This is a genomic window from Snodgrassella sp. ESL0324 (assembly GCF_013344955.1).
Classification (GTDB): Bacteria; Pseudomonadota; Gammaproteobacteria; order Burkholderiales; family Neisseriaceae; genus Snodgrassella; species Snodgrassella alvi.
The window spans coordinates 1-169,930 of sequence record NZ_JAAEDS010000013.1; the positions used below are offsets into that span (position 1 = coordinate 1).

The window sequence follows — 169,930 nt, forward strand, 5'->3', positions numbered from 1 at the left end:
TGACCGGACGCATCGAAAGCTGCCGCAGCGAAGCGTACTGGGAAACCCTGCAGTACGATGCTGCGGCCAACCTGCTGGACAGAAGACGCGGCGAAGAAGAAAGCAATCAGAACCTGATCCGCTTTAATCAGCTGCTCAGCTTCCGCGGACTGAAATACAGCTACGACGAACACGGACGTACCCGCAGCAAACAGACCGCCGGCGGTACCCAGTATTACCATTACGATGCCGGACACCGGCTAACCGAAGTGCGTATCGAACGGCTGAACCATACTGAACGCTACGGCTACGTCTACGATGCCCTCGGCCGGCGGATTGAAAAACACCGGCTGGACCGTGACGGCAAGCCATGCAACCGCACCACCTTCCTGTGGGACGGGATGCAGATGATTCAGGAAAGCGGCGCGGACAAACGGCAGAGCCTGTATCTGTATACCGATGAAGGCAGCTATGAACCGCTGGCGCGGATAGACAGAAACGGTAATCAGGAACAACACATCTACTACTTCCATACCGACCTGAACGGCATGCCGGAGGAGCTGACGGATGAAGCCGGTGAAATTGTGTGGGAATGCTCATATCAGCTGTGGGGCAAACCGGTACAGGAGATTGCTCATACACAGATACAGCAGAATCTGCGGTATCAGGGACAGTATTTGGACAGAGAAACCGGACTGCACTACAATACTTTCAGGTACTATGATCCGGATACAGGCCGCTTTACCCAGCCTGACCCGATTGGATTAGCCGGCGGACTCAATCTTTATCAGTATGCGCCAAATGCGCTAATGTGGATTGATCCGCTTGGTCTTCGTTCTAAATGTCATTTCAGTGGAGATCGTGGTAGAAGTAAAGCGAAGCATGACATTGAACGTAATGGATATAAAATTGTTGCTGAGGAATTAACAATAAAAGTTAATGGAATTAGAATAAGAGCGGATTTTGTAGCTAAGGATAAACATAAAAAATATCATGTCTTTGAAGCTAAACATGGAAATAGTGGCTTAACTGAAAATCAAAGTAAAGCTGGTGTATATGATATGAATAGCCCATCGAATACTGCCAGTGGTATCGGCGGAGGAACAATTATTCCATCAAAGGGAACTAAAGGTGAATTTGAAGTTGCTACTGGAAATAAAAAGAAAACAGAATATGTAGGTAAACGTGGTACAGTGCGTGATGCAACTTTCCATGTATTAAAATATTAAGGAGTAAAAAATGTCGGTGACAGCTGAATTAAGAAAATTGTTTGAAAATGAGTTGTATAATTATTTAAAGACAAACCTTGTATGTGCTTCAAATATCAAGTGTTTAAAAAAGGAAATATCCATAAAAAAAACAAAAGATAATGAAGCAAGTGGTTACATATGTTTCGATTTCTTGAATAATGCCCGAGGCTACTGCCTCTGCACGAGTGTTGATTCTCCAGAATTAATTGATTTTTTTAATAAAATAAATCCACCTTACAGATCAAACTTACCTGAAGGCATCGTTTATGCAATGAATACTTCAATGGAGAGTAGTTTTAAATCATTCGCTCCGAATTTCGGTGGTACTGTAGATTTACCCAGAAATGAAGAAGAAAGAAAAAAGACTTGTGAATGGATTTATACTAAGGTGAGAGATATTTATTTGCCAAGAGCTATGAATCTTATTGAGTTAAAGCCTGAAGCTGTAAAAGATATCATATTATTTCCAGACTATTATGCTTATCCTTTTTTGATAATTTTATACATAATCAAAAAACATAATATGTCTTTATCAGATAAAGACATGGAATCAGTGTTTAGCAAAAGAAAAAGAATTATAGGCAACAAATCGTTTGATAAACAGCTCTTGGATACATATCTGTCAGAATAAAGCCAAGAAAGAAATCAACCTTTACTGATGTTATTTTATTCAATATGCGTTCAAAATAAATACTGAAGATGAAAATGTATGCTTATCGATGATGCTTTACGTAAATTTGTAGAAATATTTCAAAATAGTAATTCAAGTTTGGGGATAATGAAGTATTCTAATACGAAATTAAAAGCTGATAAAATTGACCTTCCATTAACTGGTGAGATTCTATATTTTTATGATCATATGATACTTGAAGATGGACCAATTTTTGGAGGCGATTTATCCATTGATATTATCGAAAAAAATCAATTGAAAAATATCCTTGATGGCTGGGATAATGATCCAGAATGGAAAGATAGCTATATTATATTTGCTGACCGTGATGGTGATGTGTTGTTATGTGATTCATCTGACATTAAATCTCCTGTTTATGGTAGTGTACAGATGAAGATGTATAAATTAACTGACTCATTAAGTGATTTTTTGAATATTTATTCAAAACTTATTGAGGTGGAAGAGATTGAATTTGGCGGTGATGTAGCCGATGATGATTTTAATCACAAACCTGAATATTTATTAAGAATTGAAGAAGAATTAAACAAAAATCTTTCTTCTAAATTGTTTGTAGATAATTTTATGTATTTTTTCTTTGGATAATCGACTATATAAAAACGTATAGTTTCTCCAATAATCCATTATAGCTTTTTGATTTACTGCAGAGGTGGGCACCCGGCCCACCTTATTTATAGAAATAAAATAAGAGCATATTTTGTACTTGTTGACAAACATTGAAATTATCACATATTTCTAGTACAACGCTGCCAGCCAGCTTATTGGCGCCACCCTGCCGGACGGGCGTACCATCAACAAACTGTATTATGGTTCCGGCCATCTGCACCAGATTAACCTGGACGGCCGGATTATCAGCGACATTGAGCGCGACCTGCTGCACCGGGAAACCCTGCGCAGCCAGGGCAGAATGAATACCAGTTTTAAATACGACCGCACCGGCCGCCTGACCGGCAAACAGACCAGCCGTCCGGGAGCGGGCATCCTGCCGAATATCATACTGGACCGCAGCTACAGCTACGACAATCTGGACCGGCTGGTAAGCAAAAAACACAATCGTCAGGGACAGAGCGATTACCACTACGACGTAACCGGACGCATCGAAAGCTGCCGCAGCGAAGCGTACTGGGAAATCCTGCAGTACGATGCTGCGGCCAACCTGCCGGACAGAAGACGCGGTGAAGAAGAAAGCAATCAGAACCTGATCCGCTTTAATCAGCTGCTCAGCTTCCGCGGACTGAAATACAGCTACGACGAACACGGACGTACCCGCAGCAAACAGACCGCCAGCGGTACCCAGTATTACCATTACGATGCCGGACACCGGCTGGACCGTGACGGCAAGCCATGCAAGCGCACCACCTTCCTGTGGGACGGACTGCAGATGATTCAGGAAAGCAGTGCGGACAAACGGCAGAGCCTGTATCTGTATACCGGTGAAGGCAGCTATGAACCGCTGGCGCGGATAGACAGAACCGGTAATCAGGAACAACACATCTACTACTTCCATACCGACCTGAACGGCATGCCGGAGGAGCTGACGGATGAAGCCGGTGAAATCGTCTGGGAATGCTCATACCAGCTGTGGGGCAAACCGGTACAGGAGACTGCTCATAGAGAGATACAACAGAACCTGAGGTATCAGGGACAGTATTTAGACAGAGAAACCGGACTGCACTACAATACTTTCAGGTACTACGATCCGGATACAGGCCGCTTTACTCAGCCTGATCCGATTGGATTGCTGGGTGGCTATAATCTGTATCAGTATGCGCCAAATGCGTTTATGTGGATTGATCCGTTGGGCTGGTACGCAGGAGAAGGAGAACGAGAATTAGGAAAATACCATGTATTTCATCAGCACACTTTAGATCCATCAGAATACAGTCTTTCTGATGGAGAGCACTTTAGGCGAGGAAATCAGTCTATTTATGAACGATTACAACAGGATCCTGCTTTTAGAAGAGAAATGCAAACCAAATATCCGGGAGTTGTTGAACATGTACAACCAAACTCAAAAGGTAAATTTCGTGGTGACTCTCCACCAGGGTTAACATGGCATCATGAGAATGAAGAAGGTGTATTGAGTCTTGTTGATTATAAAGACCATAAAACTTATCATAAAATTCATCATCCCGATGGTTCTGGTGGCCGTAAAAAATGGGGTGGCGGAACAACATGTAGATAAAAGTGAGGCAAATATGAAGACTGCAACAGGATTTACTGATTTATTGAAAATTTCTAAAAATATTTCTTATTATAAGGCATGTTATATTTTTGTTGATTCAAATTTTGATCATACGAAAAAATGCATTGAATCAGCCAACTATTATCTTTCTGAAACGAGAGATGAAGATGATGATATGGAAGAACAGGAAGATAAATATCTAGCCTGGCTGGAGTACGCAACATTTTTGGCAATTATTGACAATAAACTGGAACATCACCCTAATGCCTCGGAAGACGATTTAATAGAGGCTGTGATTTATTATCTTGAAGAAGATGATTTTCTGGATTAATAATAAAATCGGCAATATACATGAATAAAGATATTTAATTAAGATAATTTTAATTTTTATTAGTATAAACTTGGATAGTGCTATATTCGCATAGATGTCATTATATAAAGACACAGTAAAGAAAATAGCAGCTAAAACCTGATCCGCTTTAATCAGCTGCTCAGCTTCCGCAAAGAACAAGAATATAGAATAGATCATTCCAGAACAACACATCATCCAGATGGATCTACTACTTACTACGACCATAAAGGTCGGGCGGTAACGCATGATAAATATGGTAATCCAGATTTCAGCCCATATGCAGAAAAGTAGCAAGTTCAAAAGAATTTAATGGCAATAGGAAACACGATAACAGAATTGCAAACGAAATGATTGGATACAAAGGTGATAAAGCTCCGCCAGGAAAAGTGTGACACCATGTTGATAAAGAGACATTGATACTTCTTGATGCTGAATTACATAAAAACTTTCCTCATACAGGCGGTGCATCAGAACTTATTCATGGATAAACCTTAAAGGAAATAAAATGTTTCAATCAAAATATACAGTACCCGAAGATATTGATAAACTGATTTCGAAATTAAAATTGAAAAAAAAATCACACAGTTCTTATATTAATTTTTTAAAACAATATAACGTGATTGATTTTTATAACATGGAATTTTGTTATGGTATTGACTGTGAAGGGGAAGAATTACCGCTCGAAGTTATTTTAGGCTTCTCAAAAAAAGAAGATGAAGATTTAATTGCTACAAACTATGCGTATCTGAATAGAATACCTGAAAAGCATATTGCTATAGCAACTGTGAATTATGGAGATTTACTTTGTTTAGATCCGAATGGCAAAATTTATCATTGGGATCATGAAGTCAATGATTTGTATTTTGATATGAAGGTAATAAACGGATACCTGGAACAAAATACCAATTTAAAATTTGTAGCAGATTCCTTTGATCAATTTTTATCAATGATTACCAAAACAGAAGAAGATGATGATGATTATGATCCAAGTGAAGATGAATTTAAGAATCCGAATATTCCTTTTCCAGATGAATCATTAAACATTTGGTTTAAAGATCCTAAAAGTATTTTGTTGCCGCCAGAACGAGCAATACCAATATATTTAAAAAAATTTAAGCTTTCTGAAAAAGGGCGTGAATTATTAGAAAAATTCAAAAAATTAGAACTTACTGAAAAAGATCGTGAAAGAATAGCAATATTAAAAAAAGAAGGATTTTTAGAAGAAGGAATTTTTGAATAAAAAATTAAATTGTAATTAATAATAAAAATGTAAGTGTTGGCAACATCAGAAAAACAATGCTGAAATAATAAATTTTAGCTTTAAAAACAGGTAGTAATCTGTTTATTACCACCTTCAAACCAAACTCATACCGCATAGGCATGCCCGCAGCAAACAGACTGCCTGCGGTACCCAGTATTATCATTACCATGCCGAATACCGGCTAACAGAAGTGCGTATTGGCATACTGAACGCTACGGTTATGGCTACAGCTACGAAGCCCTCGGCCGGCGGATTGAAAAACACCGGCTGGACCGTGACGGCAAGCCATGCAACCGCACCACCTTCCTGTGGAACAGGATGCAGATGATTCAGGAAAGCAGCGCGGACAAACGGCAGAGCCTGTATCTGTATACTGATGAAGGCAGCTATGAACCGCTGGCGCGGATAGACCGGACAGGCAATCAGCAAGAGCACATCTACTACTTCCATACCGACCTGAACGGCTTGCCGGAGGAGCTGACGGATGAAGCCGGTGAAATTGTGTGGGAATGCTCATACCAGCTGTGGGGCAAACCGGTACAGGAGATTGCCCATAGAGAGATACAACAGAACCTGAGGTATCAGGGACAGTATTTGGACAGAGAAACCGGACTGCACTACAATACTTTTAGGTACTACGATCCGGATACAGGTCGCTTTATTCAGCCTGATCCGATTGGGTTGGCTGGTGGCTATAATCTATATCAGTATGCGCCAAATGCGCTGATTTGGGTGGATCCATATGGTTTAAGTTGTATTACAAATTCAAATTTATATGCTATAGGCAATAAATCAAAGCCGAGAGCACCTAGAATTGATGGGTACAATTTAAAGCCTGGACAAAAAGCAGATTTATATTTAGACAAAAATGGATTAATTATACCAAATCAAGGCGGTGCTTCAATATTTAAAACCCCAGAACAACTACCATTAACTGGAAATTACCACAAACTCCCAGAAGGAACTACTTTACCTGATGGGTTAGCTGTCAAATTTGATGGCCAAGATGTAGGTGGAACAATGTCACCTGGTCATGCAACAATATATCCGACAAAACCAATGAAGCCTGAAACTTTTATTGAATTATATTATTCCTTACCTTGGGAATATATTGGAAAAAAATAAAATGTGTAAATCAAATCAAATGCAAATTCTTTTTGATGAATGTATAAAATTACAAAATAACTTATTAAATAATATATTTTTATTATCAAAATGTCCTAACATAGTAAAATTAATAAAAAAAAATTTAACAGGTGATATAAATGCATCTTTATTATATATTATTAAGCAATTACCAGAAGAAATAAAAGTTAGTTTACTACCAAATATTATAGAAATAATGAAAAACTTAGATGGAAAAACTAAGTTATGTCAAGATATTATTTTGTCCATAGATAGAGAGTGGTTAAAAAAAAATATTTGGTCATATTCTAAATATGTCTTTGATGATCAAGATTATCAAAGCTTTGGAATATTTATGTATTTGTTTAATTCTATAAGCGATGAGCTATCCCAAAAGCTTGCTAATCTAGCTTTAGAAAGTAATGATGAAGATGTTCGTGAGATAGGACAGATTTATTTCGATTCATCATCTAAGATATAATATTAATTAAGATTGGTTGATTATATTAATGAACTAGCAAAAATAAAGACAGACTAAATATGAATATTATATTTCCTGAATATTATGACGATTTATTAGAAATGGAGTGTAAATCAAAGGGGTGTGCGTTGAACTTTAATATCAACTTAAACGGAGTTGAGATGATATTTAATTTTTATTACATAGTAAGATTTACTCAGGATGCTAAATCTGAGCTTGAAGAATATGGTTTTTTTAGGGATGAAGATGCTGTAATCCTTCCTAAGGTTACTCGTGAGCAAATTTATAAATATTTAAGTTCTCTAAGTTAAAAATAGCCGGAAAGTTTTCCTCTAACCGTTCTGACTAATTTGCCAAAATAAATAGAAAAACATAAAACTTCATAATGGGCAATCTGCTGAGCGAAACCACTGCACAGGGTGTTCTGCAGCATCAGTATGACAGACTGGGCAACCGCATCGCCACCACTTTGCCGGACGGACGCACCATCAACAAACTGTATTATGGTTCCGGCCATCTGCACCAGATTAACCTGGACGGTCAGATTATCAGCGACATTGAGCGCGACCTGCTGCACCGGGAAACCCTGCGCAGCCAGGGCAGAATGAATACCTGTTTTAAATACGACCGCACCGGCCGCCTGACCGGCAAACAGACCAACCGTCCGGGAGCGGGCATCCTGCCGGATATCATACTGGACCGCAGCTACAGCTACGACAATCTGGACCGGCTGGTAAGCAAAAAACACAATCGTCAGGGACAGAGCGATTACCACTACGACGTAACCGGACGCATCGAAAGCTGCCGCAACGAAGCGTACTGGGAAACCCTGCAGTACGATGCTGCGGCCAACCTGCCGGACAGAAGACGCGGTGAAGAAGAAAGCAATCAGAACCTGATCCGCTTTAATCAGCTGCTCAGCTTCCGCGGACTGAAATACAGCTACGACGAACACGGACGTACCCGCAGCAAACAGACCGCCGGCGGTACCCAGTATTACCATTACGATGCCGGACACCGCCTGACCGAAGTGCGTATCGAACGGCTGAACCATACTGAACGCTACGGCTACGTCTACGATGCGCTCGGCCGGCGGATTGAAAAACACCGGCTGGACCGTGACGGCAAGCCATGCAAGCGCACCACCTTCCTGTGGGACGGGATGCAGATGATTCAGGAAAGCAGTGCGGACAAACGGCAGAGCCTGTATCTGTATACCGGTGAAGGCAGCTATGAACCGCTGGCGCGGATAGACCGGACCGGTAATCAGGAACAACACATCTACTACTTCCACACCGACCTGAACGGCATGCCGGAAGAACTGACGGATGAAGCCGGTGAAATCGTCTGGGAATGCTTATACCAATAGAAAAGCCAGTACATAGCTGGCTTGAATCTGTTACACAATCAAAAAATAAGGAATTTTTTATATTCAATTATTCATACTAAAAAACAAACTTTCAAATGGGCACTAATATTCATTATTGAATTATTTGATTCATGTCATCAAATAAATAAGGTGCTATTGATATGATTTTCTGAATTTTCTCAGCTCGTTTAAACTCCTCAATTGAATTAAACATTTCCGCTCTTGCTTCTACCTTACCAATTTGTCGTATTAAAACATCTCTACCATCAGTTGTAAACCATTGATGAAATTTAGCTTTACATGAACCATCATCACGTATATTTAGCTTATCCAGTTCTGCTTTGACATACCTATTTTCAGTAGGTTCATAGATATAAGTATTAATGAGCTCCCCATAATATCTGGGTCTTTTCTTTGAAGTGGTCGTTTCATTACCATACAATTTATCAAGTTGATAAAAAAAGAATCAGGAAATGTTTTTACCCATTTTCTTAAACCATCAGCAATATATCTTGATAAAAGAACTCGTAAAGCATCATTGGATCTAACTTTTTGATATCCAGTAGCCTCATCAATAACACCTGCAATACCAACTCTAGCAAAAGCAGACTGAAGAGTTTCAGCTTCTGAAGCTAATTTTTTCTGGCTTTCGGTTAAAACTCCATCCCTCCTAGCTTGTAAATATATTTCACACGTATCAACAATTAACTCTGAATTTTAACCACTTTTTATAGTGCTTCCATCTTGATATTCAATCAAAATGGTCCTACTAAGAACATCTTGATTTATGTATGGTTTTAAGTTCTTTGCAGCTAAAAAAAGGGGATTGTGGTTCCATCTATTTCAAGCCGGGAATTTATAGCTTTTCTTCAACACTTAAATGCTTTAAAAACAGACGTAGGTTCAAGCATTCTTTGAATAATAGAGCTTATAAAAAGTACGAAACTTTGCGGGCATTTTTTTGCTATAAAAAACCACTCCGAAAAGTGGGTTTTTATTGAGTCATTAAATCAAATTAGATTTTATTTAATATCCGATTAATCACCATCAAAATTTATATATAAATCTTTTTTCTTTTTATCACAAATAATACTTGATATTGTTTTATCATCTCGCTGAACCCAAACACCACCCTCATTTGTAATTTTGCCGTTTGTAAACGTTCCTGGTATATATAAATATTCTCCATTTTTTAAAACCAGCCATTCTTCATAATAATAGTTAGGGAGATATTTATTTGCTTGTTCTGCGGCTTGTGTTTTGGAATTTCTAAAAACTAATTCAGGATGTCCCGGGCGACCAAAACTATACTGTATATTTTGCCCAATCTCTCTTACCTCTACTTTTTTACCTTGCTTATTGGTACAGGAAAAAACTACACGATTAGCTGCAAACCCAGATACAGATAAGGTTGATACTAAAACAGCTGCAATTATTTTTTTCATCATGTTACCGATCCCCCAAGTTGATTAAATAGATAGTTTTGCGCTTCTTTCACTGCTGCTACAGTATTTCCACATACAATATTTGATGATTTTTTAACATTTATGTTTTGTATATTAACTTTAACATGTTTTCTATTAGTCAATAAGTTTTGATTGTGTTACTGAATAAATTTTTAAAACAAATTATCAAGTGATTTATTATTTTGTTACTTTCTTGCTCATCTATTTTATCTATATTCTCATTATATCGAAGACGTCTATCAATTACTTTTTTCTCAATAGTATTAAAAGGCGGCAAATCAACCGATTTAACAGGTTCTACTATGGGTTGATAATTTTGCTTTTGATAATAGAAGATAATTAAATCTGAAAAGCCGGATATATTCATTTGCTACAGTAGCCGGGAAGTGAATTAAATAATATTTCTTATTAAGCAACATCTACTTACAAGCGTTATAATACTTGCCTACTATTTTTATAAAAAAATATTATGTCATTGCCTCTTTCTTCTGATGAGCTTCAGTTAAATATCAAATCAGATCTGGTTTTACGCGTTGGTAAAATTTGTCTGGCAGCAGGTACCGGGAGTTATCGCATTAAACAGTCAATGCGTCATGTTGCTTATATGCTCGGTGTGGAAAATCAGGCACATATTACGCTTACTGAAATCAACTCTACCTGCCGTAATGGTAAACAGTTTAAAACTGAGGTTACCACGATTCAAGGTGTTGGAATTAATACTAATAATATTCAATTACTTGAAACTCTGCTGATAGAAACACAGGCCCGTTATCAGCAAATGAGTGAAAGCGAGCTGATTCGCTTTCTTGATAAATCTTTGTCAGAAATTGAAAATCACCCTGCCCTATACAGTTTACGGCAGTCAGCTTTGTTTGCTGCGGTTGCGTGCTCATCTTTTACTTTTTTAATCGGTGGTGGTTTGATTGAAATGCTGGGTGTATTTTTTGCCTCTGGTTCTGGTCAGGCGCTAAGAAAAACCCTTTTACATAAACATCTGAATCAGTTTGTTGTCACCATGCTGGCAGCAGCTGTAGCTTCTAGTGTGTATTTTCTGATTATTGGCGGTAGCCATCTTTTGCTGAAAGTAAATATTCAGCATACTGCCGGCTATATAGCTTCTATGCTGTTTCTGATACCCGGCTTTCCTTTGATAACCGGAGTGCTGGACTTAGCCAAGCTGGATTTTTCATCTGGTATTCAGCGTGTAGGTTATGCCATAACTGTAATTTTTTGCGCCACTTTTGCCGCATGGGTAGTTGCAGCCGGAATCCATATGGCACCGGAAGCTATGCTCTCACCTAACCTCTATCCAGTATGGACAGCTTTTTTTCGTCTGATTGCCAGCTTTTTTGGTGTACTTGGTTTTTCCCTGCTTTTTAACAGTCCGGTAAAAACTGCTTTAATGACTGCTTTTATCGGCATGTATGCCAATACTTTACGGCTGGAAATGATAGACCTGACTAATATACCTATTCAGGCAGCTTCTTTGATAGCAGCTTTTATTGTCGGTATCAGTGCATTTTATTTTAGCCACCATAGTAAATGTCCGCGTATTGCTTTATCGGTACCAGCAGTTTGTATTATGGTACCGGGCATTTATATGTTTCGCGCTATGTATTTTTTACAGCAAAACGATATTATTAATGCTATTAACTGGGGAGCACAGGCGATGCTTATTGTCTTGGCTTTACCATTAGGCTTAGTACTCGCACGGGTATGCACGGATAAAGAATGGGCATTTAATCAGCTCCCTGCAACGGAACATAAATAGTTTTTTTATTTTGAAAATTATTTATATATTTGATACAAAATAAATTGATATTTGAATTAATAAGTCAAATGCAGATTGAGTATGCAAATTTTATGCTAATCTGCAAATCTCTAAAAAATGATTATTAGTAATTTTAAGTTTTACAAAATAAAAAAGATATCTAAATATTAGATATCTTTTTTTGGAATTCTGGTGCCCAGGAGAAGACTCGAACTTCCACACCATTGCTGGCACATGGACCTGAACCATGCGCGTCTACCAATTCCGCCACCTGGGCTTATTCACCAACATCGTTGTGCTTGTGAAGTTGTGCATTATATATTTTTGGCCAGGATTGTCAACAGTACAACTAGTACATCAGACTATAACTATTGATTATCAAAGAAAAGTATTTTCCAGCAAAGAAAATTGGATTTAATAGTGTAATCACTTTTTTACTAAATTGCTTTTATTCAAGTTTATTTCTTAGCAAATTTAGCTTATTTAGGTTTCTTAATTAAGTATAGGATTTAAAGGTATTTATTTTTTTTACACTTTAATAAATAAAACCGATTATGAATACGTTTATTCAACTCAGCATGTTCGAGGAACCCTCCTCTTCTCTTAAGTTGGAATTAATGTAATTATTTATATTTGTATACTTCGTTATAGCTTTAGCCCTCGCTATATTAGTCCGTTATAATAATTTTCATTAATTTTAAACAATTGTGCCGATGTTAAAGTATATCTTTAAGATACAGATATTCAAAAATTATAAAGTTTATAAGCTTTTGTGAAGATCTGCAGTGGAAACTATTTGAATTGCTTTTGGAAAGAAATTTTGAAGATTGAAATCTATTACTAGATAAAGAAAATAACTTGGTGCCCAGGAGAAGACTCGAACTTCCACACCATTGCTGGCACATGGACCTGAACCATGCGCGTCTACCAATTCCGCCACCTGGGCTTTTGCATATATTGCAACTTTCAGTTAAAGTATGTCTTTAACTGAGGAAGTGCATTATATATTCTCTAAAGAGATTGTCAATACTCTATGAAAAAAAAATCAGATTTACGCCATCAAGATCCATATTTAAAACGTGAATTACAACGTTATTCCAATCCTTTACCCAGCCGGGAATGGATTATTGCTGTTTTGGATAAAGTCGGTATTCCGGTCAAAATGACTGAATTATCACAGAAACTTAATATTACTAATGAAGAAATAGTTTTTTTTGAGCGCCGTTTAAATGCTATGGCACGAGACGGACAGATTCTGATTAATCGCCGCGGTGCTGTTTGTGTAGCTAATAAACTGGCACTGGTTAAATGCCGGATTGAAGTACACAAAGACGACTTTGGTTTTGCTGTACCGTTAAACCCTGCTGACGGCAGTGATTTTGTTCTCTACGCTCGCCAGATGTGCGGGCTGATGAACGGAGATATTGTCACTGTAAGACCGGCTGGTTCTGATCGTCGCGGGCGGCGTGAAGGTCAGGTGCTGGATGTCATCGAACGAGCTAATAAAGATGTGGTAGGACGACTCACAATTGAACATGGCATAGCTATGCTGGTGCCTGAAGATAAACGTCTGGGAGCAAGTATTGTGCTGCAGCCTGACTCTTTGGGTAAAGCTAAAGCCGGTCAGGTACTGGTAGCAAAAATTGAGTCCTATCCGAATGCAACTCAGGCAGCTGTGGCACGTGTTACAGAAATTCTTGGTGATTATGCTGACAGTGGTATGGAAATTGAAATTGCAGTACGCAAACATCATTTACCCTATCAGTTTAGTCAGGCCTGTATGGCTCAGGCCACTAAAATACCTGATCATGTTAAAGCTGATGAGCGAAAAAACCGAAAAGATCTGCGCGAGCTACCGCTTATTACTATTGATGGCGAAACAGCACGCGATTTTGATGATGCGGTATATGCAGAAAAAATTGGTCGTAATTACCGCCTGGTCGTTGCTATCGCTGATGTTAGCCATTATGTCCATCCTGATGATGCTATTGATCAGGATGCACAGGAACGTGCTACAAGTGTTTATTTTCCACGGCGGGTTATTCCGATGCTACCGGAGAATTTATCTAATGGCATCTGTTCCCTTAATCCGAATGTGGATCGCCTGTGCATGGTATGCGATATGGTGATTACTTATGCAGGCAATATTAAAAGTTATGAATTTTATCCGGCGGTAATGCGCTCACATGCACGGCTTACCTATACACAGGCATGGGACTGGATTAGTAATGACCAGTTTGATGACCCGATGAAAACACATGTACTGAGTTTATACCGGCTATATCAGATTTTACTGAAAAAACGCCTGCAGCGTGGTGCCGTGGAATTTGATAGTATAGAAACACAGATGCTGTTCAATCAGCAAGGTAAAATTGAACGTATTATACCGGTTGAGCGTAATGAAGCTCATCGTCTGATTGAGGAATGTATGCTGGCTGCGAATGTCTGTGCTGCAGAATTTCTCAAGCATCATAAACATCCTGCTTTATACCGTAATCATGCCGGTCCGACCAGTGAGCGTCTGAATACTTTACGTGAGCAATTATCGCTGCTTGGTTTACACCTGAATGGCGGTAATAACCCTACTCCAAAAGATTATGCAGAACTAAGTGAAAAAATCAAAGAACGCTCTGATCGGAATGTAATCAGTATTATGCTGTTACGCTCAATGCAGCAGGCAGTTTATGAACCACAAAATATTGGCCATTTTGGTCTGGCCTATCCGGCATATACACATTTCACTTCACCAATCAGGCGTTATCCTGATCTGACTGTTCACAGAGCCATTAAAGCCATTTTACAGCACAAACAATATCAGCCAAAGTCGTGGTCTGAACTGGGTGTGCATTGTTCACTGGCAGAACGCAGAGCTGATAATGCCAGCCGTGATGTGCAAAATTGGCTTAAAACTTACTATATGCAGGACAAAATCGGTGAGGTTTTTTCCGGTACGATTTCCGGTATGGCAAATTTTGGTTTGTTTGTTACTTTAGATAATGTTTATATTGACGGTATGGTTCATATCAGCGATCTGGGTGAGGATTATTTTAATTATCATCCTGAAATGCTGGCCATTGTCGGAGAGCGTAGTGGTATCCGCTTTAAGCTGGGTGATAAAGTTGTAGTCAAAGTTGCTCGCGCGGATTTGGATACGAGCCGGATTGATTTGGTGCTGATTAGCACGAATAGTGGTAAGCGTCGCCGGACTAATAATGCGCAAAATATTCAGAAACAGCTTAAAGCCACTGTTAAACAGCCGCGCAAAGCTCCCTGTAAGAAAACTAAGTCAAACAAAACAAAAACTGCTGCCGTTCAGAAGTCACGTAGTAATGATTCACGCAAAAAACCAGGCCGTAAAAAGTCCTGATGCTGCGTTATAATTGATTAAATCAATTTCTAAAAAGCTTTTATCTGTGTTGAATCAGATGAAAGCTTTTTTATATTTTTGATTTTTTATGTTAATAAAAAATTTATAAAATAATTAGTATGCATTACTTATTTTATAAAAATTAATTTGAATGAAATAAAATATTTTTATATATTTTTCTTGTGCAGACCGTTTATTTCTGATTTTTCAAATTTAACTTTTTGTTTTACTATATGTGCTAAATTGTAACTATTTAAATTTAGGAGTTATTACTCCGATTACTATAAAAAAACTGAAGTCTGTTACTACAGACTTCAGTTTTCAATGGCATTTTACTTTTAGGTAAAATACTAATCAGATGCAGGTATTGATTTTTACTGCTTATTTGTTTTTACCAGTAGCAGAAGCAATAGCCAGATTTTCATTACGATTTAATGCAACGCTGGTAACGCCTTCCGGGAACACTAAATCGGTCAGGTGACGGATTTCACCGGCACTGATGGTAGAAACATCCAGTTCCAATACAGCTGGAATGTTTTTCGGTAAAGCATTTACTTCTACGCTAGTAGCCAACAGAGACACACGACCACTTTGCAATTTTTCTGCCGGAGAAATAGCAGCATTCAACAAGTGTAGCGGAACACGAATATTGATGGCTTTATTTGCATCAACGGCCTGGAAATCAATGTGCTGTACCTGTTGTTTAAACGGATGCATCTGGAAATCACGTACAATAACGTCGTAGGTTTTGCCATTAACATCCAGTTTGATGATAGCTGTATGGAAAGATTCTTTTTCCAGTGCGTACCATAAAGTACGATGATCTACTGTAATGGCTACCGGTTCGGTACCTTCACCGTACAATACAGCCGGTACTTTGCCTTCGCGACGCAGGCGGCGGCTCGCACCAGTGCCCTGAGCTTCACGGATTTCTGCTTTAATTTCGTAAGACATAACTACTCCAAAGTTAATAATGCCGTCATCGGCCGCGACCAGCTTAAGACGGCTTGGGGGTATTAAGGGAGAAACATTGCTCCCGGTATGGCCACATCTTCATTGAAAAGATATGACACAGATTCTTCATTACTGATACGACGTACAGTTTCTGCAAGCAGGCCTGAAATACTTACCTGACGAATGCGATCACATTTCTGTGCAGCTTCAGATAAAGGAATAGTATCAGTGACTACAACCTGATCGATTTCTGATGAAGCAATACGCTCAATCGCCGCTCCGGAAAATACCGGATGAGTAGCATAAGCCAGCACACGTTCTGCACCGCGCTCTTTTAATGCTGATGCAGCTTTACATAAGGTATTTGCTGTATCAATCATATCATCAATAATCAGACAGGTGCGATTCTGAATTTCACCGATTACATTCATTACTTCTGCCACGTTGGCTTTTGGCCGGCGTTTATCAATAATGGCCAGATCAGTACCCAGTGTTTTTGCTACAGCACGGGCGCGCACTACACCACCGATATCAGGGCTGACAACTGTCAGGTTATCAATGCGCTGCTTTTCGATATCATGCACCAGAATGGGGGTAGCATAAATATTGTCTACCGGAATATCAAAAAAGCCCTGAATCTGGTCAGCATGCAAGTCAACTGTAAGTACGCGGTCGATACCGGCAGAATACAGCATATTGGCTACCAGTTTGGCAGAAATCGGCACACGTACTGAACGCGGACGGCGATCCTGGCGTGCATAACCGAAATAAGGAATGGCTGCAGTAATCCGTCCGGCTGAAGCACGCTTGAGTGCATCAGCCATTGTCAGGATTTCCATTAAGTTATCGTTAGTCGGTGCGCAGGTAGGCTGTACGATAAATACATCACGACCACGTACATTTTCGAGTAATTCAATTGCAATTTCGCCATCAGAAAATTTTCCAACTGAAGCACGTCCCAGAGAAATATCCAAATGTCTGGCCACGTTATTTGCCAGCTCCGGATTCGCATTGCCGGTAAAAACCATCAAACTGTCGTATGCTGCCATTTCTGTTGTACCTGAGTCCTGTTTTGGTTTGGTTTGATTTGTGTGAGGTAGATTAAACATTAATCCAAAGCTTTCATATCACCACTTGGGTTGTAGTGTATCTGTCATTTAAACAAGTAATGGCTTTCAACGTTATGAATTTTGTTGCTCATTTCGCTGTTAACCCGTTTACGTTACTTTTAAACTCAAAAGCAATGACCACCTCTTTGAAAAATATTCTGTATATACTGATAGCTGCAAGTATCACGGTTAAAACAGATTTAATCAATCAATTTTGCCGGTACCTGATAGCAACACGACAAAATAGTAACACTATTCTATTACTATGATTGAAACTGTATTGCATTTTGCAGGCTTAACCACGCTAATTATCACAAAAAAGTGAAAACAGTTATACAAATTTGCTTGTTTCCCGATTGGAAGTTTTCCGTACGGGAATTAATGGCAAATTATATCACTTATGGCAATCTGCACGCGCTATAAAATAACAATTTGTCATTTACACATTAAATAAGCGTGTAAGTAAACTTACACGCTTATATGAATTGGCTGGGGAGGTAGGATTCGAACCTACGCATACCGGAATCAGAATCCGGGGTCTTAACCACTTGACGACTCCCCAATAGGGTTTACTGCCTGTTTGCTCGAAATGTGGCTGGGGAGGTAGGATTCGAACCTACGCATACTGGGATCAAAACCCAGTGTCTTAACCACTTGACGACTCCCCAATGCTTTTTATCAAGCAACTGGCTGGGGAGGTAGGATTCGAACCTACGCATACTGGGATCAAAACCCAGTGTCTTAACCACTTGACGACTCCCCAACTACACACATCATTGATAAAACGGATGCCTCGTCAGGGAAGCAACACAATATGCCTGATGCACGCAAGAAACTTTATTGTAAACAGCTTGTGCCGCACTTTCAGAATTAAATGACAAAAATACACATGCACCAGAACCACTCATCATTGGTGAACCGTATTCAGCCAAAACATCAAATGCCGCTTTTACTGCTGGATACTCAGCTAAAACAACGCTCTGCATATCATTGCGCCAGTGCTGTCCTGCTTGGAAGTCTGGCATTATCCGTGGCTTGGAATCACGTGTCAAGTCTTTATGTGCAAATATTTTCGGCGTACTGACATGCACCGGAGGCTTAATAATCACATACCATTGTTTTGGCAAAGATATCGGACTTAATTGCTCACCAATACCGCGAGCAAATGCACTTTGTCCAAAAATAAAAAACGGTACATCTGCACCTAAGCGCACGCCAAGCTGTAATAGTTCTGTCTTACTCAGATTAAGCTGCCACAAACGGTTAAGCACCATTAATACGACTGCCGCATCCGCACTGCCACCACCCAGTCCGCCACCAACAGGAATCTGTTTTTCCAGCCAGATATCTACTCCGTATTTAGTGCCGGTATGGTCGGATAATAACCGGGCTGCACGCACACACAAATCCTGTTCTTCAGTAATGCCGTCAGTTGGCGTATGTAACTTTATGCAGCCTGTCTGATTTACGCTGAACCAGATATGATCATACAGCTCAATCAGAGTAAAAATGCTTTCAAGTAAATGGTAGCCGTCGGCGCGCCGTCCGACGATTCTCAAATCAAGATTCAGCTTGGCCGGCGCCAGAAAATGCCGTGCATCAGCTGCTGGAGATTTATTCATATTTTTAAATAATTAATCAGGATAATCTTTGACGCAATTCGCATTGTGCTGATTTTGCACTATCATCAGTATCTGTATATTCATCAAACACCAGTCTGATGTCGAAGCGTGCATTATTTAACAGTACAATACGCGGATTACGGCTTCCGTTTTGTTGCTGACGCTGGATAATCCAGCCAGACTGTTTAAGTTTGCCGTCGGGCAATAACTGATAAGGTTCATCTGCAATCCAGTATCCCTGCACCCATTGATTCAAGTGATCAAACGGAAGCACAAAACCAAGCATACGCTGGCTTAATTCCTCAATACTGGCTGCAGTAATTACCTGCCCTTTGCTGTCTTCTGCAATTACGCCTGAGCTGTCAGTACATAAAACCCCTACACTATTACCCAATGGTGTTTTAACTTCAATCGTTTGTACGCTACCGGTATTCTGCCAGCTAAAATTTGCATAGCTTCCTTTACCCTGATCCTTGATAGCCAGGCGTCCGGAACTGTCAAAACCGGAAACATCATTTTCGTTACCGGCCTGCCAGTCTGATGCTGATGTTATTCTGTCCGGTATGAGGCTGCTACAGGCACTTAAAGCCAGGCTGGTAATAGCGGCTGCCAGATAAAGATTTTTTTTACGCAAATATGAATATATCATTATTATTCCGGTATCTATAAATTTCTATTATTGTAATATTATCAGAATTAGTTGTATGAGCTGTGTGGAGTTAATTTTGTGTTTTAGAATTAAACAAATAGCTGCCGTTGACACTTGATGCATACGGCAGCTTTCCGGTAAATCTCAATAGTTCAGTTAGTAAAGCCGGTAATTGGTATCCGGCTATTTATTGTTTTGTGATTTCGGAGCAGTAGTCAGACTAGACGGATTTACATTAAATTTTTTCAAAATTTGCTGTAACTCTTTCTGGTCAGAGTCTTTATTAGCCAATCCCTGCGTCCAGATTTTTCGTGCCTGCTCCTGTTCTCCTTGCTGCCACAGTACTTCACCCAGATGTGCTGCAATGGCACTTTCCTGACGAATCTGATAGGCTGAACGTAAAAGCGGTAACGCTTTTTCAGGCTGATTATTCAGATAATATGCCCACCCCAGACTATCCTGAATCGCCCATGACTGATTATCCAGCTGACTGGCATGCTGCAAAATCGATAAAGCCTCTGCCCAGTAGCGTTTTGGCATACTTAGCATAGTATAGCCCAGCCCATTATATCCTTCCGCATCATCAGGTTTTAATTCAATAAAAGCGCGAATATCTTTTATTGCTTTTTTCGGCTGATCCAGTTTTTCACTATAAGCTGTTGCTCGCGAATACAGAAGGAATGCTTTTATGTCGGTTTTATTATCCTCAGATACTGCGGTTTTTGTGTCTGCATCCTTTAGCATCTGTGTCAGCTTTTGTACATAAACTTTCGGATCGAGAGTTTTATTATCAATAGAAACTGATAATACAATGGTATCGATATCATCGGAAACAGGTGATTCTTTATTCTGATTCATCCGATCTAACCACTGCTTTGCAGCCGGTATATTATTCTGGGTTACTTCAATCATACCCATCAGATAGGCTTTATCTCTGACTAACTCACTATCAGTTATTTTATCCGTCCACTTACGCGCAGAGTTCATATCCTGATTAGCAAAGTAATAAGTTGCAGCAAGAAGCGCTGCCTGACTTTGCTGAAGTCTGTTACCGGTCTGAATGACTTTATTAATATTTTCAATCAAAGCCGGTTCATTGGTTCTGTTGCTGAATAAAATTCCTGCCTGTTGTAAATAGATATCTGCATCGGCCTGAGTTTCTGCCTTCTTTGCTGTAGTTAAGGGCAGACTATTCGGTCTGATTTGGTGTTTACTTAATATTTGATTCAGAATTTTATGGTCACTGGCTTTATTAAGCCAGCCCTGAGCCCATATCTGACGAGCTTCGTCCTCACGTCCCTGCTGCCAGTAAACTTCTCCCAGATGAGCAGCTACTTCACTTTCCGGCAACTTCTGATATGCATATTCTAGTAAAGGCAGCGCTTTTTCTACATTACCATTAAGAAAATAAGCCCAGCCAAGGCTGTCATTAATTGCCGGTGACTGGTTATTCTGAGCATAGGCTTGCTCCAGCAATTGCTGTGCTTCCTGCCAGTGATCTTTTGACAGACTTAACAAGGTGTAACCCAGTGCATTAAGCCCCTCTATCTGATTAGGCCGCATTTTCACAAACCGGCGCAGATCTGCTACTGCTTTTGCCGGCTCATCAAATTTATCTGCATATAACAGCCCGCGCAGGAGTAATAGCGGCGCAACATTTTCTACCTGTGTTCTGGCATCACCATGTTCTGCTTCATTAATCACTCTATTCAGATATTGTTCATATTTCTGGTCAGTGAGTGAAGAACTATTTACAAATGTTTGTAAACGAAGCAAATCCGATTCGCTGAAAAAAGTACCTGCAGGTATTTTATCTGTCTGAGCTTTATTTAACCATTGCTGAGCTGCTTTCCAGTGTTTTTGTTCTGCTTCAATTGAGCACATCATAAGTGCCTGATCAAAGAGAAACTGCGGATCATTGACTTTAGTTGCCCATGTACGGGAAGCCGGCAGATTATGTTCATCATAATAGCGCATGGCCACCATCATGGCCGCTTTACTTCGCTGATTGGAATTCCCCAGTTCTACAATTTTCTCTGCATAGCCGGCAATGGTAGCTGTAGCAGCTTTCTGACTGACAGCCAGATAAACTGCCTGCAAATACAGATCCGCGCTTTTACTTTTCTCAAGCAATGGCTGCAAAGTTTGATATGCCTGTTGTAATTGATTATTTTTAATCAGCAATTCTATATAAAGACTTTGCCATTTAGCTGGCATGGTGTCCACACCGGTCAGCTGGTAAAAATCCAGCAGATATTGTGGCTGCTTAAGATTAATCAGATTCAGCGTCAGCTGGCTGGCTGGAAAAATATCAGTATCCAGATGAACCAGTGATTGTAACGCTTTGATGGTTTGCTCTTTATGCGCACCGGTTGCACCATAAATAGCATCGGCAATTAGTGCTTCTGCCATTTCAGGATGTAAAACTGCTGTTTTGTGAATCGGTGCATTTAACTCATCAGTGGCATCCAGGTTGTTTAACCGGAATTGTGCCATTTTTAAAAACAACCGGCGCAGCTGATAATCATTGGCATGAGATAAAACTGCATCTGCATTTTTCAATACTTGCGGCACATCATTTTTGGCGATAGCCAGCTCCCACATCAGGCGCTGTCTTGCTGGTGTCTCTGTCGGCTCAATTTCCTGCCAGCGATTAGCAATGGTTTGCGCTTCGGTGATTTTATTTGCGCCAAGAGCCATTTCCATTGCCCGTTCAGCTACCTCCGGTTCCTGTGTATGCTCAAGCATTCGCATATCTGCGGCCAGAGCCTGATCCGTTTTACCCTGAGAATAAATAAGTTCTGTGGCAAACAAAGTAAAAATATCATTGGCACGGCCGGCAATAGCCAGACGCTGCTGCAGCGAATCTGCATCATCCGGTGCTGTAATCTGATTATTTATCCGCTCAATTTTAGTTTGAATCAGTGGTACTGGTTTATGCTGCTCTGACACACTGCTGGCATTGGCCATATGTACAGCCATTAAACTTAAAACAATCGGGGTAATACGATGAATCCAACGAGGCATTAAACTTCTCCATATATGCAAATCAGTTTACGTAGACACTGAATCATAAATAAATAACAATTCTGTACTTGTGCAGACAATTTTTTCTAATCGCGGTTTATCATGCAATATGTGTTCAGTTATTAAATTCTTTAACCGGCACGATAAAATTTGCAGCCGTTTAAAGAATAAACTATTAGGGTAAAATAATTTGCTACTTTAACACAGACAATTTTAGCTGCGTATGACTTATGGCAATTTTATCTGATTAAAACTGACACAGTATGTGCTTTAAATTTTGTTTTCATGATGCTATTGTAGCGATTTTATTCTGAATAATATAAATCAATTATGCCCGAGTTACCTGAAGTAGAAACAACGCTGCGCGGAATCGCTCCTTTTATTGAAAATCAAACTATTTCACAGGTAGAAGTGCGTCAGCCGCGTTTACGCTGGCCGATAATAGATAATCTAGGCGAACAGCTTGGCGGCGAAAAGGTATTATCAGTCAGACGCAGAGCTAAATACCTGCTGATTGAATTAGCTTCAGGCACATTAATTATTCATCTGGGTATGTCAGGCAGTTTGCGCGTCTTCACTGACTTTACTGCACCGCCTGTACAAAAGCATGATCATGTAGATATTGCTTTTAGTAATGGTACGCTCTTACGATTTCATGACCCGAGACGTTTCGGAGCTGTTTTATGGTTTATCGGACTCATTGAACAGCATCCTTTATTAATTAACCTCGGACCGGAACCACTCAGCCAGGATTTTAATACTGATTATTTGCAACAGAAACTTTCAAACCAGAAACGTGCGATTAAAACAGCAATTATGGATAATAAAATTGTTGTCGGTGTAGGCAATATCTATGCTAACGAAGCATTGTTCCGTACTGGTATCCATCCGGCCATTCCGGCTATGAAGCTGAATAAAAAGCAGATTAGCGCACTGACTGATGCAATCAGACAAATATTACAGGAAGCCATTACGGCAGGTGGCAGTACTTTAAGGGATTTTGTGAATAGTGCTGGCACTAGTGGTTATTTTCAGCTACAACATCAGGTATACGGACGAGCCGGTGAACCCTGCCCGCAGTGCGGGCATCCGATTGAAAAAATGATTTTGGGACAAAGAAGCAGTTTTTATTGTCCTCAATGCCAGAAAAAACGATAAATAACAATGACAAAATCAGAACATACTTCTTTAATTACCCGTTTTTCGCGAATTTTCAGACTGGCTGTGTGGCTGGTTAAGACAATCAGACGGGTAAATCGGTTTAAGAACCTGAATGAAACAGAGCGAAATAAGGAATTAATTTCAATTGCGCACAATTTACTTGATATTCTGCACGTAAAGGTAAACTCTGAGCAATTATTACCCGATACAGCAAGTATGCCCTGGCTTACTGTAGCCAATCATATTAGCTGGCTGGATATTTTCGTATTAATGTCCTATATCCCCGGTGGTTTTATTGCTAAACAAAGTGTCAAATCATGGCCGGTAATCGGCAGACTGGCTACAAACGGAGGCTCTGTTTATATTAATCGTCAGTCGAGACAGGATATTAATCCGGTCATCAAAACCATAGTACTGGCATTACATGAAGGTAAAAACGTCCTGTTTTTTCCCGAAGCGTATACATCTGAGGGAATGACTACCCTGCCGTTTAAAGCAGCCCTGTTTCAGGCAGCAATAGATGCAGATACACCCGTGATGGCAGTAGCCATGCGCTATTACAACCCTCAGGGATTGCGTACATCTAAAGTAGCATTTGCCGGCAAAACCAGTTTATTGCGTAGTCTGTGGAATATAGTATCTATGCCGGAAATTATAGTAAAAGTAGATTTTTCTGCGTTGCTGAATAGTGCTGAAAACAAAACAAATGATCGTTTCAGCCTGAAAACTCAGGCTGAAGATTTTATTCAAAACAAAGTTCTTATGGACAGTCCGGCTACAGCAACCGCGCCTTCAACTTCTGAATCGATATAGGCACAAAAGATGTTTAAGGCGATAAGCGCTGTTTAATCCAGAGATTATTTTGTCTTGTATACTGAATACGGTCATGTAAACGGCTTGGTCTTCCCTGCCAGAATTCTACCAGCTCGGGTTTAACCAGATATCCGCCCCAATACGGCGGTCTGGGTACATTGAACAAATATTTTGCTCCCAGTTTTGCTGCGCGCGCCATCAGTTCGGTTTTACTATTAATTACGGAGCTTTGCTCGCTGGCCCATGCGCCAATACGGCTGCTGTAAGGCCGGGACTGAAAATAGGCATCTGATTCTGCTGCAGCTAATTGTTGTACACTTCCCTCCACTCGTACCTGACGCTCCAGTTCCGGCCAGAAAAACGTGAGTGCTGCATACGGATTCAGACTTAATGAACGACCTTTACGGCTATGATAATTAGTAAAAAACACAAACCCTTCTGCTGTCACTTCTTTTAACAGCACAATGCGGGCATTAGGTCGTCCGTGCTGATCAACAGTAGCAACATTCATGGCTGTAGGTTCATTTACTTTGGCATGCATGGCTGCCATTAACCATTTTTGAAACTGCTCCAAAGGGTCTTCACAGCAATCAGCTTCACTAAGTGACTGCTGGCTGTAATCTTCACGAATATCGTGCAAATCCAGATTCTTCATTTTTTGTTTATGCATGCGAAAAAGTTATTTACACCACTCTCAGGCATGATTTACTGCTTTTTCAGCCCTGATAGCGTATAATTGCCCGATTTAATAACTTTATATTTATATAGAATATAAAGTCTGGCTGGCAATTATCCTACCCGCGGTAGCGGGCAAACGCAAATTACTTCAGGTAGTATGTCTTTAACCGTTATCGGACTTAATCACCAAACTGCGCCAGTTTCTGTACGTGAACGTTTGGCTTTCCCTGCCATAGAACTGGCAGAAGCACTGACTGCGCTTGGCAATCAGGAAGAAATAGCAGAAGCAATGATTCTGTCTACCTGTAACCGTACAGAAATTTACTGTATTGGTAATGCAACCACAGCTATACAATGGCTGGCCGACTACCATCAATTGCCATTATCTGAATTTGCTCCCTATTTATATCAATTCCATGATAAACAGGCTGTGCAGCATGCCTTTCGGGTGGCTTGCGGACTGGATTCAATGGTTTTAGGTGAACCGCAGATTCTCGGACAATTAAAAGAAGCCGTACGCGTTGCCCGCAGCCGGAATACGCTGCATCAGCAGCTGAATGCTCTGTTTGAAAAAACTTTTGCAGCAGCAAAAGAAATTCGCAATGAAAGTGCAGTCGGAGAAAACTCTGTATCCATGGCAGCGGCGGCAGTCAAAATGGCCGCACAGATTTTTCCCGATATTTCGGCATTGAATGTTTTAATGGTGGGTGCCGGTGAAATGATTGAGCTGGTGGCCACCTATTTTGCCGCAGAATGTCCGCGGCGCCTGACTGTTCTAAACCGTACGCTGGAACGGGCTCAGGAATTATGTCAGAAATTAAGCTGTGAAGCAGATGCACGCATATTAACTGCTTTACCTGAAATTCTGGCTGAATACGACGTAATTGTTTCTTCTACTGCCAGCCCTTTTCCGGTTATTGGTAAAGGTTTGGTAGAACGCGCACTCAGGCAGCGGCGCGGCATGCCGATATTTTTACTTGATCTGGCCGTACCGCGTGACATTGAAGCCGAAGCAGGCGAACTGAACGATGCGTATTTGTATAGTGTTGATGATATGGTGCATATTGTGCAGCATGGTCAGGCAGCACGGCAACAGGCTGCAGCTGAAGCTGAAAAGATGGTTGCAGGCAAAGTTGCTGAGTTTATTGCATGGCAACAGACACGCAATAGCGTTCCTTTAATTTGTGAATTGCGCGATCAGGGTGAACAGCAGCGCAGCAAAGCAGTCAATAAAGCTCTGCGCCGTCTGCGTAAAGGTACACCAGTTGAAGAAGTATTGCAGCGTTTAAGCCGTGAGTTAACCAACAGCCTTTTGCATGCACCTACCCGAGCTTTAAATAAAGACAGTCAGCAATATCCTGAGCTGGCCGAGGCCATTTGTCAGATTTACCAGCTGCATGGAAAAAATCAGCAGCATTAGCGACTGCCTCCAACTTATTCATAATCCTTAACTCTATATATCTAATACAGTCTCAATGGACTGATAGCTTTTATTTAATACGGAATACCAGATGAAACCTTCATTGATAGACAAGTTACAGCACCTGACTGAGCGTCTGGAAGAAGTAACCGCTTTGCTGGCTTCTCCTGATGTCACGAACAATATTGACGAATATCGTCGCCTTACCCGTGAACATGCCGAGCTTACACCGGTAGTAGAAACCTATCGCCGGTATACACAGGCAGAAACTGATTTAGCTGCCGCAGAAGAAATGCTTGCAGACCCGGAATTAAAAGAATTTGCGGCTGAAGAGATCAATACTGCCCGTAATCAGATTACTCAGCTGGATGGCGAGCTGCAAAAACTTTTGTTACCGAAAGACGAAGATGATGATAAGAATATTTTCATAGAAATTCGTGCCGGAACCGGTGGTGATGAAGCAGCTTTATTTGCCGGCGATTTATTGCGCATGTATACCCGCTTTGCAGAACGTATGGGCTGGCAGGTAGAAATTGTATCCGCCAGTGAAAGCGATCTGGGTGGCTATAAAGAAGTGATTGCACGAATTGCAGGCATGAATGTTTACAGTCAGCTCAAATTTGAATCTGGCGGCCATCGGGTTCAGCGCGTACCAACTACAGAAAGTCAGGGCAGAATCCATACCTCAGCCTGTACTGTGGCCATTATGCCGGAAGCAGATGAAGTGGCTGAAGTACAGCTAAATCCGAACGATTTACGCATTGATACTTTCCGCGCCTCCGGTGCGGGTGGTCAGCATATTAACAAGACGGATTCTGCCGTACGTATTACTCACTTACCAACGGGTATGGTAGTGGAATGTCAGGATGGGCGTTCACAGCATGCCAATAAAGCACAGGCAATGCGAGTACTTGCCTCCCGTCTGTACGAACAGCAGAAACATGCAGCTCATGCCAAAGAGGCTGCTGAACGTAAGAGCCTGATTGGCAGCGGCGACCGCAGTGAACGTATTCGAACTTATAATTATCCCCAAGGCAGAGTAACCGATCATCGCATCAATCTTACTTTGCATAAACTGGATTTTATTATGGATGGTGATTTATCTGAGCTGACACAGGCATTAATTGCCGAGCATCAGGCTCAGCAGCTGGCACAATTAAGTAATGCCGGCTAAGTTCATCAAAAAAAGCTGTTCTGATTTTCAGAACAGCTTTTCAATATAAATCGGCTACAACAAAGAATTAAGCCTGCTGCCATAAAACAGAAACCAGATTGCAGCAATCGCCAGTACAATTCCGGCAGCATTCAAACCATTGATTTTTTCTTTAAACACAAAAGCGCCAATAATAGTGGCCAGTGTTATTACACCCAGATTCATACCGGCAAACACCAGCGAAGGATCTTGCTGAAAATACTGATGTGCACGAATGTAAAACAGAATATTGGCAAAATTCAAACCACCCAGTATCAGACCTGCCAGAATACTGGCCGCATTCCAGACTGTTCTGCGTAGACACAGATAACATATAATCAGAATGGCAGCGAGTATAAATGACACCAGCAAGGTCGGTGCAAAAGCTGTTCCGCTTTTCGCCATCTGTTTAAACAGAATATCTGTAGTTCCGTAACAAAGCCACACACCGAATAAGTAGCCGGCAGTACTTAAAAAATCACCTTTTCCTTTGCCTTTAGCCGGATTCTCACGGTACAGCAAGGTAAGCAAGGCCATCAGTGCCAGTGCAATTCCGATAATTTTGTTAGTGCTTAAAGTTTCTCCAAAGAGCACAAATGCGGCCACTATAGGCATAAATAGCGACAGGCGCTGTGCAGCATCTGTTTTTACCATTCCCGCCTGTTCGATAGCCCGCCCCAGCACAATAAAGCCGAGCGGCAGACCAATACCTAAAGCCAGAAAAATAATCCAGTGACTGCTATAAGTATGCCAATCAGAAAAATCCGGACGTAAAAAAAACCAGGTGCAGGCAGCAGCTACCGGGTAATTAATCGCTACGGCCTGAGCAATATTAACACCGTTTCTGCGTGCCAGTTTCAGTAATACTGACACAGAGACACTACATAGAATACTAATAATCAGAAAATGCATTTTTCCCCCAAAATCAAAATTTACGAACTGACTTATCAGCTATTAAAAACTAAAAATCAAAATCTGCCTGCAGCCATATTTGCTCAATCAGATTTTGTTCTGTCTGGTCTGCTGGTTGTGGTTGCATTTGCTCCAGCTTGCGCCGGCGCAATGCACACAAACGCAGCACATACTGTTTCTGAGTATCAGACATACGTAACCAGTAAAGACGCTCGTCCCTGCTGCGCAGACAGCCTTTGCAATATCCCTTATGATTGCTTTCACAAACACCTTTACAGGGACTGGGAATAACAAAAAATTCTAACTGTTCCATTGCCTAGGTTTTGCATCCCTCTTCAATACCACAATTACAACAGACTGCCTTAAATAACCCAGCCGGAATAACACCGGAAAAACGTTAACTATGACACATACACAGATGTAAGTCAGCCTCTTTAATACTGAAAGAACATCTGATTTTGCTAAAAATTCCACGAAAAGCAGAGTAAATGTTATAATTCAAGGTTAATTTTCCTTACAAATAGCTAATAAACTAGGTTACACACTCCTATGAGTAAAAAAATTCGTAATATTGCCATTATCGCACACGTCGACCACGGCAAAACCACACTGGTAGACCAGTTATTGCGCCAGTCCGGTACTTTCCGTGCCAATCAGCAGGTAGACGAACGAGTAATGGACAGCAACGATCTTGAAAAAGAACGCGGCATTACCATTCTTGCCAAAAATACCGCCATCGAATACGAAGGCTACCATATTAATATCGTTGATACACCCGGACATGCCGATTTTGGCGGCGAAGTAGAACGTGTACTGGGAATGGTTGATTGTGTGCTACTACTGGTAGATGCACAGGAAGGCCCGATGCCGCAAACCCGCTTTGTTACCAAAAAAGCACTGGCATTAGGGCTGAAACCGATTGTAGTGATCAATAAAATTGATAAGCCAAGTGCCCGCCCGAGCTGGGTAATTGACCAGACTTTTGAACTGTTCGATAAACTGGGCGCAACCGATGAGCAGCTCGACTTTCCTATCGTTTATGCTTCTGGTCTGTCTGGTTTTGCCAAACTGAATGAAGAAGACGAATCTACCGATATGCGTCCGTTGTTTGAAACCATTCTGAAATATACCCCGGAACCAGCCGGTGATGCAGATAAACCTCTGCAATTACAGATCTCTCAGCTTGATTATGATAACTATACCGGCCGGCTGGGTATCGGTCGTATTCTGAACGGACGAATTAAACCCGGTCAGGTAGTAGCCATCATGAATGAAGATAAGCAGATTGGTCAGGGACGCATTAATCAGTTGCTTGGCTTCAAAGGATTGGAACGCATTCCGCTACAAGAAGCGGAAGCCGGTGATATTGTTACGGTTTCCGGACTGGAAGATATAGGTATCGGTGTTACCATTGCTGATCGTGAACAACCTCAGGGGCTGCCTATGCTGAGCGTGGACGAACCTACTCTGACGATGGATTTCATGGTCAACACCAGCCCGCTGGCCGGTACAGAAGGTAAATTTGTTACCAGTCGCCAGATTCGCGAACGTTTGCAAAAAGAATTGCTGACCAATGTAGCCCTGCGCGTTGAAGACACAGCAGACGCAGATGTATTCCGTGTTTCAGGCCGTGGTGAGCTTCATCTGACTATTCTGATTGAAAATATGCGCCGTGAAGGTTACGAGCTGGCTGTCGGCAAACCACGTGTGGTTTTCCGTGAAATTGACGGCGTTAAATGCGAACCTTACGAAAACCTGACTGTCGATGTAGAAGACAATACTCAGGGTGCTGTAATGGAAGAACTGGGTCGCCGCCGCGGTGAACTGACCAATATGGAAAGCGACGGGAAAGGCCGTACCCGTCTGGAATACCGTATTCCTGCACGTGGTCTGATTGGTTTTCAGGGTGAATTCATGACCATGACCCGTGGTCAGGGACTGATGAGTCACGTATTTGATAATTACGCACCAGTAAAAGCAGAAATACCCGGCCGCCGCAATGGTGTACTGGTATCACAAGAACAAGGTGATGCTGTAGCCTATGCTTTATGGAATCTGGAAGACCGCGGTCGTATGTTTATCAATCCGGGCGAAAAAATTTACGAAGGCATGATTATCGGTATTCACAGCCGTGACAATGATCTGGTTGTTAATCCTCTGAAAGGCAAAAAACTGACTAATGTCCGTGCTTCCGGCACAGATGAAGCAGTGCGTCTGACTCCGCCGGTACTGATGTCTCTGGAAGCTGCGGTAGAGTTTATCGATGATGATGAACTGGTAGAAATTACTCCGCAAACCATTCGTCTGCGTAAACGCTACCTGAGCGAACAGGAACGTCGCAAACACTTTAAAAAATTAGATTAATTAAAGTTTATCTGGTACAGGCAGCTTTTTAAAGGCTGCCTTTTTTCAATATCGAATATTTATCTTTAAGAAAAATATTTCATAATAAATAGCATTGTTATTCAATCTGGTTATTGTATTGCTATTGAATCATCCAGTCTCAACAAATAACGCAGGTTTATTTATCATTTATATTTTATACAGATTGTCTGTACTGCAACTGCTCACTAATATACAGATACCATGCCAAACTGATAAAATTATCTGTTATTAATCACAGGCTGATTACATATTTTTTATCTACACTACAAAATTTATCCTTGTATGTGAGAACCGCATCCCCCATTTTATTATTCTATATTATGAATTTTATTGAGGACTAATTTGCCATGAATGCAGTATTGGTAATATTGGCTATTGTTTTATTATTCATTGGTTTATTAGGTACATTTATGCCTGCTTTACCTGGTCTGCCTCTCATGTTCGGAGGTGCATGGTTACTGGCATTGAGCAGCAATTATCAGATTATGGGAGCACCCACATTAATTACTTTAGGTATACTGACTTTATTAGGTTGTTTTCTGGATTATATTGCCGGTATGCTGGGTGCTAAACATAGTGGTGCAAGCAGAAGAGCTATCTGGGGTTCTTTTATTGGTGCGATTATTGGCATGTTTTTTGCCTTACCGGGCATGGTATTGGGGCCGCTAATTGGTGCAGCAACCGGTGAATTTATTGCCAGACGCAATCTGGTCGCTGCCGGCAAGGTAGGTTTTGCCACACTGATTGGTCTGGTTGTTGGTGTGGTTGCCAAAATTGGCTGTGCATTTGCCATTCTGATTACCATCGCTGTGATGTATTTGTATTCGCTATATTAATTATTGTTATGTAATAATAGTCATAACTCCAGGACTGTGTCTGAAACTGACTTGTTACTCACCCATTCCAAACAATTCTGTTTCAATTGTCTGCTTATCAGGGCTTGTCTTATCATAGCTTGCCCATAAGTACTGGCAATCATTTTCTATTATCTGTAAAACTAAAATTATGCCCGCTGCTGCTTCATTCGCATTGCCTAAAACCAGACAGACTGTAATCTGGTCTGATTTAAATGCTGGTAGTCTGCCATTATTACTTAGCCAGCATTTACCTGAAAAAAAACTGAAAATTATTTTAACTGCAGATGCCGAACAGGCAATCCGTATTCAGGCAGCATGGCAATTTTTTGATCCTGCTGCACGTATCATGTTTTTCCCGGACTGGGAAACTCTGCCCTACGAACATTTTTCTCCTCATCAGGAGCTAGTATCAGAGCGACTAAGTACATTGTGGCAACTAAAAAACGGACTGGTTGACGTTTTATTGTTACCGCTGGCAACAGCCATGCAAAAAATTGCCTCTCCTTCATTTTTGCTGGGACATACTTTCTGGCTCAAAACCGGGCAGGAACTGAATATTGAAGCATTGAAACACAGCCTGGTTGAAGCCGGCTACAACCATGTTTCTCATGTGGTGGCGACCGGAGAATTCGCCATGCGTGGCGGTATTCTCGATATTTTTCCAATGGGCAGTGACACACCGTTTCGTCTGGACTTATTTGACAATGAAATTGATACCATCAAAACATTTGATGCAGACAGCCAGCGTACATTAACCACAGTAGATGAAATCCGTCTGTTACCGGCACATGAATTTCCAACCGACAGTGATGCACAGAAAATATTCCGCAGCCGCTTTCGGGAAGAAATCAATAGCGATGCCCGAAAAGCAACTGTTTATAATGCAGTATCTGAAGGACATTTCGGGGCGGGTGTTGAATATTACCTGCCTTTATTTTTTGAAGAAGAATGCGTCAGTATCTTTGATTACACTGATGATGAAGCCATTCTGGTTTGTCTGGGTGATATTCATCAAGAATCTGCCCGCATCTGGCAGGATGTCAAACAACGCTACATTCTGGCACAGGGCGATCCGGCCTATCCACCTCTGGCACCAGATTATCTTTATCTTAGTGAAGACCAGTTCGGGGTACGCATTAAATCTTATGCGCGTCTTGTTCCGCAAATCAGCGAAGACACTACTTATACGCTGCCAAGTGTCGCAGTAGACAGACAGGCTGATGATCCGCTGCACACACTGAAAAATTTTCTCCAGCAATGGTCAGGACGGGTACTGATTTGCGCAGAAAGTCTCGGACGCCGGGAAACCATGCTCAATTTTATGCGCCAGTACAGTTTACAGCCAGATATTGTCAATAGCTGGCAGGACTTTCTGAACAGTAATTCCAGCTTGTGCCTGACTATTGCGCCGTTAAGTTACGGTTGCCTGCTGACAGATCAGCAACTGGCCATTATTACTGAGGCTGATTTATACCAGTATGTTATTCGCGGCCGGCGTACAAGACGCAAGCACAGTGCTGTTTCTGACGGCATGCTGCGCGATTTGGCTGAAATTAAAATTGGTGATCCGGTGGTACATGAACAACATGGTATCGGACGCTATCAGGGTCTGGTAACCCTGGATTTAGGTGAAGGTGCCTGTGAAATGATGCTACTGGAGTATGCTGAAGGTTCTCAGTTATATGTACCTGTTAGTCAGCTCCAGCTTATTTCCCGCTATGCAGGCAGTGCTCATGATAACATCAGTTTGCATAAACTGGGTCATGGAGCATGGGATAAAGCACGACATAAAGCCGCGGAAAAAGCCAGAGATACAGCTGCTGAATTATTAAATCTATATGCTCAGCGTGAAGCTCAGCAAGGCCACCGCTTTAGTCTGAATGAGATGGATTATCAGGCTTTTGCCAATGGCTTTGGCTATGAAGAAACCGAAGATCAGGCTGCGGCAATCGCTGCGACCATAAAAGATTTATGTGCTGAAAAGCCCATGGACAGACTGATTTGCGGAGATGTAGGATTTGGTAAAACTGAGGTTGCGCTACGCGCCGCTTTTGTAGCAGCAATGGCTGGTAAACAGGTGGTAGTACTTGCACCAACTACACTGCTTGTTGAGCAACATGCACAAAATTTTGCTGATCGCTTTGCAGACTTTCCGATTAAAGTTGCCCAGCTTTCCCGCTTTAATACCAGTAAACAAACACAGGCCACACTTGCCGGACTGGCTGACGGCACAGTAGATATTGTGATTGGTACCCATAAACTGGTTCAGCCGGATGTCCATTTTAAAAATCTGGGACTGGTTATTATAGATGAAGAACATCGCTTTGGCGTACGTCAGAAAGAACAGCTTAAACGTCTGCGTGCTAATGTGGATGTGCTTACACTGACCGCAACACCAATTCCGCGTACATTAAGCATGGCGCTGGAAGGCCTGCGTGATTTTTCATTGATTACCACAGCTCCAAGCCGCCGGCTGGCTGTAAAAACCTTTGTTCGTCCTTACAGCGATGGTTTAATACGAGAAGCCGTATTACGTGAACTGAAACGTGGCGGACAGGTATTTTTCCTGCACAATGAAGTTGATACTATTGCTAACACTTATGAAAAATTAACTACTTTATTACCTGAAGCCCGTATCGGTATCGCTCATGGACAACTGCGTGAACGCGAACTGGAACAGATTATGCGGGATTTTCTTCAGCAGCGTTATAACGTGTTACTGTGTTCAACCATTATTGAAACCGGAATTGATATTCCCAATGCCAATACGATTATTATTGAGCGGGCTGATAAATTTGGTCTGGCCCAGTTGCATCAGCTGCGTGGCCGTGTAGGCCGTTCTCATCATCAGGCATATGCATATCTACTGATACCGGATGCAATGACCAAAGATGCACAGAAACGTCTGGAAGCCATAGAAATGGCTGATGATCTGGGAGCCGGATTTACATTAGCCATGCAGGATTTAGAAATCCGTGGTGCCGGCGAAATTTTGGGTGAAGGACAGTCTGGTGAAATGATTCAGGTCGGATTTACTTTATATACCGAAATGCTCAAGCAGGCCGTGCGCAATTTGAAGAAAGGCAGAGAGCCGGATCTGGATGCCCCGCTGGGTATTACCAGTGATATTAAATTGCATAGCCCTGCTCTGCTGCCGGAAAGTTATTGCCCGGATATTCATGCCAGACTGGTGTTGTATAAACGCCTGGCAAGCTGTGAAACGGAAGCAGAGATAGACCAGATACACGAAGAACTGATCGACCGTTTCGGACTTCCTGAACCGGCCGTCTCCACGCTGATTGCCAGCCATCATTTACGCATTGAAGCAGCCAGCTTAGGCATAGACACAATTGACGCCAGTAGTGAAGCCATTACTTTTACTTTTGGCAAACATCATCGCATTAACCCCGCAACTATTGTAGCCATTATGCAAAGTGATAAAAACTACCGTCTGATTGGAGCAGATAAACTCAGAGTTAGCATTGGTATTGAAGACGTTATGCAACGTGTCCAGATTATTAAAAATATTATGAAACAACTTGCGGTTGATGCCGGCTAAACCTAAAAATAACAGGTAAGCATTTTTAACTGACAGCCGGAAATAAAAATCAGCATTTAAATCTGAATAACAAAAAGCAGTCATACGATAAAAATAGTATGACTGCTTTTTATTTTGTATCAGTATTGAAAACAGCCGGAATTTACCGAATTTTCCAAATTGAGATTTTAGCTGAATTTATCCAGGGAAAACAGCTCATTAGCATATTTTTTCAGCCACTTACGAGCATTATCAGCATCAGCACAGTATTCAGCAACCATTGCCCAGAAAGCTTTACCATGGTTGGCATGGCGCAAGTGACACAACTCATGAATACAGACATAATCCACCACATCAGCAGGCGCGCCAATTAATCTCCAGTTCAGACGGATTCCGCTACGCCGGCGACATACTCCCCAAAAGGTTCGTGCCTGACTTAATGTCATTGCCATTGGCTGCAACTGCATTACATTTGCCCAATATTGTAAGCGTAGCAACAATTCCTTTTTGGCACTTTGTTTTAACCATGCTTTCAAAAGTACATAGGGCGAGTGCGAATTTACCAGTGGTACTAAAAAGCCATATTGCTTATGCCACTGCACTCTTGTTAGTACGGATATCTGAGTAAAAGGATATGCCTGCCCACGAAACCAGATAAATTCAGGTAATGCTGTTGCTATTTTTTCTGATTGCTGCCACAGTTTTTTAATAGCGATTTCATTAACGTTCAGCCATTCATACAAAGATTTCATTGATACAAATGGCGGAACGTTAATATCCAGTAAACAACCTGATGCAGGACGTACAATAATATTTTTTTTTGCTGTACGCCGTAATTTCAGCCTGATGGTATCGCCATCTGTAGTTGTGTGAAGAAATTCCGACATGACAACTAATCTGTTAAAAATGTAAATAAATTACTATCTGAGACAAGCAAATACTTCTATTAACCAGCACATCATATTATTTATATCCTGTTTCAGATTCAGTCTTAAAAAAAATTAAATAGGCTACCTGTTTATCTGCTCAGGATTCAGCAAAACACTATTTCACAAATAAAAAAGTATCAATATTCAACTAATATCAATTAATGCGGCACGAACGGCGTTGGTACTTGCGGATGCTCTGGTGCAAACGGTCCCACCCCTTGAATTTTTACTTGCTCGGATTCTATCCATTGCTCACAGATTCTGATTAATTCTTCCGGATTATGAGCTGACTCATAATGAATCGGTTCACCAATCACTACTGTTACTTTACCCGGATATTTAAAAAAGGAATCTTTAGGCCAGAATTCGCCACTGTTTAATGCGACCGGAACCAGATTCATATGTAGTTCCTGTGCCATTCGGGCAGCACCTTTTTTATAATGACCACGGAAACCTGGCTTGATTCGTGTACCTTCCGGAAAAATACAAATCCACATCCCCTTTTGCTTGCATATTTTCCCCTGACTGATAATCTGGGCATTTGCCGCTTTAGGGTTTTTACGATCAATACCTATTGTGCCGCGCCATTTCAGTGCCCAGCCAAAAACCGGTATACGAAAAAGTTCGCGTTTAGCCACAAAGGCCAGATCAGGGAAAAATACCAGCATGGCCAGCGTTTCCCAGCCGGATTGGTGTTTACAGCACACAATTCCGGGTTCGCGCGGAATATTTTCCCGACCGGTAACTTCGTATTTCAATCCGATAATGTGCTCCAGCATCCAGAAAAGAGATTTTCCCCACACTGTGGTCGTCCATGTAACCCCTTTTGGTACCAGCATGGAAACAATTACTACCACCAGCCAGATTAATGAAAATACACACAAACAAAACCAGTAAATCAAATTACGCAACAACAGCATGTTATATTATTCCTCGGCTGCCTGTTCAGCCAGAGTACGACAATATTTGGCAAAATCCAGCAAATCATCGTACACCTGAGTATCTTCCGGCAATTCTTCCATTTTTAATGTTTCCTTGCCTTTACCGGTTAAAACCAGTACAGGATGACCGCCAATTGCGGCAATTGCCTGCATATCGCGAATACCATCTCCGACAAGCCAGGTATTTTCTGCTTTCATATGCAGACGATCCAGAATATCCAGCAGCAAACCGGGTTCAGGTTTACGACATTTACATTTAGCATTACCGGTATGCGGACAAAACCAAACCCCGCTTAAGCGGCCGCCAGCTTTCTGTATATGAGTATGCATTTTGCTATGTACTTCATTCAGCTGCTGCATACTGACCTGATTACGCCCGATACCAGACATATTTTCCGCCACAACAACGGTATAACCACTTTGAGTCAGAAAGGCAACAGCATCCATACTACCCGGTAAAGGAAGCCACTGATCAGGATCGCTGATGGGCTGCGGCTGCATAACATTCAACACACCATCACGATCCAGTATGATTAATTTGCCTTTTCCATTCAATGCCATAATTAACCTTATTGCACCGGCTTCAAACTTTGCCGCCACTGAATCAAAGCACTATCAAATACGCCATCAAGTAAAGACTGATTTTCATCATTAATTTCTACATGATAAAAACTTTGCAAGGCCGGCGTATTTAATGTTTGCACATAATCTTCCATAAAACGACCATAGCCCTCATCTTCATCTTCATAGTAATAAAGTGAAAACCGTCGTCCTTCATCATTAAAATCACTGTCTTCCAGACAACCGGCCATATTATTCAGAACAAATTCAGCTCCGCTCATAACCTGAGCTTTCAATGCTGCCATATCTTCTTCTGCAGCTTCATCCCATTGCGGATTATATAAACCCCGGCGTACAGCCCATGACCAGTAATAACCCATATGTGTAGCAGCATTAGCCAGTGACAACGCAGGCGGATAATCTTCTTCTGTATGGAATACTATATTATCAAATATCATAATTTAGCTTTCATCCACTATTTAAGAATGAGCAGAAATGTCTGCTATTATTTACTCACTTAATAAGGCAATATCGGCCACAGCATTCATCTGCTGAGATAAACACAGTAACAAAGCCAGACGGTTATTCTTAATAGCTTCATTTTCATCCATTACCATCACATTAGTAAAGAATGCATCCACTTTTTCTTTAATTCCGGCCAGCTCAGTTAATGCCTGAGCAAAATCCTGCCGTTTCAGCACAGCCTGAATTTTTTCTGCAACCTGCTCAGTTGCCTGATAGAGCTGTTTTTCATCCTGCTGCTGCAAAAGATCCGGATTAACAGCGGATAAAGCAGAAATATCTGCTTTTTTCAGTAAATTATGAACACGTTTATTAGCTGCAATCAGTGCAGTAGCTTCATCCAGCTGTTTAAAGCGGGTTACTGCGGCAAGTCTGGCTTCCAGCTCACCCAGATTTTCTACATTACCGGCCAGTACAGCAGCCACCACATCCTGTGCAAAGGAATTCTGTAACAGGATTGCCAGTCTGGCCTGCATAAACCCGGCCACTTCACTGACAGTATTTTCAGCCAGTCTGCCTGAAGCAAATGTATCAAATGCTGCCTGTAATAATGGCATCAGTGCCAGATTATGTTGCATCAGCATTCGTAAAATACCCAGTGCACTGCGGCGCAATGCATACGGATCTTTATCCCCGGTCGGAATAAGTCCGATACCCCAGATACCAATCAAAGTTTCCAGTTTATCGGCCAGAGCAACCACTGTACCAGTTAAACTGTCCGGTAAAGCATCATTAGCAAAACGCGGCCAGTAATGTTGCTCAATTGCTACAGCAACATCAGCATTTTCACCATCATGCAAAGCATAATATTTACCCATCGTTCCCTGTAGCTCAGGGAACTCCCCTACCATGTCTGTCAGTAAATCAGCTTTAGCCAGCTCAGCAGCACGTACAGCCTTATCTACATCAGCATTAAGTAGCGGTGCAATAGCTTTTGCCAGCTGAGTAATACGCTGAACTCTTTCTGCAACACTACCCAGCTTATTGTGATAAACCACGTTCTGCAGACGAGGCAGACGACTTTCAAGAGTCGTTTTCTGATCCTGACGGTAGAAAAATTCGGCATCTGCCAGACGGGCTCGTAATACACGTTCATTTCCATGAATAATATGTACCGGATTTTCTGTTTGCAGATTAGATACCAGCAGGAAACGATTAATTAGTTTGCCATCACTGTTTAACAGCGGAAAATATTTCTGATTTTGCTGCATGGTTAAAATCAGACATTCCTGCGGCACTTGTAAAAAGCGCTCATCAAAACCTGCCTGTAATACTACAGGCCATTCAACCAATGCTGTAACCTCATCCAGCAAGCCTTCTGCATAGGCTACCTGAGCATGAAGTGCATCAGCCGCTACAGTTAAACCCTGCTCAATACGGGCCCGGCGCTCGGCAAAGCTGGCCACTACTTTACCCTGCTCCAATAATACTTTTTCATAATCTGAAGCATGGTTAAAAATAATTCTGTCTTTACTCAGGAAACGGTGACCTAATGTCCAGTTCTGGCTGTCTAATCCCAGGACACTGCCAGTAACCGTTTCAGTACCATGCATCATCACCAGCCCATGTACAGGCCGGACAAAAGTAAAGGTACTGCTACCCCAGTGCATCACTTTCGGAATAGGCAGTTTTTTGATAGATTGATTCAATATATCGCTTAACAAGGCATTCAGTGGTAAACCTGCCTGAGTATATTCATAGGCAAATACCATTTGTTTGCCATCATTAATCTGGCTAAGCTGACTGATTTCTACCTGATTACTGCGGGCAAATCCCTGCAAAGCCCTGGTAGGCTCACCATCTTTCATACCCGCTGTTACACTGGGTCCTTTTTTCACAATTTGCTGGTCTGCCTGCACCGCTTTAACATTTTGCACCAGAACACCCAGCCGTCTGGGTGCAGCAAATACCTGATAATCAGCCACACCATTAATCAGCTGTGCTTTTTCCAGACCCTCAACAACTCCGGCAGCCAGACTTTCACCCAGATTATTCAGTGCCTTTGGCGGCAATTCTTCAGTACGCAGTTCAATTAATAAAGGAGCATTCATGCAAGTATTACTTTCATTCAGTTTCAGGCAGTCTGATTAGTAGTATTTTTATTCAGTAACGGAAAACCAAGTTTTTCACGGCTTTCAACATATTTTTGTGCAACTGCACGGCTTAAAGCACGAACACGGCCGATATAAGCAGCCCGCTCGGTTACAGAAATAGCGCCGCGTGCATCAAGCAAATTAAACGTATGTCCTGCCTTAAGTACTAATTCATAGGCTGGTAATGCAAGACTGACATCCTCTACAGCCAGCAGACGTTTAGCTTCGGTTTCATAATAATTAAACTGTGCCAGTAACCATTCTGCATTACTGAATTCAAAATTATAAGTAGACTGCTCGACTTCATTCTGATGATATACATCACCATAGGTGACAATCCGGCCGTCATGAGTTTTAGCCCAAACCAGATCATAGACATTTTCAACACCCTGCAGATACATTGCCAGCCGCTCAATACCATAGGTAATTTCACCCAATACAGGCGAACAGTCCATACCGCCTACCTGCTGGAAATAAGTAAACTGAGTCACTTCCATACCATTGAGCCAGACTTCCCAGCCAAGTCCCCAGGCACCCAGAGTCGGATTTTCCCAGTCATCTTCAACAAAACGGATATCATGCTGACAGGGATCTATACCCAGTTCCTGTAAAGATGCCAGATATAACTCCTGAATATTATCAGGAGCAGGCTTCAGAGCGACCTGAAACTGATAATAATGCTGCAGACGATTTGGATTTTCTCCATAACGCCCGTCCTTAGGACGGCGTGACGGCTGCACATAGGCTGCAAACCATGGTTCCGGCCCCAGTGCACGCAAACAGGTTGCCGGATGGCTGGTACCCGCTCCTACCTCCATATCCAATGGCTGTAGCACCACGCAGCCCTGTTTAGCCCAATAGTTTTGTAATGTAAAAATAATTTCCTGAAAAGTCAGCATGACGAGAAATTTCTGATAGTCTGCAAAATTATCTATTTTACTGTGCTTGCAAGCAGTTGAACAGCCATAGACCTGCACGCGGATAAATACCGGCACAATAATAAAAATAAAAAACACTTGCACCTTTAGGGCGCTAGTGAAACGATAGTCATCTCACAAATTACCTTAGCAAGCAAAATATGTATCGCGGTGAACGCTTTAATGCGTACTCTCATTTTATCGGTTTTATTCTTGCCATTACAGGCACCGCATTTTTATTAATTAAATCCGCTATGTACGGAGATGCTTACCGTATTGTCAGCTCAGCCATTTATGGTGCCAGTCTGATATTCTTATATGGTATATCTACACTTTATCATTCAATTTATTCTCATCGGGCCAAAGCGGTATTACAAAAATTTGATCATTGTGCGATTTATCTGTTAATTGCAGGCAGTTATACACCTTTTACCCTTACCACATTACACGGAGGCTGGGGCTGGTCAATTTTTGGCATATCATGGGGACTGGCAATATTTGGTATTATTCAGGAAGTGACAATCGGACGTAAAAGTGAAACCCGTATCCTGTCATTAGTCCTGTATATGATTATGGGCTGGCTGATTATTGTTGCTATTTATCCGTTGATTCACCGGATGTCTGCACCAGGGTTATTCTGGCTGACTGCCGGCGGGCTGGCATACAGCATCGGCATATACTGGTTTGTCAATGATGAAAAAATCCGTCATGGACATGGTATCTGGCATTTATTTGTTTTGTTAGGCAGCCTGGCCCAGTATATATGTGTTTACGCCTATATCTAGCTGCTCAATTACCTCAATGAAATAGATTTTGCAGTAATTTATGGTAATTTTGCGACCAGTCCAGGTATAAAATTGACATCTGCCCTGTATATGGAACCAGGCTACACTTAACTAAATTTCAGGGTAATTTAAGTTACTAAAGATTTATCTTTATTGGTTAATCTTTAATATATATCAGAAAGGATCATAATGACTTGGAGTAAACAAGCCATTGATGCGGTTCAGCCTATTTATCATCAAATTATGCAACACCCTTTTATAGTCCAGTTGGCAAACGGCTCTCTAACACAAATACGATTTAATCATTATCTTGAACAAGATACCTTATATCTGGCCGAATACCGGAGCATATTAGCCACTATCGGTGCAAAATGTCACAACAGCAGCCATCAGAAACAATTTTTGCATTTTGCTATGGCCACCATTGAAGCGGAGCAAATAGTTCATCAATACTTTTTAAAGAAATCTACTTCACTAACCTACCAAACCATGCCTGCGACTGCACTCTATACTGGTTATTTATACCAGCAGCTAACCACACAACCGCTGGCAGTCGCAGTAGCCAGTATTTTACCGTGTTTTTATTTGTATCAACAGGTTGGAGAGGCGTTACAGCAGCAACAGCTTGCGTCTAATCATCCGTATCATGCCTGGATCAGTACTTATGCCAGTGAAGCGTTCAAACAGGATGTTATCACCGTGGTAAATATTGCTGATCAACTGGCTGCCGATAGTATGCCAGACATTCAAGCGCAGATGACAGAAGCCTTTCTTACTGCGGCCAAAATGGAATGGCTGTTCTGGGACGGTGCCTGGCGGTTAGAAAGCTGGCCAATTTAAATTGCACACTATTGGTGATTAGTCCAGCTATCAACATTTTATTATCCTTATTGCCTCACTACTATTAAATGATCAGCAATCTGCACTGCTGATAAAAACAGCCAATGGGTAAAAAACATAACAGCCACATATAACTCAAATGCATTTAAACAATATGCATTCAAGCGCTTTGCCTGCTATAAATATCATCTGTATCATGGATTATGAATTGCATTTAAAACGAGTATTTATCCAGCCATGTATCCAAAAATTCCTGCAACCACCAATGAAATACCATTAGACCAGAAAATCAATCTGGAAACTGCCCGTATCAACTGGCATGAACTACAAACTCACTTTGCCCGGGGTGTTTGCATATATGTTGCACCGGAACTGGATTTGGTCAATATAGCCCACATGATAGCTACTGATAACTCCGCTGCCATTGCACTTTTGATTCAAGAAGGTAAAATTGATAAATTAAACGATATAATGGCACAACAATATTTTGATTGTAACCAGCCGATGTGGGCAGTAGTTGTCAGACCATATGTACTGGTACAGCCTGACCAAACTATTTTGAAAACAATTGATCATAAGCATTTATAAAAGAAAGAGAACGTGATGCGACGCCACACTTATGGTTTTACTATTATTGATTTAATGATTACTATGGCTATTATTGGCATACTCGCTGCAATTGCCTATCCCACATATCAGAATTATGTGATTAAGGCACGAGAAGAAAATGTCAGAGCCGACATGTCAGAAAATATTAGTTTATTAGAACGTTATTACTCCTTGAATAAAACATTCAATACCTATACTGATGCTCAGCTGACTAAAAAAAGAAGCGAAAAATTCTTTACTATTACGGGAGATTATAAAGAAAGTAGTTATACTTTGACAGCCACACCAACTGAGGCAAATTCAGGAGAAACCAAAAATGTTGTCTATAATTCTGTAGAAGGGTGGTCACTTTGCAATAAAGAAAATAAAGATTGCAAACCCTTTTAAAATTTCTGTGAAATCGATTATATATTTCTCACTTATTTTCAAAATTAATGAGATATACAAAGATATTAATATTAAATTTTTATAAATTTAATCAAGGGTGAGTATATGAATATACTGAAATTATTTCTGTTAACTGTAACAATCGGTTTACAGTTTAACCCTGCTCTGGCAGCCAGCCATAAAAACTTCGCTGATAATAATGAATTTGATGATGCAGATAAAATTTTAGCTCAAATGTATCATCAGCAACAGCAAATTGAAAAAGAAATCGACAGATTATCCGCATCAGTTATTCAGGACGATAATCAGGTTAAGCTTTTTAAAAACTGCAAACAGCCAGAGTGCCATCAATATAGCGAAACGACATCTTTCCGCATTGATCCGAATCAGAATTTTACTTATCAGAATCAGATTAACAAAGATGGAAAAAGCAAATCAGTTACCCGTAAAGGTAAAATTACTCAGCATAATGGCAGAAAAACATTAATACTGAATAATGCCAACAGTCAGCCGGATGTTTATTTACAACAGTAAATTCTCAACTTTTTAGGATATATTGAATACAAAATATCCGTTAAATAAAAAGGCAATGATTTTTTTCATTGCCTTTTTATTTATCTATTATAGAAAACTTTATTTATGTTTATGCTTCGGAGACTTCACTACTGAGCGTTCGATTATCTGATCCAGTTTATAAACATATTGGTTATCTGCAGCAGTACCCGTTACATCAGCCGGTTTAACCTCATATACATTCAGACGTAATACCTGATTTTCCTGCGGATTAAACTGCCAGCCATCAATCTTGCCGGCAAAATTACGCCATACACCAGTTTTAACCTTAACGCCCTGATCATTGTAGCTAATTTCTCTGACTTTCAAACACTGAGCTGCCCCCTGTGCAGTTTGGCAGGTTTGCGTTTGCGGGCTTATTTCCCAAAATACCACAGTAGGCTGACCATATTGAGCAACGGCAGCAGGGACACCGCGCCAGAGCAAATGTTCGCCACGCCGGTTTTCAATCCATAATTCTGGCTGCGCATTCTGGTCATTCTCAGCATTAAGCAGCCCTGCATGTAATTTCTGACCATTCATAAAAGCCACAACTGCAGAGTCCTGCGCCATAATATCAGGCGCACAGGCTTTCATAGTGCTTACCGGAGCCTGAATTTGCATATCCTGATCATTTAACTGATAGTTAGAACTAATATTATTGCAGCCACCGGTAACATTTAGCCGCTGACCGGAAAAATTCATTGTCATAGATGAGCCGGATGTAAAACCGGGTAACGGCCGACCATGCCGGTCAGTAGCTTCAGCCAGCTGCCAGTCATAGGCGCTTAACTGCGGAACAGTGACGGCACGCATACTCACCTTACGGTCAGATGTATGTGCACAGGCCGCAAGACTGCCGGCAATCAGAGCGGAAACTGCTAATTTTTTGATATTCATAAGTACATCCTTGCTAAAATAACACTACACTTGCACATTAAAATAATTCAGCACATAAAACAACATTCATGTTTTATTCGGCAGACAGGTTATAGCTATCATGCAACAACTGCCGCAAATACAGGAGTATTCGTATGCAATTCGGTATCATTATAATTGGTGATGAAATTCTGAATGGTTCGCGTCAGGACAGCCATTTTGTTTTTTTCAAACAATTACTACAACAACACGGTTTATATATGGCCTGGGCGCAATATTTACCAGATGATCAGGCAGTTATTACCAGACAGCTTATTGAATCATTTAAAGAAAAAATACCTGTTTTTGTTACCGGCGGCATAGGTGCCACACCAGACGACCATACCCGTCAGGCCTGTGCAAAGGCATTAAACCTACCGTTAACACCTCATCCGGAAGCACTAAAAGCAATCGAAACCATTTCACTGAAACAGGGAGATTCACTTGACAGTCCTGCACATTTACAACGGGCAAAAATGGCTGAGTTTCCGCAGGGCTCAGCACTGATTCCGAATCCCTTCAACAACATTGCCGGTTTTTCAATCAATGAGCACTATTTTTTCCCGGGCTTTCCCCGAATGGCACACCCTATGGCCCAGTGGGTGCTGAATCAATATTATCAGCAGAATTTTTTCCGGCAGAAACTGGTGACTAAAGCAGCTCTGGTTGATGGTGTGCCTGAGTCCAAAATTACGCCATTGATGGAAGCAATTGAACACAGCTGGCCCGAGATTAAAACTTTTAGTTTACCCACCATTTGTGATGATTTACCGGCAGAAGAACAAATACATTATTATCGTCTGGAATTCGGTCTGAAAACTCATGGTGAAAATTCTGCTTTTTTGCCAGAAGCCTGGGAATATGTATTACAGGAACTACAAAAACTGGGAGCAACCAATATTATTCCACTGGATAAAAGCAGTGAGGGCTGAATATAAAGATAAGACTGATGGCTTATCTCAGAATAAATCCGATTATTTATAGAAAAATTACCTGTTCAAACGTAAAAAAAAAGTGGTTTAAACTAAATCCATTATACTAACAGGCAGAAATAACCATACTTTTGCTACTTTACATGCAAAACGGTTTTGTATTTGCGTTCCCATTATCAAGCAACTAGAATTTCACCAGTTCACTGACAGATTGCAACATTAATCTGTAAACAGACTGCCGGTGTATACACAACCATCAAACGGACTGAAATTAATCAACAACAGTACATTTCTGTAACAGGTTTAAATTTATTCATGACAACACTGAACACTTACAATTTTTCTGCCGGTCCTGCAATACTGCCAGAGGCCGTATTAGAAACAGCACAGGCTGAAATGCTGGATTATAACGGTACTGGTTGCTCAGTCATGACCATGAGCCATCGATCAGATGCTTTTATCAGTATTCTGCACCATGCCGAGCAGGATCTGCGCCAGCTTATGCATATTCCGGACAACTATAAAGTTTTGTTCATGCAGGGCGGTGCCAGTGCCCAGTTCAATATGGTCGTGATGAATCTGGCTAATGGTTTTAAGCGAGTTGATTCAGTAGTCTCCGGTAACTGGAGCCGTATCGCACACAGCCAGATGGGTAAACTTTCCGATGCAGAAATACATCTGGCAGCACATGGTGGTGATTTATACAACTACACAGATGTACCGCCAGTTGAAAGCTGGGATGTGGATCCAAACTCTGCTTTTGTTCATTACTGCATTAATGAAACAGTACATGGCCTGCAATATCGCAACATTCCCAAACCAGATGGTTTGCCCCCTGTCATCTGCGATATGTCGAGCGAAATTTTATCACGACCGGTAAATGTGGCAGATTTTGGCGTTATTTATGCCGGTGCACAAAAAAATATCGGACCATCAGGTGCTACTATTGTGATTATTCGGGAAGATCTGCTTGATCGTTGTTCTGAACGAATACCTGATGTATGGAATTATCAAAGTCATATCAGCCGACAGGGAATGTACAACACTCCGGCAACTTACCCGATTTATATTTCAGGTCTGGTATTTCGCTGGCTGCAAACTCACGGTGGTGTGGAACAGATGGAAGCCATTAATACCCTTAAAGCTGAAACTTTGTATTCTGCCATCGATAACAGCAATGGATTTTATATCAATAATGTGAAACAGCATGCACGCTCACAGATGAATGTTATTTTCCATACACCTACAAAAGAGCTGGATAAATTATTTGTACTGCAAGCCAATGCTCATGGTTTGAGCGGATTACAAGGCTACAAATCAATGGGCGGAATGCGGGCGAGTATTTATAATGCCATGCCTATACAAGGGGTTGAAACTTTAGTAGAGTTCATGAAAGAGTTTCAGCGCCGCTACGGATAATAAACTGAATTTTTTCTGATTACTGGTGTGGCGATAATACGCCACACCAGTTTTTTATTTAATAATGTTTAAATAAATACAATTTTATTTAAAATATTTAATTTATTTTTTATGAAAAATATAGATGCAAAAGTATCAGGCTTTTAGTTTTCATATATAAATATATATATATTTATACTAGCTGAAACAATATATCTCTTGCAATGTCATAATATAATACGAATATCTTGTGTGGGCTTAATTTTATTCAAACAAATTTTATATTAATTTCATAAAAAAATAATTTTTAAGTTGTATCAGAATACAAATTTAGTTTAATTATTAATAATAAAAAATTAATTTTTAAATTTATATGAATAAATATAAAAAAATTTCACTATTTAATCCGGTGAAACTTACTCTTTAAAATATTTATTTCAGATATCAGACATCGAACATACTTAACCTCTCGAATGTGATTAAAGAATATTAACTATTCCCGAAATCATGATGTTTGATTCGCTGATAGTTATACCAGTTTGTTTGATTTGCCATCAAATTAGGTTGATTTTCTTGTAGTTCAGTATATTTGGAATTACCATCTTTCAGCTCGGGATTATCTTCAGCACTACCGGATCCAGAAGATAAACTTGTTTGAACATGTTGCTGAAATTCCATTTTCCGAGCTTTTTTATCCAGCATTGATATATGAATTTCTGTATCATAAATGCTTTTCAGTTCGAGCAATTTTTGATAAGTAGCAATCAACTCTTTATTATCAGGAGTTCGCATGATTTGCCCTTCAAGAAATTCACGGCATTTATTAAACTCTTCAGTTCTCATGGCTCATATATTAAAAAAATTTCAATATCTAAATTTTACACCATTTACAGAAATTAGCATTGAGAAATTGAATTAATATTCAAGTTATTCAGATATTATCGATATAAATATCTGATATTACATTCGTAAAAATTTATCTTTATTCTCACAAATACGGGAATAGAGAAATTTAAAATTCTAAATCAAAATTTCAATTACTTTTTTCTCAAAACATTAGAGATATAAGCTAAACAATTGCACAAAAATTAATCACGCTTAAATTGGATTGATTCACCTTGTTTTTTTATAGTTATCCACAGATATACTCACAAAATTTGTGAAATTCTGAAGGACTTTGAAATGATAGTAAAGGCTGAATAATAAAAATAACCAATCATATATATATGTTTTTAAAACATTTTTAATTTATTAAGTAAATTGAAAAAGTAAAACAACATAATTGAAATTCAAGTTCAGTAGCTCCAGACGTTTTGAATTAAAAGCATCCTGACAAACGCTCACAATTTCTATTTGTATAGATTTTGTTTCAATAATATTGATGATGCACTATAAAATTATACAAAGTAGGAAATTGAGACTTGAATTCTTCAATAAACATAAATAAAAGATATTAAGTATATTTAGGTTGATTTTTTATAAATCAAGAATTTAAATCTAATCAAAATATTTATCCATACTGGTACTTGACATTAATTTTCTGATACCAATATATCTGTTAATGAAAATATAACTAAAGGAAATTTTGATGAGATTCGATAAGCTTACTGCAAAGTTTCAACAGGCATTACAAGATGCACAAAGTCTTGCTTTAGGACAGGATGCTGGTTATCTGGAAGCCGTATTTATATTGAAGGCTTTACTGAATGATAATGATAGTGGCTGTGCTGCTTTACTTACCCAGGCTGGTGCAAATGTTGCACAGGTTAAACAGCAGGTTGACTCTACTATTAATGGTTTACCCAGAGTATCCGGTCAGGGGGGTGAAATCCTACCCAGTACTGAATTGCAGCACATTCTCAATCTGATGGATAAAGCTGCTATTAAACGTAATGATGCTTATATTGCCAGCGAGTTGTTTTTGCTTGGTGCTGTTCAGGAAAACGGACAATGCGGACGTATTCTGAAACAAGCTGGTGTTACAGAAGATAAATTGAATTCGGCGATAGATGCCGTTCGCGGAGGCGCAAGTGTGGATAATCCTAACGCAGAAGATCAACGTGAAGCATTGAAAAAATATACAACCGACCTAACTGAAAAAGCACGTTCGGGTAAGCTGGATCCCGTAATCGGGCGAGATGATGAAATTCGGCGCACTATTCTGGTGCTTGAACGGCGTACTAAAAACAACCCTGTACTTATCGGTGAACCGGGTGTAGGTAAAACTGCCATTGTTGAAGGTTTGGCTCAACGAATTGTGAATAATGAAGTTCCGGATTCTTTGCAAAATAAGCGTTTGCTTTTGCTGGATCTGGCTAGTTTGATTGCCGGTGCAAAATTCCGGGGTGAATTTGAAGAACGTCTGAAAGCAGTACTTAATGATCTGGCTAAAGACGAAGGCAATACCATTATTTTTATTGATGAAATACATACACTGGTAGGAGCTGGTAAAGCCGATGGTGCTATGGATGCAGGTAATATGCTCAAGCCGGCTCTTGCGCGGGGTGAATTGCATTGCATCGGTGCGACAACATTGGACGAGTATCGTCAATATATTGAAAAAGACCCTGCTCTGGAACGCCGTTTCCAGAAAGTACTGGTAAAAGAACCAACAGTTGAAGATACCATTGCCATTTTACGTGGCTTACAGGAACGCTATGAAATCTATCATGGCGTAGAAATCACTGATCCGGCAATAGTAGCTGCTGCTGAATTATCTAATCGTTATATTACCGACCGTTTTTTACCAGATAAAGCCATTGACCTGATTGATGAGGCTGCATCATTAATTAAAGTTGAAAGCCAGTCTATGCCTGAAAGTATGGACAAGCTTAAACGCCGTGAAATACAGTTGGAAATTGAACGCGCATCTCTGGTGAAAGAAGATGATGAAGCCAGCAAAAAACGTCTGGCACTGCTGGATGAAGAGCTGGATAATGTTAAGCGTGAGTTTGCTGATCTGGATGAAATCTGGAAAGCGGAACGAGCCAAAGCTCAAGGCAGCGTTACAATTAAAGAGCAGATTGATCAGCTAAAAGTTAAGATGGATGCGCTTAAGCGTAATGGTAAATGGGAAGAAGTGGCCAAGCTGCAATATGAAGAATTACCCCGGCTTGAATCCCAGTTACAGGCTGCTGACAACGGGCAACAGAATAATCAGCCTAACAAGCTGTTACGCACTAAAGTAGGCTCAGAAGAAATTGCCGAAATTGTTTCGCGTATGACCGGTATTCCGGTATCCAAAATGATGGCCGGTGAACGGGAAAAACTATTGAGAATTGAAGAAGTATTGCATGAACGTGTAGTGGGACAGGATGAAGCTGTACGCGCTGTAGCAGATGCAATCCGCCGCTCACGCTCCGGTTTATCAGACCCGAATAAACCATATGGCAGCTTTTTGTTCCTCGGCCCCACCGGTGTAGGTAAAACAGAGTTGTGTAAAACTCTGGCAAGCTTTTTGTTTGATAGCGAAACCCATCTGATTCGGGTAGATATGTCGGAATATATGGAAAAACATTCCGTTGCGCGTTTGATTGGTGCGCCTCCCGGCTATGTTGGTTATGAAGAAGGTGGTTTTTTGACTGAGCAGGTACGCCGCAATCCTTATAGTGTGGTTTTGCTGGATGAAGTTGAAAAAGCTCATCCGGATGTATTCAACATTTTGTTACAAGTTTTGGATGATGGTCGTTTAACTGATGGTCAGGGACGTACAGTTGATTTCAAAAATACGGTTATCGTTATGACTTCCAATATTGGCAGTCAGGAAATCCAGAAAATGGAAAGCGATGATTATGCTGCGATTAAGGCAGTAGTAATGGATGAAGTTAAACAATACTTCCGCCCTGAACTGATTAACCGTATTGATGAAGTTGTTGTATTCCATAGTCTTAACCAATCCAATATTCGTGCTATCGCTAATATCCAGCTTGCCGGTCTGCGTCAGCGTCTGGAAAAAATGGATTTACATTTACAGGTTGATGATGCCGCTTTGGATGTACTGGCTAAGGTGGGATTTGATCCGGTCTATGGCGCACGTCCTCTGAAACGGGCTATTCAGACTGAAATCGAAAATCCACTGGCTAAAGAATTACTGGCTGGAGACTATGCTCCTAACAGTACAATTATGTTAACGGCTCAGGATGGTATTTTGACTTTTGCCTGATTATCAATTGAGAAACCTGCTGTAAAGCAGGTTTCTTTTTAATTTCAAATCAGATTTATATATTTGTTTTATATAATTAATAAACCAAAATCATTGAAATTATCACTTTAAATATTGGTGGCATTTATAAGCTTCTAAGATACCTGATAATAATTTAGATGATATACAGAATATTTTATGAAAATGATAAATAAAACTTTTAAAACTGCTTTATTAACTCTGTGTTTAACTATCAGTTTTAATGTTCATGCAGCAACTGCGCCAAATAGCTGTAAATCATTAGGTCTCAACAATTGCCCTGCTCCATTGGACAAAAAATTACCGGATGTCAAAAACATGTTAAGCTGGAATCAGCAACAACGGGCAATTGGCTTTCGTAATGACTATCGCTCTTATCCCGGTGATGTTTTTCACGCTGCTCATGGCCTGCCACTGCCCAGAGCGCCTCAAAATCTGTCTAATGTAAATTATCAGATTCATGGTCAGTCATATCTGCTAAAAGATTATTTAAAGCGTAATAATGTAACTGGAATGATGGTAATTAAAGATGGCAAAGTAGTATGGGATTATTACGCCAATGGTAATAATCCTACTACACTCTGGACATCACGCTCAGTGGGTAAATCGGTGGTTTCTACACTAGTAGGTATTGCTCTGAAAGAAGGTAAAATCAAATCGCTGAATGATGAGATAGTGAAATATAATCCTGATGTGCGGGGAACAGCATGGGAGCACGTGACAATTCGTCAACTGCTTCAGCATACTTCTGGTGTGAACTGGAACGAAGATTACACTGATCCGAAATCTGATTTTTCACAACTTACTCAATGTGAGGCCAATCCTGATACTTATACCTGCGTTAACAGTCTGGTAAAAGCACCCGGCCGCAAATCATATGCTAAGCCCGGTAAAGCATGGTCTTATTCATCCGGTGGTGCATGGCTGCTAGGAGACACACTGGAAAAAGCAACTGGTGAAAGTATTGCCCGATATCTACAGAATAAAATCTGGCAACCATTCGGTATGAACAGAGATGGTGTGTGGCACAGTTATACCGTGGGACAACATGATGTGGGTGCACACGGATTTAATGCCACGCTTGAAGACTGGGGTAAATTTGGCCTTTTCGTAATGAATAATGGTACGCTGCCAGATGGCAGGCAAATATTACCTAAAAACTGGGTTAAAGATTCCCGTAACTGGAATCAGGCGAAAAATTCAGTCAGCAAACTGCATCCGGAAGGAAATTATGGCTATGAATGGTGGAATAATAGTGTACCGGCTATTGTAAATGATGTTTCTCCAAAAACAGGGCTGAACAGTCAGGACAGCATGTGGGCTTTAGGAATTTACGGACAGATTATTATGGTTAATCAGAAACAGAAGCTGGTTATTGTGCAATGGTCTACCTGGCCTAAAGCTGAGCCCTCTTTTCTGGAACAGCCACTGGAAGCATCTTTAATGTTTAATGCAATTGCTAACAGACTTGCATCATAACTGTTATTATTCAGCCTGACACAAATCTGTGCACCAGTTTACTGCCAAACAGTTTCTGGTGCTTTTTAGCATATAGGTTAATTCACAAGATTTTATTATGGCACAGGAAATTGAACGTAAATTTCTGGTAGCAGGCAATGCGTGGCGGAATCTGGCATCACCTAAGCATCTTTGTCAGGGCTATTTATCGACGGTTAAAGAACGAACCGTACGTATCCGTATTTGTGATGATAAAGCATGGATAACGATTAAAAGCACAAATCGTGGCATTACTCGTACTGAATTTGAATACTCAATTCCGGTTGCAGATGCCAGACATATGCTCACTCATATGGCAGAGCAGCCAATAATTGAAAAATATCGTTACCGCATACCTTTAAATGGACTTATCTGGGAAATTGATGAATTTTTAGGTGTGAATCAAGGCCTGATTGTGGCTGAAGTTGAATTAAACCACACTGATGAGCATATTATTTTTCCTGACTGGATAGGACAGGAAGTATCGAATGATCCCAGATATTACAATAATAATCTGGTCAGAAAGCCTTTTACATCGTGGCAGAATTCTTAATTTGCAGACTTCTGAACAATCTAACCAGATATATCACAGTTAATCTACGCTTCACCTAATAATTGTTCGCGTGTCAGCAAAAAGACAAAACCATCTCCGCCACTGGTATGCATCCAGGTAAATGGCAATTCCGGAAATGCCTGCTCCAGTACTTGGCGATTATGTCCGATTTCAACCAGCAATACCCCTTTTGGGTTAAGATATCTGGCAGCCTGCTGAATAATCTGCCGAGTAGCATCCAAACCATCAATCCCACTTCCTAATGCCAGTTCTGGCTCATGCAGATACTCTTCTGGCAATTGTGCGACTGATTCGGCATCTACATAGGGCGGATTTGACACGATTAAATCATAAGTTGTATCAATACCGGTAAACAGGTCGGTATGAATCAGATTGATTCGATCCTCTAATCCATAGTCTTCAATATTCATACCTGCTACTTCAAGCGCATCAAGACTGATATCTACTGCATCAATCATCGCATCCGGATAAATATCCGCCATCTGAATAGCTAGTGCACCGCTGCCCGTGCATAAATCCAGTGCTCTGTGTACCAGTTCATCATATTCAATCCATGGATGCAGCGGTGCACCTAAAAGCTCATAAATAAATGAACGCGGCACGATTACTCTTTCATCAACATAAAATTCATAAGCTCCCTGCCATGCCTGATGGGTAAGATAAGCCACTGGTATGCGTTCACTGGTACGGCGTTGAACAAGCTGTAGCAGCAGTGACTTTTCTGTGTCGAGCAAACGGGCATCAAGAAACGGCTCTAATGTGTCCAGTGGCAAATGTAAGGTATGTAAAATCAGATAGGCAGCTTCATCATAGGCATTATCATTTCCATGACCAAAAAATAATTCTGCCTCTTGAAACTGACTCACAGTAAAGCGTAAAAAATCACGTACAGTATGCAGTTGCTGCGCTGCTGCTTCAAATACAGACATGTATCACTCCGGCAATAAAACAAGTGTGAATTATAACAGTTAAAAAGTTATTTAAAATAACCGGCTAAAGCCGCTGTTAATAATGCGGTAACAGATCACGATTATCCGGATGTCTGATAAGTGGTTTAAGCAAGCGACGAAAATCTACCAAAGAATGCTGATACCGTTTATCACCGCTCAATGCCAGAAAATAATGCTGTACTATATTCGCCTGTTGCTCCATATTCAGCTGATTAAGGCTGATAATTGTTTCCGGAGGCGGATACCGGTAGGCACGAGCCTGATAGTAGCCTGCTTTAAGTGCAAGACAGACTCCGGCAAATAAAATTGGAAAACCATGCTGGCTTTGCCAGACATGCATAAGCTCATGCATCAGCCAGCCTTGCATGCTCAAATCCGACTGAGTAAAATCATCAACATAATATGCCGCCGGAAAAATAATATGATTTCCGCATGTTATGGCAGCATGCGGATGTACTAGCCACCATGCATCACGTACTATCTGCACTTTTGTCCAGTCTGCTGCATTACCCAGAAACTTTCTGACCAACCTCAACTCGTTATCCGTTAATGATCTTTGCATGTCTTTATTTCTGAATGGTGGTCACATGTCTGCGGGCAAACCACTGCCAGCCATTCCAAACCACAATATATCCGAGGATTGCAAGTATCATGCCCAATACTGGCACACCCAAAAGTAAAGGCTTACCAAACTGAATCAGCCATTGCCATAATTCAGTCCCGAGATGACCTAATTTAAACTCTGGCAGTTCAGGCATGGCTTTGCCCCACTGACCATATAATAAACCCTCACCAATCTGATAAGCACAGTAATATAAGGGTATATAAGTTAGCGGATTCGTATACAGTGTAGTTAAAAGTGCCACGGGTAAATGTGTGCGGACCACATAAGCCACTATCAGAGCGGTAAGCATTTGGGTAGGTCCGGGCATGAGACCACAAAACATGCCAACAGCTACAGCAGAGGCAGCACGTTCTCGATTGAGCTGCCAGTAATATGGCCTGTCAAACCAGCGTGCAAATGGTTTAAACCATGGAGAAGCAAATAATGATGCCTGTGTTGGCATTTTTTGCCGCATATACTGAATCCATTTGGTCAGGCTTCTATCTATCATCTTGCCGAGACCAAATTTGAAAATTATCAATACAGATTATCATACTAAAAAACATAACCTAATTTTTTAATTATAAATCAAACAAAAAATCAGATATTTGCGATGATAATAATTCAATACCAATATCCGGTTTAACCTGATTCTGTTGATTTTCACTTTTACTTTATGCTGATTGGTTAAAACAGGTAATTAAACACAAATTTATTCCCGTTCAAACGCACGATGCTTCTTTTTAACCAGCACATATACTGCACCGTCATTACGCTCATTTGGCTGGGCATAAGCCAGCACTTCGGGGTGTGCCATTAACCAGCGGCGTACAAGTGTTTTCAATACAGGCTGATAATCCTTTGATCCCAGTCCACTGCCATGGACTATTTCACCTACTACTCCATATTGCTGAATATAATCAATAAATTCATTCAATACTTCCTGAGCTTCATCCTGACGATAGCCATGTAAATCCACATAAGCTACGATAGGCCATTGCTTCGCCTGCAAGCGCTTAATATCAGCCGTACCGCGACCATTTTTACTGAACACTGGCGGTGCAGTATCATTCTGATTTTCACCAACATAAAAATAGCTGCTTTCATCTGTTGATTCTTCCTGACGGGTTCGCAATTTAATCGGGCTGGTATCACGCGGATGCTGAAACTGATTTCTTGCCTTTAATGGCGTAATATCTTTTCCGATCGCTTCAGCAAAATTGACATCTGTCTGGCGCTTTTGTACTTCTTTTGCCTGCTGCTCTTCTGCCAGACGTTTCGCTTTAGCCTGTTTATCCAGTTGCTGCAATTGATCCTGAAATGAGTTTTTAACCATTTGTATAATCATTCATATATAAATCCTATTACCATGATTTTAACAGAGCAATAATTTAAGGGTTAAGCTTGACGTTTATTAACTTTCTTTCAAACGGATATAGGATTCAAGTTCATTTTCAGTTATTCTAACGCTGTATTGAATATATTCATTCAGGAATGGATTTTATGGCAGCAAATAATGTGTCTTCACACTCAGATAAAGAAACTGATGTCATTATCGTCGGAGCCGGACCTGCTGGTTTAAGTCTGGCACGTGCTTTAGCTCCATCAGGACTTTCAATTACTGTAGTTGAAAAACAGGAAATGGCTGTACTGGCGCACCCGCCTTTTGATGGCAGGGAAATTGCTCTGACACATTATTCAAAGGAGTTAATGCAGCAGTTGGATATGTGGGACAAAATTGCACCAGATGAAATTTATCCTTTGCGCGATGCTAAAGTAATTAACGGCTATTCTAACTATCAGCTCCATTTTGAACAGCCAACAATGGCTCGCGGCAAACCGGCCAATACACTGGGTTTTTTAATCAGTAATCATAATATCCGGCGTGCTGCATACGAAGCAGTCCAGACCTTTAATAATGTAAATATAATTACTGGCCATAGTATTATTGATGTAAAAAATGATCATGCAAATCAAATTGAAGCCAAGCTGGATGATGGCCGGCTAATCAAAGGGAAACTACTTGTTGCTGCCGATAGCCGTTTTTCCAATACACGCCGCCAGTTGGGTGTTTCGGCTCAGATTCATGATTTCGGGCGTACAGTAATTGTTTTCCGAATGCAGCATACATTGAGTAATCAGCATACTGCACTGGAGTGTTTCCATTACGGGCGTACTCTTGCGCTACTGCCACTTGAAGAAAATCTCACTAATTGTGTTGTTACTATTAATAATGAACATGCAGGTGACATTCTGGCCATGTCTCCCGCTGAGTTGGCCGCAGATATTACCCAACAGCTCAAAGGTAAACTAGGTGAGATGCATTTGGTTAGCACTGTTCATCATTACCCGCTTGTCGGCGTCCATGCCAATGCATTTTATGCTCAGCGCAGTGCGCTTATTGGAGATGTGGCAGTTGGTATGCATCCGGTAACAGCTCATGGTTTTAATCTTGGATTAAGCGGAGTAGGCATATTGTCGAAACTGATTAACGAAGCCGTATCTAAAGGAAAAGATATTGGCAGTCAGACATTACTGGCTCAATACCAGAGACAGCATATGCCGCATACCCGGATTCTGTATCACGGAACTAACGCTATGGTGTCTTTATTTACTAACGACAGCCACCCTGCCCGACTAATGCGCTCATTGGTATTGCGTATCAGCAATAATCTGCCTCCGGTGAAAAAACTGATTAGCAAACAGTTAACCGGATAATCCAATTTATACAACCAATAAAATAGCTGCTAACTTAATATGTGTTAGCAGCTATTTTTTAACAAAATTTTTCTACTTAAATCAGACCGTTATTAATTTGTTGTAATAGCTCAATCGGGTTCTGACTTTGCGTTACCGGTCTGCCCATTACCAGATAGCTGCTGCCTGCTGCTAAAGCTGATTTTGGAGTCATAATACGCCGCTGATCATCTGTAATTGAATTTTGTAATCTGATACCGGGCGTAACTAGTAAAAAATCCTGCCCGAGCTGTCCGCGTAATAAAGATGCTTCCTGAGCAGAACAAACCACGCCATCAAGACCGGATTGCCGGGTTAATTCAGCCAGACGAATAACTGTTTCATCTATGGATGAGTTTATACCGGTTTCTGCCAGTTCATTCTGAGTCATACTGGTTAATACCGTTACTGCAATTAATAATGGCGGCTGGCTGCAATTACTAACAGCTTCAGCAGCAGCCTCCATCATTCTTCGACCGCCTGATGCATGCATATCTACCATCCACACTCCCATATCAGCAGCCACTTTACAGGCAGACGCTACGGTATTGGGAATATCATGGTATTTTAAATCAAGAAAAATCCGATAGCCTTGTAATACAAGCTGCTCAACCAGATAGCGGCCAGTAGCAGTAAATAGTTCTTTACCTATTTTAAGCTGGCACAAATCCGGGTCTAACTGACGAACAAAATCCAGCGTTGTTTCAGCATTGGCAAAATCCAGCGCCACAATGACAGGTTTAGCTTTCTGATTCATTAAAGTAGTATCAAGCATCAATGGATTCATATTCCGAAAGTCATCATTCAATATTGTCTTTAACAATATACATTTATGTATATTGTTAAAGACTTATTCATAGAAATAATTTAATTATGATATCAATCTCTAATTTAATATCATATTATTTTTAAAAGTCATTTATGATTTTAAAAAATCATCTGTAACTGATTGTGTGCAGAATTTCTGTATATCAGAGCAAATATTCAGCAACTGATAAGACTTATCAGCCAACTACACATCAATACGATTTGGCGTAAATGTTTCCCATTTATTACAAGCCGGACAATGCCAGAAGAATACCTGAGATTTAAAATGACAATGGCGGCAACGGTACATCACAGATTTTTGCATCTGCATGCCCACTACTGAACGCATCATATCAACTTCGGCTTTCCATTTCGAACTGATAGTATTTTGTAAAACGCCGAGTAAACGGTAAGTTCCGGTCAGAGTAGGCTTACGCCGCACCAGATCAATAACAATTTCGGTAGCTCGGTCTTCACCATATACAGGTAAAGACTTTTCATATATCACACCAGATAAATCCAGCTGCGGAAACGTCTGGGCAAAACCAATTAAAACTTCCAGACCGTCTGCGGCTTTATTCATTCCATCATAGGCATCATATAAACGCTCACCTATCAGACTGAGATATTCATAATTCTGTTTTTCAATAGCGCTATAAGCATCTACAGCAGCCTGAAAATTTTGTTGTTTCAGTTCAACATCACCCAGAATCATATTAGCCCGGCTGCATTTGCGATTGACTGCCAGAGCCTGAAAAATATACTCACGTGCTTTATTGTACTCAGACTGATACAAAGCCAGCTGAGCTAGCTCACAGTAAAACTGGGCAATTTCAAATTGATAAGTCTGGTCTCCGGTACTGAGTTCTTCTGCCAGCTTAATGGCTTTTTCCCAGTCCCGATCCTGCTGATAAATATTCAGCAATATCTGCCGTGCCTGTCTGGCTTTACTGCCATTGAGCAAACCAACCAGAATCTGCTCGGCACGGTCTACCAGACCGGCGGCCTGATAATCTTGGCCAAGCTCGAAAGCGACAATATCACGACGTTCTGCGATAGTTTCCGGTAGCTCCAGTAATTTCTGATGTAAAGCGATGGCCTTATCATTTTCACCACGCTGACGGTACAACTTCCCTAATGTCAGATGCAGCTCATAAGTGCTTTGACGGGCATCATTTTGCAGATCGACAACCTCAGCCAGTTCACGTACTGCAACCGCACTTTTATTCTCAGCCAGAGCATCCAGACTTTTATAAAATCCTTCCGGTATGGCTTTCGCCTGTTTCAGCACAGCCCGCATATCTACTCGGGCAGCAAACCAGCCCATAGCAAAAAATACAGGTAACAAAATAACCGGTGTCAGCCACATCCAGAAATCATTACTATCCATATTAATTATTTACTTTCTTCTGATCAAAATTACCGGATTGTGACTGAGTAGCAGTAGTGGCAAGATTTTCAGTATGTACTGCCTGAGCGGCTGCCTTAATTTGTTTATCGAGCTTAGCCTGTAACTGATTGACCTGGCTGCGCAGACGTAATAATCGCCCAAACATGGCAAACACACCAAAAACAGCACCAATAATAAAAAATATCAGTAATAGGACAATTAATGGCAAATTGACAGTTTGTCCGGGTAAATAATTGAATGCAGTCATTTGTGTATTGCTTACAGCAAGCAGCAACAATATCAGCAACACCACTATTTTTATTAATGCATAAATAATTTTCATACTTATTCACCTTACACTGTACTGTTTTCTGAAGGTTTAATCAGACGTCAGATACAAGCCGGATTATTGAGGAAGCAACACAGTTTAAACGATTTCACGCCTTTTTAGCAAAAACCGCACTCTGCTTTCAGCATTGGCAAGCAAAACAGGCAGTGATAATATTTACTTTTACATAAAGTAACAGCGGCTATCGGCTAAAGATAAGACCTACAGCTGTTGTTACCATTATTTTTTGTACTGCCTAGTCATCAATCCTGCCTTGCCCTATCCATTGCAACACAGGGTTCCGGCCACCGCAGCTTAATGTCTTATTTTGGAGAAGTTTTATTATGTCTATGGCCGACCAAGACGGTTTTATCTGGTTTAATGGTAATCTTGTTGAGTGGAGAAATGCTCAAACTCATGTTTTAACTCATACATTGCATTATGGTATGGGGGTTTTCGAAGGCGTACGTGCTTATGAAACGCAAAACGGAACAGCCATTTTTCGTTTACAGGATCATACTAAACGTCTGTTTAACTCTGCCAAAATTACTGGCATGCATCTGCCATTCACAATGGAAGAAATCAATCAGGCTCACATTGAAGTAGTTAAAGCCAACAAACTGGCTTCCTGCTATTTTCGACCTATGGCTTTTTATGGTTCAAACAAACTGGGTGTAGCTCCAGATCAAAATGATGTACAGGTAATTGTGGCTGCCTGGCCATGGGGAGCCTATCTTGGCGAAGAAGGTATGCAAAAGGGTATTCGCGTGCAAATCAGCTCGTTCACCCGTCATCACCCCAATATCACCATGATTAAAGCCAAAGCCAATGGCAATTATATGAATTCTATTATGGCTAATACCGAAGCTACCCGTAATGGCTATGATGAAGCAATAATGCTGGATTCAAACGGTTTTGTTGCTGAAGGATCCGGGGAAAATATATTTATCGTCAATGATGGCAAACTTTACACACCGGCTCTGGATGCAGCTTTGGATGGGATTACCCGGCGTACAGTAATGGCTATCGCAGCTGATATGAATTTAACCGTTACTGAAAAGCATATTACCCGGGATGAAGTTTATTGCGCAGACGAAGTATTCTTTACAGGCACGGCAGCTGAAGTAACACCTATCCGTGAAGTTGACGGTCGCGAAATTGGTTGTGGCTCCCGCGGTACGTTGACTACAGAGATTCAGCAGCGATACTTTGACATTGTTCATGGCAAAAATACCAAATATGAATCCTGGCTGACTTATATCATTTAATTATCTGAATAAAAGGCCTGATTACAACATTATTTGCTGTAATCAGGCCTGTTTTGTATGATTAGCTCTCAGCTTAACCAAGGGAAATAATTATGAGTAATACAGCCCAATCAGTTACAACCATTACACCGCATGATTTACCATTGATATGTACCGGCCCGGAACATGAAACATGGAATGGCCATCCCCGGGTATTTTTACCCATTCAATCTAACAGTAGTATTGAATGCCCCTATTGTGGCAAACAATATCATCTGGATGGTATTGCTGACAATCATCACTAACTTTGTTCAGGCGTGCACATAACTAATAACTATTCTATTAAATCGAAATTGGAGAATTTAATTCTTTTTTGATATTGTGGTACAGTTACCTCCATTTATCCTACTTAGTATTGCCCAAATAATAAGGAAATGTCATGAGCGAACTCACACACAGCCGATTAATTATCCTTGGTTCCGGACCAGCCGGTTATACAGCTGCGGTTTATGCAGCCCGTGCAGGCTTGAAACCTACACTGATTACCGGTATGGCACAGGGTGGTCAGTTGATGACAACAACTGAAGTAGATAACTGGCCGGCTGATGTTAATGGTGTGCAGGGTCCTGAATTGATGCAGCGTTTTCTGGAACATGCCGAACGCTTTGGTACCAATATGATTTTTGACCATATCAATCAGGTGGATTTACAGCAGCGCCCGTTTACTCTTATTGGTGATATGGGAAGTTACAGCTGTGATGCATTAATCATTGCAACAGGTGCTTCTGCCAAGTACCTGGGATTACCCAGTGAAGAAACTTTTGCCGGCAGAGGCGTTTCCGCGTGTGCTACCTGTGACGGCTTTTTCTACAAAGATCAGGATATAGCTGTTGTCGGCGGGGGGAATACTGCGATTGAAGAAGCTTTGTATCTGGCAAATATCGCACGTACCGTTACCCTGATACATCGCCGTGACAACTTTCGTGCTGAAAAAATCATGATTGACAGATTACTGGAGCGGGTAAAAGAAGGCAAAATCATTCTTAAACTTAATGCTACCGTTGATGAAATTCTTGGTGATGACAAAGGAGTAAACTCAGTACGCATTAATTATGCCGATAATGAAAGTGAAATTCTGGCAGTAACCGGCATATTCATTGCTATTGGCCATCAGCCCAACACCGAAATTTTCAAAGGTCAGCTGGATATGGATGCAACAGGTTATCTCATTACCAAAGGTGGTAATGATGGCAACGTCGGCGCAACAAATATTCCTGGCGTATTTGCCGCAGGAGATGTGAAAGACCACATATACCGTCAGGCTATTACCAGCGCTGCATCTGGCTGTCAGGCTGCACTCGATGCAGACCATTATTTATCCGGATTAACTGAATAATTTTTTAGTTATATTTAGTTATATATTGACCGGCTGAATGTCATCACATCAGCCGGTTTTAAAGTTTCTACTCTAGCGCTATATTTCGCGTAAAAGTAAATATTAGTTATAATGCGACCTTTAAGCTAAACACAAATCACGTTCAAGGATAATAATTATGGGCTTTTTGCAAGGCAAAAAAATCCTCATCACCGGTATGATTTCTGAACGCTCTATTGCCTATGGCATTGCCAAAGCCTGTCGTGAACAGGGAGCAGAACTGGCTTTCACCTATGTTGTAGACAAACTAGAAGACCGGGTACGCAAAATGGCTGCCGAACTGGGTTCAGAACTGGTATATCGCTGTGATGTACAAAGTGATGATGAAATCAGCCAGTTGTTTTCTGATTTGGGGAAAAGCTGGTCACAGCTTGATGGTCTGGTACATGCTATTGCTTTTGCACCAAAAGAAGCCTTAAACGGGGATTTTCTGGATAGTATTACACGCGAAGCATTTATGACGGCACATGAAGTGTCTGCTTATAGCTTGCCTGCACTGGCTAAAGCTGCCCGTCCGTTAATGAGTGGCCATAACAGCTCTATTCTTGCCCTGACCTATCTTGGTGCAGTGCGTGCCATACCTAACTATAATGTAATGGGCATGGCTAAAGCATCATTAGAAGCAGGTATCCGCTTCACAGCAGCCTGCCTCGGAGAGGAAGGAATTCGATGCAATGGTATTTCAGCAGGCCCGATTAAAACTCTTGCTGCTTCAGGCATTGCCAATTTCGGCCGTTTGCTGGCTCATGTGTCTGCACAAAATCCTATTCGTCGTAATATCACTATTGATGAAGTTGGAAATACTGCAGCTTTCCTGTTATCAGATCTGGCTTCAGGTATTACAGGCGAAATCACATATGTTGATGGCGGTTACAGTATCAATGCTCTGGGCGTACCGGAAGATCTGGTAAGTACTCATAACAGCTAAACTACAACTAAATTGCAGGGGTACAAATTGAATAATTATTTATGATTTGGCATAAATTTTAGTACTGCTCAATAGTATAATACTAAAGTAAAGTTGCTTAATTAATCAAACTTATAATTAACACTCAATTTTTACCCTTACATAAAATCGTATATTTTATTACTTCATATAAATTATAAGCGTCATGCTTATAGATGATTGATTTCAATCATCTATTTCTATCTTGGCAATCAGAAAAGTCAAACCTGTTCAGGTTTGACTTTTTCTAAAGATGTATCAAAATCTATCTTATTGTTGAATCCTTTATAAATTCCTCTTTAAATATTATCAAAGTTACTATTAACTTTTTTCTAAAAATAGCTTTTTCTTAATTAGACTGAATAAATCTCTGTTTATTAGGCAATTTATCTGCAGTTGCATAATACATTACCACAAAATCTTTGCTTCAGCTGAATTTACCATTAAACATTATTCTTTCTCCTGTTTTTTATATTACTAATTCTGGCTATGCTAATCTAATTATGCTAATTACATAGCACGTCAGTAATACATAGCCGCTTTCACCGGTATACAGGTACAGGCTCTGCCGTTTGTCTGCGCTGCTTTCCTGAATCATCTGCATCCCGTCCCACAGGAAGGTGGTGCGGTTGCATGGCTTTCCGTCACGGTCCAGCCGGTGTTTTTCAATCCGCCGACCGAGGGCATCGTAGACGTAACCGTAGCGTTCAGTATGGTTCAGCTGTTCGATACGTACTTCGGTCAGGCGGTGTTCGGCATCGTAATGGTAATACTGGGTACCGCTGGCGGTTTGTTTGCTGCGGGTTCGTCCGTGTTCGTCGTAGCTGTATTTCAGTCCGCGGAAGCTGAGCAGCTGATTAAAGCGGATCAGGTTTTGATTGCTTTCTTCTTCACCGCGTCTTCTGTCCAGCAGGTTGGCCGCAGCATCGTATTGCAGGGTTTCCCAGTAGGATTCGTTGCGGCAGCTTTCGATGCGTCCGGTTACGTCGTAGCAGTAATCACTCTATCCTTGATGTAGGAATTAGTAGATGGAACGAGAGTTAAATAAAAAAGCTGGTAAGATTTGATTTTTTTACCCAGCTTTCTTTATCATCTAAAAAGGTAATGTCCTTTTAATAGGAGCAAATTTTCTAATATCCACACCTTGTAATTTAAAGTAATAAAAAGCATCTTCTATATTGGAAAACTCACTAAATTCTTCAGTTGCATAATCTTCGTATATTTCCATTTTATTTTCAGGTATGTGGAAAAGATAAGTATTATATTTTTCATTCTCTTTTTTAATAGCATATTCAAATAAATAATTTTCACCATTTATATCCTTTATCTCATCAAAACCTCTAACCTTACCATTCTCTATGGCAGTGATTAGTTTTTTATATACAAATTAGCCATCTATATCAATCCTCACCATTGTCCTATCAGAACGTTTAATATTTATATGAGGCAAAGAAGCATTCTATTTCCTCTATCGTTGTATTAATATTTTTCAATTATTTTTATTTAAAACTATCTAACCAGTCGAATATCTAAAATTATTAACAATATAATTTACAATTAAATTTTTTATAAAAATTTATATTTATAATTACAATAAATGATTATATCTATATTTTTTTATGTAAATCATGTGTTTAATAAATTATTATATATTATTTTACGATTGTTTGAATTGTTATACTTTACAAATATTTATCAATTGTAATTATGCCGATTGCTCTAAAGTAGTATATTTCTGAGTATGTACGTCCCAAAAAATGTATAAATAACTTGTATCATGTCTAATTTCAGTTATATCTATTTGTCCTATAAAGAAAAGGGGCTTATTATTTATTATTGGCCACTCAGGAGATTGAAGCCATTTAGGTCTATTTTTTAAAAATTTGAAATCTTTCTTAATTTGTAATTTTAGGGCTTTTTCTAAATTTTTGCCTTTTTCGTTTTTATATTTTCCCATGATTAATTGGAAATAAGACTCGTTGAGAGATAACCAATTTGGTTGAATTTTTAAAAATAAGTTATATTTTTTACTAGCACTATTATTATAGACAAAACTAATATTTCTTTTTTCTAGAAATAATGCGAGCATACTTTTACTATCAAGCTCTCCAGATGGGCATAATAAATCAATTTCAAGAAGAGCGTAAAAAAGATTTACGGTCTTAATATATGATGGAATTTGTGTTTCTTCAGATAAAATGTTCTCTATATCCTTATTATAATATAGTTCTTTTTGAAAATTTTGTGGAGAAAGTGAACCTTCTACATATTCTTTAATAATAGTCATAGAATCCATTTTAGTTATTTCCTAAATTTCTATATGGATCAAGTTTAGAGTGCTGTTCTCTCGTAACTTCACGAAGATTAATAGGATTGTTTACATTTGCACCCCCATTGCGTTGAGGATTGTGATGGTGTAATTCCATAGGATTGCCATTTGCGTCAAGAGGGGCATTTCCCTTTTTAATGCGATCAAGGTTTCCACTACTGAATTCTTGTGAAGTTCCTTTTGTAGCTTCATACCGATTTTTCCAATATCTTTTCCTTACAACTTCCCAAGACGGATTATTACCATTAGTGAGCGGTTTATCAATAGCGTCACCTCTTTTCCATTTTTTAAATTTTACATTACAAGATAGTCCTAAAGGATCAATCCACGTAAACGCATTTGGCGCATACTGATAAAGATTAAACCCGCCGGCTAATCCAATCGGATCCGGCTGGGTAAAGCGGCCCATATCTGGATCGTAGTGCCTGAAGAGATTGTAGTGCAGTCCGGTTTTTCTGTCTGAATACTGTCTCTGATACCTCAGGTTCTGTTGTATCTCCGTATGAGCAATCTCCTGTACCGGTTTACCCCATAACTGATATGAGCATTCCCAGACGATTTCACCGGCTTCATCCGTCAGCTCCTCCGGCATGCCGTTCAGGTCGGTATGGAAGTAGTAGATGTGTTGTTCCTGATTACCGTTTCTGTCTATCCGCGCCAGCGGTTCATAGCTGCCTTCATCAGTATACAGATACAGGTTCTGCCGTTTGTCTGCGCTGCTTTCCTGAATCATCTGCAGCCCGTCCCACAGGAAGCGGGTACAGTTGTAGGGCTGGCCTTCGCGGTCTATCTGATGTTTTTCGATACGCCGGCCAAGGGCGTCGTAGACGTAGCCGTAACGCTGACTGCGGCCTGTTTGTTCGATGCGTACTTCGCTCAGGCGGTGGTCGGCGTCGTAGTGGTAGTGCTGGGTTGTGCCGATGGTCTGTTTGCTGGCAGTTCTGCCGTGCTCGTCGTAGCGGTAGTGGTGTCCTCTGAAATGCAGGAGCTGGTTACAGCGAATCAGGTTGTGATTGCTGTAGTCTTCTCTGTATTTGCTGTCCAGCAGGTTGGCAGCGGCATCGTATTGCAGGGTTTCCCAGTATCTCTGATTACGGCAGCCTTCGATTCTGCCGGTGTGATCATAGCGGTAATCGGTCTGCCCGTGTTTGCTGTGTTTTTTGCTTACCAGCCGGTCGAGGTTGTTACATTAAGAATTATGCTAATCATTAGAGTTTGAGCTAATACATACAATTATCCTATTGGAACATCAGCTTTTATATGTTCATGACCATAGACTTTTATTTTTTAATTAACTTTTAGTTTTTCGAATTTTAGCTAAACCTTTTTCTAGGCGACTTATATTTTTATACTTATCGGGAACTGTACTTTTAGCGAGATATTTATACCATTCATCTACAGTAGTTTTGAATAATTCTAAACCTTCTTGAGTAACATTTGACATCTTAATAACAGTATCAGTTTTTAATTTTCCTGCATCATCAAAAGGTTCAATACCAATTAATAATTCATTATTTTTTAAAAAGTTTAATAAGGCTGTTGAACTTTGAATAATATCCTCTTGCCATTGCTTACTTTTATTTCTTGTAAGCAATAATGGAATATTATGTAAGGTAAAATCAATTTTGCTCATTACTTTACTCCAATAACAGTTGATACATCATCTAATTGTATTAATTGACCGGTATTTTTATTTTTCACAAAAACTCCCCCAGCTTCACGGATTCTTTCTTCTTTCGCTATCTGTGGTCCTTTATTTAAAGCACCGGTTCGACTCGTGACCTCAACAGGCCTCCATTTCCCATCTTGCCCTTTAACTACAAAATCGATTCTACGTCGTTCACCTGTTAAAGGGTCTTTAACTGATTTACCCTTATTATCTCTTAAATAACGTTCACTTAAAACATTTTCCTTGCCATAACGTTTTTCCAATATATCTTTCGCCCTCTGTTCACGCTTCATACCTGCTTTTTTGTTTGGTATACATGCCCACCCCCACGGGTCAATCCAAGTCAACCCATTAGGTGCATACTGATACAGATTAAACCCACCCAGCAACCCAATCGGGTCTGGCTGGGTAAATCTACCTATATCCGGATCATAATACCTGAACGTATTGTAATGTAAGCCAGTTTCTCTGTCTAAATATTGTCCCTGATATCTGAGGTTTTGCTCTATGGGTTCGTGTTCGATTTCATGAATCCGTTTCCCCCAGAGCTGAAAGCTGCATTCCCACAGTATTTTACCGTTTTCGTCGGTAAGCTCTTCCGGGCAGCCATTCAGGTCGGTGTGGAAGTAGCGAATATGTTGTTCTTGGTTGCCGTCTGTGTCTATCCGCGCCAGTGGTTCGTAGCTGTTCTGGTCTGTATAGATATACAGGCTGGTAGGATGATTCGGGCCGGTTTCCTGAATCATTCTTAAGCCGTCCCACAGGAAGCGGGTACGGTTGTAGGGTTGGCCTTCGCGGTCTATCTGATGTTTTCCGATGCGTCGGCCAGGACGTCGTAGATATTGGAATGTCAATATATCTTCAAACAACAAAATTAAGAAAGGGTAATGAAGATTATTATTCAATAAATCCCACAATATATTTCTAAATTAACTATATATAGCCAGCTCAGGCTTACAAAAACCTACAACAAAATCCATTAATTCTAAAATAATATCTTCCTCGTCAAGATACCTCAGGTTTTGTAAACAATCATACATGCAATTCTGTGGCATGCCTTTATTTTTAAAATAGACTAATACCTTTCTAATTTCCAATAAATCTTTATTTGAAAATATTTCTTTTTTCACACAATCAAGGAATTTCTGTTGTTCTAGCATTTTATCCATTTACTTTTTAAATTAGCCAATGCTGCTTGGTATTTTGAAAGAGGCATAGACTGTTTGGGCTGAATTGTTCCATGTCCTGGTTTGTCTGGTACGTACTGCAAATCATTACCAAGATCTGCCACATCTAATTTCCAAACAGGATCTTTACCCGTTCCTCCAAATTCTATTGGTTTTCTATGTGGCGGTAAATCTTGAGGCGATGGAGATACGGAAACTCCGCCTGTATTAGGATGAACATTACCATTGGTGTCTACGGGAATATCGATATTAGGTCTAACACCCAATGTTCTAGCTGAGTCTCCAACTTTGGGCTCACCTTTTTCTTCTGTCATTCCACGAAATATGTATGAACCATTTAATCCCCACGGATCGACCCAAGTCAACGCATTAGGCGCATACTGATACAGATTAAACCCACCCAGCAACCCAATCGGGTCTGGCTGGGTAAATCTACCTGTATCCGGATCATAATACCTGAAAGTATTGTAATGTAAACCAGTTTCCCTGTCTAAATATTGTCCCTGATATCTGAGGTTTTGTTCTATTGATTCGTGTTCGATTTCATGAATCCGCTTTCCCCAAAGTTGATAGCTACATTCCCACAGTAATTCGCCGTTTGCATCGGTTAACTCTTCCGGGCAGCCATTCAGGTCGGTGTGGAAGTAGCGGATATGTTGTTCTTGGTTGCCGTCTGTGTCTATCCGCGCTAGTGGTTCGTAGCTGTTCTGATCTGTATAGATATATAGGCTGGTGGGGTGATTCGAGCCGGTTTCCTGAATCATTCTTAAGCCGTCCCACAGGAAGCGGGTACGGTTGTAGGGTTGGCCTTCGCGGTCTATCTGATGTTTTTCGATATGCCGGCCTAGGGCGTTGTAGCTAGAATTCTGGGTGCTACTGGCATTTTTTATTTAAATTCTAATGGTTAAATCTTATAGATAATCGCTTTGAACCTTTCTATTATTGTATTTACCGATCAACTGGTCAGCGACTCCCATAAACATAAATTACTTCACCTGTATCAACATTTATATCAACATTTATATCATCTATTTCTATTCCACCAACTCCAACATCCATCCAATTATCTTGCGTAATCTCTTTTGAATAGAAACGTATTGTATAATATCTAATCTCTTTTTTTATCGTTATATGATTACTAAAAGAAATATAAAAATTATTAATATCATATTTACATTTGGAAACAAACTCACTATTTTTGGCTGCTTCTATAGCTTTAAATAGAAAAGGGGTATATCTTTTATCAAGCTTAAAAATGTAGTTTTCACACATAATATGCACTTCCTTATAACGGTATAGCATCATCTGGCCCACTAACTTTACCAAATATCTTCCAAAAGCTCCCACTTGGTGTTCCTAATACATTGGTATAATTAGGAAAGGTTTTATTAGCACGATTATGAATGCTAATATCACTATTAGAAAATTTATCACTATTATGAACATCACCAGCTTTATTCGTTCGATTAAAATTAATATCAGAGTAATCACCATGTGTGTGATATTGACCAACTGGTGTTGAGCCCTTAGGTAAACCTCCTGCTGATTCTTTAAATGTTGGTGCAGTTCTACCCGAACCAAGTCGCCCCCTTGTATAGCCATAAGTGCCATCTTTTGCTTTAAATATGATCCCACCATACTCACGATTTTTGAATATCGACATTGGATTATATTTACTAAGTGCTGCTCGCCCCGCATCATTGGCGTTTTTAAAACCTGTTGTACATTTTCTTAGGCCAAGTGGATCCACCCAAGTCAACCCATTTGGCGCATACTGATACAGATTAAACCCACCCAGCAGCCCAATCGGGTCTGGCTGGGTAAAGCGGCCTGTATCCGGATCATAGTACCTGAAAGTATTGTAGTGCAGTCCGGTTTCTCTGTCCAAATACTGTCCCTGATACCGCAGATTCTGCTGTATCTGTGTATGAGCAATCTCCTGTACCGGTTTGCCCCACAGCTGGTATGAGCATTCCCACACAATTTCACCGGCTTCATCCGTCAGCTCCTCCGGCATGCCGTTCAGGTCGGTATGGAAGTAGTAGATGTGCTCTTGCTGATTGCCTGTCCGGTCTATCCGCGCCAGCGGTTCATAGCTGTCTTCACCGGTATACAGATACAGGCTCTGCCGTTTGTCTGCACTGCTTTCCTGAATCATCTGCATCCCGTCCCACAGGAAGGTGGTGCGGTTGCATGGCTTGCCGTCACGGTCCAGCCGGTGTTTTTCGATCCGCCGGCCAAGGGCATCGTAGACGTAGCCGTAGCGTTCAGTATGGTTCAGCCGTTCGATACGCACTTCGGTCAGGCGGTGTCCGGCATCGTAATGGTAATACTGGGTACCGCCGGCGGTCTGTTTGCTGCGGGTACGTCCGTGTTCGTCGTAGCTGTATTTCAGTCCGCGGAAGCTGAGCAGCTGATTAAAGCGGATCAGGTTCTGATTGCTTTCTTCTTCACCGCGTCTTCTGTCCAGCAGGTTGGCCGCAGCATCGTACTGCAGGGTTTCCCAGTACGCTTCGCTGCGGCAGCTTTCGATGCGTCCGGTCATGTCGTAGCGGTAATCGCTCTGTCCCTGCCGGTTGTGTTTTTTACCTGCCAGCCGGTCCAGATTGTCGTAGCTGTAGCTGCGGTCCAGTATGATATCCGGCAGAATACCCGCTCCCGGACGGCTGGTCTGTTTTTTGGTCAGGCGGCCGGTGCGGTCGTATTGAAAACTGGTATTCATTCTGCCCTGGCTGCGCAGGGCTTCCCGGTGCAGATGGCCGGAACCATAATACAGTTTGCTGATGAGTTCTGGTTCGGCTTCTGATGGATAGACTGGACAGTGTCAAATTATAAAAAGCCGAAAAGATTTAATTTCTTTTCGACTTTTTAAATTAATAAAACTCACTTTTTTGTTCCAATATAGAAATCAAAACTGCATTAATTTTGTAAATGATATTTATTTATTTCATTGAGATACTGAGTTAATGAATAAAATGAAATTCCAAAAAGGTTAGAATTTCAACAGAAAATTTATCTATTTGTTTATAATTTTTTTACTTTCCAAACTCTTGTTGCTGCAACAAATGATAATCCTTTAAACCAAGATGCAAACTCAATAACTTTTTCCCAAGGATAAATGCGTCTAGAGGCAAATTTTATAGTCTCATCTTGATTCATTATTTCTATAAAATAAAACATAACAGGAGCATCGCGACTTCGACTAATGCGATCTTCCATTCTTGCCGGTCTAAAAATCACTACACAATCATCCATCAAATAATTTTTTGCAATTGTAATTGCTTCATCTTTATTCCATGGGTTAAAGTCAGCAACTTCATCGTTATTTTTAAATTCTTCTTCAGAAATATACCAAACATGATCTTCGGTATTTCGATTATTCCTTAATCCTGAATTGCACTCATATATGATTTTATCCATAATTAATAATCCAAATGCAAATTATGCAATATACCTTTACTTTTATTCCAAACATTAACATGTGGACCTGCACCTAAATGAGGATGACCTAATACATCATCTCTCCAGCCATTATTTCCATCGGCACTTTCCATTCCTATTTTTCCATTAGAATTTTTCCAACTATAAGGACCTCCTTTAAATTTTGATTTACGTATAACTTTAGGATTAGATCCTAAATTTCCACTTAATTCAGAAGCAGCCTGCCTTGCGGCTCTTCTGTTTGGCATTTGGTAACGATTTTCACCAGTTTTTATACCACCGTGTTTTTCAATAATCTTTTCCGCATTTGATTGAGCTTTAGCATTTGTAAAGCATGATTTCAATCCTTTCGGATCAATCCACATCAGTGGATTAGGTGCATACTGATACAGATTAAAGCCACCTAGCAACCCAATCGGATCAGTCTGAGTAAAGCGGCCTGTATCCGGATCGTAGTACCTGAAAGTATTGTAGTGCAGTCCGGTTTCTCTGTCTAAATACTGTCCCTGATACCTCAGGTTCTGTTGTATCTCTGTATGAGCAATCTCCTGTATCGGTTTGCCCCACAGCTGGTATGAGCATTCCCACACAATTTCACCGGCCTCATCCGTCAGCTCTTCCGGCATGCCGTTCAGGTCGGTATGGAAGTAGTAGATGTGTTCTTCATGATTACCGTTTCTGTCTATCCGCGCCAGCGGTTCATAGCTGTCTTCGTCAGTATACAGATACAGGCTCTGCCGTTTGTCTGCGCTGCTTTCCTGAATCATCTGCAGCCCGTCCCACAGGAAGGTGGTGCGGTTGCATGGCTTGCCGTCACGGTCCAGCCGGTGTTTTTCAATCCGCCGGCCGAGGGCATCGTAGACGTAGCCGTAGCGTTCAGTATGGTTCAGCTGTTCGATACGTACTTCGGTCAGGCGGTGTTCGGCATCGTAATGGTAATACTGGGTACCGCTGGCGGTTTGTTTGCTGCGGGTTCGTCCGTGTTCGTCGTAGCTGTATTTCAGTCCGCGGAAGCTGAGCAGCTGATTAAAGCGGATCAGGTTCTGATTGCTTTCTTCTTCACCGCGTCTTCTGTCCAGCAGATTGGCCGCAGCATCGTACTGCAGGGTTTCCCAGTACGCTTCGCTGCGGCAGCTTTCGATGCGGCCGGTCACGTCGTAGCGGTAATCACTCTGTCCCTGTCGATTGTGTTTTTTGCCTGCCAGCCGGTCCAGATTGTCGTAGCTGTAGCTGCGGTCCAGTATGATATCCGGCAGGATACCCGCTCCCGGACGTTTGGTCTGTTTGCCGGTCAGGCGGCCGGTGCGGTCGTATTTAAAACTGGTATTCATTCTGCCCTGGCTGCGCAGGGTTTCCCGGTGCAGCAGGTCGCGCTCAATGTCGCTGATAATCCGGCCGTCCAGGTTAATCTGGTGCAGATGGCCGGAACCATAATACAGTTTGTTGATGGTACGTCCGTCCGGCAGGGTGGTGGCGATGCAGTTGCCCAGTTTGTCATACTGATGCTGCAGAACACCCTGTGCAGTGGTTTCGCTCAGCAGGTTGCCCATTATGTCGTAGCTGAAGCTGATCAGTTCCGGTTCGGCTTCCGGCGGTAAACCGGCGGCTTTAAAGCCGACTTTGAGCAGGTTGTCGACTTTGTCATACTGGTAGGCGGTGGTGCCGTCCGGGGTGTATTTGCCAGTTAAGCGGCCAATGGCATCGCGTTTGAAACGGTGCTCGATCTGATGCGGGCTGCCGGCTGCAAAACGCACGCTGCTGATGTTGTCGAGCAGGTCGTAGCTCAGCTGCTGTCTGCGCCCGTCCAGATCGGTCTGTTCGGTCAGGCGGTCGCCGGCATCATACTGAAACCGGTACTGTTCGCCGTTTTCGTTGGTCAGGGCGGTAAGGCGGCCGTAGGCGTCGTAGCTGAAGCCGAGCTGACGGCCGGCGGCATCGATGCGGGTATGCACCAGTCCGCGCTGGTCGCGACGGTAGCGGGTGGTATGACCGGCCGGATCGGTATAGCTCTGCAGCTGGCCGGCGGCATTGACGCTGTAGTGTTCCTGCCGTCCGTCCGCCAGGGTGGCGCCAGTGAGCTGACCGGCTGCGTTGTACTGGTATTTGCTGCTGTTACCGATGGCATTGGTGATGCCGGTGAGGTTACCGGCGGTATTGTAATAGAAATGGGTGATGGAACCGGAACAGTCTGCATGCTGGATAAGCTGGCCGTTTTCGTTCCAGCGCAGACGTTTGTTGCCGCCGCGTGCATCGGTGATGCAGACAACCTGTCCGTGCCGGTCGTACTGGTAGCGGGTATGCTGCTGTGACGGGTCGGTGACGGTGAGCAGGTTACCGCGCTCGTCGTAGTAATAGCGCCAGCTGCTGCCATCGGGGTCGACGCTGATTGTCGGCAGCGCCCAGTGCGGCAGCCACTGGGTCTGGGTAGTTCTGCCCAGCGGGTCGGTTTCTTCGGTTAACCGGCCCTGTGCATCATAGCTGTAGCGCCATTGTCCCCCCTGCGGATCGGTCATGCAGACCAGCTGCTCATATTCATTCCATTCAAATTCGGTGGTCTGACCAAGGGCATCGGTGTAGCGGGTAATCTGGTAAATTTCATTCCAGTAATGTTCGCTGACACGACCCAGGCTGTCTTCTACTGTGGTCAGGCGTTTATCTAAATCATAATGGAAACGATAGTCTTCCAGTCGCTGACCGTCGGCTTCGCTCCAGTGCCGGGTTACCCGCCATGCGGTCTCTGCATCTGCTGTGCTGAAGTAGCTCCACTGATAATAACACTGCAAGCCAGTGGGCAGGCGGTGGTAGATCATGCGCCGGTCGCTGTTGTAGGCAAATTCGCGGGTCTGGCGGTTCTCGGCATCAAAGACCTGTTGCAGGTCGCCTTGTTCGGTGTACTGGTAACGGTTCAGTAAGCGGCTGCTGCCGTCGCTCAGTTCCTGGCGGATTTCGGTCACGCGCTGCGGATGGCGCTGATCCTGATAGTGCAGGCTGATGCGGGCGGCGTTGTCGTTATCGGCAATTTCGACAATGCGGCTACGGGAATCGCGGTAGATAAGTAACTGGTTGTCGTTACGGTCCTGCAGCATGCTCAGCAGCAGACGTTTTGGATTGCCGGGCTCGGGCTCGAACAGGCGGTAGAGGCCGTCATCATCTTCAATTACCCAGCGGTCCTGTTCGCCACGATAGATGGATAGATTTTCGTTAAGACCACGCATATTCTCACCCGGCTGTATAGGTTCGATTTCCAGCCGCCTACCTTGTTCGTCAGTAAAGACGGCGGCGCAGGAACCATCAGGCTGCGGGTCGATTTCCATTTCAGTTTCATAGCCGACACTCCAGCCGGCACCGAACATGTTGTGGGTGCGGGTGTCGACGCTGCTGTAGAAACGCTGCCATTCAAAGGATAGATGAGCCGGCAGGGAGAAGTCCAGTTCTTCGGGACCGCCAAGCATTTTGGCACCGGTTGGCAGGTGGACAGGATTACCTTTATTCAGAGCTGCTGCTATTTTGGATCCAGTATAGCTAGCGGCAGAATCGAGCATAAATCCCAGCCCGAAACAGCCAAATGAACTACAGATTTTTTTGCGATTAAAAATTAATGTAGCTAAAGAAATTAACTGGCCTATAGGATGTTTACCGCTTCTGATTTCACGTACGACAACCGATTCACCCCCGATGCGTACATTATTAGAGACTTTCTCACCATCTTCACAGTCATCAGTGACTTTGGCTTCGCAGGTGCTGCGGTCATTGCTGCGTACCGCCGGCTGGCTGTTAATGTAGACTTTTTTGGAACCTTCAGCCAGATATTCAGGTGAGGAAACAGGGGAAGGATGTTTGGCACAGGTAATGGTATCTTCGTTTTGAGGTATTACCGGTTGCTGTGGTGAAGCTACGGTTGGCCGCATGAATTCCTGAGCAGCTTTTGTGATTGATTGTACAGGATTTTCACCGAAATTCTTTAAGATGTTTTTTGCGGTATCAATAAAGCTTTCAGGTTGTTCAGGTTCGCCGGCAACTTCTTCAATTAAAATACCCGCAGCCCGGGCTGCCGGCTTACTATTGGTATGAGTATTGGCTGAACCTGTAAAAATTATTCCGTCTTCCACCGGCGGAAATAGCCCGCTGACTGCTTCTGCCAGATCTGATATGACGGAACCAAGCCCGGATAGTTCAACAGCCACTCCGACCAGAGCAGACACTATCAAACCACCGGGTATCAAACTTATAGCTCCGTAACAAGCCAGCTCGACTGCTGCGCCTGCTATATCAGCCCATATTGAAGTATGTAAAAGAATATCATCCTTCCTGGCAGCCCAGTATGCATCCCCCATAACAGCATCCTTTTTTTAATTGAGTATTTATCGCTGCGAATATTACATTTAAATAATTAATATTTAATGGAAAATATTATATTATTTTTTACTATAAATTACATATATAATTATTATATTTTATATTGTATTTTTTTGTATATTATTAAAATAATATGAAAATAATTTTAATCAATTTCAATTTAATTACAAATACCGTAAGATTACTCATTTAAATAATATATCTATCGGAATTTATTATTTTTTATGTTTAATTTTTCAATAATAAATAAAAACGCAGAAAGCGGAATTTAATGAAGAAAAACATATTATTTTTAACATTATTATTTTCTGCAATTGCACGGGCTGAATTTATTCATCCGATGGATTACGATGGTTCTCTGGGACAGAAAAAAGCAGTAAAACAATTTATTAAACAGCAGGTACAGCGTGATTATTGTCAGGAATTGAATATTTGTAATAAATCTGCTCTGCGTAAAATGGAAAAGAAAAATTTCCGGGCATTTATGAAGGCAACGCATGCAACTGACAGAAAAGTCATGGATGAAGCGATTGACCATTGTATGCATTATATGGATATGTGCGAATATTCTATTATTGAACTTAAATATTCAGATATTAAGAAATCTGAAAATTAAACCAAGCTAATAAACTAAACCTGACTTGCTTTATTATGCTACTAATCTGGTTAGCAAACTGTATATAAAGTAACCAGATTGACAATTTAAGATGAAGCCATCTGTTTTAATTATCCTATTCTCTTTAGCCAACTTAATTTATTCTTAATTAAGTTATATCTTTTATTATTTTTACATTGAATAACTTAGCTCTGGTATGACTGCCTGGTTTATCGCGCTACTATGAAAAAGCCAAATACTTGATTTTCAGGCCAACTATGGAGGCAAACATGAAATTTATTGAACAGTTTAAAGCTTTTTTATTACGAGGCAATGTCATTGATCTGGCTGTCGGTATGGTAGTGGGTACTGCTTTTACTAATATGGTGAAATCACTGGTAGATAATGTCATTATGCCACCAATTGGTCTGCTGATTGGCGGGGTAGATTTTTCCAATTTATTTATTACTTTACGCAGTGGTTCTAAATATCCGGGCCCGTATGAAACACTGGGTGCGGCACAGGCAGCTGGTGCGGTAACACTCAATATTGGTTTATTCATCAATACTGTTATTAGTTTAGTAATCATTGGATTTGCGATTTTTCTGGTTGTCAAAGGAATCGACAAACTGCATAAAAGCCCTGCTCCAAAAGCCACCACAAAACAGTGCCCTCAATGCTGTACAGATATTCCAATTCAGGCAAAACGCTGCCCGAACTGCACATCTGAGTTAAATTAATTTAAAACAATATTATGTTTTAAATCGTGGTGTACACTATAACTTATCAAACTAAATCTGAGTTTTTAAGACGATTGAAAAAAGCTACAAATTACCTGTAGCTTTTTTTGCGCCAGCGAATTATATATATTTTCAGGCAGGCAATGGATAAGTGTGCGTATTAAATATTTACTCAATATGCCAAAGAAAATAATTTAAACTAACAGGAATAACAATGCAAAATAGCCCGACTCCGTTTTATAACCCTTTATTAAGCTATGAAGATAATTATCATCAAGGGCCTTTCGGTGATTTCAGAAATTTAAATGTATCTGCTGATATTCAAAGCCAGCCTGAACGTTTTCTGAATATGGAGGTTAATTTACCTTTTGGTATTCCTGCCGGCCCTTTGTTAAATGCAAATTTTATTCGGGCTGCATTTAAGCATGGTTTTGATTTATGTGTTTATAAAACTGTCCGAAGCCGGGCTCAGGCCAGCCACCCGTTGCCTAATGTACTATCTATTCATCCTGCCGGTAAGCTTTCTGCTAATGTGGATACTGTTCTGGCTGATAATCAGTACACTCAGCCTTTATCTATAACAAATTCTTTCGGCGTACCTTCTTATAATCCGGATATCTGGCAGGCTGATATGGCAGAAGCAATTCAGGCTGCGCAGAAAGGCCAATATGTTGTCGGCAGCTTTCAGGGAACACCGGGTAATGAATCCAGTATAGAAAAAGATTATGCCCGAACGGCCGTTCTGGTAAATGAAACAAAGGCACCGATACTGGAAGCTAATTTAAGCTGTCCGAATGAAGGGGTAAATAAATTATTGTGCTTTGATTTTGAGAAAGTGGAGCGGATAGCTAAAGAAATTAAAAATGCTGTTCCGGATAAACCTTTGTTTCTGAAACTGGCGTATTTTGCAGATGATAATGCTACCTTCCCCTTATTAAGTAAGCTGGACGGAGTAATTGACGGCTACAGTACTATAAATACGTTATCAGCCAGACCGGTTGATGCAGATGGTAAACCTGCTTTAGGCACAGACCGGCCTACCGGTGGTGTTTGTGGTGATGCCATCCGCTGGGCTGGATTAGAAATGGTAGAACGTCTGGCCAGATTAAGAGCACGTCTGCAAAACCATTTTGCGATTATTGGTGTTGGCGGTGTAAGCTGTACTGAACATTATCAGGCTTACCGTGCCGCCGGAGCTGATGCTGTGATGAGTGCTACTGGTGCCATGTGGAATCCGCAGCTGGCTATTGAAATTAAGAAAAGTCTGAATAAATAATATATAAAAGCAGACAACCAGAAGTTAATCAGGCTGTCTGCTTTATTATGTACAGAATTTTTTCATCGCTTTATACGATAAGGTTCATCCATAGCAATAAAATCTTTTTCTTCAAGTGCCTGGGCAATCCATGCTGCTACTGCTTCATTGGCACATAATGCATTTATATAATCAGTCAGTATTGCTGAAGTATGAATCCGGAAACCTTTTAATCTTAAACACATGGGTGCATAAAAAGCATCGGCAATACTGAATTTACCAAACAGAAACGGTCCTTCAGATACAGCCAGAAATGATGACAAATGCTGATCAAGGAAATCAATTTCTTGTTTTACTGCGGGAAAATCCCGCAGGATAATCTGGCCGATTTCAGGCAGCACTGCCTCAATATTCATGGGTAAATGCCGGCGTATATGATTATAACCATTATGCATTTTAGCCACTATACTTCTTGCTCCGGCACGGGCTTTATAGTCTTGCGGCCATAATGCCAGTTCCGGATGTTGTTCTGCAAGATATTCACAAATTGCCAGAGAATCACTAACAATCAGATCATCATCTATTAATACAGGCACAGTACCATAAGGATTGAGCGGCAGTATGGTTTGTTTAAAAACCGAATCGGGTGCAAAACTGTCAAAGCGTACCAGATGCTCAGTAAAATCTATCTGAAAATGCTTCATGACTACCCATGGCCGCATTGACCAGGTAGAATAATTTTTATTGCCGATATAAAGTGTGTAATTCATTCGCTTTTCTCTTTTAGTAGTCATATTTTCTAATTGATTAAGCATAGTATCAGCTTAATCTTGTGTAATCTAGCACAAAGAAAAGATAAATCAGAAAAGTGCTTTAATACAGATTTTTTTGCCCGTGCCGGTAAATTCGGTACAATAACAGGCTAAATTAATCAGTCCTACAGCAGTTATTGTACATGCTCAGCTATCGCCATGCTTTTCACTCCGGTAATCATGCCGACATTCTTAAACATTATTGTCTGATGACAGTACTGGAATATTTCAAACTGAAAGACAAACCTTTTTGCTATGTTGATACTCATGCAGGTGCAGGGTTATATAGTCTGATCAGTAAAGAAGCTCAGAAGGTTGGTGAATACAAGGAGGGAATCGGGCGACTTCTGGCTGCAACTAATCTGGATAATAGTTTAGAACAATTCCGTAATGCTGTTGTCTCCTGCCTGCCGGATGATACAAATCTTTATTGCGGCTCCCCATGGCTGGCTCAGGCTCTGGCTCGCGAACAGGATCGTCTGCGCCTGTTTGAATTACATCCCGCGGATGCAGAACTATTGCGTAATAATATGCGTAATATTAAACAGTCAAACCGTGCTCAAGTTTTTTGCGATGATGGCTTTAAAGGTCTGCTATCTATGCTTCCTCCACCAAGCCGGCGTGCAGTCGTGTTAATTGATCCGCCATATGAATTAAAGCAAGATTACCAACAGGTAACAGACACGCTTAAGACCGCCCTGAAAAAATTTGCCAGTGGCTGTTATTTAATATGGTATCCATGTCTGAGCCGTGGTGAAAGTCTGAAATTACCCCAAAATCTGCAAAAACTGGCTCCTGATAATTTTGTTCAGGCAGAATTGTATGTACATGCACCACGCCCAGATGGTTTTGGTATGCACGGCAGTGGTATGTTTATTATCAATCCGCCGTACACATTGCCCGGGATACTGGAAAAGGTATTACCTGCAATGACTCGGTTACTGGCTCAGGATGACAGCGCACATTTCGTTCTTAACTCTGTGATTGCCTGAATATAAATCAATTATGGTTAGCAGAGTCTGTTATTTAGTCGGGAAAAATTAAAGCTATTCTGTAAGCTTTCATGCGGAGTGTATCCGGCCTGTAAAAAAGAAATCAGAAGGTCGGATTTAAGTGGAAATCCGCAATCATTATCGCTGAATAACTTCATTGATTTTCTGAAAAAAATCATTCAAAGATAAATACAATCGAATGTATATAGTGATTAAACGAGCTGAATAATACTTAAGAAATGTATAATAATAGTGAGTTTTAAAAGGGAGTATTCGCATGTCTGTTTTACTGTCTGATTATCTGCAACAGCAGCAGCAAAAATATGCTGTTACACCGCATTTGCCTGATGTGATTACTAGCATTAGTCAGGCCTGTCTGCACATTAATCGTGAAATACGTCTGGGCGCTCTGGATAATATTCTGGGCAGTGCTCATACAGGTAATATACAAGGTGAAGAGCAGAAAAAACTGGATGTTTTATCCAATCAGATTATGATTGATACCCTCTCTGCTAATCCGGCTATTGCCGGATTGGCCAGCGAGGAAGAGGATTCATTTGTTACAGCTAGTCAGAATGGACAATTTCTGGTGTTATTCGACCCACTGGATGGAAGTTCCAATATTGATGTGAACATATCCATCGGGACTATTTTTTCAGTATTGGCTAAACCAGATGGTGCGCTTACTACAGACAGCTTTTTACAATCCGGCCGGCAACAGCTTGCCAGTGGTTATGTGCTGTACGGACCGCAAACCATTCTGGTACTGACATTGAAACATGGTATTGCCATGTTTACTTTGAATGAACATAACCAGTTTCAACTGACTCAGGAAAATCCGCAGATACCAGTATCTACAGCTGAATTTGCTATTAATATGTCTAATCAGCGCCACTGGCAGCCAGCTATGCAAAATTATATTGCTCAGTTGCTGGCAGGTAAAAGCGGCTGTCGCGGAAAAGACTATAATATGCGCTGGGTGGCATCGATGGTAGCCGAGGTGCACCGGATTCTTATTCGCGGCGGTATCTTTACTTATCCGCAGGATAATCGCAACCCTGATAAACCTGGTAAGCTACGCTTAATGTATGAAGCAAATCCTATGAGTTTGCTGGTTGAGCAAGCTCAAGGAGCTGCCACAAACACTCGTCAGAACATTCTTGATATTCAGCCAGAAGGCCTGCATCAGCGTGTAGCCGTTGTACTTGGCAGCAAGGAAGAAGTAGACTACGTTACTGCTATGCATAATGCAGACTAACCGTTGCAGATCCTTCTGCAATTTTTTTATTTTACTCCCTCAGGAGATTTTAATGATTAAATTAACTACAAATTTTGGTGTTATCGGTATTGAGCTTAACCATGAGAAAGCACCCAAAACCGCTGAAAATTTCGAACGCTATGTTCGTGAAGGCTTTTATGATGGCACCATTTTTCACCGGGTTATCGATGGTTTTATGATTCAGGGTGGTGGCTTTGATAAAGATATGCAACAAAAACCCACTCATGAACCGATTGAAAATGAAGCCAATAATGGTTTGAAAAATGATCGCTATACTATTGCAATGGCTCGTACCATGCAGCCTCATTCAGCCAGCGCACAATTTTTCATCAATGTAAAAGATAATGATTTTCTGAACCATACTAAACCGGATTTACACGGCTGGGGATATGCTGTATTTGGTAAGGTAGTTGAAGGACAGGATGTGGTTGATAAGATTAAAGGCGTTAAAACCGGTAATTATGGCCCGCATCAGGATGTACCAGTTGAAAATGTGATCATTGAAAAAGCTGAAATTATTTAAAGAACATTAAAATAAATGCATTAGATAATCCTAATGCATTTTTAAAAGAGCAATTAACTGCTTTTTTAACTCTTTTTTGTATAATTAATGATGTCTTCATAAGCCAAATTTTTTGGTATTGAAAAATTTTGCTAAAAATTTACTTCAATAATTTAAAATACAAGGAAGACTGAATGAATATAGTGACTTTCAAATTTAAAAAACCGTTGGAAGAATTACAGGCTAAATTTGAAGAACATAATAAATTTTTAGATTAATATTTTGCTAAAAATAAGTTTATAGTATCGGTCCTTTAGACAATAAAACTGGTGATATTATTAACGTAAAGAACAAAATCATTATTATTGCAAATATGTTAATATTATTTGTGGTAAGAATGATGATTAATTTTAATGTTATAGTTTGTTGTGCCGCTGCGTTATTAATATATTTAGCAAACAATAATGATAATAAGGAGATGAGAACATGAAAAATCTTAGAATGAAATATTTTGACTTATCACCAGAACTCATGAGTGGTTTTAGAGCCGTGAAAGTCACCCTTGAGAAAAGCGTTGTAGATCAGAATCTTATTGAGTTGATCTATCTCAGAGTTTCTCAAATTAATGGATGCGCATATTGCCTGAATCTACATACAAATTCCCTGCTAAAAGCTGGTGAAACGCAACGCCGCATATCTGAAGTAGCCGGATGGCGTGTTAGTGATCAATTTTCTAAAAAAGAACAAGCAGCACTGAACTGGGCAGAGCAGTTAACACTAATATCGACAAGCCACGCCGATGATGAGTCGTTTGAGTTATTAAAAAATTTCTTCAATGATACAGAGATATCAGACCTTACATTTGCGATATCGCTGATGAATGGAATGAACAGACTTGCCATTTCTATGCGGCAATGAGGTACATTAGCTTATCCGAATAGGAATATAGACTATTTCTATATTGAAAAAAAATTATTGCACCTGATGGGAATGTCCACAAAAGCTTTTGATTAAATTCTTTATACGAAGTCATTAAAAGCGTCGCGGCATAGTAATGAGTGATTCACTTGAATAAGCAAAATTTTCTGGCATTGAAAAATTCTGCTAAAGATTTACTTCAATAATTTAAAATACGAGGAGTACTTAATGATTATAGTAACTTTCAAATTCAAAAAACCGCTGGAAGAACTACTGGCTAAATTTGAAGAACATAATAAATTTTTAGATGAGTATTTTGCTAAAAATAAGTTTATAGCATCAGGTCCTTTAGACAATAAAACTGGTGCTATTATTATAGTAATGAGTGATTCAATTGAAGAAGTCAAAAACATTATGAAGTCAGATCCATTTTGTGTTTATGATCTTGTTGATTTAGAATTTACTTTATTCCAGGCTGCTAAAATCTCGCCTAATTTATTAAGTAATTAAGTTCATATTTTCACAGCAGGCAGTCTTTTGTTAAAGGCTGCTTTTTTATGCTATCAAATAAAACTGTATCTACGAATAAAACAATACCCTGCTAAACTATTTTGGCAGGGTATTTAGCTATATAAAATGATTTATTGAAGTGGCTTCATATTCATTACTTCCATCAGGAAATTAGTGAATGCCGGATTAGCCGGTTTGGAGCGCATTACCGGCCAGCGCTGCTGCCAGCCTGATAAAGCATTCTGAATATATGCTTTCGACTGGGCTGTATCAATTGAACCTTGCTGACTTTCGACCACACTGCGTAAATAAATGGCATACATGTCATCATCTACCATGTTATGCCCTACCTGAGCAATGCGGAACTGATCCAGTAATTGCGCAGCCTGAACTTTGGTCATGCTTCCCTGTGAAACCTGAAAGCTCAGGCGGGTAGCTTCATCACGAATTCGAGCCACATCAGACCAATGACTGCTGGCTAAATGAAATTCGTTATTTGCAGTACCGTCTACTACCTGTACTGGTTTAACTTCTTTATTATTCTTAGCCGTTAAAGGGTTATTAACAGATGAACAACCACCCAAAAAGGCTGCAACGACACATAATGCTAATGTTTTTTTCATCATTTGTTTACTCAGTATATTGCTTGAAAATATTGCTTAAAACAAAATTAAAAGCCAGCTAGCTTAAGCGTGTGGCTGTACATATATCGTTTACAATTGTAACACAGCCATGACTGTAATAAAAAACCGAACCAGTTGTTTTCTGGTTCGGCATTATTCAGACAAATAAATTATCAAGCTAGATCTGCAAATAGTGGTGTAGAGAGATAACGCTCACCATAAGAAGGAATTAAAACTACAATCAATTTATTTTTGTTTTCCGGTTTAGCTGCAAGCTGCAGGCCAGCCCATACAGCAGCACCGGAAGATATACCGACCAGAATACCTTCTTTAGATGCCATGTCACGAGCGGTATCAAAACAAACTTCGTTTGGCACTTCAATAATACCATCATATATTTTGGTATTCAGAGTTTTGGGGATGAAACCCGCGCCAATACCCTGAATCGGGTGAGGCCCCTTGCAACCACCGGACAATACCGGAGAAGCTTCGGGTTCAACTGCATAAATTTCTACTTCAGGTTTTTTCTCTTTCAATACTTCCCCAACCCCGGTTATGGTACCTCCTGTACCGACACCGGCTACGAAAATATCAATTTTTCCATCGGTATCATGCCATATTTCCTGCGCAGTAGTTTCGCGGTGAATCTCCGGATTAGCCGGGTTTTCAAACTGTTGCGGCATAAAATATTTTTTCGGGTCTGAATCAACGAAAGCCTGTGCACGGGCAATGGCACCAGACATGCCTTCTGCTCCGGGCGTTAATACCAGCTCAGCACCAAAAGCACGCAATAACATGCGCCGTTCTTTACTCATTGTTTCCGGCATAGTAATAATCAGTTTATATCCGCGTGCAGCGCAAACCATGGCCAGCCCAATACCGGTATTACCGCTTGTCGGCTCTACAATTACTGTATCAGAATGAATTTTACCGGCCTTTTCTGCAGCATCAATCATACTAGCTGCTATTCTATCCTTAACACTGTTGCCCGGATTAAAAAACTCCAGTTTGACTACAACTTTACCCGGTAATCCCGCACTTAGACGATTCAACTGTACCAGTGGTGTATTACCAATTAAATCGGTGATGCTAGAGGCGATATTCATTTATTATCCTTCGTCATGAGAAACTATCTTTGTTATCTTAGATGAAAATTGTGACCAGCCTAAATAATTTATATGCGGATAGATACAATTAATATTTATATAGACGTACTAAATATATATGATATAGGCTTAAAATATTAATATTATTGCTAAAATGCTATCAATTATTATAACAGTAATCTGAAAAATTATTTAATCTTAACATTTTAAAAACTACTCAATCAGAAAGCTTATTCAGGTTTGATATTGCCATAAAAAATTTAAGCCAATAAAAAGGCTGCCGTTAACGGCAGCCTTTTGTACAGCAATCAGTATATATGTTACATCTTAGGCATCTACTTTAGCCGCTACATCTACATATTCCTGAATTTCATTGAAGTTCATATAACGATAAATTTCAATACCTTTATCATTGATAATGGCAATATTTTCGCGATATTCATCGATATTCGGAATATGTCCCAGTTTTGAACAGATGGCTGCCAGTTCTGCTGAGCTCAGATATACCTTGGTATTTTTACCCAGTCGATTCGGAAAATTACGTGTAGAGGTTGAAACAACAGTTGATCCCTCTCTTGCCTGTGCCTGATTACCCATACATAAAGAACAACCCGGCATTTCCATACGCGCACCTACCCGACCCAGAATACCGTAATACCCTTCATCAGACAGCTCTTTGGCATCCATCTTGGTAGGAGGAGCTACCCACAGCCGGACTGGCAGATCAGATTTACCATCCAATAAAGCTGAAGCAGCACGATAATGACCAATATTTGTCATGCATGAACCGATAAATACTTCATCGATATGGGTACCGGCCACGTCAGACAAGGTTTTCACATCATCCGGATCATTCGGACAAGCAAGAATAGGCTCTTTAATCTCATCCATATTGATATCAATAATGGCAGCATATTCTGCATCGGCATCAGCTTCAAGTAATTTCGGTTCTGCCAGCCATTGCTCCATTTTTTCAATACGGCGTTTCAGTGTGCGTGCATCCTGATAACCATTGGCAATCATGTTTTTCAGCAATACGATATTGGATTTGAGATACTCCTCAATAGGTTCTTTGTGCAGTTTTACCGTACAGCCGGCAGCTGAACGCTCTGCAGAAGCATCTGTGAGCTCAAAGGCCTGTTCAACTTTCAAATCCGGTAAACCTTCGATTTCCAGAATCCGGCCAGAGAAAATATTCTTTTTACCTGCCTTGGCAACGGTAAGTAACCCCTCTTTAATAGCCTGTAAGGGAATGGCATTAACCAAATCACGCAAAGTAATACCCGGCTGCATTTTACCGGAGAAGCGTACCAGTACTGACTCCGGCATATCCAGCGGCATAACACCGGTTGCAGCAGCAAAAGCTACCAGACCGGAACCTGCGGGGAATGAAATACCCAGAGGAAAGCGTGTATGTGAATCACCACCAGTACCTACCATATCCGGCAGCAGCATGCGGTTCAGCCAAGAATGAATAATGCCGTCGCCCGGACGCAGTGCCACACCACCGCGTGAAGACATGAATACCGGCAATTCTTTATGGGTTTTAACATCAACTGGTTTCGGATAAGCAGCGGTATGGCAGAAAGATTGCATTACCAAATCTGCACTAAATCCCAGACAGGCCAGATCTTTCAGCTCATCACGGGTCATAGGACCTGTAGTATCCTGTGAACCGACTGTAGTCATACGTGGTTCACAATAAGTACCCGGGCGAATACCCTGACCTTCCGGCAAACCACAAGCGCGGCCAACCATTTTTTGTGCCAGAGTGAAGCCGGCAGTGCTTGGCGCCGGAGACTGTGGCAAGCGGAAAACTTCTGAATGCCCCAGATTTAGTGCATCTCTGGCTTTAGCAGTCAGACTACGGCCAATAATCAGATTAATACGGCCACCCGCCTGAACTTCATCCAGAATTACCTGAGATTTCAATTCGAATTCAGCAACTGTTTCGCCGTTTTTGATAATTTTGCCTTCATAAGGCAAAATATCAACTACATCGCCCATTTCTAATTTGGATACATCAACTTCTATAGGCAGTGCACCTGAGTCTTCCTGTGTGTTGAAGAAAATCGGAGCAATTTTGCCACCAAGACATACGCCGCCGAAGCGTTTATTCGGTACATAAGGGATATCTTTACCGGTATGCCAGATTACGGAATTCGTTGCTGATTTACGTGATGAACCTGTACCAACTACATCACCTACATAGGCAACCAGATTACCTTTAGCTTTAAGTTCAGCCAGTTGTCTGATAGGTCCTACCTCACCCGGTTTATCGGGTTGAATACCTTCACGCGGATTTTTAAGCATAGCCAGTGCATGCAAAGGAATATCCGGACGACTCCACGCATCAGGTGCAGGTGATAAATCATCGGTATTGGTCTCACCTACTACTTTAAATACGGTAACCGTGATTTTTTCCGGTACTTTTTCACGCGCAGTAAACCATTCTGCATTAGCCCACGACTCAATGACTTCACGAGCATACTGATTACCGGCACGCATTTTTTCTTCTACATCGTGGAATGCATCAAACATCAGTAAGGTATGTTTTAAGGCATTGGCTGCAGTAGAAGCCAATTCTTCATTATCAAGAAATTCTATTAAAGGCTGGACGTTATATCCCCCCAGCATAGTACCCAGCAATTCAACGGCGAAAGTCGGTGTAATTAACGGACTGGTAACTGTTTTCTCTGCAACTGCGCCCAGAAAGGATGCTTTTACTTTAGACGCATCATCTACGCCCGGCGGTACACGATGCGACAGCAGCTCAACCAGAAAACCTTCTTCTCCTTTGGGAGGATTTTTCAGCAATTCAACCAACTCTTCTGTCTGCTTAGCTGTAAGCGGCAATGGCGGAATACCCAGTGCTTCGCGTTCAGCAGCGGCTGCGCGGTAGGCTTCTAACATCTTGAATGTCCTTAATGTAATGGTTTTTTAAATTTTTCTTGTAAATTTATTATGCATTCCCAATGCAATAATATGAATGATAACCGAAAACAGGGACGATTGAAACAATTTGTAGTCGAATGTAGTCAGGATAAGAAAATGTAAAGATTAAAATAAAAGCAGCCTCAGACAGGCTGCTGAAAATAATATAGGACAGAATTTAATCTGAAGAAATCAATCTTATTTATTTAAATTCAGGAACGACTTTTCTTTTTAGTGGTTCCTTTTCGCGCACCACTTCCCTGTGTGTTTTTACTTTGACTAATCCTGGGTTTTTGCATTGTCAGATTATTCTGTTTTGCCTGCTCATAAACAGGTAATACTTCAGGCAGCATTTTTTTCAATGCTTTAATACGGGCATCATTACTTGGGTGGGTGGATAACAGGCTTGTACTATTATTATTACCCATCACTTTATTCATCTTTTCCCAAACTGTAACGGCTGCGTTCGGATCATAACCAGCCTGTGCCATTAGTCTCAGCCCGCCGGCATCTGCCTGACTTTCCTGATGACGGGAGAAAGGCAGGTTGAGTCCGTACTGACTGAGGACATCTTTATAAATCTTCATATCGTTAGCACTGGCACCTGTTTTTGATTTTAAGGCAGAACTACCTACTTCAAGAGCAACACTAGTCAGAATTTGCTGTCCTGCTGCTTTTTTACTGTGCTCCTGGAGAGCGTGAGTCATTTCATGACCAATAATTGCTGCAATCTCGTCGTCACTCAGATTCAGACGATTAACTATACCGGTATAAACCACCATTTTTCCGCCCGGCATTGCAAAGGCATTTGGTTCTTCACTACGAATTACATTAAGCTGCCAGTCAAATGGTACGCCTGTCTGATTAGCTTTATTAGCATAAGGTACTAAGCGCTGAAATACAGTACGTACTCGTTTTGCAACAGGAGTATTGGTTTCAATTTCCCCATTGGCTCTAGCCTCCCCCATCATCTGAGAATAACTTTTGGCAGCACTCGCATTTAATGTCTGAGTATCATAGCCTGCTACATCTGCCACCTGAGCGCAACCACTCAAAACCATTAAAACAGATGCCAGAGTAATTAATTTCGGTTTAAGCCTGATTAAATTCATAATTTATCCAAGTATAAAAGTAAATTGAAAATTAACACTTTTAAATGTCTTACATTTAGCTAAAAATGTAATAATGGGTTTTATTGTATTGTATTACATTAATTTACACATGATTAATTTAACTTAATGATACATTTAAGTATTCCATACTGCAATTTTCAACCGCCATCCGTGTTCATCTGAATTATTATTAATACATAGATTCAATTATTTAAATATTTTTCTTATCAGTTTTAAATCTATTTGGATTTTCTGCTATCTTTAATATTCAATTAACATAAGTGTCGCAGGTTTACACCAATATTTCCACCATTCAGCACAAAGGCTACAATAAAAAAGATACCACTGAGGTGATGTAATAACGTGAAAATCCTGATACTCGGTTGCGGCCAGGTTGGTTCAACTATTGCCAGTAATCTGGCAAGAATGACCAATAATGATGTCACAATTATTGATATCAATGAGAGTGCCTTGCAGCAAATTAACCAGCGTCTTGATGTACAGACTATTGTAGGCAATGGTGCCTGGCCTTCTGTATTGTCCGGAGCCGGTGCACAGGATGCAGACATGATATTAGCATTAACTCAGAATGATGAAACCAATATGGCAGCCTGCCGGATTGCCTATGCTTTGTTCAATACACCTAACCGTATAGCCCGGGTTCGCTACAGTGATTTTGTTGAATTCGAAACCGGTAATAATAATTACAAAACCAGTCTGGATTTATTCAACATCACTGAAGCCATTAGTCCGGAGCAACTGGTAACAGAGCAGATTGTCAATTTATTACTACATTCCAGTGCGCTGCAAATTCTGCGATTTGCTCACGATAAAATTCGTTTACTGGTAATTCGTGCTCAGAATGGCGGTATGCTGGTCAATCAGCCCATCAGTAACCTGAAACAGCATCTGGAAGAAGGTGTAGATTGTCAGATTTGTGCTATCTACCGCAACAATCATCTGCTCGTTCCCACCGGAAGTACAGTCATACAGGAAGATGATGAGGTTTTTGTTCTTACACCCACAGCCTATCTAGAAAACATCATGCGTGAGCTGCGTCCGATTAATAAACGCACACGCAGGATTATGATTGCCGGTGGCGGAAATATTGGTTATCGCGTTGCCAGACAACTGGAAACTCAGCTGGATATCAAGATTATTGAACGAAAACAAAATCGTGCCGAATGGCTGGCGGAAAACCTGAACAATACTCTTGTGCTGGTAGGTAATGCATCTGACGAAAGTCTGCTGGAAAACGAATATATCGATGAAATAGATGTGTTCTGTGCGCTTACTAATGATGATGAAAATAATATCATGTCGGCAATGCTGGCTAAAAATCTCGGTGCAAAAAGAGTAATGGCGATTATTAATCGCTCCAGCTACGTTGATTTATTGCAGGGAAGTGCCATTGATATTGTGATATCTCCGCATTTAATTACGATTGGTTCTATTCTGACTCATGTACATCTGGGCGATATTATGGCAGTTTATCCGTTACGCCGCGGTTCTGCAGAAGCGATTGAAGTAGTGCTGCACGGTGATCGCCATACATCTAAGTTAATCGGTCGTACCATGACTCAGCTGCGACTGCCAGCCGGCTGTTATTTTGGCGCAGTCATTCGCAATGAAAAAATAATTATGTATCATCAGGATACAGTTCTTGCAGATGGAGACCATGTTATATTTTTTATCGCTCGGCGTAAGGCTGTTCAGGATCTGGAAAAAATGATTCAGGTCAAACTGGGCTTTTTTGCTTAAGGCTGCCAGACTATGAGCCATTTTACCAATCGCTTTGTTTTGCATCACAAGGAATCAGGTTTTCTGAATAAAATTGCGCCTACGGCACATATTGTGGCTAAAACCGGTTTTCTGTTTTCCTTGTTACTGCTTGCTCCGGCGATTGTTTCTTTAATCTATATGGATCATGTGTTTCCGGCATTTGCTTTCACTGCCGGCATTTGCATGAGTGTATGTATAGTGGCATGGTTATTAACCATGCGCTATAACCGTGAATTGCGGCCACGTGATGGTTATACACTGGTATTTATGCTGTGGATCGGCTTTGCGCTGATTGCCTGTCTGCCCTTTTATATTTATTTACCCGGACTAGGCTTTACTAACGCCTATTTTGAAGCTATTTCAGGGCTGACTACTACCGGTGCTACTATTATTACCAGTCTGGATTCACTTGCGCCATCATTGAATTTCTGGCGCCACATGCTTAACTGGCTGGGTGGCATGGGTATTATTGTACTGGCTGTGGCGGTGATGCCAATGCTTGGCGTAGGAGGTACACAGCTATTCAAAGCAGAAATACCCGGTGTAAATAAAGACAGTAAGATGGCACCGCGTATTTCTGAAACGGCTAAGCGCTTATGGGGTGTCTATGTATTATTTACTATAGTCACTTTACTGGCACTGCGTCTGGCTGGAATGAGCTGGTTCGATGCGGTCTGTCATGCCATGTCCGCTTTTTCACTGGGCGGATTTTCTACCCACGACAACAGTATTTCCTATTTTCATTCCGTTCCGATTGAAATTATTCTTAGTATTGCCACTTTATTAGGCGCAATCAATTTCAGCAATCATTTTAATGCATTACAGAAAGGCTCATTACGTTATTACTGGCGTGATGAAGAGGTAAGAGTTTTATTATGTGTTCTCTTATTCAGCATTGTCAGTATCAGCCTGTATCTGTGGTGGCATAGCTTTTATTCTTTTTCAGAAGCATTTCGCTACACCAGTTTTAATCTGATTTCAATCGGACTGGCAAACGGTTACTCAAATACAGATTTTGCCAAATGGCCTTTAATTGCTTCATTATGGATGTTTTTTCTGTCCAATATACTGTCTAACGGCGGTTCAGCCGGTGGCGGTATCAAAACGGTACGAGCTATTGTATTATTTAAATTCAGTCTGAGAGAAATGCTGCTGATGCTGCATCCAAATGCTGTCAGTATGGTTAAAATAAACGGCAGCAATATTCCTGACCGGCGTGCACTGACAGTAATGGCCTTTGTATTTGTATATGTGCTGACTATTATTTTATTCAGCTTTGCACTGATGATCAGCGGACTGGATTTTCTGTCTGCACTTACCGCTGCCATAAGCTGTATTACTAATGCCGGCCCCGGACTGGGTGCTGTAGGACCGGCCAATAATTTTGCTTTTCTTTCAGACATTCAAAAGTGGTTATGTATTATGATTATGCTACTTGGCCGTCTGGAAATTTTTACTGTTTTTATACTCTTTACGCCAGCTTACTGGAAAAAATAAATTACATTATGAGAAAAAGTGAAGGAAAAAAATTGATAAAACATTTAATGATGCTGAAATCAAAATTATTAGTTCAACGGCATCGTCTGATTTCTGGTACTGTGCTTTTAATAACAGCATGCAGCAATCAGCATGAAGTAGCTGTCCAGCCAATCAATACTAATACAGGTAATGCGGTTCTGCCGGGGACTCAGGCTAGCGAAACACCAGATAAAATTATCAGCAGCTTCCTGCAATATCAGAATGCCCTTAAGGCAGTTAAAGACGGAGATGATGTTTTACCTGCTCAATTCCTGGCCCGTCAGCCGGACAGTGCAATGAGTAACAGTATTCGTAATAACTGGTTACAGCAATTGGGGAAAAGGGGGAACTGGGCTGTTTTTCGTCAGCAATATGCTTTACTGGATAAAAATGCCCGTGATATGGAAACCCGTTGCTATGCGGTACAAGGTGGTATAGAAAGTGATTCCAGCCTGATCGCTAATCTGAGCTGGGAAACGGGTAATCTGCCGACAGGATGTAATCGCTTGCTTGTACAAGCTGCTGCCAGCCAGCAAATTAATGCACAAAATGGCTGGCGGCGTGTACGTTATCTGCTTGCACTGAATCAAATTACAAATGCACGTAATCTGGCTCAGGCTTTGGGCAGTCCTTTACCTGATCCGTTGAATGCCAGCGCAGGAAACAGTCAGGGCGCACAGGAAGCTTTGTTATATCAGGTAACCAGTAAAGAAAACCGCAGTAAAGACAGTGCTGCAAACACATTAATGCAAATATCAGCCAGTCTGACTAAAGAACAAATCGGTTTTGGCTGGGGGCAATTGGGATTGGCTCAGGCTTATAGTTTGAATTCTATAAATGCACTGACATATTTCGACCGTGCCGATCCGGCACAGATGAATAATGAAATGTGGGAATGGTATGCCCGTTCTGCGCTGCGGTTACAACGCTGGCAGAAACTGAATAATATTATTCGCAGCATGCCGGAAGCTTTGCAGCAACAGGTTACATGGCAGTACTGGCTGGCACGCAGTTACCGTGCATTAGGGCAAAATAATCAGGCACGGGAAATATTCGAACAAACTGCCAAACGCGGACACAACTTTTATTCTCTGCTTGCAAAAGAAGCACTTGGGAGCAAAGCAAGTGTTCAAAACACTGTTGCTAAAAGCAGCCATCAAATTCAAAGCAAAATAGCAACTGATGGCAATATTGACCGCTCTCTGACTTTATTTAAAACTGCACAGGCTGAAAACAACTGGACAATGCGACGTCAGGCTCAGCAGGAATGGCGCTATGCGACACGTAATTTCAATGATGACACCTTAATTGCTGCCGCAACATTAGCCGAAAAAAATGGTTTTTATGAAATGAGTATCTATAGTGCAGACCGGGCTGATAACCAGCTTAATTATGAATTGCGCTATCCGGCACCATTTAAAGAACTGACTGTTCCGTTTGCTCAGCAAGTCGGCATCGATCCTGCCTGGGTGTATGGCTTAATCCGGCAGGAAAGCCGTTTTATGATTGGTGCACGATCAAGTGTTGGCGCGACCGGACTGATGCAGGTCATGCCGGCTACAGCTCGCGATATAGCCAAACGTCTGGGTATGGACAGCAACGAGCTGTATACCATGAGCGGAAACATTCGCATGGGTACATGGTATATGAGTAGCGTACGTAAACAATTTGCCGATGAAGTACTGGCCACAGCCGGCTACAATGCCGGCCCCGGACGTGCTCGTCGCTGGCAGGCCAATACGCCTCTTGAAGGAGCAATTTATGCGGAAACGATACCTTTTGATGAAACGCGAACCTATGTTAAAAATGTAATGGCCAATACGACTTATTACGCCAATCTGTTTGGTGAACCCAGAACCACCCTGACAGAACGCATGGGTACCGTCCCCGCCCGCTAGTACAGCCAGTGAGCATCATTGCTCTGATTAACCTGTGTTTACCTTAAGCTACATATAAATACTGCATAATTTACATGCAGATTATTTAACCTTTCTGAAAGCACATTATGTTGTTAGACAGTAAACGTTCCGCAGTATTAATGATTGATTTACAAACACGCCTGTTGCCTGCTTTAAACAACACGGAAGAATTGCTGGCCAATAATATCTGGCTGGCCGGTCTGGCACATGATATGGCGATTCCTACCCTAATCAGTGAGCATTGTGTTGATAAAATCGGTGCAACTCGTGAAGAAATCATCACTGCTGCACCACAAGCAAGAATCGTTCAGAAACAAAGTTTTTCTGTATATGCTGCCGGTGTACTGAATGAAGACAGCCTTCAACAGGCTAACCAGATCATCATTTCCGGCATTGAAGCTCATATCTGTGTGCTACAAACAGCCCTGGATCTGCGCGCACATGGCTATGAGGTTTTTGTGGTTGCTGATGCTGTCAGCTCTCGCAAACCGGAAGATGTTAAATTAGGTCTGGCACGAATGCAGGCGGCTGGTTGTAAAATTGTCAGCCGTGAGATGATTGCATTTGAATGGCTGGGTAGTGCCAATAACCCGCTATTCAGAGACATTCATAAAAAATATATTCGCTAAATTTGCCAGAATACTTTTTAAGTTATTGCGCGGTTAATGCAAATCAGACAAATAGCTAAAAAGCTGAACCCGATTTGATACGGATTCAGCTTTATTTTTCAGCTGTGACTTTATACTTAATGTAGAAAATCAAACTATTTAACCTTCATTTTTGGATTCACTGCGAATAATCAGTAACGGCAGATTAGTTTCACGCATGACAGTTTCGGCAAAACTACCCATTAACAAATGCATCAGACCACTGCGTCCGTGAGTACCGAGAATAATCAGATCACTACCATGTCCGTCAGCGTAATCAACCAGCATCTGAGCCATTTCTCTTGCCCCTTTATTGGCAATTAGTAAATGCCGGTGAACTTTATTTTCCGGTAAAGCTGCTTTTGCTTTTTCGATTGCTGCATCCAGTACAGTATTGCCTTCTGACAACGCAGCAGCTTCATAACTTTCATGCTGGAGAAACTCAGGAGCCAAAGCCATATATTCAGTCGGATTGGCAACATTCACGACAGTTAATTCTGCATCCTCACCCTTAGCCAGACCAATAGCATGATCTAAAGCATTTTCCGAAGTATGGCTGCCATCTACCGCTACCAGTAAATGTCTATACATGAAACCCTCCTATCTTTTTTGCAATTCGAATCACATGGCAGATACAGTATAATACCACTACCTGTACAAAACAGCTTTACGGATTTAATTTACGTGTCGCAAATACTCACTTTTTCTGCAAATTATCAACGTCGCTTCGGCGGCATTGCCAGATTGTACGGTGAAGATTGTCTTCAGCGTTTTGCTTCGGCTCATGTATGTATAGTCGGAGTGGGCGGCGTCGGCTCATGGGCAGTAGAAGCTCTGGCACGAAGTGGTATTGGTTATCTGACCCTGATTGACCTGGATAATGTAGCCGAATCAAATATCAATCGCCAGCTTCCGGCCTTAATCAGCCTGATTGGCAAACCCAAAGTCGAAGCTCTGGCCGAACGTATTGCTGATATTAATCCAGATTGTCAGGTTAACTGCATTGAAGATTTTGTGGAAGCAGATAATATCGAACATATATTCAGCCAGCCGTTCGATTTCGTAATAGATGCTATTGATCAGGTACGCGTCAAAGCTGCTATGGCTGCATTTTTTACCTCCCGAAACCAGCCTTTTATTGTTTCCGGTGGAGCAGGCGGACAAAAAGATGCCGGTTTGATTCAATGCGCTGATTTAAGCAGAGTAACCCATGACCGCATGCTGGCAAATATGCGTTATACATTGCGTAAACACTATGGTTTTAGCCGTCAGCCGGCAGATAAAATGCACATCCCCTGTATTTATTCCAGCGAAACTATAACTCCGCCTCAGTCTGGTATCTGCCTAACAGAACAAACTGCTCCGCAAGGTCTTTCCTGCGCCGGTTATGGTGCCTCCATGGTAGTAACAGCCAGCTTCGGTTTGCGCTGTGCTCAGGCTTGTCTGGAATATCTGTGCAAACACTGAACCATAACATGAGTAAAGAAAGTATAGCGGATAAAACCGTTGCTATGCTTTTCGGGCAGCCTGTTACCGAAATTCCACAGGACCTGTTTATTCCCCCGGATGCACTTCAAGTGGTATTACAAAGCTTTGAAGGTCCGCTCGATTTATTACTGTATCTGATTCGTAAGCAAAATATTGATGTACTGGATATTCCCATGCTTACTGTTACTGAGCAGTATTTGTCCTATATTCATCAGATGCAACAGCATGAGCTGGATTTAACCGCTGAATATTTGCTAATGGCTGCGGTGCTGATTGAAATTAAAACCCGTTTACTTCTTCCTGCTCCGCCCGCCAGCGAAGAAGAAGTAGCCGATCCGCGTGCTGAATTGGTACGCCGTCTGCTTGCCTATGAGCAAATGAAGCTGGCTGCAGCCGGACTGGATGCTTTACCGCGTGCCGGACGTGATTTCGGCTGGGCATGGTTACCAGTTGAACTGGTAGCCGTAACGCAACCACCGCATGTACAAGTAGCTGATTTAACCCGGGCATGGCTGGCGATTCTTGCCCGCTCTCAGCACAATCGTAGCCATAATGTGGTCAAAGAAACATTATCAGTACGGGCTCAGATGACCGTTGTCCTGCGCTTCCTGCAAACCCGGCAGCACTGTTATTTCACAGAACTCTTTAAGCATGACGACAGTATGGCATTGGTTGTCACCACCTTCATAGCATTACTGGAGCTGGCCAAAGAAGGGCTTGTATTTATTACCCAGCATAGTACCGGAGATCCGATTTCTATCCAGACTGCCGGTATCGAATCCGGCAACAATCAAGAATTGATTAATAAACCAGCATTCTAGTGACAATAACTGTAAAAAACCCTAATATAACAGTTAATATTCCAATCAGGATAATCTTATGCCTGCTAACCCTGTATTATTTCAAACTCTGTTTAATCATTACATAAATATTCCGCATTGCCGCTGGTTAAAAATCTACGGTGACAGTAGTTCTGATGAACCTGTTATTTCGGTAGACTGGCGCGACGAATTGCTGGAAAGTCCGAAAACCGGCAATATTCATGGCGGCGTTATTACTACTCTGGTAGATATGGCTTCCGCCTGTACATTAGCAGCATTGTTTCAACAGTTTGAAACGACTGCTACACTGGATATGCGCATAGATTATCTGATGCAGCCAGTGCCTGATCAGCCTATACATGTACGTGCACACTGTTACCGGCAGGAAGGTTCAATTGCCTTTATCCGCAGCCACTGCTTTCAAAATGATGAAACCCGGCCATTTGCACTGGGAATGTCTACTTTTATTCATAACCCGTTAACCCACGCAGAACAGCAAGCATTACAGGCGTATCTGCAACAGGAGCAGGCAAAATGAACCCAACAATTTTTCAACCGGATAAACAGCTGACTATTCAAGCTCATCAGCGCATACCGTACTGTGCAGCAATTAATCTGCAAATTGGTACGGATAGTCTTAATAAACGTCTGTACAGCTTGCCTTTTGCCAGACAAAATATTGGTAACATTTTCCTGCCTGCACTGCATGGGGGGCTAATTGGCGGCTTTTTACAGAGTTGTATCAGCTTATATCTGATGGAGCAGCAAAACCTGCAGGAATCTGCCCAGATTATTGACTACTCAACGGATTATTTATTAAGCGGTAAACCTGTAGACAGTTATGCACAATGTGAAATTATGCATGCCGGAAAGCGTATTTCACATGTTACTGCAACTATGTGGCAGACTCAGTCAGACAAACCCATTGCTTTTGCACGGGCACATCTGCAAATGCCAGCAATTGCTAACTGATAAAAAGCTTTTCAAAAGTAAACAGTATTAAATCTCGGCTGAACATGAAATTAAGCTCAATCTCAGTTTAAGCAAATCCAAAGCAGATCAGAAACAATACTGATAGTAAATTATATTCAAGCAACGCAACTGTAATAATAAATCATGTTACAGTTATTCAAACGAACTGCACAGCAGCCGGGTAAAGATTACAACTATGCTGATAAAACCCATTTCTCAAATGGCAACAGAAGCGGAAAGTTTAGACCCGAATAAATGAGGATTGTTAAATGAATGAACTCAAATTTTGAAATGCGGATAAAAACTCTGTAACAATCCGGAAACAGAATTCAGTACATATATTTCCGCATAGTACATATTAATTACTTTTATGAATTGCTCCAGCAATATGACCATAGATACCAATCGTCCGCCCATTATCCAGTCTTTACTGGATACAGATTTATATAAATTCACTATGCTTCAGGTAGTATTGCATCAATTCCCTCAGGCAACCGGTGTCTATGAGTTTCGTTGCCGTAACAATCATGAAACAGCTTACCCGCTTGGTGAAATTTTAGAAGAACTTGACTGGGAGCTTGACAGACTATGCCAGATGAAATTCACTGAAGATGAATTGCAATATTTGCGCAGCCTGCGCTTTATTAAAAGTGATTTCGTCGACTATATGGAGCTGTTTCAGCTAAAACGGCGTTTTATCAAAACATCTGTAGATGATAATCAATACCTGAATATCCGCATTGAAGGACCGATTATTCAGGCAATGTTTTTCGAAATATTTGTGCTGTCTATTGTTAACGAATTGTACTTTCATCGGCTGGAATCTCCGGAAATACTGGCAGAGGGAGAGCGTCGTCTGCAAGCAAAGGCTGAACTGATTCATCACTATGCTGATGAACAGCATCATTACAACTCTCCTTTTGTTGTTTCCGATTTTGGCACCCGGAGGCGTTATCGTTATTCATGGCAAAAGCATGTGATTAAAACTCTTCATGAGGCGGCTCCCGGCGTTTTCAGAGGAACCAGCAACGTACATATCGCCAAAGAACTCAATCTGATTCCGATTGGCACTATGGCTCATGAATTTTTGCAGGCTTTTCAGGCTTTAGATGTCCGATTACGTGATTTTCAGAAAGCGGCACTGGAAGCCTGGGTACATGAGTATCGTGGTGATTTGGGTATTGCCTTAACAGATGTAGTCGGCATGGATGCATTTTTGTGTGATTTCGATCTGTATTTTGCCAAATTATTTGACGGACTGCGCCATGATAGCGGTGATCCGTATATCTGGGGTGAAAAAGCCTATGCCCATTATCAGAAACTCAAAATAGATACCCGTACCAAAATGCTGACTTTCAGCGACAGTCTGGATTTACAACGCGCTTGGGACTTATATATTCATTTTAACAGCCGTTTTAAAACCAGCTTTGGTATCGGCACCAATTTTACCAATGATATGGGTTTAACCCCGTTGAATATTGTATTAAAACTTGTTGAATGTAATGGTCAGTCTGTGGCCAAAATATCGGATTCGCCAGGTAAAACCATGACAGATAACAGCACTTTTCTGGCTTATTTACGTCAGGTTTTTAATATAACCGACAAAATTTCTGTTAAACCGGATTAAACTGATACATTTCGCGCAAAATCTGCTTTAAATAAGCTAAATTACTTAATCCAACAATTATCAGCAACTAAAATAAATAAAGATTACAAGCAGGAATATATATAAATTATATGAATAACAGCAACAATATCAGCACAGTAGCAATGCGTCTGGATAAATGGCTTTGGGCTGCAAGATTCTTTAAAACCCGCGCACTGGCACAAAAACACATTGAATTGGGACGGGTACAGGTCAACGGTGCCAAAGTCAAAAACAGTAAGAATATTCAGATTGGTGATACCATTGATTTAACTCTAAATTCTCTGCCTTACAAAATTCAGGTAAAACGATTAAATCATATGCGTCGCCCGGCTCCTGAAGCCCGTTTACTTTATAGCGAAGACAACAACAGCATCGTTAAGCGTGAAGAGATTAAGGCTTTAAATCAGGCAAGTCAGATAACTGCTGCATATCCGGACGGCAGACCCACCAAACGTGATCGCAGAGCACTTGATAAAATAAAAAAACACTGGCAGGAATAAATCCTTAACCTTAATAAGTAATAATATTCAGATTCAAAAATACATTGAAATTTATAACGATTAAAAATAATTATATTTTAATCATTAAGCATATAATTATTCGGACTGAGATGACTATTTTTAACAAAATTATTTTTCTTTAAGGCTTTAAATACCATTTCTTTATTTAACGGTACATGCAATACAGGAACTTGCGATTTCAATTGTTTGAATAAGGGTAATTTATTTATAAAATAATGTACCTTAAAACTCATGTCTTTTTTCCCCTCTACCATCATAAGTTTTTTATCCAGTATATCTGCATACAGCACAATAACCGGTAATTTCAAATATCCTATACCATACTCTAATTCTTCTTTTACCCCTCTGGACTGAAAAGTATTTTCACTCAAAAACAAAATTATATTATCAGCTTTGTCCAGACGCTCTTTAATACGAGGTTTTAACACACTGTCCCAGTCGCTACCGTCACGGACATCATATTTTTTATGATGTATATCATTAAAAGGAAAAAGTTCATCCTTAAATTTCCATGTTCTTAACTGATTATAATAATAATAGTCCTTCTGAGCTAAAGCACCCGCAGATAGCTCATTGAACGGTTCTTCAACATGAAAAATACTGTAATTATGCGCCATATTTCTTCCCTGATTTAGTTTTTTCTAATGAATAAAATAGCAATATTACAGATATTACAATAAAACAAAACAAAAACCTACAAAAATAATTATATAATACAAATAGATAGGACAAATAGATAGGACAAATAGATAAATCAAGCAATACAAAATAATCCACTAAAAAACCCGTATCCTCACGGATACGGGTTTTTTGGACATTAATTAAAACTTATTTAACTGAAGATGCTGCTTCATGAGTCACTTCAGATAAAGTAGGATGAGCGTGAACAATTCGGGTAATATCTTCGCTGGAAGCTTTGAAATCCATAGCCATAACGGCTTCGGCAATCAGTTCTGATGCAACAGGTCCAATAATATGCACACCCAGTACACGATCAGTATCTGCATCAGCCAGAATTTTCACAAATCCCTTAGCCTGCCCCATACCCAGCGCGCGGCCGTTGGCAGCAAAGCTGGACTGACCTTTTTTGTATTTTACACCGGCAGCTTTTAGCTGTTCTTCGGTCTGGCCAACCCATGCAATTTCCGGATGAGTATACATAGCCGCAGGAATAGTGTTCATATCTACAAAAGGTTTCTGACCGGCAATTCGTTCAGCCACAGCCACGCCTTCAGCGGAAGCTTTATGCGCCAGCATCGGACCACGAACCACGTCACCAATTGCCCAGACGTTTGGCAAACTGGTGCGGCATTCATCATCAACAACAATAAAGCCACGTTCATCTTTTTGCAGACCAACAGCTTCAGCATTCAGACCGTTAGTATTGGGAACACGGCCGATAGCAATAACCAGTTTATCAAAAGTTTCAGTTTTTTCTTCACCAGCAACCGTATATTTAACAGTGACCTTGTTTTCACCTTTAACAATTTCATTAACTGTTACACCAAGGTGAATATTAAGACCTTGTTCTTTAGTGAAGATTTTGAAGGCTTCCTTCGCTACCTGCTGATCTGCTGCAGCAAGGAATGTTGGCATTGCTTCCAGAATAGTCACCTCTGAACCGAGACGATTCCAAACAGAACCCATTTCAAGCCCAATGACACCGGAACCAATCATGCCCAGTTTAGCCGGTACCGCTTCCAGATTCAGCGCACCTTCATTATCCAGTACATTAACATTGTCGATTTCAGTTAAAGGTAGCGGGCGAGGTAAAGATCCTGTTGCCACAATTACATGTTTGGCAGTTATCTGTTGCTTGTTACCATTGGTGTCAACCTCAATCTGCCATAAACCATCAGCCTGCCCTTGCAGAGAACCCCGACCAAAAATACTTTCTACTTTATCTTTTTTAAACAGAAAACCGATACCATTAGTCAGTTTACTTACAATGGCATCTTTACGTTCAATCATTTTTTTTGCATCAAAGCCTTTAACCTGAACATCAATACCATGTTCGGCAAATTCAGTTTGCGCTGCATGGTAATTTTCGCTGGTCTGTAATAAAGCTTTAGAAGGGATACAGCCAACATTCAGACAGGTACCGCCCAATGCCGGTGCATCACCCTGTTTATTCAATCCGGCATCAATACAAGCAGTTTTGAAACCCAGCTCAGCTGCACGAATAGCAGCGACATAGCCACCAGGACCTGCACCAATTACCACAACGTCAAATTGAGACATTAAAATTCCTTTCAATCATGAATATTTCTGACTGATAAAATAAACCGTAATGCGGCACAAACGCCATTTGATAATGTGTGGCGGCCATCATTACGGTTGTTATTATTGCCTGCCAGATAAAAATACCAACTATAGCAGCCAGTTTATTTGCTTACAGTTCAAGTAACAGACGAGCAGGATCTTCCAGAGCATCCTTAATTGCTACCAGAGTCAGTACGGCTTCACGTCCATCGATCAAACGGTGGTCGTAAGAAAGAGCCAGATACATCATCGGACGTACAACAACCTGACCATTTTCTACTACAGCACGTTCTTTAGTCGCATGCATGCCTAAAATAGCAGATTGAGGTGGATTAATAATCGGTGTAGACATCATAGAGCCGAAAGTCCCGCCATTAGTAATACTGAAGGTACCACCAGTCAGGTCTTCCAGTGCCAGCTTGCCGTCTTTCGCTTTAACTGCATAATCATGAATAGCCTGTTCGATATCGGCAATGCTCATCTGATCTGCATCACGCAAAATCGGTACTACCAGACCGCGCGGGCTGCCAATCGCGATACCAATATCAAAATAACCATGATATACAACATCAGTACCATCAATAGAAGCATTGACAACCGGATATTTTTTCAATGCGGCAACAGCTGCTTTAACAAAGAAAGACATAAAGCCCAGTTTAACGCCATACTCTTTCTGGAACTGTTCTTTATAACGGTTACGTAAATCCATAACCGGCTTCATGTTCACTTCATTAAATGTTGTCAGAATAGCATTTTCGTGCTGTGACTGTAATAAGCGCTCAGCAACACGAGAACGCAGACGTGACATGGGTACACGCTGTTCCACACGTTCACCGGCTGTAGAAGGTGCAGAGGCTTTGCTGGTTGCCATAACCGGAGCAGCAGCCAGAGCTGAAGCAGCAGCGGCAACATCCTCTTTAAGTACACGTCCGTCACGGCCTGAACCCTGAATATTAGCAGTATTCACACCTTTTTCTGCAGCCAGTTTGGCAGCAGCAGGCATTGCAACACCAGCCTGAGACTGATTAGCCGGAGCGGCAGACTGAGTTGCAGCAGCTGCCGGAGCAGCTTCAGCAGCGGCTGGTTCTGGTGCAGCGGCTTCAGCAGTAGCTGAAGTATCGATTTTTGCCAGTAACTGACCGGCAGTTACGGTAGCACCATCTGCCTCAATGATTTCAACCAGTTTACCTGCCTGCTGAGCCGGTAATTCCAGTACAACTTTATCTGTTTCCAGATCAATCAGGTTTTCGTCACGCTGTACGAAATCACCCACTTTTTTATTCCAGGTCATCAGGGTAGCTTCGGTCACACTTTCCGGAAGCATAGGAACGGTTACATCAATAATCATGGATTACTCCTAAAAAAAGGGTATCGGCCACCACTACAGTGGCCAGTTATTCATAACAGATTCGGATTACTTTAAGTCCAACGCATCATCAACCAGCTGTTTAAGCTGGGCAACGTGTTTACTCATGTAACCCACTGCTGGTGAGGCACTAGCCGGACGGCCTGCAAAAATAACCTTTTGCTTGCTACCAGCAATCTTTTCAATGCGATGACGAATCTGGAACCAGGCACCCTGATTTCTCGGTTCTTCCTGAGCCCAAAGAATTTCAGTTGCATTAGGATAACGGCTCAGTTCAGCAGCCAGCTGTTCGTACGGGAACGGATATAACTGTTCTACGCGGATAATCGCAATGTCTTTACCCAGATTACGTTCAAGACGTGCTTTATTGATATCGTAGTAAACCTGTCCGGCACACAAAATCACACGCTTAACACTATTTTCATTACCTTCAACCTGATCGCCGATAACCGGGCGGAAAGTGTGGCCTTCAGTAAAGTCACTGAGCTGGCTCATGGATTCATTAAAGCGCAGCAGACGTTTAGACATGAAGATAACCAGTGGTTTACGGTATGGACGTAGTACCTGACGGCGCAGCAGGTGGAACATCTGAGAAGCCTCAGACGGCATGACAACCTGAATATTCTCTTCAGAACATAATTGCAGCCAGCGTTCCAGACGACCAGAAGAGTGTTCCGGCCCCTGACCATCATAACCATGCGGCAGAATGACCGTCAGACCGCATAAACGCCCCCATTTGGTTTCACCGGAAGTGACAAACTGGTCAATGGCAACCTGAGCACCATTGGCAAAGTCGCCAAACTGCCCTTCCCAGATAACCAGCTGGTCAGGCGCACTGCAGGCAAACCCGTATTCATAAGCCAATACAGCTTCTTCATTCAGAATAGAATCAATTACTAAGAAAGAAGCCTGATTTTCGCTCAGATTACGCAATGGTACATAAGCACCGGCATCACTTTTTTCACGTTTCTGATCGTGCAGTACTGCATGACGGTGTGAGAAAGTTCCACGACCGGAATCTTCACCGGAAATGCGTACACCATTACCATTAGTCACCAGACTGGCATAAGCCAGAGTTTCTGCCATACCCCAGTCTACCGGCTGCGTACCTTCTGCCATCGCCATACGACCGGCCAGCATTTTTTTCACCGTATTATGCGGAGTAAACCCTTCCGGCAATGCAGTAAATTTTTCAGCAAGACGTTTAATATCGGCAGCAGGAATACCAGTTTCAACCGGGTGATTCCAGTGGGTACCCATATAAGGTGTCCAGTCTACTGCATACTTATGGTTATAATCAGTCAGAGTAGTCTGCTCAACATGCTCACCTTTATCCAGTGCATCACGGTAAGCCTGAATCAGCCCTTCAGCCTGTTCTTTGGTAATGACATTTTCACTTACCAGACGATCAGAATACAGAGAACGTGTGCCCGGATGCTGATGAATTTTGTTATACATCATTGGCTGAGTCAGCATCGGATCATCACCTTCGTTGTGACCCAGTTTACGGAAGCAGACAATATCCACCACCACGTCTTTACCGAAAGACTTACGGTAATCCATTGCCAGACCCATTACATAGCTAACTGCTTCAGGATCATCACCGTTCACATGGAAAATCGGCGCGTCAACCATTTTAGCCAGATCAGTGCAGTAAACAGTAGAACGGGTATCACGTAAATCAGAAGTCGTAAAACCAATCTGATTATTGATGACAATATGGATAGTACCGCCAGTAGTATAGCCGCGGGTTTGTGACAGATTGAAATTAGCCTGATTGACACCCAGACCAATAAATGCAGAATCACCATGAATCAATACCGGCAATACCGCATTACGACCGGATTCACCACGGCGTTTCTGCCGCGCACGTACTGCCCCTTCGACAACAGGGTTAACAATTTCCAGATGAGAAGGATTGAAAGCCAGTGAAACGTGTAAAGGACCGTTACCGGTAGCCAGATCAGAAGTGAAACCCATATGGTATTTCACATCACCACTTGGCAGAGTAGTTGTATATTTACCTTCAAATTCGCTGAATAAATCACGGGGCTCTTTACCCAGAATATTTACCAGCACATTCAGGCGGCCGCGATGAGCCATACCAATCATAACTTCTTCAACACCCTGACTACCACAATGCTGAATCAGATAATCAAGAGCGACAATTGTACTTTCACCACCTTCAAGCGAAAAGCGTTTCTGACCGACATAACGGGTGTGCAAATAGCGTTCAAGCGTTTCCGCCGCAGTCAGCTGCTTCAGAATGCGACGTTTGTGTTCAGGCGTATAACTGGAAACTGATAAATCTTTTTCCACTCGCTCCTGCACCCAGTTGCGTTCATCCGGCCGGGTAATGTGCATATACTCCACACCCACAGTGCCGCAATAAGTCTGATCCAGGCGGTTAATAATTTCAGATAAAGGCAGTTTAGGACTGCTTCCAAAATCGCTGCTGGTATAAAATTTAGTAGACATATCTGCTGCAGTCAGCCCGTATTGTGCCGGATCAAGTTCAGCCAGATATTCTTTAGGACGACGTTTTAACGGATCCAGATTTGCATTACGTGCACCGAGAATACGATAAGCGTTCATCAGATTTAATACTGACACCTGCTTTTGCAATACATTTAAATCAACACTACCCTGAGTAGCAGCCTGCTGTCTGGACAGATTAACAAAAGATTCCTGAATCGGTAATTGCGGTATATCCTTGGCAACATAGCCCGGTAATGCAGCTACTTTGTCAAAATAATCTTTCCAGTATTCATCAACTGAATCACGATCCTTTAGGTAGCTCTCGTAAAGCTCCTCAATGTAAGGAGCATTGGCACCATATAAATAAGAAAGATTGGTTTGTTCTTCCATCATGGTAAAAATCCTTTTTACCTCAAACTAATAAAACAGGAATATCACTATCCCCTACCAATAAAGAATCGATTGCCGATTCCAGATTACCGCATATCAACATACCGATTCCAGATCACCACGTATAAGCATGGTGATGAAGCATCAGTATGCTTCAGGCAGCAATAAAGCTGCCTGAATACATAAATAACTAGCGTTTATCCACCGGGAGATAATCGCGCCGAGCGGAGCCTGTATACAGCTGACGCGGGCGACCGATTTTCTGATTCGGATCAGCTATCATTTCGTGCCAGTGTGATACCCAGCCTACTGTACGTGCCAGTGCAAACAGCACGGTAAACATAGTTACCGGAATACCTAAAGCACTCAGCACAATACCGGAGTAAAAATCCACGTTCGGATAAAGCTTGCGTTCAACAAAATAAGGATCTTCAAGCGCAATTTTTTCCAGAGCCATTGCCAGCTTGAATTTAGGACTATCATGCAATCCCAGTTCTTTTAACACTTCATCACATGTCTGCTTCATGATTTTGGCACGCGGATCCATATTTTTGTACACGCGATGTCCAAAACCCATCAGACGATAACGCTTTTCTTTAACTCCCTGCATAAATTCTTCAACACGGGACACATCACCAATTTCATCCAGCATTTTCAATACTGCTTCATTGGCACCACCATGGGCAGGTCCCCACAGGCAGGCAATGCCGGCAGCAATACATGCAAACGGATTGGCTCCGGAAGAACCGGCAATGCGTACTGTAGAAGTAGATGCATTCTGCTCATGATCCGCATGCAAAATGAAAATCCGGTCTAAAGCACGTTCCAGCACAGGATTAACAACATAATCCTCAGTTGGTTTAGCAAACATCATATGCAGGAAATTACCGGTATAAGTCAGATTGTTCCGCGGATAATTAAATGGCAATCCTTTTGAGTAGCGGTAACACATAGCTGCGAGAGTCGGAATCTTGGCAATCATGCGGTATTCCGCAATTCGGCGGTGTTCAGGATTATTGATATCCAGACTATCCTGATAAAATGCAGCCAGTGCACCTACTACCCCGACCATCATTGACATCGGATGAGCATCACGACGAAAACCCCTGAAAAACCAGGTTAATTGTTCATGCACCATATTATGGCGCAAAACACCTAGTTCAAATTTCTGTTTTTCGGCTGCATCAGGTAATTCACCATATACGAGCAGATAGCATGTTTCCAGATAATCACTGTGTTCAGCCAGCTGCTCAATAGGATATCCCCGATAATATAACTGCCCCTTTTCACCATCAATGAAAGTGATTTTGGATTCGCAGGATGCGGTTGAAGTAAACCCGGGATCAAACATAAATGTCCCGGTCTCACCATACAGTTTACGAATGTCCACTACATCCGGACCCAAACTGCCAGACAAAACCGGCATCTCAAAAGGCTCTTGCCCCTCAATGCTCAGTATAGCTTTCTTAGTCATCCATAACTCCTTAATTTTCAATTTTTCTATTTAAATAAACTAAACTTAAATACGTTAACAAAAGCAAAGTGTTTACAACTACTGAGCCTGCCTGATTTTAGCCAGAACAGGCTCAAATTCAGAGTCAGTACAACCCTCAGACTGATTGATTAACGCCAGAATTTCCGGATCAGGCAAATCCATTAACGCCACAAACACAGCTAACTCTTCGTTAGATAACTGATCAAAAGCATGTGTCATAAACCGACCAAGAATAATATCCAGTTCCAGTAAACCACGTCGGGTTAGCCAGCGTATGCGACGTTTGGCATTATCATCAAAATCCTGCATCAGATAGCTCTTCTCAACATTAAATCTTTAATCTTACCGATAGCACGTGTCGGATTCAGATGTTTAGGGCAAACATCCACACAGTTCATGATCGTATGACAACGGAACAGACGGTAAGGATCATTCAGATTGTCCAGACGTTCATTGGTGCGCGTATCACGAGTATCAGCAATAAAGCGGTAAGCATTCAGCAAACCAGAAGGACCAACAAACTTATCAGGATTCCACCAGAAAGAAGGACATGAAGTAGAACAGCAGGCACACAGAATACATTCATATAAACCATCCAGCTCTTTACGCTCAGCCTGTGACTGCAAACGTTCACGTGTCGGAGCAGCTGTATCATTGATCACATAGGGTTTAATTGAATGATATTGATTGAAGAACTGAGTAAAATCGACAATCAGGTCACGAATAACCGGCAAAGCAGGTAACGGTTTTAACACTATCGGCTGCTTCAGACTGCGAATATCGGTCAGACATGCCAGACCATTTTTACCATTAATATTCATACCATCAGAACCGCAAATACCTTCGCGGCAGGAACGGCGGAATGACAAACTGTCATCCTGCGCTTTAAGTTTAATCAGCGCATCCAACAGCTTTACATCAGTCGGTTCAATTTCGAGTTCATAATCTTTCATGTACGGCTTATCATCCACATCGGGATTATAGCGGTACACCTGGAAGCGGATTTTTTCCATCTTGATAGTTCCTTAGTAAACGCGTTCAGCTGGTTTTATGTATTCCACACTCAGAGGTTTAGTGTGTACTGGTTTATATTCCAGATGCTGATCTTCAGCGTAGTACAATGTGTGTTTCATCCAGTTTTCATCATCACGGTTCGGATGATCATCGGAAGCATGTGCTCCGCGTGATTCTTTACGTGCCTCAGCAGAAACCAGGGTCGCCTGAGCCACTTCAATCAGATTATCCAGCTCCAGCGCTTCCAGCCGTGCAGTATTCCAAACCTTACTCTTATCGTGAATCTGGGTTTTGGCTACACGTTCGGCAATTTCATTGATTTTCTCAATTCCTTCTTTTAGCAGAGCATCTGTACGGAATACCCCGGCATGTGACTGTACACACCGCTGCAAATCATTACGCACTTCAGATACCTCTTCACCATTAGTCTGATTTTCCAGACGGCTCAGACGTGCAAGTGTTTTTTCACCAACATCTGCCGGCAACTCACGATGTGCTACCTGCTTTTTGATGTAGTCAATCATATGATCTCCGGCTGCTTTCCCGAACACCACAAGGTCAAGTAAAGAATTAGTACCCAGACGGTTTGCACCATGCACTGAAGCACATGCACATTCACCTGCTGCATAGAAACCAGGAACCGGAGCTTCCAGATCATCGCCTTTGGCCATTACCACCTGACCATGATAATTAGTAGGAATACCGCCCATCATATAGTGGCAGGTCGGAACCACCGGAATCGGATCTTTAATTGGATCCACACCGGCAAATTGAATGGAAATCTCGCGGATACCTGGCAGTTTTTCCATAATTTTTTCTGCGCCAAGATGGTCCACTTTCAGCAGTACATGGTCTTTATTTTTACCTACACCACGGCCTTCATGAATTTCAATAGCCATTGCACGGGACACCACATCACGACAGGCCAGATCTTTTACAGTTGGCGCATAACGTTCCATAAAACGCTCGCCTTCACTGTTGAGCAGAATACCGCCTTCACCACGCACACCTTCAGTAATCAACACCCCGGCACCCGCCACACCAGTAGGATGGAATTGCCAGAACTCCATGTCTTCCAGAGGAATGCCTGCACGGGCAGCCATACCCAGACCATCACCAGTATTCATATAGGCATTGGTAGAAGAAGCATAGATACGTCCGGCACCGCCAGTAGCAAAAAGTACAGCCTTTGCATGCAAAATGAAAACCTCACCTGTTTCCATTTCCATTGCAATAACCCCGATTACCACACCTTCTGAATCCCGAATCAGATCCAGAGCAGCCCATTCCACAAAAAACTGAGTTTCTGCATGCACATTTTGCTGATATAAGGTATGCAGCATTGCATGGCCGGTACGGTCTGCCACTGCACAGGCACGTTCTACAGCTCGTTTACCAAACTCAGCAGTATGTCCGCCAAACGGTCGCTGATAAATTTTACCGGATTCAACCCGGTCAAACGGCATACCCATATGTTCAAGTTCAACTACAGCATCAGGAGCGCGGCGTGTCATGAATTCGATTGCATCCTGATCACCCAGCCAGTCGGAACCTTTAACGGTATCGTACATATGCCAGTTCCAATGGTCTTCCTGTACATTACCCAGCGAAGCAGAAATCCCGCCCTGGGCAGCTACCGTATGAGAACGGGTTGGAAAAACCTTAGACAGCACTACTGTATTTAAACCTGCTTTAGATAATTGCAGAGCGGCACGAAGCCCTGCACCACCGCCGCCTACGATTACTGCATCAAAACGACGTACCGGCAAACTCTTGGGCATATTCATGCTACCCCCCAAATCACTTTAACAGAATAAATCAGACAGCCAACCAGCCACAGGATAGTGGCAACATGCAAAAACAGGCGCAAACCTGCTGGTTTGATATAGTCCATCCACAAATCACGTATACCAACCCATGCATGCAATACCAGTGCCAGCACAAAAATCTGTGTTATCAGACGAACCCACGTCTGAGCAAAGAAACACTGCCATTCCTGATAACTATGCGGTAAACAGATAATCATAATTAAAAACAAGACTGAGTACACCAGCATGATTACTGCCGTGATACGCTGCATAATCCAATCGCGCAGACCATAGTGCGCGCCGGCTAATTTACGATCAATCATGATAACAAGCACGCTCCATAAATAATAACGGACAATACAATTGCACAAATAACCACCGCTTTAGCCGAAGCGCGTGCCGTTTTTAGTTCTGTACCTTTATGAATATCCATAAACAAAAAACGCACACCGGCCAGACTGTGGTAAACATATGCCAGCAAAAGAACAAAAAGAATGCACTTCACCAAAGGATGATGCACAAGCTCCTGATAAGTATTGAACGCGGATTCATGGGAAAGCGTACCTGAAAACAGCCATAAAAACAGCGGAATACAGATAAATAGCGCGATACCACTAAAACGATGAAAAATAGACACAAGACCCGGAATGGGTAATCGTATCTTTTGTATATCCAGATACACTGGCCTTTCTTTTTGCATCGGTGACTCCTCTTGTATTATTAGAAGATATAAACTCAAAACCAGCGGCCAAAGCCGCACCCAACCGAAATTTACTGCAATTGACCCAGTTTTTAACAAACAGGTAACATTACTACACACCAATTATTTACAATACCGGTATCAGTACTCAGCAGAGCTGCCACTTAATTGCAAAGACTGATTTCCAAGTTGTAAATAACGCCGGCGCCATTCATAAGGAACACCGTCGACACTTTGGCTCAAACGCCCGATACAAAGGGCATGCGAACCCATATCTGCCTTCAACAGTCTGGCAATCTCAGGACGCAAAACTGTTTGCCAAAGCCATTGTCGCGAAGTATCCATCAAAACATCATACTCAAGCAACAAAAAAGCATAAAAACTACGGCGGCGGCGCATAAAACGTACATTTAAATCCTGCAATAACGCAACAGGTAAAAATAATTCATCTACCGCCACTTCAATATAACCGGTACGCCATAGCAGCATAATTTTCCATACTGGTTCTGCGATTTTTATACCTAACTGCATAGCAGTTTCTTCATCCGCAACAGCAACAGTCACACTCAGAACTTCAGCTACCGGCCAAACCTGCTCAGTTTTAGCCTGTTGCAATACCGGAATTTCAGTAAAAGGATAATATCCCCAGTCCCAGTTTTGCTGAGTAACAAAGGTTCCTACCCCTTGATAACGCTGTAAAATACCCCGCGCCGCCAGTTCACTCAAACCTTTACGCACAGTTCCCTGACTTACATTCCACTGTCTGGCCAGATCCCATTCACTGGGCAAAGGCTGACCAGGCTTGAAATCACCATCAGCAAGCAAATGAAAAACCCGCTGCATTACAGACTGGTATAAAGGAATGTGTCTTTTAAGCGAACTGATTTTAAATCTATTGTACGACATTTCAAACTCATGTAAATAAAGTCTTATATAAGACATAAGATAACACAGAAAAACTCACTCAATATTCTCAAAAAAGCATCAATCTATTACTTCAATTAATTTAATTTTGAAAATAATTTTGCTATCATACAGCCCAAATTCTTGTAGTACAGACATATTAAATACCTTTAAGACAAGAAAAAATATTTATAGTCGTGTTTTTATTTTAAGAGGATATGTTATGAAAAAACCTGTACGCATTGCCGTGACGGGTGCTACCGGTCAGATTGGTTATGCTTTACTGTTCCGGATTGCCAGCGGTGACATGCTGGGAGCTGATACTCCGGTTATCCTGCAACTACTTGATTTACCTCAGTCACAAACTGCTGCCCAGGGGGTAATGATGGAATTACAGGACTGTGCATTTCCCCTGCTTACCGATATGTTTGCAACTCATGATCCAGAAGTGGCATTCAAAGATGCAGATATAGCTATCCTCGTCGGTGCACGTCCGCGCAGTAAAGGTATGGAACGCAGCGACTTATTACAGGCCAATGCTGAAATCTTCAAAACACAGGGTGCAGCACTGAATAAAGTGGCGAGCCGCGATGTTAAAGTCCTTGTTGTAGGTAATCCTGCCAATACCAATGCTTATATCGCCATGAAGTCTGCCCCTGATTTACCGGCGAAAAATTTTACCGCACTGATGCGCCTGGATCAGAATCGCGCACTTAGTCAGCTGGCAGAAAAAATTAATAAACCAGTAAGCAAAATAAAACAACTGTGCGTATGGGGAAATCACAGTCCCACCATGTACACTGATTACCGCTTTGCTCAGATAGATAATGAAAACGTAGCAGAAATGATTAATGATCAGGACTGGTATGTAAAAGAATATTTACCTAAAGTAGGCAAACGCGGTTCAGCCATCATTGAAGCCCGGGGTCTGTCTTCTGCTGCCAGTGCCGCCAATGCAATTATCGATCAGATTCATGACTGGGTAATTGGCAGTAATGGAGAATGGGTTACTATGGGCGTACCCTCAGACGGTTCTTATGGCATCCCGGAAGAAATAGTATTCGGCTTTCCAATGACTTGTGAAAATGGCGAGTACACTATTGTTCAGGATTTACCTATTGATGAATTCAGTCAGCAGCGTATTAATCAAACACTGGCTGAACTTGAAGAAGAAAAAGCAGAAGTGAGCAGCTTACTTTAAATACTGAAAATATCTCTGGCCGGCCTGAAACATCAGACCGGCTTTTTTATCACCTGTTTATATTAATGCTGATTAATAGAAAACAGATTTCAATACAAATATCAGCAATATTAGCGAACTAATTACTATCAACACCAGCGCCAGACAGTTTACCCAGTATCCGAGCGTCTGTTTTTGCTGCCTTCCAAGTAAATACTTAAGCAAAACACCCAATAACATTACAAAAAGAAACAGACGCAGCAAACGGCCTATCATTTATTTTCCAAAACACGTTATATCTGTGCAAACCAGACAAAGTCGTTATAATGCCAGTTTTCTATTCTTTTAACTAATCTTATGAAAGAAATAGACAGCATTGGCATTGTAACCCCGCAAAAGTGGTCTTTTGACAGCCCGCTCACCCTGCAAAACGGTTGTGTTCTGCCCCGGTTTGAATTAATGATTGAAACCTACGGCACACTTAATGCAGACAAAAGTAATGCGGTATTAATATGTCATGCACTGTCAGGAAATCACCATGTAGCGGGTTACCATAGTAAAAATGATAAACACCCCGGCTGGTGGGATAATATGATTGGTCCGGGAAAGCCTGTTGATACCAATCGTTTTTTTGTTGTCGGCTTAAATAATCTGGGAGGATGTCACGGCAGCACCGGTCCGTTGAGTATCAATCCGGACACAGGAAAAGCTTACGGCGCTGATTTTCCAATGGTAACCGTAAAGGACTGGGTAGAAAGTCAATCTATGCTGGCCGACCGCTTCGGCATTGATAAATGGGCAGCGGTTATGGGCGGAAGTCTGGGCGGGATGCAGGCATTACAATGGGCAATCGACAAACCGCAACGTCTGAAACATGCATTGATTATTGCCTCAGCTCCACGATTATCTACCCAAAATATTGCCTTTAATGATGTAGCCAGACAAGCCATTCTTACCGATCCGGATTTTTGTCAGGGACAATACGCGCAACAGCAGAAAATTCCACGACGAGGTTTGCGTATCGCTCGTATGATGGGACACATTACCTATCTGGCAGAAGACGGATTGGGTAAAAAATTCGGGCGCCAGATGCGACAACCAAACTACCAGTATGATTACAACGTTGAATTTGAGGTTGAATCCTATCTTCGCTATCAGGGTGATAAATTCGCTGAAGTGTTCGATGCCAATAGTTATTTACTGATGACAAAAGCACTTGATTATTTTGATCCGGCGCGTGATTATGATGGTAATCTGGTAGCCGCAGTATCTGCAATTCAGGCCAGAATACTGATAGCCAGCTTCAGCAGCGACTGGCGTTTTTCACCCAGACGCTCACAGGAATTACTGGATGCTTTGGTAGCAGCCAACAAACCCGTGCAATATATTGCTCTTAAATCAGCTCACGGACATGATGCCTTTTTAATGGAAGATGCTGATTATCAGGCGGCTATCCGCATTTATTTCAACAATATTGCCACTGAACTAACACAATGAACATATCATCAGTACCACTGCGTGATGACCTGCAAATGATTTTCGACTGGATTACACCCAATAGTCGTGTACTGGATTTAGGCTGCGGAGACGGAGAACTGCTGGCCGCACTAGTCAGACACAAAAATTGTCAGGGATATGGATTAGAAATTAATACCAATAGCGTATTAGCTGCTATGCAACGTGGCATCAACGTAATACAGGCTGATCTGGAAGCCGGTTTGCAACATTTTAATGATAACAGCTTTGACATCATCGTTTTGAGCCAAACCATTCAGTCTATGCAAAATACGGAAAACATCCTGCAGGAAATGAAACGAGTCGCCGCAGAAGCTATTGTCACCTTTCCCAATTTCGGCTACTGGCGCAACCGCCTGCAAATCGCACTGGGTGGACATATGCCGGTTTCCGAACGCATGCCTTATCAATGGTATAACACCCCGAACATTCATTGGTGCACCCTTCAGGATTTTGATAAATTATGTGCCAAAAATCATTTAAAAATTTTGCAACGTGCGGTGATGAGCGGAAATAAACGCATTTCTCTTTGGCCAAACTTGCTTGGTAGTCTGGCCTTTTATCGCGTAGGCTGATCATCACACAGTTAAAGTATACCGGCTGGTATCCGGTATACTTTAACAGCATTATCCATTTACACACTAAAAACGCACAAATTATATCCAGCATAAATCAGCTAATCTGATTGATAATCACCAATTCATTTATCTATATAGTATTCTTATATAGCCACAGAAAAATTTTCTTAACTAATTTAGGCATTATTCCCGTCAAGTCCATTTATTCATTGCGCTGCGCTAATGCGATTTACGCTTATTTATGCGAAAATTAGCCATTTTCCTATTTATCAGACCAACATGAAATTACATCAACTAGTTGCAGCTGAAGTTGAACAAGCATTTAGCGCAAACGGGCTCATAGACCAACCAATTATTCTGCAACCAGCCAAAAATCGTGACTTTGGCGATTATCAAATTAACGGTGTCATGGCTGCCGCAAAAAAAACCAGACAAAACCCTCGAGAACTGGCACAAAAAGTTGCCAATGCATTACAGCAGAACCCACTGATTGCCACAGCAGAAGTTGCCGGCCCTGGTTTTATTAACTTAAAACTTCGCCCTGAAAAACTGGCACAATATATTAAGGACTCATTACAGGATGAGCATCTGGGTATTGCCAGAAACAGCAAGCCACAAACAATAGTTATAGATTACTCCTCACCCAATCTGGCTAAAGAAATGCACGTAGGTCATTTACGCTCCAGCATCATAGGAGATAGCCTCAACCGGGTACTTACTTTTCTCGGACATAAAGTTATTGCCCAAAATCATGTGGGTGACTGGGGCACACAATTTGGTATGCTGGTCGCCTACCTGATAGAACAACAGCAAAACGGGCGTGCAGATCTCGAACTGGCGGATTTAGAACAATTCTATCGTAATGCCAAAGTACGCTTTGATGAAGATAAAAACTTTGCCGATACAGCACGTGATTACGTAGTTAAACTTCAAAGCGGAGATGCCAGCGTACTGGCATTGTGGCAACAGTTTGTACAGACCTCTTTACAACATGCTCAGGCGGTCTATAAAAAACTTGGCCTAAAACTTTTACCAGCCGATGTAACCGGCGAATCATTTTACAATGACCAGTTACAATCAACTGTAAATGAACTTCTTGCCAAAGGTATTGCCGTTGACAGTGACGGTACTAAAGTTGTTTTTCTGGATGAGTTTAAAAATCAGGATAATGAACCGGCAGCATTTATTATTCAGAAAAAAGATGGCGGATTCCTGTATGCCAGCACCGATTTAGCCTGCCTGCGTTACCGGATTAATACCTTGCACGGCAACAGATTGTTATATGTTGTGGATGCGCGCCAAAGCCTGCACTTTGATGAATTATTTACAGTTGCCCGTAAAGCCGGCTGGCTGCCTGATACCGTGCATGCGGAACATGTACCTTTCGGTACCATGATGGGTAAAGACGGCAAACCGTTTAAAACCCGTAGCGGTGACACAGTAAAATTAATGGATTTACTAAACGAAGCTGTAACACGTGCATCTGCTCTGGTTGCCAGCAAAAACCCTGAACTGAGCACCGATGAAATCGCACATATAGGTGAAGTCGTAGGCATAGGTGCCGTAAAATATGCAGATTTAAGCAAAAATCGTACCAGTGATTACATATTCGACTGGGACAGCATGCTTTCTTTCGAAGGCAATACTGCTCCTTACTTACAATATGCCTATACCCGCGTACAAAGTGTTTTTCGCAAAGCAGGTACCTGGGATAACAATGCTGCGATCACCCTGAACGAAGCCATGGAACAGCAACTGGCTGTAGAATTACTTAAATTTGAAGATGTTCTGGATAGTGTTGCCAATACCTCTTATCCGCACTATCTCGCCGCTTATCTGTATCAGATTGCTACCCTGTTCAGCCGTTTTTATGAAGCCTGCCCGATACTCAAAGCAGACGAAGCCACTCGCAACAGCCGGTTGCAGCTTACCAGCCTTACCGGCAAAACCTTGCAACAGGGTCTGGCATTATTAGGTATAGATACACTTGAAACCATGTAACTAAAACAAACATATCAGCAAAATAAAAATGCACCATTTGAATTTATATAATGGTGCATTTTTGTTTCAACTGACAAAGAAGCTCAAAATCAGTCAGACAATATCTACAATATACTGTTTGGAATCTTACCTATTGATAAATATTATTTATCCGTAAACCATACCTTACGCATAAAATATATACCTGTATCAATACCTGTCAATGAAAGCTTACAACAGTATATATAGAATTAATTTAACTTCGAATTCAGGTAAATTCGAATATCATGCCAATGATAATTATACTTAAAATACAAAATTGACAGCAGATAAAAAATTTCTAAGTAGTTTTTAGTTAGTGTTCAGACAGACTGAGTAGAAATAAAAAAAGATATCTTAACTTATAAGATATCTTTAAAATTCGATGGTGCGGATAAAGAGACTCGAACTCTTACGCCTTTCAGCGCCAGAACCTAAATCTGGTGCGTCTACCAATTTCGCCATATCCGCAATCAATCAGTAAAAGATTGAGCGATGAATTATAGGTTAGTTTGCAAATTGTGCCAAGTGAAATATCTTAAGCATATACAGACAGATGCAAATAAGCTGTGAATGAACATAAATGCCGGGAAGTTTCTTAGTGCCTAATATAAAATAATAACAGCCTGAATATCACAAACTGATTATCTGCTATGAATGCCACCAGCACAGATAGTTTGATTGCATATAAAAAATAGCAAACAAATAGCGCACTAATAATCAAGAATTTAATTAAATCAGAAATCAGGAGAAAAACATATTGGTGGGTGATGACGGAGTCGAACCGCCGACATTCTGCTTGTAAGGCAGACGCTCTACCAACTGAGCTAATCACCCCTAAGAGAGAAAACAGCAATTATGAAATTGGCGCGGCGGACGGGGCTCGAACCCGCGACCCCCGGCGTGACAGGCCGGTACTCTAACCAACTGAGCTACCACCGCGCAAGTTTTATGCAACGCATAAAACAGAAAACTGGTGGGTGATGACGGAGTCGAACCGCCGACATTCTGCTTGTAAGGCAGACGCTCTACCAACTGAGCTAATCACCCTGTGCTGTCGAGGCGCGTATTTAATCACAGAGTAAGCAACACAGCAAGACCTTTTTATCACGATGTTGCACATTTTTTTTAGTTCACTGTTTTTTCAATTTAAATTTTATGGCACTTGCAGCTTGCTATTGATTAACCAATAGCATGGGTTAGATTCTCTGTTTGATTCAGACATTCAACATATAAAATTCTGCTCATTTCCTCAATACTTCTATATTGAAAGCCGGAAATAAAATCCTGTATACCAGCAAAACAAATTCAAGCATTAGAACATTCGTTATCTTAAATAATATTTTCATAGTTTATTAACATTTAAAGAATTATATGAAACAAATTAGAATATTTACACTAATAAACATTTATTATCATATTATCGAACAATAAAATTGCCAAAAACTAATAAAATTAATTTTAAAATAAATTCTCCTCATCGAAATAATAAGTTTTAAATGCTTATTAAATAAAATAAAAAATTATTTATGTAAAATTAAAATAGCAATTTTTTAAAAAAAATAGCGATAAATATAGACAAATAGCAATAATTTAGAATTTTACACTAATTTATTATTAATATATAACAAAAGTTAACCAATCATTTTCTAAAATAAATTATAGATTTTAATGTTCAAACTTAAACAATAAAAGCATAAAATTGCTAAATCAATTATTTAGCATATTAATGCTGTCGATATCGAATCAGAAACATGACAAAGATTTTTCCTGAGTAACCATTACCGGAAAGTTAAATATAACTCTTAATTCAAGACTTTATATTTTTTCTGATAATCACCTGCACATACATATTTTATTTTCTGCCTGACATACAAAAAGCTTAATTGCTTGAAAGATTTATTAAAAGTCAGCTACAGAAACTACTTAACAAGGGATTCCATGAATAAACAAAAAAACAGATTCCAAATTACCAGAACAAAATACATCACATCCGGTCGAACTTTGTGCTGCACAGTCCTGGGCTTTGTTAATCTTTTGGCTATTCCGTCAGCTCTGGCTGCAGCAAATATCTTTGCTGATATTCCGCTGCATCTGCAAAGTAAATCCATCACTACTTCAGCATATAGCGTTAAACCCAATGTTACTCTTTACATCGATGATTCAGGCAGTATGTCTACGAACATCGTGCCCATTACCTATAAATGCCGGGTGAGTGAATGGATTCCCAATCCGAATGGTAAAGGGGGCAAATGGTCGCCATATGGTAGTTATGAATACGGATTTGCAGCAATACCAAAAAATACCTCAGAAGTCAGATATATCTGTGATACCTACCGGCGTATTGATTCAGTTAAAGAAGTACTGACAGATATCATAAAAAAATATCATGATGATATGTACTTTGCATTTCGCCCGATGTGCGGCACCGGTGACCAGAAAAAATTCAATAAATTTTATGACACTTCTGATCCGGCCAATTATGAAAGCATGCTGAATAACATCAAAAATCTGGAGACACCATGCGGCACCCCCACCACACGTCAGTTTCCTGTTATTGCACGCAATCTGGTAATAAACAAACTGAAATACCGTTGCCAAAAATCTTATATTATTTTGCTTAGTGATGGTGAAGCTGATAATACGTACTCTATTTCAGATAAAAATTTCACCAAAAGTAAAGATTCACGCTATGACAGCTACTTTGATCGGGATTTTGAAACCAATAACGATCGCTTAAATTTTCTTGCCCGCAATAACAATACCAATAAACCGCTGCGTCTGAAATACTATACAGACAGACTCAATAACTACAACTTTGGAGACTACATCTATACCGATGATTATTATAATTCTGCCGGTACATACATCAATCCTTCACCAGTGCGGAAAACAACTGATGATGCGGGTCAGCCGTGGAATGAAGTTGATTCAAAAACAAAAAAACGTTTCCGCCAGACTGCACAAACATTCACCATCGGAGTAGGTCTGGGACAGCGCAATACAAACGAAGCCAAAATCGCTATTCCTTATCTGGAAAATGGTGCAACGCCAAGTGGCGAATACAATGAAAAAACCAATCCTGACGGGCGTTTTTTTAACGCCAATTCCCGTGATGAAATTATCAGTGCTTTTGAAAAAATATTTAAAACCATCAAAGGAGAAATAACCGCATCAACCATTCAGACTACCACAACAGCTCCGACTGTAGCCATTTCCAATACCAACCTGGGTAATCTGTCGATTACCGCCAAGGTTGAAACCGGTTCATGGAGCAGCAGGATTTGTATTTACGATATCAATACCAAAAATGACAGCAGCTCATGCCCGATGCAGCCTACATACGGCAACCGGCAATTATTGCTTAATGACGGTAAATATACATATCTCTTTAACGAAAGCCTGAACAGCTTTGATAACAGCACGTTTAAAATCGATAACAATAATAAAAATTATAATGAATGGCACGATGGCTTACTGGCATGGCTAAACCGTTCACTTACTGCTGATACTCAGAAAAAAAATGAATTTGTATTGGATTATCGTACCCGCCGCTCTCTGCCAGACTTCGGGAATACGCGGGATTTAGGAGATATTATAGATAATCCGATTCTTACAGCCGGCAATATAGAAAACGACCGCCAGCGGTATCTGATTACATCAGCTAATGACGGAATGGTCTATGTTTTCCGTTCAAGCAATAATTCCAGTTTTCCTTATGATTTAAAATTTAATTACATGCCAATGAGTATTGAAAGGCAGAGTAATGACGGTTCTGATCTGGTTGCTCACTATTACAAGGATTTAACCAGCAAAAACTATGGTGCTAATGATAATTTTCCCCATCGTTTCCTGCTTAACGGAGGCATGGCGGTACAGCAGACAGACGGCAGCAACGGGCGGCCACAGCAGATATTTATGGTTTCTACCCTCGGGCAAGCAGGACGAGGCGCATTTGCCATCAATATCGGCGGAAACGACATTATTACCGGCAGACCATTAGCCGGAGACAACATGCAATCGCCCAGCTGGTATGAAGATGTTTTCCTGTTCCAGACACCCAGTGGAAAAGACAATCAGTTTGGTTATACAGTCGGCTCACCTGCCATTGCAAGGGTGCGGGTCAATTCAAATATTGATGCCTCAGATTCATCTATTACAGATCATATACGTCAGGCTGCATTTATCAGCAATGGCTATAACTACTCCCCCTCTCTGGCTCAGGATATCACTGCCAAACCCTCACCTGAATCAGCTTTATATATTTACGACATACTGGGTATAGATGTAGGTACTCAGGCCTATACTCATACCGGCAGCAAAAAAGGAGATTTAATTGCCAAACTGGTCGCTCCTAATGGCAGCGGCGGTCTTTCCAGCCCGACAGTTATCGATATAGACGGAGATGGCGTAGCTGATATTGTCTATGCGGGCGATTATCAGGGTAATTTGTACCGGTTTGACTTACGCGCCCCTAATCCGTCAAACTGGAAAGTGTATAAAATCTTTACAGCTGATGGTCCCATCACTTCAGCACCCGCGGTATTCCTTCTTAAAACAAAAGGTGCACAACATAAAAACAGCGAAATACCAACAGCAATTGTTACTTTCGGCACAGGCAGCGATATTTATCAGTCAGACCTGACAAATAAAGATCAGCAAAGTGTATATGGCATTTATGACGATCTGAGCCAGCCGGAAGTGCACGAAATCAGCAAAAGCAGTCTGGTAAAACAGGAATTTATTCAAAAAGGCGATTACCGTTTACTGAGCAACTATCCGCTAAACCCGGCAGTTCATCGAGGCTGGTATTTTAATCTCAGAGAAAACACCGGTGAGCGTGTTGTATCCAAACCGATAATTGTTTCTTATGCTGGCGCAGTGCTATCGCGCACTTATAATGTAGAAAAAGAAAATAAACTGCCTGATCCGTGCAAGATTACCTCTGTCGTCCAGCGTAGCTCTGTTACCACCGGTAAAATTCAGTTTAATGTAAAAACCGGGGGTGCATTACAAAGCACAGATCCGAATTTTGTATTTGATGAAGCAGCGCCGGTAGGCAGTAGCGTGAGTACGGAAGGATCTTTTAGTTTTACCGTTTCAGGCAATAATAATATTGATATCGGCGGCTCATATACCCAGAAACCATTAACTGAAAAATCTCCTCCGGTAGAAAACTGCTCGCGTGCCGCCGTGATAGCAGCGACAACAGACGGGAATAAATTAACTATTAATGTTCCGCGTTGTCCGATCACAATTCACCGGATTTCATGGCGTGAAATAAAAGAAAGTTACATCAATTTATAATTTCATACTGATAACGACTGGTATATCCAGTCGTTTTATTTATATAAATTTATCGTGAGAGTACTTAAAAACTGATTTTCAATTAGCTTCTTAATAGTATATTTCAATCATAAATAAAAAATCATATTAGAGAAACAAGTTAAAATCTTCAGTTAACAAATTAACATATAAATTAATTTAAATATAGTAAAATTAACATGTAAAAACAAAATTAAAAATAGAGAGAATTTATCTAAATAAAAAATTAAAGCTAACTAATTTTTGTAAAAATTTTTCTAGTTAAATTTGACCTAAATGCTACAAATAATACAATATATTTAATCTTTTTTTAACTTAATTTAAGATAACACATATTTATTTGATAATTGATAACTATTTTAGTGATAATATACACTAATAAAATTTATTTACTATTATGCATTTGTTTTTATCGTAAATTAACATTAAATATATAGGTAATACTCATGACCCATAAAACATTCGGAAACAAAAAATTAGGTATTGAGAAAAAATTACTCTGTAGAGCAATCATAGGAGCCCTGACAGTATTGCCTCTAACAATTCAGGCACAAACCAATTTTTTTGCAGACATACCGTTTCAATACCAGAAAAAAAATCTTATAACCACATCTTTCAGTATAAAACCAAATATCCTTTTATACATTGATAATTCGGCAAGTATGAGAGAGGAGACAATTTGGTCGTGCCATTATTATACAAAAATAAAAAAAGTTTCGAAGACTGGGAAAATATCCTGGGTTTGGTCAGCAAAATATAGTACAGAAACTGTTGGCGTAGATTCAACATCTAGTCCTGCCGGCACTTTATCACCCGATGGTATGCGCAAATATACTCATTGCGCAAAAACAGGGGAAACCAAGGATTCACTGTTGCGCCCTGTTATAAGTCATATTGTTAACAAATATAAAAACGAAATGTATTTTGCTTTAGTTCCCATGAACGATTCAGATAAGGAAATATACAATAAATTCTACGATACGGAATTAGAATCAGAATTTAAAGAATTTAAAACTCTATTAAATGGTTATCCCGTTCACGGCGGAACTCCGATGCACCGTGTGTATGTTTCTGTAGCCAGAAATCTTCTGATGAATAAACTTAGATATCGTTGTCAGAAGTCTTTTATTGTTGCACTAACTGATGGTGAAGCTTCAAGTGGAGATGTGGCAGCATCAGATCAAAACTTTGATAACTATTTTTTTAAAGGTCAAACGCGAGGTAATTTAATTACACGGTTCAATAATAAACCAACAGAAGCTCTTAAATACTTTACGAATATTCTGAATACAGACAATTTTGGTCCGTATATTTATGAGGGTAATGTATACACAGGCGAAGGTGCTGCCCTAACTCCAGCTGCCTTAGCAACAAAAGACAAGTACAAGTTAAAGAAAAGAACTGTTGATGAGGCTGGTCAGCCCTGGGACGGAGAGATAGATGATCTAGAGCATCCAGATGCTCCAAAACAAAAATTTACTCAAACAGCTGAAACCTTTACTATTGGCTTCGGATTAGGTTTAAAACACAGTACAAAAGCAGGTAATGCAATACCATATCTTTCAAATGCAGCAACACCAGATGGAGAATACGATAAAGATACCAATCCTCGAGGTCGCTTTTATAATACTAATAATCAGAATGAAATACTGGATGCGTTCGAAAACATTTTTAAGGATATCAAAGGTAGTGTAACAGAATCGAAAGTAAGTATAACAGCTTCAGCACCAGCATTAAATGTATCAGATCATAGAAACGGAAAGATCGTTACTACAGTTAAAACAGATTCAAATGACTGGAGTAGTAAAATTTGTATTCAAAATTTAGACTCACTACAGGATGGATGTAAGCAACCTATTTTCGGTAATAGCAGACAGCTTATTTTAAACGACGGTCAGAATACTTATTTATATGCCGACTCACATTTATCAACCAATTCTAGTAAATCTTTGAACAATGAGACATTCAAAATTAAAAACAATGACGGTAAAAATCAAAATGAATGGCTTGATGGTTTACTAACCTGGCTAGGACGCTCAAAAGCGGACAAAGATATAAATAATTCAAATTTTGTATTGAAGTACCGTGTGCGTCCTACAACTAATTTAATGGGTGATATTTTCTCTAATAATATTTCATATATTGGTGATACTGAAAGTCCCTTCCCGAAATATATGATTACTTCTGCCAATGACGGAATGGTTTACGTATTTAAATATACAAATGACGATACAAATCCGTATTCTCTGAAATTTAACTATATGCCAATGGGAATTGAAAGACAAAGTAATGACGGTAGTGATTTAGTTGAACATTATTACAAAGATCTCGTACAAAACAAATATGGTGAAGACTCAACACAACCTCATCGTTATCTAATGAATGGTCAAGTATTTTTAAGACAAACTGAAGCTAGAAAAGAAAAAGATCCTCAGCTTTCATTTATGCTAGCTACTATGGGACAGGCAGGACGAGGAGCTTTTGCTATCAATATTGGCGGTAAGAATTTAATAAATGGGAATCCAATAGCAGCTGATAATATCGGAAGCGGAAACTGGTATGAAAATGTACCATTATTCCAAACTCCATCCGGTGAAGATAACGAATTTGGCTATACTATCAGCAAACCTGCAATTGGACGTTTGCGGGTAAATGAAGCCGACCCTGATTCTGTAGCTATAGCAAATCATGTACGAGAAGTTGGTTTTATCAGTAATGGTTATAACTATTCAGAATCTCTTGATTCAGATAATTCACCACAAATGTCCAACGAATCAGCATTATATATATATGATCTGTTAGGAATTGATGTAGGTACGGATGGATTCAAAGAAACAGGGGCTAATAAAGGTTCATTAATAGCAAAAATCGTTGCACCGGATGGTATAGGTGGTTTATCAAGTCCGACACAGATTGATACAGATGGTGATGGCATTATCAATTATGTATATGCTGGTGATTATGGCGGCAATGTATTCAGATTTGATCTGAATAGTGCTGATCCGAGCAAATGGAAAGCCACTAAAATATTTAGCAGCGGAAAACCGATCACTATAGCACCTATGATATATGTCGCAAATATAGATACGAATAAAAATGGTCAAGCTATTAATGTTGATAAATTGATAATAGTTTTTGGTACGGGTAGTTCAATTTATCAATCTGATTTAAATAACGATGCTCAACAGTCAATTTATGGTATCTATGATGATTTAAGGAAAACTGATAGCGATGCATTGGTAAAAAATGATAATGATGATTTATTGCAGCAAGCAATAACAGGTTCGACATTAACTAACTATCCGCTTGATAAATCAAAAAAAGGATGGTACATAAACCTTAAAAATACTGGAGAACGTGTAGTATCACCAATTGATGCTTTAATTTATACCGGTTTCGTGTATACAGAGAGCTATAAGGTATCAACAGAAGACTTACCAAAAGACCCCTGTAAACAAACTACCAGATTGCAACAAGTCATAACTACAACGGGTAAAATTCAGTTTGATGCCAGAAATGGTGGCGCTCTGTCTAAAAATGATCCTCATGTATTGGTTGATTCTAACGGTGATGTGATAAGTGTAACTCATACTGATGCACAAATTAGTAAATTTTTATCAAATGGAGATCCTGCAGGTGGTTTATTATATCCGGAAGGTACTGATAAGCCTTTAACTCCCCCAGGACCAATTGTTACAACCACATGCTTAAGAAAATTACCAAAATTAATTGAAAACGGACCTAATGGTGTAACCGTTACTGATATTAAAGGGGTTGTTATGTGCCCTGTCAGCATCAATCGTTTATCATGGAGAGAAATTAAGACTGGTTATTTAAGCTAGTAATATTTATAAACTTCATCTGAACATAGACATTACACTCATCCCCTGAAATTTTATCTGTATAAAATTTCAGGGGATAATTTCTTATTTATGGGTAATGATACTGATGAGTTGATTGTATTTGGTGATATCACCAGATGTGAATCAAAGAGTATTAACAGAATGATATGCTACATTCAAAAATAATTCAGATTGTGATTCATGTAATATTTAAAGCTGTTGAAACCGTTCAGCTGCAATTTTTGCCTTTATTTCATTTTCCGCACACAATTGCAGTTTTCACAGTAACTGTTTTCTAAAATTTTAAATTTAATCCATAATATTTAACTAATTACAAAAATATTATGAAGAACATCCTCGATGTCATTTAATCAGATTAATCCGCAAAATGTCCGAGTTTTTCCATTTTGGTATGCAGATAATGCCGGTTTTCAGGATTTTGTCCGACATGTAAGGGAACACGATTAGTTACATGAATACCGAGTGCTTTTAGTGTATCGACTTTCTGCGGATTATTGGTCATTAACTGTACGGACTGTATGCCAAGATGATCAAGAATATGTTTGGCCAAAGAAAAATCACGGGCATCGATGGGTAAATTTAAAGCAAGATTTGCTTCTACGGTATCCAGCCCTTCATCCTGAAGTTTGTAAGCCCGGATTTTATTCAGTAAACCTATACCCCGGCCTTCCTGACGTAAATAAATAATTACACCTTTTCCTGCCTCCTGTACTGCTTTCATCGCAGCTTCAAGCTGAGGGCCGCAATCACAGCGTTTGGAAAATAAAGCATCACCGGTAAGACATTCAGAATGAATTCGTCCGAGTATATCTTTTCCTGTAGAAATATCACCTACGGTAAGAGCAATGTGTTCCTGCCTGCTGCGTACATCTTCAAATCCATGCATGGTAAATTCACCCCATTGCGTTGGTAAACGGCAGGAAGCAATAAAGCGTACAGGACTATTATCTTGTATTTGGTTTTGATATATTTTTGACATAATATTTATCCCTTGGTATGTGTTGTGGCAGCGTTATGCAAGTTATGCATCAGTGGTGTAATTACCATTGCCAGAGCAATCCAGTCGATAAGTTCCGTATCGGTAATGGCATCTTGCTGCTGATGAGCAGCAAACAATACACCCAGTACTTGCCCTTCTTCACCGGTAACAGGAACAGCCAGCTGTGAAGCCCCGCTTTGCTCTCTTGTCAGACTGCTGTCATTAATCCACATTTGTACATTATTTATCTGATTCAACCAGCCAGTAGAAGCTGTACGTGCAAACAAATACTGATTTACCTGCTGCTGATCGCAGTTTAATACAGCGGGAAAATGATACCCGCGTGCCAGTAGCCGGAATAACTCCCCTGCTTCATTATTTCCTTCATATAAATATAAAGCAAATACATCATTATGATGCCGGCTTGCTATTGAATCGAAAACCAGATATAGCTGACGCAAGGTATATGCACTGTTCTCATTGGCTGTAAATAAGTCTGCCGGATGAATCTGGTATAGTGAATCTGGACTTAAATTGAATTTACGAGCCAGACTAAATCCGTTTTCTTCATACCATAGCACAGACATATCGATTTCTGCCTGAGCAAGCTCGAGTACAGATTGCGCAACCAGCATTGCCATCCGGACTTCCTGCTCTGGTAATTTCAAGCCTTGCGTTTGCAAGTAATCACGCACCTGAGCGCATGTCATACACTTCCTTACTTTTTTCTTTGCAAACAGGTATTGTAACCGAAAATGATGCAGATACCGGATAGCAAAAGCTCAGGCATTTTAAAGCAATTTATATTTTTTATTCATTTTATCCGGTATAGGCAGCACCGACATTATTATGGCAGTATTGGTACTAAGTAATTTACTTTTCATTACCTAAATAGAATTTACTGTGTTAATTTAATTCTAACTAATTAAATTATAGTTAAGTACTTGTATTATTTAAAATTTAAAAGAATAATAAAGCTACCGTAGATTCACGGTAATTATTGAAAAGGAGTTGTATATGAGCAATCTTAAACCCGGCGATAACTCCGGAACCAATGGCGGGATTTATCAGGAAGTTGATCAGCATGGTCATGAGCTGGAAAATTTTGCCACGATTAAAGACCATGAAAAAGCACCTCCAACCCAGCATCCGGGTAATACCTGGAAATTAAAAAACAGGACTCCAGACGGTAAACATTAAATATTTTCTGTTATTAAGCTGCCTGATTACATGTATGTATTTTTTCGGATAAACTATATTTACAGTCTGTATTAATGTAATCAGGCAGCTTTCTTTTCTTTATCCTGATCATGTTACTTGATTATAAAAATCAAACTTATATCAATTGATATTATTTGCCGCTTTTTTCAGAAAAAAATCTTACAACAGTCCGAATTGATTGAATACTTTGATATTAATCTGTTCATTTCGTTTTATCAAAGTTCCGTCTGAATCATCAAATCTTCTTTGAATATCAAGCTGTTTTTATTCTCTGATTCAATATTTCCGCTTAAAACGATAAACTAAACTGGTTTTTCTCCGAATCCGGATAAACGTTCTGCATAAATATGCAACACCGAAACTGATGTACTTTATTTTATTTTTATGCTTAGTTTATGTTTTTTATTAATAAATTTTAATATCCGATTTCAAACACTATCTGAATCAAAATTTAATTTTTAAGTTTGTCTGATAAATTACTTTACTTTACGGCTGTACAGATATTTAATACCTATATTAACTATAAGCATCAATATTGTTTTTATCATTATTATTTTGGCTGAATAAAGCTAATTAATTGATAATAATATTTGTTATGGATAATAGTTATAAAGTTAAAGAAAAAATAATATATTGTTCACACACATCGAAGGTATTAATCCATGAAGAAATACAGTACATGATTAATCTGATCCATTAAAACTTAAACATTTTAAATATTTAATTTATTAAATAAATTATAAGTTACGGATTTTTTATGACTTTTCCACAAATACTATCTTTAGTATTGCTGGTACTGATATTGGTATTATCAATCTGGCGGCATGTAAATATTGGCTTACTGGGTTTTTGTGCAGCCGCAGTAATGGTTACAGCAACACAATTCTATGCGGTAACTGGTTCAGCGACAGCACCAGACCCGGCACTCCTACTGACTTCTAAATCAGTATTCGAGCATTTTCCGGGTTCAATTGTTACTTTACTCATTGGTGTATCGCTGCTTTTTGGGCATTTCGAACGCAGCGGAAGTCTGAGCTGGCTAACGGATAAAGTATATAAGGCAATTGGTGAACATACTTTACTGATTCCGTGGGTTGGCTACATGATTGGTTTGTTTATTTCTACTGCCGGCGCTTTTTCTACTGCGACAATTACATTACTGGTACCGGTTATTGCGGCTTTAGGCAGACGTATGCCAAAAATATTCTTCATCAGTGAAGTCGCTGCAATTGTGGGTGCCAATACTGGTGCTTTATCTCCGATTAATCCGGTAGGTACGGTTATTCGTGACTCTGCAAATCATGCCCAGGTCAATTTTAACGGATGGCTGTTATGGTTACTGGGCACAATAGTTAGTGTCAGTACTGTATTGGTATTGCAAATAATTTTTAGTCCTAGTCGCATGCAGGACAGTACGAATGGAAAAAAACCGGCTCGTGGTCTGGCTTTACTGAAACCAGTTGCTATTGATAATAATGATAAAGGACAACTGAATCCTGCCTATGCAATCTGCTCAACATTATCTGTATTGCTGTTTATCACTCTGGTGGTATTTGCAGGTACTGACGTGGGATTAACAGCAATTTCTCTGGCTGTATTATTGCTATTACTGTTTCCGGAATATAGTAAAAATCTAGCCAGAAATATCCCCTGGAATGCTGTGGTAGTAATCAGTGGTTTACTGGTGTTTATTGGTACGATGATGTCGGTACATACCATGGATGCATTAGAAAACCGTTTACTCGGTATGACTACCAATCAGATAATTTTATTATTCATTATTACGTATTTAACTACCAGTCTGAGTAATGTTGAATCTTCTACTATTGGTGTGATCAGTCTGATGACACCTATGATTTTTACAATATTCGGCGGTTCAGCACATATGTCGCTGATTCTGGCTGCCTGCGTAGCACCGGCTTTACTCAGTGTGATTAATCCGATTCATATTGCCGGTACGCTGGTGGTAAGTTATACCGATGAAAAGCAGCAGGATGCAATGTTCAGGCGCCTGCTAACCATTGCTTTTTTCATTGTTCCGATTATTCCGGGATTAACAATGATTTTGCCGGCAGTGATGCTTTAGCTTTAAGTTAAATGCTGCCGTTTGGCTCCTGTTAAGGTGGGTTACAGGATTCTCATGGCTGTACTGTATATAGATATCTGAATTCAGACTAACAGATTTATTCTTCTTGATTTAACATTAAAAAAGATATCTTGTACTTTACTTTACATAAAAAGTGATTTTTTATATTATTTTATAAAGAATATATATTTTTTAAATCTAATTATATGACAATTTAATGATATCCGTATATTAGCTGCAGGCTGAAGAGTTCTCTGAATCCGAAATAAATACAAATGTTATTTATTGTGCGATTTTCAGCATATTCATTCTGAAACAATAACCATTCAGGACACTTTATGAACTTACCACAAATTTTATCGCTTATATTACTGATTGTGATTTTGGTTCTGGCAGTCTGGCGACATGTCAATATTGGTCTTTTAGGTTTTAGTGCTGCGGCTATAATGGTTATGGCGACAACTGCAATTGCTGATGGTTCTGATACAAATACAGTCTTAAGCAGCAAGGATGTACTCAGCCATTTTCCCGGAGCCATTGTAACGCTGTTAATCGGTGTGTCCTTACTTTTTGCTCATCTGGAAAAAAGCGGTGGCTTAAGCTGGTTTACAGATCAGATTTACGCAAAAATGGGGCATCGCACTAATATTGTTCCTTGGATTGGCTATTTTATCGGATTTGCGATTTCGACAGCCGGTGCCTTTTCTACGGCATCGATAACGTTGCTGGTTCCGGTCATTGCTGCTTTAGGCAGAAAACATCCCAGATTATTTTTCATCTGTGAAATGGCAGCAATTATTGGTGCCAATACCGGTGCACTTTCACCTATTAATCCTACTGGTCAGGTTATTCTGGATGCAGCAAAAAAAGCACATGTTGAGTATAGTCCGTGGCTGGTCTGGTTTCTGGGAATGTTAATCAGTTTTGTGCTGGTTATTGCCCTGCAAATTGTATTTCAGGATAAAAGAGTAGTCGAAACAAATGATTCTGAAGCGCCTGAAAAAGGCTTTGTACTGCTGAAACCAATTAAACAGGAAAATGGTGATAACCATCAGTTACAGCCATTTTATGCAATCTGCTCTACTATTGCGGTATTGATTTTTCTGATATTAGTGATATTTGCTAAAGCCAATGTCGGTCTGACTGCTCTGACGCTGGCAGTAATTATGATGCTGTTTTTTACGCAGCAAAGTAAAGATTTTGTGAAAAAAATTCCATGGAATGCTGTAGTGGTTATTAGTGGTCTGCTGGTTTTCATCGGTACCATGATGCAGGTAGATACAATGAAAGCGGTAGAACAAGGTCTGCTCAGTATGACCAGCAGTAAAATTGCTTTATTGTTTATGCTCGCTTACCTGACTACGTTCCTGAGTAATGTGGAGTCCTCTACTTTAGGTGTTATCAGCCTGATGATTCCGATGGTATTTACGATTTTTGGCGATTCTCCGCAAATTTCTTTGATTCTGACTGCCTGTGCGGCACCAGCTATGCTCAGTGTCGTTAATCCGATTCATATTGCCGGTACTCTGGTGGTAAGTGTGACCGAAGAAAAACAGCAGGAAATGATGTTTAAACGTTTACTGATTATTGCCTTTGCTACAGTACCGTTTTTTCCCGGACTAGCTATGATTGTTCCGGCTCTGATGATGTAATGTTAATATTATTTAAAGACGCTCTGCTTCAAAGCAGAGCGTTTTATATTTCCGTACAGCAGATATTTATCTGCCTGTTAAATATTCTTTAAGATGATTTGGATTCAGCCTGCTCTTTTCCAAAGGCTGTTTTGCTTATTAATGCTGGCTGACGGAACTGCCAGCTGCATGTTTGCAAAAAACCAGTTAACAAGCTGATTGGACTACGGCACAATAATCATCTGTTTTCTGTTAATACTTTTTTATATTTTATATGCAAATTTATTTGGTTGGTGGTGCAGTAAGAGATAAGTATCTGCAGCGGCCGGTGGTCGACCGCGACTGGGTAGTGGTTGGCGCAGATGCAAAAAAAATGCTGGAAGCCGGGTATCAGCCCGTAGGCAAGGATTTTCCGGTATTTCTGCATCCGCAAACTCATGAAGAATATGCGCTCGCGCGTACCGAACGTAAAGTATCTGCCGGTTACAATGGTTTTACTTTTCATGCAGCGGCAGATGTGACGCTGGAGCAGGATTTACAACGACGCGATTTAACTATTAATGCTATGGCCGAAGATGCATCGGGTAATCTGATTGATCCGTATAACGGGCTGGCTGATTTACGCTGCGGTATATTACGTCATGTCAGCCCTGCTTTTGCAGAAGACCCGGTACGTATCTTGCGCATTGCCCGATTTGCAGCGCGTTATGGATTTAAAGTAGCCGATGAAACTATGGCACTGATGTGCCGGATGGTAAATAATGGTGAGGTAAATGCTCTGGTTGCCGAACGGGTATGGCAGGAACTGGCTAAAGGGCTGATGGAAAAGAATCCACGGCTGATGATAGACGTTTTACGTGCCTGCGGTGCGCTGAAAGTAATTTTACCAGAGGTTGATGCGTTATTCGGCGTACCGCAACGCGCTGATTTCCACCCTGAAATAGATACCGGTGAGCATACTTTACTGTGTCTGCAGTATGCTGCTGAAAATGATTATTCACTGGAAGAACGTTATGCTGCTCTCACTCATGATCTGGGCAAAGCACTGACTCCGGCAGATAAATTACCACGCCACCCCGGACATGATTATGCCGGAATAAAACCCGTAGAAGCGGTAAACCGGCGCTGGCAGGTACCCAAAGCCTGTGCGCAACTGGCATTACTGGTATGTGAATATCATATCAGGTTACATAGTGTCAGCCAGCTTAAACCCAAAACGACACTGGATATTCTGAAAAAAACCGATGCATTGCGCCGTCCGGATCGATTCAGGCAGATTTTGCGTGTATGCCTCGCTGATATACGCGGACGCCTCAGATTTGAACATCAGCCATATCCTCAGCAACAGCACTGGCTAAATTTACAGTCTGCGGCAATGGCAATTGATGCAGCATCAATTGCCCGGACAGTGGCTGAACCGCAGCAAATAGCTCAGGCAATCGATCAGGCAAGGCTGAATCAGATTCGCCCGATACAAAATGCATATTGTCAATCTCAACCACACGGCTATTAATTATGTCATCTTCAGCACTTATTACTCAGTTGTCGGACAAGCTACACAAGCACAAACAACAAGCGGCAGAAATATACCGGCAGCGCAGGCATCCGTTTGTCTATTTTCGCCAGCATACCGGAGTAATTGCTGATGTGCTGTCTACACTGTGGCAGGAATTGTTTGCCGGCGAAGAAATGTGTCTGCTGGCAATAGGTGGATTCGGACGCGGCGAAATGTATCCATATTCAGATATGGATATTGCTATTGTCAGCAGAAATCCGATTGATGACGATATTCAGCAGAAAATTGGTGCTTTTATTCAAATATTATGGGATATCCATTTACAGCCCGCCCCTAAGGTGGGAACAATTAATGAGTTATGTGAAAGTGCCCGGGTTGATTTAACGGGTGATTCAGCCTTACTGGAAAGCCGGTACTTAAGCGGCCGGCAGGATCTGGCTGCTGAATTGATTCATCAGCTTGATTTACAGCGGGATGTAGCTGCTTTTATCGAAGGTAAAATACTGGAACAGCGGCAACGATATACCAAAGCGGCCGGTGAAGCCAGTCTGCTGGAAGCCAATGTAAAAACCACTCAGGGTGGTTTACGCGATATTCATACTTTATTGTGGCTGGCAAAAGTTCAGGGATTACCTCCTCAGATTCATCAGCTGATGAAAAATGCTATTCTGAACCGAACTGAAGCCAGGCTGTTACTGAGCTGCCAGAAACAGCTGGCCAGAATCCGTATTGAGCTGCATCTGACTGCCAAACGTGCTGAAGACAGATTAATTTTTGATTTACAAACTCAGGTAGCACAGAATCTTGGCTATCGCGATGATGCAAATTCCCGTGCCAGTGAAAAACTAATGCATGATTTTTATCGTGCACTAAAAGGCGTGAAACAACTCAGCGGTATTCTGGTACCTATGCTGCGCGACCGTGTCTACGCTTCTCTGCCGCGTGTAGTGGTTAATCTGGATCAGCATTATTATCAGGTAGGTAATATGCTGGCGGTGCATAATCTTGAACTTTTCTCGCAACAGCCTGAGCATATATTTACCATTTTACGTGTTGCTCAGGAACACAATGACATAATTGGTCTGGCGCCCAAAACCCTGCGTGTATGGTGGGCGGCTGCACATCAGCTGGTGAATGAAGAGTTTTATCAGAATCCGGCAAATCGCGAATACTTTGCCGGATTCTTCAAACACGGGGAGGGTCTGACTCATTTATTGCGCTTTATTAATCTGTATGGTGTGCTCGGCCGGTATTTGCCGGCATGGGGAAAAATAGTCGGTCTGCTGCAACATGATTTGTTTCATATTTATCCGGTAGATGACCATATTTTAATGGTAGTACGCAATATGCGGCGTCTGGCCATGGAACAGCACAGCCATGAACTGCCTTTTGCCGCAACATTAATGCATACTTTTGCACGCAAACATATTTTGTATATGGCTGCACTGTTTCATGATATTGCTAAAGGCCGTGGTGGTGACCATGCACAAAAAGGCGTAGCCGATGCCCGCTCCTTTGCCGAAGATCATTTTCTGGATAGTGAAGAAAGCGATTTACTGGCTTGGCTGGTAGAACAGCATCTGCTGATGTCAATGACAGCGCAGAAAGAAGATATTCAAGACCCTGAAGTGATTACCCGATTCAGCAAACAGGTTAAAACTGTTGAACGGCTCACTGCTTTATATCTGCTGACCGTAGCAGATATCCGGGGCACCAATCCGAAAATCTGGAATTCATGGAAAGCCAGTTTGCTGGAAAATTTATATAAAGCCACGCTGCATCAGCTCAATGGTAAACAAAGTAACCGGCACACGACTATTCTTGACCGCCGGCAACAGGCAATGCATGAGTTAAATCAATATCACATCAGCGAATCACAGCAGCGCCAATTGTGGCATATTCTCGGTCAGGCTTATTTTGCCCGCCATGAGTGGCAGGATATTTTATGGCATTTATCAAAAATTATTAATTACGAACAGCAGGCTCAGGCACACAGCCAAATGCTGCCGGATAATGATACCCTGAAGGTGATGGTTTATATGCCTAACCGCCCGAAACTCTTCACTGAGCTGGCTTCGGTTTTCAGTGAAGCAGGGATGAACATTCTGACAGCCCGCGCCTATATCACTGAACACAACTTTATTCTGGATACTTTTATTCTGCAATTTCCGTCGAATCTCAACCCGAATGATTATCTGACCATTCAGAATAAAACCGAGCTGGCGCTTAATCAGTTTGTAAATGGTAAATTGCCGATGTCTGCGAGCAATCCGGCCAGTCTGAGCCGGCGTAGCCGTCATATTCCGATTGCACCGCGAATCAGTATTGATGAAGAAGATAATCCCGGCTGGTACAGCCTGCACATTATTACAGCAAACCGGCGTTTTTTACTTGCCAACATTGCTGCTGTTTTATCCGATTTAAATATCAGTATTCGCTTTGCCAAAATCACTACTCTGGATGAACGGGTAGAAGACAGTTTTCTGGTATATGCGCCTCAACTGGCCGATACTCAACAGCAATTGCAGCTTAAAAATGCCCTTCTGGATCAATTACTGCGCTAAGCAGTGATAACGGGAAACAGATAATGAACAGTTTTCAGATTGATAAAAATATTCTCAGCCAGTGGCAACGGCAGGCAAACAGACAGTTTCCTGCATTGTGTCAGCAGCGTCCATCTCAGAGCCATAAGGGTACGTTTGGCACGCTGGGTATTCTGGGTGGTTCAGAAGGCATGGCCGGTTCGATTATTCTGGCCGGAATAGCTGCACTGCATTGTGGCTGCGGTAAAGTATGGCTTGGTTTTCAGCAACCAATATTACCAATGCCAATACTAAGCCAGCAGCCAGAAATTATGTTAAATACCGCTGAACGGCTTTTACACCGTTCCGATATTACCGCATGGGTGATTGGCTGTGGTCTGAGCACCTCAACTACGGCACTAGCAACACTGACTGAATGTTTGCAGCAAAAGCATATGATGGTAGTCGATGCCGATGCACTGAATTTACTTGCTCAGCAGCCTGCTTTGCTGACTAGCAGGCAAAATAATCAAAATGTTGTTTTAACGCCGCATCCGGGAGAAGCAGCACGCTTACTGCAATGCAGTATTAGTGAAATTCAGAGTAACCGTTATCAGGCTGCACGCCAGCTGGCGCAAAAATATTCAGCATGGATAGTTTTAAAAGGTCATCAGAGTCTGATTGTTTCACCTCACGGCCAGATACAGCAAAATGAAACCGGCAATCCGGGACTGGCAACAGCAGGTAGCGGTGATGTCTTAGCCGGCATCATCGGCAGTTTGCTGGCTCAGCAAATCCCACCGGAGCAGGCAGTATCAGCCGGAGTATGGTTACATGGTGCTGCGGCAGATATTCTTGCTGCCAATAATACCGGTCCTATAGGCTTATGCGCCGGTGAAATAGCTACGGCTGCACGCTGGCTGCGCAACAGTTTAACTGAATCTATCTGAAAAACAAAACAGATGGTTAGATAGCCATCTGTTTTATCCGTTTATCCGCTTTTATATTTCGGAAACTGCATTATTTATCTGTTAAAGCCCAGTCTACTGCTGCAGTAGCATGAATTGCCGTAGTATCAAATACCGGTACCGGACTGTCATCCTGCGAAACCAGTAACATAATTTCGGTACAGCCAAGAATGATGGCTTGAGCGCCCTTATCAACCAGACGCCGGATAATCTGCCGGTACTGCTGGCGTGATTCTTCACGTATGATACCTGATACCAGCTCTTCATAAATAATTTTATGTACTGTCTGACAATCTTTATCGTCAGGAATCAATACCTCTAAACCGAATTTTTCTGTAAGCCGGCCTTTATAAAAATCCTGCTTCATGGTGAATTCGGTACCCAGTAAGCCAACTTTTTGCAGTTTCTGGCTACAAATTTGCTTAGCCGTTGCATCAGCGATATGTAGCAAAGGTTTTGTTATACTATTCTGTACCTGTTCAGCCATACGATGCATGGTATTGGTACAAATTACAATACACTGTGCTCCGCCCTGCTCCAGCTGACGTGCTGCTGTACACATATTTTCAGCCAGTTCATCCCATCGTCCCTGATGCTGCAAAGCTTCGATTTCGGCAAAATCTACAGATAACATGATGCTGCGGGCTGAATGCGTACCGCCAAGACGCTCACGTACTTGTTCATTAATCATGCGGTAATATTCAGCAGAACTTTCCCAGCTCATGCCACCGAGCAACCCAATGGTTTTCATGTTTTCCCCTTGTTCGTTTAAAAAATTATTTACTTAATAGCTGAAGAATTTCTTTTGGCTGCTCAACAATATAATCGGCTGGCCATTGCGATATGTTATCTTCTGCACCGATATATCCCCAGTTCGCCAGCACTGTAATCATGCCGGCATTACGTCCTGCCTGCATATCACGCTCTGCATCACCGATATACAGGCAATTTTCGGGAGCTACGCCAATGTGACGGCAGGCATAGAACATGGGTTCGGTACTGGGTTTCGGCGCACTGGTGGTATCTCCGCTTACGATTACAGCCGGTTCAATACTGCATCCGAGTTTTGGTACCAGACGGTCAGTAAAAACATGCGGCTTATTGGTAATAATCCCCCAGGCTATATTCTGTTCAGCCAGTTTTTGTAATAACTCATTGATTCCGCCAAATAAAACGGTCTGATCAGTAAAATGCAGTTCATACTCAGCCATAAAATCCTGCCTCAAAGCTGCAAACGCAGGATTATCAGGCTGCATACCTGTACCGAGTTTAATCAGTCCTGCTGCACCATGGCTGGCAACTGGACGAATCTCTGCCATAGTTTTAGGCGGTAAATTCTGCTTTTGCAGCACATTATTAAGGGCTATCCCTAAGTCCGGCGCCGTATCGGCCAGGGTACCGTCCAGATCAAATAACACAGCTTTAATCATGATTTTCTACCTGAAATATGGTCTGATAATCTGATTATATTGTATTAATGAACATGCTGACCGGCAACAGAAGGGATACAGCATAAAAGATTATTGCTGTGTTTATGGGCTGCGCTTTCTGTCTGTACTGTAACATGATGTATATCATGTCTGAGCAATACTTCTGCCAGTTCATTAACCAGTTTCTCTGCTTCCGTTATCGTTAATGTACCATCAACAACAATATGGCAGGACAAAGCATTCATATTGCTGGTAATAGTCCAGGCATGTAAATCATGTACTGCTTTAATTCCCGGCATTTCCTGAATTACTCTGCCCAGCTGCTCCAGCTCAATTGCATCCGGTGTGCCTTCCATCAGAATACGCAAAGTGGTTTTCAGGATTCCGATTCCACTGTAAGCAATCAGGCAGGCTACCACTATACTTGCTACCGGGTCAGCCCAGCGCCAGCCAAACAGCATCATCAGTACAGCTGCGGCAATAGCACCCACAGAACCGAGTAAATCACCCAGTACGTGTAGAAACGCCCCGCGCATGTTTACATTATGTTCTGTCTCACTACTGCTGTGCATATACCAGGCAATAATAATATTTACCAGCAAACCAATCATACTGATAATCAGCATGCCCCGGGTAGCGATATCCGGCGGATTAACAAAACGACCTATGGCTTCATAAACAATCATAACTGCAATTACCATTAGCGCCAGACCATTTACTGCCGCCGCAATAATTTCAAAGCGTTTATAACCAAAGGTCTGCCGACCGTTTACCGGTCGCTCACTCAGGTGAAATGCGATTAACGACAGTGCCAGTGCCAGTGCATCCGAAAACATATGACCAGCATCCGACAGCAGTGCCAGACTATTGGTTAACCAACCACCAATAATCTCTACCACCATATATGCACCGATAATCAGCAGTGAAATACTTAAAACTTTTTTATCTGCACTGTGTGCACCAAGATGATGATGGTGATGGTGATGATGAGCTTCATCATGTTCATGCTCATGTGTATGGTTATGTTCGTGCATAGTATTCCTTTAAATATTGTCTGATAGCATTAATACGTTAAACCCTGACATATGGTAAAAGTCAAATGTGAATATCAGCAGATTTCAGCTCAGAACATTCTGGAATCCATAGTTAATATTTATACATACCGGCAATAAATTTTTTACGTAAGTTGATAATAGCAGAAAACACAGAAATTCTGCCGATGTTTACTCAGGCTTTGTGCTGACAAATATCGATATCAGCAAAAGCAGTAAATATTTTTAATATGTTTATTATTTAAATAATAAATTTTTATTTATTAATTTCCTTACATTGTTTCACATATCAAGGTAAAATACTTGTTTGTACAAGTCATGTTCAGTGAGCTACTGAATCATTAATAGACTTGAGAATTGACAGCCAATTCAGATTAAGCGAAAAGAATACATATTCCGGTTTGAAGTGTTTATATTTTATGAATATGTAGTTTTCATTCACACTGAGAATACTTGTTTATTCTGGTAATGTGAGATTTTTTGCAAGCTTATTCATAATACCGGATCATTGATTGATTATATGCTTTTACAAAACGAATATTGTATGCATATATTAGCTGCCGGAAATAATCCGGATTTAAGCAAAAACATGAATTAACTGATTCTCAACTGTTGCTTTTCTTATTATTTATGTTTGGCATGGTTTAACAATCACTACTTTCTGACTGTTTATCTGTTTCATGTTTAGTTTTATATCTATTGAATTCGGCCTTTCATTTATTGCCTTTTTCTGTCTTTACTGGCTATTGGGCAGCAAACCGAAACTGCAAAATCTGCTTTTACTGTGCACCAGTTATCTGATTGTTTATTTGTGCGGAAAAATACAGGCACTAATTGCATTACTGCTATTCACGGTATTTATTTATGCCACATCTGTACGAATAGTTCATGCCGCTAAACCCAGAATATGGCTGATAACTGCAATCATATGCACTATTCTGAATCTGGCATTATGGAAATATTTTGATTTTTTCCGTACGTCTGTCAGCTATGGCTTGGATAGTTTGAAACTGAGTTCCGACTGGCTGTCGGGTATCATATTACCGCTGGGACTGTCCTACTACTCATTTCAGGCCATCAGCTATCTGGTTTCGCTTTATCAGGAGCGATGCCACAATCAGCCTGCCGGTAAAGTTTTTACATTACCGGGTCTGGCTCTGCATCTGGCTTTTTTCCCTACTATTACTGCAGGCCCGATTGCACGCGCCTACGATGCACGCGGGTTAACGGATATATATAAACAGCCCTGCGGCATGGCAACACAAATCTATACTCCGCAACCCCGCAGAATTCTGGCACCTACTCTGGCATTGTGTCTGATTGTAATGGCTTTAATGAAAAACTGGTGGCTGTCTGGTTGGATTGCCGACAACTGGGTAGATCCGGTATTTGCTAACCCCATGCAATATCATAGTCTGGAAATACTGGCTGCCATATATGGCTATACTGTTCAGCTGTTTTTTAATTTTTCCGGTTACAGTGACCTGATGATCGCGATTGGGCTGCTACTGGGATTTCGCCTTCCGGTGAATTTCCGCGCACCATTACTGGCACATAATATCCGCGAATTCTGGCTGCGCTGGCACATCAGCTTATCAACCTGGATACGGGATTATATTTATATCCCGTTGGGCGGCGGCCGACATGGAATGGCGCGCACCCAGCTTAACCTGCTGATAGCCATGGCATTATCTGGAATCTGGCACGGGACAGGCTGGCATTTTTTAATCTGGGGCTTATTGCATGCAGCCGGGATGATCTTGCTTAATATGGGCGACTGGCTGTACAGTCGTCTGCGTCATTGTGAATTGAATAAAGCTCGCGACGCTTTGAGTAAAAGCAGCCGGCCAGCTAAAATTATCAGCATAGTTGTGACTGTACATTTTGTATGTTTTTGTTTTATTTTTTTCCGCGCACCTACACTTAATGATGCTCTGCTTTTGTTACACGCACTGTTTTACAACAATATCAATGTACCTCTGAGTACCAATCCGTTTTATTTTTTTAGTTTGTTATTGCTGGCATGGATACTGTATCCATTTCTGGCAAAATTTACCAATATGTTATACAAGCGCGCGGATTCTCTGCCACGATACCGTCTGATTCTTCCTTTATTACTGTTAGTGGTTCTGGTATTAATTTGCGCGCCAACAGGTATTCCGGGATTCATTTATGCCAACTTCTAAATACCGCCGCGTGCCTTCTTACCACAATAAACAGAAAAAAAAGTATCCTCATGTTGAGGAAGTACCTGTAGTTAGTGTAAAAACCATTACAACAATGCCTATTGTTGTTGAGAGTGAAGAAACAGAAACCAAAGAGCAGCCGAAGAAAAGCAATAAACAGCAATTTCGTTTTGTACTGCTTGTTTTCATCATTACTGCCGGTATTGCATTATGGCTGATGCAAAACTCAATCATCGCCTATTATCAGCAAACTTACCATAGCAACAGTATTTTAACGAAACTAAAACAGTATGCATGGTGGCAAACAGGCAGCCGTGCTGGTGAAGCACTTAATAACGGTGTCAGCCAGCTTAATCAGTCTATCAAGTCTGCTAACCTCAGCACCATCACTGCTTTTAATGATAATTACGCCTATACGGACAGCTATAAAGCCAAACTGCAGCAACAACTAAAACTTGCACAGGAACAGCATCGGTTAGCCCAGAAAAAAGCAGCAATAGAAAATGATATGAAAGCAGCCTTTACGCTTACAGCTGCTGATGAAGTGTTTTTTGCCGGTGATTCATTAATGCAGGGGGTGGCACCGCATGTGCAAAAATGGCTCAGTGAAGTTTATGGTATTAAAACTATCAACCTGAGCAAACAGAGTACCGGATTAACCTATCCGGGCTTCTTTAACTGGCCGCAAACTATTGCAAATACGCTGGATAATAATCCGCATATCAAAATACTGGTTATGTTTCTCGGACCGAATGATCCATGGGATATTCCTGATCCGCATAACGGCAGCAGATTTGTCAGCTTCGCCTCTCCTCAATGGGAAAGTATTTACCGCAGCCACATCAAAACCATTATGGATAGCGCCCGACAGCATCAGGTCACCGTTTTGTGGCTGACTCCGCCGGATATGAGAAAGCAAAAACTGAATGAACAAATGATTTATCTGCGTCAGATTACTGCCGATGAAGTAAGCAAAAATCATGGATATGTCGTAGATACCCGTGCAATGCTGGGTAGTAATGGTGATCAATTTTATGATACGGTAACACAAGCTGATGGAAAGAAAATTAAAACCCGAAGTTCAGACGGGATTCATTTCACACTTTCTGGGCAAAAAATTATTGCCAGAAATATTTTTAACCGCTTCAATCTGCCAGCACAAATTACGGATAACGATACAACAAATGTACAGTAAAAAGCATCTTGCCATTCTGGGCTGCTGCCTTTTCATTATGGCCTGCTCAGCAGATCCGGCTCCGGCACAATCTGCCCGCAAACAGGTATCAGCATCTTCGCAGAATAATCATGCCGCACAGATTGCCCAGGCATTACAGAAAAAAAGTATCAATATAGTACAAATCGGTGATTCACATACAGCAGCGGATTACCTTACAGACGCTGCCCGTGTGTACTTACAGCAGCAATTAGGTAATGGCGGGCCCGGCTGGGCTATGCCGACTCAGTTTCCGGGTTTACGTCTGGCGCGTTTTACCTACCAGAATCAGGGCTGGCAGGCTATTTCCAGTCGTACCGATACCAGCCAGAATTATGCACTTGGCGGTTTGGTAGCTGTTCCTTCCGTGGGGTCAGTAATGACCATCAGAACACGTGAGCCCGAAGCCGAACAAACAGTTACCGTCACTATCCGTCAGGGACCGAATGATGAAGATTTAACGATTACCGACAGTAACGGTAAACAGATTGTTCTTGGCGCACAACCCAAAGATAATCAATGGCATTTCAGTCAGTTTAACGCACGTTTTCCAATTACCGTTACCGCCGGTATGAATTTTCAGACAGCCATAGGCGGCTGGTGGGTACGTAATCAAAACCGTCAGGGTGTGGTATTTTCTGCTCTGGGGATTAATGGTGCCCAGCTTACTCAGTGGCAACGCTGGAATACTCAGGCATGGCAGCAGGAGTTGAATGTTATTGCTCCCGACCTGATTATTCTTGCCTACGGCACCAACGAAGCCTATAACGGAGTTGAGATTGAAACCGTTAAACAAAATCTGATTGAAACTATTAACCGCATTCGTGCAGCCTCTCCCAACAGCGCCATTATGATTCTTGGCGCACCGGAAAGTCTGAAAAGTACAGCCGGCTCATGCGGCGTACGACCGGAAAAACTCACTGAATTACAGGAAATGCAAAAAGAAGTGGCACAAAGCCAACAGGTATTTTTCTGGGACTGGCAGGCAGTAATGGGTGGTGAATGCAGTATGAAACCATGGATTAATCAGGGACTGGCCCGCAATGATGGTGTTCACTTTACCTCAAAAGGTTATCAGCGGCTTGGTCAGGCACTGGGTGAAAGTATTTTATCTATGCGTCAGCAGCGGTAATTCTGTATTTAAATAAAAAAACCGGTTCTGCAGGTAATTATCCTGCAAAACCGGTTATTTTTTATTCAGTCTGTTTAGCGTTTCGCCAGCCCCTGCTGATGCAAAAATGGCAGAATCTGCGGACGTAAAGGCTGAGAAAAATTGTTAGCTACAGCCTTACTCCAGTTCAGATCCAGACCACTGCGCTCTTTATAATAAGCAGTGAGCTGTTCATCATAAGCAGCCAGTTTGGCTGCATCAAGTGCCTTATAACGGTTTTCACTCACCAGTGTTTCCAAAGGCAGACGGGGACGATACATCGGATCCTGAGCCGGATGCCCGATACACATACCGAACAGCGGAAAAGTTAATGGCGGCAACGCCAGTATTTCTGCTGCACGGGCGACATCATTACGCAGAGAACCAATATACACACCACCCAAGCCCATTGATTCAGCTGCCAGAAGACAGTTTTGTGCCATGATACCGGCATCCACAGCACCGAGAATTAATCCTTCAGTCCAGTCCAGCTGGGCTTCAGGAAAAGCCTGCTTGTGTTTTGTGTAATCAATACAAAATACCCAGAATTCTGCTGCAGTACGTACGTATTTCTGATTGGCTGCAACTTCACATAAAGCCGCACGTTTTTCCGCATCTGTAACGCGAATAATCTGGGTACTCTGCATAAAACTGGATGAAGAAGCAGCACGACCGGCCTCCCAGATCGCTTCGCGCTGCTCATCCGTTAAAGCTTCTTCAGTAAATTTACGGATAGAGCGATGGCGGTAAATAGTCGGTAAAGTAGCTTCACTCTTTAGATTGGTGTGGTAACTCATGATTATTCCTGATATTAATTTTAGCGTTTCAGACGCAGCGCCAGTTCAGCCAGCCGCTTACCCTGCGCAAACGCCAGTGCCTCTTCTTCAGCACTCAATTGGATATTATTATTATGACCAGCCACATGGCTGGCACCGTAAGGTGTTCCGCCACTATGGGTACCATTAAGCTGTGGTTCACTGAACGGAATACCGCACAACAGCATTCCGTGATGTAAAAGCGGAGTCATCATACTTAAAAGTGTACTTTCCTGACCACCATGCAAACTGGTGGTACTGGTAAATACACAGGCTGGTTTGCCAATCAGACTTCCCGCCAGCCACAGGCTGCTGGTACTGTCGAGAAAATATTTAACCGGTGCAGCACAATTTCCAAACCTCGTCGGACTGCCCAGAGCAAGCGCTGCACAGTTCTGAACTTCATCCAGAGTAACATAAGGCGCTCCTTCATCCGGAATCTCCGCTGCTGTTGCTTCACATACAGCCGATACTTTCGGTACAGTGCGTAACAAAGCTTCACACCCTTCTACACTGTCTACACCTCGAGCCAGTGCCAGTGCCAGATTACGGGTACTGCCTGACAGGCTGTAATACACCACCAGAATAGGTAAATCGGCCATATACTGCTCCTTGAAGATTGTCTGAAGGCTATTATTGTGCCGTAAGTGTCATAAATTGACCAGCCTGCACGGAAAGTCTGCGCCGTCTGCTCTTTTTGGTTACAATCAGCCATGTGAGGAGTCGCCATGAATATACAATTATTTAAAAGCAAATATTTACAGCAGCGCCTGCCACAGTTTTTATTGTTTGTTGCGCATAACTATCAGCGCTGCAAGCTGCCGCTTATTGCCGCCAGCCTGACATTTACTACGCTGCTGGCACTGGTACCTTTTTTTACTATTACTGTTATTGTCATTAATGCGTTTCCCATGTTTGCAGATATGGCCACACGCTTTAATCAGTTTCTGACCCATATTATTGTACCGGCTGCCGGTGCCGATTCTGTCGGTGACTATCTGTATGACTTCCGGGATAAAGCCAGCGGATTAACTGCTGTCGGTATCAGTTTTATGATTATTACCTCACTGATGCTGATACAGACAATTGAGCATGCATTTAATCAAATCTGGCAGGCACGCGATCAGCGACCACTCTGGATTCGTATTCTGATTTACTGGGCACTGCTAACCCTCGGACCGGTCGTGCTGGGGATGAGCCTGTCTTTTATTAATTTATTATCTAATCCGGCCAATATGGCCAATCAGATACCGTTTTACAGCACACTTTTTAAAATTATCACCAATCTGGCGCTATTCACCATTTTATTGTTTTTATTATATAAACTGGTACCATTTTGTTTTGTTCGATGGCAGCATGCTCTGCTGGGTGCTTTTATCACAGCAGTAGGGCTGGATTTATTGCGGCGCGGCTTTGCTATTTTTGTTACCTATTTTGGCAATTATCAGAAAGTATATGGTGCATTTGCAGCAATACCGGTATTTTTAATCTGGCTGAATTTATTATGGTTGCTGTTACTTGCCGGTGCTGTACTTACCTCTTCTTTGCCCTACTGGCATCAGGACAGATTTCGCCATCTGCGTCAGTATCAGCCATTTGAAAATGCACTTGATCTGTTGTATCAGCTGGTAACAGCTCAGCAACAAGGACAGGCTGTCAAATCCTGTCTGTTGCAGCAAAAGCTCGGAATCAGTGATAAACATTTAGACCAAATACTTTCTAAACTCGAAAAGCAGCATTATATTGCTTACTGTAGTGACGGCTGGATATTGCAAAAAGATCCGGATAAAATCATGCTGTCAGATTTGTATCAACTATTTATTTATCAGCCTAATCACAATTCAGCCATAGCTACTTCCGTAAACACCCTGCTACAGCCATGTTTACAGCAACTGAATATCAGTCTGTCCCGATGGGCAAGACAACTACAACAGCAAACACAAAATCAATCATAAAAATTATTCTGACACTGGTAATTTCAGATAAATAGTTTTACATTTACCTGTTTTAGGATGGATTGCCCGATACACAACCATGTCCCTGTTAACTCAATCATCAGCCTTGTTAAAGCAGTTCAAACAGAAAATAACCGCCAAACCAAAACTCTGGTGTAGTATTGCCGTGGCAATCGTATTGCTTCTGATTATACTGGTTGTACTCATATCCGGCCGTAAACACAATTCAGATCGTTATCAGCCAAAGCATATAACACTCAAACTGGCTCCGGTTAACATTAAAACCCAGGCGCCTGTACAGAATTTCTGGCGGGACGAAATCGTCCAGCCCGGTGATACGATTAACATGGTACTAAGCCGCTTTGGTATCAGTGCTGATGAAATTCAGCGCATTACCAGTCTTAACATCATCAAAAATAAGGTACAGCATTTACAGGTCAATCAGGTTTTCAGTATCCGCACGGATAACAATGGCCTCCTTACCGATATCCAGTTTTTTAATGATGATGATAATGGCGAAAAAAATCTGGTGGCACTGAAAAAAACTGGTAATAACTGGAATGCCGATATCAGCGCAGTGGATACTGAAACTCTGCCGACATTTAAAGCCGTTGTCGTTAAAACCTCTGCACGAGGAGCACTGGCACAAGCAGGTATTCCGGTAGAAATCAGAGAATCACTGCGTGAAATTTTCAAAGACAAAATTGATATTAACTCGCTGCAAAGTGGCGATACTATCCGCCTGATTTACGACAGCCTGTATTATCGCGGTCAGGAACTGGCAACAGGTGATATACGCGCAGCAGAATTCAGCCACAATGGCAATATTTATCATGCCTATTATTACGATACTGGTAATGATGGTAACGGTCAGTACTATGATGTAAATGGTAAACCTTTGCGCAAAGGATTTTCCAGTGTACCAGTCGATGGTGCACGAATTTCTTCCCCCTTTGGTACACGTTTTCATCCGATACTGCAAACTCTGCGCATGCACAGCGGTATTGATTATGCTGTTGCCAGCGGAACACCCATACATGCCCCATCGGATGGTACTGTTGAAAGCTTTGGTGTCAAAGGGGGCTATGGCAATGCAGTTGTGCTGCGACACAACGACAGCATGCAAACCCTGTACGGACACATGAGTGCTTTTGCCAATCTAAGTGTTGGTCAGCATGTACAGGCTGGAGATATTATCGGATACGTAGGCAGTACCGGCGTTTCTACCGGCCCGCATCTGCATTACGAAGTCCGGATTAACGGACAGCCGGTAAATCCGACCAGCGTTGCCCTGCCGACCCGCACACTGAATGCACGTGAACTGGCTGACTTCAAAAAGAAACAGCATCACTGGGATAAGCAGTTATCCGGCTTTCGTAATCTGAATGTTACCATTGCCCAGCTGGATTAACTGATAGCGGTATCTGCTCTGGAACTCACCAAACTTTACGCATACAATACCCGTTTTGCTGAAACAGAATCCATCATGAAAATTGCCACCTGGAATGTCAACTCCCTCAATGTGCGTCTGCCGCATACGCTGCGCTGGCTCGAAGAAAACCAGCCGGATATACTGGCTTTGCAGGAACTGAAACTTGAGCAGGATAAATTCCCGGAAACTGAATTTACCCAAATTGGCTATCATGCAGCATGGAACGGACAGAAAACCTATAATGGCGTTGCCATACTCAGCAGACAGTCTCTTGAGGACGTAACAGTTGATATCCCCGAATTGAATGAACCGCAAAAACGTATTATTGCGGCAACGGTTAATGATGTCAGAATTATCTGTGCTTATTGCGTCAATGGTGAGGCTGTAGGCAGCGAAAAATTTGCCTATAAAGAGCGTTGGTTTGCGGCACTGAATAACTATATCAACACTGAGCTGACACAACATCCCAAAACCATATTGCTGGGCGATTTTAATATCGCACCACACGATACAGATGTTTATGACCCGGTAAAATGGCAGGACAAAGTATTGTGTTCAGCACAGGAGCGCAGCTGGTTTCAGCAGTTGCTGAATCTGGGATTAACAGACAGTCTGTATTATCTTTATCCGGACAGCACAAACTATACATGGTGGGATTACCGTATGAATATGTTTAAACGCAAACTTGGTTTACGCATAGATCATATACTGATCAGCAATGCGTTATTGCCGGCTTTGCGTGAAGTACAGATAGACAGCGAAGCCCGAGGCTGGGAACGCCCCAGTGATCATGCACCGGTAATGGCTACTTTCGCCTGATGAACAGCACACCTTCTTTTCAATACTATATCGGCCTGATGTCAGGCACCAGCATGGATGGTATTGATGCCGTACTGGCCAAACTTTCCGGTACTCAATGGCTAGGTGTCTGTGCACATGCATTCGTCGCCTACCCGGAAACACTCAGGCAGCAGCTATTATCATTACAAATACCACAGCAGAACGAACTGGCACAGGCAGCCGTACTGGCACAGCAGCTGGCACGCCTGAATGCGCAGGCTGTCAGTACAGTGCTCAGTACAGCACAAACCGAAGCACGAGCCGTGACAGCACTAGGCTGTCACGGTCAGACCATACGTCATGTACCGGAACAGCATTACAGTATTCAGCTAATGGACTGGGCACTACTGGCCGAACTTACCGGCATCACAACAGTAGGTGATTTTCGCAGTCGCGATCTGGCTGCCGGTGGTCAGGGTGCGCCATTGGTACCGGCCTTCCATCAGGCAGTTTTTGCTGATGAAAAGCAATGCCGTGTGGTTCTGAATCTGGGCGGCATTGCCAATATCAGCGTTCTGCAACCACACCAGCCGGCATTCGGCTTCGATACCGGTCCGGCCAATATGCTGATGGATGCATGGGTACAGCAAAACTGGCAGCAAGAATTTGATTTTAACGGCACACTTGCCGCACAAGGCCGGACAATTGAGCCATTGCTGCAAGCCATGCTCAGCCATGCCTATTTCAGCCAGCCTTATCCCAAAAGCACCGGCCGTGATTTATTCAGTTTCGATTGGCTCAGCCAGTATCTTAATGGACAGGAAAATCCCGCAGATGTATTACGCACTCTGCTTGAACTAACCGCACACAGTGCAGTAAACGCCATTATAAATGCCGCACCTGATGCCGGGAGCGTATATGCATGTGGCGGCGGGGCGCAAAATCTGCTTCTGATGCAAACATTAGCACAGCAGCTAGATTTACATCGGATATCTCTATACAGCACCGATACTTTACAACTTCCGGCACAACTGGTTGAGGCTTCTGCTTTTGCCTGGCTGGCTGCATGCTGGTATCAGCGTCAGCCTGTAGCCACTCATCATGCTACGGGTGCTCATGGTGCACGTATACCCGGCTGCGGTTACTGGGTTTGATACTCCGCAAAAAACCGTTAAATCCTGTTACTAATATCAGATACAGAGCCTGACAGAACGTATAATAACCAGTTAATTTCTGATAAAAATACCAAATTAAGCTGCAACATTTATGGCCACAATACGAAAAAAAACTGCTCCGAGCAAGCAGTTACCGAAAAAACTCAAACCACAGGAAATCAGCAAACCCAGACAGCCATGGTTAATGAACCTCATTAATGATATTTTCTGGCTGCTGGCACTGATGATTACCCTGTTTGTCATACTGTCATTAGCCAGCTTTGATATGGCTGATCCGGCATGGTCACGCGGTATTGCACAAATTAATAAAACTCATAATCTGGCTGGTCTTACCGGAGCATGGCTGTCTGATATCGGCTACTACATTTTCGGTTTATCTGTATGGTGGTTAATTATTGCTGCCATTATCGCCCTGTATAAAAGCTTTCGTCCGCTCAATGCACGCTCTCTTAACACCAGCGTTGACAGTAAACCCTACAGCAGCTGGCTGGCTCTGAGTGGTTTAGCTGTACTTCTGGTTTTCAGCCCTGCCCTGGAAAATCTGGTATTTACCAGTATGCTTGAGAATGCTCTGCCTATTGGTGCCGGAGGTTTAACCGGGCAGAGTTTCGGAAAACTGTTACATCAGTTCTTCGGTATGACCGGTGGTCTGATTATCAGTATATTTATGATGCTGATCGGGCTGTCAATGTTATTGCAGGTATCGTGGTTAACCGTAATCGAAAAACTTGGTGCACAGTTTGAATGGTTCTGGTGCAAATTACTGCGCCGGCCGCAGCGGTTAATTACCGAATTTCCTAACAACAAAACCGTCCGGCGTGTAGTCAGACAGGCCAAAAATATTACAGCAAAAAATATCGAACCGCCCGAGCTTACCACCAGCAACCGTAAAACCGTGGCTGTACGTACAGAAGTACCCGTTGCACAGGATTTAACAGAACCGGCACCGGTATCTGAACCTATAGTAAAAAGTGATAATGGTCTGATTCATTTACCGGATACAGAATTACTCAGCAAACCCTCTGGTCAGCCTGCTGTGGTTAACAGCGAGCTTTTGCAGCAAACGGCTGCACACATCGAATCCCGATTGAAAGAATTCGGCGTTGAAGTAGAAGTGACCAGTGCCACTACCGGCCCGGTTATTACCCGCTATGAAATCGAACCGGCACAGGGAGTAAAAGGCAGCCAGATAGTCAATCTTAATAAAGATCTGGCCCGCTCCCTTTCAGTACAAAGCGTGCGTGTTGTAGAAACCATCGCCGGTAAAACCACGATGGGTATTGAGCTGCCTAATGAAGAACGCCAAAACGTTCTGCTGTCAGAAATCCTGGGCGCAAAAATCTTTCATGAAGCCGCTGATAAATTAACCATGGCTATGGGGAAAGATATTGCCGGTGCACCCGTGATTGCCAGCCTGGCGAAAATGCCGCATTTACTGGTTGCCGGTACTACCGGCTCTGGTAAATCTGTCGGTGTTAACTGCATGATTCTGTCGATTTTATACAAAGCACAGCCAGACGAAGTGCGCTTTATCATGGTAGACCCGAAAATGCTGGAATTAAGCGTATACGACGGCATTCCGCATCTGCTTGCTCCGGTGGTTACCGATATGAAAGAAGCAGCTCAGGCACTCAACTGGTGTGTTACCGAAATGGAAAAACGTTACCGGCTGTTAGCGCATGTCGGAGTACGCAACATTACCGGCTTTAATGACAAAGTAGCAGCTGCCAAAGCAGCATCAACGCCACTGGTTAACCCATTCAGTACCAATCCGGACGATCCTGAACCACTGGATAAACTGCCTTATATCGTGGTTGTTATTGATGAGCTGGCTGACCTGATGATGGTAGAAGGCAAAAAAGTAGAACAACAGATTGCCCGGCTGGCACAAAAAGCCCGTGCTGCCGGTATCCACCTGATACTGGCAACACAGCGCCCGAGCGTTGATGTGATTACCGGACTGATTAAAGCCAATATTCCCACCCGGCTTTCATTTCAGGTATCCAGCAAAATTGACAGCCGTACCATTCTGGATCAGATGGGCGCTGAAAACCTGCTGGGCAAAGGTGATATGTTGTTTTTACCGCCCGGTCAGGCTGAGCCCACCCGTCTGCATGGTGCATTTGTCTCCGATGATGAAGTTCATGCCATCGTTAACTTCATTAAACAGCAGGCTCCTGCCCAATACGTAGAAGGCTTATTATCGGGAGAGGCTGCTCAGACCAATGTTAATCAGGTTAATCCGAACGCCAACAGTGACGAATTATTCGATCAGGCAGTAGCCTTTGTACTGGAAACCCGTAAAACATCTATTTCATCTTTACAACGCCACCTGCGCATTGGTTACAACCGTGCAGCAAATCTGATGGAAGCACTCGAAGCCGCAGGTATCGTTTCACCTGCCGAGCTGGGTGGCAGCCGGCGGATTCTGGCACACAAAGACAGCCTGTAAAGATTAATTACCTTTCTGTGTGTGGGGGGATATTTTTTAAAGCTGTACACTGCAAATAAAAAAAACGGCTGAAATATCTGAAATACAGGCAGTTTAGCCGTTTTTCTGCGCTTAAATTTAAGTTTTTCTTTTATCTCAAAATAGGTAAAAATTATACATTCTTTAAAATATTTTAAATATAATTTATAACATATTTAAACACGTTTAAACGTATAGTTAAATTTGTCTACAAAACCATTCAACGCGTCCCACAATTTCAATTTTATTTTCCAAGTTTTTTAAATTAATTGTAAACGGGTCGTAGGCTTTATTCTCAGATTTAACTGATAATTTATCATCAGGGAGCAGCTGAGTACGTTTAACAATTAACTCATCACCAATTCTTAAAACATATAAACCTGTTGCCGGTTGATTCCTTGAATGATTAATTAGTAATTTATCACCATCATAGAGTAAATCAGCCATTGAATCACCCTGGACGGTTATTACTGATAAATCACGTGGATTTGCATGCAAAAAATTGATTACCCAACTTCGGCGAAAAGCCATTGTCGGGACAGGCTCATCATCATTTGATATAAATTTATAACTTAATGCGGTTTTAATATCATATTCTGGAATAAAAACAAAATCATCAATATCTACACGTTTTCCTGAAACATCGACAGTTGATTTTGTTACTTGAATATTGCTTGTATTTGATTCCTGTGTATTTTTAAATTTTTTACCCTCTCCCGTTGCTAGCCAAGCAATATTTACATTGGCTGCATCAGCAAGTCGTATTAAATTTGTTCTAGATGGATCAGATTCTCCCCGTAGCCATCTAAATACTGATGATGCAGTTACTCCAGCCTTTTTAGCCACAACATTGGGATTACCTAATAGCTCAACTATTTCATTTATGCGCTGGGCAAATATCATATTATCTTCGTAAAAGTTTTTCATTTCTTCTTTTTCGTAAAATATATTAGTACAAAAATACCGTAAAACATGTCTGCCAATAATTAAAGCCGCAATAAATATATTTTATTGCGGCTTTAACAGCTTTATAAATTCAGTTTAAGCTGCTTTTTTACAAGTATAAGCGAATCCGACTGCGCCAATCACAATCATCGGCAGACTGAGCCATTGCCCCATAGACATATGCATCGCCAGCAAACCCAGATAGTCATCAGGTTCACGCGCAAACTCAACAATAAACCTGAATACACCGTAGCCTAGTAAAAACAGCATAGATGCCTGCCCCAGCGGACGAGGTTTTTTGGTAAACAGCCACATAATCACAAACAGCACAATTCCTTCAAGCATAAATTCATACAGCTGTGAAGGATGGCGCGGCAGCATCTGAAATTTATTCCATACCGGCAGCCATTTTTGCGGATCCTGCATCACCAGCGCAACATCATCATCATGCGCGTGCGGAAAACCCATTGCCCAGAAAGCATCAGCACTGGTAACACGCCCCCACAGCTCGCCGTTAATAAAATTACCGATACGACCGCATGCCAGTCCGAGCGGTATCAGCGGCGCCACAAAATCGGCTACCGCCCAGAATTTAACCTTGTGTTTGCGGGAAAACAGCCACATGGCGACCAGCACTCCGATAAAGCCGCCATGAAACGACATACCACCCTGCCAGATTTTCAGAATATCCAGCGGATGACTGAAATAGTACGCAGACTGATAAAACAACACATAGCCCAGACGCCCGCCCAGTATCACGCCGAATACACCCCAGGTAAATAAATCTTCCAGCAACTCATTGGTAAATATGGTCTGCCCGCTTTTAATCCGTCTGCTTCCCAGCCAGATAAACAAACAAAAACCAACAATATAACTTAATGCGTACCAGCGAATGGCCAGAGGACCCAGATGTATCAGTACTGGATCAAAATTCGGATGGATCATCATAAATTTAGCATTCCTCAGATATCCTGCTTATTTCATCAGTCACAACAGCCAGTCACCCTATTCTCGATAACAGCCGGAATGACCAGAAATACCACAACCAAAATAGCAGACAGTTTAACTCATATTAGCCATTCTATGCGCTACTTTCCGCATTCCATCCCTTGATAGCAATACCGAACAGATTGAAATAGAAAAATTATTCATTTAATTGATTCAGTATTTATTGACAGCCATTATTAAGCAGCCTAATATAAAATATGTATTTTATATACATATTAAATTATACAAAATTTTCGGGAGAACAATCATGCAACTTACTACCAGACAAATCGAACTGGTTCAGTCTACTATTCCAACCCTAAAGGAACACGGTGTTGAACTAACCCGCTACTTTTACAACAGGATGCTCACCAATAACCCCGACCTGAAAGAAATATTTAACCTTGGCAACCAGCGCAATGATGCGCAACCACATGCACTGGCCAGTGCAGTACTGGCTTATGCTCAAAATATTACTAAATTACAGAACCTCGGCGATGCAGTTAGTCAGATCGCTCACCGGCATGTCAGTCTGGATATTCAGCCGGATCAGTATCCAATTGTTGGTACCAATCTGCTGCACTCCATCAGTGAAGTATTGAATGTCCCCATGGAAAGTGAACTGATAGAAGCATGGACTGCCGCTTATCAGCAACTGGCCGACATTCTTATTACCACAGAAGCAAATCTATATAACAAACAAGATAAAACTGAAGGCGGATGGAATGGCTGGAAAAAATTTAAAATAGTTGATAAGCAGATTGAAAGCAGCGAGATTACCTCTTTTTATTTGCAACCGGCAGACAATAGTCCGCTGCCGGAGTATAAGCCCGGTCAGTATATTTCCGTTCGGGTTATGGTACCTCAGCTAGGCATCCGGCAACCACGTCAGTACTCACTTTCCGACAGCAATCACCCGAACTATTTCCGCATCAGCGTCAAAAAAGAAATTGGTGACAAACAACATGCTGAAGGTTATGTGTCTACAACTCTGCATGAACATTACCAGATCGGTGATGAACTGGAAGTCACCAACCCGACAGGTACTTTTATACTCCACCATCCGCATAAAAATACTGTTCTGATTAGCGCAGGTGTTGGTATCACACCCATGATTGCTATTCTGAATACCCTTGCTGCAGAAAAAAATCCGCATCAGCAAATCAGTTTTATTCATGCCTGCCGCAACAGTAATGTACTGGCGATGCACCAGCATATCACCGAATTGCAGCAAAGCATGCCTAATCTGCACAGCTATCTGGCCTGTGAAAACCCGGGTAAAGAATTAGCAGCAGATAAAATTGGTCGTCTGAATTTATCCGAACTGGACAGCTCATTACTGCCTGCTGATGCAGACTATTATATTTGCGGTCCGATAGAATTTATGCATGCACAATATCAGGCTCTGCGTGATTTACAAATACCACAAAACCAGATTTTCATGGAATTGTTCGGTACAGGCGGATTCAGCCAGCTGGCAGCTTAATAACTATTTTGAAATTATTTAAACGAAATCTTTTCATGGCAGCTGAAAACAGGCAAAATTGACCTTCCATCAGCCTGACAGTCTGCCATGCAATTAAACCGTTTTACCGATTTAGGCTTGCGCGTATTATTAGCTTTACAATACCTGCCTGAGAACAGACTTTCTACCGTAGAAAGTCTGGCCACACAGCTCAGCGTATCTAAAAATCATCTGGTAAAAATTGTATATTTCATGGCACAGAGCGGCTGGATTGATTCCTTTAAGGGCAGAAAAGGCGGTATAAAACTGGCTGCCTCCAGCTATCAGCTTAAACTGGGTGATATTGTTCAGGCACTGGAGCTGGCCTCATCAGAGACCCCTCATTTAATAAACTGCCGGCACCCCCCATGCTCAATGGCAGAATTTTGCTATCTTCCCCGACTATTCAGCGAGGCGCAGCAAGCCTTTTATCATTCTCTGAACCGCTATACCCTCAGTCAGCTCAAAGCTCCGGCTGACAATCAGGCAATTATCAAATGGCTGGAGCAGCCAGAATAAATCAGCCGAAAATACAAGCTGACAAATTACTGCCTGAATAATTACATCGTGTCTTCGGTTTCAGATGAAGAATCATTAGCAGGCGCAGCAGATCCGTTAAGTAAACCCTCAACGGCAGGCGGTTGTGGAAGCAGCGTATTTAAAGCCAGTACAGAAGGATTCAAAACCGGATAATCACTGAAATCAATCTGATAACCACCATTACTGGTAGAATACAAACTTGCTTTGGCGCCCAGGGGAAAGGTAACCTTATCGGTAATATGCCCGAAAGGAAATCCGGTTAATACCGGAACCTTTGTCAGCCTTGCCATCGTCTGAATCACAGAATTCAAAGTATAACTACTGTCATAGACATCACGAATTGAGCCCATACGGAAATTACCCAGAATAATTGCCTGCTGTCGTGCAAGTATTCCGCTCAGATACAATGTCTGAAGCATGCGTTCTATCCGGTATGGCTGTTCACCTACATCTTCAATAAACAAAATACCGCCATTCACCTGTGGCATAAATTGAGAGCCGGCAAGCGCAGACAACACACTTAGATTGCCTCCCCACAAAATACCATCTGCCCGTATCTGATAATTCTGTATATCGGCAACTGTAACCGACATTTTCGGATTACAGCTGTTCTCAATAAAAGAACGGGTAGTAAACAAACTCATCTGTGGCTTGCCAAACTCACTATACAGCATTGGTCCGGCAAAACTGCACATTTGCCCCTGAGCCAGCAATGCCAGTTGCACAGCGGTAACATCACTGTAGCCATACAGTAATGTGCCCTGCTCACGCATTCTTGCACCCAGAGAAGACCAGTTAACCAGAGGCAGAATACGCATCGCTCCGTATCCGCCACGCAGCCCCATCAGCACCTTCGGTACAGGTACCCGGCCGATAGCCACATCCTGCAAATCTGCAGCGCGCTCAGCATCACTGCCGGAAAAACGCTGATAGCGACGCATAAACGCCTGCTGATTACTCACGGCAAAACCGGCTATAGCCAGACGCTGGGCTGCCAGCTCACTCCGGCTGACACTTTCACCAAATCCGGAACAGGCAAAAATACGCATAGTATTAAGATTATTATTGATTTGCACAGGTACTTTAGGTGTTGACACTGTTTTGACGTCAGGCTTCGGATTGCTGCCACAAGCCTGCAACAGACCGGCACCTGCAAAAGCAGCACCGGCACGCAGAAAATTACGACGGCTATTTTGTTGAGTATCCATAAAACTCACTTTCTGATCCGGCAGAATGTCCGGACAAAAAATATACGGGCCATTGTAAAAGTAATTCATTCTGATTAACAACAGTCAGAACCGAAATTATTTATGCCGGTACAAACCGGCTAAGGCTTACTATATCCCTGTTTACAAAGAATAGCAGCAAAAAAATAGCAAAAAGGCATGCCACTGCATGCCTTTTCAGTACCAACCGGCAACCTGATTACTGCCGTGGCGGTATAGATTTCAGTAAATCCAGCAAAACAGACCAGCATTCAGCCACAGCTTTAATTTCTACCCGCTCTTTAGGAGAATGTGCTGCACGTATTGTCGGTCCGAATGACACCATATCCAGATGAGGTGCTTTACCACTGAGAATCCCGCATTCCAGTCCGGCATGAATAATCTGCAACGGTGGCTGTTTACCATAGTGACGGGTAAAAATAGTGCTGGTTAGTTTCAGTAAAGGAGAGTCTGCATTCGGTGCCCAGCCCGGATAATCTGCTGTTAACTCAAGATTCGCCCCGCTCATCCGCGCTAATGCAGCCAGACGCAAACTGAATTCATCTTTAGGAGTTTCCAGAAGCGAACGCATCAGACAATGTATCAGTAAACCATCGGTTCCGGTTTTCACTTCCCCCATATTAGAAGAAGTTTCCACAATCCCCTTAAACTGATCACTCATGCGCATTACACCATTGGGCACAGCCAGCAGCAAATCAAGCGCTTTCTGAGTACTTTCCAGAGTAGCGGCCTGAGTCAGATCCTCTGCCGGTAATACTTCAATATTTAACTGTGTTTCTTCTGCCCATTCTGCAGCAATAACAGCAGCAATTGGTGCAACAGCTGCACGTGCTTTATCAGCGTCCAGGCCAATCACAGCCTGAGCCTCACGTGTGATTACATTGCGCAGCTCCCCACCCTGCCATGAACCCAGAGCAAAAGGTATCTGTGTATACAGACCAGACAGCACCCGTGCCAGCAATACATTGGCATTGGCATGATTTTTATCAATATCCACGCCCGAATGGCCACCGCGTAAACCGGACACCCGAACAGTACATGCAGACAGCTTACCGGCTTGCCAGCTCAGAGGTAAGGTCATACTGGCATCACGACCACCAGCACAACCAATAAAAATCTCACCCGCTTCTTCGGTATCCAGATTAATCAGATAGGGCATCTGCAACCAATCCGCACTTAGCGCTTCTGCTCCGCCCATACCGATTTCTTCTTCAACCGTAACAATCAGCGTTAATTCAGGATGAGCAATACCTTCACAGAATATTACTGCCAGCCCCATGGCCAGACCGATACCATTATCAGCACCGAGAGTCGTGTCATTAGCCCAAACCCAGCCATCTTTAATCTGGGTCTGCACCGGATCACGCTGAAAATCATGCTGCGAATCAGCACCTTTTTGTGCCACCATATCCATATGCGCCTGAATGGCTACCGGCACACAATTTTCCATACCCGCAGTGGCAGGTTTGCAAATACGCAAATTTCCCTTAGCATCAATATCTGTTTTCAGACCATGTTCTTGTGCTGCCTTAACCAGCATTTCCCGCACAGCCTGTTCATGAAATGTCGGACGCGGTACCGCACACAAACGCGCAAACCACTGCCATACCGGCTGCGGCTGTAATTGTTCAATTTCACTCATAACATTATCCAGTCACATATAAAACAAATCAGGCCACCATATGGCAGCCTGAACACAGTGTCAACTGACAAACTAAAACTTAACCCCTTTATGCAAAGCCACCACACCAGCGGTTAAATTATGATAATTCACACTATCAAATCCTGCATCCAGCATCATTTTTCTTAACGTTTCCTGATCAGGATGCATACGGATTGATTCTGCCAGATACTGATAGCTGTCTGCATCTTTGGCAATCAGCTTACCCATCAGCGGCAGCATCTTAAATGAATATAAATCATAAACCGGCTTGAGCGGCTTGAATACATGAGAAAATTCCAGTACCAGCAAAGTACCGCCGGGTTGTAAAACGCGATACATTTCCGCCAGTGCCACTTCTTTATGCGTCATATTACGCAAACCAAACGATACCGACACCAGATTAAAATAATTATCCGGAAAAGGCAGTTTTTCTGCATCACACAGCGCCACCGGCAATGCCAGCCCTTCATTAAGTAAACGATCCCGGCCTACTGTCAGCATAGAAGAATTAATATCAGTAAGCCAGACTTCACCGCTGCGTCCTACCCGTCTGGCCCAGCCGCGCGACAAATCACCTGAACCGCCGGCAATATCCAGCACCTTATCGCCTTTACGTACCGGAGCTGTGGTAATGGTAAAGTGCTTCCAGATCCGGTGTAAACCGCCGGACATCACATCATTCATCACATCATAGTTTTTGGCCACCGAATGGAATACACCGGCAACACGACCCGCTTTTTCATCTTCATCAACAGTTTGATAACCAAAATGAGTTTTGTGATCGCTCATACCACACTTTCAGAATTAAATATTGCCCAAATAAACTTATCCGGCTGCCTGCATCCGAATAACCGCAAATCAGTCGGGGTCACGGCTGGCACCGGCAAGAAGTAACTGCTTTTCATAACCTGCCCAGAGTTCTGCCTGACGAACAGCCAGATCATACAAATAATCCCAGTCGTACAACCCTGTATCATGTCCGTCTGAAAATGCAATACGCAAAGCATAATTACCAACCTGAGACAAAGCAGTAATCGTTACATCACGCTTACCTGTCTGTAATACTTCCTGCCCCGCCGCGTGACCGCGCACTTCAGCACTGGGTGAAAATACCCGCAGAAACTCAGCCTCAAGCTCATATGTTTTTGCTCCGTAAACCAGCCGTAATCTCTTCCGGTTCTGACTTAAGCGGATTTCAGCTGGTACCATATCCTGCATATAACTATTTTTTCCGTCACAAGACATTAACAAACTATACCTATTCTAACCTAATCTACCACTTACTGCCCAATCAGATTAAATACATAAGCCGGCAGCAACAGCCGCAACAGACCCTTTGCAAGGCAAAGCTTAAAGAAGTATATTAATCCTGCTCAATAATCAGCGAAAGAATACACCATGCAAACAGCAGCCATCATTGAATATATTGTTAACTGGTTACGTGATTATGCCACTCAGGCAAAATGCAAAGGTTTTGTTGTAGGCGTTTCCGGCGGTATCGATTCTGCCGTAGTCTCAACTCTTGCTGCCAGAACAGGCTTGCCCACATTGGTACTGGAACTGCCTATTCATCAGAAAGTTAATCAGATAGCACGGGCACAGGAGCATATTCGTCAGCTGAAAAGCCGTTATAACAACATAGAAGAACACTGGGTAGACCTTACCCGCACCTTTGACTCATTTACCATGGCGGTAGACATTGGTGACAATAAAGATGAACAAACCCAGCTGGCACTGGCCAATGCACGCAGCCGCCTGCGCATGATTGCACTATATTACTACGCTCAGGAACGCGGCCTGCTTGTGGTCGGAACCGGTAATAAAGTAGAAGATTTCGGCGTCGGGTTCTTTACCAAATACGGCGATGGCGGCGTAGATCTCAGCCCGATTGCCGATCTGCTTAAAAGTCAGGTATATACACTGGCTGAAGAACTGAACATAGATCAGAATATTATTGATGCTCCGCCTACGGATGGATTATGGGATGCCGATAAAACCGATGAAGAACAGATTGGTGCAACCTATCCTGAGCTCGAATGGGCTATGAGTGTCTACGATACCCATAAAATAGACGATTTTACCGGCCGCGAGCGCGAAGTATTTGCTATTTATGAACGTTATCATCGTGCCATGCAGCATAAAATCAACCCGATTCCGGTATGCAAGATTCCGGACGAATTACTTAAATAATAGAAAAAAAACCAGATTGCAAAATCTGGTTTTTTATTCGTTAATCTTCAAACTGCAACCATAATTACATTATCAAATCAGATTATTATTTTCTAATAATAATCAGCCAAAACCAGACGCACAATGTCCGGTTTATACACATTTAAAATATTAATTATGGCTGAATAAAGCACAAATATGCGGCACTACTGCATCAACGGCCAGCTCAGTAGCTTCAGTATCCCTGCGCGCCTGATACTCTACTTTACCCGCTTTCAGACCACGGTCACCAATCACAATCCGGTGCGGAATACCAATCAGCTCAGAATCATGCAGTAATACACCGGAACGTTCATCACGATCGTCCAGCAGCACATCTATTCCGGCCTGCTGTAATTGCGCATACAAATTATCTGCGGCAGCTTTTACATCAGCTGACTTTTTATAATTCATCGGCACAATCACCACCGTAAACGGTGCCATAGCTTCGGTCCAGATAATACCGCGTTCATCATTATTCTGTTCAATTGCCGCAGCAATCACACGCGTAATCCCGATACCATAACACCCCATTTCCAGCACAACATTTTTACCGTTCTGATCCAGAACAGTAGCCTGCATAGCCTCAGAATACTTAGTCCGTAACTGGAACACATGGCCAACCTCAATTCCGCGGGCCAGCTTAAGACTTCCGGTTCCGCACGGACTAGGATCACCGGCGATTACTTCGCGTAAATCAGCAAATTCCGGTTCTGCTGCATCACGGCCAAAATTAAAGCCCGTATAATGATGATCGTCTTCATTAGCACCAATTACCCAGTCCGCAGATTTTGCAGTAGCAAAATCGGCGTATACCTTACCCTTAAAGCCCACAGGACCAAGCGAGCCACCATGTGCGCCATTGAAAGCAGCTTCAATAGCTGCCACAGAAGCCATAGTTAACGGTGCTTTTACCCCTGCCAGCTTCTCAGCCTTAATTTCATTCAGATGATGATCTCCGCGGACCAGCAGCAATACTACCGTTCCCTCTTCTTCACCATCAACAACCAGCGATTTCAGAGTTTGCTCAACCGGAATATTTAAAAATGCCACTAAATCTTCAATACTGCGTACATTCGGCGTATGAACTTTGCTTAAAGTCTGCCCTGCACTCCGGCGTTCTCCTGATAATGGCAAAGTAGCAGCCAGCTCAACATTAGCTGCATAGTCAGATGTATCACTATAGGCAATAACATCCTCACCACTTTCCGCCAGAACCTGAAACTCATGCGAACCCGTTCCGCCAATACTGCCTGTATCTGCTGCCACAGGACGATAATCCAGTCCCAGCCGGTCAAAAACGCGGCAATAGGCATCAAACATATCCCGATAAGTCTGTTGCAATGATTCAAATGAAGTATGGAATGAATAAGCATCTTTCATAACAAACTCACGGGCACGCATTACCCCGAACCGTGGCCGTACCTCATCCCTGAATTTAGTCTGAATATGATAAAAATTCAGTGGCAACTGCTTGTAGCTGCGAATTTCACTGCGCACAATATCCGTAATTACTTCTTCACAAGTCGGCCCCATACAGAACTCACGTTCGTGACGATCAGTAATACGCAATAATTCCTTACCATAAAATGCCCAGCGGCCGCTTTCCTGCCACAATTCAGCCGGCTGAACTACCGGCATCAGCAATTCAATCGAACCGGCACGATTCATCTCTTCCCGCACAATATGCTCAACCTTGCGCAGTACCCTTAACCCCATCGGCATCCAAGTATACAATCCGCTGGCCAGACGCCGGATCATCCCGGTACGCAGCATAAGCTTATGGCTGGCCAACTCCGCTTCGGCCGGAGCCTCTTTTAATGTTGAAATATAAAACTGACTGGCTTTCATATATATCTCCAAAAACAGCCGCCATTGTACCAGTCTCCGCGCAGTAAAAAAGCCAATATCTTATACTTGAATAAACAAAATCAGCTTTAAATAATTACCCTGAGTAAAAGCCCGCAGACGTGATATGATAAACCTTATTTATCTGAATCTGTGCACCATGAAATATCTGCTTGTATACAGCAGCCGTTTTGGCTATACCCTTAAAATTGCCCGGACACTTGAAGCACAATGGACTGCTGCCGGTATCACGGTTGATATAGTTAATCTGGCAGATGATCCGTTTATTCAGCAGGGGGAATACGATAAGATTATTATCGGTGCCTCTATCCGGTACGGACACTACGCCTCTCAGCTGGCACCCTGGATAGAACGCCATCAGCAAATTCTCAGCAACACCCCAAGTGCCTTTTTCAGCGTCAGCATACTGGCTAACAAACCTCATCGCAGTACACCACAGACACATACCTATACGCGTAAATTTTTTACCAAAAGCCCATGGCGCCCTCAGTTAATTGGAATTTTTGCCGGAGAGCTGCACTATGCCAAATATAACCTGCTCGACCGCTATATGATGCGCCTGGTTATGAAACTGAACAAAGGCGAAACCCGTCTGGATGCCCATATTGAATATACCGACTGGCAAAAGGTACGGGATTTCGGTGAACAAATACGGACATTACAACTTAAAAAATAAATCGAAATTGAATATTAATTTTTTACTGTCTTAAAATTTGTAAATGAGCGATCGATTAAACAATATTAAGCTGGCATTTGCATAAACAGATATTAACTATTAAGCATCAAAAAAATAAACTTTTTCAAATTTAATTTAATAAATCAGAAAATATCAGTGATTAGTAAAATCAAATCAGACTTAATAAGCTGATTAAGCATTTTTTGTACACAACTTATTATGACAATATCGTATTAATAGCTAGTAAAAATATTTATATTAAAATTATTATCCAATCAAATAAAAAATAATTGATAATATTCAAATCTTAGTGTAAAATTATTTTATAATACCATCCTGTTTTTTAAATAAATATAACTTAATTAAACCAGTATAAACCAGTAAATTTAAATTTGCTTTAAATTTAAAGAAATAAAAACTGATTAAATCACAATCAATCGTATACTTTGTTTCTATTTTTTAAACAGTAGAAAAATTACATTTAAAATATTAACTTCAGAAAATATGATCAATTTATATTTACAAGGAGAATCATACCCTAATGCACCTGACATTTTTCATTTCAATTTCATAACAAAATACTCAATAAAAAAACACAAATATAATTTTTATTACTTTAACATTAATATTAAATCAAGGAGAAATAATATTTAAATTCATAAAAACAGATAGATATTGAAATCCAATGCAATATATTTATTATAGTAAAACATTTATTTTTAACGTTAAATTCATATATTGAATATTTTTACATATATTATTTTATAATTAGTTACTTACTTAAACAGTACATACAAACTCTTAAAATTAATAAATTATTATAAAAATTCATACATTTAACTAAATATTCACTCTGATAATATTCCATATAAATTAATTTAGATAAAAATTATTATTTAACTTTTAAAATTTTCTACAAGGACTCAATAATGATACAAACAGACAGCAATATTTCCAATGAAAATAACCAGACAATAAACCGTTATATATATAAACTGGGCCATGGCCAGGAAATGATTAATCACAATGCCAGTGAAAATAATCAAAATCAGCAATATGAAATCACATTTGAACAGGCCAATTCTGCAAATGTCAGATTTTTTCAATTAGATAACAATCTGGTAATCCAGGCATATAACAATCAGGATTCTCTAACTATCATAGATTTTTTCAGCTCAGAAAATAATTATGCCGGTAACTTTATTTTTATCTTCGATGATAAAACATTAAATTCGAAATATTTCATAGATAATACAAATGTATTAAATGGAACAGATAAAAATGATACGCTTAACGGATCAGACAAAAACGATACCATAAATGGTTATGCCGGTGACGATATTCTGAAAGGCGGTTCTGGATATGACGTTCTTATCGGCGGTAGCGGTAATGACAAACTTTATGGCGGTGATCATGAAAAAGACCGCTATGTGTTTGAAGCCGGACACGGGCAAGATACCATCATTGATAAAGGTTATAGGAATCAAAAAGAACAATATAATGATGTGGTATTTATAAAAGCTAACTCTACTGATGCTGTTTTTGATCGTTCCGGACAAGATTTAGTAATTCAGGCTTATGGAAATGATGATTCTGTAACCATACAAAATTTTTTCGATGTAAGTCATACCGATAACTGTGCATTTAACTTTGTTTTTGAAGATAAAGTATTAAGTGTTGATGATATTGCAGCCATGTCTTTTGCTATAGGCGGCACAGCAGGAGATGATGTACTCAGAGGCTGGGAATCAAATGATGTAATTGCCGGAGGGCCGGGCAATGATAAGCTGTATGGCGGCGATGGTATCGATAATCTTTTTGGCGGTAAGGGCGATGATGAGCTGTACGGAGAAAATGGAAATGATTATTTAAGTGGTGGTGTAGGTAACGATAAGCTTTATGGCGGCGATGGTAACGATATTCTTGTCGGCGGCGACGGGGATGATTACCTTGAAGGCGGCTCCGGCTATGATATCCTGATTGGCGGTCCCGGTAATGATACTCTTAAAGGCGGTTATCACGAAAAGGATCGCTATGAATTTGCAGCCGGCCATGGGCAGGACATTATTTATGATGGAGCATACCTATCCGCAAAAAATCTATATGATGATGTTGTGTTCAAAGGCGCCCGTTTTGCTGATACTCAGTTCATCCGTTCCGGTAATGATCTGATTATTAAAGCTTACGGTAATTCAGACTCTGTAACCCTGCCTGATTATTTTAATTATTATAATAATACTTCCTGCCAATTTAACTTGATTTTTGAAGACAGAACCATCAGTGCACAGGATATTATCAACGAAATTACATTTACTCTGAATGGCGACGATGGTGATAATGTCATTCATGGTTGGGATACCAGGGATATTATCAGCGGCGGTAAAGGTAATGATACCTTGCATGGGTATGCAGGTGATGATGAATTATATGGTGATGAAGGTAATGATACCCTTTATGGCGGCGATGGTAA

147 protein-coding genes, 9 tRNA genes and 2 pseudogenes are annotated in these 169,930 nt (G+C 41.5%); 79 read left to right on the plus strand and 79 right to left on the minus strand.

Translation table 11 applies throughout. The features are described from left to right. The 3 genes from GYY70_RS06325 to GYY70_RS06335 form a co-directional block, all read left to right on the plus strand. Positions 1 to 1,208: RHS repeat domain-containing protein (locus GYY70_RS06325; RefSeq protein ID WP_174831694.1), on the plus strand; the 1,208-nt coding region annotated here is incomplete at its 5' end. A 10-nt stretch (positions 1,209 to 1,218) separates the two neighbouring features. Continuing rightward, positions 1,219 to 1,860, plus strand: a complete 642-nt coding sequence (locus GYY70_RS06330) for a hypothetical protein (RefSeq protein WP_174831696.1) — start codon at positions 1,219 to 1,221, stop codon at positions 1,858 to 1,860. A 78-nt stretch (positions 1,861 to 1,938) separates the two neighbouring features. Next, on the plus strand, positions 1,939 to 2,502 hold the full coding sequence (locus GYY70_RS06335) for a hypothetical protein (protein WP_174831698.1): 564 nt from the start codon (positions 1,939 to 1,941) through the stop codon (positions 2,500 to 2,502). Positions 2,503 to 2,584: 82 nt separating this feature from the next. Here the strand turns inward: GYY70_RS06335 and GYY70_RS11990 are convergent, their stop codons facing one another. Further along, positions 2,585 to 2,797 carry a hypothetical protein gene (locus tag GYY70_RS11990; protein WP_174831700.1) on the minus strand — a complete coding sequence of 71 codons (213 nt, stop codon included), beginning with the start codon at positions 2,795 to 2,797 and terminating at the stop codon, positions 2,585 to 2,587. 27 nt (positions 2,798 to 2,824) lie between these two features. Here GYY70_RS11990 and GYY70_RS11940 point away from each other — a divergent pair, with 27 nt between their 5' ends. From GYY70_RS11940 to GYY70_RS06355, 4 genes and pseudogenes are all read left to right on the plus strand, one after another. Continuing rightward, on the plus strand, positions 2,825 to 4,102 hold the full coding sequence (locus GYY70_RS11940; RefSeq protein ID WP_202984448.1) for an RHS repeat-associated core domain-containing protein: 1,278 nt from the start codon (positions 2,825 to 2,827) through the stop codon (positions 4,100 to 4,102). Next, positions 4,062 to 4,433, plus strand: a complete 372-nt coding sequence (locus GYY70_RS06350; protein WP_202984449.1) for a hypothetical protein — start codon at positions 4,062 to 4,064, stop codon at positions 4,431 to 4,433. Before GYY70_RS11940 ends, GYY70_RS06350 begins: the two co-directional genes overlap by 41 nt. A gap of 425 nt (positions 4,434 to 4,858) precedes the next feature. Then, positions 4,859 to 4,942: pseudogene (locus GYY70_RS12350) on the plus strand (hypothetical protein); the annotation flags it as partial. A gap of 17 nt (positions 4,943 to 4,959) precedes the next feature. Then, on the plus strand, positions 4,960 to 5,694 hold the full coding sequence (locus tag GYY70_RS06355; protein ID WP_174831702.1) for an SMI1/KNR4 family protein: 735 nt from the start codon (positions 4,960 to 4,962) through the stop codon (positions 5,692 to 5,694). Between the two features lie 183 nt (positions 5,695 to 5,877). On the opposite strand, the gene GYY70_RS11995 is transcribed toward GYY70_RS06355, so the two are convergent. Further along, complete coding sequence (locus GYY70_RS11995) at positions 5,878 to 6,165, minus strand: hypothetical protein (protein ID WP_202984450.1); 288 nt, start codon at positions 6,163 to 6,165, stop codon at positions 5,878 to 5,880. Positions 6,166 to 6,180: 15 nt separating this feature from the next. On the opposite strand from GYY70_RS11995, the gene GYY70_RS06360 reads away from it, so the two are divergent. The 4 genes from GYY70_RS06360 (at position 6,181) to GYY70_RS06375 (ending at position 8,690) form a co-directional block, all read left to right on the plus strand. Continuing rightward, positions 6,181 to 6,840: an RHS repeat-associated core domain-containing protein gene (locus GYY70_RS06360; protein WP_202984451.1), complete on the plus strand. Its 660-nt coding sequence runs from the start codon at positions 6,181 to 6,183 to the stop codon at positions 6,838 to 6,840. After that, positions 6,827 to 7,321: a hypothetical protein gene (locus GYY70_RS06365; protein WP_174831704.1), complete on the plus strand. Its 495-nt coding sequence runs from the start codon at positions 6,827 to 6,829 to the stop codon at positions 7,319 to 7,321. Before GYY70_RS06360 ends, GYY70_RS06365 begins: the two co-directional genes overlap by 14 nt. 59 nt (positions 7,322 to 7,380) lie before the next feature. Beyond that, the gene (locus GYY70_RS06370) at positions 7,381 to 7,632 is read left to right on the plus strand and encodes a hypothetical protein (protein WP_174831706.1); all 252 of its coding nucleotides are present in this window, start codon (positions 7,381 to 7,383) and stop codon (positions 7,630 to 7,632) included. A gap of 74 nt (positions 7,633 to 7,706) precedes the next feature. Continuing rightward, positions 7,707 to 8,690 carry an RHS domain-containing protein gene (locus tag GYY70_RS06375; protein WP_174831707.1) on the plus strand — a complete coding sequence of 328 codons (984 nt, stop codon included), beginning with the start codon at positions 7,707 to 7,709 and terminating at the stop codon, positions 8,688 to 8,690. Positions 8,691 to 8,802: 112 nt separating this feature from the next. On the opposite strand, the pseudogene GYY70_RS06380 reads toward GYY70_RS06375, so the two are convergent. Together GYY70_RS06380 and GYY70_RS06385 are read right to left on the minus strand one after the other, a co-directional pair. Then, positions 8,803 to 9,141: pseudogene (locus tag GYY70_RS06380) on the minus strand (P63C domain-containing protein); the annotation flags it as partial. Between the two features lie 586 nt (positions 9,142 to 9,727). After that, positions 9,728 to 10,138 (minus strand): hypothetical protein, encoded by a 411-nt coding sequence (locus GYY70_RS06385; RefSeq protein WP_174831709.1) that lies wholly within the window; start codon positions 10,136 to 10,138, stop codon positions 9,728 to 9,730. Positions 10,139 to 10,625: 487 nt separating this feature from the next. Between GYY70_RS06385 and GYY70_RS06390 the strand changes: the two genes are divergently transcribed. Continuing rightward, a complete protein-coding gene (locus GYY70_RS06390) occupies positions 10,626 to 11,927 on the plus strand; it encodes a threonine/serine exporter ThrE family protein (RefSeq protein WP_174831711.1) in 1,302 nt (433 codons plus the stop codon). Between the two features lie 190 nt (positions 11,928 to 12,117). Here the strand turns inward: GYY70_RS06390 and GYY70_RS06395 are convergent. Next, positions 12,118 to 12,204 (minus strand) — tRNA-Leu (locus tag GYY70_RS06395). Positions 12,205 to 12,786: 582 nt separating this feature from the next. Then, positions 12,787 to 12,873, minus strand: a tRNA-Leu gene (locus GYY70_RS06400). 87 nt (positions 12,874 to 12,960) lie between these two features. Here GYY70_RS06400 and rnr point away from each other — a divergent pair. Then, positions 12,961 to 15,294, plus strand: a complete 2,334-nt coding sequence (gene rnr / locus GYY70_RS06405) for a ribonuclease R (RefSeq protein ID WP_174831713.1) — start codon at positions 12,961 to 12,963, stop codon at positions 15,292 to 15,294. A gap of 381 nt (positions 15,295 to 15,675) precedes the next feature. Here rnr and GYY70_RS06410 read toward each other — a convergent pair whose 3' ends face one another. The 8 genes from GYY70_RS06410 to GYY70_RS06445 all read right to left on the minus strand — a co-directional run bounded on the left by GYY70_RS06410 (position 15,676) and on the right by GYY70_RS06445 (position 22,655). Next, the gene (locus GYY70_RS06410; protein WP_025330605.1) at positions 15,676 to 16,248 is read right to left on the minus strand and encodes a 50S ribosomal protein L25/general stress protein Ctc; all 573 of its coding nucleotides are present in this window, start codon (positions 16,246 to 16,248) and stop codon (positions 15,676 to 15,678) included. Between the two features lie 62 nt (positions 16,249 to 16,310). Then, on the minus strand, positions 16,311 to 17,297 hold the full coding sequence (locus tag GYY70_RS06415) for a ribose-phosphate pyrophosphokinase (RefSeq protein WP_025330604.1): 987 nt from the start codon (positions 17,295 to 17,297) through the stop codon (positions 16,311 to 16,313). Positions 17,298 to 17,843: 546 nt separating this feature from the next. Further along, positions 17,844 to 17,919: transfer RNA gene (locus GYY70_RS06420), tRNA-Gln, on the minus strand. A 30-nt stretch (positions 17,920 to 17,949) separates the two neighbouring features. Beyond that, positions 17,950 to 18,025, minus strand: a tRNA-Gln gene (locus GYY70_RS06425). A gap of 19 nt (positions 18,026 to 18,044) precedes the next feature. Continuing rightward, a tRNA-Gln gene (locus tag GYY70_RS06430) sits at positions 18,045 to 18,120 on the minus strand. Positions 18,121 to 18,130: 10 nt separating this feature from the next. Further along, positions 18,131 to 18,979, minus strand: coding sequence for a 4-(cytidine 5'-diphospho)-2-C-methyl-D-erythritol kinase (gene ispE / locus GYY70_RS06435; RefSeq protein WP_084562389.1), 849 nt, complete (start codon positions 18,977 to 18,979; stop codon positions 18,131 to 18,133). A gap of 16 nt (positions 18,980 to 18,995) precedes the next feature. Continuing rightward, entirely contained in the window at positions 18,996 to 19,628 is a 633-nt protein-coding gene (gene lolB, locus GYY70_RS06440; RefSeq protein WP_084562390.1) for a lipoprotein insertase outer membrane protein LolB, read from the minus strand. Between the two features lie 183 nt (positions 19,629 to 19,811). Beyond that, entirely contained in the window at positions 19,812 to 22,655 is a 2,844-nt protein-coding gene (locus tag GYY70_RS06445) for a tetratricopeptide repeat protein (RefSeq protein ID WP_174831715.1), read from the minus strand. 330 nt (positions 22,656 to 22,985) lie between these two features. Between GYY70_RS06445 and mutM the strand changes: the two genes are divergently transcribed. Both mutM and GYY70_RS06455 read left to right on the plus strand, forming a co-directional pair. Beyond that, the gene (gene mutM, locus GYY70_RS06450) at positions 22,986 to 23,813 is read left to right on the plus strand and encodes a bifunctional DNA-formamidopyrimidine glycosylase/DNA-(apurinic or apyrimidinic site) lyase (RefSeq protein ID WP_174831717.1); all 828 of its coding nucleotides are present in this window, start codon (positions 22,986 to 22,988) and stop codon (positions 23,811 to 23,813) included. A 6-nt stretch (positions 23,814 to 23,819) separates the two neighbouring features. Further along, positions 23,820 to 24,629, plus strand: a complete 810-nt coding sequence (locus tag GYY70_RS06455; RefSeq protein WP_174831719.1) for a lysophospholipid acyltransferase family protein — start codon at positions 23,820 to 23,822, stop codon at positions 24,627 to 24,629. 13 nt (positions 24,630 to 24,642) lie between these two features. Here the strand turns inward: GYY70_RS06455 and pdxH are convergent, their stop codons facing one another. Next, on the minus strand, positions 24,643 to 25,275 hold the full coding sequence (gene pdxH / locus GYY70_RS06460) for a pyridoxamine 5'-phosphate oxidase (protein ID WP_174831857.1): 633 nt from the start codon (positions 25,273 to 25,275) through the stop codon (positions 24,643 to 24,645). A gap of 189 nt (positions 25,276 to 25,464) precedes the next feature. Here pdxH and hemA point away from each other — a divergent pair, with 189 nt between their 5' ends. Further along, complete coding sequence (gene hemA / locus GYY70_RS06465; protein ID WP_096765398.1) at positions 25,465 to 26,727, plus strand: glutamyl-tRNA reductase; 1,263 nt, start codon at positions 25,465 to 25,467, stop codon at positions 26,725 to 26,727. Positions 26,728 to 26,818: 91 nt separating this feature from the next. Next, the gene (gene prfA / locus GYY70_RS06470; RefSeq protein ID WP_084554327.1) at positions 26,819 to 27,901 is read left to right on the plus strand and encodes a peptide chain release factor 1; all 1,083 of its coding nucleotides are present in this window, start codon (positions 26,819 to 26,821) and stop codon (positions 27,899 to 27,901) included. Between the two features lie 54 nt (positions 27,902 to 27,955). Here prfA and GYY70_RS06475 read toward each other — a convergent pair whose 3' ends face one another. Together GYY70_RS06475 and GYY70_RS06480 are read right to left on the minus strand one after the other, a co-directional pair. After that, complete coding sequence (locus tag GYY70_RS06475) at positions 27,956 to 28,831, minus strand: DMT family transporter (protein WP_037392153.1); 876 nt, start codon at positions 28,829 to 28,831, stop codon at positions 27,956 to 27,958. Positions 28,832 to 28,880: 49 nt separating this feature from the next. Beyond that, entirely contained in the window at positions 28,881 to 29,144 is a 264-nt protein-coding gene (locus tag GYY70_RS06480; RefSeq protein ID WP_084565588.1) for a DUF1289 domain-containing protein, read from the minus strand. A 236-nt stretch (positions 29,145 to 29,380) separates the two neighbouring features. On the opposite strand from GYY70_RS06480, the gene typA reads away from it, so the two are divergent. The 3 genes from typA to mfd all read left to right on the plus strand — a co-directional run bounded on the left by typA (position 29,381) and on the right by mfd (position 35,632). Continuing rightward, a complete protein-coding gene (typA, locus tag GYY70_RS06485) occupies positions 29,381 to 31,195 on the plus strand; it encodes a translational GTPase TypA (protein WP_025330592.1) in 1,815 nt (604 codons plus the stop codon). 368 nt (positions 31,196 to 31,563) lie between these two features. Next, positions 31,564 to 32,052, plus strand: a complete 489-nt coding sequence (locus GYY70_RS06490; protein ID WP_174831721.1) for a DUF456 domain-containing protein — start codon at positions 31,564 to 31,566, stop codon at positions 32,050 to 32,052. A gap of 169 nt (positions 32,053 to 32,221) precedes the next feature. Further along, positions 32,222 to 35,632, plus strand: coding sequence for a transcription-repair coupling factor (gene mfd, locus GYY70_RS06495; protein WP_174831723.1), 3,411 nt, complete (start codon positions 32,222 to 32,224; stop codon positions 35,630 to 35,632). A gap of 167 nt (positions 35,633 to 35,799) precedes the next feature. On the opposite strand, the gene GYY70_RS06500 is transcribed toward mfd, so the two are convergent. The 6 genes from GYY70_RS06500 to glyQ form a co-directional block, all read right to left on the minus strand. Then, the gene (locus tag GYY70_RS06500) at positions 35,800 to 36,498 is read right to left on the minus strand and encodes a M48 family metallopeptidase (RefSeq protein WP_174831725.1); all 699 of its coding nucleotides are present in this window, start codon (positions 36,496 to 36,498) and stop codon (positions 35,800 to 35,802) included. 200 nt (positions 36,499 to 36,698) lie between these two features. Beyond that, positions 36,699 to 37,460 carry a 1-acyl-sn-glycerol-3-phosphate acyltransferase gene (locus GYY70_RS06505; RefSeq protein WP_037475573.1) on the minus strand — a complete coding sequence of 254 codons (762 nt, stop codon included), beginning with the start codon at positions 37,458 to 37,460 and terminating at the stop codon, positions 36,699 to 36,701. Positions 37,461 to 37,466: 6 nt separating this feature from the next. After that, positions 37,467 to 38,042 (minus strand): D-glycero-beta-D-manno-heptose 1,7-bisphosphate 7-phosphatase, encoded by a 576-nt coding sequence (gmhB, locus tag GYY70_RS06510; RefSeq protein WP_025330587.1) that lies wholly within the window; start codon positions 38,040 to 38,042, stop codon positions 37,467 to 37,469. An 8-nt stretch (positions 38,043 to 38,050) separates the two neighbouring features. Further along, the gene (locus GYY70_RS06515) at positions 38,051 to 38,500 is read right to left on the minus strand and encodes a cell surface protein (protein ID WP_180214728.1); all 450 of its coding nucleotides are present in this window, start codon (positions 38,498 to 38,500) and stop codon (positions 38,051 to 38,053) included. A gap of 51 nt (positions 38,501 to 38,551) precedes the next feature. Continuing rightward, on the minus strand, positions 38,552 to 40,615 hold the full coding sequence (gene glyS, locus GYY70_RS06520) for a glycine--tRNA ligase subunit beta (protein WP_174831728.1): 2,064 nt from the start codon (positions 40,613 to 40,615) through the stop codon (positions 38,552 to 38,554). A gap of 23 nt (positions 40,616 to 40,638) precedes the next feature. Continuing rightward, on the minus strand, positions 40,639 to 41,556 hold the full coding sequence (gene glyQ / locus GYY70_RS06525) for a glycine--tRNA ligase subunit alpha (protein WP_037392164.1): 918 nt from the start codon (positions 41,554 to 41,556) through the stop codon (positions 40,639 to 40,641). 179 nt (positions 41,557 to 41,735) lie between these two features. Between glyQ and GYY70_RS06530 the strand changes: the two genes are divergently transcribed. The 5 genes from GYY70_RS06530 (at position 41,736) to GYY70_RS06550 (ending at position 44,729) form a co-directional block, all read left to right on the plus strand. Further along, positions 41,736 to 42,359 carry a hemolysin III family protein gene (locus tag GYY70_RS06530; RefSeq protein WP_174831730.1) on the plus strand — a complete coding sequence of 208 codons (624 nt, stop codon included), beginning with the start codon at positions 41,736 to 41,738 and terminating at the stop codon, positions 42,357 to 42,359. 189 nt (positions 42,360 to 42,548) lie between these two features. After that, positions 42,549 to 43,199 carry a TenA family protein gene (locus GYY70_RS06535; RefSeq protein WP_174831732.1) on the plus strand — a complete coding sequence of 217 codons (651 nt, stop codon included), beginning with the start codon at positions 42,549 to 42,551 and terminating at the stop codon, positions 43,197 to 43,199. 237 nt (positions 43,200 to 43,436) lie between these two features. Next, a complete protein-coding gene (locus tag GYY70_RS06540) occupies positions 43,437 to 43,787 on the plus strand; it encodes a DUF2288 domain-containing protein (RefSeq protein WP_174831734.1) in 351 nt (116 codons plus the stop codon). Between the two features lie 15 nt (positions 43,788 to 43,802). Beyond that, positions 43,803 to 44,195, plus strand: a complete 393-nt coding sequence (locus tag GYY70_RS12230; protein WP_174831736.1) for a type IV pilin protein — start codon at positions 43,803 to 43,805, stop codon at positions 44,193 to 44,195. Positions 44,196 to 44,300: 105 nt separating this feature from the next. Further along, positions 44,301 to 44,729, plus strand: coding sequence for a hypothetical protein (locus GYY70_RS06550; protein WP_096765403.1), 429 nt, complete (start codon positions 44,301 to 44,303; stop codon positions 44,727 to 44,729). Between the two features lie 99 nt (positions 44,730 to 44,828). Here the strand turns inward: GYY70_RS06550 and GYY70_RS06555 are convergent, their stop codons facing one another. Beyond that, positions 44,829 to 45,647: a DUF4377 domain-containing protein gene (locus tag GYY70_RS06555; protein ID WP_174831738.1), complete on the minus strand. Its 819-nt coding sequence runs from the start codon at positions 45,645 to 45,647 to the stop codon at positions 44,829 to 44,831. Between the two features lie 134 nt (positions 45,648 to 45,781). Between GYY70_RS06555 and GYY70_RS06560 the strand changes: the two genes are divergently transcribed. Next, positions 45,782 to 46,597 (plus strand): molybdopterin-binding protein, encoded by an 816-nt coding sequence (locus GYY70_RS06560; RefSeq protein ID WP_174831740.1) that lies wholly within the window; start codon positions 45,782 to 45,784, stop codon positions 46,595 to 46,597. 315 nt (positions 46,598 to 46,912) lie between these two features. Next, complete coding sequence (gene serC / locus GYY70_RS06565) at positions 46,913 to 48,016, plus strand: 3-phosphoserine/phosphohydroxythreonine transaminase (protein ID WP_174831741.1); 1,104 nt, start codon at positions 46,913 to 46,915, stop codon at positions 48,014 to 48,016. A gap of 468 nt (positions 48,017 to 48,484) precedes the next feature. Here serC and GYY70_RS06570 read toward each other — a convergent pair whose 3' ends face one another. Continuing rightward, positions 48,485 to 48,838, minus strand: coding sequence for a hypothetical protein (locus GYY70_RS06570; RefSeq protein ID WP_041879434.1), 354 nt, complete (start codon positions 48,836 to 48,838; stop codon positions 48,485 to 48,487). Positions 48,839 to 49,583: 745 nt separating this feature from the next. Between GYY70_RS06570 and clpB the strand changes: the two genes are divergently transcribed. From clpB to GYY70_RS06585, 3 genes are all read left to right on the plus strand, one after another. After that, complete coding sequence (clpB, locus tag GYY70_RS06575) at positions 49,584 to 52,157, plus strand: ATP-dependent chaperone ClpB (protein WP_174831742.1); 2,574 nt, start codon at positions 49,584 to 49,586, stop codon at positions 52,155 to 52,157. A 177-nt stretch (positions 52,158 to 52,334) separates the two neighbouring features. Continuing rightward, positions 52,335 to 53,654 (plus strand): serine hydrolase, encoded by a 1,320-nt coding sequence (locus tag GYY70_RS06580; RefSeq protein WP_174831744.1) that lies wholly within the window; start codon positions 52,335 to 52,337, stop codon positions 53,652 to 53,654. A gap of 97 nt (positions 53,655 to 53,751) precedes the next feature. Next, positions 53,752 to 54,225, plus strand: a complete 474-nt coding sequence (locus GYY70_RS06585) for a CYTH domain-containing protein (protein ID WP_174831746.1) — start codon at positions 53,752 to 53,754, stop codon at positions 54,223 to 54,225. Between the two features lie 44 nt (positions 54,226 to 54,269). Here the strand turns inward: GYY70_RS06585 and prmB are convergent, their stop codons facing one another. The 4 genes from prmB to GYY70_RS06605 all read right to left on the minus strand — a co-directional run bounded on the left by prmB (position 54,270) and on the right by GYY70_RS06605 (position 57,136). After that, positions 54,270 to 55,175 (minus strand): 50S ribosomal protein L3 N(5)-glutamine methyltransferase, encoded by a 906-nt coding sequence (gene prmB / locus GYY70_RS06590; RefSeq protein WP_174831748.1) that lies wholly within the window; start codon positions 55,173 to 55,175, stop codon positions 54,270 to 54,272. A 76-nt stretch (positions 55,176 to 55,251) separates the two neighbouring features. After that, on the minus strand, positions 55,252 to 55,758 hold the full coding sequence (locus tag GYY70_RS06595; RefSeq protein ID WP_174831750.1) for a type IV secretion protein Rhs: 507 nt from the start codon (positions 55,756 to 55,758) through the stop codon (positions 55,252 to 55,254). Positions 55,759 to 55,762: 4 nt separating this feature from the next. Continuing rightward, positions 55,763 to 56,275: a DUF2062 domain-containing protein gene (locus GYY70_RS06600; RefSeq protein ID WP_078475783.1), complete on the minus strand. Its 513-nt coding sequence runs from the start codon at positions 56,273 to 56,275 to the stop codon at positions 55,763 to 55,765. A 237-nt stretch (positions 56,276 to 56,512) separates the two neighbouring features. After that, on the minus strand, positions 56,513 to 57,136 hold the full coding sequence (locus tag GYY70_RS06605) for a Smr/MutS family protein (RefSeq protein ID WP_174831752.1): 624 nt from the start codon (positions 57,134 to 57,136) through the stop codon (positions 56,513 to 56,515). Between the two features lie 167 nt (positions 57,137 to 57,303). Here GYY70_RS06605 and ubiM point away from each other — a divergent pair, with 167 nt between their 5' ends. Beyond that, entirely contained in the window at positions 57,304 to 58,518 is a 1,215-nt protein-coding gene (gene ubiM, locus GYY70_RS06610) for a 5-demethoxyubiquinol-8 5-hydroxylase UbiM (RefSeq protein WP_174831754.1), read from the plus strand. Positions 58,519 to 58,594: 76 nt separating this feature from the next. On the opposite strand, the gene pyrF is transcribed toward ubiM, so the two are convergent. The 3 genes from pyrF to GYY70_RS06625 all read right to left on the minus strand — a co-directional run bounded on the left by pyrF (position 58,595) and on the right by GYY70_RS06625 (position 61,076). After that, positions 58,595 to 59,323, minus strand: a complete 729-nt coding sequence (gene pyrF, locus GYY70_RS06615; protein WP_174831756.1) for an orotidine-5'-phosphate decarboxylase — start codon at positions 59,321 to 59,323, stop codon at positions 58,595 to 58,597. A 225-nt stretch (positions 59,324 to 59,548) separates the two neighbouring features. Further along, entirely contained in the window at positions 59,549 to 60,733 is a 1,185-nt protein-coding gene (gene lapB / locus GYY70_RS06620; protein ID WP_174831758.1) for a lipopolysaccharide assembly protein LapB, read from the minus strand. A gap of 1 nt (position 60,734) precedes the next feature. Next, positions 60,735 to 61,076 (minus strand): lipopolysaccharide assembly LapA domain-containing protein, encoded by a 342-nt coding sequence (locus GYY70_RS06625; RefSeq protein WP_084586804.1) that lies wholly within the window; start codon positions 61,074 to 61,076, stop codon positions 60,735 to 60,737. Positions 61,077 to 61,405: 329 nt separating this feature from the next. Between GYY70_RS06625 and GYY70_RS06630 the strand changes: the two genes are divergently transcribed. From GYY70_RS06630 to fabI, 4 genes are all read left to right on the plus strand, one after another. Further along, entirely contained in the window at positions 61,406 to 62,329 is a 924-nt protein-coding gene (locus GYY70_RS06630) for a branched-chain amino acid transaminase (RefSeq protein WP_174831760.1), read from the plus strand. A 92-nt stretch (positions 62,330 to 62,421) separates the two neighbouring features. Continuing rightward, on the plus strand, positions 62,422 to 62,613 hold the full coding sequence (locus tag GYY70_RS06635; protein WP_037395126.1) for a zinc-finger domain-containing protein: 192 nt from the start codon (positions 62,422 to 62,424) through the stop codon (positions 62,611 to 62,613). Between the two features lie 134 nt (positions 62,614 to 62,747). Beyond that, the gene (gene trxB, locus GYY70_RS06640; protein ID WP_096765505.1) at positions 62,748 to 63,704 is read left to right on the plus strand and encodes a thioredoxin-disulfide reductase; all 957 of its coding nucleotides are present in this window, start codon (positions 62,748 to 62,750) and stop codon (positions 63,702 to 63,704) included. A 157-nt stretch (positions 63,705 to 63,861) separates the two neighbouring features. After that, positions 63,862 to 64,671 carry an enoyl-ACP reductase FabI gene (gene fabI, locus GYY70_RS06645; RefSeq protein ID WP_025330840.1) on the plus strand — a complete coding sequence of 270 codons (810 nt, stop codon included), beginning with the start codon at positions 63,862 to 63,864 and terminating at the stop codon, positions 64,669 to 64,671. 505 nt (positions 64,672 to 65,176) lie between these two features. Here the strand turns inward: fabI and GYY70_RS12355 are convergent. The 4 genes from GYY70_RS12355 to GYY70_RS06665 form a co-directional block, all read right to left on the minus strand. Then, on the minus strand, positions 65,177 to 65,524 hold the full coding sequence (locus tag GYY70_RS12355) for a hypothetical protein (protein WP_370521158.1): 348 nt from the start codon (positions 65,522 to 65,524) through the stop codon (positions 65,177 to 65,179). A gap of 258 nt (positions 65,525 to 65,782) precedes the next feature. Next, complete coding sequence (locus tag GYY70_RS12235) at positions 65,783 to 65,917, minus strand: hypothetical protein (RefSeq protein WP_255454286.1); 135 nt, start codon at positions 65,915 to 65,917, stop codon at positions 65,783 to 65,785. A 477-nt stretch (positions 65,918 to 66,394) separates the two neighbouring features. Further along, positions 66,395 to 66,985 (minus strand): hypothetical protein, encoded by a 591-nt coding sequence (locus GYY70_RS06660; protein ID WP_174831762.1) that lies wholly within the window; start codon positions 66,983 to 66,985, stop codon positions 66,395 to 66,397. 1 nt (position 66,986) lies between these two features. Beyond that, positions 66,987 to 67,751 (minus strand): RHS repeat-associated core domain-containing protein, encoded by a 765-nt coding sequence (locus GYY70_RS06665; RefSeq protein ID WP_174831764.1) that lies wholly within the window; start codon positions 67,749 to 67,751, stop codon positions 66,987 to 66,989. A gap of 123 nt (positions 67,752 to 67,874) precedes the next feature. Between GYY70_RS06665 and GYY70_RS06670 the strand changes: the two genes are divergently transcribed. Next, positions 67,875 to 68,237 carry a hypothetical protein gene (locus tag GYY70_RS06670; protein WP_174831766.1) on the plus strand — a complete coding sequence of 121 codons (363 nt, stop codon included), beginning with the start codon at positions 67,875 to 67,877 and terminating at the stop codon, positions 68,235 to 68,237. Between the two features lie 72 nt (positions 68,238 to 68,309). Here the strand turns inward: GYY70_RS06670 and GYY70_RS06675 are convergent, their stop codons facing one another. The 8 genes from GYY70_RS06675 to GYY70_RS06710 form a co-directional block, all read right to left on the minus strand. Next, the gene (locus tag GYY70_RS06675; RefSeq protein WP_084390580.1) at positions 68,310 to 68,651 is read right to left on the minus strand and encodes a hypothetical protein; all 342 of its coding nucleotides are present in this window, start codon (positions 68,649 to 68,651) and stop codon (positions 68,310 to 68,312) included. Beyond that, positions 68,651 to 69,541, minus strand: coding sequence for an RHS repeat domain-containing protein (locus GYY70_RS06680; protein ID WP_202984452.1), 891 nt, complete (start codon positions 69,539 to 69,541; stop codon positions 68,651 to 68,653). The genes GYY70_RS06675 and GYY70_RS06680 overlap by 1 nt, the downstream gene beginning before the upstream one ends. 75 nt (positions 69,542 to 69,616) lie before the next feature. Further along, positions 69,617 to 69,847 (minus strand): hypothetical protein, encoded by a 231-nt coding sequence (locus GYY70_RS06685; RefSeq protein ID WP_037474221.1) that lies wholly within the window; start codon positions 69,845 to 69,847, stop codon positions 69,617 to 69,619. Then, positions 69,841 to 70,638 (minus strand): RHS repeat domain-containing protein, encoded by a 798-nt coding sequence (locus GYY70_RS06690; protein ID WP_202984453.1) that lies wholly within the window; start codon positions 70,636 to 70,638, stop codon positions 69,841 to 69,843. Before GYY70_RS06690 ends, GYY70_RS06685 begins: the two co-directional genes overlap by 7 nt. Before the next feature lie 199 nt (positions 70,639 to 70,837). Then, positions 70,838 to 71,146: a hypothetical protein gene (locus tag GYY70_RS06695; protein WP_025315298.1), complete on the minus strand. Its 309-nt coding sequence runs from the start codon at positions 71,144 to 71,146 to the stop codon at positions 70,838 to 70,840. Positions 71,147 to 71,159: 13 nt separating this feature from the next. Beyond that, entirely contained in the window at positions 71,160 to 72,596 is a 1,437-nt protein-coding gene (locus GYY70_RS06700; RefSeq protein WP_174831768.1) for an RHS repeat domain-containing protein, read from the minus strand. A 302-nt stretch (positions 72,597 to 72,898) separates the two neighbouring features. Continuing rightward, positions 72,899 to 73,294, minus strand: coding sequence for a hypothetical protein (locus GYY70_RS06705; protein ID WP_174831770.1), 396 nt, complete (start codon positions 73,292 to 73,294; stop codon positions 72,899 to 72,901). Between the two features lie 2 nt (positions 73,295 to 73,296). Beyond that, complete coding sequence (locus GYY70_RS06710; RefSeq protein ID WP_174831772.1) at positions 73,297 to 77,649, minus strand: RHS repeat-associated core domain-containing protein; 4,353 nt, start codon at positions 77,647 to 77,649, stop codon at positions 73,297 to 73,299. A 293-nt stretch (positions 77,650 to 77,942) separates the two neighbouring features. On the opposite strand from GYY70_RS06710, the gene GYY70_RS06715 reads away from it, so the two are divergent. The 3 genes from GYY70_RS06715 (at position 77,943) to GYY70_RS06725 (ending at position 80,282) form a co-directional block, all read left to right on the plus strand. Further along, positions 77,943 to 78,287: a hypothetical protein gene (locus GYY70_RS06715; protein WP_025330855.1), complete on the plus strand. Its 345-nt coding sequence runs from the start codon at positions 77,943 to 77,945 to the stop codon at positions 78,285 to 78,287. A 269-nt stretch (positions 78,288 to 78,556) separates the two neighbouring features. Beyond that, positions 78,557 to 79,006: a large conductance mechanosensitive channel protein MscL gene (mscL, locus tag GYY70_RS06720; protein ID WP_025330856.1), complete on the plus strand. Its 450-nt coding sequence runs from the start codon at positions 78,557 to 78,559 to the stop codon at positions 79,004 to 79,006. Between the two features lie 214 nt (positions 79,007 to 79,220). Further along, entirely contained in the window at positions 79,221 to 80,282 is a 1,062-nt protein-coding gene (locus GYY70_RS06725; protein WP_174831773.1) for a dihydroorotate oxidase, read from the plus strand. Positions 80,283 to 80,344: 62 nt separating this feature from the next. Here the strand turns inward: GYY70_RS06725 and GYY70_RS06730 are convergent, their stop codons facing one another. Then, the gene (locus GYY70_RS06730; RefSeq protein ID WP_202984454.1) at positions 80,345 to 81,076 is read right to left on the minus strand and encodes a glutathione S-transferase family protein; all 732 of its coding nucleotides are present in this window, start codon (positions 81,074 to 81,076) and stop codon (positions 80,345 to 80,347) included. A gap of 140 nt (positions 81,077 to 81,216) precedes the next feature. On the opposite strand from GYY70_RS06730, the gene GYY70_RS06735 reads away from it, so the two are divergent. The 5 genes from GYY70_RS06735 to GYY70_RS06755 all read left to right on the plus strand — a co-directional run bounded on the left by GYY70_RS06735 (position 81,217) and on the right by GYY70_RS06755 (position 85,274). Continuing rightward, positions 81,217 to 82,065: a 23S rRNA (adenine(2030)-N(6))-methyltransferase RlmJ gene (locus GYY70_RS06735; RefSeq protein ID WP_174831775.1), complete on the plus strand. Its 849-nt coding sequence runs from the start codon at positions 81,217 to 81,219 to the stop codon at positions 82,063 to 82,065. Between the two features lie 277 nt (positions 82,066 to 82,342). Then, positions 82,343 to 83,323, plus strand: coding sequence for a class 1 fructose-bisphosphatase (locus GYY70_RS06740; RefSeq protein WP_041880491.1), 981 nt, complete (start codon positions 82,343 to 82,345; stop codon positions 83,321 to 83,323). Between the two features lie 52 nt (positions 83,324 to 83,375). Continuing rightward, positions 83,376 to 83,867, plus strand: coding sequence for a peptidylprolyl isomerase (locus tag GYY70_RS06745; protein WP_174831777.1), 492 nt, complete (start codon positions 83,376 to 83,378; stop codon positions 83,865 to 83,867). Between the two features lie 465 nt (positions 83,868 to 84,332). Beyond that, positions 84,333 to 84,764 carry a carboxymuconolactone decarboxylase family protein gene (locus GYY70_RS06750; RefSeq protein ID WP_174831779.1) on the plus strand — a complete coding sequence of 144 codons (432 nt, stop codon included), beginning with the start codon at positions 84,333 to 84,335 and terminating at the stop codon, positions 84,762 to 84,764. A gap of 228 nt (positions 84,765 to 84,992) precedes the next feature. Continuing rightward, positions 84,993 to 85,274 carry a YciI family protein gene (locus GYY70_RS06755; RefSeq protein ID WP_037395153.1) on the plus strand — a complete coding sequence of 94 codons (282 nt, stop codon included), beginning with the start codon at positions 84,993 to 84,995 and terminating at the stop codon, positions 85,272 to 85,274. 131 nt (positions 85,275 to 85,405) lie between these two features. Here GYY70_RS06755 and GYY70_RS06760 read toward each other — a convergent pair whose 3' ends face one another. From GYY70_RS06760 to GYY70_RS06775, 4 genes are all read right to left on the minus strand, one after another. Further along, complete coding sequence (locus tag GYY70_RS06760; protein WP_025330863.1) at positions 85,406 to 85,897, minus strand: hypothetical protein; 492 nt, start codon at positions 85,895 to 85,897, stop codon at positions 85,406 to 85,408. 173 nt (positions 85,898 to 86,070) lie between these two features. Beyond that, positions 86,071 to 87,003, minus strand: coding sequence for a cysteine synthase A (gene cysK / locus GYY70_RS06765; protein ID WP_025330864.1), 933 nt, complete (start codon positions 87,001 to 87,003; stop codon positions 86,071 to 86,073). A gap of 327 nt (positions 87,004 to 87,330) precedes the next feature. Then, the gene (gene acnB, locus GYY70_RS06770) at positions 87,331 to 89,916 is read right to left on the minus strand and encodes a bifunctional aconitate hydratase 2/2-methylisocitrate dehydratase (RefSeq protein ID WP_174831781.1); all 2,586 of its coding nucleotides are present in this window, start codon (positions 89,914 to 89,916) and stop codon (positions 87,331 to 87,333) included. A 233-nt stretch (positions 89,917 to 90,149) separates the two neighbouring features. After that, a complete protein-coding gene (locus GYY70_RS06775) occupies positions 90,150 to 91,049 on the minus strand; it encodes a M48 family metallopeptidase (protein WP_174831783.1) in 900 nt (299 codons plus the stop codon). Between the two features lie 363 nt (positions 91,050 to 91,412). Here GYY70_RS06775 and trkA point away from each other — a divergent pair, with 363 nt between their 5' ends. The 4 genes from trkA (at position 91,413) to GYY70_RS06795 (ending at position 96,897) form a co-directional block, all read left to right on the plus strand. Beyond that, positions 91,413 to 92,810, plus strand: coding sequence for a Trk system potassium transporter TrkA (gene trkA / locus GYY70_RS06780; RefSeq protein WP_174831785.1), 1,398 nt, complete (start codon positions 91,413 to 91,415; stop codon positions 92,808 to 92,810). A 12-nt stretch (positions 92,811 to 92,822) separates the two neighbouring features. Continuing rightward, positions 92,823 to 94,328, plus strand: a complete 1,506-nt coding sequence (locus tag GYY70_RS06785; RefSeq protein WP_174831787.1) for a TrkH family potassium uptake protein — start codon at positions 92,823 to 92,825, stop codon at positions 94,326 to 94,328. Between the two features lie 50 nt (positions 94,329 to 94,378). Further along, complete coding sequence (locus GYY70_RS06790) at positions 94,379 to 96,247, plus strand: lytic transglycosylase domain-containing protein (protein WP_174831870.1); 1,869 nt, start codon at positions 94,379 to 94,381, stop codon at positions 96,245 to 96,247. Positions 96,248 to 96,354: 107 nt separating this feature from the next. Next, positions 96,355 to 96,897 (plus strand): isochorismatase family protein, encoded by a 543-nt coding sequence (locus GYY70_RS06795; protein WP_174831789.1) that lies wholly within the window; start codon positions 96,355 to 96,357, stop codon positions 96,895 to 96,897. Between the two features lie 138 nt (positions 96,898 to 97,035). Here GYY70_RS06795 and GYY70_RS06800 read toward each other — a convergent pair whose 3' ends face one another. Continuing rightward, positions 97,036 to 97,506 (minus strand): universal stress protein, encoded by a 471-nt coding sequence (locus tag GYY70_RS06800; RefSeq protein ID WP_037395164.1) that lies wholly within the window; start codon positions 97,504 to 97,506, stop codon positions 97,036 to 97,038. Positions 97,507 to 97,608: 102 nt separating this feature from the next. Between GYY70_RS06800 and GYY70_RS06805 the strand changes: the two genes are divergently transcribed. The 6 genes from GYY70_RS06805 (at position 97,609) to GYY70_RS06830 (ending at position 102,344) form a co-directional block, all read left to right on the plus strand. Further along, positions 97,609 to 98,382: a ThiF family adenylyltransferase gene (locus tag GYY70_RS06805; RefSeq protein WP_244912860.1), complete on the plus strand. Its 774-nt coding sequence runs from the start codon at positions 97,609 to 97,611 to the stop codon at positions 98,380 to 98,382. An 8-nt stretch (positions 98,383 to 98,390) separates the two neighbouring features. Further along, positions 98,391 to 99,224 carry a ScpA family protein gene (locus GYY70_RS06810; protein WP_084587284.1) on the plus strand — a complete coding sequence of 278 codons (834 nt, stop codon included), beginning with the start codon at positions 98,391 to 98,393 and terminating at the stop codon, positions 99,222 to 99,224. 58 nt (positions 99,225 to 99,282) lie between these two features. Then, positions 99,283 to 99,762, plus strand: coding sequence for a PaaI family thioesterase (locus tag GYY70_RS06815; RefSeq protein WP_174831791.1), 480 nt, complete (start codon positions 99,283 to 99,285; stop codon positions 99,760 to 99,762). Further along, positions 99,759 to 100,196, plus strand: coding sequence for a PaaI family thioesterase (locus GYY70_RS06820; RefSeq protein WP_174831793.1), 438 nt, complete (start codon positions 99,759 to 99,761; stop codon positions 100,194 to 100,196). Before GYY70_RS06815 ends, GYY70_RS06820 begins: the two co-directional genes overlap by 4 nt. Positions 100,197 to 100,584: 388 nt before the next feature. Beyond that, entirely contained in the window at positions 100,585 to 101,823 is a 1,239-nt protein-coding gene (gene pncB, locus GYY70_RS06825; protein ID WP_174831795.1) for a nicotinate phosphoribosyltransferase, read from the plus strand. A 110-nt stretch (positions 101,824 to 101,933) separates the two neighbouring features. After that, positions 101,934 to 102,344 carry an RNA-binding S4 domain-containing protein gene (locus GYY70_RS06830; protein WP_174831797.1) on the plus strand — a complete coding sequence of 137 codons (411 nt, stop codon included), beginning with the start codon at positions 101,934 to 101,936 and terminating at the stop codon, positions 102,342 to 102,344. Positions 102,345 to 102,421: 77 nt separating this feature from the next. On the opposite strand, the gene GYY70_RS06835 is transcribed toward GYY70_RS06830, so the two are convergent. The 11 genes from GYY70_RS06835 to GYY70_RS06885 all read right to left on the minus strand — a co-directional run bounded on the left by GYY70_RS06835 (position 102,422) and on the right by GYY70_RS06885 (position 114,784). After that, complete coding sequence (locus GYY70_RS06835; RefSeq protein WP_174831799.1) at positions 102,422 to 102,982, minus strand: toll/interleukin-1 receptor domain-containing protein; 561 nt, start codon at positions 102,980 to 102,982, stop codon at positions 102,422 to 102,424. 211 nt (positions 102,983 to 103,193) lie between these two features. After that, positions 103,194 to 104,606, minus strand: a complete 1,413-nt coding sequence (gene lpdA / locus GYY70_RS06840; RefSeq protein ID WP_174831801.1) for a dihydrolipoyl dehydrogenase — start codon at positions 104,604 to 104,606, stop codon at positions 103,194 to 103,196. A 151-nt stretch (positions 104,607 to 104,757) separates the two neighbouring features. Further along, positions 104,758 to 105,975, minus strand: a complete 1,218-nt coding sequence (odhB, locus tag GYY70_RS06845) for a 2-oxoglutarate dehydrogenase complex dihydrolipoyllysine-residue succinyltransferase (protein ID WP_084547808.1) — start codon at positions 105,973 to 105,975, stop codon at positions 104,758 to 104,760. 66 nt (positions 105,976 to 106,041) lie between these two features. Beyond that, a complete protein-coding gene (locus GYY70_RS06850) occupies positions 106,042 to 108,864 on the minus strand; it encodes a 2-oxoglutarate dehydrogenase E1 component (RefSeq protein ID WP_174831802.1) in 2,823 nt (940 codons plus the stop codon). 187 nt (positions 108,865 to 109,051) lie between these two features. Continuing rightward, positions 109,052 to 110,335, minus strand: coding sequence for a citrate synthase (gltA, locus tag GYY70_RS06855; protein WP_078475764.1), 1,284 nt, complete (start codon positions 110,333 to 110,335; stop codon positions 109,052 to 109,054). A 78-nt stretch (positions 110,336 to 110,413) separates the two neighbouring features. Beyond that, on the minus strand, positions 110,414 to 110,665 hold the full coding sequence (locus tag GYY70_RS06860) for a succinate dehydrogenase assembly factor 2 (RefSeq protein ID WP_037395189.1): 252 nt from the start codon (positions 110,663 to 110,665) through the stop codon (positions 110,414 to 110,416). Next, positions 110,665 to 111,369 (minus strand): succinate dehydrogenase iron-sulfur subunit, encoded by a 705-nt coding sequence (locus GYY70_RS06865; protein ID WP_025330883.1) that lies wholly within the window; start codon positions 111,367 to 111,369, stop codon positions 110,665 to 110,667. The genes GYY70_RS06860 and GYY70_RS06865 overlap by 1 nt, the downstream gene beginning before the upstream one ends. 12 nt (positions 111,370 to 111,381) lie before the next feature. Then, positions 111,382 to 113,151: a succinate dehydrogenase flavoprotein subunit gene (gene sdhA, locus GYY70_RS06870; RefSeq protein ID WP_037395298.1), complete on the minus strand. Its 1,770-nt coding sequence runs from the start codon at positions 113,149 to 113,151 to the stop codon at positions 111,382 to 111,384. Positions 113,152 to 113,153: 2 nt separating this feature from the next. After that, a complete protein-coding gene (gene sdhD, locus GYY70_RS06875) occupies positions 113,154 to 113,501 on the minus strand; it encodes a succinate dehydrogenase, hydrophobic membrane anchor protein (RefSeq protein WP_025330885.1) in 348 nt (115 codons plus the stop codon). Then, the gene (sdhC, locus tag GYY70_RS06880; RefSeq protein ID WP_025330886.1) at positions 113,498 to 113,878 is read right to left on the minus strand and encodes a succinate dehydrogenase, cytochrome b556 subunit; all 381 of its coding nucleotides are present in this window, start codon (positions 113,876 to 113,878) and stop codon (positions 113,498 to 113,500) included. Before sdhC ends, sdhD begins: the two co-directional genes overlap by 4 nt. Positions 113,879 to 114,019: 141 nt before the next feature. Next, positions 114,020 to 114,784, minus strand: a complete 765-nt coding sequence (locus GYY70_RS06885) for a GntR family transcriptional regulator (RefSeq protein ID WP_158500018.1) — start codon at positions 114,782 to 114,784, stop codon at positions 114,020 to 114,022. A 220-nt stretch (positions 114,785 to 115,004) separates the two neighbouring features. Between GYY70_RS06885 and GYY70_RS06890 the strand changes: the two genes are divergently transcribed. The 4 genes from GYY70_RS06890 to argS all read left to right on the plus strand — a co-directional run bounded on the left by GYY70_RS06890 (position 115,005) and on the right by argS (position 120,055). Continuing rightward, entirely contained in the window at positions 115,005 to 115,982 is a 978-nt protein-coding gene (locus GYY70_RS06890) for a malate dehydrogenase (protein ID WP_037395197.1), read from the plus strand. A 336-nt stretch (positions 115,983 to 116,318) separates the two neighbouring features. Continuing rightward, positions 116,319 to 117,458: a homoserine O-acetyltransferase gene (locus GYY70_RS06895; RefSeq protein WP_084564371.1), complete on the plus strand. Its 1,140-nt coding sequence runs from the start codon at positions 116,319 to 116,321 to the stop codon at positions 117,456 to 117,458. Further along, positions 117,455 to 118,051, plus strand: a complete 597-nt coding sequence (gene metW / locus GYY70_RS06900; protein ID WP_084547802.1) for a methionine biosynthesis protein MetW — start codon at positions 117,455 to 117,457, stop codon at positions 118,049 to 118,051. Before GYY70_RS06895 ends, metW begins: the two co-directional genes overlap by 4 nt. A gap of 282 nt (positions 118,052 to 118,333) precedes the next feature. Continuing rightward, positions 118,334 to 120,055: an arginine--tRNA ligase gene (argS, locus tag GYY70_RS06905; protein ID WP_174831871.1), complete on the plus strand. Its 1,722-nt coding sequence runs from the start codon at positions 118,334 to 118,336 to the stop codon at positions 120,053 to 120,055. Between the two features lie 404 nt (positions 120,056 to 120,459). Here argS and GYY70_RS06910 read toward each other — a convergent pair. The 4 genes from GYY70_RS06910 to GYY70_RS06925 form a co-directional block, all read right to left on the minus strand. After that, positions 120,460 to 120,544, minus strand: a tRNA-Leu gene (locus GYY70_RS06910). Between the two features lie 290 nt (positions 120,545 to 120,834). Continuing rightward, positions 120,835 to 120,910 (minus strand) — tRNA-Val (locus GYY70_RS06915). Positions 120,911 to 120,938: 28 nt separating this feature from the next. Continuing rightward, positions 120,939 to 121,015 (minus strand) — tRNA-Asp (locus GYY70_RS06920). Positions 121,016 to 121,047: 32 nt separating this feature from the next. Beyond that, a tRNA-Val gene (locus GYY70_RS06925) sits at positions 121,048 to 121,123 on the minus strand. Positions 121,124 to 122,014: 891 nt separating this feature from the next. Here GYY70_RS06925 and GYY70_RS06930 point away from each other — a divergent pair. Together GYY70_RS06930 and GYY70_RS06935 are read left to right on the plus strand one after the other, a co-directional pair. Beyond that, a complete protein-coding gene (locus tag GYY70_RS06930) occupies positions 122,015 to 125,380 on the plus strand; it encodes a PilC/PilY family type IV pilus protein (RefSeq protein ID WP_174831804.1) in 3,366 nt (1,121 codons plus the stop codon). A gap of 464 nt (positions 125,381 to 125,844) precedes the next feature. Next, a complete protein-coding gene (locus tag GYY70_RS06935; protein ID WP_174831806.1) occupies positions 125,845 to 129,240 on the plus strand; it encodes a PilC/PilY family type IV pilus protein in 3,396 nt (1,131 codons plus the stop codon). Positions 129,241 to 129,616: 376 nt separating this feature from the next. On the opposite strand, the gene ribA is transcribed toward GYY70_RS06935, so the two are convergent. Then, complete coding sequence (gene ribA / locus GYY70_RS06940) at positions 129,617 to 130,240, minus strand: GTP cyclohydrolase II (protein ID WP_174831808.1); 624 nt, start codon at positions 130,238 to 130,240, stop codon at positions 129,617 to 129,619. A 5-nt stretch (positions 130,241 to 130,245) separates the two neighbouring features. Next, on the minus strand, positions 130,246 to 130,950 hold the full coding sequence (locus GYY70_RS06945) for a hypothetical protein (RefSeq protein WP_174831810.1): 705 nt from the start codon (positions 130,948 to 130,950) through the stop codon (positions 130,246 to 130,248). A gap of 307 nt (positions 130,951 to 131,257) precedes the next feature. Here GYY70_RS06945 and GYY70_RS06950 point away from each other — a divergent pair, with 307 nt between their 5' ends. The 6 genes from GYY70_RS06950 (at position 131,258) to GYY70_RS06975 (ending at position 140,166) form a co-directional block, all read left to right on the plus strand. Beyond that, positions 131,258 to 131,440: a hypothetical protein gene (locus GYY70_RS06950; protein WP_025330897.1), complete on the plus strand. Its 183-nt coding sequence runs from the start codon at positions 131,258 to 131,260 to the stop codon at positions 131,438 to 131,440. Positions 131,441 to 132,218: 778 nt separating this feature from the next. Next, complete coding sequence (locus GYY70_RS06955; RefSeq protein WP_174831811.1) at positions 132,219 to 133,547, plus strand: SLC13 family permease; 1,329 nt, start codon at positions 132,219 to 132,221, stop codon at positions 133,545 to 133,547. A gap of 338 nt (positions 133,548 to 133,885) precedes the next feature. Further along, entirely contained in the window at positions 133,886 to 135,199 is a 1,314-nt protein-coding gene (locus GYY70_RS06960) for an SLC13 family permease (protein ID WP_174831813.1), read from the plus strand. 253 nt (positions 135,200 to 135,452) lie between these two features. Further along, positions 135,453 to 136,691, plus strand: coding sequence for a multifunctional CCA addition/repair protein (locus GYY70_RS06965; RefSeq protein WP_174831815.1), 1,239 nt, complete (start codon positions 135,453 to 135,455; stop codon positions 136,689 to 136,691). A 2-nt stretch (positions 136,692 to 136,693) separates the two neighbouring features. Continuing rightward, the gene (gene glnD / locus GYY70_RS06970) at positions 136,694 to 139,258 is read left to right on the plus strand and encodes a [protein-PII] uridylyltransferase (protein WP_174831817.1); all 2,565 of its coding nucleotides are present in this window, start codon (positions 136,694 to 136,696) and stop codon (positions 139,256 to 139,258) included. Between the two features lie 23 nt (positions 139,259 to 139,281). Continuing rightward, positions 139,282 to 140,166, plus strand: a complete 885-nt coding sequence (locus GYY70_RS06975) for an NAD(P)H-hydrate dehydratase (protein WP_174831819.1) — start codon at positions 139,282 to 139,284, stop codon at positions 140,164 to 140,166. Positions 140,167 to 140,236: 70 nt separating this feature from the next. Here the strand turns inward: GYY70_RS06975 and GYY70_RS06980 are convergent, their stop codons facing one another. The 3 genes from GYY70_RS06980 to GYY70_RS06990 are packed head-to-tail and all read right to left on the minus strand — an operon-like array spanning position 140,237 to position 142,648. Then, positions 140,237 to 140,935: an aspartate/glutamate racemase family protein gene (locus GYY70_RS06980; protein ID WP_174831821.1), complete on the minus strand. Its 699-nt coding sequence runs from the start codon at positions 140,933 to 140,935 to the stop codon at positions 140,237 to 140,239. Positions 140,936 to 140,960: 25 nt separating this feature from the next. Then, on the minus strand, positions 140,961 to 141,614 hold the full coding sequence (locus tag GYY70_RS06985) for an HAD family hydrolase (protein WP_174831823.1): 654 nt from the start codon (positions 141,612 to 141,614) through the stop codon (positions 140,961 to 140,963). A 44-nt stretch (positions 141,615 to 141,658) separates the two neighbouring features. After that, the gene (locus GYY70_RS06990; protein WP_174831824.1) at positions 141,659 to 142,648 is read right to left on the minus strand and encodes a cation diffusion facilitator family transporter; all 990 of its coding nucleotides are present in this window, start codon (positions 142,646 to 142,648) and stop codon (positions 141,659 to 141,661) included. 698 nt (positions 142,649 to 143,346) lie between these two features. Here GYY70_RS06990 and GYY70_RS06995 point away from each other — a divergent pair. The 3 genes from GYY70_RS06995 to GYY70_RS07005 are packed head-to-tail and all read left to right on the plus strand — an operon-like array spanning position 143,347 to position 147,197. Continuing rightward, on the plus strand, positions 143,347 to 144,852 hold the full coding sequence (locus tag GYY70_RS06995) for an MBOAT family protein (RefSeq protein WP_174831826.1): 1,506 nt from the start codon (positions 143,347 to 143,349) through the stop codon (positions 144,850 to 144,852). Next, entirely contained in the window at positions 144,839 to 146,047 is a 1,209-nt protein-coding gene (locus GYY70_RS07000; RefSeq protein WP_174831828.1) for an SGNH family hydrolase, read from the plus strand. The genes GYY70_RS06995 and GYY70_RS07000 overlap by 14 nt, the downstream gene beginning before the upstream one ends. After that, a complete protein-coding gene (locus tag GYY70_RS07005) occupies positions 146,037 to 147,197 on the plus strand; it encodes an SGNH/GDSL hydrolase family protein (RefSeq protein ID WP_174831830.1) in 1,161 nt (386 codons plus the stop codon). Before GYY70_RS07000 ends, GYY70_RS07005 begins: the two co-directional genes overlap by 11 nt. A gap of 74 nt (positions 147,198 to 147,271) precedes the next feature. Here GYY70_RS07005 and nfsA read toward each other — a convergent pair whose 3' ends face one another. Together nfsA and wrbA are read right to left on the minus strand one after the other, a co-directional pair. Then, complete coding sequence (nfsA, locus tag GYY70_RS07010) at positions 147,272 to 148,012, minus strand: oxygen-insensitive NADPH nitroreductase (protein ID WP_143555260.1); 741 nt, start codon at positions 148,010 to 148,012, stop codon at positions 147,272 to 147,274. A gap of 20 nt (positions 148,013 to 148,032) precedes the next feature. After that, positions 148,033 to 148,632 carry an NAD(P)H:quinone oxidoreductase gene (gene wrbA / locus GYY70_RS07015; protein WP_084547530.1) on the minus strand — a complete coding sequence of 200 codons (600 nt, stop codon included), beginning with the start codon at positions 148,630 to 148,632 and terminating at the stop codon, positions 148,033 to 148,035. A 126-nt stretch (positions 148,633 to 148,758) separates the two neighbouring features. Here wrbA and GYY70_RS07020 point away from each other — a divergent pair, with 126 nt between their 5' ends. The 5 genes from GYY70_RS07020 (at position 148,759) to GYY70_RS07040 (ending at position 155,824) form a co-directional block, all read left to right on the plus strand. Then, a complete protein-coding gene (locus GYY70_RS07020; protein ID WP_174831832.1) occupies positions 148,759 to 149,985 on the plus strand; it encodes a YihY family inner membrane protein in 1,227 nt (408 codons plus the stop codon). Positions 149,986 to 150,064: 79 nt separating this feature from the next. Beyond that, on the plus strand, positions 150,065 to 151,396 hold the full coding sequence (locus GYY70_RS07025; protein WP_174831834.1) for a LysM peptidoglycan-binding domain-containing M23 family metallopeptidase: 1,332 nt from the start codon (positions 150,065 to 150,067) through the stop codon (positions 151,394 to 151,396). Between the two features lie 75 nt (positions 151,397 to 151,471). Continuing rightward, complete coding sequence (gene xth / locus GYY70_RS07030) at positions 151,472 to 152,236, plus strand: exodeoxyribonuclease III (RefSeq protein WP_174831836.1); 765 nt, start codon at positions 151,472 to 151,474, stop codon at positions 152,234 to 152,236. Then, positions 152,236 to 153,351: an anhydro-N-acetylmuramic acid kinase gene (locus GYY70_RS07035; RefSeq protein WP_084547534.1), complete on the plus strand. Its 1,116-nt coding sequence runs from the start codon at positions 152,236 to 152,238 to the stop codon at positions 153,349 to 153,351. Before xth ends, GYY70_RS07035 begins: the two co-directional genes overlap by 1 nt. Before the next feature lie 112 nt (positions 153,352 to 153,463). Next, positions 153,464 to 155,824: a DNA translocase FtsK gene (locus tag GYY70_RS07040; RefSeq protein WP_174831837.1), complete on the plus strand. Its 2,361-nt coding sequence runs from the start codon at positions 153,464 to 153,466 to the stop codon at positions 155,822 to 155,824. A 216-nt stretch (positions 155,825 to 156,040) separates the two neighbouring features. Here the strand turns inward: GYY70_RS07040 and GYY70_RS07045 are convergent, their stop codons facing one another. Both GYY70_RS07045 and lgt read right to left on the minus strand, forming a co-directional pair. Then, the gene (locus GYY70_RS07045) at positions 156,041 to 156,769 is read right to left on the minus strand and encodes a helix-turn-helix transcriptional regulator (protein WP_174831839.1); all 729 of its coding nucleotides are present in this window, start codon (positions 156,767 to 156,769) and stop codon (positions 156,041 to 156,043) included. A 114-nt stretch (positions 156,770 to 156,883) separates the two neighbouring features. Beyond that, entirely contained in the window at positions 156,884 to 157,735 is an 852-nt protein-coding gene (gene lgt / locus GYY70_RS07050; protein ID WP_174831841.1) for a prolipoprotein diacylglyceryl transferase, read from the minus strand. A gap of 307 nt (positions 157,736 to 158,042) precedes the next feature. On the opposite strand from lgt, the gene hmpA reads away from it, so the two are divergent. Both hmpA and GYY70_RS07060 read left to right on the plus strand, forming a co-directional pair. Continuing rightward, complete coding sequence (gene hmpA / locus GYY70_RS07055; protein ID WP_100126498.1) at positions 158,043 to 159,260, plus strand: NO-inducible flavohemoprotein; 1,218 nt, start codon at positions 158,043 to 158,045, stop codon at positions 159,258 to 159,260. Between the two features lie 87 nt (positions 159,261 to 159,347). After that, a complete protein-coding gene (locus tag GYY70_RS07060; RefSeq protein ID WP_174831843.1) occupies positions 159,348 to 159,797 on the plus strand; it encodes an Rrf2 family transcriptional regulator in 450 nt (149 codons plus the stop codon). 41 nt (positions 159,798 to 159,838) lie between these two features. On the opposite strand, the gene GYY70_RS07065 is transcribed toward GYY70_RS07060, so the two are convergent. The 4 genes from GYY70_RS07065 to GYY70_RS07080 form a co-directional block, all read right to left on the minus strand. Beyond that, entirely contained in the window at positions 159,839 to 161,026 is a 1,188-nt protein-coding gene (locus GYY70_RS07065; RefSeq protein ID WP_174831845.1) for an LD-carboxypeptidase, read from the minus strand. 217 nt (positions 161,027 to 161,243) lie between these two features. Beyond that, entirely contained in the window at positions 161,244 to 162,686 is a 1,443-nt protein-coding gene (locus GYY70_RS07070) for an aminoacyl-histidine dipeptidase (protein ID WP_174831847.1), read from the minus strand. Positions 162,687 to 162,758: 72 nt separating this feature from the next. After that, positions 162,759 to 163,496 (minus strand): bifunctional demethylmenaquinone methyltransferase/2-methoxy-6-polyprenyl-1,4-benzoquinol methylase UbiE, encoded by a 738-nt coding sequence (ubiE, locus tag GYY70_RS07075; RefSeq protein WP_174831848.1) that lies wholly within the window; start codon positions 163,494 to 163,496, stop codon positions 162,759 to 162,761. Between the two features lie 69 nt (positions 163,497 to 163,565). Beyond that, positions 163,566 to 163,952, minus strand: a complete 387-nt coding sequence (locus tag GYY70_RS07080) for a gamma-butyrobetaine hydroxylase-like domain-containing protein (RefSeq protein WP_232335922.1) — start codon at positions 163,950 to 163,952, stop codon at positions 163,566 to 163,568. Positions 163,953 to 164,105: 153 nt separating this feature from the next. Between GYY70_RS07080 and nadE the strand changes: the two genes are divergently transcribed. After that, positions 164,106 to 164,897 carry an NAD(+) synthase gene (gene nadE, locus GYY70_RS07085; protein ID WP_025330923.1) on the plus strand — a complete coding sequence of 264 codons (792 nt, stop codon included), beginning with the start codon at positions 164,106 to 164,108 and terminating at the stop codon, positions 164,895 to 164,897. 150 nt (positions 164,898 to 165,047) lie between these two features. On the opposite strand, the gene GYY70_RS07090 is transcribed toward nadE, so the two are convergent. After that, entirely contained in the window at positions 165,048 to 166,766 is a 1,719-nt protein-coding gene (locus tag GYY70_RS07090; RefSeq protein ID WP_174831850.1) for a proline--tRNA ligase, read from the minus strand. Positions 166,767 to 166,890: 124 nt separating this feature from the next. Here GYY70_RS07090 and hemG point away from each other — a divergent pair, with 124 nt between their 5' ends. Next, positions 166,891 to 167,460, plus strand: coding sequence for a menaquinone-dependent protoporphyrinogen IX dehydrogenase (hemG, locus tag GYY70_RS07095; RefSeq protein WP_174831851.1), 570 nt, complete (start codon positions 166,891 to 166,893; stop codon positions 167,458 to 167,460). Positions 167,461 to 168,389: 929 nt separating this feature from the next. Continuing rightward, the coding region (locus tag GYY70_RS12275) for a calcium-binding protein (protein WP_304944918.1) at positions 168,390 to 169,930 on the plus strand (1,541 nt) is incomplete at its 3' end.

Bases quoted from the DNA above. Each gene is read 5' to 3' on its own strand.
- GYY70_RS06330 (WP_174831696.1), top strand. From the start codon at position 1,219: ATGTCGGTGACAGCTGAATTAAGAAAATTGTTTGAAAATGAGTTGTAT.
- GYY70_RS06335 (WP_174831698.1), top strand. From the start codon at position 1,939: ATGCTTATCGATGATGCTTTACGTAAATTTGTAGAAATATTTCAAAAT.
- GYY70_RS11940 (WP_202984448.1), top strand. From the start codon at position 2,825: ATGAATACCAGTTTTAAATACGACCGCACCGGCCGCCTGACCGGCAAA.
- GYY70_RS06355 (WP_174831702.1), top strand. From the start codon at position 4,960: ATGTTTCAATCAAAATATACAGTACCCGAAGATATTGATAAACTGATT.
- GYY70_RS11995 (WP_202984450.1), bottom strand. From the start codon at position 6,165: ATGGAAGTAGTAGATGTGCTCTTGCTGATTGCCTGTCCGGTCTATCCG.
- GYY70_RS06370 (WP_174831706.1), top strand. From the start codon at position 7,381: ATGAATATTATATTTCCTGAATATTATGACGATTTATTAGAAATGGAG.
- GYY70_RS06375 (WP_174831707.1), top strand. From the start codon at position 7,707: ATGGGCAATCTGCTGAGCGAAACCACTGCACAGGGTGTTCTGCAGCAT.
- GYY70_RS06385 (WP_174831709.1), bottom strand. From the start codon at position 10,138: ATGATGAAAAAAATAATTGCAGCTGTTTTAGTATCAACCTTATCTGTA.
- GYY70_RS06390 (WP_174831711.1), top strand. From the start codon at position 10,626: ATGTCATTGCCTCTTTCTTCTGATGAGCTTCAGTTAAATATCAAATCA.
- rnr (WP_174831713.1), top strand. From the start codon at position 12,961: ATGAAAAAAAAATCAGATTTACGCCATCAAGATCCATATTTAAAACGT.
- GYY70_RS06410 (WP_025330605.1), bottom strand. From the start codon at position 16,248: ATGTCTTACGAAATTAAAGCAGAAATCCGTGAAGCTCAGGGCACTGGT.
- GYY70_RS06415 (WP_025330604.1), bottom strand. From the start codon at position 17,297: ATGGCAGCATACGACAGTTTGATGGTTTTTACCGGCAATGCGAATCCG.
- ispE (WP_084562389.1), bottom strand. From the start codon at position 18,979: ATGAATAAATCTCCAGCAGCTGATGCACGGCATTTTCTGGCGCCGGCC.
- lolB (WP_084562390.1), bottom strand. From the start codon at position 19,628: ATGATATATTCATATTTGCGTAAAAAAAATCTTTATCTGGCAGCCGCT.
- GYY70_RS06445 (WP_174831715.1), bottom strand. From the start codon at position 22,655: ATGCCTCGTTGGATTCATCGTATTACCCCGATTGTTTTAAGTTTAATG.
- mutM (WP_174831717.1), top strand. From the start codon at position 22,986: ATGCCCGAGTTACCTGAAGTAGAAACAACGCTGCGCGGAATCGCTCCT.
- GYY70_RS06455 (WP_174831719.1), top strand. From the start codon at position 23,820: ATGACAAAATCAGAACATACTTCTTTAATTACCCGTTTTTCGCGAATT.
- hemA (WP_096765398.1), top strand. From the start codon at position 25,465: ATGTCTTTAACCGTTATCGGACTTAATCACCAAACTGCGCCAGTTTCT.
- prfA (WP_084554327.1), top strand. From the start codon at position 26,819: ATGAAACCTTCATTGATAGACAAGTTACAGCACCTGACTGAGCGTCTG.
- GYY70_RS06475 (WP_037392153.1), bottom strand. From the start codon at position 28,831: ATGCATTTTCTGATTATTAGTATTCTATGTAGTGTCTCTGTGTCAGTA.
- GYY70_RS06480 (WP_084565588.1), bottom strand. From the start codon at position 29,144: ATGGAACAGTTAGAATTTTTTGTTATTCCCAGTCCCTGTAAAGGTGTT.
- typA (WP_025330592.1), top strand. From the start codon at position 29,381: ATGAGTAAAAAAATTCGTAATATTGCCATTATCGCACACGTCGACCAC.
- GYY70_RS06490 (WP_174831721.1), top strand. From the start codon at position 31,564: ATGAATGCAGTATTGGTAATATTGGCTATTGTTTTATTATTCATTGGT.
- mfd (WP_174831723.1), top strand. From the start codon at position 32,222: ATGCCCGCTGCTGCTTCATTCGCATTGCCTAAAACCAGACAGACTGTA.
- GYY70_RS06500 (WP_174831725.1), bottom strand. From the start codon at position 36,498: ATGTCGGAATTTCTTCACACAACTACAGATGGCGATACCATCAGGCTG.
- GYY70_RS06505 (WP_037475573.1), bottom strand. From the start codon at position 37,460: ATGCTGTTGTTGCGTAATTTGATTTACTGGTTTTGTTTGTGTGTATTT.
- gmhB (WP_025330587.1), bottom strand. From the start codon at position 38,042: ATGGCATTGAATGGAAAAGGCAAATTAATCATACTGGATCGTGATGGT.
- GYY70_RS06515 (WP_180214728.1), bottom strand. From the start codon at position 38,500: ATGATATTTGATAATATAGTATTCCATACAGAAGAAGATTATCCGCCT.
- glyS (WP_174831728.1), bottom strand. From the start codon at position 40,615: ATGAATGCTCCTTTATTAATTGAACTGCGTACTGAAGAATTGCCGCCA.
- glyQ (WP_037392164.1), bottom strand. From the start codon at position 41,556: ATGCTGACTTTTCAGGAAATTATTTTTACATTACAAAACTATTGGGCT.
- GYY70_RS06530 (WP_174831730.1), top strand. From the start codon at position 41,736: ATGTATCGCGGTGAACGCTTTAATGCGTACTCTCATTTTATCGGTTTT.
- GYY70_RS06535 (WP_174831732.1), top strand. From the start codon at position 42,549: ATGACTTGGAGTAAACAAGCCATTGATGCGGTTCAGCCTATTTATCAT.
- GYY70_RS06540 (WP_174831734.1), top strand. From the start codon at position 43,437: ATGTATCCAAAAATTCCTGCAACCACCAATGAAATACCATTAGACCAG.
- GYY70_RS12230 (WP_174831736.1), top strand. From the start codon at position 43,803: ATGCGACGCCACACTTATGGTTTTACTATTATTGATTTAATGATTACT.
- GYY70_RS06550 (WP_096765403.1), top strand. From the start codon at position 44,301: ATGAATATACTGAAATTATTTCTGTTAACTGTAACAATCGGTTTACAG.
- GYY70_RS06555 (WP_174831738.1), bottom strand. From the start codon at position 45,647: ATGAATATCAAAAAATTAGCAGTTTCCGCTCTGATTGCCGGCAGTCTT.
- GYY70_RS06560 (WP_174831740.1), top strand. From the start codon at position 45,782: ATGCAATTCGGTATCATTATAATTGGTGATGAAATTCTGAATGGTTCG.
- serC (WP_174831741.1), top strand. From the start codon at position 46,913: ATGACAACACTGAACACTTACAATTTTTCTGCCGGTCCTGCAATACTG.
- GYY70_RS06570 (WP_041879434.1), bottom strand. From the start codon at position 48,838: ATGAGAACTGAAGAGTTTAATAAATGCCGTGAATTTCTTGAAGGGCAA.
- clpB (WP_174831742.1), top strand. From the start codon at position 49,584: ATGAGATTCGATAAGCTTACTGCAAAGTTTCAACAGGCATTACAAGAT.
- GYY70_RS06580 (WP_174831744.1), top strand. From the start codon at position 52,335: ATGAAAATGATAAATAAAACTTTTAAAACTGCTTTATTAACTCTGTGT.
- GYY70_RS06585 (WP_174831746.1), top strand. From the start codon at position 53,752: ATGGCACAGGAAATTGAACGTAAATTTCTGGTAGCAGGCAATGCGTGG.
- prmB (WP_174831748.1), bottom strand. From the start codon at position 55,175: ATGTCTGTATTTGAAGCAGCAGCGCAGCAACTGCATACTGTACGTGAT.
- GYY70_RS06595 (WP_174831750.1), bottom strand. From the start codon at position 55,758: ATGCAAAGATCATTAACGGATAACGAGTTGAGGTTGGTCAGAAAGTTT.
- GYY70_RS06600 (WP_078475783.1), bottom strand. From the start codon at position 56,275: ATGCGGCAAAAAATGCCAACACAGGCATCATTATTTGCTTCTCCATGG.
- GYY70_RS06605 (WP_174831752.1), bottom strand. From the start codon at position 57,136: ATGGTTAAAAACTCATTTCAGGATCAATTGCAGCAACTGGATAAACAG.
- ubiM (WP_174831754.1), top strand. From the start codon at position 57,304: ATGGCAGCAAATAATGTGTCTTCACACTCAGATAAAGAAACTGATGTC.
- pyrF (WP_174831756.1), bottom strand. From the start codon at position 59,323: ATGAATCCATTGATGCTTGATACTACTTTAATGAATCAGAAAGCTAAA.
- lapB (WP_174831758.1), bottom strand. From the start codon at position 60,733: ATGGATAGTAATGATTTCTGGATGTGGCTGACACCGGTTATTTTGTTA.
- GYY70_RS06625 (WP_084586804.1), bottom strand. From the start codon at position 61,076: ATGAAAATTATTTATGCATTAATAAAAATAGTGGTGTTGCTGATATTG.
- GYY70_RS06630 (WP_174831760.1), top strand. From the start codon at position 61,406: ATGTCTATGGCCGACCAAGACGGTTTTATCTGGTTTAATGGTAATCTT.
- GYY70_RS06635 (WP_037395126.1), top strand. From the start codon at position 62,422: ATGAGTAATACAGCCCAATCAGTTACAACCATTACACCGCATGATTTA.
- trxB (WP_096765505.1), top strand. From the start codon at position 62,748: ATGAGCGAACTCACACACAGCCGATTAATTATCCTTGGTTCCGGACCA.
- fabI (WP_025330840.1), top strand. From the start codon at position 63,862: ATGGGCTTTTTGCAAGGCAAAAAAATCCTCATCACCGGTATGATTTCT.
- GYY70_RS12235 (WP_255454286.1), bottom strand. From the start codon at position 65,917: ATGGAAATATACGAAGATTATGCAACTGAAGAATTTAGTGAGTTTTCC.
- GYY70_RS06660 (WP_174831762.1), bottom strand. From the start codon at position 66,985: ATGGATTCTATGACTATTATTAAAGAATATGTAGAAGGTTCACTTTCT.
- GYY70_RS06665 (WP_174831764.1), bottom strand. From the start codon at position 67,751: ATGATTCAGGAAAGCAGCGCAGACAAACGGCAGAACCTGTATCTGTAT.
- GYY70_RS06675 (WP_084390580.1), bottom strand. From the start codon at position 68,651: ATGAGCAAAATTGATTTTACCTTACATAATATTCCATTATTGCTTACA.
- GYY70_RS06685 (WP_037474221.1), bottom strand. From the start codon at position 69,847: ATGCTAGAACAACAGAAATTCCTTGATTGTGTGAAAAAAGAAATATTT.
- GYY70_RS06690 (WP_202984453.1), bottom strand. From the start codon at position 70,638: ATGATTCAGGAAACCGGCTCGAATCACCCCACCAGCCTATATATCTAT.
- GYY70_RS06695 (WP_025315298.1), bottom strand. From the start codon at position 71,146: ATGTGTGAAAACTACATTTTTAAGCTTGATAAAAGATATACCCCTTTT.
- GYY70_RS06700 (WP_174831768.1), bottom strand. From the start codon at position 72,596: ATGAATACCAGTTTTCAATACGACCGCACCGGCCGCCTGACCAAAAAA.
- GYY70_RS06705 (WP_174831770.1), bottom strand. From the start codon at position 73,294: ATGGATAAAATCATATATGAGTGCAATTCAGGATTAAGGAATAATCGA.
- GYY70_RS06710 (WP_174831772.1), bottom strand. From the start codon at position 77,649: ATGGGGGATGCATACTGGGCTGCCAGGAAGGATGATATTCTTTTACAT.
- GYY70_RS06715 (WP_025330855.1), top strand. From the start codon at position 77,943: ATGAAGAAAAACATATTATTTTTAACATTATTATTTTCTGCAATTGCA.
- mscL (WP_025330856.1), top strand. From the start codon at position 78,557: ATGAAATTTATTGAACAGTTTAAAGCTTTTTTATTACGAGGCAATGTC.
- GYY70_RS06725 (WP_174831773.1), top strand. From the start codon at position 79,221: ATGCAAAATAGCCCGACTCCGTTTTATAACCCTTTATTAAGCTATGAA.
- GYY70_RS06730 (WP_202984454.1), bottom strand. From the start codon at position 81,076: ATGCTTAATCAATTAGAAAATATGACTACTAAAAGAGAAAAGCGAATG.
- GYY70_RS06735 (WP_174831775.1), top strand. From the start codon at position 81,217: ATGCTCAGCTATCGCCATGCTTTTCACTCCGGTAATCATGCCGACATT.
- GYY70_RS06740 (WP_041880491.1), top strand. From the start codon at position 82,343: ATGTCTGTTTTACTGTCTGATTATCTGCAACAGCAGCAGCAAAAATAT.
- GYY70_RS06745 (WP_174831777.1), top strand. From the start codon at position 83,376: ATGATTAAATTAACTACAAATTTTGGTGTTATCGGTATTGAGCTTAAC.
- GYY70_RS06750 (WP_174831779.1), top strand. From the start codon at position 84,333: ATGAAAAATCTTAGAATGAAATATTTTGACTTATCACCAGAACTCATG.
- GYY70_RS06755 (WP_037395153.1), top strand. From the start codon at position 84,993: ATGATTATAGTAACTTTCAAATTCAAAAAACCGCTGGAAGAACTACTG.
- GYY70_RS06760 (WP_025330863.1), bottom strand. From the start codon at position 85,897: ATGAAAAAAACATTAGCATTATGTGTCGTTGCAGCCTTTTTGGGTGGT.
- cysK (WP_025330864.1), bottom strand. From the start codon at position 87,003: ATGAATATCGCCTCTAGCATCACCGATTTAATTGGTAATACACCACTG.
- acnB (WP_174831781.1), bottom strand. From the start codon at position 89,916: ATGTTAGAAGCCTACCGCGCAGCCGCTGCTGAACGCGAAGCACTGGGT.
- GYY70_RS06775 (WP_174831783.1), bottom strand. From the start codon at position 91,049: ATGAATTTAATCAGGCTTAAACCGAAATTAATTACTCTGGCATCTGTT.
- GYY70_RS06785 (WP_174831787.1), top strand. From the start codon at position 92,823: ATGAGCCATTTTACCAATCGCTTTGTTTTGCATCACAAGGAATCAGGT.
- GYY70_RS06790 (WP_174831870.1), top strand. From the start codon at position 94,379: ATGCTGAAATCAAAATTATTAGTTCAACGGCATCGTCTGATTTCTGGT.
- GYY70_RS06795 (WP_174831789.1), top strand. From the start codon at position 96,355: ATGTTGTTAGACAGTAAACGTTCCGCAGTATTAATGATTGATTTACAA.
- GYY70_RS06800 (WP_037395164.1), bottom strand. From the start codon at position 97,506: ATGTATAGACATTTACTGGTAGCGGTAGATGGCAGCCATACTTCGGAA.
- GYY70_RS06810 (WP_084587284.1), top strand. From the start codon at position 98,391: ATGAGTAAAGAAAGTATAGCGGATAAAACCGTTGCTATGCTTTTCGGG.
- GYY70_RS06815 (WP_174831791.1), top strand. From the start codon at position 99,283: ATGCCTGCTAACCCTGTATTATTTCAAACTCTGTTTAATCATTACATA.
- GYY70_RS06820 (WP_174831793.1), top strand. From the start codon at position 99,759: ATGAACCCAACAATTTTTCAACCGGATAAACAGCTGACTATTCAAGCT.
- pncB (WP_174831795.1), top strand. From the start codon at position 100,585: ATGACCATAGATACCAATCGTCCGCCCATTATCCAGTCTTTACTGGAT.
- GYY70_RS06830 (WP_174831797.1), top strand. From the start codon at position 101,934: ATGAATAACAGCAACAATATCAGCACAGTAGCAATGCGTCTGGATAAA.
- GYY70_RS06835 (WP_174831799.1), bottom strand. From the start codon at position 102,982: ATGGCGCATAATTACAGTATTTTTCATGTTGAAGAACCGTTCAATGAG.
- lpdA (WP_174831801.1), bottom strand. From the start codon at position 104,606: ATGTCTCAATTTGACGTTGTGGTAATTGGTGCAGGTCCTGGTGGCTAT.
- odhB (WP_084547808.1), bottom strand. From the start codon at position 105,975: ATGATTATTGATGTAACCGTTCCTATGCTTCCGGAAAGTGTGACCGAA.
- GYY70_RS06850 (WP_174831802.1), bottom strand. From the start codon at position 108,864: ATGATGGAAGAACAAACCAATCTTTCTTATTTATATGGTGCCAATGCT.
- gltA (WP_078475764.1), bottom strand. From the start codon at position 110,335: ATGACTAAGAAAGCTATACTGAGCATTGAGGGGCAAGAGCCTTTTGAG.
- GYY70_RS06860 (WP_037395189.1), bottom strand. From the start codon at position 110,665: ATGCAGGATTTTGATGATAATGCCAAACGTCGCATACGCTGGCTAACC.
- GYY70_RS06865 (WP_025330883.1), bottom strand. From the start codon at position 111,369: ATGGAAAAAATCCGCTTCCAGGTGTACCGCTATAATCCCGATGTGGAT.
- sdhA (WP_037395298.1), bottom strand. From the start codon at position 113,151: ATGCCCAAGAGTTTGCCGGTACGTCGTTTTGATGCAGTAATCGTAGGC.
- sdhD (WP_025330885.1), bottom strand. From the start codon at position 113,501: ATGATTGATCGTAAATTAGCCGGCGCGCACTATGGTCTGCGCGATTGG.
- sdhC (WP_025330886.1), bottom strand. From the start codon at position 113,878: ATGCAAAAAGAAAGGCCAGTGTATCTGGATATACAAAAGATACGATTA.
- GYY70_RS06885 (WP_158500018.1), bottom strand. From the start codon at position 114,784: ATGTCGTACAATAGATTTAAAATCAGTTCGCTTAAAAGACACATTCCT.
- GYY70_RS06890 (WP_037395197.1), top strand. From the start codon at position 115,005: ATGAAAAAACCTGTACGCATTGCCGTGACGGGTGCTACCGGTCAGATT.
- GYY70_RS06895 (WP_084564371.1), top strand. From the start codon at position 116,319: ATGAAAGAAATAGACAGCATTGGCATTGTAACCCCGCAAAAGTGGTCT.
- metW (WP_084547802.1), top strand. From the start codon at position 117,455: ATGAACATATCATCAGTACCACTGCGTGATGACCTGCAAATGATTTTC.
- argS (WP_174831871.1), top strand. From the start codon at position 118,334: ATGAAATTACATCAACTAGTTGCAGCTGAAGTTGAACAAGCATTTAGC.
- GYY70_RS06930 (WP_174831804.1), top strand. From the start codon at position 122,015: ATGAATAAACAAAAAAACAGATTCCAAATTACCAGAACAAAATACATC.
- GYY70_RS06935 (WP_174831806.1), top strand. From the start codon at position 125,845: ATGACCCATAAAACATTCGGAAACAAAAAATTAGGTATTGAGAAAAAA.
- ribA (WP_174831808.1), bottom strand. From the start codon at position 130,240: ATGTCAAAAATATATCAAAACCAAATACAAGATAATAGTCCTGTACGC.
- GYY70_RS06945 (WP_174831810.1), bottom strand. From the start codon at position 130,950: ATGACATGCGCTCAGGTGCGTGATTACTTGCAAACGCAAGGCTTGAAA.
- GYY70_RS06950 (WP_025330897.1), top strand. From the start codon at position 131,258: ATGAGCAATCTTAAACCCGGCGATAACTCCGGAACCAATGGCGGGATT.
- GYY70_RS06955 (WP_174831811.1), top strand. From the start codon at position 132,219: ATGACTTTTCCACAAATACTATCTTTAGTATTGCTGGTACTGATATTG.
- GYY70_RS06960 (WP_174831813.1), top strand. From the start codon at position 133,886: ATGAACTTACCACAAATTTTATCGCTTATATTACTGATTGTGATTTTG.
- GYY70_RS06965 (WP_174831815.1), top strand. From the start codon at position 135,453: ATGCAAATTTATTTGGTTGGTGGTGCAGTAAGAGATAAGTATCTGCAG.
- glnD (WP_174831817.1), top strand. From the start codon at position 136,694: ATGTCATCTTCAGCACTTATTACTCAGTTGTCGGACAAGCTACACAAG.
- GYY70_RS06975 (WP_174831819.1), top strand. From the start codon at position 139,282: ATGAACAGTTTTCAGATTGATAAAAATATTCTCAGCCAGTGGCAACGG.
- GYY70_RS06980 (WP_174831821.1), bottom strand. From the start codon at position 140,935: ATGAAAACCATTGGGTTGCTCGGTGGCATGAGCTGGGAAAGTTCTGCT.
- GYY70_RS06985 (WP_174831823.1), bottom strand. From the start codon at position 141,614: ATGATTAAAGCTGTGTTATTTGATCTGGACGGTACCCTGGCCGATACG.
- GYY70_RS06990 (WP_174831824.1), bottom strand. From the start codon at position 142,648: ATGCACGAACATAACCATACACATGAGCATGAACATGATGAAGCTCAT.
- GYY70_RS06995 (WP_174831826.1), top strand. From the start codon at position 143,347: ATGTTTAGTTTTATATCTATTGAATTCGGCCTTTCATTTATTGCCTTT.
- GYY70_RS07000 (WP_174831828.1), top strand. From the start codon at position 144,839: ATGCCAACTTCTAAATACCGCCGCGTGCCTTCTTACCACAATAAACAG.
- GYY70_RS07005 (WP_174831830.1), top strand. From the start codon at position 146,037: ATGTACAGTAAAAAGCATCTTGCCATTCTGGGCTGCTGCCTTTTCATT.
- nfsA (WP_143555260.1), bottom strand. From the start codon at position 148,012: ATGAGTTACCACACCAATCTAAAGAGTGAAGCTACTTTACCGACTATT.
- wrbA (WP_084547530.1), bottom strand. From the start codon at position 148,632: ATGGCCGATTTACCTATTCTGGTGGTGTATTACAGCCTGTCAGGCAGT.
- GYY70_RS07020 (WP_174831832.1), top strand. From the start codon at position 148,759: ATGAATATACAATTATTTAAAAGCAAATATTTACAGCAGCGCCTGCCA.
- GYY70_RS07025 (WP_174831834.1), top strand. From the start codon at position 150,065: ATGTCCCTGTTAACTCAATCATCAGCCTTGTTAAAGCAGTTCAAACAG.
- xth (WP_174831836.1), top strand. From the start codon at position 151,472: ATGAAAATTGCCACCTGGAATGTCAACTCCCTCAATGTGCGTCTGCCG.
- GYY70_RS07035 (WP_084547534.1), top strand. From the start codon at position 152,236: ATGAACAGCACACCTTCTTTTCAATACTATATCGGCCTGATGTCAGGC.
- GYY70_RS07040 (WP_174831837.1), top strand. From the start codon at position 153,464: ATGGCCACAATACGAAAAAAAACTGCTCCGAGCAAGCAGTTACCGAAA.
- GYY70_RS07045 (WP_174831839.1), bottom strand. From the start codon at position 156,769: ATGAAAAACTTTTACGAAGATAATATGATATTTGCCCAGCGCATAAAT.
- lgt (WP_174831841.1), bottom strand. From the start codon at position 157,735: ATGATGATCCATCCGAATTTTGATCCAGTACTGATACATCTGGGTCCT.
- hmpA (WP_100126498.1), top strand. From the start codon at position 158,043: ATGCAACTTACTACCAGACAAATCGAACTGGTTCAGTCTACTATTCCA.
- GYY70_RS07060 (WP_174831843.1), top strand. From the start codon at position 159,348: ATGCAATTAAACCGTTTTACCGATTTAGGCTTGCGCGTATTATTAGCT.
- GYY70_RS07065 (WP_174831845.1), bottom strand. From the start codon at position 161,026: ATGGATACTCAACAAAATAGCCGTCGTAATTTTCTGCGTGCCGGTGCT.
- GYY70_RS07070 (WP_174831847.1), bottom strand. From the start codon at position 162,686: ATGAGTGAAATTGAACAATTACAGCCGCAGCCGGTATGGCAGTGGTTT.
- ubiE (WP_174831848.1), bottom strand. From the start codon at position 163,496: ATGAGCGATCACAAAACTCATTTTGGTTATCAAACTGTTGATGAAGAT.
- GYY70_RS07080 (WP_232335922.1), bottom strand. From the start codon at position 163,952: ATGTCTTGTGACGGAAAAAATAGTTATATGCAGGATATGGTACCAGCT.
- nadE (WP_025330923.1), top strand. From the start codon at position 164,106: ATGCAAACAGCAGCCATCATTGAATATATTGTTAACTGGTTACGTGAT.
- GYY70_RS07090 (WP_174831850.1), bottom strand. From the start codon at position 166,766: ATGAAAGCCAGTCAGTTTTATATTTCAACATTAAAAGAGGCTCCGGCC.
- hemG (WP_174831851.1), top strand. From the start codon at position 166,891: ATGATAAACCTTATTTATCTGAATCTGTGCACCATGAAATATCTGCTT.